Here is a 230686-nt window from a genome sequence, read left to right as displayed (position 1 = left end):
TTTTGAGATCGTTCGCGAAGCCTGAGTAGGTCACGGCAACACGCTCGTTGTTACCAATCACGCTCTGGTCGGTGGTAAAGGTAAAGGTTTGACCGGCTTTCAGTGACACATCGTTGCCACCTTCCAGCTTCATGGTGCGGATTTCCGGCCCTTTGGTATCCAGCAGGATAGCCGCAGGAATGCCGGTTTTTTTCGTCACGGCACGCATGTTGGTAATACGCTGACCGTGTTCTGCATAGTCACCGTGAGAGAAGTTAAGACGCATGACGTTCATGCCTGCTTCAAGCAGCTGAGTCAGCATCTCTTCGGATTCGGTTTTTGGGCCGATAGTACAAACGATCTTAGTCTTTTTCATGACGGGTTATCTGTAAGTTGTGATGGATGAAAAACAGGATTTCGATGACAGTGCACCGAAATGTGAATGCTGGTTGAGATCGAAAAGGGCAGTACAGGATAAGAATAGGTGACGAAGGCCAGGCGTGCAGGGAAGTTGCGTGGTTAGCTGGGTTAACCACCGGGACGTTGTTGCGCAAACAATCTTTATTATCGTCATAAGCACGTAGTCGCTGAAACCGTTCAAGTAGGACAACGCGGCCAGTATAATCACTAAGTATGCGAAAACCAATCGAAAAACAGTACGTAAAGGTAATGTAAATCAAGAAAAGGGTTGTTGCGCAAAAGATGAAAGGACGTAAAAAGAGTGGTGCGCTCTAATGGACTCGAACCATCGACCCCCACCATGTCAAGGTGGTGCTCTAACCAACTGAGCTAAGAGCGCATATCAAATTTGGTGCGTCCGAGTGGACTCGAACCACCGACCCCCACCATGTCAAGGTGGTGCTCTAACCAACTGAGCTACGGACGCACTTGGTGCGCTCTAATGGACTCGAACCATCGACCCCCACCATGTCAAGGTGGTGCTCTAACCAACTGAGCTAAGAGCGCAACATGCTGTCAGGGCGACAGCGGGGACGAATATTAACGGCAGTGCAGAAGGCTGGCAAGGGGAAAAACGCGAAATTGCAAATGAATGAACATCATCTGTGCGAAGCGTCGTTTTTTTGAACGTAACGGGCCTTTTCGGGCCCGTTCAGTCAGTTAGCGAGACGCGCGCGTCAGGATTAACTCTGCAGGTAACTGCTGTAGGCGTCGCACGCGCCACAGCATCATGATGGCGGCTGAGGTCAGGCCAACAATAAAACCGCACCAGAAGCCTGCTGGCCCCATGCGCGGCACCACCCAGTCGGTCAGTGCCAGGATGTAACCAGAAGGTAAACCCAGCAACCAGTAAGCGATAAAGGTAATAAAGAAAATCGATCGTGTATCTTTATAACCGCGCAAAATTCCGCTGCCGATCACCTGAACAGAATCCGAAATCTGGTAAATCGTAGCCAGCAGCATCAGTTGCGCAGCCAGCGTGACCACCGCAGGATTGTCGTTATAAAGCTGGGCAATTTGATGGCGAAAGGTCACGGTAAAAATGGCCGTAATCACCGCCATGCCAATGCCAACGCCCTGCGCGGTCCACGCGGCGACCCGCGCCTGCTCCGTCGAACCCTGACCCAGCCGATAGCCAACGCGAATGGTGGCGGCAACGCCCAGCGACAGCGGCAGGACAAACATCAGCGAACTGAAGTTCAGGGCAATCTGGTGCCCGGCGACGTTAACAATCCCCAACGGCGAGACTAACAGGGCCACGACGGCAAACAGGGTCACTTCAAAAAACAGCGCCAGCGCGACCGGCAAACCCAACCCCGTGAGACGTTGCAGGATAATGCGTGAAGGCGCTGACCAGCGGCTCTCTACGCGAATGTCTCGCATACTGCGCATCCGTCGTACCCAAAAACGCATGCAGAAGAACATGGCCCAGTACACCGAGGCCGTCGCCACGCCACAGCCTACGCCGCCCAGCGCCGGCATGCCGAAATGACCGTAGATAAAAATGTAGTTCAGCGGGATATTCAGCATCAGCCCAAGAAAACCCAGCACCATCGCGGGCTTGGTTTTGGAGAGCCCCTCGCACTGGTTACGCATAACCTGAAAAAACAGGTAACCCGGCGCGCCAAACAGCAGGGCATGCAGATAGCCCTCAGCCTTCTCTGCCAGCAGCGGATCGATATCATGCATCGAGCGGATAACATACCCGGCATTCCACAGCACCAGCATGATGAGCAGAGAAAGAAAAAACGCCAGCCAAAATCCCTGACGAAGTTGTTCAGCGATTCGCTCACGGCGACCTGAACCATTAAGTTGCGCAATGGTGGGCGTCAATGCCAGTAAAACACCATGACCAAACAGGATGGCGGGAAGCCAAATGGACGTGCCAACAGCAACGGCGGCCATATCCGTGGCGCTGACGGCGCCGGCCATAATGGTATCTACAAATCCCATCGCGGTTTGCGCCACCTGAGCCAGGATAACGGGGATCGCGAGGGCCAGCAATTGACGCGCTTCTGTTAAATACTTCTGCACGTAAACACCTGACTTATCTGATTAATAAAAAAATGAGGACTGCTTCAGACGAAGCAGGGCTTTAGTGTAACTGGCGCGACCGATTTCTCCAATCTTTGTCACGCAATGCGTTTTGGACCTGTGTCGTCTGTCTCTCAGGCTGTTGAAACCTAACACTTAAGCATGGCTGTGTTAAACTGGCACAAATTTCATAGAGGCAAAGACTATGTTTACCGGTATTGTGCAGGGCACCGCAGAAATCGTGTCCATTGAAGATAAAGGTCTGTTTCGCACCCATGTGGCCAAACTTCCTGCTGACCTGTTGCCGGGTTTAGCGCTGGGCGCATCGGTTGCCCATAACGGTTGCTGCCTGACCGTCACCGAAATTAACGGCGATCGGGTGAGTTTTGACCTGATCAAAGAAACCCTGCGCGTGACCAATCTTGGCGATCTCAAGCAGGGCGATGTGGTGAACATCGAGCGGGCGGCAAAATTCAGCGATGAAATTGGCGGCCACCTGATGTCCGGCCACATCATGACCACGGCTGAAATCTGCAAAATTGTCCGCTCTGAAAACAATCGCGAAGTCTGGTTTAAAATTCAGGATCCTTTGCAGATGAAATATATCCTGCACAAAGGATTTGTGGGCATCGACGGTATCAGCCTGACCGTAGGCGACGTGACCAAAACAAAATTCTGCGTTTATCTTATCCCCGAGACGCTGGAGCGAACCACACTCGGCGCCAAAACCTTTGGCGACAGGGTTAACATTGAAATCGATCCCCATACTCAGGCGATTGTGGACACGGTGGAGCGCGTCCTCGCCCAGCGTGAAGATGCCGCGCTCAAGGCACTGGCAGAGCAGGCCGATCAGCCCGAAACGGATCGGGATGAATAGCGTTTAATTACGCCAGCCGTGACCAACGCGTTCCCCACAGACCAGCAGGTTGCCGTGTCGCCCGCCGTTTTCCGGAACGACTGACGACTGTGCAGTGTCAACCGCCCGGGCGAAGACGCCCGGCGTGAATGTGTTGCTACCGCGAAAAGCGGTTTAAGACTGCCATTTTTCCGTCTGAGAATATGGGGGCAGGCAGATAACGCGGCAACCGGAGTTACCGGCTGCCGTCCGCGTTCGGTCCGGTCAGTATCGACCTTGCCACGGCGCGTTATCGGGCGCAATCATCGCGCCACCCGTAATCCACCCTCAACGCCACGGCTGAAGACAATCTGCCAGAGCTGAATTTCACGGGCGCGGAACGCGCCGGCGCAGGCGTTCAGATAGTAGGAGAACATGCGTCGGAAACGTTCTTCATAACGTCCGGCCAGGTCAGGCCAGGCACGCTGGAAACGCTCATGCCAGGCCATCAGCGTGGTGTCGTAGTCAGCGCCGAAGTTGTGCCAGTCTTCCATAATGAAATGCGGTTCGCTGACGTCAGCAATATGGCGTAAAGAAGGCAGGCAGCCATTCGGGAAAATATACTTGCCGATCCACGGATCGACATGCATATCCGTTTTAATCGCGCCAATAGTATGCAGCAGAAAAATCCCGTCCGGCTTAAGGTTGCGATTGACCGTGGCAAAGTAGGTTGGGTAGTTTTTCGGCCCCACGTGTTCAAACATCCCCACCGAGACGATGCGGTCAAACTGCTGATTCAGATCGCGATAATCCTGAAGCAGGATAGTGACATCCAGCCCTTCACAGCGTTGTTGCGCCAGCTTTTGTTGTTCTGCAGAGATCGTCACGCCCTGTACGCTGACGCCATAGTTTCTTGCCGCATAAGCCGCCAGACCGCCCCAGCCACAGCCAATATCCAGCAAGGTCATCCCGGGTTTCAGTTGCAGCTTGCGACAGATCATGTCCAGTTTGGCTTCCTGTGCCGCCTCAAGCGTCGTGGCGTCTTTCCAGTAGCCGCAGGAGTATTGCATGTAAGGGTCGAGCATCAGGGTAAAAAGGTCATTACCCAGATCATAATGCGCTTTGCCAACTTGCCAGGCCCGTTTTTTCGACTGCAGGTTAACCAGGCGCGCCAGCGCAATGCGCACGATATCCTGCACGTGATGAGGAAGCTGATCATCAAGCTTATGTTTCAACGCCCGATGAAAAAACATATCCAGCCGCTCGCACTCCCACCAGCCGTCCATGTAACTTTCGCCCAACCCCAGGGAGCCCTTTTGCAGGACGCGTTTAAAAAAATCGGGATGTTTAACCTGAATGTCCCATGGGCGGGAACCGTTGATTTCGATGTCTGCTTTCTGCAATAACTCATGAACGATACGGTACCAATGGTTTCGTTCAATATTCACTTCTGCTACACATGTTGAACTCATAGCCACTCCATCACCAGAACTGTCAGAACCTGAAAAAGAGCAGGAGCCGTTTCTCAGGATTATGAGAAAAGTCACAGATGACGCCTTGCGCCAGACAACGTTAAGCGTACAGAGAAAGGGTGCAATGCAGGGGCCAGCAGAGCGCATTTGCCCACAAAGACACCTTCACAGCGATGAGGCTGCGTGAAACATTGTTATTATGATGGTACGGCGAATCAGGGCCCGGCACAGGAGGCGCTGGCGGGCCCGTTACGTGTTGATCACTCAGACGACAAAAAGTCGTTGCCTCAGTGATTATCCTGGCAGGGATGTACCGTTGAGGCAATATCAGTTTGTGCGCCGGTGCGACGCTGCATCTGATAGCCTGCCAGCGCCAGTAAAATCGTCATCGCCATGATGAGCGTCGTGGTGAACAGCGCCTGGGTCAGCCCCGCCGAGACGGCCAGGCTGGCGACAAAGCACAGGCCCAGCTGCAGCGTGTTCTGCAGGGCGGCGGCTCTGCCGGTCGCATGGGGGAAGGGCAGAAGTGCACTGGATACGACGATGGGATAAATCGCCCCGTTCGCCAGCGCCATGCCGCAAAACGGCACCAGCAAAGCGGTGAGTGAAACCGAGCCTGACAGGGCAACGGCAAACAGGGCCAGTACGCTAAGGCTATAGACGATGAGCAGCCATGGCAGCAACTGCGCCCCTTTGAAACGGTTAAGGAGCGCACGGCAGCCAAAACCGCCGACTAAGAAGGCAATGGTCTGCGGAATATAGCTTAGGCCGATATCCGCAGGCGACAGGCCAATCGCTGCCAGAATAAACGGCGATCCGGTCAACCAGGCAAAAAAGCTGGCCGAGCAGGCAGAATACATCAGGACGTTACCACTGTAGACGCGTGAACGCAGCAGCGTCATAAAACCGGGTTGTGACTGTGACTGTGACTGTGCCGGGCGGCGGGCGGTTTGTACCGATGGCAGGCGCAGCGTAATCAGGATCAGGGCCGCGGCAATTGCGGTCAGAACGACAAAAATTGAGCGCCAGTGAAAATGGCTAATCAGCCAGGCACCCAGCAGCGGGGCCAGCGCAGGCGACAGCGCGACCAGCGGCATAATAGTGGCGAAGACTTTATTTGCGCGCGACTGAGAATAGCGATCGACCACCAGGGCCTGCCAGCTTACGGCAGCCGCGCACACGCCGATGGCCTGAATGAAGCGCAGCACCAGCATCAGTACCACGTCGTCCACCCACAGCATCCCCGCACAACCCAAAGCAAACAGGCTCAGTCCGGCCAGCAATACCGGTTTGCGGCCAATACGATCTGACAGCGGTCCCCATACCAGCTGACCACAGGCAAAACCCGCCAGGAACAGGCTCATACTGGCGCTGATCATCCCGGCGGAGGTGTTAAAACTTTGCTGCATGGCCCCGAAGGCGGGCAGGTACATATCGGTGGCCAGAAAGCCCAGCATACTGAGCACGGCAAGATAGGGAATGAATCCTTTAGAAGCTGACATCTGATTCTCTTTTTTTGCAGGATAAACGCGGGGCAGTGTAAAAGCTGTACTTCATACTGTGAAACGGTAAAATTTGCCTGTTGCTGTTAAAAAATTTAAAGGCAGGATATGTGGTCTGAATATGCGCTTGAAGTGGTTGATGCGGTCGCGCGTGGTGGCAGTTTCAGTGCTGCGGCCCAGGAGTTGCACCGTGTGCCTTCTGCCATCAGCTATACCGTTCGCCAGCTTGAAACCTGGCTGGCGGTACCGCTGTTTGAAAGGCAGCACCGGGAGGTCGTTTTGACACCTGCGGGCGAACATTTTGTGCGAGAAGGCCGCAGCGTCATCAAAAAAATGGATGCCACGCGCCGTCAGTGCCAGCAACTGGCCAACGGCTGGCGGGGGCAAATCGCGATTGCGGTGGACTGCATTGTGAAACCGCACCGAACCCGTCAGTTCGTCAGGGATTTTTACCGCCACTTTCCGGACATGGAACTCCACATCAGTTATGAAGTGTTTAACGGCGTATGGGATGCGCTGGCTGACGGAAGAGTCGAGGTCGCAATAGGCGCGACTCAGGCGATTCCGGTGGGCGGGCGGTTTGCTTTCCGCGATATGGGAACCCTGAACTGGCGCTGCATCGTCGCGCGGGAACATCCGTTAATCCAGGTCGTCCGGCTGGATGATGAGGCGTTGCGCAACTGGCCTTCGCTGGTGCTGGAAGACACTTCGCGCGCGTTACCGCGCCGTATGACATGGGCTCTGGATAATCAACGCCGACTGGTGGTGCCTGAATGGCAGACAGGGCTGGACTGCGTCCGGGCCGGGCTGTGCGTCGCAATGGTGCCGGGGCATTTAGCCCGCCCGCTACTGGACAGTGGCGAAGTGACCGAACTTAACTTGCCCCAGCCTTTTCCAGAAAGTCCCTGCTGCGTCAGTTGGGCGGAAGATCGCGCATCACCGGCATTGGGTTGGTTGCTCAATTACCTGGGTGATGCGCAAACACTCAATCAGGAGTGGTTGAGCGAGGATTAGCGACGGTAGTCGCGATAGGGACCGTAGCCTACAGAGCGTCGCTCAATCAGCGTCGGATGCACTTCGATGGTTTGCGACTCTTCACGCTTGCTGGTAATGCGGTCCAGCAGCATCTCCAGCGCCTTCTCCCCCAGCTGCGCTTTTGGCTGGTGCACGGTAGTGAGTGCAGGCGTGAAATAGCGTGCGTTGCGAACATTATCGTACCCTATCACCGAGATATCCTGCGGGACACGCAGGCCCATTTCGTCGGCGGCACAGATAGCGCCCATGGCCATAATGTCGCCACCGCAGAACACCGCGCTTGGGCGCTGCTTCTGCGACAGAATTTGCTGCATAGCCTGATACCCGGATTCAGGCTCGAAATCGCCCTGCACAATCCACTCTGAACGCGGCTTAATACCGGCTTCTTCCAGCGCCTTGAGGAAACCGGCATGACGGCCACCACCGGTGTTACGTTCCATTTGCCCTGGAATGGCGCCAATATCGCGATGCCCGCGTTCGATGAGGTAGCGGCCGGCCAGATAACCGCCCTGAAACGCATTATCCAGCACCGTGTCAGTAAAATCGGCACGTGATTCGCCCCAGTCCATGACCACCATAGGAATATTGCGGTTGGCTTCCAGCATTTGCAGCAAATCATCCGGGTACTCAGAACACATGACCAGCAGCCCATCGACGCGCTTCTGCGCCATCATCGAGAGGTAGGCACGCTGTTTTTGCAGGTCGTTATGCGCGTTGCCTAAAATCAGCGTATAGCCTTTATCAAAGCAGTGATTCTCCACGGCTTCAATAATCTCCGCGAAATAGGGCGCCTCGCTGGAGGTGGCCAAAAGGCCCAGCGTTTTGGTGTGATTCACCTTCAGGCTGCGTGCTACGGCGCTGGGCGAATAATGTAACTCCCGAATCGCTTCCCAGACCGCTTCGCGGGTATCTTCTGCGACAAAGCGCGTCTTATTGATGACGTGAGAAACGGTTGTGGTAGAGACGCCTGCACGTTTCGCCACATCTTTAATTGTTGCCATGAAAATCGAACTCCCGGGCTTATCTAACCTGTTGATAAGCATGTTGTTAAACGTTTGCGTCAGCGGACGGTTATTTCTGCAAAAAAATCGTTTTTCTGACCGGTTATGGGGCATCGGGGCAGGAAATAACGGTTGAAAAGGGGCGCTGACGCAACCGATGTTGCGCGCTGTTGCGCAACAAAGAGGGGATTCTAACAAGGCTGCACGGATAAAACGAGATTTTTACCCACGCGTGTGGGAAAATGCTTAACCCCTACTAAAATTGTGCCTAAGGAGTTGTGATGAGTACCGATCTGAAACTGTCATTGATGACCACGGCGGCTGCACTGTTGATGATTATTGCGTTCAGCTTTACCGCCATTCTGAACTAATAAAAAAGCCGGGAAGGTTTCCCTGTCCCGGCTGCGTTCCGTCACTATGACGGAGGAGTGACGTTTAGCGAACGGTTTTTGGCGTCATGACGCGACGCGCACCAATATAGTGGCGCTGCCAGTAATCTTCGCTTAACGCACTGATTTGAATGTCCTTGCCGGTACGCGGTGACTGAATAAATTTACCGTTACCCAGGTAAACACCCACGTGGTCGGCCGTACCACGTCCGTTGATGCGGAAAAACACCAGATCGCCTTTCTCCAGCGCTTCCCGATTCACCGGCGCGGCATCCCGCAGGTGATACATTTCATTTGCGGTACGCGGAATTTTAAATTTCACCACATCTTTGTAGGCGTACCACACCAGACCGCTGCAGTCGAAACCGGTATGCGGCGATTTTCCGCCCCACTGGTAGCGCTTGCCCAGCTGTCCCATCAGTTTCGCCATCGCCGTTTCACGTGCTTTTTGATAGCGCTGACGGTGTGCGTTGCTCATTTTGATGGTGCCGGCATCCTTGCTGTCCGCTTTGGCCACCTTCATCGCGCGTTGATGACCATAGCGTTTCTTGCTGGTGGCGTTGGCCGCCACTTTTTTAGTGAGCTTCTTGTGTGAATCAGTCGCGTTGGTCAGGGTTTTGTGAGAGGCAACCGCGTGAGAGGGATTTTTACTGGTTTTAAGCGTTTTGCTGGATTTCTGCTCTGCGGAGGAACGGCTTTTTTTCGCCGACGCTTTGACCGTGCGTCGCTTGCGCCGCTCATCTTCGCGCGCACTTTTTTTCTCTACCTTATGCAAGCTGGCCTTAACCGGCGCCTGCGGTGACGCAGAGGCGACGTTAAAGAACAGTTGCGCAAAAGCCAGAATAAGAAGCGTAATAATTGAACGCATAGTCCGTTTACTGGTTAAGCTGTCAGGGTCCACAGATATCTGACAAGGTTAAGAAAAATCTGATCAACGATCAGCGCCGAAGACATTCTAGTCCAGTTTTTTTTAAAACAGTAAGTCCTTTTTTTATTAATTAATAACTTGGGTAAAAAGCAGGCATAAATAAGCAATTTCAGCAGGTTAACTCAGCAAAATTATTGCAAATTATTAATGCATTCACCTTTCAGGTCCCGTTAAGCGGCTGGATAGCGCCCAGGCGGACTTAACAAACATGGCGGTTTGCCCTGACGGGAAGAAAATCTCATTTTCAGTCCTGAAGGGAAGTCGCTACAATAAAGAAACACGAAGTGACGAATTAAGGAAGGCAATAATGAGTACTGTAGAAAAAATTCAGCGCCAGATCGCAGAAAACCCGATCCTGCTGTACATGAAAGGTTCGCCGAAACTGCCAAGCTGCGGTTTCTCTGCTCAGGCGGTTCAGGCGCTGTCTGCCTGTGGTGAGCGCTTCGCTTACGTGGATATTCTGCAGAACCCGGATATTCGCGCAGAGCTGCCAAAGTATGCTAACTGGCCAACCTTCCCACAGCTGTGGGTCGATGGCGAACTGGTTGGCGGCTGCGACATTATTGTTGAGATGTTCCAGCGTGGCGAATTACAACCGCTGGTCAAAGAAACCGCAGAGAAGTTTAAAGAAGCGGAATAATGTAAAAGGCCGACATCGTCGGCCTTTTCTTCGTTTATCGGGCGTTTACTCCGCCGCGCCCTGATTTTCTGTTGCCTCTTCCGCGATAGTCAGCGGCCAGCCTCCCAGACGTTTCCAGCGATTGACCAGTTCGCAGAACAGCGTGGCCGTTTGCTGCGTGTCATACAGCGCAGAGTGCGCCTGACTGCTGTCAAATTCCATCCCGGCCGCTTTGCAGGCTTTGGCCAGTACCGTCTGACCCAGCACTAACCCGCTCAGGGCGGCGGTGTCTAAAGTGGCAAAAGGATGAAACGGATTTCGTTTCAGGCTGGCGCGTTCGGCGGCGGCATTCATAAAATTAAGATCGAAGGTCGCATTATGCGCCACCATAATCGCGCGATTGCAACCGGCATCTTTAATGCCTTTGCGCACCAGTTTAAAAATGGCATGCAAGGCTTCGTATTCGCTCACCGCGCCCCGTAACGGATTGCTGGGATCGATGCCGGTAAAGGCAAGGGCTTCCGGATGCAGCAAAGCGCCGACAAAAGGTTCAACATGAAAATGCAGTGTCTGGTCGTGATGAAGCCAACCCTCGTCATCCATTTTCAGCGTAATGGCCGCGATTTCCAGCAGCGCATCGGTTTGCGCATTGAAGCCCGCCGTTTCCACATCGATAACCACGGGATAGAAACCACGAAAGCGTTGATTGAGTGCGTTGGGGGAAGACGATTCAGACATCAGGATCTCATTGCAGAAAAAGGGCAGCGCGTAGTATGCCAAAAAAGCGCCCCGTCTGCAGCAGGTACAGGTAAGGGAAGCGAGAATCAGCCCGCGTTGCGCGGGCTGATGTTGACGGCTTAGCTGCCGAGGCCGTGTCCGGCATGTTTATTTTCGATCAGTTCGATTTTATAACCGTCCGGATCTTCAACAAAGGCAATGATCGTGGTGCCGCCTTTGACCGGGCCGGCTTCACGCGTCACGTTACCGCCGTCGTTGCGGATGCGCTCGCAGGTCGCGGCAACATCATCAACGCCCAATGCGATGTGACCATAAGCGTTACCGAGATCGTAGCTGTCAACACCCCAGTTATAGGTCAGCTCAATAACGGCACCTTCGCTCTCTTCGGTGTAGCCCACAAACGCCAGGGTATATTTATATTCAGCGTTTTCGCTTTGGCGCAGCAGGCGCATGCCCAGCACGCGAGTGTAAAAATCAATGGAGCGTTGCAAATCGCCAACGCGCAGCATGGTATGAAGTAAACGCATAGCTTCCTCTTTTGAAAAACGTCATCCCCGGATGACACAAACACTCAGTATAGCGACGATAATCGCCAAAGAATAACCGCAGCCGTGAAAGACTCACGGCTGCCTGCATTTTACAGTGCAGGATAGTCAGTATAGCCTTCAGCGCCGCCACCGTAGAAGGATTCGGGACGCTGTGGATTCAGTGGTGCATCTTGTTGTAAACGCTGGGCCAGATCCGGGTTAGCGATGTAATCCCGACCAAAGGCAACGGCATCGATCAAACCGCGGCTGATAAGATCATCCGCTTTCTCAACGGTGTAAGCGCCCGCGCCAATAATCACGCCCGGGAAGGTATCACGGACTTTCTGACGGAACGCGTCGCTGTAAGGTGTACCGCCTGCCCAGTCAGGTTCTGACATATGCAGATAGGCAATCTTGCGTTTCGCCAGTTCAGCGATGAACCACAGTGCATCTTCTTCTTCATTCGGGCCATTATCCAGGTTCTGGAAGCTGCCGACAGGAGAGACACGGATACCAATACGATCCGCTGACCAGTTGGCAATCGCGGCATCGACCACTTCAAGCGCAAAACGTCCGCGTTTCTCAACGCTGCCGCCGTACTCATCGGTACGCTGATTCGAGGACGGTGACAGGAACTGGTGCATCAGATAGCCGTGAGCGGAGTGCAGTTCCAGCATGTCGAAGTCTGCTTCCCGCGCATTGGCAGCGGCCTGACCAAAATCGGCAACGATTTGCTGAATTTCACTGATGCTCAGTTCGCGCGGCATTGAGGTATCTTCGCGATATACGCTGCCGTCTTCAGCACGCAGTGAAGTGCGTGTGCCTGCAGGAATCGCCGAAGGCGCAACTGGCGCTTTGCCTTCCGGCTGGACGCTGTTGTGTGAAATACGGCCGGTGTGCCACAGCTGTACGGCACTGTGTCCGCCTGCCTGATGGATACCTTCGTTGATATTTTTCCACGCAGCAATTTGCGGCTGGGTGTGCAAACCCGGCGCGCCCGCATAACCTTTGGCCTGGAAAGAAATCTGGGTCGCTTCGGTAATAATCAGGCCCGCCCCCGCGCGCTGACGATAGTATTCGGCCATCAACGGCGTCGGGATATCGCCCGGCTCAATGCTACGCAAGCGCGTCAGCGGGGCCATAAAGACACGATTCGGCACAGTAATTGCGCCAACTTTTAGCGGACGAAACAGCTGGGTACTCGCCATAACAACTCCTTTTAAGTAGACCGGTCGTCTACAAATTGTGGTTTTTTTAAACCAGTGGCGCTTTCAGCCACTGTTCGATGGTAATAAATGCCAGCCGCAGGGGCTGTACCTTACGAGAAAGCTTGCTTTGCAAACTGGCACCGAGCCACAAGACATAGAGTAGCTCTGCCAGCTGTTCAGGCGGATGCGGCAATATCAGTCCTTCCTCCTGCTGAGCCGTTGTTAAGGCGCGGCTGTAAGCCGCGATAACATGACCGGCACCATGCTGCAGGGCAGCGCGCATGGGTTCAGACAGGTCGCAAACTTCAGCCGACAGTTTCACACTCAGACAACCAACGATGTGGCCCTGTTGTTCAAAGACCGCAAGCGCATGTCTGAAATGGTCTAACAATCGCTCCCTCACCGTGCCCGCTGGCTGAGACAACTGTTGTTCTACCTCATGCAGGTAGCGGACAAAGTAGCGCTCAAGCAGGGCAACGCCAAACGCTTCTTTTGACGGGAAATAGTAATAAAACGACCCTTTCGGAATGGCCGCCTGTGTCAGCAGCTGACTCAGCCCCATGGCGGTAAATCCGCGCTGCAGGCAAAGCTTCTCGCCCGTCATCAGCAGGTGTTCACGTGTTTCATAACGTTGTGGCATCTTGTTCATGGGCTTTATCCTGGTAGACCAATCGGTCTAATGCAAATTTTTATCGCGGGACAGGCACAGAGTGTTAAATCATCACGTATTGGAAGTGAATAAATCGTCCTTGTTGTGATTATTTCTTGCACAATCGCACCAGTCTGTCTTCAATAGAGGGATGCACGTTTTAGCGGGGGCAGTTGTGGCAGAGCAGCTTGAGTTTTTTCCGGTTCCCAGTCCATGCCGGAGTATTTGTCAGACAGATTCACGTGGCTATTGTCTCGGTTGCCTGCGCAGCCGCGACGAGCGTTTTAACTGGATGCGCTATACCGACAGCCAGAAACGTGACGTGCTGCGCCTTTGCCATCAGCGCCGCCTGCGTATGCTGCGTCAACAGCATAAAGATGAGCCTCAGGGACCCCAGCAACCGACCTTGTTCTGACCGCCGCGCGATTTCCGTTATACTCCCTGACAGACAACCAGCCGCTTTTGTGTCACAGGGAGAACACGATGTTACAACCGCAAGCTATTGCGCCCCAGGGCCCTCACTTTTCACCGCTGATTATGGGCTACTGGCGCCTGATGGAGTGGGACATGGCGCCACAGCAACGGGTCGCCTTTATTGAACACCATCTTTCACTGGGGATTTCCACGGTCGATCATGCCGATATTTATGGCGATTACCGTTGCGAGGCGGCGTTCGGTGAAGCATTAAAACAGGTCCCCTCGCTGCGCCAGCGGCTTCAGATTGTTACGAAATGCGGCATTGCGACGCGCGCCAAACCCGAACATCAGATTGGCCATTACATCACCGACGCCGCACACATTCTTGCCAGCGCAGAGCGTTCGCTGCAGGCTTTTCACACCGATTACCTCGACCTCCTGTTGATACATCGGCCCGATCCCCTAATGGACGCCGATGACGTTGCCGATGCTTTTCTTCAACTGCATCAGGCCGGTAAAGTGCTTCATTTCGGCGTGTCCAATTTTACACCTGCGCAGTTTGCCCTGTTGCAGTCGCGTCTGCCTTTTAGCCTGGTCACTAATCAACTTGAAATCTCTCCCGTTCAGCAAAACGTGCTGCTGGATGGTTCGCTGGATCACTGCCAGCAGCAGCGCCTGCGCCCTATGGCATGGTCCTGTCTCGGGGGCGGACGTCTGTTCAGCGATCCCCATTTCCAGCCGTTGCGCGACGAGCTGGCGCGGGTCCGAGAGGAGACAGGTGCATCCAGTCTGGAACAGGTCGTCTACGCGTGGGTGATGCGCCTGCCGAGTAAGCCGTTACCTATCATCGGCTCCGGCAAAACCCAGCGCGTCACCGAGGCGGCGGGGGCCGTGGATCTGTCGCTCAGTCGCCAACAGTGGTTCCGTATTCGTAAAGCAGCGCTGGGCTACGACGTACCCTGAGCGTAAACATTCGTCAATTTGCGGCAATCTTTGCGCACTGAGGCCAGGCTTAAGCTGAACCCAGAGCACTAAGGAGCCACAATGAAAGTGAAAACTATCGCGTTGTTGACGCTGTTAACCTGCGGCGCAGCCCAGGCCGCCAGTGAAGAGGTGACGATTCATGAGGTGTCGCCGCAGGGTATCGGCAAATCTGTTGGCACGGTGAACATCGAAGAAACGCAATATGGTTTGCAGTTTACGCCCATGCTGGCGGGGCTAAAACCGGGCATCCACGGCTTTCATGTCCATGCGAAAGGCAGCTGTGAACCAGGTGAGTCAGAGGGGAAAACGGTGGCCGCGGGCGCGGCGGGTGGTCATCTGGACCCGGATAATACTGGTAAACATCTCGGACCCTATGGTGAAGGTCACTTAGGGGACCTGCCTGCGCTCTACGTGGATGACCAGGGCAAGGCCAGCTATCCCGTTCTGGCGCCCCGGATCAAAAACCTGAGTGAGATAAAAGGCAAGGCACTGATGGTTCACGTGGGCGGCGATAATCACGCGGATCACCCGAAACCGCTCGGCGGCGGGGGAGCCCGGTTTGCCTGCGGCGTAATCTGATCAGACAGTCTGGCGGCATCGGTTGCCGCCAGCATGGCTTTTCGTACATTGAAGATTTGTTGTAGCATCATGCCTTCATTCCCCCCTATGATACTGATTCCCGTCATAAAGCCTGACAACCTGAGGAGCAGGGTAAATGAAATGGAAGGGCGCATGGTTACTCTGCCTGCTGCTGGCCGGCTGTGATAAACCCAATGATACGCAGTTGGTCACCGAAACCGGGCGAGAGCTTCAGCGTACCATCGATACCAATCCTGCACGGATTCGGTGTGAACATATCGCGAAAGGCCGTGAGCGGCTGAGTCGGGACGTGGTACAAAAACTTGAAGCATCGCATTGCCAAAATGTTCTGCGTAGCGCCACGGAAACCAATTTCACAGATACCACGATCTATCACCACAATACGGTGATGATTTGCGGCGGCATCACGGGCAAAAGCTTCACTGGCACCTTTATTTCCCGGCGCTTTATTTTCTCCCCGGATGAAAAGGCGCTGGTTATTGAGCCGGTTTCTGAGGCGGACAAGACGCGTTTCGAAGGACAAAAAACGGTACAGCAACTGCAGGATGATTTTAACCGCCAGCATCAGCAGTACTGTCAGTAGTCAGTCGGGAATGGCCTGTTTCAGCTGTTCCAGCGAACAACGTAAGCGCCACAATAATCCGGCAAGCGTTCCGGCTTCCCGGTTATTTTCCCTGATCGTTTCATCTATCATTGTCTGTAGCGCATCCAGTGCCGCATCAAGTTGCCGGTGCTGAACACCGCGAAAGCTCATCACATGTTGTAGATCCTGCATCGCGCGCTCGCGATACTGATTCAGTAACGCGGATTCAGTGGGCCAGTCGCGCAGCTGCCAGACGAGGTGTGAGCAGTTGAGTAACACCACGCCCCAGCGCAGTAGCCAGACGCGCGCTTTTTCATCCCGGCTGCTGCTGAGCTGGCCGATTTTATGATAGATCAGCGACTCGAAGCGGTTTTGACTCAAATGGGGCCGGGGGCGAAGCTGATCGAGAAAAGCCATGCGCAGAGACTGAATATGGCGGCGGCTGCGGCGGCTATCTGAACTGGGGCGCAGTAGCTGAAACGCCAGCCAGGCGAGCAGTACGCCGCAAATTTTGGCGATATTGCCGTCAAAAAACGTCTGGTAGTCCCAGTCTGGTGGATTGGTCACGGCCAGAAACGATCCCAGAAAAACAATGAATTGCCCCCACATGGCGGCCCGCTGTTTCTGCTGCACCCGGAACAGTTGCAGGGTCAGCAACAACGGAAATAACACCGCCAGCAGTTGCCATAGGTGATTAAACTGCACCATCAGCCCGAATTTAAACACAAAGCTAAATGCAAACAGCCACAACAGCGTTTTCAGTAACAACGTAATGCTGCCTGTGGGTGAGGGAGAAGAGGCGTAAAGCACGCAGGCGATCGCCGTGAAGGTGAGCGCCGATGCGCCCGAAGACCACTGTGTCGTAATCCAGAATGCGCAACCCGCGACCACGACAGTAAAAGTGCGCAGTGCACTCCAGCCTGCCTCTGCGCTATCGCTCTCACTGGCCAGCGCAGACACGACCGGTGGTTGAAAGCGGGTATCCGCCTCGGCATGCTCCAGCAGTCGTATCCAGCGCAATACGTTAAGGTACATCCAGCAGAAGTAGCGCAGCCGCTGACAGAATGCCCGCTGTCGGTAATCCCCTTCGCTGGCAGGCGTAATCGTGCGCAACAACGCCGCGAGCCGATACTTATTGCAGTCCGGTTTGGCCAGTTCCTGCATGATAGCCTTCAGCATCTCAAACAGCGTCTCAGGTGCGTCAGGCCAGTTCAGCAGCATACGACGTAGACTGGACAGCACGCTGGTTAGTCTCAGCTGCTGATGCAGGATGTAATTCAGCACGTTATTCTGGCGGCGAAAGCGATAATGGCTCCAGAAGGCCTGGATGCGTAATAAGTTCATGGTCAGGATCTGACCAATCACCGTTTCATGGGCGCTGCGTATCTCGTCATTACGGGTGTCCTGTAGCAGGAGCGTGGCATGTTCCAGCAGGCGGGCGTGCATCTGTTTTAGCGCGTTGATAAGTGCATCGCCGTCAGAGGTGCTGGGTAAGAGCATCATCATAAAGCCCGCGCACAGCAGCCCGGAAATCACTTCGCATACCCGCGCCTGAGCAATCTCCCACAGGCTGGTGATGTCCGTCAGGTTGACACAGCTGAAGGCAATAATGGCTGCGGTATAACCCGCCAGCGAAAAACCATAGGCCACGTTATTTTGATAGTGGTTTGCCACCCAGGTGCACAGCGCCAGCCAGCCGGCAATATACAAGGTGAACAGCCAGGGCTCGTTTAACGTATGGCCAGCAATCAACAGCGCAGCGGTCGCCCCCAACAGGCTGCCCACGATGCGGCCCAGGCTTTTACTGATCACGCCGCCAAGGGTAGGAAAACTTACCACGGCTGCTGAGGTCATGGCCCAGTAAGGCTCGTCCAGGTTCAAACCATAGGCAATGCTCAGCGCAAGGCACATCGCGCCTGCATTGCGTAACGCATAGCGCCATTGATTGCGATCCGCCTTTACCCAGGAGAGGTTTCCCCAGGCCAGCCCGTTGAGATTCATGGTGCTATCGTAATCGTGCAGGTTGTACCGGCGATTAACAGCGCGCGATCGGGAAGCGATGTGAGGCGGATACGAACAGGGACACGTTGCGCCAGACGAACCCAGGGCACGTTCGGTTTAATATCCGGCAGTAAAGCGTTATCCGCCTCCAGGCTTTGATCGTAGATAGCCCGCCCGATGCTTTCTACCTGACCAGTCAATTGCGCGCCGCTGCTGTAAAGCACCACGTTGGCAGCGGCGCCAGGATGAATGTGGCGCAGCTTGGTTTCTTCAAAGTAGCCGACTATGTAGTAAGAGTGGCTGTCGACCAGGGCAAAAAGCGGCGTACCGGCGCTGGCGTAGTTGCCAGGACGCAGGGTTAAATTACTCACCCAACCGTCCGTCGGGGCGGTGAGGGTGGTTTGCTGCAGGTTCCATTGCGCCTGATCACGCTGTGACTGAGCCGCCTTCACGCTGGCCAGTGCGGCATCGGCGTTCAGACGGGCAACATCCAGATCTTCACCTGAAATGGTATTGCGCGGCAGTCGGCTTCGCCTGCTGAACTCGTTTTGCGCTTTAGCGAGATCGGCTTTTGCCTGGCTAAGCTGCGCATCGGCTTTATTCAGATCGATTTGCCAGGGGACGGGGTCCAGCGTCAGCAACGTTTCGCCTTTATGAACAAACTGATTATCCGTCACCTTCAATGCCACAATGCGTCCTGAAATCTGCGGCGTGATATCCACTAACTCGGCACGCACTTTTCCATCTCGTGTCCAGGGCGACTGCATGTAGTAATTCCAGGCCCACCAGGCACTGAGCAGCGCAAGGGTAAAAACAATCAGCGTTGAAAAGTATTTTAATCCGGAAAATTTCATCGTTTTCATCCGTGATCCATCAGCCAGAGTGAGGCCGTCACGCACAGCACAAATAAGGAAAGGTCAAACAGTGTGGGATGCCAGACGTCGCCAGAGGCGAGCCAGCCGCGTAGCAGTGGGTGAATCAGCAGCCAGAGAAAAAAACCGGCCAGCACCGCTTTAAACAGGGGAGGAAAGTAAAGTGACGCACCAAAAATCAGTTCCGTAAGCGGGTGAACACTGAGAAATCCGTTGCTGATGATATCCATTATGGTGATGCACTCTGGAACAGGTTAGTGAAATATTTTCAGCCGAAACTGTCTACTTAGTGATTAGTAATTTAACTTCCGGCTTGCAAAATACTATACAATGCAGGCTGATAGCTAGCCGACTAATTATAAGGAGATATATGGATACCCCACTCGGAACGGACCTGTCCAGACTGGTGCGCATCTGGCGGGCTCTGATCGATCAACGCCTGAAGCCACTCGATTTAACCCAAACGCATTGGGTTACGCTGCACAATATCCATCAGTTACCGCCTGAGCAGTCACAAATTCAGTTAGCCAAAGCCATCGGAATCGAACAACCTTCGCTGGTCAGAACCTTAGATCAGCTTGAAGAAAAAGGGCTGATTACCCGAACCACCTGCGCCCACGACCGCCGTGCCAAACGCATAAAGCTGACACAACAGGCCGAACCGGTTATCCAGCAGGTCGAACACGTGATTGACATTACCCGTGACGATATTCTCACCGGTATCAGCCGCGATGAGATCAATCAGATGGTGTCGCTGATTGCACGCCTTGAGAAGAATATTCTCGAACTACAGAACAAAGAAAAGTAATACCGACGCGCAGTGCCAGTCACTGGCGTCGGTGGGTTACTGTGTTAGCGTGGAGAAACGGTGACCTGGCTGCCATCGGTCGCCATCGCTACGCGCTGTCCTACAGAGTAACGGCTGGCGGCCTGTTTCTGCACCACCATAATGGTGTTGCCGTCATCCTTGCGGATTTCCAGTTCAACACCGTCTGTTTTGTTCATCGCACCTTGCACGCCCTGGCCCGCTACGCCGCCCAATACGGCACCGCCAGCCGTTGCCAGGCTGCGTCCCGCACCGCCGCCAATCGTGTTGCCCAGGAATCCACCCAGTACGGCACCACCAATAGCGCCAATGATATTGCTGTCATCGCCGCCCTGAATTTTAACCGGACGTACGGACACTAAGGTACCGTATGAAACGCTCTGGACCTGTTTGGCTTCACTGGCGCTGTAGGTATCGCCCGACAACGTATCGGTGTTGCTACAACCTGCAAGCATTACTCCAGTCAAAGCGACCACAATTACACGCTTAATCATTTGAAAACTCCTTTATTCAAGAATGCGCCTATCTCTCGCGAAATCCTGTAAACAGTATAAGACAGAAAACTGGAGAATTGACCTTTGCCGGTATAAAACATGGCTGACGCCAGCATAGACCGTTAAATTTTAACAATGATTCAATCGATGAGAAAAAAAGTTTCAGGGCGTTAACTCACAGGCAATTTATTGATTAAAAACAAATAAACCATGGATTTAACCGCAATTTTTTGTCAGGCTTAATACGCGTAACACCATCTTCACCTCAATGAAAAGGAACGGTTATGAAATCAGGGCGCTACATCGGCGTGATGTCGGGCACCAGTCTTGATGGTGTGGATGTGGTTCTGGCGGCCATTGACGAAAATATGGTGGCTCAGCAGGCCAGCTACTGTCATCCCATGCCACCGGATCTGCGTCAGGCTATTCTGGCCATTTGCCAGGGACAGGCTCTGACGCTGTCGCAGTTAGGACAGCTTGATACGCGGCTGGGGCAGCTGTTTGCTGAGGCGGTATTGACCCTGATGCGCCGTGAATCCCTTGAAGTCGACGATATCACGGCGATCGGTTGTCACGGGCAAACTGTGTGGCATGAGCCGCAGAGCGCAGCGCCGAATACGCTGCAAATTGGCGATAACAATCAGATTGTTGCCGCGACCGGCATTACGGTGGTGGGGGATTTCAGGCGGCGTGATATGGCGCTGGGCGGGCAGGGCGCTCCGCTGGTGCCGGCCTTCCATCAGGCCTTGATAATGGATGCCACCGAACGTCGCATGGTGCTCAACATCGGCGGGATTGCGAATCTCTCTTTACTCATCCCGGGGCAGCCTGTTCGCGGGTTTGATACCGGGCCTGGCAATATGCTGCTTGATGCCTGGATATGGCGCAATCAGGGCAAAGCTTACGATAAAGATGCCCAGTGGGCGCTGAGTGGTAAAGTCAGTCATGCCCTGCTTGACAGGTTGTTGCGCGAGCCCTGGCTCGCGTTGCCGCCGCCCAAAAGCACCGGACGAGAGCTGTTTAACCTGGGCTGGCTTGAACAACATCTGCGTCATTTTCCCGGCATCGCCGCACAGGACGTTCAGGCTACGCTGAATGAATTTACCGCCGTCAGCATCGCACAACAGGTTCAACTCAATGACGGATGCGATCGTTTACTGGCCTGTGGTGGGGGAAGCCGCAATCCGTTACTGATGGCGCGACTGGCGGCACATCTTGCGGGTACCGAAGTGACAACAACCGATACGATCGGTATCAATGGGGATGATATGGAAGCGCTGGCGTTTGCATGGCTGGCGTTTCGCACCCTCTCTGGCCTGCCCGGAAATTTGCCTGCGGTCACCGGCGCACGCGAAAAAAGCGTGATTGGCGCCATTTATCCCGCCAATCCGTTGTTCATGCGAAAGGGGAAAGGGGACTGAATCTGTCCCCTTTTACAACAACGTAAAACGAATCAGGCCACGCCAGGCAAATGCGTCAACTTGCGTACGCCCGTGATGACGGTTGCCACGATGGTTTCACGCCGGGTAATGACTTCAACCTGGTAGTATTTGCTGCGATAGGCAATTGAATAGATAACCGGATGGTATTTATTTCCCTCACCATAACGAGACATATGGGCTTCCAGCGCGCGCGAGGCGGCAACGATATGGACGGGTTCTTTATCACCGCGGATGATTTGCTTCATTCAGTCCCTCAAATGCTATACCTGTGGGGCACGCCTTAACAGGGCGCGTTGCGTCGGTCTTTAACACTGAACATCTGACTGCTTAACATCATCGATAATTTAAAAACAGCGTGCACGTCTAATATTGCAGCACAATGACACAATCTGAAACGTGCTACTAATATTTAGCAGCACGTTTTATGTCCGGCAAGGAAGAATGAAAATTTATTGTGTTGCGGGCACCAGGTTATTTGAGCTCGGGCCAGGAAACGGAAGATACGCCATTTAATTTCGGCCAGGAAAACAGGAATCCCTGAAACTGTGAAATGCCGGCGGCTTCCAGCCACATCCACTCTTCGGGCTGTTCAATCCCTTCTGCAATCACGGTAATTTCCAGCGATGAACAACATTTTAAAATCGCGTGGACGATAGCCTGCTTCGGGCCACTCTTATGCACGTTACTGATAATACTGCGGTCGATTTTAATTTTATCGGGCTGGATCTGGGTAAGCAGTGATAACCCGGCATAACCCGCGCCAAAATCATCGAGCGCGACGCTGATACCTGCGGCTTTGAGCTGTTTCAACGCGGCGGCAAATTCGTCAGGACGAGAGATGATCTCATTTTCGGTAAACTCAACGACAATTTGCTCCGGCACCAGCTGGTGGGCATGAATTTCCGTCAGCAGAAAATCGACTGCGTCGGGAACAAGTACCAGCGACATCGGCAGCAGATTAATCGACAGCACCATATCATCCAGGCCGAGCGCCTTTGCCTGTGCAAAGGCCGTGCGTTTAGAGTGCAAATCGTTGCGGTAGATATCATCCGGCTCAAGGCGGGAAAAATAGTGCTGTTGCGTTTCACCCTGATTGCCGCGAAGCAGCGCTTCAAGGGAAACAATTTTGCGTGCAAAGGGATCGATAATGGCCTGAAAGGCAAAATTTATGCCTTCCTGATTCAGCATGGCAACATCACCTTCGCGGGTTTCGGCCGCATCCTGAATAAAATCCCAGCTGTCTGCTGAGGGAATTTCAAAATAATTTTCTTTCTCGCGCGCCTCAACAAAGGTACGCAAGAATTTAAGCGCCCGATCTTCATAGGTCAGCTGGTATTTGGTGGTGCCTTTTTCCAGCACCGCATTAAGCACCGTGGTTTTATCGTATTGCCGCAGGTCAAACAGCTCCATGCCCACGTTGCCGAAACGTCGCGCAGGGGCATAATCGCGCATTAATTCCACAATATTATGATGGCTGGTATCGCGGCAAATACGTTCGTAAACCGCCAGCACATCCCGTTCGGGACCTTCAAGGAGCTGAAAAAAGTGGGTGCCATTAAACAATAAAATACCGGTGACGCTGGATGATTCATTAATTTTGTTAGCCTTGGTGACTAATCCCTCCAGCATCTTAAGCGGAACATGGTCAGCGATGTGACTGCGATAGATAATTGTAGACAACATAAAGTCTTCCAGATTCTTGTTTTTTTACCGCACACATTGCCAGTTCACTTATCAAGCGGAGCCTAATCCTGCTGTAATACCGTCGCAAAATGTGTCCTTGCCGTGCATTTCTCCAGCACGGCACAGGGGGCGCTTACCTGTGATGTTCCGTTGTCACAGAAGGTTTAACACGATCGAACCATGGCGCGGATAACAGACCATGGCGGGAGCAAACAGTTTTATTATTATTCTGTTCATTACCTGCGTGTTACGCATTATTTCTATTATATCAGCACTTCAAGGGTTAGGTATTGGATAGACGTATCTTTTTTGCAAGTCATGGTCCGTTAATAAATTACCCCGATGATGATTGCTCTCAGGTTACCTGAGATAATCAAATTATCCTCGTTTCCTGACTGCCACTCTTGAAAAGAAAACAGCAGTAGCTTGATTTGACATGTTTTTTTAATCAAAACGTCGAAGGAGAGAGGTAGGCACAATGATTAAAGTATCAAATCTGATCCTGCGCCTGGCACCTTTTTCAGCAGCCAGCATCTGATAAGATGCTAACGTAAATCAGTGACCCCGCTGCGAATAAATCTCAAAACCACTGATTTGTCATTATCCCTGTGGTTTTAGGGATAATTCTCAGCTAGGGTTAATAACGCTACATTATTAAATAAAACCCTACATCACTCTTTTTATCGTCCTGATTGACACAGCGACCACCAGGGGCAGTCCTATGCTTAAATCAAGCTACTATTACGTATGTCCTTTTACCCGAGGCGGGTGGATAATTCATAAAGAAGGTTGTAGCCAGCTGGATAACAGCCGTGGACGTGAATTTATCGGTTCATTGTACACCCGGCAACAGGCCTTAACAGTCGCGAAAATTCATCATCCTGATGCGATTCTCTGCAGCGCCTGCCTTAGCCCTTTCGTCTGTCCCACTGCCGGGCGGAGTCTGACATCGCGCAATCGGGCCTTGCCGACGCGACATACACCAAAGTCTTCCTGAATATGACGGACGTTACGCTCTGCGGAGATATCGGTTTACTCAGCCTGAGGCAAGCGCGCGATATAAAGAAATAATGTGTGAAGGTTAAATAATAATAACCGCGAAAAAGGGTGCACATTATTACCAGGTTAACAGGCGTGACGATCACGCCTGTTAATATTAACGCCAAAAACTACGGCGCTATGATGATCACGCCTGTTTAGGCTGTCCGTTCGAAGCGGTCAGGCCGCCATCAACCGGCAGATTTGCGCCAGTAATATAACGTGCGTCATCGCTGGCGATAAAGGCAATGGCATCAGCAATATCTTCAGGCTCACCTGCGCGTTTAAGTGGAATGCGGTCATAGAAACGCTCAAGCAGGGCCTGGTCGTTTTTCACCGCTTCCGTCAGCTCGGTGAAGGTAAAGCCCGGGCAAATCGCATTCACTCTCACGCCATCCGCGCCATAATCCATGGCCAGTGACCGGGTGAAGTTGGTTACGGCGCCTTTGGCCGCATTATAGACGCTCATGCCCCAGTCGCCACCTAATCCTGATACCGACGAAATATTCACCACGTTGCCTTTCGATTTCAGCAGAGCAGGCATAAAGAAGTGCACACAGTGGAATACGCCGTCGAGATCGACGCTCATCAGCTTTTTCCAGTCAGCGGGTTCGATCTCGTGGATGCGTCCCTGAACGATAATTCCGGCATTGTTGACCAGCACGTCCATGCGGCCATATTTTTCTTCAACGCGGGCGGCCAGCGCTTTTACCTGACTGGCCTCAGCCACGTCGCAGGCCGCTGCCATATGGCCATCGCCCGGCAACTGTGCCAGGACTTTTTGCAGCTTATCCTGAGTACGGCCGACCAAAACGACAGATGCGCCTTCTTGTGCAAAGCGTTTGGCGCTTGCTTCACCAATTCCTGATCCGGCTCCTGTCACTACAACGATTTTACCTGTAAATCTGGACATGTTGCCTCCTTAATGGCGTCGCTTACTGTTCTAACCCTGTTCAGCCTGGCAGCCCAGTGGCCCAGGTCAAGCGCAACGGTACCGGATGCGTATTGTTTAACCGCTACGTATCCGGTTCGCGCCGCGCCGGGCGTCCTTATGGCCTTCTGAACAACGCCATACTGCGGCCTTCCAGTTCAAAGTCCTTTTCTTTGGTGATTACCATCCCGTGTTTGCTGGTATCGCTGGTGGTGAGTTCCAGCACCCAGCCGCCCTCACCGAACTGAGGGATCTTGAAGGGCACATTACCTTCAAACGGGTTGATGAGCATCAGCACGTCATACCACACGCCTTCCTGATGCTGCAGATCGGGTCGGCCGATATAGACACCGAGCGTTGAACCTTCGTCCCACTGCTCAGCCTGTTGTAGGCCGCCGCCGGCATTAAACCATTTGATTTCCATCCCGTCGCGCCAGCTTTCACGGCGTAACAGCGGCTGGGTTTTGCGCAATGAAATCACATGACGGGTGAATTCACGCAGGGCATCGGCCGAAGCGGGCAGGTTATCCCAGTGAACCCATGAAATTTCACTGTCCTGGCAGTACCCGTTGTTATTTCCCATCTGGCTACGGCCAAACTCATCGCCAGCCAGCAGCATCGGCGTTCCGTGGGAGAAAAACAGCGTGGCCAGGAAGTTGCGTTTCTGGCGCTCGCGAACGGCGTCAATGCCTTCGTCGTCTGTGGGGCCTTCCACGCCATAGTTATAAGACCGGTTATCGTTGTGACCGTCGTTGTTGTCTTCACCATTGTCGGCGTTGTGCTTCTCGTTGTAGGAGACCAGGTCGTTCAACGTAAAGCCATCGTGCGCGGTGATAAAGTTAACGCTGGCCCAGGGACGACGTCCGCGCTGATCGTACAAATCGCCAGAGCCAAGCAGACGAGCGGCAAAATCGGTCGAGACATTGTTTCCTTTCCAGTAATCGCGCACGGTATCGCGATACTGATCGTTCCACTCCGCCCAGCCCGGTGGAAAGCCGCCGACCTGATAACCACCGGGGCCAATGTCCCAGGGCTCACCGATCAATTTTAAACGGGAAAGCAGGGGATCCTGCGTAATGGCGTCAAAGAAACCGCCACGGGGATCGAAGCCTTCCGGTTCACGGCCCAGAATGGTGCCAAGATCGAAACGGAAACCATCGATATGCATGGAGTCCGCCCAGTAGCGCAGTGAATCCGTCACCATCTGTAACACGCGCGGATGAGAGGTGTTTACGGTGTTTCCTGTGCCGGTATCGTTAATGTAGTAGCGATGCTGATCGGGTAAGGTGCGGTAGTATGAGAAGTTATCAATACCTTTAAAGGACAGCGTTGGCCCCAGTTCGTTGCCTTCCGCGGTGTGGTTATAAACCACGTCAAGGATCACCTCAATGCCCGCGTCGTGGAAGGCACGGACCATATCCCGGAAACCCTGAATGCCCCGCGGACCAAAATAGCGCGTCGCCGGAGAAAAAAAGTTCAGCGAGTTATAACCCCAGAAATTTTTCAGCCCTTTATCCAGCAGGTGCTGATCGTCCGGAAACCAGTGCACCGGTAACAGTTCGACGGAGGTAATACCCAGGCTCTTGATATAGCCCACCGTGGACTGATGACTCATGCCGTCGTAAGTGCCGCGCATTTCAGGCGGCAGCGCCATGTTCAACTGGGTAAAGCCTTTCACATGCGTTTCATAGACGATTGTTTCAGACCAGGGAATCTGCGGGCGGTTTTGGTCCTGCCAGTCAAATTCGTTGGGGTCGATCACACGACATTTTGGCGTGAAGGGGGCGCTGTCGCGATCGTCGAACGTCAGATCTTTGTCTTCGTGATACAGGTCATAAGCGAAGTGCGCCTCATTCCATGCGATGTCCCCGGCCAGTTCGCGGGCATAGGGATCGACAAGGAGTTTATTTGGGTTAAACCGATGGCCGTTTTCCGGATCGTAAGGACCGTAAACGCGATAGCCATAGAGCGCGCCGGGCTGCAAACCGGGCACGTAACCGTGCCAAATCTCATGTGTGAACTCGGGCAACTCCAGTCTGGCGATTTCATTTTTTCCGCCTGGATCATAAAGACACAGCTCCACGCGCTCTGCATGGGCAGAAAACAGCGCGAAGTTTACGCCTTTGCCATCAAAGTTCGCCCCAAGTTGCAGGCCCGATCCCGACGTAATTTCAAAACGATGATTTGACATCTGTCCCTCTCAATTAACGAACCCCGTTACGGTGTTTCAATCCATGTACTGGCCTGCTTTCAGCAAGCTAACAATGCCAGTGCCCAGTAATTATTTAACGTTTCCAGCGAAATACGGTCGGTCAGAGTGATCGTTTCGCCGCTCAGCACATTGCGATAACGGCGATGTGCCAGTTCATCCGGCAGCAGGATCCCGGTGGCGGCCCAGTGCGTTGCCGGGGGCGTTTCCAGATTGAGCTGCGCGTCGAACACCCGTCGGGATGTCACCACAATAATGGCCTCACTGCCCTGGGTGCGCGCAAACGCCAGCATCCTGTCGGACTGCGCGCCTTCAGCGGTAAGCGGCAGATACGTGCCCCGGGCAAAAAGTTCAGGCCTGTCCCGGCGTAAATTGAGCAGCGCTACGGTGGCAAGCTGGTTAACCTGACCACTGAGCCAGCTATCATGGCTACCGGGCAGGGCCGTCGTCGCAGAACCTAACATCGCTTCCAGGACGGCATAATCCGGTTCGCGTCGGTTATCAGGATCGACCAGGCTGAAGTCCAGTGCTTCGCTTCCCTGATACACATCCGGCACCCCGGGCGCGGTCAGCTTAACGACTCTCTGGCTCAGGCTGTTCACCAGGCCGGCATGGATAAAGGGTTGCAGCGCCTCAACGAAATCCTGCAGGAAAGGCTGATTTGCAGGGGAGAGCAGGTGACGCGCGTAGCCCAGCACGGCCTGCTCGTACGCGGTGTTGTTCTCGGTCCAGTCAGTGCGCAGTTTGGCTTCACGCAAGGCTTTTTCGACATAGCCTGCAAAGCGTTCGGCAAGGGCGTCCAGCCCTGCACTGTCCCGGGGATCTAAGGTGGGCGGCCAGACACCGGCGAGCGCCTGATACAGCATCCACTCCACGGACGGTTCCGGTGCAGGGCCGTCCTCAAGGGCACCCACGGCCTGGCGATTGAGTTCGCGCCAGCGCGCCACGTTCTCGGCCCAGCGCTGGGGGGCTTCCGTCAACGTGTAAAGCCGCGCGCGCGCGTCTTCGCCTCGCTTGGTATCATGCGTCGAGCTGGCCGAAAGGGCGTCCGGCTGACGCGCAAGACGCGTTGCCATCTCATGGTGAAACTGCTGCGGGGAAAACTGGGTCTGTAAGGGTTCCGCGCCCACCTCATTTAACGCCAGCGCGCTGTTCTGTCGGTAAAACAGCGTATCTTCGATGGATTTCGCCATTAACGGACCGGTGAGCTGCTGGAAGCGGGTCCGGAAGCTGTTCGCCAGCGCGGTGGACTGGTTGGCGACGTCGCCCTGCATGATCTGCAGCAGGAAATCGAGCATGTGGCTGTCAGGTGCATGTTCCGACGCCCTGACGCCGTCAGCGACGGCCTGAAGACGTTGTTGGTCGTTGGCAGGCAGGCCGTGCGCATTGCCGTAGGTTCGATAGACCGGGAACGCCACCAGCAGTTCGCGCAGTGCGCTGCGGAGCCGCTCGGGATCAACCGCGATGTGTTCCCCCTCGGCAATGGTGCAGGCCAGGTCCATCAGGCGCGAAAATTCCCCGGCAAAATTGCGATCTGCCATCAGGCATTTTGCCTTACGAAGTTCGTCGTCCATCTGCACGACCTGGCCGCTGACGCTTTCACAGGCCTGGCGGAGGGCGTCGAGAGCGTGATTATCAACCAGCACATGAGACAGCGCGGCGATAAACTCATAGCCTGTGGTGCCGGAAATGGGCCAGTCGGCGGGGATCTGCTCGCCTTCACCCAGGATTTTCTCAACGGTGATATAACATGCCTCGCCGGCCTCGCGACGCAACTGCGTCAGATAACCTTTGGGATCGGCCAGTCCGTCAACGTGATCGACGCGCAGGCCGTCAACCGCGCCGCTGTGTACCAGTTCCAGAATAAGCCGGTGTGCATCCCTGAAGACGGTGGGATCTTCAACCCGTACGCCAACCAGCCCGGTCACCTCAAAAAAGCGGCGGTAGGAGAGGTCCCGCGCGGCATCGCGCCACGACATCAGCCGCCAGGGCTGCTGTTGATGCAATGCTTCCAGCCCGGCTTTGCTGCGCAGCTGGAGCACGGCTTCTTCCCGTCCCTGCCAGCTTTCCGGCGTAAGCGGATAGTAACTTTCAAAATAGGCCAGCGCAGGCTTGCCGGTCTGGGGATCGCGTTTAACGGCAAGGTCGCCGTTCTCCAGAACGGTATCGATATCATCACCCAGAAACGGCAGCGTCAGACGGCGTGACCAGTCGATGTCGAAATAGTTGGCATAGCGACTGTCTTTACCGTGCTCCAGCACGTCGTGCCACCAGCCGTTCTCCAGCGATGCCGCCATATGGTTGGGAACGATATCAATGATAAGCCCCAGTCCGGCCTGTTTTAACGTGCTGACCAGACGATCAAACCCCGCTCGTCCGCCAATCGCCGGGTCGATTTCATTAACGTCGGTGACGTCATAACCGTGCGTAGAGTCACGGGTGGCGGTAAAGATCGGTGAGGCATAAAGATGGCTGATCCCCATTTTTTTCAGATAGGGCACCAGCGCTGCCGCACGGTCGAAGGTCATGCCATTGCGGAACTGAATACGGTAGGTGGCGGTTGGAATGCTCATTTAGGTTCTCCGGCAGCCAGACGAACAACGATCGCGTTTTGGGGCAGCACATCGGTGGATTCTGGCCAGGCGAAGATCGTTTCGCCCGGCATTGCCGGCAGGGTGCGCTCCTGTTCGCCGATGTTGAATGCCATTGATAACGTGCCCGCCGGCAAGCGCCAGCTCACGGCAACAAATCCCTCTGCGGTGTCCAGCACCTTTCCACTGTTTCCACCCGCCTTCGCCAGCAGCGGAACAATATGCTGCTGCCGGAGCGCCAGCAGTGAGCGGGTCAACTTCAGCCAGCGTTTTCCTTCTTCGCTCTCCAGCTTGCTCCAGTCCAGTTTTGAACGGGTAAAGGTCGCCTCATCATTAGGATCGGGAACGCTCTCACCCTCATGACCGGCATGTCCTTCAAACTCTTTCGCCCGGCCTTCCCGCACAGCTTTCGCCAGATCGCCATGGAAATCGGTAAAGAACAGGAAAGGATGGGTTTCGCCGTACTCTTCCCCCATGAACAACAAAGGGATATGGGGCGACAGCAGCAACGTTGCCAGCAGCACCTGAGTACGTTCGGCACCGGCCAGAGAAATCAGCCTTTCTCCCTGCGCACGGTTGCCAACCTGATCGTGGTTCTGGATAAAGTCCACGAAGGCCACCGGCGGCTGTCCGGTACTGTCAACACCGCGCGTTTCACCCGACTGCACTGAGACCTCGCCCTGGTAGGCAAACCCTTCAGCCAGCGCGCGTGCCACACGTTTTTCCGGCCGATCGGCAAAATCTTTGTAATAGGCATGCGTTTCGCCTGTGGCAAACACATGAACGGCATTATGAAAATCATCATTCCATTCGCCGGTGAACAGTGGGGCGGTGCCATCTTCCGCTCTGGGATGCAGGAAAATCACGTTGCGACAGTCTTCGGTGGTGAGATGGATCTGGCGTTCGGGAATATCTGCGCGAATGCGTTCAGCGATGTCGATCAAAACATGCGTGTCGGAAACGTCTTCAATCTGGTCGATGGCATCGAAGCGCAGGCCGTCCAGGTGGTATTCCTGCAGCCAGTAGAGCGGGGCTTCAACAATATAACGTCGCACCGCATCCACATCATACGCAATGCCGGCGCCCCATGGCGTCATCCGGTCTTTATGGAAGAAGTCTGGTGACAGCAAGGGCAGATAATTCCCTTCCGGGCCGAAGTGGTTAAGCACGATGTCCAGTACAACCGCCATGCCATAGCCATGAGCCGCGTCAATAAACGCTTTAAAGTCATCGGGCGTGCCGTAAGCAGCATGTGGCGCGTACAGGAGCACGCCATCGTAGCCCCAACCGCGCTGCCCGCCAAACTGAGAAACGGGCATGACTTCAATCATGGTAATGCCGGTTTCCGCCAGATAAGGCAGTTTCTTTATTGCAGCCTGGAAGGTGCCTTCTGCGGTAAAGGTGCCCATATGCATTTCATAAACCACGCTTTCCTGCCACGGGCGTCCTTGCCAGGTGGTGTTTTGCCAGTGATAGTGAGCAGGATCGACGACCAGGGACGGGCCGTTAACGTCATTCTGTTGCGCGCGTGAGGCGGGATCGGGAATCACCGTGCCATCGTTTAGCACAAAGTTATAGGTTGCCCCCGCCTGTACACTGCTGACCTGCAGCTCAAACCAGCCGTCTTCGGCGGGCGTCATGGCAAGATCTTTCTCCGAAAGTCGTAAACTGACCTGCTGTTGACCCGTTGCCCAGACGCGGAAACGCACGCTGCCGTCGGCCAGATATTCGCTTCCCCAACTCTTAAAAAAAGATGTAGATACCATTCCGTTGCCTCTTTGACCAGAAAGTACGCAATAAGCACCACCACGCTATCGGTAAGCCGATGATGCGAATGCAAAATGATGTTAGCGAGATCAGGAGCCCGGGAGGTTGGTGCGCCTTAACAGCCTTTCCCAGTGCCATTATTCAGATATTGTTATGTGTCATACCGCATGAGGCACCCGGCAGTGCCTGCTCCACACAACACTCTCAACAAATAATCATAGACCAGGTTCCAACATTTACTGCCGCCGCGCGCAATGTATCCTGAGGCTTTTCCTCCCCAGCGAGGTCGGGCTGTCCGATGAGGCCGGCCTCCATTGACCTCTGCACAGGGGAAATCAGAAAAAGAGCACGGGCGTCAGGCAGAAAAAAACCGCCTTTAACAGCGGTTTGACGCAAACAGACCAGGCGGACGGCCATTCTGCGTGCGTTTAAGGTGTCAGCTCCCCCGTGGCAGGGCGGACTGATCCTGTCATCAGGCCGGAATGGATTCGGCCTTCTGACTACGCGACCAGACGCGGTGTTCTGCCATCGCAGCAGTAAAATCATTCATCAGCGCGATTTCAGCATTATCGGCTTCCACGATGCCTTCCTCCTGCTGATTTTCATCCAGATCAAACTGCGCTTTGAAACGGCGTGCTTCACCACTCAGGCCAATGACTTTCAAATGTTTATAAGCCTCCAGCAGGAAGTAGCGTGCATCTCCGCTTTTCAGCAGGGCGTCAACGTTGCCGTCGGGGACGATCACCGCATCAAAGGTCAGCGAAGGTAGCCCGTTAAACGTGGCATCGATCGGCAACAAAGAACCATCGTCCGCGCTGACCTGGCCCATATGCGCCGCCAGCAGTTTGGTGTGCACGCCAGCGGCGCTGAGATGCTGCAGAATAGCCAGTACGTCGTCGGCTTTTACGCCTTCGCTTAGCAGCAGGGCGACCTGACGGCCTTTGATGTCGGCATCGGGAATGGCATACAGGCTCAGGCTGTCATCGCGCTGCAGGCCATTGACGTCTTTTGGTGGGGCGGTGTTGAGCTGCTCATCGCTGAGATCAATCCCGAGGTTGGCGGCCACCCCTTGTGCCAGTTTGACATCGATGCGCAACAGATGGTCCACCACGCGTTCACGGATGTAGGGGCGGGCTACCTTACTCAACTCAAAAGAGTAGGCGGCAATGATGTGCTGCTGTTCAATGTCAGTCTGGCTGTTCCAGAACAAACGCGGCTGGGCATAATACTCACCAAACGAGGGGCTACGTTCGCGGACTTTGTGTCCTTCAACGCGCTCCTGATAGCTTTCGAAACCGCCCCCTTTTGCGGCAGGCGGTGTTTCCCGTGGCCAGTTGTCGTTAATGGAGTTGGGTTCGTAGTTGGCCGGATTCGTATCAATATCCATCCGGTGCATGCCCTGGCGTTGGAAATTGTGGTACGGGCAAACCGGGCGGTTGATCGGGATTTCGTGGAAGTTTGGTCCACCGAGGCGGCTGATTTGCGTATCGGTGTAGGAAAACAGACGGCCCTGTAACAGCGGGTCGTTAGAAAAATCGAGTCCGGGTACGAGATGCCCCGGATGGAAGGCAACCTGTTCCGTTTCAGCAAAGAAGTTATCCGGATTGCGGTTCAGCACCATTTTGCCGACGCGCACAACCGGCACCAGCGCTTCCGGAATAAGCTTGGTGGCGTCCAGAATATCGAAGTCGAACTGGAACTCATCTTCTTCCGGGATCATCTGCAGGCCAAGCTCAAATTCCGGGAAATCTCCCGCTTCAATCGCTTCCCACAGGTCGCGGCGGTGGAAGTCGGGGTCGCGACCGGTCAGCTTCTGAGATTCATCCCACAGCAGCGAGGCTTTGCCTGCCAGTGGTTTCCAGTGGAAACGAACGAATGTCGCTTTGCCTTCATCGTTAATCAGGCGGAAGGTATGAATGCCAAATCCCTCCATCGTGCGGTAGCTGCGCGGAATACCCCGGTCAGACATCGCCCAGATCACGTTGTGCAGGGTTTCAGGCTGTAGCGACACATAGTCCCAAAACGTGTCGTGAGCACTCTGTCCCTGAGGGATTTCATTATGCGGCTCAGGCTTTACCGCATGTACAAAATCGGGAAACTTGTGGGCGTCCTGTATAAAGAACACCGGTGTGTTGTTACCGACCAGGTCGAAAACGCCTTCATCGGTGTAAAACTTGGTAGCAAAACCACGAATATCCCGCACCGTATCCGCTGACCCCGCGCCGCCCTGGACCGTCGAGAAGCGCACAAACACCGGCGTGATCTGCTCTGGCTCACTCAGGAAGTGCGCTTTAGTCACATCTTTTAGTGAGCAGTAGGGCTGAAAGTAGCCGTGGGCGGCTGAACCGCGCGCATGCACGATACGCTCCGGAATGCGCTCATGGTCAAAATGCGTGATTTTCTCCCGCATGATGAAGTCTTCAAGCAGCGTCGGCCCACGTGACCCGGCGCGTAATGTGTTCTGATCATTTGCAATGCGGGTGCCCTGATTGGTCGTCAGCGGGCTGTTTGTTCCGTTTTTACGGTTCGCTTCCAGTTGATCGAGTTTCGCGCTGTGCGTGTCGGGTGCTTTAAGGCTACCCGGCGCGGTGGGCTTTTTACCCGGCGGCGTCGGTTCGGCTGGGGGTTGATGTGAACCCTCTTTAGGTGCCAGCGAGCCCAGTCCGGGTTGTGAGGATTCCGGACCCGTTGTGGGGGCTGGGTGATTCAGAGGATTATTCTTTTTCTCATTCGACATGACACGTTGCTCCAGCTTTTATTTACTACGTGAGGTGCCAGTAAATATAGGACAACTTAATTAATAAGCTTATAAATATTGCATTTGATCGCGATGATAAAATAATTATCAGATGGCGTGGCGCAAAATCAGGGCGATGTTAAGGAAGGAGAAAATAATTTAATGATGAAACTAAATGGTTATTTTAAGCGCGACGGTGGTGGTTTAATATTCTGATAAATATTGTTTTTTTACTTTCTGATCAGAGTGGTTATTGTGTGTTAATGGCGTGAGGGTGTTTTATCAAACCAGACCTTTTCTGAAAAGGTGGGGATTAATTCGGTTGCGCTTCGCTAAAGTCGCCTGAATTTTATTTTTTCCGTTGCGCTTATTAACGCGCAAGCGAAGCCGATATTATCCCTGAGCAATCGGTATTTGAACATGGGGATCGTTATCCTTAACGGGAATAACAGGCAGGGGTGAGAAAGGGTGAAAATCGCCAGTCCATGGCGTATTACCTCCTTAAGGCGCCTTACTCAGAACTACTTAGAGGTGCGACGGCTGTTTTTGCCTCCTTTCCGACCGGCCTCCCTGGCTCTTTCAGGATCGTTTTTGAAATTACCTCCGCTGGCTTTGCCTCCTGCACTGCCCGCTTCACTGGCTCGCTCAGGATCGTTGGCAAAATTACCGGCACCACCTCTGTATTTCTGTTGTGTCATAGACAAGACCTCATATCAGGGTTCCTTAGATAAGAAGGACTAGCTAGTCACAGCGGTAAGTTTAGTTCTGATACGAAATTATGCCACTTTGTCATCCCTTGTTCTTTGACGAAATCTAAGGGTATTTACTTGTAAAATCAGTGAATAAATCCTGCCCGCAGGCTGAACAGGTCGGACGCCGCAATGTGATGTTATACGTCATCCGTTACACTCTGCCCGTTAGTGCGAAATTATAGGTAAGATCAGGTATTAACTTATTGAAAGTTATGCTCTAAATGGCGAAATTTTAATTAGCTGTTACACTTGCTGAATACCGTTCAGGAGTGTTTATGAAATTAGGATTTGCATGTAAGTACTTAAACGAACAGGGCAAGCAATATTTTCCCTTCCGCGCGACCACGCGTACCCGTTTTCTCGGTCTGGATGATGCCCAGCGCACCGCGCTGATTTATGAGATTTCTAAGACAAATTTGCAGAACCTGTATCTGACGCTGGAAGCGATTGCGGCACTGCCCGAGGCGTTAAGGATGATGCGCATTGGCAGTGATTTACTGCCGCTGTATACGGTGCCGCAGGCAAAGCCGTTATTTGCAACGTTTTTACCCGAGCTGTATCCGCTGTTCGCCCGCTGCGGCGAGCTGGCGCGGACGCATCATATCCGGCTGTCATTCCATCCAGGCCAGTACAGCGTGCTGGCGTCAGATAATCCTGATGTCGTGTCACGTGCCTTAGAGGATGTGGAATATCATGCTCTGTGTGCCTGCCTGATGGGCTACGGCAAAACCTTTCAGGACTTTAAAATCAACATTCATATGAATGGCAAACTCGGGTTTGAAGGGTTCAGGCAGGCATTTCACCGGCTCAGCCCCGAAGCCCGGCTGATGCTGACGGTGGAGAACGATGAGATGTCGTGTTCGCTGGACGATGTGCTGCAGGCCCGGGCGCTTTGCCCTGTGGTGCTGGATATTCATCATCACTGGGTTAAAGAGAATCAGTTTATTCAGGCCAGTGATGCAAGGATAGCGCAGATTATTGACTCCTGGCGCGGCGTACGCCCGGTGATGCACTACTCGATTTCACAGGAGGGAATTATTCCGGCCGAAGGCTTTCCGGACCAGCAGGATCTCAGTGTGCCGAAAACCAAACTGCGTGCGCATTCTGATTACTATTTCAATGCCACGCTCAACGGCTGGGCCTTGTCCTTCGGCGACTTCGATATCATGTGTGAGGTAAAAATGAAAAACCTGGCGCGTGAACAACTGTATGACTGGGGAAGGCGTAATAGCCTGATTACCTGATACGCGCCCGTTGCGGGTCTACGTCAGTGACGGGCACCGGTTTACCCGGCCAGCAGCCCGCAGTGGCTGTTGCGCTTTGATTGTGACGGTCGCCGCACGAACGGGAATACCAGGAAATCGTTCAGGCCGGTATCCTTTGTCTGGGGATAACGCCGCGTAGCCAGCACCTGACCTGTCGCGTTGGCAATAACCTATGCCAGTCGATCCCGTTGCCTCCGGGCGCATATCAAAAGGCCTGCCGTTCGCCTTGACGGGCAGGGCCGATAAGAGGATCCGGGATGGGTTTCTGCCGCCAGCGAGTGTGTTCTTCGCTGGCGTTTCCCGGCTGGCAGCCTAACGAAGGTGGGGGTTCCGCTTCGTACAGTTTGATGCGTGACGAAACATGCTTCTCCCGGCCGTCATTAAACCCAACGGCAGAAAAATTCACACAGACAGGCGAAAGATAAAGTGCGACGAGCAGGGTTATCACGCCCTCTTGCTCCACTATTGTCGTGAAAGGAGTGCCAGACAGGCATAAAAAAGCCCCTGAATCAGGGGCAAATTTTTAGGGAAGGCAAAGCGTCCTTGCTAAGTAGCGTGTCATCACAACAAAATTAAAAACGAGCCTCGCCCGGCGAACGCTGAAGCACAATCTCCAGGGCCTGACGATAGATATCCTGTTTGGTCGCGTCGGTTTCGCTTTCCAGTTTATGGATTAAGCCCAGCACCATATCTTTTTCAGAAACGTGTGCTTTAAAGGCCGCGAGTTCTGACCAGGTCTCTGCAATCACATCTTTTTCACTGGTGAAATGCTCACCCGCATTCATGAAATATTCAGAAATCTGAGACTCGGTATTGGTTGTCGTTTGCATAGTAGCCTCAAAATCGTGGAAACCGCTTTCTGCCGGCGGCAGAGAAAAATTTTGCATCTGAAGGTGGAAATCCACTCACCTTCAGATGCGGTGCAAGGCACCTTTCGTTACAAGTGACTTAACATCACGCCGTAAAGTTATACAAAAAAATTACTTTTGTACAATTTTTTGCGAAAAAAATCGGTGGTCGGAGGAGTTTCTGTACCCTCAGCAACGTTGCGCAATGGCTCCTTTCGGTATTTTGCTATGATTTATAAGACGTTTTTTTATTTTTTCGCGTTTCTGCTCCCCCTCGCTGTTGTACAAGACTGTACAAAGTTGTACAGATTAAGCGGTATAACCTGGGATAAAACGGCATCGAAACGCTGCCCGCCAGGAAAAAGCTGTACCACATAGCGCTGATAAAGCCGCGTTGAGCGCGATCTCTGTCCGCTGGCAGGTGAGATAATCTGTCAAAGCGACAGGATGGCGCTGCGCTGTCGGGTGACGAGACAGGGTCAGATATGACGTCCATGTAGCATGCGCGTCAGAAATCAGAAAGAGGGCAGCAACAACCCTGTTTGTGCCTTACAGGGGCTCAACGCTGGCTTTGTGGGCGGCGTTGCAATAATTCACTTCCTTCTGCCCCCGCAGGACGTTAAGGTTTACGCCTCTCGAATCAGAAGGAAATGATAATGGTTAACGACTATTTTTCACTGCCGCCGGCAGGCATGACACAGGAACAACATAAACGTACGGTGGCGGTTGCGGCGGCACTGGCGGTGGCAAAAGCGTCCGTCAGCGCCTCAACGTCTGCGAATGGCTCGAAAGCGGCGTGGGATCTGCAGGCCGTGGCAAACGAAATCGCCAATCTGGCCGATGCGATTCAGGACGCGCTGGAGTCCGATAGCGAAGTATAACGGTGTCACTGCGCTGTCGTCAGGGCAGCGTCCGGCCCCTGGATTAGCCGCCGGGGCTCAGGTGGTCCGGGTGGCGCAGCCCGTCAGGCATTGACGGCGTTATTGCGCCGCACGTTGTGTGGAGAAATAAGCCAGCAGGCGCGTCATCTTTTGCTGGGGTGAGGTGTCAGTTACGCCAGTGTCGCTGACGTCGTCCATCCAGCGCTCATCCGCTTCCGGATGCGGCCCGGTTAACACAACTGTCCCTTTGCCGTAGACGTAACGCGCCATCGCCACATCGCCATTACGGTAAAAAGCCACAGGTGTAAAACCGTCCTGCTGTTTCTGACCAACAAGATAAGGGCCATCCTGATAATAAAAGGTTTCTGGTCTGTGATCCCAGGTCACCGCGATCGTGTAATCACCCTCATCCGCGATGTGTGAGCCCGGACGTCCCACTTCAGAGTCAAGGGGCGAGGCGATGAGCCCCAGCCAGTTACTGTCCGCCAGGTAGGCTCCCATGCACAGACCGAGATAGCCTTTGCCACTGCGGACAAAATCGCGCACGGCACGGGCCCCTTCATCACCGAGCGCCTCATAGGCAGCGGGGATGTCCTGGCCGCCGCCCGGCTGGATATAGAGATCAAACTGGCGCAGGTTCTGTGCATTCAGCTTTCGTTTTTCGTGCTCACCGATATAGGCAATCCTGAGTGGCATCGCGACGCCACGAAGCGCTTTCACCACCATTTCAGAACAGCCCTTACAGCCTGCCGCACCGCGATAAACGGCAACGTTTAGCGGAGCCTGTGCCGCCAGGCTAACGCCGGATACGACGCTCAAGGCAAACAGCATCGCGGTGAAAATCCCGTGTCGATAGCGGACACGTTGTAATGCGTCAGAAGCGAAGCGCATGTTGCATTTCCTGTCAGGCAAAGAAAGAGACGATTTCCGTAACGGCCGCTGCCGCAACGGAAAGCAGGTTGGCTCAGGCAGAGTGCCAGGCCGACATCAACATACCGCAACCCGATGTTCTTGAGCAACTGCTCAATTCAGGGCGGTGATTATCCCGCACTAACCCTTTTGGCCGACGAGGCTCTTGAGCATACCGCCGCCAGCGGGGTGGCGGTGTGCTCAGTTGCGCGCTGAACGCCCTTATTTGTTGTACCCTGAGGCAACAATTTTCGCTGCACCCGCCAGGACATCTCTACGCGCAGCGGCGTGCTTATCAGGCTGGGTGTAATACGTTACCAGCACCAGCGGTGCATGATGCGGTGGCCAGATGACGGCAATATCATTGGTGGTGCCGTAATCACCGCTTCCGGTTTTATCTGCAACCGTCCAGCTGGCGGGCAGGCCAGCGCGTATGCTGTTAGCACCTGTTGTATTGCCTTTCATCCAGTCGGTCAGTTGCTGACGTTGCGCGGGTGCCAGCGCCTTGCCCAACACCAGCTTTTTCAGGCTTTGCATCATGGCATCAGGCGATGTCGTATCACGCTTATCACCCGGGATAGCGGTATTCAGCTCCGGCTCTTTGCGATCGAGCCGAAAGGTGCTGTCGCCAATGCTACGTGCAAACGCATTGACCTGTTGCGGGCCACCCAGGCGGGTCAGCAGGGCGTTCATGGCGGTATTATCGCTGTACTGCAGCGCCGCCGCGCTGAGTTCTGCCACCGTCATGGTGGCGCCGACGTGTTTTTCAGTGATGGGGTTATAGTTAACCAGGTCGGCTTTATGAATGGCGATTTTTTCACTCATCAATCCGTCCGCGCTTTCGCTATTTTTCAGGATGGCCGCAACGGCGAAAACTTTACTGGTGCTGCATAGCGGAAAGCGCGCCTCTCCCCGGTAGGTGAAAACCGCACCATCGGCGGTGTCGGTTACCGCCACACCCAGTCGTCCGCCCGCGTTTTTTTCCAGCTGCTGGATGCCGCGTTGCAGCGCGGCCTCGTCAAAGCCGGCCTGGGCGGCAAGCGGCATCGCGAGTGCCAGCAGGGTAACGGCCGTGCTGGCGCGTCGTCTGAACAGATGAGTCATAGTCAATCTCCACTGATAAATGCCGCCTCGCTGAACAGAGGCAAGACATAACGGTTAGCCGCATCGTTGCGCGGTCAGGATTAAACGAAAAGTTGACCTTCAGCCCCTCGTTAAACTTATGTCGCTTTAAAAGATGTCTCGCGCCTGGGAAGCTGTCCGCTGAGGCCTGCATCCTGCTGTAGCACGTTTTTTCTGAAGAAAAGCGTTGGCGGAGTAGATGGTAGGGGATTTCAAAATCCCGACAAGCGAGATAATTTGAGAGGAGCTAAAAGAATTTCTGGGGGTAAATGTGAAACACGATGTTCCGCTTAACGCACTTCGGGCTTTCGAAGCCTCCGCCCGCCACCTGAATTTTACCCGCGCGGGCCTGGAACTGTTTGTCTCTCAGGCCGCCGTCAGTCAGCAGGTCAGACTGCTGGAAGAACGGCTGGGCGTCGTCTTATTCCGCCGGTTGCCGCGCGGTCTGGAGATGACAGATGAGTCCAGGCTGCTGTTTGCTGAAGTGTCAGAAGCCTTCACGCAGCTCGAAAATGCCTGGCGTCGTTTCGAAGGGGGCGAATACCGAGAGGTGGTGACTATCGCCTGCGTGGGGACGTTTGCATTGGGCTGGCTGTTACCCCGGCTTGAGGCGTTCCGTCAGCAGCATCCGGCGCTGGAACTGAACGTACGCACCAACAATAACGTGGTCAGCCTGGCGGGCGAGGGCGTGGACTACGCGATTCGGTTTGGCTCTGGCGCCTGGCCCGCCACGCAGAATGAACGGCTGTTTACGGCTCCGCTTACGGTGCTTTGTCGCCCCGATGTTGCCCGCCGCCTGCAACAACCCGCCTGCCTGTTACGGGAAAATCTGTTACGTTCCTACCGGACTGATGAGTGGGACAGCTGGTTTACGGCTGCGGGGATCACACCGCCCAGGATCACCGGCCCGGTATTTGACTCATCACGTCTGATGATTGAGGCCGCGTATCATACGGGTGGCATTGCGCTGGTGCCGGCGTGCATGTTCCAGCGTGAACTGGATGCCGGTACGCTGGCCCGTCCTTTTGCGCTAGAGATTGACGTCGGCAGCTACTGGCTAACCTGGCTCCGTTCAAAGAAGATGACGCCATCGATGGAAATATTTCGTGAATGGATAGGGCGGCGGGCAACAGGCGAACGCGAATAGCGGATAAGCCCGACAGCCTGTTGTGAATAACATCAGCCGGGTCGAGGTAACCCGCGTTAACCGGATTAAGACAGTGAGGCGGCCTGTGAGCCGCCAGCGGGTTTTTCACTGGCCCCCTGCGTCACAGGCGTAAACAAACAGGAGTTCATTTTATTATGCCTACTCTGCATTCAGGGATGCTCTGCGCCGCTTTTTCATTTTCGCTGGTTTTCCGGTAATTAAGAAACCAGATGATAAACTCACTGTTATTTTTTACGCCAAGTTTTTTCATGACACGTTGCTTAATATAATATGCAGCGTGCACGGGAAGCGCCATCCAGGCTGCTATTTTATTCATTTCCATTCCCGTCATAAAAAACCACGTTAATGAAATTTCATCGGTTGTTAAAGACACTTTCTGTCCGTGACGGTTTTTTAATTCCATGCTGTGCTCCTTTCCCTTACAGGGCTGTCAGGTCAGGGCGCATCATAGCGCTGGGCGGCGGTGAGAACACTTCACGTATTCTTTACTTATCTTAATAATTATATTAACAATTAAATCAAGTGTTTATATGCCTTCATCAGATCTGATCGACGCAGGCATGATCAGAAGTAGTCAGGAAAAGCGTCTCTTACCGCACCGCGATACCGGGCGCGCCCTGTCCGGGACTCGCTGAAACGGCTTATCACTGACGGGCCAGGTTCTGTGATTCCGCTTTATCGAACGGTGTGCTGTGCGTGCCGGGATAAATAACTTGGCCTGGCATCAGGCCGGGAAGAATAATAAAAACGGCCGGAGGTTAACGCAACAGGCGGCGCCTTGTGTCTTTCATGTTGTGTCTTTCATCAAATCGCTATCTGAATAGCGATACGTCGGCATGAATATCAGGCATAACGACAATCATTATTTGCAGTTTATTATTGGCAGAAAAATAAATCAGTCAGCGCCAGAATACAGATGCCGCCGATGTTTACGCTTGCGTTCACCGGGACCAAACAGAAAAGGGCGTTAATTAACGGGAACATGCAGGTGAACGGCCCAGTGAAATACCGGGCGTGTGACCGCTTCGTTGTCGTGAATATGACGCAGTCACGGCGTCAGACAAAAAGCGCGCCACTGATGAAACCGGTTCAGGTGCAGAGAAAGCCGCAGATGAAAGAATAACCTGAACGCAGGATTGCTGAACAGTTGCGTAAAACCTGCCCGGCGCGGCTGCAAAAAAATCTGTATCCACATCAACCGCTTCATATAAACCCTTGCCATTTCACTTGATCAAACCCGTTGATCGCGATTACTGTAATTATATACAGTTATTTTGGAAGGGAGGTAAATGTGGAGCTTATCAGGCCAGCAAACGTCAGTGCGTTACTCGCGTTGCCGCTGTTTATGGAGCGGGTGCCATGTGGTTTTCCATCGCCAGCTCAGGACTACGTAGAGCAACGTATTGATTTGAACAAGCTGATCGTTCAGCACCCCAGTTCGACCTACTTTGTACGGGTAAGTGGAGAGTCGATGACCGGCGCAGGCATTAATGACGGCGATATGCTGGTGGTGGACAGCGCGCTAAGAGCCTCGCATGGCGATATCGTGGTCGCCTCTGTCGAAGGGGAGTTTACCGTTAAGCGCCTTCAGCTTCAGCCCTGTCTGCAACTCGTGCCGATGAACCGAAAGTTTAAACCGATTGCGATTAGCACGGAGGATGCGCTGGAAGTGTTTGGTGTGGTGACCTATGTGATCAAGTCGGTTTATTAATCATGTTTGCGCTGGTGGACGTGAACAACTTTTATGCCTCCTGTGAAACGGTGTTTCGGCCCGATCTCAAAGGTAAGCCCATTATTGTGTTATCTAACAACGATGGCTGTGTGATTGCACGCAATGCGGAGGCAAAAGCCCTGGGCATTACGATGGCCGTGCCCTTTTTCAAAATGCGGGAGATTATTGCCCGTCACAACGTGCAGGTTTTTAGTTCCAACTACGCCCTTTATGCGGATATGAGTACCAGAGTGATGACGTTGCTGGAGGAAATGGCGCCCTCGGTAGAGATTTACTCCATTGACGAAGCCTTTCTGGATCTGACGGGCGTCAGTCACTGTATGTCGCTCGACACCTTCGGCCACGAGATCAAAACCCGAATAAAAAAAGAAGTTCATCTCAACGTGTGCGTCGGCATTGCTCCCACCAAGACGCTGGCAAAGCTGGCTAATCATGCCGCAAAAAAGTGGAGTAAGACAGGCGGTGTTCTGGATTTGTCCAACACAGATCGACAGAAAAAGTTGCTTTCACTGGTGCCGGTCGCCGATATATGGGGCGTTGGCAGACGGCTCAGTCAGCGACTTGAGGAAATGGGGATTAAAACGGCAGATGATTTAGCCTGCCAGAGCACCAGCCTGATTCGTAAAAATTTCAGCGTGGTGCTGGAGCGCACCGTGAGAGAGTTGCGCGGCGAACCCTGTCAGGATCTGGAGGCGCTCGAACCCACCAAACAACAGATTATGTGCTCACGCTCCTTCAGCAGTCGCCTGTCAGACTATACGCAGGTGCGGCAGGCCGTCTGCACCTACGCCGAACGCGCGGCCGAAAAACTCCGCAAAGAAAAACAGTACTGCAGACAAATCGGTGTGTTTTTGCGCACCAGTCCACACGCGCCCGGCGAAAATTTTTACGGTAATCAGGCCACGGGGCAACTCCTGACGCCGTCTCACGATACGCGCGACATCATCCGGGTGGCGACCGAGATGCTCGACTATATCTGGATAGAAGGGCATCGCTATATCAAGGCCGGCATTGTCCTGAGTGATTTTTTCGACCATGGCGTAACGCAGCTGGATCTGTTCGACGAACGATCGGTTAACCCCGGCCGTAACGATCTGATGCAGGTGATCGATTTGATTCACAAAGAGGGCAAAGGAAAGATGTGGTTTGCCGGGCAGGGGACGGAAAAACGCTGGGCCATGAAGCGCGAGATGTTGTCGCCGGCTTACACCACCCGCCTCAGCGATTTGCCCGTGGTGAAGTGACGGCGGCCGTCGTGACATCGGTTTCAGGCGCGGTCATAAGACGGAATGCTCTCATAAAGGGTCCGTTTTGTGCTGCCGCTCTGCGTAAACCAGGCTTTCTGGTCTAGGATGAAACAGGTATCCATTCGCCCTTAAGGAGAACATTGTCATGTCAGAACTCAGTAAATCTCCCGTGGCCGATCAGGCTGAACATAACGCGTTTTTCCCGTCAGCCTATTCTCTTGACCAGTTCACCAGCCCTAAATCCGATCTGAGCGATGCTGAATACGCGCAACCGTACTCAGGGCACAAAAAAATTCTGGTCATCTGCGCTGACGAGCGCTATCTGCCGCTGGATAACGACACGCTATTTTCAACCGGGAATCATCCCATTGAAACCCTGTTGCCGCTGTACCACCTGTATCAGGCCGGCTTTCAGTTTGACGTGGCCACGCTGTCCGGACAGATGGTGAAGTTTGAACACTGGGCAATGCCCCAGCAGGACGAGGTGGTGGTCGGATTTTACAACCATTGCCTGGCGCTGTTCCGTTCACCTTTAACGCTAAGCGACGTGGTGGCATCACTTACGCCTCATTCAGACTATGCCGGTGTGTTTATTCCGGGGGGGCACGGTGCATTGATTGGGCTGCCAGAAAGTGAGGCGGTCGCAGAGGCGATTCGCTGGACGCTGGCGAACGATCGTCATCTGATATCGCTATGCCACGGCCCGGCAGCGTTTCTTGCGCTGGGTAAAGGAGAAAACCCGCTTAACGGCTACGCTATCTGCGCATTCCCGGATTCAGCAGATAAGCAAACGCCCGATATCGGCTATATGCCGGGGCATTTAACCTGGTATTTTGGCGAGAAGCTTCAGGCAATGGGGCTCACGCTGGTCAACAGTGATATCAAAGGCACCGTACATAAAGATCGTCGGGTATTAACCGGCGACAGCCCGTTTGCCGCCAATGCGTTGGGTAAACTGGCGGCAGAAGCGTTACTCAACGCTAACCGCTAAAGGCTCGCACCTGCGCCCTGAGCGGTCGCCTGCAATGCTTTCATGCAGGCTTCTGCATCAGGGCTGGGATTCGAGGTATACTTGTGATCCACGCCTGAGATACAATCACGGTGCATATCGTTTTCGGCCAGTGCCGAAGATGTCGCCTTTCACATTGGTCGTCATGAACAGCCAGCTATCTACAACCTGTAAACACAGAGAACGCGGTCGGCCCAGAGAGTTCAATATGGAACAGGCTCTGGACAAGGCAATGATTGTGTTCAGGCAAAAAGGCTATCATGCCGCATCGCTGACCGATCTCAGTGAAGCAATGAACCTCTCTGTCGGCAGCATCTACAAGGCTTTCCGGGATAAGCGTTCATTATTTTTGCTGGTCTTTCAGCGCTATATCGCCGTTCGCAATGCGGATTTGCGGGAGCGACTGGCTCAATACGCCACCGGCCGCGCGAAGCTAAGCGAGCTGTTGCAGTTTTATCTGGACTCCTCTCGTGGTGGTGAAGGGCGCACAGGCTGTCTCGTGGTCGGCAGCGCCATTGAGCTACAGGTGCTCGACGCAGAGCTGTCGCAGTTGGTTGCCCAGGTGATCAACCGCAATAAGGACTTTCTTGTGTCATTACTGGAAGAAGGGCAGCGCGATGGCTCAATATCCGCCGATCTTGATATTGAAACGGCCGCAGGCCTGATTTTGCGTATCGCATTTGGCATGCGCGTCACGGGCAAGGTCGCCGATGTTGCCAATGAGCAAGCGACCATTGCCCTGGCCTTGAAAATACTGGATTAACATTTGTCTATTTAGGAAGCGAATATTTCCTAAATTATAGCGCGAAGATGTCAGCCAACGCTTGAGAACTGATGTGCTGACAGGACGAGTGGAAAAGCGCCATTTCGCTAAGCGAATGAATATTAAATGAAAAGTAACGTTTGAGGAAAATGCGTGAAACAAAACGGGACAGAGATTGGTGAAGACATACACGCGCTTTTAGGAAAGATTGTGTCAGGTATTCTTCAGCCCGGAGAAGCGGTGACGGTACAGGACATTATCAGCGCGCTGCACCAACAAAGTCTTCAGACGGCGTGCGAAAAGACCAGACTGACCTGCGAACAGGCCATCCGCATTCTGGCGCATAAACTTCACTAACGTGTAAGTATCCTTTGCCGGACAGGGTGCTGCAAAGCAGCGGAAGCAACAGAAACAGTAACAGCAACACAAGCATTAACAGCACCAGAAGCAGTAACAGCGGTTATGCCGCTACTGCTCTGAAAAAGATGACCCGCCTGAATAACGGCAGTCAGTTGCCGTGTCACCGCCCAAACAGCAACCCAATCAATTCACGACAAAGACGCTCTTCTTCCTGACTTGCCGACAGCTCAAGGCGGCGCAGCAGTTTAGTGCAGATAGATTTACGGTTTACGTTCTGACCTGCGCGTAAAATATCAACAACGATTTGTCCCAGCAGTTCTTGCTGTGAAGGCAGGCTCGCCGCAGAAAAATAACGGGAGATATCGTCGGCGCTCTGAGGTAGGCGATGATTGTGTTGCATAGGTGCTCTCGCAGGGGTCCAAAAGTCGTCAGTTGAAAGTCGCGTAAAGTTATACAATAAAATAAAAATTGTACAGCTATTTCGATGTAAAAATGAGCGGTCGCTGGCGGAGAGAGAAGAAGCAGGCTGCAGCAGCCCGTTGACAGGGGAAACCGAAGAAGAGAGCAGCGCCGGGCTGGGGTAACGCGGACGCACAGCGCGCCCGCGTAGAGGGATAACTCCCTGACCAGAGGGTTAGTGTTCGGTCAGGTTGGCAGGCACCTGGCCAGTCACGGCCATCCAGTTGAGTTCTGCCCGCTCCCGTGTCGCGACGTTAATAAAGCTCTTCAGCCATTTACGGGCATCCGCGATTTGAATGACCCGCTCGTCGTCGATTTCATTGTCCGCCATAACGCTCAGCTGACGGATCAGCGAAACCACAGTTATCTCCTCATCCTGTAGGGCCAGGTTCACCGCAGCTTCACCAATAATCTTATGGCCGGTAGCTTCATCGTGAAAATACATATGCACCTCCTGAGTGAGTGAGAATGTCGTCGACCCAATAATGATTCTAGTAAAAGAAATGCATAGTGAAAGCCTAATTTCATTAGGCATTACCTATCAAAGAAAACCACGAAAAAAGTGAACGTTGTGATAAGCGCACTAACCTCTTAAAAAGCAGGGAAAAAGCGTAATCAGAGAGATTTTCTAGTAAAAAATTGAAGAGATTAAAGCACTAGATACGCGGTCATTGGCCTGAAATTAAGATAGGTACTTGACAGTTAAAGTCCGAAATTACGGCATTATTCGGTTCGTAGCAGGTAAATAAACCTGTTATGAGGCCCTAAAAGCGTTTAAAAAAATCGCCAGAACGACGAAAAGTGGGACGAAAGATGAAAAATCACCAAAAGCCGCGAAGCCGATAGCAGAAAACAGAACGGGTCTGACATCACCCTGTTCACATTCGATTCTGGCATCAGAATAAACCGGAGCGTGAGCGGCGTATTAACGAGCAGGGCAGACGATAAGGTGAGGGGAAACAGAACAGGGCTGCGGGCAATAAAAATGCCGCCCTGTTCGGCGCGGCGCGTTGATTAGTTTGGGACTTCTGAAACGGCTTTAACGTCGGCTTTATTAATTTGCTGTTTCACACCGTTTGCATCGGTGTAACCCAGTAAACCGGCGTCAGATTCAGAAGGTTTGCCGTCACTAATAATGGTACGGCCATCGTTAGTGTGAATGGCATAGCTGGTACGAGTACAGCCACTTAATGCGGCCATGCCGATCAAAACGGCCAGCGGTAAAATCAGCGTCTTCTTCATAGCATTCACCTTATATCCATGATGGAATTAATTAGTTATCAAGTTCACTCATGTTGCTGATCTGATCGCGATTAATTTGTTCGGTTTTGCCTGTTTGTGCATCACGATAAGAAACCAGCCCCGTATCGCTGTCAATTTGGGGCTTACCATCGGTTACAATCGTGCGGCCGTCTGATGTTTTTATAGATTGGTTTGAAGAGCAACCTGCTAACGTTGCCAGGGACAGGGCAAGTAAAACGGCAGCTGAGAAGGATTTAGTATGCATTTCATCTCCTTGAAGTGGACCTTGAATTAAACAGCATAGACGCTTTTGGGATTTTTGCAGGCCAACGCGCGAAACGACATTAATGATGAAAAGAAAATAGCGCGAATAGCTAAAACAGAGCAGGAAAGCATCCTGTCTCTCAGAAAATTCACATTTAACGCCTGCCGTTAGCTATTTCATCGGGCGCTCTGTAACCTTGGCAACAGGTTAACTAAATAAAGGAATCGACAATGAAATGGCAAATGAGTGCAGTCGCAGCGTTATTAATGGGTTCAGTGAGTGCTTATGCAGCAGAATCAGGCAGCATGAAAAATCCCCTGAGCGTTCATGTATTAAATCTGGAGTCGGGCACGCCAACGCCGGGTATTTCCGTTGACCTTGAACATAAAGAGCAGGATAAGTGGGTAAAACTTTCCTCGGGTGTTACCGATAAAAACGGCAGAATTAGTGCGCTGTTTCCCGAGGGAAAAAAAGTTGAAACAGGCGATTACAAAGTCGTCTTTAAAACAGGCGATTATTACCAGAAAGTTCAGCACAAATCCTTTTTCCCGGAAATTCCGGTAATATTCCATATGGAAAGCAGCGAGCCTCATTACCATATTCCGTTACTGCTGAGTCCCTACGGCTATTCAACCTATCGCGGTAACTAATCTCACCCGGCAGCGTCACCGAACAGGGGCACTGCCGGCACAGTGAGGGGCACTTCGCGTAGGCGGCATGCCGCTGCTGACCCTCTGTCTGCCGCCCTGCGTCTCCTGCAGGGTGGCACAACGCGCCCGCCGTATTCGTCTTTATTCCACTGCCTTATTTAAACACTTTTGCTGATGCCCAGGCTATCATCGGTTAAATTGCCCTGACAGGCCGGTGCGCCCGCGTGGCTCTCTGGCGAAGGTCAATGACACCTAATCAAGCAGAACGCCCCATGTCCTGCTTTTCGTACAGGAGAATCGCTGATGTTAAAAGGATTAACCGTGGCTGCTGTGTTAGTGCTGTCGGGCTGTAGCCTGATGCACAAGTCGTCGCCCGCGCCAGAAACGTTACACTACCGCTGTGGCACATTGCCACTCACCGTGACGCTGGATAATACCAAACAGCAGGTAAGCTTTATCATGGACGGCAAGCCGCTGACCCTGACACAAACGGTTTCCGCTTCCGGCGCCCGCTACAGCGACGGTCACTACGTTTTCTGGTCCAAAGGAAACGGCGCCTTTATTGAGCGCAATGATAAGATCGTTGTAAACGATTGCGAGTTGCAACCTGCCCGTTAACGTTACCGGAGTGAATGTGCATCATGAGTGACAGTGACATGCTACAAACTATTGCCCATCTGCGCCGTGAATATACGCGAGGTGGGCTACGTCGCAAAGATTTACCCGATAATCCGCTGGCGCTGTTCGAAAGCTGGCTAAAACAGGCCTGCGAGGCGCAACTGCCCGATCCCACCGCCATGACGGTGGCGACCGTAGACGAGCACGGGCAGCCTTATCAACGTATCGTGCTGCTCAAGCACTACGATGAGCAGGGCATGGTGTTTTACACCAATCTCGGCAGCCGTAAAGCACAGCAGCTGGGTCACAACCCGCGTATTTCGCTCCATTTTCCCTGGCACTTTTTAGAGCGTCAGGTGATGGTGTTGGGCGAAGTCGAGAAGCTGTCGCCGCTGGAGGTATTGAAATATTTCAGCAGCCGTCCCCGTGACAGCCAGATTGGCGCCTGGGTTTCCCGACAGTCGAGCCGGATCTCTGCCCGCGGCGTTCTGGAAGGCAAGTTTCTGGAGCTGAAGCAAAAATTTCAACAGGGTGACGTGCCGCTGCCCAGTTTCTGGGGCGGTTATCGGGTAAAATTTCATACAATGGAGTTCTGGCAGGGGGGCGAACATCGTCTTCACGATCGTTTCCTCTATCAGCGAGATAACAACGGCTGGAATATTGACCGACTCGCGCCGTAAAACTGCGTTTTTCCCCTCATCAGCGCTGGCACAGAAGGCGTCAGCGCTTTATGCTATAGCCCTTAATTTTTCCTTCCGCAACTCAGCGGAAAGCTGTGTACCAGCATAGGTGCAGCCTGATCAATTTGGAGTCAGTGATGACCAGCAGTAACCTGATACAACAATTGCAAGAGAGGGGCCTGATCGCCCAGGTGACGGACGAAGACGCGTTAGTAGAGAAACTGGCGCAAGGGCCAATTTCGCTCTATTGCGGCTTTGACCCCACTGCTGACAGCTTGCATTTGGGCCATCTGGTTCCACTGCTCTGCCTCAAACGTTTTCAGGATGCCGGGCACAAGCCGGTGGCGCTGGTAGGCGGCGCAACCGGCTTAATTGGCGATCCCAGTTTCAAAGCCGCAGAGCGTAAACTCAACACCAGCGAAACCGTCGGTGAGTGGGTAGAAAAAATCCGGAGGCAGGTCGCACCTTTCCTGGACTTTGACTGTGGTGCCAACAGCGCGATTGCGGCCAATAACTATGACTGGTTTGGCAATATGAACGTGCTGACTTTCCTGCGTGACATCGGTAAACACTTCTCTGTTAACCAGATGATCAACAAGGAAGCCGTTAAACAGCGCCTGAACCGTGACGACCAGGGGATCTCATTCACCGAATTCTCCTATAACCTGCTGCAGGGTTACGACTTCGCCTGTCTGAACGCGCTGCACGGCGTGTCCCTGCAGATTGGCGGATCTGACCAGTGGGGTAACATCACCTCCGGTATCGATCTGACGCGTCGTCTGCACCAGAACCAGGTATTTGGTCTGACCGTTCCGCTGATCACCAAATCGGACGGCACCAAGTTCGGTAAAACCGAAGGCGGCGCGGTCTGGCTGGATGCGAAGAAAACCAGTCCCTACAAGTTCTACCAGTTCTGGATCAACACCGCAGATGCGGATGTTTACCGCTTCCTGAAGTTCTTCACTTTCCTGAGCATTGAAGAGATTTATGCCCTGGAAGAAGAAGATAAAAACAGCGGAACCGCGCCGCGCGCGCAGTACGTGCTGGCCGAGCAGGTCACGCGCCTGGTGCACGGCGAAGAGGGGCTGGCTGCCGCGAAACGCATCACCGAGAGCCTGTTCTCTGGCGCGCTGAGCGATATGACAGAGGCCGACTTCGAACAGCTGGCGCAGGATGGTATGCCGACCATCACGCTAAGTGCTGAAGACGATCTGCAGCAGGCTCTGGTCAAAGCTGAGCTGGTGCCTTCACGTGGTCAGGCTCGCACCATGATTGGTTCGAATGCCGTGTCGCTGAACGGTGAAAAGCAGTCTGATGCTGAGTACCGTTTCAGTGACAGCGATAAGCTGTTCAACCGCTTCACGCTGCTGCGTCGGGGTAAAAAGCATTACTGCCTGATTAACTGGCAGTAACCTTTCAGGGCCGGTTTCCGGCCCTTTTTTATGGCAAGGCACTACAGGGCAAAAAAGTGAAAAACGTTTTAGCAATTCAGTCGCACGTGGTGTTTGGTCACGCGGGCAACGCGGCGGCAGAGTTCCCGATGCGCCGTATGGGTGTGAACGTCTGGCCGCTGAATACCGTGCAGTTCTCTAACCATACGCAATATGGCCACTGGACCGGTACCGTGATGCCAGCCACGCACTTAACCGATATCGTCAAAGGCATTGCCGATATTGACCGCCTGAAAACCTGTGATGCGGTACTCAGCGGTTATCTGGGCTCGGCTGAGCAGGGAGAAAACATTCTGGAAATCGTGCGCCAGGTAAAAGCCGCGAACCCGGAAGCCTGGTATTTCTGCGATCCGGTTATGGGGCACCCGGAGAAGGGCTGCATCGTTGCACCTGGCGTGGCAGAGTTCCATTGCAAACTGGCGCTTCCCGCCAGCGATATCATCGCCCCCAACCTGCTGGAGCTGGAAATGCTCAGCGAACGCAGCGTGACCAGCGTAGAAACAGCAGTTGACGCGGCACGTATGCTGATTAGCCAGGGACCAAAAGTCGTGCTGATTAAGCACCTGGCGCGCGCAGGGCGCCGCAGCGATCGGTTTGAGATGCTGCTGGTGACCGCCGGTGAAGCCTGGCACATCAGCCGTCCGCTGGTGGATTTTGGGGTTCGTCAACCGGTAGGCGTGGGCGATCTGACCAGTGGCTTGTTGCTGGTCGATCTGCTGCACGGGCTGTCGCTACAGGCGGCGCTGGAACACGTCACGGCTGCGGTCTATGAGGTGATGCTGAAAACGCATGAGATGGGCGAGTATGAACTGCAACTGGTTGCCGCTCAGGATGCCATTGTCCGACCGACGCACGTTTTCCCCACAGAGAAGCTGTAAAAAAGGGCCGGTTACGGCCCTCATCGTATCAGTTAAGTCCTTCCGCTTTGAGCGCGGCCTGAACCGATGGCCGCGCTGCAACGCGTTCAAACCAGTGTTGCAGGTGATCCCGCGCGGCCAAATCCAGGTTCAGCGCTTTTGCCCAACGGGTAACCACAAATAAATAGGCATCCGCAACGCTGAAGTGCACGCCCATCAGCCACTGTTTGTCTTTAAGCTCATCGTTTACCCAGGCAAATTTCGCCTCCAGCTGGCGGCGCACCAACCCTTTGTACTCCTCAGGCGCATCGTTGCGAAACAGGGGAGAGAAGCTTTTGTGTAACTCGCTGCTGATATAGCCGAGCCACTCAATGGTGTGATAACGCGTCAGGCTCCCCACCGGGGCCAGAAGGTGACGATCGGGTTTAAGATCGGCCAGATACTGCACAATCGCTGCGCCTTCCGTTAATACATTCCCATCGCTCAGCTGCAGGGCCGGCACCTGACCTTTGGGGTTGATCTGGCGAAAATCTTCACCGCGCTCGGTGAGCTTAGTCTGCAGATCAACATTAACCTGCGTAAAGTCCAGACCACATTCACGCATGACGATATGCGGTGAAAGGGAACAGGCACCCGCTTTACAAAACAGTTTCATCATGAGGCCACCATGTTGCGAATCGTGTTTGCATAGTAATCTCATGGCGCGGAATTGCCAGTAATAAGACGCAGGAATGTGCGAGGCATTGCCAGCGACAAAAATAAAAAAACCGGGCAGGCCCGGTTTTGGTGAAAAGTCATGACGTCAGTCAGGCATTGTCTACTGCCGTATCCTGAGTCATTCGGTTCAGCAGAGGGGCGGTAATCAGCATCAGCACGGCGATGACCGCCGTCGCAATACCAATCTGCTGGAAAACTCTGCCGTAGGTAGCCAGGGAGATCAACGGATCGGTAACGTTTTCAGGAACGGCCATCAGGTTTGCCACTTTACCAGCAATGACCGCTGCGCCCGCCGTCGTCAGGAACCATGAACCCATGATAAAGCCCATCAGACGCTGCGGAACCAGCTGGGCCACCATGGCCAGGCCAAGACCCGAAATCATCAGCTCACCAATGCTCTGCAGGCCATAGCTGAGAATCAGCCAGTTAACAGACACAATCCCTGCATCGCTGGCAAACTTCGCGCCGAGCGGCAACACCAGGAAGGCTGCTGAACACAGCACCATACCGATGGCGAACTTGTGTGGCATGGGCAGTTTATCGCCCAGCTTGTTGTAGACGGCTGCCAGAATCGGGCTGGCAAGCATGATCCAGAACGGGTTCAGCGCCTGAAATTGCTCAGGGGCAAAGGTGATACCCAAAATGCTGTGCTCAACGTTGCGAATTGCAAAGAAGTTAAGCGACGTTGGCATCTGCATATAGAGCACGAAGAACACGATGGCTTCGACCATCAGCAGGAACGCAACAATCATCCGACGACGGGCTGCGCCGTGAAGGGCAAAGGCTTCTTTGGCAAAGATGACAAAGATACCGAACGCTATCACGCCTAACAGCACGCGGGCGATGGACTGGTGGTGCAGCATCCAGTTTGCCAGAGCGATCAGGACGACAATTCCCACCAGGGTCATCAACAGTTTACCGAACTGAAGTGGGGCAAAGTCCGGTTTAGAGCCGAAGTCTTTCACCAGGCGTTTGCAGAACAGGAAGTTAAGCAGCGTGATGACCAGGCCGACAACTGAGAGCGAAAACGCCACGTTGTAACCGTACTTCTCCGCTAACCACGGAGTCAGCATCATTGAAAACAGCGAACCGATATTGATGGACATGTAGAACATGGTGAAGGCCCCATCAATACGGGGATCGTCTTTGTCATAGCACGTCGAGAGCAGCGAAGAGGGGTTAGCTTTAAACAAGCCACTTCCCACGGCAATGGTCGCCATACCAATATAAACGATGCTGACGTTGTGGCCCGAGAAGGCCACCAGGGCGTAACCTATTGCCAGAACCAGCACGCCAAGAACGATGACGCGTTTGGTCCCGAGGACTTTGTCACCCAGCCAGCCACCGATGGCGACAAGGCCATATACCAGGGCGCTAAATGAGGAGAACAGGGTGATAGAGTCGGACTCTGACATCCCCAGTTGTCTCACCAGGTAAACCGCCATAATGGCCTGCAGGCCGTAGTAACCAAAACGTTCCCATAATTCGATTGAAAAGATCAGGTAAAACGCTTTGGGCTGTTTGAATGCGTTAAGGCTGACGGCCTCGTCGGTGTGTTTGTTTGCAGTTGACACTTGCACCTCTGTTATTTCATATCCTGCGTCGTGACAGGAATTAAGTCCGCGCCATGTGATCAGACCATGGGCCAGATTTTTATTAGATGGGAAAAACGGCGACTAATTTGGCTGAATAAAGGCGACAGGGCAAGCGTTTTCTCCCTTCTGCCAGAAAGCGAACGCGTGGCGTTAAAACCTAAATAAATATTATTAGTTGGAATTTAATTCTGATTTAAATCGTTACCGTGAAGTAATGACGTCGTGGTGGGGTTGCGGGAGTGTTAATAATGACATTAACTACTAAAGCGGCGTTACGCCGAGCTTTACATCGGAAAGTGATATTTTCTCAGGACAATCTGGCTATAGAGCAGGTTTTGACGCCGATTTGATGAAAGAGTCTGCGTATTATGACGTTAATCTCCACCAAAGGCGTAAAAAGGTTGATTAAGGTCACATTTTTGTATGTTAATTCAGGCAGAGAAAAAAGCCTGTCTGCGTACGGCGTGTCCGTAATGCTTTGCTGTCTCGGGTGGGAGCCACGATAGAGCCGCATTTCGGGACTCGACATCCATCGCCCCTTACCGTAGCATCCTTATTTCGTTAAGAGGAATGTTGCTATGCCGTCACCTTTACGTCTCGCGTTGGTCGGCGACTATCGTCCGGAAGCCGTTGCGCATCAGGCTATTCCCCTGGCGCTTTCCCGTGCCGCTGCCCATCTTGCTATCGATATTGAACCTGAGTGGATCCCAACACCTGATCTGGGCGATTTAACCGCCATCAGGCAAAGCCATGCCGTATGGCTGGTGCCAGGAAGTCCCTATAAAAATGATGAGGGCGTCTTCAGTATGCTGCGCTGGGTACGGGTAGGGGAAAAACCTTTTCTGGGTTCCTGTGGCGGTTTTCAGTATGCCGTTATCGACTATGCACGTCACATACTGGGCTGGCATGATGCGAATCATGCAGAAACCAGCGATGAAGGGCGGATGGTGATTGCGCCGTTAAGTTGCTCGCTGGTGGAGCAACGCGGTGAGGTGACATTTGAACCCGGTTCACGTATTGCCACCGCCTACAACAGCCTCTCCAGCGATGAAGGCTATCACTGCAACTTTGGCGTTAACCCGGACTTCAGTGCAGCGCTGGGAGGCAAAAATTTGCGTATCACCGCCTGGGATCTCAATGGCGATGTACGCGGCATAGAACTGACCGATCATCCTTTTTACGTCGCCACGCTCTTCCAGTCCGAACGTGCAGCCTTACAAGACAAGGATTCTCCGCTGGTGATTGCCTGGATGCAGGCGGCTCTGGATCAGCGTTAGATCAGAAAATAAAAAGCCTGTGTGTTCACAGGCTTTATCAGACAATACCTTCGCGTTATTCCACTTTATTCGGGTATTCGCACAGATCCTCGATCAGACAGGCGCCACAGCGCGGCTTACGGGCCACGCAGGTATAGCGGCCGTGCAGAATCAGCCAGTGGTGGCAGTCCACTTTGAAGGTCTTAGGCACAACCTTTAACAGTTTTTCTTCGACCTGCTCGACATTCTTGCCGGGGGCGAAATTTGTCCGGTTGCAGACGCGAAAAATATGGGTATCCACTGCGATGGTGGGCCAGCCAAAGGCGGTGTTGAGCACCACGTTTGCCGTTTTACGGCCCACACCGGGCAGCGCTTCCAGGGCTGCACGATCTTCAGGCACCACCCCGCCGTGCTGTTCCAGCAGAATGCGGCAGGTTTTGATAACATTCTCTGCCTTGCTGTTGAACAGTCCGATCGTTTTAATGTATTCCTTCACACCGTCCACGCCCAGCGCCAGCATCGCCGCGGGCGTATTCGCGACCGGGTAGAGCTTTGCGGTGGCTTTATTCACGCTAACGTCGGTGGCCTGGGCAGAGAGCAGAACCGCAATCAATAATTCAAACGGCGAGCTAAACTGCAGCTCGGTCGTAGGATGAGGATTAGCCTGCTGCAAACGGCTGAGGATCTTTGTACGCTTTGTCTGGTTCACACGGCTTTTCCGGTATGGCCTTGCGGTGCAGCCAGCGCCTGCTCTTCAGCTCGGCGCATAGCACGCTGCTTCATTTTTTGATCAATCAGGTATTTACCCGCCAGCATCATGCCCAGACCAATAAAGGCGCCGGGTGGTAACATCGCCAGCAGCATCGGTGAATCCAGATGAATCACCTCAATTTTTAACGCTTTTGCCCACGGGCCTAACAGCTGGTCTGCACCGTTAAACAACGTCCCGCTGCCAATAATTTCACGGATGGAACCCAACACCACCATGGCGCAGGTTGCGCCCATCCCAATGGCAAAACCATCAAGGGCTGCAAGAGGGATGCTGCTTTTCGATGCGACGGCCTCGGCACGGCCTACTACGATACAGTTGGTCACGATAAGCGGAATAAAAATGCCCAACGACTGATACAGGCCATAGGCATAAGCATTGATCAGCATCTGTACACAGCTCACCACGGACGCGATGATCATCACGTAAATGGGGATGCGAATCTCCGAGGGCACCCAACGGCGCGAGGCGGAAATAAAGCTGTTGGTCAGGGTCAGGACCAGCGTGGTGGCCAGCCCCAGCCCCAACGCATTGGTGGCGGTGGCGGTCACCGCCAGCAGCGGACACAGGCCCAGCAGCTGCACCAGCGCCGAGTTATTTTTCCACAGCCCGCCTACCAGCAGGTTTTTAGCTTCACTCATTTGCGTCTCCACATTCGGGTAACGAAGAGAGTTTCCCTTTAAGGGATTCAATTAATAATGCCGTACGTTTGGTGGCATTCACGACGGCTCGTGGGGTAATCGTGGCGCCGGTGAACTGATCGAATTCACCACCGTCTTTTTTAACGGCAAACGCTTTATCATCCGGACCTGTTACCACTTTACCGTTAAAGCTGTTAATCCAGTCAGAAATGCGCAGTTCTATTTTATCGCCCAAGCCGGGCGTTTCATGATGTTCAATCACGCGGACGCCCAGCACCTTGCCGTTAAAGTCAGCCCCGACCAGCATCTGTATCGCGCCGGAATAGCCGTCCGGAGCTGTCGTTTCCAGGGCCGCGGCAACAGGCTGGTTGCCTTTACGTGCCAGATAAAGATGGTGAGGATGGGCGTTACCCAGCGCCGCATCAGTGACAACGTAACATTCCTGTTGAATGTGGTTGTCGTACATATCGGTCGGCACCACCTGGTCCAGCAAATTTTTTTGCTGCAGTTGCGTCTGATGCTCAACCGTTGGCTTAGTGACCGTATTCACTATGGCCGTCACGCCGGTCGTAATGGCGGCAAACAGCGCCAGCGTCACGCCATTTTTGCGTATCGTGTCCAGCATCATTTAATCCTTTTGATGGCCGTAAACACGCGGCTGAGTGTAATAGTCAATCAGCGGTACGCATATATTAGCCAGCAATACAGCGAAAGCAACGCCATCCGGATATCCGCCGAAGCTGCGAATTAACCAGATCAGCAGTCCAATCAGCGCACCGTAGAGTAAACGACCCCGGTCGGTCGTCGAAGCGGTGACCGGATCGGTAGCAATAAAAAATGCCCCAAGCATAGTGGCACCTGAGAACAGATGAATCACTGGGCTGTTGAGCGAAGCGGGCGAGAACAGCCAGCCCAGCGTTGCGCAGAAGGCCAGCGACAGCAACATGGCAGCCGGGATATGCCAGCGAATGGCGTTTTTCCATAACAGGAACAAACCGCCCACCAGATAACCCAGGTTAACCCACTGCCAGCCCAGACCTGCGAGCACACCACTGTAAATAGGCTGGGCCAGAAGTTGCGCGGCGCTGTGGCCGGCGCGCAGGCCGGTTTTGAATGTATCAAGCGGCGTGGCCTGGCTGACGCCATCGGCACCGAGCTGCAGCTGCTGCATCGTGTCGCCCGCAAGAGTTTGGCCGGTAAAAATCATACTAAGTGAATCGAGCATGCCCGGTTTAATCATCTGTAACGCGTCCGGCGGCATCCAACTGGTCATCTGAACCGGAAACGAGATCAGTAGCACCACATAGCCTACCATCGCCGGATTAAAGGGATTTTGTCCCAGTCCACCGTAAAGCTGCTTGGCGATCACAATCGCAAAGACGGTACCGATCACGACCAGCCACCAGGGCGCCAGCGAGGGGATGCTGATTCCCAGCAGAATGGCCGTCAGGAGGGCTGAATTATCCGCAAGGCTGGCAGCAACCGGGCTTTTGCGTAAACGCAGGATGGCCGCTTCGGTAAGCAACGCCGTTACCGAGGCCAGAATCACCTGCAACAGCGTGCCCACGCCAAAGAAATAACACTGCGCTGCAAAGCCCGGCAGCGCAGCCAACACGACCAGCATCATGATGTTACCGGTGCTGCGCCGGTTATGGGTATAAGGTGAACTTGCTATACGAAAAGCCATTTAGTCCTCAGGTGTCAATGTCGATTGCGCTTTACGCGCTTTGGCACGTTCGATAGCAGCCGCAATAGCGGCTTTGCGCGCATCTGTAGGGTGCTCAAGTTCCGGCGCCTGTTCGGCTTCAGCATTTGCATTATTGGCTTGTTCTTGCGCCATTTCCGCCTGCTCGACGTCACGATGCGCCTCTGTCGCGGCCAGCGCAGCATCGCGAGAAGCGTCCTCAGCGCGAGCCAGGGCGGCGGCGGCTTTCTTCGCTTTAGCCCGCTCAACGGCGGCGGCCACGGCGGCCTTGCGCGGGTCCTCCGGCGGAGCGGGCTGCACATCCTCAGTACTTTCAGCGGCGGCGGTGGCCTGCGCGGCTTTCTTCGCTTTGGCGCGCTCAACGGCGGCGGCCACGGCGGCCTTGCGCGGATCTTCCGGCGGGGCGGGCTGCACATCCTCACTACCTTCGGCGGCGGCAGCCTGCGCGGCTTTCTTCGCTTTGGCGCGCTCCACGGCGGCGGCCACGGCGGCCTTGCGCGGGTCCTCCGGCGGGGCGGGCTGCACATCCTCACTACCTTCCGCGGCGGCGGCCTGCGCGGCTTTCTTCGCTTTGGCCCGCTCAACGGCGGCGGCCACGGCGGCCTTGCGCGGGTCCTCTGGCGGGGCGGGCTGCACATCCTCACTATCTTCCGCGGCGGCGGCCTGCGCGGCTTTCTTCGCTTTGGCCCGCTCAACGGCGGCGGCCACGGCGGCCTTGCGCGGGTCTTCCGGCGGGGCGGGCTGCACATCTTCAGTACTTTCCGCGGCGGCGGCCTGCGCGGCTTTCTTCGCTTTGGCCCGCTCAACGGCGGCGGCAACGGCGGCCTTGCGCGGATCCTCCGTCACCTCTTCAGACGCGTCCGGTACGGCTGATTTTTTTGCTTTAGCACGCGCAATAGCGGCTTCAACCGCCGCTTTGCGTGGATCGGTCGTCTGGCGGCTCAGTGCCTGAGTTTCCGACTGGGCTTCAGCCTGGCGCAAGCGAGCCTGAGCATGGCGAGCTTCGGCGACGGCCTCTTCGTTTCCACCAGATTTTGCTTTCGCACGTGCCTGAGCCGCAGCCAGTTCAGCACTGTCGCTACGCGCTACGCGCTGCTTCGCCTCTGCATGGCGTGCTTCACGTGCCTGTTTTTCCCGTTCAAGTCGTGCCTGACGCGCTTCAAACCGTGCTTTCGCTTCCAGCGTCCGTTTGGCTTCCAGATCGATAGCCCGCAACTCGGCTTTTTCTTGGCGGTAATACTGCACCAGCGGGATGTTGCTGGGACAAACATAGGCGCAGGCACCGCATTCAATACAGTCATCAATATGGTGCGCACGGGCTTTATCATGGTCGCCGCCCTTGCTGTACCAGTAAAGCTGCTGCGGCAGCAGCTTAGCCGGGCAGGCATCAGCACAGGCAGAGCAGCGAATACAGGACTGCTCCTGCTCGTCGTTGCCCATTTCCGTGCTGGACGGAGCCAGAATACAGTTGGTGATTTTAACCACCGGGACATCCAGTGACGGCAGGGTAAAGCCCATCAGCGGGCCGCCCATAATCACCATCTGGCGTGGCGAGGGATGAAAACCGACCTGATGAAGCAGATGACTGATGGGCGTACCCAACCGGCTCCACACATTACGTGGCTGGGCGATGGCCTCACCTGTCAGCGTGACCACGCGCTCGGTGATGGGCTCGCCATTAATGATGGCGCGCTTAACCGCCCAGGCTGTGCCGACGTTCTGCATCAGCACGCCAATGTCCGTTGATCGTCCGCCGTGCGGCACTTCCCTACCGGTAAGAATTTTGGTGAGTTGTTTGGCACCGCCCGAAGGATATTTGGTTGGAATGACGCGAATCTGAAGATCGCGCTCACCGCCCAGCGCCTGTTTCAGAGCGGCGATGGCTTCAGGCTTATTATCTTCGATGCCAATTAAAACGCGATCGGCCTGTAAGACCCAGGCCAGAATCCGGCTGCCTTCCAGCACTTCGGCAGCGTAATCCTGCATCAGCCGATCGTCAGCGGTGATATAGGGCTCACACTCGGCGGCATTGATAATCAGCGTTTTAACGCCCTGCAGGCCGCCTTTCAGCTTGGTTGCGGTCGGGAAGCCCGCGCCGCCCAGACCGGCGATGCCGGCATCGTGAATGCGTTTCAGGATGGCGGCTCGGTCATGCTGTCGGTAGTCCGGCAGCGGCTCCAGCGGCATCCAGCGGTCTTCGCCATCTGGCGTCAGGAATATACACAGCTCTGACAGACCCGAAGGGTGAGCCGTCATGTGATGGGCAATATCCTCGATGATGCCGGAAGTCGGCGCATGCACCGGCAGCATTCTGCCCTGACCGAACGTCAGTGGCTGACCGCGTAGTACGCGATCGCCCGGCGATACGCAGATCTCACCTTCATGACCAATATGCTGTTTCAGCGGAATAATAAACCGGTGCGGCAGCGGCAGTTCGGCCAGCGGCGTGCCGTTAGACTGGGTTTTCATTTCAGGCGGATGAATGCCGCCCTGAAAATCCCAGGTCTTCTCTTTTTTTAGAAAATTTAGCAGATTAAGCATGACTCTCTACCGGGATCACCCGAACAGGAATGGTTTCAAGATCCCATTTCCAGTTGGCCGTGGTGGTGGCAACCGGACGCATCTCAATACAATCGGTAGGACAAGGCGCGACGCACAGGTCGCAGCCCGTACACACGTCGCTCAGCACGGTGTGCATGGCGCGTGTTGCGCCAACGATGGCATCAACCGGACAGGCCTGAATACATTTCGTGCAGCCAATACAGTTTGCTTCGTCTATCCATGCCACGGTGCGCACGGGCGCTTTGGCTTCTTCGTCGCCATCAATCGGCTGTGGCTCAACGTTGAGCAGGGCCGCCAGCTTCAGCATGGTCTGTTCGCCACCGGGCGCACATTTGTTGATGGCTTCACCGTTGTTGCCCACCGCATCGGCATAGGGACGGCAGCCAGGATAACCGCACTGGCCGCACTGGCTTTGCGGAAGAACAGCGTCGATCTGCTCAACAATGGGATCTTCTTCAACCTCAAAGCGTCGTGAGGCGTAACCCAGCAGGGCGCCAAACACAAGGCTAAGGGCGCTTAAAACCGCAACCGCTATCCAAATCGCACTCATCAGAATTTCACCAAACCGGTAAAGCCCATAAACGCCAGTGCCATCAGGCCTGCGGTGATCAGCGCGATCGAGTTTCCTTTGAACGGGGCAGGCACGTTTGCCAGAACCAGGCGCTCACGCATACCGGCAAACAGCACCATGACAAGCGAGAAGCCCAGCGAGGCGCTGAATCCATACAGCGCCGCCTGCAGGAAGGTGTGGTTGAGGTTAACACTCAACAAGGGAACGCCCAGCACCGCGCAGTTGGTGGTAATCAGCGGCAGGAAAATACCCAGCAGTCGGTAAAGCGACGGGCTGGTTTTGCGCACCACCATTTCGGTGAACTGCACAACCACGGCGATCACCAGAATATAGGCCATGGTGCGCAGGTACACTAAGTCCAGTGGCACCAGAATAAGATGGTTCACCAGCCATGCACAAACAGAGGCCAGTGTGATAACAAATGTGGTGGCGAGGCCCATGCCAATCGCCGTTTCCAGTTTTTTGGAAACGCCCATAAAGGGACACAGGCCGAGGAACTTCACCAAAACGAAGTTATTCACCAGCACAGTACCCACAAACAGAAGAAGATAATCGGTCATTTTTTCGCCTGAATGCCAGAAAGCGGCTTATTATCATTGATAAAACGCGGTATCACAACTGTGACACAACATTGTCTACGGACAACCGCACTCAGGATTAAACTGTTGGCGATAATTTTGGCCTCACCGCTGAGTAAACGTCGCTTTTACCCGTGCTGAACGCTTGAAATAAGGCACAAAAATTGCCGCCGCCGCCAGAGACAGCAGTAACGTCTGAATCGCCCGGGCGTCAGAAACCGGCGTGAAGGCAAAGGTCTTCAGGGCCAGCAGCACGGTAATCAGCAACCAGACAATATAGTGGCGGGGCAGCCGGGAAGAGCGCTTAAAGAAAATCCACACAACCCACATGCTGTAAGCCCACAGTGCGGTGGCGGTGAAAAGCGAAATGGCCCAGTAGGTGGTGACGAGCGAACTGTGATTAAACAGGGTGGCACGCCATTGCGTATCAAACAGCGGTGTCAGATACATGGCCATCACCAGCGCCGTGGTGAGCAGCGTCATCAGCAACCATGCCAACGGCACTAAAAGCCAGCCACCAATGCGGGGTGAGGCATCCTGTGTGTTCATTGCGGTTAATCCTGTCTCAATGTCAGAAGCGGCTCAGAATAGCATGTTAAGACAGAAGGGAAACATTATGACCAGGCGCTTTCAGACGTTATTTTGAACCCTGGAATTATACCACGTAGCGCCATACCGATTTAGGTACGCAGCCCAGATCAAACAGACGGCCACCGGATACCAGCTCCGCACGACGATGATCGGCAGCCCGATACATATTGATGATATCTGTGTTGTCAGAAAGGGAATAATTCAGATGGTCGTAGAGTTTTTCCAGACTGTCGAGGTTATTTACTTTGCGGAATTTTAAAAGATAATCGTGCGCAGTCATTTTTTATCATAACGAATGGATGAGAAAGAATGCCAAGTATAGGGAGACACCCGCCTGTGTCCAGTTCTGCCACTCAAAAAAAGCAAAAATCAGACAATCACGAGAGATTGCTCGCTAAACAACCCTTTTCATCATTTTCGTGCACGCTAAACGTCGCCACCGTTATCAGGTCAGGTGCTCTACGGGGCGTAGGATGTTTGGGTTGATCAGACCTGGTAACTTTTTATTGGTTTATATGTACGAATCGACTGCCATTAATTCCCGTTTCCCGCGCCAGACAAAGAGAACGTCAGTAAACCCTCAACAAAGGCTTTTAGCGGAATCGTTTCATTCGATATACAGGGCCGTATAGGGATGTGCTGGAAATCACAAAATGCACTTTTTGTCGCCGAATAAGGGCCATAACTCATTCTGTACGCCTCCCTGTAATCGTTTTCAACTGGCCTACACTTAAGCGATTCTGTTTATTACATTTATTTATCATAAGTTGAAAAAACACACAGGCGTTTTGTCCATAACCCCTGATGAAATTCGCCCTCATGAAACGCGTAACCCCTTTAAATCGCTCGATTTTGTGAAGCGTGTCGCCCTAATTTACTTTTTTTTACGTCAGTCTTGATGGGCACTTTACCCTATACAGCAAACGCCCTTCAGAGGAATAAAAACTATGTGGAAACGTTTACTCCTGACCACGCTGGTCAGCGCCGCATTAAGTGGCTCAGTGTTAGCGGCGGAAATGACAGTGGGATTCTCACAGGTAGGTTCGGAATCCGGCTGGCGCTCGGCTGAAACCAATGTGGCAAAAAGCGAAGCCAAAAAACGCGGCATCAATCTGAAGATTGCCGATGGACAACAAAAACAAGAAAACCAAATCAAGGCCGTGCGTTCATTTATTGCGCAGGGCGTTGATGCCATCTTTATCGCACCCGTGGTTCAGACGGGCTGGGAGCCGGTATTAGAAGAAGCTAAAGACGCGAAAATCCCGGTTTACCTGCTGGATCGCGCCATTGTGGTGAAAGACAATTCGCTGTATCAGGCTGTCGTAACGGCAGATAACGTGCTGGAAGGTAAGCTTATCGGTGACTGGCTGGTGAAAACGGTAGGCGACAAGAAGTGTAACGTCGTCGAACTTCAAGGCACGGTAGGTGCCAGCGTCGCCATTGACCGCAAAAAAGGCTTTGCCGAAGCCATCAGCGGTCATCCTAATATTAAAATTATCCGTTCTCAGTCTGGCGACTTCACCCGCAGTAAAGGTAAAGAAGTCATGGAAAGCTTTATCAAAGCCGAGAATAACGGCAAAAACATTTGCATGGTTTACGCCCATAACGATGACATGGCCATCGGTGCCATTCAGGCCATCAAAGAGGCCGGCCTGAAACCGGGCAAAGACATCCTGACCGGTTCGATTGACGGTGTACCTGATATCTATAAAGCCATGCTGGCAGGCGAAGCCAATGCAAACGTGGAGTTAACGCCAGACATGGCAGGCCCGGCATTTGACGCGCTGGAAAAATTCAAAAAAGACGGCACGCTGCCGCCAAAAATTATCAGGACACAATCAAAACTCTTTTTACCTGCTGACGCGCAGGCCGAGTTAGACAAGAAAAAGAACATGGGTTACTAAGCCGCAGGCCGCCCTTCGGGGCGGTTTTCTATGATGTAGGGCGGAGTTGACAGCATGACCACACACAACGAACAACCTCTTTTAGCCATCAGCGGCGTCAGTAAAGGCTTCCCCGGCGTCAAAGCGCTGGACGATGTGTCTTTCAGCCTGCGTAAAGGCGAGATCATGGCGCTGTTGGGTGAAAACGGCGCCGGAAAATCCACACTGATAAAAGTCCTGACCGGCGTTTACACCCGGGACAGTGGCACCGTCACGTTAAACGGCCAGGCGATATCGCCGCACAGCACCGCCGAAGCCCAGGATATTGGTATCGGTACGGTTTATCAGGAAGTTAACCTGCTGCCCAACATGTCGGTGGCAGATAACCTGTATATCGGACGTGAACCGCGTCGTTTTGGCATGATCGATCGTAAGCGCATGGTTCGCGATGCCGATGCCTTGATGCGTAATTACGGTTTTGCCCTTGATGTCACCCGGCCCCTTGGCCACTATTCGGTCGCCATGCAGCAGATCATTGCCATCTGCCGGGCTGTCGATCTTTCTGCGCAGGTCCTGATTCTGGATGAACCTACTGCCAGCCTGGACGCCAGCGAAGTTGAAATGCTGTTTACCCTCATGACGCAGCTAAAAAATCGCGGCATGAGTCTGATTTTCGTCACGCATTTTCTGGATCAGGTTTATCGCATCACCGACCGCATCACCGTACTGCGCAATGGTAAATTCATCGCCACGCATGATACGGCAACGCTGCCGCAGATTGAACTGGTGAAACTGATGATTGGCCGTGAGCTGATGGCGACCGCACTGCAGCGTCAGGGCAGCACGCTACGCAGTAATCAGCCTGTCGTGTCTTTTGAAGATTACGGCAAGAAAGGCACCATCGAGCCTTTCAGCCTGCAGGTCAGGCCCGGCGAAGTGGTGGGACTTGCCGGACTGCTGGGCTCCGGACGGACTGAAACGGCCGAAGTGTTATTTGGTATTCGTCGCGCCGATCGCGGTACGGCAAAGATCAAAGGCAAAGTTGAACACATTCGCACGCCCGCTCAGGCCTCACGCCTGGGCATGGGGTTCTGTCCGGAAGACCGCAAAACCGACGGTATCATTGGTGCGGCCTCGGTGCGGGAAAACATTATTCTGGCCCTGCAGGCGCAGCGCGGCTGGTTACGGCCGATAAAAAAACGGGAACAGCAGGCGATTGCCGAACGTTTTATTAAAAGTCTGGGTATTCGCACGCCGCATGCAGAGCAGCCCGTTGAACTGTTATCGGGCGGCAATCAGCAAAAGGTTCTGCTGTCACGCTGGCTGGTGACAAAACCGCAGTTCCTGATCCTGGATGAACCGACGCGCGGCATTGATGTGGGCGCCCATGCGGAAATTATCCGCCTCATTGAGTCGCTGTGTGCCGATGGTCTGGCGCTGCTGGTTATCTCTTCAGAGCTGGAAGAGCTGGTCGGCTACGCCGATCGTGTATTGATCATGCGTGATCTGAAACAGGTGGCTGAAATTCCGCTGGAGCAGCTTTCAGTGGCGGCAATTGTTAACGCTATTGCTGACGGAGGTACGCAGCATGCTTGAATCCCCGGTCACCGCGACCAAACCTCAACGTCGCAAGTTCAGGCTGCCGCCCGGCATGCCGCAGATTATTGCCCTGCTGCTGGTGCTGTTAGTTGACAGCCTGGTCGCAAATAACTTCTTTGCGATTCATCTTCAGGATGGACGGCTGTTTGGCAGTCCGATCGACATTATCAACCGCGCCGCGCCTGTTGCTTTACTGGCCATCGGCATGACGCTGGTCATCGCCACCGGCGGGATCGACCTGTCGGTCGGGGCCGTAATGGCGATTGCCGGTGCCACCGCCGCTACGCTGACCGTCGCCGGGCACGGTGTACCCTTTATCATTATGGTGACGCTGGCCAGCGGTCTGGCCTGCGGCATATGGAACGGCATTCTGGTGGCCTTACTCCGTATCCAGCCGTTTGTTGCAACGCTGATTTTAATGGTCGCCGGACGCGGTATTGCTCAGCTTATTACTCAGGGGCAAATCGTAACCTTTAATAACGACAGCCTTGGCTGGTTTGGGAATGGAGCGCTGTGGTTGTTACCGGTGCCGGTCTGGATCACGGTGGCGGTTGCGTTGCTGGTCTGGCTACTGGCGCGTAAAACCGCACTGGGGCTGTTCATCGAAGCCGTGGGCATTAACCTGCGTGCCGCGCGCAATGCTGGCGTGAATGGCTGGCTGGTGGTGATGTCCACCTACGCCATCAGCGGCCTTTGCGCGGCGGTAGCCGGCCTGATTGTGGCGGCGGATATTCGTGGCGCAGATGCTAACAATGCCGGATTGTGGCTGGAACTGGATGCGATTCTCGCCGTGGTCATCGGCGGAGCGTCCCTGATGGGCGGCCGGTTTAACATCGTGCTGTCACTGACAGGTGCGCTGATTATTCAGTCAATGAACACCGGTATTCTACTGTCTGGCTTTCCGCCAGAGTTGAATCAGGTGGTAAAGGCGATAGTGGTCATGTGCGTTCTGCTTCTGCAATCCCCGCGCTTTATTGCAATGTTTAAACGGAGACGTCCATCATGATTAAACGTCATCTGCCTCTGATGATCACGCTACTGGTGTTCGTCATGGGCTATCTGTTTTGCCTGAGCCAGTTTCCCGGCTTTGCTTCCACGCGGGTGATCTGTAACATTTTGACGGATAACGCCTTCCTCGGCATTATCGCTGTCGGTATGACCTTTGTGATTTTATCGGGCGGCATTGATCTTTCGGTGGGGGCCGTCATTGCGTTTTCGGGTGTATTTTTGGCAAAGGTTATCGGTGACTATCACCTCAACCCCGTTCTGGCGTTCGCCCTCATCCTGAGTATGGGAGCGATGTTTGGTGCCATGATGGGCTGGCTGATTGATGCGCTGAAAATTCCCGCCTTTATTATCACCCTGGCGGGCATGTTTTTTCTGCGCGGCTGCAGTTACCTGGTCTCTGAGAATTCTATTCCAATCGATCATCCTCTTTACGCCACGCTGTCCAGCATGGCATGGAAGGTTCCGGGGGGCGGGCGGCTGAGTTTGCTGGCGCTGATCATGCTGGTGGTGGTAGCGGGCGGGATCATTCTGGCGCACCGCACCCGCTTTGGTAATCAGGTTTATGCGATTGGCGGCAGCCTGACTTCCGCGCAACTCATGGGCATTTCAACCCGTGCTACCACCATTAAAATCTACATGCTGTCGACTACCCTGGCGACGCTGGCTGGCATTGTGTTTTCCATCTATACCTCTGCGGGCTATGCCCTGGCCGGATTGGGCGTGGAACTGGATGCGATTGCCTCTGTCGTGATTGGCGGCACCTTACTCTCGGGTGGCGTGGGCACGGTGCTGGGCACCTTGTTCGGCGTGTTGATTCAGGGACTTATTCAAACCTGGATCAACTTTGACGGCACGCTCAGTTCCTGGTGGACCAAGATTGCTATTGGCATTCTGCTGTTTGCGTTTATCGCGTTACAGCGCCTGCTGACGGTGATGTGGGATCGTCAACGGAACGCGCCGGTGAAACGGCTGATTTAATAAGCTCATGGCGGCGCTGATGCGCCGCTTTTTTCGAAGAGCAGGTGGCGCAACCCATAATCGGTAATAACAGGTGAGAGAGCATCAGTGAATAACCACTGCCTGAAAAGGGATTATTCTTCTTGCGGGTGCATGCGCTGTATCACATCATGCCAGTCTGGATGTTCTCAATCACAGATAAAGTATGTCCATTCCCCTGCGTTATGTCGGCTTGTTATTGGCAGCAGGTCATAGCGCATTTGCAATGAATGCCTGTCCCGTAGGTATTTGGCCTGTTTCAGAAGATGTGAATGACGGCCAGCCTCTTTTTCACAGCAGAATAAGGTTAATGATGGAGAAGAGGGTGCCCGCGGTATAACGGCGTCACCAGAATGCCAGTCCGGCAAGCGCTGTTATACCGCCTTTATTAGCGCGATGTCGCTGATTAGCGAGAGTAAAAGGGTGACGTTTAGCCGTTAAACGCTTTGTTTTTTGCAGACATTGCTAATATCTTTTGAATAATGATGGCAAATAACAGAGACCTGCTGTGGGAATGAATAAAACCTATAAACCCTCGTTAAAAGGGCTCCTGTGCCTGCATTCTGTTGGTTGCATAGTGATTACTGCACTCATGCTGATATTGGTGGTGGGCGTTGTTCTTAAGGTTCAGACCGAAAAAAGAATTATTGAATCTAACACCGCCTATGCCCGTAAGCTTGCTGATATGACCGACAGTACATTCAGAACGGCACAAAAAGAGCTTGCATACAGTGCCAGCCAGATTAAACGTTTTGATGACAAGCAGGCATTACAGCGTGAAGCTGACAGATTAAGACTGCAATCGGATATGTTCAGTTCAGTCGTGATGCTGACCCCAGACGGTCACGTTGCGGTATCCTCTCCACCAGGTTTACTGCCTGTTGGTACGTCTTTAAATGTTGCCCCTGAGCAGTTGATAGCGGTTAAAAAGGGCGCGTTCGTATCAGAACCCCTTACGCCTTACACAGGTAACTATCTCATTTTTTTGTCGAACCCGGTCTATTCCGCTTCAGGAGCATATCTTGGTTATATTGCAGGATCTATTTACCTGAAAAGAAAAAGTATTTTAAGCCGCCTGATGAGTCATCATTTTTACACGGATAAAACAACGATCAGCATTGTCTCAGATACTGGAGAAGTCATTTATTCACCTGATAAGACGCTGACAGGAAAAAACAATCCTTTGCCTGGCAGCCTGACCACACACCTGAATCAGGCCAGCAGCGGGGGATTAAAGACAACGTTAGAACAACGTGACTGCCTGCTAGGCTATTCAGATGTTATCAAAACCAACTGGCACGTATTCGTATGCGTTTCGCCTGATGTGGTCACCACAACGCTCACGCTTATCGCTAAAGATGTGTTGGTTTATGGACTGGTGATAGCTTTGCTATTGGTCGGTGTAAGTATCTTTGTTTCCTCGCAGATTTCCAAACCGCTCGAAAGACTCGCTCGCCTGACCAGTTCTACGACAACCAGGCATTTGCCGCCCAAAATCAAGGGTATTAAAACGTGGTATAAAGAATCCGACAGACTGAAAAAAGCGTTTATGACTTATTCCAAAACAATTAATAAAACCTTTGCCATATTACGTGATGATGCAATAACCGATCATCTGACCAAATTGTATAACCGACGTGGATTTGAGCAACTTACCGCGCCTTACCTTTCTTCTCAAAATGAACATTGTCTTGCCTCATTCGATATTGATTACTTCAAGCGCATTAATGATCACTATGGGCATGATATCGGTGATAAAACGTTAGTGGCCGTCGCGATGTTTATAAAAGAAGGCTGCCGCACTACCGACATTGTTTGTCGGTTTGGTGGCGAAGAATTTGTTGTTTTCTTTCCGAATACACCAATCTCAGAAGCTGAATCTATTGCAAATCGCATCCGGGAACATATCGCCAGTGCGCAATTTAGCGAAGTAGGAAAAATGACCCTATCAGCTGGCGTGGAGAGTTTAGCTCACCATAACAACAATATTGAGGAAACATTGCTTTTCGTTGACCAATGGTTGTATCAGGCAAAGCATGAGGGGCGAAACAGAGTTGTTTCGGCCAGAAGTAAACTGATTTCGTCGTAAAACATGTGCACGACGTCAAGATTATCAATAATGAGATCTCAGCGTCGTGCAGTGGATCAGAGTGACAAACCATAAAAAAGGGCTAACTACTTCTTTCACAAATGAAAAGTGGCGTAGTCTCAGAGTAAAACAGCCAGGCTTTATCACCGTATGGCCTGATTTTCAGCAGCAGAGGCTTCCCTTTTTCAATAAAGAAATCAGGTAACCATTTTCTTTGATCCTGAACGCTCATGGTCATTTGTGGTGAGTTGATGACCAAGTCTGAAATCAGGTGATAATAATAGCCCTGTTCACGATACGAGAAAGATATGGTTTTACTCAAATAACCATCCTCTTTATTTTTTTCATGAAGTGTACCAGAGAGAGCCAGAATCCCTTTGCCATCCTGGATATTTTGAGAAATAAATAAGTTTAGCGTACTATCTTGCCACTGATAAGAAACATCCGCTTTACATGATATACGGTGTTCCCGATTGCCACTGAAGGGGTAAAATAAAAGAGCGATAAGGCATAGCCCTGTCAGAAACAGAATTTTATTCATCATTGAAATTCTTAACATAATAATGAGAGAGACAGTTTGCCCGAATTGTAGCGTGCAAGGGATGCTGGCACTGAAAGTAAGAGAGTCTGTCAGAATTTTTAAAAAATGTCATATAGATATATTGACTGTCTTTACAGTTGATATCCAAATCATCTACGCGTTTTTTTAACTCCGCGTTATTGAGCCAGGCGTCTGAGTTATTAAAAATCACGCAGCCTTTATAGTCCATGCTGTGAGCGAAAACAGGCTCTGCCGATGGCGGTTCGACTTTGATAAAGATAAAGATACAGCAAAAAGAAACGAAAGTGATGGCGGTAAAAAAAACGCTTTTCAAAGAGAATCGTGCCAACAATATTTCTGTTTTTGTTAGCCATGACGAGTGAGCACGCTGACGTGTTGAGGGTAAAACCGTCTTATCATCTTTATCCTCCTCGCCATCTGTCTGCTGTAATACGGCTGGAGAGGCACTCTCATGCGATTCTGTGTTTTCTTCTGACGAAAGAGGTTGGTCATTTTTTTCACTTGAGACAGTTGCTGAAGAAGCTGTAACGGTATTTTCTTTCATCACCACGGTTTGTGGTGACAGGATAAAACCACGCCGAGGCATCGTTCGAATGATGTCTTCCTGCAGTCCGGCTTTACTCAGTGCTCGCCTGAGGCTGGATATATTCTGATAGAGTGACGTAGAGGTTGGCTCCATGCCAAAGCGACGCCATGCATAGTCAAAAAACTGTTGATGAGTGACTAACTCACCGACATTTTCAATGAGCAACTCGAAGCATAGTGATGCTGAAGCACTAATGATTGCCGGATTGCCTTTGCCAGTGATTCTTTTTTTTTCGGGTTCAAAAACCAGAAAGTGATTAAGTGTAATCTTTCGGCTCAAAGTGCTCTCCATCTGTACCAAAAGAAATGGACATGATTGCCCTTCTATTTGAAAGGGATCAATAGATTAAATGTGTTATCTGAATCGACATCAGCATAATGCTGAATAATTTCCAAATCAAATTAAATAAAAGAGTTTTATTAGTATACCTTTGATTTTCTTAATTTAAGTGGAGTGCGGAATATAGGGTTGTCATCCTAAATCATTGATTTTGTTGTTTATTATTTTAAATAGGGTTAGAAAGAAATATGAATGTTTTTAGAGGGTCCCTGAAGCAGGTTTTAGGTTTTAGATGCAGCCCGCTGTCGCACGCGAAAGACAGCAGATAATGATGTTAAAACGTGCGATTAACTTCTCAAAATTTTTTCTAATAAGATTTATATGTATTCTCATTTGCCCTGTCAGTCAGACGTGTTGGTCAACGGCAGGTGTCAGATTCATTAGAACTCTCATTTACTTACGCGCTTGCTGCCCTTCACGGCATCATTCAAAACAGGCGTTGTTACAGGCGTTGTTATCAGCATACGCACGCCTGTTAAAGATGCGAATAGTTACGTCGTTTCATAAGCCGTCAGCGATATCCTTATCGGAGGCCGGCGTAGTTGGATGCGCGTAATCTCCAGGTCGTGCAGACAGACATCATGCGACCGGTGAATGTTTGGGCGAGGATAAAATCTGCGCCATCATGGCTTAGCAACGCATCGTAGATATCATGTAATGAATATCCCGCTGTAACAAATACCGCTCTCATCGACCTGACAGAATGTATCTCGTTTCCTGATCTCCTGACGTTAAGTATCAAAAATGCGCTACCCAGGCATGGGGTCCAATGTTCTGAGAACGTTACGGTTTACACAGCACTTTCTTTTTCAAACATATTACTGATTTAACGGGAAGGTAGAAGTGAAACGGAAACCTTTTCTGGAATGACTATTTGAGTGAAAGATATGACGGTCAGTCAATGTAAGCCAGGAATGAAATAAAGGAGTAAAATAGTCAGGAATGAAACATCTTCAGTAATTCATTCAGGCCGAGTGACTAACGACAGCGTCAGGCTGGACGTTTGCCTAATTTAAACGTATTTAGCAGGCAATGAAACAGCGTCAATCAGATGTGACGGCATGGCGTTGTGTTTACCGAGGCTTCGACACAGAAAAAAATGGAAAGCGACTGGAGAGGGCAGGCCTATCCGGCAGGTGTCTGTTGCAGTCTTTAAAAAGACGGATCTACACAGTGATAAGGAAATATCAGGAGTTAAAACGAATTTTTATTTTCTTAAAATAATAAAAAAAGCATCGCTTTAAGTTTAGGTTAAAAAGCACCCTCTATCTTATTGATTTTAAACAATAAAAAACAAAAGATTATTATATATAAAAAGAGATTAATTCATATGGTGATTTCAATGTTTAACGTTATATTTCTCACCGCATTAAGCCTGAGCGGCTTATGTCGATTTTTTTATACAGAGATAAGGAAGAATAACGTGTCTTTTAATAAAACAGTATTAGCGTTAAGTTTTACCACCAGTGCATTATTTTGCCATACAGCCATGGCGGGAACGGACATTAATGTTCATGGCATCATTGCGCCGAACGCCTGTACAGCAAGTGTTGTAGGTGGTGAGGCTCTTGACTGGGGGATCACTCAGCACAAAGATCTTAATCAAACCGCGGTCAATACCTTTGCAGCGAAACAAGTGACATTACAGGTAAGTTGTCCCTCAGCGCAGAAAGTGGCATTCTGGGCGACCGACCCCAATGAAAGCAGTGCTATGGTGGGTGTGAATACCAATAACAGAAGTGGGCATGCAGATAGTACGCGTATTTTTGGTTTAGGGATGGATCCGGTAACGGGAAATAAATTGGGGAATTTTACCCTCAGCCCTGTTTCATCAACGGTAGACGGCGTGACCAATACGACCTCTTTCGGTTACCAGAATAGTGGTTCGCATAGTGGCACTGCGTTCGGTCGTGTGTTGAATGCCGATTGGAGTTATAAGAAAACGGAAGACTGGACACCATGGGATGAAACGACCAGTGCACCAGCCTCAGGAAAAGTTATTTCATGGGTGTTTGACGTCGAACCGCAATTAAATGCCGGAAATATGATAACGAATGCGCAACAGGTTGACTGGCAGGGTACTGCACAGATTAACGTACGTTATTTCTAATTTATTTTTTTGAGAGCGACAGCAGGCATCTCACTATGAGGTGCCTGATTTTGACATGCAAAAAATATATTATATTGTTACTGTTATTTTCTTTTTGATTTTTATAGCACCAGTGCGGAGTGAAACGCTACATTTTGATTCTAATTTGATGGCTGCGAATGGTATCACCTCTGAGCAGCTTGATAATGCACTTAATCAACATGTAATGCCAGAGCGGGAAACGGAATCTGATATTTACATCAATGGGAAATATATTTTATCAGGAAGGTTTTTTTCGGTTAAAAATGCAGCGGTTTATTCGGAAGAGATAAAATCGAAAGCAGGAATAAAAGCGTTAGCATGGACGCCCTACAAAGCCAAAAATGGCAGTAAATATTTTTATCTGGATAAACAGATTCAGGCTAAATTTGATCGGGCTGATAACACCTTGCGGCTATTAGTCCCTGTAAAATATCTGATTAATCCAGAGGGGAAGCAAAGGTTGAGTGGCGGGATCGGGGCATTTATAAATTACAATACCTATGCCTATCGCTTTTCAGGAGGCGAAACCTCCCTCAACAGTATCAATACAGATTATGAAGCCGGAATTAATATGAACAATACGATTATTCGCTCACATGGTTACTACAGTTCCTTTAGCAACCGAAACGCACGTACGGCGGTTAACACGATACGTGATGGCTATATTGAGCGAGACTATCAAAATGTTCGCGTCCGCGCAGGACGAACAATCGTTAGCGATGGTGGGTTTGGCACGGGCTATATTGATGGTGCCATCATCTCCTCCGCCAACGGCAATGCGACGGCATTTGTGAACTTTAATTATGAAGCTGCAGAAACGCTGACTGTCGAGTTCTGGCAAAATAACTTGCTTCTCTGGAAACAAATCATTCAGAAAGGCCATGCGGAGCTGCGTAATATTCCGGTCGCTGGCTTTAGTGATGACGTTAGGGTATTGGTAAAGCGAGACGGGCAGATCGTTGACTCGCGCATCATCTCACGCGCGCAAATCACCTCTGACCAGGATGGTAACGCGGGCTATTATGCTTTTACGGGACGTACCGTTAGCGGCAGCAGAAGAACGGTAAGCGGTGCCGGTTTCTCCACAACGCTAAATTCAATCTTTGCCCCATCGGTCGCTATGGTCACTGCGTCAGGCTATCGCGGGCTTACGGTCAGCAATACGGCTTTCGAAAAAGATTTTCGCTTTCGCTCCAGCCTGACAAGCGTACAAAATGAGAAAAACCAGAAGGGCCTGAGTTTGGATGTTTCAGGCAGCTATAAAAATACCAGCCTTAATTTTAGTCGTAACAGCCGGCATTTTAGCTACATTGGCCAGGCACGACTCGGGAATTACAATGCACAGCGAAGCAGCATTGGTTTAACGCAGACAAAGCAATTTTCCTATGGCGTGACAGGCGGTATCTCGTTAACACATTATCGTTTCTATGATGCGCCTGGTTTCAATTCATTGTCAGGCAGTCTGAACTTACCAGTGGGAAAAGCTTCGTTGGGCGTAGGCGTCACCTACATGTCTTTAAGCCCCGGACAAACGCAAAAAGATAAGATCAGCCTCAATCTTTTCTTGAGCGTTCCACTGAGTTTCAACAAACACAGCGCTAACTGGCGAAGTCAGTATTACACGTACGGTAACAGAGCGCGCCTGTCGAATTCGCTCAGTGCGCCGGTATCTAAAAACTATACCGTGACTGCCAGCCAGATGCGTACGTCGGGCGCGGGTCGGTCAGAAAGCTACTCGCTGGATAATGCCGTCATGACACCTTACACCACTGCGGATATCTCGCTTTCCCAGGGACGAGATGCCGGAGGCGTATCGCAGACCACCGCGGCATATTTATCCGGTGCTGTTGCCATAAGTAAAGAAGGCGTTATTTTCTCACCAAACCGTATTGGCAATACCTGGGCGGTGGTCGACACAGGCGTCCATCATTATCTTAATGTCGCCTCATTACAAAGTAGTGCGGTCACCAATCATGATGGAAAAGTCATAATTACGCCTGTTGCTGAAGGACGAAATGATTTTATTCGCGTTAGCCCGGAAGGTCTGCCATCAGGTGTAATCATTAAAAACAACGTCAGAGATTTTTCAGCTGTTCGCGGTTCGGTGCCGTTCTTTAAATTTGGCATAGCGGATAACCGTTCAATGCTGCTGAAATGGAGCCATAAACCTTCTGACATTCATCAGAGTGATCTTTTTTATGACGGTTCTGGAAAATTAATTGCCCGTTTCATCGACAAAGATATTCTTTTAATCGATGAAAAAGATATCGGAAAGCTGGAATCAGAAGGTATGTCGTCACCTACGCATTTAAATATGCAATGTAAACTTTCATCTCGTCGTCTGAATCAACAGGAGAGTATTAAAGATGTTATTTTCAACTGCCATGCTTCGTAACGTTTCTATGAGTGTCTTCATATTTACGGGGCTTATTCATGGTGCCAGTGCCGAAATCCTTCCTTCATCATCAGCGGTGTTGATTGAGTCGGGTAAGCAGGAGTCGACTATTGATATTAAGAATAATGGCGATAAAAGTGTGCTGCTTTACAGCAAAATCCGGCGTCTACCCGACGATAATCTGGCCGGTGGCACACTCTATACTGAACCTCAGGCTATTGTAATAGGTCCGGGCGACATCCAGAGCATTCGGGTAATTTACCGTACCAATACGCCGGATGTAAAAGAGCATATCGCCCGCGTCGTGTTTACAGGATTACCACCTAAAGATGAGGTCAGTGATGGAAAGGTAAAAATTCTCATTGGGCAAGATCTGCCGGTCGTGGTTAACGTCAGAAAAGATATCGAGCAAAAAGATATGTGGCAGCGCGTACAATATCAGTTAGTCCGGGGCGATCTCTGTATAAGTAATCCCAGCGCTAAAGTGTTCCGTTTCTCACCTTTGGTTAATATAGATGAAGGCGGTTCGAAAATCACTTTTAAAAAGCCTTATGTTCTTCCTCAGGAGACGTTGTGTGCTACACCTTCTCATCCACTTTCAAAGGGTATGCATCTGAGTATCACCAGCGTCAGTGACTATAATTATGAGTTAAAAACAAACAAAGTCACCCTGTAGTTTATTGCAGGCGCGCTGTTTGAGGTTTTCTGATTCACTATGGAGATAACATGTGTTTAAAGTTATCGGGAAACATGGGGGAATTGTTTTTTTTAACGGGAAACGAAATTGCCATAATAGGGTATTACATGACCGGAATGAAATTACAGCAGATTGCATGCCGGACAGGCATGGATGTGCTGAAAATTAGTTATCATAAACGCACGGTGATGCGTAAGTTAGATGTGAAAAGCAATAAGGATCTTATTCTTTGGTTCATCGCCAATCGTCCCTCTTTTAGTCTTGCGGAGAGGGAGGGTTAGTGCAAATCGAGGATTCATTCAATTAATAACCAACGGTTGTGAGTGGTTTGAATATTTTGGCGAGCGCACCCGGCACTGTGCGGGCGATATGCCTTTCTCTCCGCCATGTAAGTGAGCAGGTGCAGAAAGGTTTATGGCGTTGGAGGCAGTGCTGGCACAACGTTGCGAGGAAAAGGGGGCTTTTGGCCGCTGTGAGGGGACAGATATTGCCGGAGGATTCTGCGCCTGTCTGTCACTGGCGGGGATGAGTGACAGACAGGCGCAGATAATACTGTTTCTGGTGGTGTAACGTCTTAAAATTGTTATCTCAATGTTCTGAGCTAAACGCTTTATTGAATATGAAATCAGCGAAAGGCGAATAAAAGCGGTACAACCGATATGCTAGGAATGAAAATCTGTTCTGTGTGGCTTCGTGCTTAGGATTTCAATCAATTAAACGCGGCGTTTTCAGACGTTATGATGCCGGTTGAGGGAGGCATGATAATCCGGTAGGTACAACCCGGAATTTTCTTAGCAAGTCGTTCACTGAATGCCATCAGGTTAGGGAGGGTGGTATTTTTATATGAGGTTATGATGATGAATGACAGATTCAGATTTGAAGTTGATTATTAATTAAGATTTTTTTTGGTTATTTATGGAGAGATAAAGAAATTATTTCTCCAGCGGAGGAGTTGTGACTTTTATGGATAATGCAAAACGTTGCCTGACATTTACTGAAAATGAAGTGGCGGTTACCTGGTTTTTTATGACCGGGATGACAGTAAGGCAAATAGCCGAATGGATGAGTCTGCAGGAGAAAACAGTCAGTTATTATAAGCGGAGAGTGATGAAAAAAATCGGCGTAAAGAACGATAATGAATTCATTATGTGGTTTTTGGAAAACAGGCTGTCTTACCAGAGGAGCGAGATTGAATTTTCTATCCTCCGTCAGAATAAAAGAGCGATCAGAATAAAGTAAATGTTGCAAAAGGATTTAATTGATATGGGAATTAAAAAGAATGGAAGATGCATCCTTACCACCCTTTTTTTACTGCTATCACTTACAGGTTGTAGCCATAGCATTTCGTCAAAAGCAAACAGGCAAGACTATACGCTGAGCCATGATTATTCTTCGCTTGCCCAAAACGAACGTATTCGTTTCCTGGTTTTTCATTACACGGCCGCTGATAACGCGACATCGTTAAAGCTTCTTACAGGTAATAATGTCAGCGCCCATTACCTTATTCCTGAGTCGCCTGACAATACAGCAGATAAACCCCTCGTCTATCAACTGGTTCATGAAGATAAGCGGGCCTGGCACGCTGGTGTCAGTCACTGGAATGGGCGTGTCAATCTCAATGATTCTTCTGTCGGTGTTGAAATTGTTAATCGTGGTTTTTCAGAAAATATGTTGGGACATAAAACCTGGTATCCCTACGATAAAAAACAAATCAAGGCGCTTGTCGCGTTGTCCAGGCGCATTATCCAGCGTTATAAAATTACCCCTGATAACGTCGTCGGGCATAGTGATATTGCCCCCCTGCGAAAACAAGATCCCGGTAAGTTGTTTCCCTGGAAAAAACTGGCTGCTCAGGGGATCGGGGCCTGGCCGGAAGCGGAGAAAATAAAAAAATATCTCAACGGTCGTCTGCCAACCGCACCTGTGAATGTTCATGAAATGCAGGTGCTACTTAAAACCTATGGATATGATGCTATTCCACAAACGGGTGTGCTGGATGAGGAGACTAAAAAAACCATTCAGGCGTTTCAAATGCACTTCAGACCGGCGCTTGATAACGGCATACCTGATGCGGAAACAGAGGCAATTGCTCGGGCGCTTAACGAACAGTATCGCCCAAAGGCCATTGATTGAAGGGATCATCAACTCAAGGCCAGGCCGCGACGTTGAGCATCGTGCTGTTACGGACGCCAGTCACGCAGAGGCGGGGTGCTGGGTGGGCGGCTAACGGGCACACGTGATGTTTAGGCTAAGTTCTTATAAGGGTTCCTGTCAGTTTGTGAACGGAGCCAGACGGAGATTCATATCGCAATTTTCCGGTGTTAGCTGTTGTGGATTAAACACCTGGTAAGGCATGTGGCGCGTTTCTGTTGTACCCGGCTTTGCCTTCAATACGTCAATCTGACGGGTTGAAGGCAGGAGCCAGCGCGATTGTCCGTTTTCACGCCCGACATGCTTGCAAGCGATGCGTGTTTACCTGTCAGGCTTGCCAGCATCATCACATTTTCCAATGAGGCGTCATCTTGTAACTTCTCAACTCGCGTGACAGTATCGTTACATGTATATACATGTACTAACCTTTACGCATCCATCCGTTCAACAATAGCTCTCAACGCACCGCGTATGCTGTGTTCCAGTGAGGAAACTATGCCAACTGAATCACCTGCAGCAGATTATTCAGGCGCAGAGAAACCGCGCCTGTCAGAAACCCGTTCGATTGATTACATCCCGCCGCGCGAACGTCACGGGCAGCCTTTCAGCCAGTTTACCCTTTGGTTTGGCGGTAATCTGCAAATCACCGCCATTGTCACGGGCGCGCTGGCTGTGGTTCTGGGCGGCGATGTGGTGTGGTCGCTGGTTGGGCTGCTGGTCGGCCAAATCGTCGGGGCGGGCATCATGTCATTACATGCCATTCAGGGCCCGCGCCTGGGGTTACCGCAGATGATCACCAGCCGCATGCAGTTTGGTGTTTTCGGTGCCGTCATTCCCCTGGTGCTGGTTTGTATAATGTACGTCGGCTTTTCTGCCAGTGGTACGGTGCTGGCGGGCCAGGCGCTGGCGAAGCTTATTCACGTCAGCAACGCGACCGGAATGGTGGTGTTTAGCGCCCTTATTGTGGTGATTGCGGTGCTGGGCTATCGTGTGATTCATCAACTGGGGAAACTGGCGAGCGTGATCGGCGTCCTGACCTTTGCCTGTTTGTTCATCACGCTGCTCTCCACCCACGACTTATCGGCGGTCTGGCAGAATCGCCATTTTACGCTGGCTAACTTTCTGCTGGCGGTCTCGCTGTCTTCCTCCTGGCAAATTGCGTTTTGCCCCTATGTCTCTGACTATTCGCGCTATCTTCCCGCCGATGTTTCCGCAAGGACGCTGTTCTGCTCGGTGTTCTTTGGCAGCATGACCGGCACCCAGGCATCAATGACTCTGGGCGTGATCGTTGCCGCGATCGCCGGTAAGGCATTTTCAGGCAATGAGGTTGGTTATATTGTGAGTCTGGGTAGCAGCGCTAACATGGCGATGGTGATTTATTTCGCCATCTGCTTTGGCAAAATTACCTTCACCACGTTAAATGCCTATGGCAGTTTTATGTCTCTGACGACCATTGTGTCGGGTTTTCGCCAGCAAACCTCGCTCAGTCGAGCGGGGCGCGTTGTGTTTGTCACCGCAATGGTGACGCTGGCCTGCGTGATTGCCCTGCTCAGTGAACCGGCTTTCCTGAAATCCTTTACGCACTTCCTGCTGTTTCTGCTGGCTTTCTTTGTGCCCTGGAGCGCGATAAGCCTGACTGATTTTTATCTCATCACCCATGGCAAAGTAGATATCCCGGCGCTGTCGCAGCCAGACGGGCGCTACGGGCGCTGGAACGGGGCCGGTATTTCGGTCTACTTTCTGGGCGTGCTGGTGCAACTGCCGTTTATCGATAACCCGCTTTATCATGGTTCGCTGACCTGGATCTTTGCCGGCAACGACATCTCGTGGATCATCGGCTGGATTGTGACGGCGCTGTTGTGGCTGCTTGCCTGCCGGTGGGATCGGCGGGGCAAACTTGAAGCCTCTGTCTGCCCGACCGAATAACTGCGGCGTTCGTCTCGCATCATGGCCCACATTCCCGTCTGTCGCCGTCGGCCAGGGCAGGCTTGAATGATTTACTCTGCGGGGAATTTTCCAGGTCTACAGCCGATGACGCGCTTAAAGGCTTTTCTGAATGCACTTTCTGACGCCTATACCAGCGAGGTGGCAATATGCAGTACAGAGTCATCAGTCTGTTGTAAGCGGTCGCAGGCCAACATCATTCGCCACTGGGTGAGACAGGCAGCAGGCGCCATACCGACGGTTTGGCTAAAGTGTTGTGCGAACGCCGAACGTGACATTCCCACTTGCGTGGCGAGCGTTTCCACTGTCCAGCCCTGTCCGGGGGCATCGTGCATACAGGCTATCGCCGCGCGCAGCTTTTTATCGCGGAGAGCAAAGAGCCAGCCAGTGCGGGGAGTTGTGCTGTCATCGGTGTGCAATCGCAGGGCCTGTATGACCAGCATAAAAGCCAACTGCTGCACGATAAGCTCGCTGCCCGGCTGAGGGGCGCGCACTTCCTGAGCCATCCGTTCAAGTGCCCAATACATCGCCTTTTTATCTGCGTCTCTTGTGTTTGACGTGGCGGTTGTGCGGCAGGAGTGCCTGTCTCGATTGGCAATATTTTTCATCGAAGCCCGGCCTGCCAGGCCTTGCTGCGCTTTCGCGTATTTTCCCCGCTATCAGCAGAGCATGTCGGTTGAGTGAAACCGATGGCGATATCTCACTTGTCTGAAAGTAAATAAATATTATCAGTGGGTTATGAACACAACGCCGCTAAAAATGGCTGCCTTACGCGGTTTTTATCCGATTAAAGAGGCAGTGGGTCAAATTTTTCATAGACTACTATACGTAATCACGTCGTTCGCAGATAACCGAGAAAACAGCGGTTACTGATTATAGTGACCTTTCATACAGCCGATGGCTGTCGATTGCTTGAGAAGGGAAAATGATGTCGTTTATCTTTGATGAGTTCTCGGGGGTGCCAACCTGGGTGCCTGCGGTTTTACTGGTTATCTTTTCGTTAATTGTGGGCTTTCTGTCCCGATTTGTTCTGTTTGTGTTTATTCGCTACTGGCAAAAACGCGACAGAAAACTGTTCAAATCGCTTGAAAAGCATCTACGTGGATCCCTGTTTCTTTTTATTCCCCTACTGCTCATCAATATTGGGGTGAATTATATCAATATCCCCCCCAAATCCCTGAATTTTATCACCACCACCGCCAATATTTTTATCATCCTGTCCGTCTGCTCGGTATTAATTCGGTTGACGAATGTGGCGCAGGATATGCTCTTCATCCGTTATGACATTAATCTGTCGAATAACCTTCGCGCCCGTAAGATTCGTACACAATTAATGTATGTCAAAAAAGTCGCCATCGTCATCCTGGTGTTATTCTGTCTGTCCATGATTCTGCTGAGCTTTCCGGGTGTGCGTAAATTTGGCACGACGATTCTGGCGGGTGCTGGCGTAGCCGGAATCATCATTGGCTTTGCCCTGCAGAAGTCGCTGGTGAATCTGTTTGCCGGAATCCAGATTGCCTTCACGCAACCGATAAAAATTGACGATGCCGTGGTCGTGGAAAAAGAGTGGGGCTGGATTGAGGAGATCAATCTGACCTACGTTGTCGTGCGTATCTGGGACCTGCGCCGACTGGTTCTGCCCATTACCTACTTTACCGAAAATGCCTTTCAGAACTGGACGCGGAATAACGCGCAAATACTCGGCTCGGTTTTTCTTTACGTGGATTATTCCATGCCGCTGGAACCTCTCCGTCAGCATTTTGAAAAAGTACTCAGTGAAACGCGGCTTTGGGATCAGCAGACTCAGGTGCTCCAGGTCACCGATACCAGCGAAAAAACCATGACCATCAGGTTGTTAATGACCGCACAGAACTCCCCCACGGCCTGGGATTTACGCTGTTACGTACGTGAGAAAATGATTGAGTTTATTCAGCAACATTATCCGCAGAGTTTGCCGCATGTCAGAGCGACGCTGACCGATTCGGAGATGAACGGCCAGGAGGCCAGGTCGCAACCCGGCTCGCTTGGGTGACAGCGCACAGAATACAGATGCGCCGGACGGGGCATAAGCGCTATTGTGCCTGTGTCTGGCGCACTTGTGCAGCCAGTGAGCGGATTCATTCGTTCATCAATCGTTTATCTGTTGTCAGGAAACTGCTCTGAAATCAGGCCCTTGCCGGCGAATGTATGACTTACAGGACCTTATGATGAAGAAATTGTTGGCATTGATGTTTGCGTGTACGGTCCTTGTCCCCTTGAGTGCTGAGGCCGACAGTACCTATGTTTTTTTTCGTCATGGCGAAAAACCCGACAACGCAAGTGGTCAACTGACCTGCAAAGGTCTTAATCGGGCCTTGAAACTTCCTGCAGTATTGCTGAGCCGCTATGGAAACCCGGATGCGCTTTACGCCTCTGCGCCGAAAGAGGATAAAACAGGGAGTTCGCTGCGGCCACTCTCCACGCTGATCCCTCTGGCGGTGCAGGTTTCCAAACCTGTAATACTGCGTTTTCACGCGGATAAACCCCGTAAACTGGTCTCTGACCTTCTCAATGAGAAACGCGTTCCGCTGACCCTGATCGCCTGGGAGCATAAAAATCTGGTCATTGCTGCCCGGACGCTTGTCGAAAAAACGGGTGGCGATGCGGGGTTGGTACCTGACTGGCCGTCAACGGATTTTGATTCAATTTATGTGGTAAAAATTGACGATCGCCAGCACTTCAAATCATTTACTCAGGATGCAGAGGGGCTCAATGACGTTTCATCACAATGTCCTGACCAGCCATAATTGACGAAGCCGGGGTTTGCTGTGTAGCAGAACGGCCTTCAATGCGTAAAGGTGGCGAGAGCCTGTTAATATTTTTTGAAAATCGGTCAGGCGGGATGGGTTTTGATGGACAAAAGTGATCTCATAGAAACGTCTCGGATCAAACATGGGGAAGAGGCGTTTGACGTCACCCTATTGCAGGTTAAGGGAGCGACGCGCTGTATCCTTTTTGCTGCGGGGCTGGGCGGCAGTCCGCTGCGCCATCTTGCACTTCTCCAGACCTTTGCCCGCCATGGCGTTTCCGTTGTCGCACCACACTTCGAACGGTTGACCTCACCCGTGCCCGACAGCGCTGAATTACTGGAACGCTGCCAGCGGCTTACGCGGGCTCAGAATGAATTTTGTAGCGATTATGCGTCGGTTACCGGTGTCGGCCACTCCCTGGGTAGCGTGATTTTATTGCTGAATGCCGGGGCTATCGCGATGACAAGCGCAGGGGAATCGGTTGTTTTCGCAGGCGACCGGATGTTGCATCGACTTATTTTACTGGCACCGCCCGCCGATTTTTTCCGGGTTCCGTCTGCGCTGGCAGCGGTAAACGTACCTGTTCACATCTGGGCAGGTGAAAAGGACAGCCTGACGCCCCGTCCCAGGCCTGCTTTCTTAAACAGGCATTGGAAGGTTACACCCAGACTTATCTCTGTGTAATGGAAGAGGCCGGGCATTTTACCTTCATGAATACCTTGCCCCCGCAGGTGACCGATTCACATCCATCGCGGGAAACCTTTCTTTTAGATTTGGGCGAAAACATAGCCCGGCTGGTGGCTGAGTAGCACAGAGGGCGGGGCGGTGAGATTTTTGCAGGGATAACCTCTTAGATGATACGATTCAATCACACGCATCAAAAGCATCATTTCATCCTGTCTTAGGGGCTATTGTGAAACAGAAATCGATCTATCGCGTGGGTGACTGTGACGTCTTCAAGGTTTCTGAACTTGAGGCGTCATTATCTGTGAGCATGTTGTATCCAGACCAGAAGCTGGACGGCCTTTCTCCTGAAAATATCGTGCTTTCGGTGCATAGCTGGATTGTCCGGACGCCGGATAATGTCATTGTCATTGATACCGCGAGTGGTAATGGACGTGAGCGTCCCGGCTCTACGCTTTCCCACCAACTGGATACGCCTTATGAACAACGTTTTCGCGAGACAGGCATTGATCCCGATGAGGTGGACGTCGTTTTGCTCACTCATCTGCATGGCGACCATGTTGGCTGGAATACGCATCAGGTTGAAGGCAAGTGGACGCCATTTTTCAAAAATGCGCGCTATCACTGTTCCTCTATTGGCCTGAAAAGCTGGCAAAACGATCCGGCAAGAAAGACGGTTTTAGAAGACAGCGTTAACCCGGTGATCGATGCCGGGTTACTTGAGACGTTCGATGTGAGTCAAACGCCGCATTTCGCTGAAGTGTTACGCGTTGTCCCGACGCCGGGGCACAGCCACGATCATGCGTCGATTATCCTGCACAGTGCGGGGGAATATGCCTTATTCAGCGGTGACCTGATGCATAACGAGCTACAGGTCAGGCAGCCTCATCTGGCCTCACGCTTTTGTGCCAATGCAGAGCAGGCTGAAGTTCAACGCCGCTGGGCGTTGGAATGGGCTGTCGAAAATCAGGCGCTATGGTTCAGCTCCCACTTTGCCCGACGTTCCGCCGGTCATATCAATAAAACGGCAAACGGCTTTGAATGGCGTTTTGTCTGAGCCGGTTGGATTATCTCACGTCGTCATCTTTGCCTGACCTCAGTGCGCCCCGCGTTGAGTGGCGGTGCCGGGGAGGCGAGCGCTAAGGTGCAGCAAGGTTGTCGCAGTCCGACTGTTTTCTGCACATCGTAAAACGGCGACAAAAAGAGGCTGCCACAGCGGGCATTAAATCGTTTTTCCAGGCAATATCCAGGTCACCGACATTGTCACATGTCACACCTGCCGACACATCGCGGCAGCTGTGACGTTCGGCGGTCGTCATCGCACTTTGTAAACCGGTACTCAGACGGGATTTATAGTCATCAAGCGCATCACGAATGTCAGCCGGTGCGAGCCATTCAAGATGTTTAGCCGGGCACTGGCGAGCGAGTTCAGCCTGATAGATCTGCCAGACACTGGCAACGGGGGGCGCCGCCAGCGCAGCGGAAGTTCCTGCAAACAACAAGACAGCCATCTGATATCGCATAATCATTTTCACCGCTCAAAGGTTGAACGTTCGGCCTGGTTTATTGCGGATAACACCGCTGCATCAGGCTCATCCCCAAAGTCACCCTCAGCTGTGGTCGAAAAGCCGGGGTTAACATGATGTGCCGTCTGCCTGCACCAGGCCCTACGACCAGCTTGCCTGTCCGGTTGCAATCTCGCTCAGTGGCTCTTCGCGCCACTGCCAGGGTTGCCGAAGAACGACCCGGCTGGCGAATTTGGCAATACCGATCTCATCGTCCAGCAAACGATCCATCAGGTCCTGAAACCTGTGAAGATTCGGGGCGATGATTTTCAACAGATAGTCATAGCCTCCGCTGATGTTGTAGCACTCTACTATCTCTCGGTACTTACAGGCGCCGGATTCAAATTTGATAAAATCGGACGGGTAATGACTGCTCAGGGTGATTTCGGAAAACACGACCAGGTTATTACCCAGTTTGCTCAGCGTAACCCTGGCGGCGTAACCCGAAATAATTCCGCTCTGCTCCAGGCGTCGGGTGCGCGCCAGGCAGGGACTGGGGCTGAGGCTGATCGCCTCAGCCAGTTCCACTATCGAACACCGCCCCTCGCGCTGAAGATGCTCAAGTATTCTGATATCGGTCCGATCGAGGGGTTTGGTGTGCGTCATGGTCAGGTGATTACCTCAGAACAGACTGGGAAGCCCTGGCGGCCGTCGCTTCTGTCAGCGACTGATCGAGGACATCGATTATCATTCCCGCCTGATCTGCCGTCAAGACCAGCGGTGGGCGAATTTTCAGCACGTTGTGGCCCATTGCGCAGGCGCTGAGCAGCACGCCTTTTTGACGCATTCTGTTCACCACCTGACTGGTCAGCCAGCGATCCGGGGTGCGGGACAGGCGATCGGAAACCAGTTCCACGCCAACGAAGAGGCCGGCACCGCGAACATCACCGATCGCCTCATGTTTTTTACCCAGCGCGGTTATGCCATCAAGCAGCTGTTTGCCTACATCGCGCGCATGGGCAACCAGGCCGTCCCTTTCAATGGTTTTCAGAACGGCCAGTGCGGCTGCGCAGGAAACGGTATTGCCCGCAAAAGTATTGAAATACCGTGAGCGTTGACCAAACTCCGCCAGCACGTCAGCCGTGGCCAGCAGACCGGCAATCGGCTGACCGTTGCCCATCGGCTTGCCCAGCGTCACCATGTCCGGAATAACGCCGTGGCGCTGGAAGCCCCACATTGTCTCGCCTGTGCGCCCAAAGCCGGGCTGAACTTCATCGGCAATAAACACGCCACCGGCCCGCTTGATGGCTTCAACTGCACCTTGCATGAAGCCCTCCGGGCCAGGCAAGATGCCATCGCTGGTGAACAAGGAATCGACGATTAGCGCGGCGGGTTTGATGCCGTGACGCTGCAGGTCGGCGATAGCGTTTTCAACGTCACGCGTGAAGCGCGCGCTAAGATCGGCGCCCTCAGCATGATAAAGCCGTGGGGCAGGTATCAGGCGCACATGGGCGCCAAGATCCACCGACGTGCCTAAAGAGGGCGAGAACTGAGAAACCGCGTCCGTGATGCCGTGATAGGCCGTCTCGGTCACAATAATGCCGGTGCCACCGGTACGAACTTTGGCAATACGGTAAGCCAGGTCATTGGCCTCACTGCCTGTGCAGGTCAACATCAGATGCGCAAGCGCGGTTTCCGGCACAGTGGCCAGCAGGCGTTCGGCCAGTTCCAGAATAGTGTCGTGCAGGTAGCGGGTATTTGTTGCCAGCGTCTGAACCTGCTGACAGATGGCCTCGGTGACGGCAGGATGGCAGTGCCCAAGCGAGGTGACATTATTATAAATATCCAGATAGCGACGGCCCTCAGGATCGATGAGCCACACGCCTTCACCGCGCACGATATGTAAGGGATGCTCGTACATCAGGCGATAGGCCGGGCCGAGCAGCGCATCGCGCCGTTGGATCATCGCGGCGGTGACCGGCCCCACGTCGACCTGGCCGGGGATATAGGCGTTTACCATATTGAGATCTGTGGTGCTTTTCATACAATTCTCCGGTTTCAGAGTTCAGCCAGCAGCCGGTCACGTGCCGTATCGCGAGACAGATCCGCCATTAAAGACAGCGCCTCCCACGCGGCTGGGTTGTGCCGCATGATATAGGCACGATTGTGTGGATAACGCACCGCGCGCCACTCGGTAATCAGAACGGTAATCAGATGACGGGTCGCCATCAGATCGGTCACGAGCGCCTGCTCCAGATCGGTAAGCGGGAGCGTCTGGTGGTAGGCGCCGACAAACTGAGCGGCGCCGGCAAAAGGATCGACGCTGCCTGTCATCTGAAAGGCCGCCGCGGTTGCGACTTCACCGACCAGGGGGGCATAAAGCATGTCGCCAAAATCGATAATGCCCGTAATACGATCCTGCGCCTCTGGTGCAACCATCACGTTGTAGAGATGGAAGTCGTTATGGATAACCTGCGCCCTCAGCGCCGGAAGGCGCGGCAGGATATGGGTGCTAAAACGCGTCATAAATTTTTCAGCCAGCCTGCGACGGGCGGGATCGACGAGGTCTTCCAGCTTATCCATCAGACGATGCGCGGCTGAAACGTTCCAGAGAAGATCGTGGCTGGCAGCGGGATGGCTGAATGCCTGCAAAGCCAGGTCAAGCCGGGCCAGACAGGTGCCCATTGCGCAACGCTGTGCTGATGTTCTCTCCGTATCCTTAACCTGTATACCGTCTAAATAGGTCAGCATTCTGACGGTCGTTGTTTCTCCTCCGGCGAGAGTGACGTTGTCACGCAGGGAGCCCTCTAGCGTCCGCACGACGCGCGGCGTGCACAGCCCTGGCGCAGCCTCGGCGATGTGATTAAGCGCGGCAATCTGAAAATCCACGATGGACAGCGCTTCAGAGGGATTACTGATCTTTAACACGTAGCGCGTGCCGTCGGCCTGCTCGATGCAACAGTTCTGATCGCGCTCACTGGCCAGCGGCAGGACGGTGCCCTCAATGCCATATTTTTCAGACACTAAAGACTGGATAGCCGGTAGCGAAAGCGCTGGCGCAGCTGTGCTGAGTGCGACCGCCTTTGGCCTCTGTTCATCAGGCATCATCTTTCCTCGTTTCTCCGCACCCAGAGACGCATTAAAGACCAAGCAGGCCGGCAAGCTGGCGGAAGTCGGTGAGCCGATCAACGCCATAACCTTCTAAGGCGGGTTCATGCCCACGATCGATAAACGCTTTGGCCATAAAGCCAAGGTCGGATGCCGTCATCAGGTCATAACGGAAGCTGGAGGAGCAGTGCATCATCTGCTCGGGTCCGCAGCCCAACTGATCAAACATGTATTCGAAAATCTGTGCACGCGGCTTATAAGCCTGAGCCGCTTCAGCGGTGTACACCGCATGAAAAGGCGCTTTAAGATGGGCGACGCTGTGGGGAATAAGATCCACCATCGAATTCGACAAAATCACTAACGGAATATGTTGAGAGATCAATTCCAGCGTTTCCACAACGTGAGGATGTGGCTGCCAGGTCGGCACTGCGTGATAGAGCGTGAGTGCATCAGAATCGCGGTACGCCACATCATGCGCTTTACAGGCCCGCTGAATAGCGTTTTCAACGACCTGAAAAAACGGCTTCCAGTCACCCAGCACTTCATCAAGCCGGTAGAAACGGAAGCTGTCCAGAAACGCAGGCATTCGCTGTTCTGCGATCCGGTCGGCAAAAAGCCCCTTAGCGGTCGGCCCCATTTCAAAGTTTATGAGCGTTCCGTAGCAGTCGAAGCTGATAAATTTTGGCTGATAAATCATGCGATTAACCTCTTTAGTTTGTTTTAAAGAAGTATATCGCTGTGACCGAACAGATAATTTCTTATTGACCCGGTAACGGAGCGGTTTTTGCTCAATTCACCGCGGAGGGCGGCATTATTCATCTGCCGCCAGCCACGCCCTCATGGTCTTCCCGTCCTCTCTGCTTGTAACGCTTAGGTGCAGAGCCGAAATTTATCGGCCACACTTAGCCCAAAGACGTAGTTTGCACCCGCATTGTGTTTTACACTGCGCGCTGAAAAAATTGAGTAGATAAACGATTAGGTAGGCGGTAATGGCGATGAATGGAACAATCACAACCTGGTTTCAGGATAAAGGCTTTGGCTTTATCAAAGATGAAAACGGTGATAACCGGTATTTTCACGTGATTAAGGTCGCCAACCCTGATCTGATTAAGAAAGATGCGGCGGTGACGTTTGAACCCACCACTAACAATAAAGGGCTGTCGGCCTTTGCGGTGAAAGTCCTGCCAGAAAGCAAATACATTTTTATCGCGGGTGAGCGAATCAAGCTTACAGCCATCAAGTCTTATGTGGTCTTCAGCGAGGAAGTGCCTGCCAGCAGCCGTATCGATAAAGAAAATACGGTGCTGTCTGTGGGCATATTGATGAACAATATCAAACCTAAATCCGCAGCCCGGGCCGATGAGATGCGTACGTTGAAAAAACTGGCCATTACCACCTTTCAGGGCGCAACCTTAATCTTCACTGAAGATGAGATAGACATTGATGCCACGGTAAAAATGCTCAAGGTCTGACATCATCAGACCTGTCTGCCAGTGCTCGCCTGACAGGGCGCTGGCGGCGTTTATGCCTTCTTTTTGTCTGTCTTCGCGCCTTCCCGTCTGTGACTAACAGGTTTGATATATACCAGTGCGCGTCTTGATGAGCTTACAGACCGCCCTCAACGTCGTCTCTGTTCCGCATAGCCGATTGCGTTAGCGAACCACCGGCTCCCTCTCAGTCAGCAGCTGCAGGACGCTAACCCGGGATGCGCGCCTGAGGGATACCGGACCCAACGGTGGGAACCTCACGACTTCGCGCATACAACGTGCGCTCGAATCTTAAGTGCGCACCACATCAGCGTCTGCAATCTGCTATCGCCTCAGGTATAATCCCGCCCATTCCTCATCAGATTCAGAGAACAAGATGGCAAAACTCACCTTACAAGAGCAGCTGTTAAAAGCAGGATTAGTGACCAGTAAGAAAATGGACAAGGTCCAGAGAACGGCCAAAAAGTCGCGTGTTCAGGCCCGCGAGGCGCGCGAAGCTGTAGAAGAGAACAAAAAAGCCCAGCAAGAGCGTGACAAGCAGCTCAATGAACAACAACGGCAGGCTGTGCTTTTAAAAGAATACAAAGCGCAGGTTAAGCAGCTGATTGACATGAACAAAATCGACATTTCCAGAGGTGATATCGGTTTTAACTTCACAGATAACAACCTGATTAAAAAAATCATGGTGGATAAGCCCACCCAGGCACAACTTATCAATGGCCGTCTGGCGATCGCACGCTTGCAGGTGGACAATAGCGAAGAGAGCCATTACGCCATTATTCCCGCGAGCGTTGCTGATAAAATTGCCCAACGCGACGCCAGCAGTATTGTCTTAAACAGTGCGCTGAGTCAGGAAGCCCAGGATGAAGACGATCCCTATGCCGATTTCAAAGTACCCGATGATCTGATGTGGTAATGATTGCAATCAGGCGGGATAACCGATGAGCCTTGCTGCAAAGTGCTGCGCACTCTCGCCGCAGGGCTCGCGCCGTTTGCAGCTCGGACGGTGGCGGCAGGGCGCATTATCCTGCGCCAGGTTGACCGCTCATTTATTGGTATTGAGCGTTGATAACATCGGGCACCCTCAGGCAAGCCGGAATACATAATCAAACCTGATACGATCGCTTTCGGGATCGAAACGCCGCGACTTTCATGCGATTGCCACAGGTCGCCATGCTGCACCAGCGGCGGCGGTGCGATTTACTGAGGTCATGGAAAAGCAGGATACAGTCATGTGCTTCACACTGGCGCACGTACGTAAAGCTGTCACTGACAACAAGCTCGACCAGTGCGTTGACCACCGGCCAAAGCAGGATGGCTGTGCTTATCTCCTCGTGGCTAATCGCGATCTGGTATCGCTGCGCGTCATCATCCCACGCCAGTCGCTTCGTCGGGCGCCCGTCCTTATAGAGCCTGTTAAGAACAGTCAGGTCCGCAGATAAGCCATTCTTCGCAGCATCGACTAGTGCACGTGCACTGTCGCGCAGCGCCCGCGCTTCATGTAACAGCCCATCAGGTGCCTGCAAAGGCGCGCCATCAGGCAAGATCCCTGCCATCTCCAGCCAGAGCATCACGCGTCGGTCGTCGCTGAAACAGTCATGTCGCTGCTCGTCCACGCCGTATTCACTATTGATAAAGTCCAGTGCGAGGTTATCCGCCAGGAAAAGGAAGTCGTGGGTGTTGAGATCGGGATTCATAGCTACCTGTAACTGTTAAAAACATATTTGACAGGTTAGCAAAACAGATCGTAACCTTCAAATAATAACTTTAACGGTTACATCATAAGGAAACATCATGACGGCTTCAAAATCCATTACGACGACAGACAGTTTGCGTACGCAAGACGTTAACGATGCACAACAACTGGATGGCGTAAAATACCGCTTCGCGCAGGTTGGCGACGTCAATGTGTTTTACCGCGAAGCGGGCGATCCCAACAAGCCGACAATACTGCTGTTGCATGGCTTCGCAGGATCCTCATTTATGTTCAGAGACCTGATCCCGCATCTTGCCGGGCACTACCACGTGATTGCACCCGACCTGCCTGCGTTTGGCTTCACGGAATCTCCGGCACGAGGCGAATACGTTTACGCCTTCAGCCAGCTGGCAATCACTATTGAACAGTTAACGCAACAGCTTAAGCTGGAGCGCTATGCGCTGATGGTTCATGATTATGGCGCACCCGTCGGCTGGCGGCTTGCCGTCAGTCATCCGGAACGAATTACGGCCATTATTTCTCAAAACGGTAACGCCTATGAGGAAGGGCTGGGTGAGGGCTGGAAACCGATCCAGCGTTACTGGCAGGAGCCCAGCCAGGAAAACCGTGACGCGCTGCGAGACTTCCCAACGCCAGCTTCGATCAAATGGCAATATCTTGAGGGCGTGCCCGATAAAAGTCTCGTCTCACCCGATGGTTACACGCTTGAGGGTTTGCACATTCTTCGCCCGGGTAACGCGGAGATTCAACTCGACTTGCTGCTGGATTACGCATCAAACGTGGCGCTGTATCCGGTGTTTCAGAACTACTTCCGTGAGTTTCAGCCCCCTTTACTGGCGGTGTGGGGAAAAAACGATCCCTTCTTCCTGCCGGCGGGTGCCGAAGCGTGGAAACGGGATCTGCGCGATGCGGAGATTCGCTTCTATGATACCGGACACTTTGCGCTGGAAACGCACGGCCTGGCGATCGCTGCGGCTATTACCGACTTTCTGAACAACCTGAATCTGAAGTAAACCGGTGCCGTGAGCCGAGGCAAGAAGCGCCGTTTGCGGGCTGGATCGGCCCGTCACAACCCTGTCAGCCTTGTTCCAGGCGCCGATGTAAAGGCGTTGCGTTAAAACGGGCTGGGGCTGACGATGTGAAAGGGCTCAGCGGTAACGGGATGAATAAACTGCAGTTCACTGGCATGAAGCATTAACCTTGGCGTCTGTTCCGTGCCCGGCAGCAAAAGCCCCCCGTAGAGGTCACAGCCTAAAATCGGATGGCCCAGCAGCTGGCAGTGGATACGCAACTGATGAGTGCGGCCGGTTTCTGGTATCAGCGTCACGCGCGTCAGGGGAATCACACTGGCGTCAACCCGATTAGAGCTGAAACGCTCAACAACCCGATAACGGGAACGGGCAGGCTTGCCCCATTCGTCGCAAACAGACATTCGTGGAAACCGGGCTGGGTCTTTCGCGATGGGCGCATCGATGATGCCTTCGTCATCCGGTAAATGCCCGCACAGCAGGGCGCTGTAGTGCTTAGCCACCGTCCGCGCGCTAAATTGCTGGCTGAGCGCCGCGTTAATGGTTTTGTTACGCGCCACAACCATTAACCCGGAGGTGCCAAAATCCAGCCGGTGCACCAGTGTGCAGCCGGGGAAGATCGTCACCAGGCGATAGTGTACCGAGTCCAGGTTTTGAGGATTTTTGCCTGACAGGCTCAACAGCCCACTGGGCTTGTCGATCAGCACCAGATAGTCGTCCTGATAGAGAATGCGTATCTCCTCAGGGCACGGCGGGGCAATAAACGTATCAACAATCGTAGACATCAGTGGGCCAAGGGCGTGAACAGGCGCTGATGATAACGAATTTTCAATCCCCAGGCGAATGGGGCGCAATGAGCGTCAGCCCGGGCAGGAAAAAAGTCTGATACCGGCTTGCAAGATCGCGAGTATCTGTGTCGGCCCGGTATCACACCGCGCTGTTCATCTGATGTTTACCTTGTTCCCGGCGGCACACGGCGACAAGAGTATCACGAAGCCAGCGGTGCACCGGATCCGCGTGCAGTCTTGGATGCCAGATAGCCAGAACCTTTATCACCGGTGTAGGTACTGGCAGGTCGAAATGCACCAGATCGGTGCGCCGATTGGGCCCGACCAGCGCGGATGACGGTACCAGCCCAATGAGGTCTGTCTGGCAAACAATATTGATGGCGCTGCTGTAGGTCGGAACGGACATCAGAATGTCCCGGCGCAGTTGAAGCGCATCAAGCGCGGCGTCAACAGGCCCAGAGCGGGCATTATTTCTGGACATGACGATATGCGAAAAGCTGGCATAGCGCTCTGCCATCACGCCTGGGTTATCCAGCAGCGGATGATCGCGTCGGCAGATGCCCACAAAGTGGTCGCTGAATAGCAGCCTGGTCTTGAGTTCCGGCGCATCCGTACCCAGCACGCCAATTTCAAGATCAATCTTGCCTTCACGCAACGCCTGCGGCGCTTTATCTGATTTATTGACGAAAATGAGTCGTAGCCTGGGCGCGGTATGGCGAACCTCGCTAAGCAGCGCGGCGGCGGTTAAATCAATGAAGCCTTCATTCGCCCGTATAACGATGCTGCGGGCTGTTGTAGAAAGATCAAGCCGTTTATCTGCGGGGCGCAGCAGGGCGAACGCGTCCATAGTTGTTTCATGGACGCGCGTGGCCAGTTCAGTGGCATAGGGCGTTGGCACCATATTATGCCCGGCCTGAACCAGCAGCGGATCGCCGGTCGCCAGGCGTAAACGGCCTAACGTGCGGCTCATGGCTGAGCTACTGAGCCCCAACCGTTTCGCTGCGCGTGTCACGCTGCACTCTGTCAGCAACGCATCCAGCGCAGTGAGTAAATTCAGGTCAATATCAGGCATAAAGTCGGACCCTTGCATCAGACGCAATCTATTATTGCATCCTGTGCGTCTGGCTCAACTGTTCTTTGCACATTAAAGTCGTTATTTCCACAACCAGCAGGAGTAACGCCTATGACGCTCTATTCATCTCAGGCCGACAAGCCCAAAATGTTATTAATAGGTGCCTCACGAGGTATCGGGTTGGCCATGACCAGTGAGCTGCTCAGCCGCGGCTGGGAAGTGACGGCAACGGTGCGTAACAGCCATCCCGAGGCTATGCAGGATTTGTCTGCACGTTATCCGCATGCACTTACCATTGAACAACTGGACATCAACGATGCCGATCAAATCGCTCAGCTTAAATCGCGGTTGCAGCATCGTTGCTATGACGCGCTTTTTGTGAATGCCGGAACGACGAACCCCAACCCGAGTGAGACGATTGGAGAGGTCAGTACCGAAGATTTTATTCACGTCATGGTAACGAATGCGCTTTCGCCAATGCGGGTTGTTGAAACCTGTCAGGATCGGGTCAGAGCCAACGGACTGATTGGCGTCATGTCATCCGGTCAAGGTAGCGTGGGGGATAATGTGAAAGGCGGAAGAGAAGTGTATCGCGGCTCTAAAGCTGCGCTGAATCAATATATGCGAAGCTATGCGGCGCGTCAGGCGCTGTCTCATCCGGACCGGGCTTTATTGCTGCTGGCGCCGGGCTGGATCCGCACGGCTCTGGGCGGTGAAGAGGGGGCCTTTAGTCTTGAGGAAACCCTGCCTGATATCGTGAACGTCATCGAGCACAAGCGGGGCCGACCGGGGCTGGAGTATCTGGATCGCTTTGGCAAGCCGGTGACGTGGTAAACCGCCATTCAGTGAAGGAAAGGGTGATATTCAGGCCTCTTCTGTGAGGGCATCCGTGGGCGCTGCTGAACCACGGGTGCCCGTCAGCTGCCTGAACGTTCCCGCGCACCATCATGCTTGACCGACACTAAGCCATGAGTATTCATCAAAAATTAATGAAAAAATCCTAAAGCTTTTTCCCTTTTACCCGTTATAGAAGCTGGAATCCGGTTGTAAATCCCTAAAGAGACGATCGGAAACAAGGGCTTATTACGTAAAGGGAATGCGATAAATATGAGCAAGTTATTAATAACGGGTACGTTGTCATTAGTCTTTCTGGTGGGATGCGCAGGTAAAAATAATGCTGAGGTCGTTAAGGCCGATAACGGCAGCACGCTGACTGTTAAGACGATTTATGCGCCAGTGGAGATGAATAACAATCATTACTCAGACGTAAAACTGCGCGAAGTCACACCGGTGAGTACCGGTGCGGGTGTGGGCATGTCTGTGCTAACGGCAGTGTTAGGTGGGGGAATCAGCACCGGCTCTTTTGACAAAAACAGTTATAAAGGCACCTCTGTTGATGCGCTGCCCGAACCTACGGCGCACTATTTTACCCCTAAAGCCGTAGTGAAAATAAAAAGCTGGCTCGATAAAAATGGCAACGGATATGCTTATACACAGCCGCTGTTCATTGCCGCGGCGCAATGGTCACTGGTTTATAGCGATATGTCGGCCAATAACAGCAACTACGATTTAACTTACCGCGTGCTGTTCTATAAACGTCCGGAAGGCGGCAATATTCTCAGCGCCTATGTGGTATCAGAGTGTGCACCGAAACCGGCGACAGCACCGCTCAGTGACTGGAAGGCCAACAATTACGCAAAAGTGACCCAGGAAACGCAAAAGATGATGGATGCCTGTGTTCTTGAGCTTGATAATCAACTGCCACGTTTATTAAAAAAATAAATGCCAGGCCTGCCTGCCGCTGTTACGTGGCAGGCAATGACTAATCCAGGCCTGTGCCCTTTGTACAAAGAACGTCTTGCCCGTATGTTAATTTCTGCTGCCAGATAACCCTTTTGCATCAGCCTACTGACTGCACAGAAACAGGCTCGAATTGACGCAGAACCTCATAACGAGACGATACGAAAGAAGAGCAAAGCCGTTACTCAAGGCGTACTGATCCAATTTTATTAGCTCGGGTGATTCAGGGTTTACCGTCTGAGTCAATAAGATCGGCGGGCAAGCCATAAAAAACGGGCCAGCAAGCTGGCCCGCACGCGCGCATCGACTTATCCGTCTTAACGCTTCATATGGTAGTAAGCATCGTTCCAGCGCAGGGCATCCTTGAACGCAGGTAACTGTGTATGTTCGTCAATCACCAGCACCTCAATGCCGTGCATCTCACCATACAGATACATATCATCCAGGCTCAGTGCCTGACTGAACACGGTATGGTGCGCGCCGCCCGCCAGAATCCAGGCTTCAGAGGCCGTTGCCAGCGATGGCTGAGCTTTCCACAGGGCACGGGCCACGGGCAGTTTTGGCAGAGGTTTAGGCTGCTCGATGGCGTCCACTACGTTCACCAGCAGACGGAAGCGGTCACCCATATCGATCACGCTGGCGTTGATGGCACGGCCTGCCGGTGTTGAGAAGATCAGTCGTGCCGGATCGGCTTTGTTGCCAATGCCCAGGAACTGAACGTCAATCAGCGGCTTCTCTTCCAGCGCGATGGACGGGCACACCTCCAGCATATGTGAACCCAGTACTAAATCGTTGCCCGGTGAGAAGTGGTAAGTGTAATCCTCCATAAAGGAGGTTCCGCCGGGACGATCGCCCGCCAGCACTTTGAAAATGCGCAGCAGGGCGGCCGTTTTCCAGTCGCCTTCGCCGGCAAAGCCATAGCCCTGGCCCATCAGGCGCTGTACCGCCAGGCCGGGTAGCTGGGTCATGCCATGCAGCGTCTGGAAGTTGGTGGTGAATGCCATGCAGCCTTCATCGTCCAGAAAACGTTTCAGGCCCAGCTCAATGCGCGCGGCATCCAGAACGTTTTGACGCTTTTCACCGCCGACGGCGGCGACATCGGTAAAGCGGTACTGGCTCTCGTATTCGTCCACCAGTGCGTTAACATCGCCATCGCTGACGCCGTTAATCACTTCGACCAAATCGCCCACGCCCCAGCCGTTAACGGCATAGCCAAATTTAATTTGTGCCGCGACCTTATCGCCTTCCGTTACGGCCACTTCACGCATGTTATCGCCGAAACGGGCCACTTTCAGGTGCTGACTGGCCTGTTTTGCCAGCGCGGCGCGCATCCAGTTGGCCACGCGCTGTTGGCTGTGTCTATCCTGCCAGTGGCCAGTCACCACGCTGTGCTGCAGGCCCATACGTGCGCCGATAAAGCCAAACTCGCGACCGCCGTGAGCGGTCTGGTTCAGGTTCATGAAGTCCATGTCCATGCTGTCCCACGGAATTTCGGCATTGAACTGGGTATGAAACTGCAATAACGGTTTGGTTAATACGTTTAAACCGCCGATCCACATTTTGGCCGGCGAAAAAGTATGAAGCCAGGTAATGATGCCCACACAGTTTTGATCGTGACTGGCGTCACGGCACAGCGACAGCGCTTCATCCGGCGATTTCACCAGCGGCTTGAGTGCCAGGCGCACAGGCAGTCCCGCCTGATTCAGACCTTCCACCACCTGACGGGCATTCTGCTCAACCTGACGTAACGTTTCCGCTCCGTAGAGGTGCTGTGTACCAATGACAAACCACACGTTGTACTGTTGCATAAACCACTCCTTTACTTAGCGGAAGCGGAACGTGCGGCATAATGAGGTTCTGCCGTCACGCACCATTGTTGATAGCGTTGATAAAGTTCCTGATAGCGTGCGACGCGCTGCGGATCGGGCTGCAGCGTGACGTCAATGGGGCTGGCCATCACGTTCTGTGCCTGCGCGACGTCGCGGTGAATACCGGCGGCCACGGCGGCGAAGATGGCGGCACCCAGGGCGCAGCATTCATCTGAAGAGACGATATCCAGCGGACGATTCATCACGTCGCAGCAGGCCTGCATAATGGCGGGAGACTTACGGGCAATGCCGCCCAGGGTCAAAATGTTCTCAACCGGAATATCCTGCTGCTCGAAGCACTCCATGATGGCGCGGGCGCCAAATGCCGTCGCCGCAATCAGGCCGCCAAACAGGGCTGGCGCATCGGTGCCGAGATTAAGGTCGGTGATCACGCCTTTAAGGCGCTGATTGGCGTTCGGTGTGCGGCGGCCATTGAACCAGTCCAGCACCACCGGCAGATGATCCAGTTGCGGATTGGCGGCCCAGGCGTCAGTGAGGTTTTTAATCAGCGACTTTTGCATTTCTGCCAGTTGCGGTTTCAGTTCAGGATGGTGCTGCGCCGCCTGCTGTAACGGCCAGCCGAGCAGGCGACTGAACCAGGCATAAATATCGCCAAACGCCGACTGTCCGGCTTCCAGACCTATTGCGCCCGGCACCACGCTGCCATCGACCTGTCCGCAAATCCCTTTGATCGCGCGGTCGCCCACCTTCTCAGTATCTGCAATCAGAATGTCGCAGGTGGAAGTGCCAATCACTTTCACCAGCGTGTAGGGCCGTGCGCCTGCGCCCACTGCACCCATATGACAGTCAAAGGCGCCGCCTGAAATCGTCACCTGCTGGGATAACCCCAGGCGCTGTGACCACTCGGGACTCAACGTGCCCACCGGCAAATCCGCGGTCCAGGTGTCTTTAAACAGGGGAGAGTCAAGCTGCTGAGTAAGATGGGGATCGAGCGCATTCAGAAATTCCACGTCCGGCAAGCCGTTCCAGTCGCCGTGCCACAGTGCTTTATGGCCGGCGGCGCAGCGTCCACGGCGCAGTTTTTCTGGGGCAACGGTATCGCTGAGCAATGCCGGTACCCAGTCGCACAGTTCAACCCAGGATACTGCGGCCTCGCGCACCGCTGCATCGTGACGCGTCACGTGAAGGATTTTTGCCCAGAACCATTCAGAAGAGTAAATGCCGCCAATGTAACGGCTGTAGTCGGTAAAGCGGCCGCTACGGCACAGCTGATTGATCTCTTCGGCTTCTTCAATTGCCGTATGATCTTTCCACAGCACAAACATCGCGTTCGGGTTTTCAGCAAACTCAGGCCGCAGCGCCAGAACCCTGCCGTCACGGTCAACAGGCGCAGGTGTGGAGCCGGTGCTGTCAACGCCGATGCCGACAACGGCAGCGCGTTGTTCTTTACTCAACGCATTTAACACCTCGAGCATCGCCTGCTCCATGGCATCAATATAGTCTTGAGGATGGTGACGGAAGCGGTTGCTGTGAGGATCGCTGTAAAGGCCTTGCTGCCAGCGTGCATAGTTTGCCACGGCACTTTGCAGTTCCTGACCAGAGTGACAATCCACCGCCAGCGCACGCACCGAATCACTACCAAAGTCCAGTCCCAGGGTGATGGCTTCAGTACGCATTTGAATCTCCTGTTATGAATAAACCTCCTTATCCTGTGATGTGTAAGAAATAACGGTTAGTCACGGCTGGCTGAGAATATGCACTTTTCTGCCATCAGCAGTGAAATTGTGATCCATTGCAAAAGTTAAGAGACGGTTAAATTCGCTGAATATATGGATCATTCTGTCGTGATTTTAAGATGTGATACCGCTCTACATTTTTCTTCTCCATTCCCGCTAAAAATAGGCCAACGTTTAAGCAGGCTACCATCGCGGCTCGCGCTAACGTCCTGATTTACTTATGTACACCTAAAAGAAAGTTAACTGGTAGCGTTTACACCAATTCGTTTTTAACAGCGATAAAACAACTAGCGCCGGAGAGCATCATGCATAAATTCACTAAAGCGTTGGCAGCCATTGGGCTGGCAGCGGTTATGTCACAATCAGCTATCGCCGAGACCATGAAGCTGGGTTTTCTGGTCAAGCAACCTGAGGAGCCGTGGTTCCAGACGGAATGGAAATTTGCCGATAAGGCCGGAAAAGATCTGGGCTTTGAGGTCATCAAAATTGCCGTTCCGGACGGTGAGAAAACCCTCAATGCGATAGACAGCCTGGCGGCAAGCGGCGCGAAAGGTTTTGTTATCTGTACACCAGATCCCAAGCTGGGCTCGGCCATTATGGCAAAAGCACGGGGCTACGGACTAAAAGTGATTGCGGTGGATGACCAGTTCGTCAACGCCAAAGGCAAACCTATGGATAGCGTGCCGTTAGTGATGATGGCGGCGACCAAGATAGGTGAGCGTCAGGGTCAGGAACTCTATAAAGAAATGCAAAAACGCGGCTGGGACGTAAAAGACACGGCGGTGATGGCGATTACGGCGAACGAGCTGGATACCGCCCGTCGTCGTACCGGTGGTTCGATGGAGGCGCTAAAAGCCGCAGGATTCCCGGAAAAACAGATCTATCAGGTGCCTACCAAGTCCAATGATATCCCTGGCGCATTCGATGCGGGTAACTCTCTGCTGGTTCAGCACCCGGAAGTGAAACACTGGTTGATTGTCGGCATGAACGACAACACCGTACTGGGCGGCGTGCGCGCAACCGAAGGACAGGGCTTTAAAGCCGCTGACGTCATCGGTATCGGTATTAACGGTGTGGATGCGGTGAGCGAACTGTCTAAGGCCAACGCAACCGGCTTCTATGGATCTCTGCTGCCAAGCCCGGATATCCACGGCTATAAGAGCAGCCAGATGCTCTACAACTGGGTGAGCAAAGGTCAGGAACCGCCGAAATTCACTGAAGTCACCGACGTGGTGTTAATCACCCGCGACAACTTTAAAGCCGAGCTGGCGAAGAAAGGGTTGATGTAACAACAGGCTGCTGAGGCAGCACAGGTAAAGTCATTATCGGGCCACAGAGAAAGCAGGGGTTTTACAGCGTTACCCAATGAGGTAACACATAAATCCTTAACTGCCGGTGGCCCGAATCATCAACGCCATTTTTTGGAGAAACCATGAACACTGATTCAGCCTTTCTGTCGTTTCATGGCATCAGTAAAACCTTTCCCGGCGTCAAAGCGTTACAGGACATCTCTTTTGCGTGCTACGGTGGTCAGGTGCATGCGCTAATGGGAGAAAACGGTGCCGGTAAATCGACACTGCTTAAAATCCTCAGTGGTAGCTATCTGCCGAGCGGCGGTGAAATTCGTATCAAAGGAAAGCCGGTTAATTTTCAGCACACCACTGACGCGCTGGACGCGGGCGTGGCGATTATCTACCAGGAACTGCATTTAGTCCCCGAAATGAGCGTGGCAGAAAATATTTATCTCGGTCAGTTGCCGCACAAGCGTGGGCTGGTCAACCGAAAACTGCTGCGTTACGAAGCCGGACTGCAACTGAAAAACTTAGGCATGGACGTTGATCCCGACATGCCGCTGAAATACCTGTCTCTGGGGCAATGGCAGATGGTGGAAATTGCCAAAGCGCTGGCGCGCAATGCGCGCATTATCGCGTTTGATGAGCCCACCAGTTCACTGTCTGCACGGGAAATCGATAACCTGTTCCGGGTTATCCGTCAGCTGCGGGCTGAAGGGCGCGTGGTGCTCTACGTTTCGCATCGTATGGAAGAGATCTTTGCCCTCAGCGACGCCATCACTGTTTTTAAAGATGGCCGCTATGTTCGAACCTTTACCGACATGCCCAACACGCATCACGACGATCTGGTTCAGGCGATGGTTGGGCGTAATCTGGGCGACATTTATGGGTATTCCCCGCGTGAAAAAGGCGCCGTGCGGCTCGAACTGCAGAATGTGGAAGCGAAGGGCGTCAGAACGCCGATTTCGCTCAATGTGCACGCGGGCGAAATTGTCGGCTTATTTGGCCTGGTTGGCGCGGGGCGCAGCGAGCTGCTGAAAGGGCTGTTTGGCGCAACGCGACTGCGTGGCGGTCAGGTGCGGCTGGATGGCAAACCGCTGAAGCTCAGCGCCCCAATCGATGCTATCCGTGCTGGCGTGATGCTCTGCCCGGAAGATCGCAAAGCCGAAGGCATCATTCCGGTACATTCGGTCCGCGACAATATCAACATCAGCGCCCGTCGCCATAACCTGACCGCCGGATGCCTGATTAAAAACGGCTGGGAAGCCACGAATGCTGACCGTCATATTCGTTCGCTCAACATCAAAACCCCGAGTGCCGATCAGCTGATCATGAACCTCTCTGGCGGCAACCAGCAAAAAGCCATTCTGGGGCGCTGGCTGTCAGAGGAGATGAAAGTGATCCTGCTGGATGAGCCCACGCGCGGCATTGACGTGGGGGCCAAGCACGAAATTTATAACCTGATTTATGCGCTGGCAAACAAGGGCATTGCGGTGCTGTTTGCTTCCAGCGATCTTCCGGAAGTGATGGGCCTTGCTGACCGCATTGTGGTCATGCGGGAAGGGGCTATCGCCGGAGAATTACTGCACGACGAGGCTACGGAGCAGCAGACGCTGAGCCTGGCTATGCCTAAAACGACACAAGCGGCCGCCGTGGCCTGACAGGAGAGTACCGTGACTTCATCCACGACATCTAATACGCCGCCAGCAGCACCACGCCGTGGTCTGCATTTTGGTCGCATCTGGGACAATTTCGGCATGCTGGTGGTCTTTGCACTGCTGTTTATTGCCTGTGCTGTGTTTGTGCCCAATTTCGGCTCCTTTATCAATATGAAAGGCCTGGGGCTGGCCATGTCGATGTCCGGCATGGTCGCCTGCGGCATGCTGTTCTGTCTGGCATCTGGCGATTTCGACCTCTCGGTTGCCTCCGTTATCGCCTGTGCTGGCGTGGTAACGGCGGTGGTCATTAACATGACCGAAAGCCTGTGGATTGGCGTGGGGGCCGGGCTGCTGCTTGGAATGGCGACCGGCTTTATCAACGGTTTCGTGATTGCACGACTGAAGATTAACGCCCTGATTACGACCCTGGCGACAATGCAGATCGTGCGTGGTCTGGCCTATATCTTCTCCGATGGCAAAGCGGTCGGCATCGAAGACGAGCGCTTCTTTGTACTGGGCTTCGCCAACTGGCTGGGCGTGCCTGCCCCCATCTGGATCACCCTGGCCACCATGGTGATCTTTGCCTTCCTGCTGAATAAAACCACGTTTGGACGCAACACGCTGGCTATCGGCGGCAATGAAGAAGCCGCGCGACTGGCAGGCGTACCGGTAGTGCGGACCCGTATCATTATTTTTATTCTTTCTGGTCTGGTTTCCGCCGCGGCGGGCATCATTCTGGCGTCCCGTATGACCAGCGGACAGCCGATGACCTCCATCGGTTATGAGCTGGTGGTTATTTCTGCCTGCGTCCTGGGCGGCGTATCCCTCAAGGGCGGAATCGGTAAAATTTCCTACGTGGTGGCGGGCGTGCTTATTCTTGGCACCGTTGAGAATGCGATGAATTTGTTAAATATCTCGCCATTCTCACAGTATGTTGTGCGGGGTTTGATACTGTTAGCCGCGGTGATATTTGACCGCTACAAACAAAAAAATAAAGTCTGATTTGGCGTGAAACCTTCCCGCGGACGCGAAAGGCGTCCGCTGGTGATCACTCAACGACGAAGTGAGGACATTATGTATCACCGTGAATTACCGGCAGAGCAGCAAAATCCCCTGCTGCCCGGATACGCGTTTAATGCCTGGCTGGTGGCGGGTTTAACGCCTATCACCGCAGATGGTCCGCTGGATTTCTTTATCGATCGCCCGCACGGCATGAAGGGCTATATTCTTAACCTGACCATCAAAGGCAAAGGCCGGGTATTCGATGGCGAAAAAGCCTTTGATTGTGAACCCGGTGAAATGCTGCTGTTTCAGCCGAAAACCGCCCACTATTACGGTCGTGCCCCCGACAGCCCGCAGTGGTTTCACCGCTGGGTCTATTTCCGGCCGCGCGCTTACTGGCATGACTGGCTGCGCTGGCAGGATGAGCAGGAGGGTGTAGGGCGCCTGCGGTTGCCTGAATCCCTGCGTGGCGAATTCGATCGCCTGTTTGCCACCATTGAACAAACCCATAACTCCTCACGCCGCTTTGCCGAAGAACTGGCGATGAATTTGCTGGAGCGCCTGCTGCTGCGTGCGGTGGAGGAAGATCCCCGGAATCACCAGCAAATCCGCGATCCGCGCATCATCGAAGCCTGCCAGTATGTGAACAATCATCTCGCCAGCGAGGTGAAAATTGAAGAAGTGGCTCGCCACGTCTGCTTATCCCCTTCGCGGCTGGCGCACCTGTTCCGTGAGCAGATGGGCGTGAATCTGCTTCGCTGGCGTGAAGATCAGCGGGTGATACGGGCCAAGTTGCTGCTGCAGACTACGCAGGAGCCGATTGCCAGCATTGGTCGCGAAGTGGGCTATGACGATCAGCTTTATTTCTCGCGCGTCTTCCGTAAACGCGTGGGCGTCAGCCCCAGTGATTTTCGTCGACGTAATCAGGACGTGCACGATAATTTAGCCAGTCAGAGCGCCTGGACGGTTGCCCGTAGCACTGTCTCCTGAGTTTAAGGAGAATCCTCCTTGTCCTGACGAGGCTATTAGTCTTAAATCAGTCTGGTTAGCGAATAAAGAGGAAAAGGAATGAGCGAGAAACTGCGAGTTGGACTCATTGGATATGGCTTTGCCAGTAAAACATTTCATGCCCCGCTGATTGCGGGAACCCCGGATGTTGAGCTGGCAGCCATTTCCAGCAGCGATGCCAGCAAGGTCAATGCCGACTGGCCCTCCGTAAAAGTGGTGGCCGATCCTCAGGCGCTGTTGGACGATCCCACCCTACAACTGATTGTTATCCCCACCCCCAACGATACGCATTTTCCCCTGGCCAAAGCGGCACTGAATGCGGGCAAGCACGTGGTCGTTGATAAGCCCTTTACCGTGACGTTGTCACAGGCGCGCGAGCTGGATGCGCTAGCCAAAGCTAAAGGGTTGTTGCTGTCTGTGTTCCATAACCGTCGCTGGGACAGCGATTTCCTGACGCTAAAAGCCTTACTTGCCGAGGGCGAGCTGGGGGAAGTTCGCTATTTTGAATCGCACTTTGACCGCTTCCGCCTGGAGGTTCGCCAGCGCTGGCGTGAAATGAAAGGGCCGGGCAGCGGTATCTGGTTCGATTTAGGCCCGCATCTGTTGGACCAGGCGCTGCAGCTGTTTGGTCCACCGGTGGCAATCAATGTGGATTTAGCTGAATTGCGTCCCGGCGCACAAACGACCGACTACTTCCACGCCACGTTAACCTATCCGCAGCGACGTGTAGTACTCCATGCCAGCATGTTAGCGGCGGCCGAGTCACCGCGCTATACCGTTCACGGTACGCGAGGCAGCTACGTGAAATACGGTCTGGACCCACAGGAAGATCGACTCAAAGCCGGTGATTTTCCGCCCAGCGAAGAGTGGGGCTACGACATGCGCGATGGCACGCTGACGCAGGTTGAGGGTGATAGCATGACCGAGAAAACCTGCCTGACACAGCCCGGCAACTATCCGGCCTACTATGCGGGGATCCGTGATGCCATTAACGGACGAGGCGCTAACCCGGTCACTGCTGAAGAGGCAATTCAGGTGATGGAGCTGATTGAGCGAGGGCTACAGTCGGCAGAAAAACGCCAGACGTTGTCTTTAAAATAGTTAATGCGCGAAAAAAAAGGCCGCTGAATCAGCGGCCTTGTTGTTTACTGCACCTTCGCCCGAATGGCCGCTTTTTCCGCCTCATTCAGGAAGGCAATCGTCAGACCATTTTCCTGAGCCTGTCGCATTTGTGCCTGGCTTAACCCTGCCGCCGGGGCGGCATGCAGGTATTCGTGGGCCAGCTCAATGCCTTGTACCGCAGGATCGTCGGTGTTTATCGTCGCCAGAACGCCGTGCTCCAGGAAAACTTTCAGTGGGTGCTGGGCCAGCGAGGCTACGGTACTGGTTTGAATATTGGAGGTCAGGCAGGATTCGATGCCGATCGCGTGTTCCGCCAGGTAATCCATCAGCGCGCGATCTTCAATCGCTTTTACGCCGTGACCGATACGTTCAGCGCCTAATTCACGAATCGCCTGCCAGATGCTTTCCGGGCCTGCTGCTTCACCAGCATGAACCGTAATGCGAAAACCGGCATCACGCGCGCGGGCAAAATGGCTGAGGAATTGACTCCCCGGCGCCCCCAGCTCGTCACCAGCTAAGTCGACGGCGGTGATATGGTCGCGGAAGGCCAGTAAACCGTTGAGCTCATCCAGACAGGCCTGTTCACCAAACGTGCGGCTCATGATGCCGGTTAAACGCACCTCAATATCATGCTGCTGGCATCCGGCGTTTATGCCATCAATGACCGCTTCAACCACGCCTGCAATCGGCAGATTATGGGTCATCGCCATGTAGCCTGGCGAAAAACGCAGCTCGGCGTAATGGATACCTGCTCTGGCGGCATCCTCCACGTTTTCGCGGGCTACGCGCTGGCAGGCGTCAAGATCGCCCAGCACTTTTACGCCCCAGTCCAGCTTTTGCAGAAAGCTCACCAGATCCGGTTGGGTTTCGGTTACCTGCACATGTGGGCGCAGGGCTTCAAGCGTAGTGGCGGGCAAGGACAGGTTAAACTGGCGGCCTAAATCAAGAATGGTTTGTGCACGGATGTTGCCATCAAGGTGGCGATGAATGTCGGTAAGCGGAAGTTTTAAATCAATCATGGAGTGCACTCGTCCGGGTATCTGTAAAGTGCAGAGCATTATAAAAATATCTTGCGCAACAACGCCAGCAATTTGCGCAACGAGTGAGTCAGGTGCTGATAAATTGCGCAAGGGAAGGTGATGGGCACTGAATGAATTTACCAACAGCGGCACACCCGCCAGGCATTGGCATAAAAAAGGCGGCCAAAGGCCGCCTGATTGACGTGGTAAAGAAAACGTTACTCTGGCATGCCTTCGTTGGTTGGCACGCCCAGCATGTAACGCGACATAAACTGTTCCAGCGTCATTTTGTCGCCGTTCATATTTACCTGGCCGTTGGCATACTGCAGGCTGGTAACAATATTGTTGTCTTGGGTTTGTGTCAGACGGAACATCTGTCCCATCGCTGCCAGGCCTTTGACCTGCTGATCCGCCAGCTTCTGCGCGTCGTCCGCCTGATAGCCCTCTGCCAGACCAATGTGGCGCATGGTTTCGGTTGCCATTGGCATATTCACAGAGAGTTTCAAATCCAGCGTTTTCAGCACGCGATCGACCGATGCGGCCAGCGTTTGCGGCTCGCCCGTTACCGTCGACGGGTCGTTAAAATTAACGTTCAGATTAAAGGTGCTTTCGCCTTTATCGTTCTTCCAGCTCAGCGGCGCAACGCTAACGGTAGGCGCACCTTTTAGCAGGGTAGGCAGATTATTTAGCAGAATGGCACGGACACCGTCCTGGAAACGAACCGGATCATCTTCCACGCCCGGCTGATTCATCAGCGTGGTCAGCTGTGCGTTGTAGTTGTCAGAGAAGGTTTTTACGCTTTGCGCATCGAACTGAGACAGCTTCATTTTTAATGCGAACTGGCCCAGATTTTGTTTCTGCACTTCCACGCCATCAATTTTATAGTTGATGTCGCCACTGATTTTGCCCGCTTTATTATCAAAAGCAGAATCACCGACCATCTTATTGAGGATCACCGCGTCCTGTCCGTTTACGGCGGCAGCCAGTTTATCCACGCTGATTGACTGATCGCCAATGCGAACGCCTTCGCTGGTCAGGTGCGTATCGGCTTTAAGCTTCAGCCCGTTTAGCGTAAACATGACCGGCTGATCGACCTGGTTTTTGCTGGTGATAGCAATACTGTCGATGTCGCTGTCCAGCGAAACTTTATCGCCTTTGTTATCCGCGCTGATATTCACCGTGCCGCCGCTGGTGGCCGCACGCTGCGCCGTTTGTGCATTTTGATAATCGATGGGCAGAATATTCACCGCGGTGTCGGTGCTTCCACTGTATCCCACGCGCGTTTCAGCATTGATAAACGACTGATTGTTGGTCAGCTCAAACAGTTTTTTAACCGCATCGGTGTTTGCCAGCGTGGTGTGAACGGAGGCCATGCTGGGAATGAGGTTAAATTTTTTCAGCTGGGCAAACGGGAAAGGACCGTGATCGATCTGTTCATTCAGAATGATGCTCTGGCCGGGTTTAAGCAGCGGGTTGTCTTCCGTCTGCGAGCTCGCCTGGATAACCACATTCATTTTACTGCTGAAAATGCCGCGTTGATAATCCTGATAGCTCACTTTAAGACGACTGTTAGGGGCCATCGCCGTCAACTGGGCATTGGCGTTCTGGATCATCTGATCCATATTGCTTTCCAGCTTTTTGCCGGTAAACCACGCCGCACCTGTCCAGACTACGCCCAGAGCAACTACCACACCAACGGCAACTTGAGTCTTTTTCATTGCTGAATCGTCCTTATCCTTGATTTCACCCGCCTGGCAGACCGCGCCAAACGGCGGATGAAAAAGCGCCCACAGGCATTTTTTGCTAATAGATTGAAATAATAGCAGTTAAGCGCGTTGACGTCAGCCGTCTCAGCTTAACTCATTAAACACGCGCGCAACAAGACCGTGACCTGCAATGGTCAGAGACGGATCGCTGGCTGCCACGAAACAGGATTCGCCAGGTTTGAGCACCAGCTGCTCCTGACCACAGACGAGCGTCGCCTCGCCTTCAATACAAAACAGCAACGCAGCGCTGTCCTGATGCACTGAAAGTGTCTTATCAGTAAGCGCATGAATTGAGAACGAAAAATCCTCCACGGGTACGGGGAAATTCAGGCTGTTTTCCTGCTGCTCGGGTTGCGTGAGCAGTTGACTGGCCGGCTTTTCTTTAAATGCAAGGTTGGCCATCAATTCTGGAATATCGATATATTTCGGCGTCAGGCCCGCGCGCAACACGTTATCAGAGTTGGCCATGACTTCCAGCGCGACGCCGTGCAGGTAGGCGTGCGGGGTTTCGGCAAACAGGAACATGGCTTCGCCGGGTTGCAGCGTGATCACGTTAAGCAGCAGCGGTGAAAACAGGCCGCTGTCTTGCGGATACACTTCCGCAATGTCATTGATAGTCTGCCATGGCTCGCCATGATGCTGCTGAGCGGCGGTCATCAGTATGCGCAACGCCTGCGTTTTTTCATCATCCTCAAGGGAAAGCAGGGTGGAAAACAGCTGGGCAAGATTCGCCAAAGTGGGCTGGCGCAGGAACTGGGCGATCTGCGGATGTGCCTCGGCTACCGGCTTCAGCAGCGAAACCATTTCGTTCAGTTCGCGAAAGCCGTTGATGGCTTTGAAGGGCGTCAGCGCATAGACCAGTTCGGGCTTATGGTTAGCGTCTTTATAATTGCGTTCTGCGGAATTGAGAGGGACTGACGCGGCATTTTCACGCGCAAAACCTTCTTCGGCGGCGCGTTTGCTGGGATGCACCTGAATGGAAAGCGGCTGATCGGCACACAGCACTTTAAACAAAAAAGGCAGCTCACCAAAGCGCTTCGCCACGGCATCGCCCAGCATCTGCTGCGGATTGGCTGTAATCACATCACGTAACGAACGGGGCTTGCCATGTTCTTCCACAGTCGATGGGCTTTTAGGGTGCGCACCCATCCACAATTCAGCCATCGGTAACTGCTTTGGATTGGCTATGCCATACAGCGAGGTTAACGCGGTTTTACTGCCCCATGCATAATTTTGCAGGGAGTTAATCATTTTTTTCATTTTTTTAATTGCCTTACTGGCGGAAAAAGACTGCGCTTATTAAACCAGAAACCGCCATGGAAAATACATATCCCGCGCAAGAAGGATGCTAAGCTCGGAGGATGTTAAAAAATTGTGTAAGTTTAATCGCGTCAGACAGGGGCTAACCGACAACGGATGACGCTAAGTCTTATCTAAAACTGTGCTAAGGAGAGAATCATGGCAGCCAATCGCGTTGAAAAAGATTCAATGGGGCCAATTGATGTACCGGCTGAGAAACTTTGGGGCGCTCAGACACAGCGCTCACTGGAGCACTTCCGCATCTCAACAGAAAAAATGCCTGTCGCGCTGGTTCATGCGCTGGCAATGACCAAGCGCGCCGCCGCGAGTGTTAACCGGGATCTGGGCTTATTGCCCGCCGAGCGAGCCGAAGCGATCGTGAACGCCGCCGATGAGGTGTTAGCGGACAAGCACAGTGACGAATTCCCTCTGGCAATCTGGCAGACCGGTTCAGGTACCCAGACCAACATGAACATGAATGAAGTGTTGGCTAACCGGGCCAGTGAGCTGCTCGGCGGAGAGCGCGGTATGGCGCGCCTCGTGCATCCTAACGACGATGTCAACAAGAGCCAGAGTTCGAATGATGTGTTTCCCACCGCCATGCACGTGGCGGCCGTCATTGCGGTGCGTGAACATCTGATTCCACAGCTGAACGTGCTTAAACAAACGCTGAGCGCCAAATCTGAGGCGTTTAAAGACATCGTTAAAATTGGCCGCACCCATCTCCAGGACGCCACACCGTTAACACTGGGCCAGGAAATCTCGGGCTGGGTTGCCATGCTTGAGCATAACCTCAGGCACATCGAACAGAGCATTCCGCACCTTGGAGAACTGGCGCTGGGGGGAACGGCGGTAGGAACCGGGTTGAATACGCATCCTGAATATGCCGTTCGCGTGGCGAAAGCACTGGCCGACCTGACTGGACAACCCTTCGTGACCGCCCCCAACAAATTCGAAGCGCTGGCAACCTGCGATGCGCTGGTGCATGCGCACGGCGCACTCAAAGGGCTGGCGGCGTCGCTGATGAAGATTGCCAACGACGTGCGCTGGCTGTCATCGGGCCCACGTTGTGGTATCGGTGAAATCGCTATTCCGGAAAATGAACCGGGCAGCTCCATTATGCCGGGCAAAGTGAATCCCACCCAGTGTGAAGCCCTGACAATGTTGTGCTGCCAGGTGATGGGAAATGATGTAGCGATTAACATGGGCGGTGCGTCAGGCAACTTCGAGCTGAACGTTTATCGTCCGATGATTATTCATAACTTCCTGCAATCGGTTCGTTTACTGGCCGACGGCATGGACAGCTTTAACCACCACTGCGCGACCGGTATTGAGCCGGTGCGTGAGCGAATTGAACAGTTACTCAACGAATCGCTCATGCTGGTTACCGCGTTAAATACCCACATCGGTTATGACAAAGCGGCGGAAATTGCCAAGCAGGCTCACAAGCAAGGCCTAACGCTTAAAGCCTCGGCGCTGAAACTGGGTTATCTGACTGAAGACGAGTTTGATGCCTGGGTTCGCCCGGAAGAGATGGTTGGCAGCATGAAGCAGTAGGTCAGGCACGTCAGGGCCTTCACGGCCCTGATATCACACCAGACAATCAACCCATAAGTGCAGCCGGGGGATCAGCAAAGAAAGCGGTTCGGCGGCTGGCTTATAGCGATGCGTAATAGTGTCGGCATCATAATTTAGCAGTTCACCCAACTGCGGCACCTGGCTGCGGTCGCGGCACAGCACCAGAATCGGTGACGGGCAGGCCAGCTGGGTTTGCTTTTTCTCTTCTGCGCGCCAGATGCGCGCAATAGGCTGCACTTTCACCGGGCGTTTAATCTTAAGACGTGCTGAGGCGGGCAGGGCGCGGACATCTGCCAGCTCCTGTTGAACCTTTTCTGCCCACTGTTCTCGTGTCCAGGGTGCCTGGGCGCGGCCCGCTTTCAGGCTTCTTTCCAGTTGGGCAACAATCTCTTCCCGTTTCACGTTTTTAATCACCTGCTTATTGGCCCAGCCAAAACGTACACTTTCGGGGGCCGCGATCGCGGTGATGGTCCGGTAGGCATTCAGGGTGATTAGCCCTCGTAAATGCTGATGGACAAACTCAAAGCGGGCTTCAGAGGGCAGGCCGGACTCCACCGTAATCAGGTGCTCAAGCCGGGCTTTAAGCTGATTGATTCCCGCGATGTGCGCAGTGAGCTCCGTTTCTTCCTGTTCACTGCATGCAATACAAAGCGCACCTGGCAAGCGCACGGCGGCTTTAGTACTGAGCTTTTCCGACTGATGTTGCATAAACAGCCTGCAGTAGTGATTCATGGCCATGTCTCGCGCCTGAATGCCAAGCAGCTGCTCAACAGCAAGTTGCGTCACAGGATCGTGCTCATGACCTTTTTCGACGGGCGGTAAACGAAAGACCCGGGCAATCAATAGCGGAAGCGACTCGATCTGCTCCCGCAAGGCACTTAACGCTTGCTCAAGATCTTTTACGCATTGCTGCATGTCAGTCACTAAATCGTAGCGCGCCATTCTGTTCTCCATAGTTACAACATGCTCAATGTGGCAGAAGTCGAATGGCGCTGCAATAGCGATTATAGTTACAACATACTATAAGTCGTGTTATTAAAACCGTGCCGCCATTCGTCTCAGGCAGGAAAAAGCGGGCCACGTTTTTTCCATTGCATTAACATGTTATAAAAACGCTTCGCTCGCTAACGGATTCCCGACATGGACGTAATCAAAAAGCCCGGCTCACTCAGCATTGTCCTTATGGGGCTGGTTCAGATCCTCTCCTGGGGCGGATCCTTTTATCTGATGGCGGTGATGGCCGCGCCCATCGTGGCGGAGACCGGTTGGTCGCAACAGTGGGTTTATGGTGGGCTCTCGTTAGGCATTCTGGTTTCCGGGCTGCTGGCCCCGCGCTGTGGGCACATGATTGCCCGGACCGGCGGGCGTTTGATGCTGGCGTTAAATGGCTTTGTGATGGCAGCAGGGTTGATCCTCATGGGGTTCAGCCATCATTTACCTGTGTTTTTACTGGCCTGGGTCATCATTGGCGTAGGCATGGCGATGGGGCTGTACGATGCGCTCTTTGCCACTCTGGGCACTCGCTATGGTGGACATGCGCGCAGCGCGATAACCGGCATAACGCTTATTTCCGGTTTCTGCACCAGCCTGGTCTGGCCGGGAACGGCACTGCTGATCCACTGGCTTGACTGGCGCGGCGCCTGTTTTGCCATCGCCGGACTGTTACTGGTGTGCGTTCTGCCCGTTTATCTCTTTGCGCTGCCGCAGAGCAGTCTGCCCGTAGCGGTTAAACGTCACAGCCCGCCTCCCGCTGAGGCCGATTTCCCTGCGGTGCTGTTTCGCCTGCTGTGTGCCATTTTCACCCTGGCATCGGTCATCATGACGGCCATCTCCGTGCAGCTTATTACCCTGCTGGAGGCGAGCGGTTACAGCCTGGCCTCGGCGCTGGCGATCAGCGCCATACTGGGGCCGTGCCAGGTGGCTTCGCGCATTATCGATATGGTTTTCAAAGGGAGTCATCCCATCTGGACCACGTTTTTTTCTGTTGGATTCGTCGCGTTGGGCCTGGTGCTGCTGGCGCTGTTTCCTCAAACGGCGTTGTTCAGCATGATACTTTACGGTGCAGGCAACGGCCTGCGTGCGATAGTGCGGGGGACGTTGCCCTTGGTGATGGTCAAACCGGAAGCCTATGCCGTGCTGGCAGGCAGAATGGCGCGTCCGGCGCTAATGGGCCAGGCAATAACGCCGCTGGTGTTTGGCTATGTGTTTGCCACCCTGGGCGCAGACGTCACTTTATGGCTGCTTTGCACGCTCGCCGTGCTGAACCTGCTGCTGGTAGCCGCGTTAAAAAAACGGCTTCCCGCACCGGTCAGCGCAGCGCCTTAAGCGAATCGGCAAGCACGAGGGCGGTAAGCACCTTGTGCTGTTAACGGCTTCAGGGTGGTGAATATGTGCCTTGTCGCAGGCCTCTTGCTTCTAAAAACCCACCGCCTTTGTTATATTTACCGCTGATTCATTGTTCACTCATGCGGCAATACAACAACAAAAACGCACCGCAATTCAGGATACAAAGATGCTTGATTATCGCTTCCCGACAGCTTTGCAAATGGTTCTGAGCGTGGCGATGGCGGAGCAAATGGGAAAACGCTCTACCAGCGCGATTCTCGCTTACGGGCTTGAAGCAAACCCGAGTTTTATTCGCAAGTTGATGGTGCCATTAACGCGTGACGGCATTATTGTGTCTACGCTGGGACGCACTGGCTCCATTCATCTTGGCCGACCGGCGGCAGACATCACCCTGCGTGATATTTATGTTTCCGTCACTGATGATAAAAAACTCTGGGCTGCGCGCCCGGACGTCGCGCCGCGTTGCCTGGTCAGCGCCAACCTGTGCTGGTATTTTAAATCCATCGCAGAAGAAGCCGAACAGGCCTCACTCGCGGTCCTGGCCAAACGCACGGTGGCCGATGCCTTAAATGAGCTGAAAACCCACGATACCAGCAACTGCACCGCCGTACCGGAACCGGATGTGGCAGAGCCTGAAAGCGAGTGCAAAAAAAGCCGCTGATGCGGCTTTTTTTATGTATTGACCGCCCTTCCAGGAAACAGCGCTTTGCAGCGCGCGTCACATTTTGCCCGTCACCATGATTATCCCCCTGTTACAGGGTACTGTCCTTTCTCTCTGGCCCGTCATTTTTTTAGCGTGCAGGCTTAGCGTAAAACAACCGCATCACCGATAGCATACAGCCTGCAACTACCTTTATTACCACGGTTAAAGGTATTGCAATGTTCAAGGGCGATGCTGGCCGCATCGTGGCCGGTTCTGGCCCAATAGGCGCTTCCCCATGCGCCTTCCGGACTGATGGCAAAGGCTTTTTCATAAAGACGGGACGAGGTGTAACTTTTAAACGCATCCGCCCCGGCTTTATTTAACGCCGCAGGCACGGGCAAGGGAGTGTCGGGGAGAGAGACAACCTCTTTGTAAGGCAGATGATGCGTTTTTAGAAACGCGGAAACCGTCTGCCACCAAAATGCTTCAGGCGCACTTTCCATGAAAACATGCCCATTCTTACCAAAGGGGGGCATTTCACGAAATTCAGCGCTGTCGCCCTGACGTCGATAAGCGTTATAAAACGTTCTTCCCATGTCAGGCGAGAAATCCTGATCGTTGGCAGAGTAGAGCCAGAGCGAGGGGAGACGTGCCGTTGCACCGTAGCGTTCGAATGCGGTAAGCAGACCCGGTCCATCACAAAGCGATTTATCTTTATTCGCGCCCCGGCCGCCGTCAAAATTAATGACCGCGCTAACGCCAGGCGGATTCGCCGCGCTGGTTGCCAGAACGGCAAAGCCGCCGGAAGAGATGCCAGCCAGAATCGCGTTTTCCCGCGATGCCCACGGCTGTCTTTGCAGTACAGCAAGCGCGGCCAGCAGATCCATCCGATCTCGCTGCCCGGCCAGCTGATGACGCGGCTGTTCACATGAACCGCCCGCATATTCTGCGTTTCCGCTTGAGTGGCCATAGCCTTCGCGCAACACCACCACTGCAGCATAGCCGTGGCGTGCAAACGCCAGAGCCGTGCCTGACATACGGTTTGGATTCATGATGCCGCGATCAAAGGCCCGGGAGCCTTCAGTTCCGTTAGTCATCAAGACCAGCGGTGCGGAACCTGTTCCGCTGGGTCGGGTGACAAAGGCATCAAGCTCAGCGAACTGGCCATTGCTCAGCGTCACCTCAAGGGTAAGGGGCGATCTTATCAGTCCATCAAATTGCTGGTATGGCGAAAGGGGCAAGCTAATTGAAGGAAGTGAAATCACAAGCAGGCACAGAATCATTATATTGCGCTGAAAACGAAACGGCATTCTGAACATTTCCTTTTGTTTTTTGCTTTTCAAGGTCACAGGCGCGTGCGACAGATAATCAATCATGCGGGATAGCGCGTCCGTCACATTATCAGCCATAACTATGTCATGCATGCGACGGCAACATTCTGCCTCGCTCATTCAGGGTGTATTTTTAAAAGAAAAAGCGGTGCGCTAAGCAGGTGGGAAAGCATGAAGCCGGAGGGATGACAGCAGGCGGTTTTTCATCGCCCGCTGTCGACTCCGTTATGGCGCGTTCTGTAAGCGCTGCTGAGCGGCTTTGCGCGTCACCAGCTTGCGCAGCGTTACGTAGAACACTGGCGTCAGGAACAGGCCAAACAGCGTAACGCCTAACATACCGGAGAACACGGTAACGCCGGTAACGCCACGCACCTCAGCACCCGCACCTTCACCCAGAATCAGGGGGATCGTGCCGGCAATAAAGGCGATTGAGGTCATTACGATAGGACGCAGGCGCAGACGGCAGGCTTCCAGCGCCGCTTCGGTAATGCCTTTGCCCTGAATCTCCAGTTCGCGGGCGAACTCCACAATCAGAATGGCGTTCTTACAGGCCAGCCCCATCAGTACGACCAGTCCAACCTGCACGAACACGTTGTTATCCCCACCGGTTAACCAGACGCCCACAAGCGCAGACAGCATGGTCACCGGCACAATCAGGATCACCGCAAGCGGCAGCGTCCAGCTCTCATACAGCGCAGCCAGCACTAAAAACGCCAACAGGACAGCGACAGGGAAAACAATCAGGGCCGTATTACCCTGCGTCGCCTGCTGATAGCTGAGATCGGTCCATTCGATATTCATGCCGTTCGGCAGCAGCTGACCGGACATCGTTTCAAGTTGACGCATTGCCTGGGCCGATGAGAGCACGCGTGGATCGGCATCGCCGATCAAGTCAGCCGCCGGATAGCCGTTATAACGAATAACCGGATCGGGGCCGTAGGCCGTGGTGATGTGCACCATGCTGCCAATCGGCACCATCTCACCGCGGTCGTTACGGGTACGCAGGTTCGCGATGTCCTCAACGCTGTCGCGGAATTCACCGTCAGCCTGCGCCATGACGCGCCAGGTGCGCCCAAAGCGGTTAAAGTCATTAACGTAGGATGAACCCAGATAAGTTTGTAGCGTACTGAACAGATCGGTTAACGCTACGCCCTGTGCTTTCGCCTTATCGCGGTCAACCTGCACCTCCAGCTGTGGCACGTTAGCCTGATAAGAGGAGATCGGGAAGTGCATGCCCGGCGTCTGCATGACCGCACCCGAGAGGGTGTTAATGGCGGTCTGCAATGCGCCATAGCCCAGTCCGGCCCGATCCTGAACGTAAAGGGAATAGCCCGAACCCTGGCCCAGCCCCAGGATAGGCGGTGGCATAATTGAAAAGCCAAATCCCTGTTGAATGCGGGAAATTTTTGCATTGATCTCCGCGTTAATCTGCGCCGCCGTTTGTTTACGTTCGCTGAAGGGCTTCAGGCCAAAAAAGACCGTGCCGCTGTTCGGCGTATTCGTAAACTGCAACGCGTTGAGGCCGGGGAAGGCCACCGCATAGGCCACGCCTTCCGTTTGCAGGCCGATTTCGCTCATCTGACGAATCACTTCATCGGTGCGCGCCAGCGACGAGCCTTCCGGCATTTTGACGCCGCCGATCAGGTAAAGCTTGTCCTGAGTAGGAATAAATCCACCCGGCACCGCATGAAACATCCAGCCCGCGCCAGCCAGTAAGACCAGGTAAACACCAAACACCGCGCCGCGACGACGCAGGGTTTTCCCCACCATCGATTCATAGCCGTGCGCGCTACGCTGAAAGAAGCGGTTAAACGGACGGAAAATCCAGCCAAACAACCTGTCGATCAGGCGCGTCGGCATATCTTTGGGGGCTTGATGATCCTTCAGTAACATCGCGGCCAGTGCGGGAGACAGGGTCAGTGAGTTGATGGCGGAGATCACGGTTGAAATCGCAATCGTAGTGGCAAACTGTTTGTAAAACTGGCCGGTTACGCCCGACAGAAACGCCATAGGCACGAACACCGCGCACAGCACGAGGGCGATGGCAATGATCGGGCCGGATACCTCACGCATCGCCTGATGGGCAGCGGCTTTGGGGGACAGTCCCATCTCAATATTGCGTTCAACGTTTTCCACCACCACGATGGCATCGTCCACCACGATACCGATGGCCAGCACCAGTCCGAACAGGCTTAGCGTGTTGAGCGAGAACCCCAGCAGATACAGCACGCTAAAGGTGCCGACCACGGATACCGGAACCGCCAGCAGGGGAATAATGGAAGCGCGCCAGGTTTGCAGGAACAGAATCACCACCAGCACCACTAAAAACACCGCTTCCAGCAGGGTTTGCACGACAGCCTTAATGGAGTCGCGGACAAACACGGTGGGATCGTAGGGCGCAGCCCACTTCACATCGTTGGGGAAACGGGTGGCCAGTTCATCCATTTTGGCACGCACGGCGTTTGACAGATCGATAGCATTGGCACCCGGTGCCTGGAAAATACCAATACCGACGGCGTCTTTGTTATTGAGCTGCGAACGCAGGGCATAGCTGCCTGAACCCATTTCAATCCGCGCCACGTCACGCAGCCGGACCAGTGAGCCGTCCTCTGACGTTTTCAGAATGATATCGCCAAACTGCTGCTCGTTTTCCAGCCGTCCCTGCATATTAATGGACAGCAGAAAATCGCTCTGTTTTTTTAACGGTTCCGCCCCAAGTTGCCCCGCAGAAACCTGAACGTTCTGCTCCTGCATCGCTTTCACAACGTCCGAGGCGGTTAAGCCGCGCGCCGCCACTTTGTTGGGATCGAGCCAGACGCGCATCGCGTATTCACCCGCGCCAAAAATCTGGATTTGCCCTACGCCCGGCAGACGGGCAAGCTCATCTTTGACTTTCAGCGTGGCGTAGTTACGCAGATAGAGCGAATCGTAGGTGTTATCAGGGGAAAACAGATGCACCACCAAGGTCAGGGTCGGCGACATTTTTTGTGTCGTGATCCCGAGACGGCGCACGTCCTCCGGCAACCGCGCCTCGGCCTGGGCTACGCGGTTTTGCACCTGAACCTGGGCCTGATCCGGATCGGTACCCGGGCGGAAGGTCACGGTGGTCACCAGCACGCCGTCAGAGCCGGCCACGGACTTCATGTACATCATGTTTTCAACGCCGTTAATTGCCTCTTCAAGCGGCGTTGCCACGGAGTCGGCGATGGCTTTCGGGTTAGCGCCCGGATATTCGGCCCGCACCTGCACGCTGGGCGGCACCACGTCCGGATACTCACTGATGGGCAGCAGCGGGATAGCGATCAGTCCGGTCATAAAAATCAAGACGGACAGCACGGCGGCAAAGATTGGCCGATCAATAAAAAAGCGGGAAAAATCCATAACAACCTCAGGTTATTGCGCGGCAGTCGCGGCCATGTCGACGGTTTTTGCCGTTACCGGCATACCAGGCATAAACACTTTTTGCAGGCCGGCAACGATAACCCGATCGCCCGCCTGTAATCCGGTGTTAACGATGCGTAATCCGTCCGCCATCGCGCCGGGATGAACATCACGACGCTGGGCTTTACCCTGTGCATCGACCACATAGACGTACTTGCGGTCCTGATCGGTCAGCACGGCTTTGTCGTCAATTAACACGGCATTAAACTGCGCGCTACCGGGAAGGCGAACGCGGGCAAACAGGCCGGGCGTATAGGTGCGCTGGCGGTTGTCCAGAAGGGCGCGCATGCGGATCGTACCGGTGCTGGCGTTAAGTTGGTTATCAAGAAAATCAACGTTGCCGCGATGCGGATAACCCTGTTCGCCGGCCAGGCCGATTTCAACGGGCAGGGCATGCCGCTGCTGTCCCTGACGTGCCATAGCCTGATAGTGCAGGAAGGTGGTCTCATCGACGTCGAAATAGACAAACATCTTGTCCTGCGAAACCAGCGTGGTCAGTACGCTGGCGCTGTCCCCGGCGGTGACAAGATTACCGGCAGTTATCATGGCCCGGCTGGCCCGTCCGTCAATCGGCGCGGTGACGCGGGTGAAATCCAGATTGAGTTGAGCCATGTCAACAGAGGATTCGGCGGCCAGAACATCAGCCTGAGCCTGACTGGCTGTGGAACGTCGCTGTTCCCACATCTCGCGTGACACCGCCTGTGTACCCACCAGCTTCTCGGTGCGCGCCGATTCGCTGCGTGTCAGGCTGGCCTGACTGCGCGCGCGGGCCAGCGTCGCTTTTGCCTGTTCCAGCGCGGCACGGTAGCTGCGATCGTCGATGGTAAACAGGACCTGACCTTTCCTGACCTCGTCGCCTTCATGATAATTAACGCTATTGATATAACCCGAAACGCGAGGCCGGAGCTGCACGCTTTCAACGGCTTCAACGCGCCCGTTGAAGCTGTCCCATTGACTGACAGGCTTCACCAACACGTCCGCAACGCTGACATCGGGCGGCGGCGGCGGGGCATTTTTAGCCTGGCCCGTGTCACAACCGCTTAGCAGACTAACCAGCAGCCCCATTCCCAGCAGGGAAGATCCCTGACGAACCCAGTGAGTAATCATTTTGTAATCCCGCGATGACAGTGAAATAAAGCCCGAAGGCCAATATTTGCAACTTCTATGGTTGCAATTTATCGCGAGGAGTGTAGGCTTGTGCGTCTAAGAACTGCAAGAATTACTGATACACTTTATGTGCGGTTTCAACGCCGCGATCGGTGCCTGGCAGCAGCCAAAAATAAGCCCCATAAAAAGTGCGGCATTTAATGTATTAATTAAACTTGCATTAAATGGCATTGTCAGCCACGCTTAAGTGTAACTGCAACTGATACTAATACTGTTCGCGCCGCGACGGGAGAATAAACATGATGAGTAACGCTTTTATTCACGACCTGATTAGCTGGATCGATAACAATATCGAAGCACGTCTCGATCTCGACACTGTTTCTGAGCGCGCTGGCTATTCTAAATGGCACCTGCAACGGATGTTTAAAGAGCACACCGGCTATCCACTGGGTGAATACATTCGCATGAAGAAGCTGAAAAAATCGGCCGACCGTCTGACCAGTACCAACGAGCCAATCCTGAATGTCGCGATATCGCTCGGATTTGACTCGCAACAGTCTTTTAACCGCAGCTTTAAGCGTCAGTACGGTGTTGCACCCGGTGCATGGCGCCGTCACACTGTGCCTTCGCAGTCAGCCATGCAGTAAAAGCAGTATCCCGCCAGGGCCAGGCAATCTGGCCCGCGCTTTTTTATCGCCCGCTAAAACTGTTATCATCTGCATCCTGTTTAAAGGGATGCCATCATGTCAAAAAAACTGTGGGTTGGACTGGTTCTGATCCTTGTTCTCTGTTGGGTGGGGTTGAGACCTTATCTGACGTCTGCACCAGCCAAAACGTCGGCCTCGGATATCGCTGCCTTAACGGATGTGCGAACGGTCGCCCGTTGGGTGCTGCAGCATCAGCAATTGCCCGATTACTACATTACCAAAAAGCAGGCGCGTCGCCTTGGCTGGAATCCAGCGAAAGGGGACTTGTGTGAGGTGTTGCCGGGGCGGGCCATCGGCGGCGATCGCTTTTCCAATCGGGAACGAAAATTGCCTGAACGCGCCGATCGCCAGTGGTTCGAGGCGGATGTGAACTACCGCTGTGGCCACCGTGAGGCTGACAGGCTGGTCTACTCCTCTGATGGTCTGGTTTTTCTCTCGACCGACCACTATCGTACCTTTAAGCCGGTCCAGTAACCATGCTGACCTTAAGCTTTGATCTGCGCCAGCTCATCGATCGCGAGGCGTTCTATCATGCGTTTGCGGCGCAGAGCGATTGCCCTGCCGGATTTGGCAATAATCTGGATGCGCTATGGGACTGGCTGACCGGAGGAATGGCGTTGCCCGCCACAATTCATCTGCTGCATGCAGAACGGCGCAATGAGGAACTGGCCCCCGTGGTGGCGTTGCTGGAAGAGGCGGCGCAGTCGCTGGCAGGCGAGCTGCGCCTGATTTACGGTTAGTGGCGCAGTGGCTTCAGCAGAGCGGTAAGTGACTCTCGCGCTGCAACCGGCAAGTCGCCCCCACCGGTATAGCCATTGTTTTCGATAATCACCGTGTTAAGCCCCACCAGCCAGTCGTAAATATAATAGGCCGTATGGTTTGCCGGCGCGGCGGAAAGCTTCGTCAGGCGCTGTCCTGCGCTGAAATTAACGCTGGGTGCCGGCGGGCGTGAGAAAACAGGCTGCCCGCGATTGACGCGGCTGCCAGGACGTTCCGATTCCGGACGCTGCAGGAAGCCCAGCCAGGCCACAAAATCCCCCAGCACCGTCATCGCGCGCGTGACCTGACGGTCAGCACGTGATTCATGCGTCATGCTCTGCGCATCGGGTTCATGCAGCGCCTGCTGCAGGGACTGTAGAATACCGGTACGAAAGCTGGCCGTGATCAACTCTTCGATCAACCACTCCATCGTGGCTTTATCAATGTTCAGTAAAGCCAGCAGGCTCTGATTTTCCGGCAGCTGACGCAGGTGGTTAAGCCACAGGCTAAACACCTGACGCGGAAACTGTGCCGAGCCCTGACCGAAGCTGGTCTGCTTCGGGGCGGGCTGTTCAACTTCGTTATCGCTGAACAAATCAAATTCAAAGCCAATACCAAACTGATTTTCCGGGGCCTGAATGCTGGACGTCGCCGCCGGAACGGATGAGGTCGACTGGTTGAGCCAGAGCTGACGCAGGGCCTCGCGGGAGGGCTGTAAGCGCTCAAGCAGTTCGCCATGTAACCCGGTGCGGTGTTGTAAACACTTCAGCAGTGTATCGGCGATGCTTTGCTTGCGTGCCGCCTGGTCGGGCGATGCACCTGCCTCCGTCCAGGGCTGAAGGCGACGCTCGACAACGGTGTGCTGAATTTGTGCCAGTTGGGCAATCAGCATATCGCGACGGGCTTCAGGCTGCATTTCTTGCTGTAACCAGTCAGACATCCGGTCCACGCCTGCGCGATCCAGTGCCAGCATGGAACCCCATTGCTGACCCGGCTGCCCCACCTGACGCTGGACTGCCTCGTCGACGTTGATCTGCTGATGCCGCGCATCGTAAGGGGTAATAGCCCAAATCAGACGGGGTTTCTCGCCCGCCTCATTGACCGGCTGGTGACGCTGCCATTCGCGTAACGCCTGACTGGCGACGTCAACATCCTGACGCTGGCTGGCAGCGGTGCAGATTAACAGCAAATCGATACTCTGGCGGGCGGCATAAATGCCCGGTATCAGTGTACGTTTGTGCTCCAGCAGGCGTGCGCGTAATGCATCCTGCTGCTGCAGGCGCTGGCGTTCTTCACGCAGGGCCGGATCGCTGGGCGTACCCGGTGCGGGCAGCTCCAGCATGTCTGCATCATCATAGAGCGCGGTGCGCGGGGTGGAGCTAAGGGGAATAGTGACCTCAAGCGTGAGCAGGGCAAGTAATCCCAACGCCACGTTCTGCGGTTTACCCAGACGGTTACCGTTTAACGGGCACACCTCGATCGGCAGCGACTGATCCTGCTCGCTGGCGGGAACAATCAGCTGCTCAGCGGGCAACAGGGCGTTATCCGTCAGCAGGCTAAGCGGAGCCAGTACCCGGCTGCTGTTACGAAGCTGATGGCGCAGATGCAGCAAACTCCGCACCAGCTCATTCAGGGCGGGCTCAGCCGGCCACAGCAGTGAAAACAGCTGCACGCGGTCGTCAACGCTCAGCCAGGGCGCCAGTTCCACAGCCTGTGGCCAGAAGTGGCGATCCAGCTGTGCGTCATACAGGTGATGACGGCGGCACCAGGACCAGAGCGTGACCAGCGCGTCGCTCTCCAGGCCCGGCAGTGGCGTGGTTAAGCGATGGCGTTGCAGGCGTTGCATCACGCTGTCAATTTTCGCGGTGTCGGGCTGGGTGACACCTCCACCACAGGAGATGGCCAGGCGCAACACGTCAGTCTCGCTGAGCAGCGTCAGCTCGACGGGCCACTCTGAAGAGAGGGGTTCCCGCTGGTGGGTAAAACGCGTTGCGGTGGCGAAGTCGAGATTGCCGGGATTCACATTCTGAAAATAATTCACCGGTTTATCACTTAACGCGGTGATCAACTGGCCCTGTGCATCGGCCACCATTTCCGTCAACAGCCAGGCTTTGCCCGCCTGGGACTGGCCAAACAGCGCCAGCGTCACCGGGCGCGCAACCTGCTGCGCCAGGGCCTGAGTTTGTACACGAGCCTGCCGTAACTGCAGGGTCAGGGTTTCGGCTTCCAGAGCCAGACGGGGCGACTGCTCGCGGGTACTCTCGATCCAGGCCAGGCTGCCGTTCAGAGCATCCTGCAATAAACTCAGGCGTTTTGCCAGCGTCTGCGGCTGGCGGGGTTTTACCGATCTCATCGTTTACATACACTCCCGCTGTCAATCCAGTATTGCGCATTGGCATTGCCCGTGGCGGAGAGAGTATTGAGTTTGAGGCTCAGATGTTCAAGCGGAACACGCGTGCCATCATCCAGTTTGGCTTCGCTTAATACCAGATTTTCAGGGCCGGGCGCACCCGGGCCGGCCTTCACGGCGAGCTTCACACGCAGAACGCTTTCACCTGCAACTTTGCGTGCCAGTGCCGCATCATTGAGCGTCAGGCTGTAGAGCGGCGAGGCAGGCCAGCGCTCATTATCTAACTGGCGGAATCCAAGGCATACGTTGCCGCGAATACGAAAGCTGGTTTTGCGGTCCAACGCAAACTGCTGATCGTCGAGATCGATTTCGCTGTAGCACAGGTTTTCATCCGTCAGCGCCTGATTTTCGTCCAGCATACCGAGATAACGAATGGTTGAATAAGGCTCAAAGTCGCCTGCACGGAACCAAAAGCTGCTCAGGCGCAAATCCAGCGCCAGCAGGCACAGCATTGCGCCGACCGCGGCGGTCGATTTGGGGTTATCGATGCGACCATGTTTATTAAACGGATACCAGTCGCTGGTGTGATAGCCCTCAAGCGATAAAATACGGCTGCCCGGCAGCGGCTGCAGATGACGCACCAGCGCCTGAATGCCAGGGAAGCGCGAAGGACGTCCAGTCAGCAACAGGACGTCACACTGATAAAGTGACACCACTTCACACATAGAGCGCAGCGCCGGAATGATCGCCATGCGATGTTGCATAAACTCAGCGTGCAGCTGAGCCATGCTGACCACCAGCGGCACTTCAAGCAGATCAAAACGGCTGTTGCCGCCGAGTTCACGCTGAATTTCACCGTTAACAAACGCCAGCACCGCATCGGCAGGGCGCTGTTCGACCAGTTCCCCGAACAGCGCATTGATCTCGGCGTGGCTTTCCAGCGGATCCCAGTTTTCGTAGCGCTCCAGCACCGCCTGAGCCAGCGGGATAAACAGCTGCAGCGTCGCCTGCTGGCGTAACGTGGCCTGTCCGTCCATGCGGCTGTCGTGACCAAACAGCTTGTTGATCAGCGGCTCCGCCAGGGTCAGCCCGGCTTTTTGCAGGCTCTGTTGCAGAGCGGGTAAAATCCACAGTTGGATCACGTCCAGCAGAATATCGTCACCGGCGACTTTGAAGCCTTCACGGAACAGCAGGCGCGGGGTGATTTTGACGTTATTACCCTGGCCGTCGTCAAGACGATACTGGGTAATCGCTAAATCGGTGGTGCCGCCGCCTATATCAATAGAGGCAATACGCAGGCTCTTGCCCGGCAGTTCATCCGCCGCACGCGGGCGGTCGGGACGAGCCATGCTGCTAAAGAAATCTTCTGCCCGTCCGGCAAAGTTCACCTGCGTCTCATTAAACAGCCATACCATCTGGCCACAGGTGGCTTCGTCCCACTCCATCTGCACATCCGGAACGGGCTTGCTGCTCTGGGACTGGCTCTGCTCGGTAAAATCCTCATCGGCCGGGTGCCAGCCCTCGGCTTTCCACACCAGCGCGATGGCTTCCTGCATGCGGCGGCGGAAGATCTCCCGTTCAGGTTTTGGCATGGCGGACGGCAGGGTCAAAATAACGTGACGCAGTTGACGCGGGGCATGGCTTTGCGGCATACGTTGGCGCTGTGCCGCACTGTTCATTTGCATTAGCGCCTGAGCCAGCAACTCACACAGCATAAAGGTCATCAGCGAACTGCGGCTGTAGTGGGCGGAGAACACCGGTAAGCGTTCATCCACGGGCAGGGCATACAGCGGCTGACCTTCATCATTCATGAGTGAGGTAAACGGCGCGGCGCAGGCCTGAGGTTCCCCCTGCGGGCTCTGCTGATTAAAGCGCCAGCCCGGCTGATAGCGTGCCTCATCCCACAGGTAACGGCGTGGACTGGACAGGCCGGTACTGCCTTCCAGACCGGCGCGTTGCAGGGCCAGGCGACTGGCTTCACGCCCGACGCGGGTTAACGAGGGCCACATAAAAGCCTGCTCGCGGCCGCTTTCCAGTGAAAAATTGGCTTTACCAAAACGCGCTTCGGCAAATTCCAGTCGGCTGTCGAACAGTTCGTTATACACCCGATGCGGCTGAGACAGGTCGCGCATTTGCAGTTCATAGGTCTGCTTCAGGCCGTTGCTCTCTTCCGGATGGTCTTCCACCAGAATGCCGCAGGTGTGGGAATTCCCTACGTCGAGAATAATATCGACGTTGACCGCCGGAGTTTGCAGCGTGGCGGCCTGAATGTGTATCTCGGTCAGGTTAAGCTGCTCGCCCAGCAATTCCAGCAGGTTGAGGTAATGCGCCTGATATTCAAACTCGCGCAGTGCCTGGCTGATTGCCTGCTCCCGGCGATCGGCTACGCGGTCGGTGAAGGACTCACGCAACCAGCCATCAACCCAGGTATGGTCAAGGAATTCGCCCAGCTCGTAGTTATGCCAGGCCAGCGCAAAGGTTACGCCGTTCTGCGCATCGGACGGCGTGAGTCCGAGTTGCTCGCCGCCATCTTCGTCAGCGACGCAGCGGGTATCGAAGGCCAGCGTGACGCGGTGCGTATTGCCGGTGCTGTCGGGTTTATCCAGCGCCACCAGACGCATGCGCGCCCAGTTTTCAGGGCCGCCAATAAAGCGACGGCCCGATGCGCAACGCAGCATCGGCAGGGGCAACCAGCAGGCTTCCAGCAGCGTCAGCGAGTCTGACAGGGCGATGTCGGTTTCAGGGCGAACCACTTCAGGCGCGCCACCGTCCTGTGGGTAAAGTAAAAATTTGCCGCTGTTGCCGTCCACGTTCAGTCGCAGCAAGGGGCCGTTTGCCGTCTGGCGCACAAACTGGCGTCGCGCCTGGGGCGCGGAAAGCTGCAGACCAAAATCCAGGAACTGCACGCCGCTGTTCTCAATCAGAGAAATTTTCTGCTTATCATCGATCAGGGGAGCCAACATAGTTACTTACTCTCACGCTTAATCGTAATGGGATACACACGATCCGCACTGTACTGCGCTTCACAGACGGCCGCGCCAATGCTGGAATGACACACTAACAATGGCATACGGTAACGGGATTTGTCCGCGCACCGGGCAGTAAAGCGGCTCTCAATCACCAGGTTTCCTGCGCTGGTCATCGCGGCCGTCACGTCTGCCTTGCAGGTGGTATTGCCCTGACTGATCTGCACGCTGCCTTTCCCTTTATTGAACTGGAAACGCATCACCGGCGGTTTACCGGTTGGGGTTTTGATCTGTTCAATATCCACACGCCAGCGGCCATCAATGACCTGAACCTGTCCATCGCGCACGGCATCCGGCGTCACCACCAGATCGTCGGGTTTGGCAGGCACAGCAGGCACCACCACATTTGAAAGCGTTGAAGAGGGAGCGGGCGCAGCGGAAGTCGGCGCAGCCTCAGTTGATGCATTTGCTACCACCGCCGCCGGTTTCTGTGGCAGCGTGGCAGACAATTTTTCAGCAGACGCGACGACCGCTGGTGGCTTAGTGGCGGTAACTGGCGCCGGAGCTGGCGTGTTTTGCGCGACCGGTTGCGTGACTGTCACAGGTTCTGACTGAGGCAGATGCAATATCACAGCGGTCGCTGCTGCTGCGGCAACCGCCAGGGTTGGAAGTAAATACCACAGGCGGAAAGGCCCACGACGCGCTGTCGCCGTGGGCGTCGGTTGTGGAGCCTGAACCGCGCTTTCCTGAACTGGCGGCGTCACGATCTCCGGCTCCGGTGCGACAACAGGTTCGGATTCGGAGGCGGCAGCGATCGTCACCGGCTCGGGCGGCGGTTCAACCAGCACGGTTGGCAGCGACTCTTCAAGACTGTCTCGCAGGCAGGCCAGCGCATCGTCGCGATTCCGCTCCTGCGCATCTACAAATCCCCAAAAGGTAATGACGGGTTTGCCGTTGACCAGATAAACATATTGCTGATTGGGAAACTGCAAGCTTTTGCCTAACAGCGCGCCGAACAGGCGCATTGCCGGATTGGCCGCATTGCTGGCGCTTGCGCTGATGGCTTGCAGATCCTGCTGACAGGCTGTGAGATGTTGTAAAGCCTGGCGGCGTTCATAATCGCTGGCGCCCATCCAGGACTTAACCTTGCCTGGAAAGGGCGAGTACCAGTCAAGCCGGTCGCCACGTTCGTTGGTTTGTGGAATTGCCAGGCAATTTGCCAGCGCGCTCTGACGGCGCAAACGCAGGGTTTCACGGATTTGCAGGGCGGACGCAAATACGGGCTGGCCGTTCTCGCCCAAAGCCAGAACCGCATCCAGATTGCCGCTGCGCAGAAAAGTTTTTGCCACCTGTTAAGCCCTTATCGGTCGTTGTCTGAGGCAGAAGATCGCGTGTTATCGTCGATTACGGTGATTTTACGTGGGACAATGGCAAATCAAACCGCTGAAAAAGGGGATAAATGCGTGGTTTTTTGACCCGCTGGCGGGAAAATAACCAATGCCCAGATGATGTTACGCTGTTTTACGCTTTAATAACAGATGTGCAACTACACCGCCGACCAGGCCCCAGAACGCCGCGCCGATGCCGCAGAGCGTTACCCCGGAAGCGGTGATCAAAAAGGCTATCAGGACGCTGTCCCGTTCCTCGGGCTGCTCAAGCGCCCGTTGCAGACTGCCACCGAGCGTGGCAAGCAGTGCCAGCCCCGCCAGCACCTGCACCATCACCGCAGGCAGTGCGCTGAACAACACGGCAATTAACGCGCCAGAAAAGCCAGCCAGCAGATAAAAAAAACCGGCCAGCGCGGCAGCTATCCAGCGGCGACGGGGATCGCCATCCACATCGTCTCCCATGCAAATGGCCGCCGTAATCGCCGCCACACATACCGAAAACCCGCCAAACGGTGACAAGACGAGGGCCAGCAGTCCTGTCCAGCTCATCAACGCGGAGACCGGGGGACGGTAGCCGTGGGCGTGCAATGTGGCGATGCCCGGTGCATTTTGTGACGCCATGGTCACCAGAAAATAGGGAAGACCCACACCGATAAGCACAGGCCATGAAAAGGTCGGCCAGACAGGGCCGGGTAAGCTAAAACTCGCCGCATGCGCGGGAAAGTGGAGACTGTTTTGCCCGTATGCGACAGCCAGGCCTGCCAGCAGCGCGATCAGAATGGCGTAGCGGGCCAGCCAACGGCGTGCCAGCAGCCAAACACAGCACATTGTGCCCGCCAGGGTAAAATTTACCGCTAAATCGCTAAACGTCTGCAGGCCAAAGCGCAGTAGAATTCCGGCCAGCATGGCGGCGGCCAGCGAGGCAGGGATGTAGTTCATCAGTCGGGCAAACAGGCCCGTCACCCCGCACAACACAATCAGGGCATTGGCAAAAACAAATACGCCGACGGCTTCGTGTATCGATGCGCCCTGAAGGCTGGTGGCGAGTAATGCCGCGCCTGGCGTGGACCAGGCGGCTAAGATCGGCATCCGGTACGCCAGAGAAAGCCCCGCTGAAGCAATGCCCATCGCCAGGCCAATGACGGAAAGCCAGCCGGCAATTTGCCCGGATGAGGCGCCTGCGGAAAGGGCAACCTGATAGATAATCGCACCGGTACTGCTATAGCCCACTAACACCGCCACCAGGCCGGAAACGACCATGGGCAGGGTAACGGGGTAGGGTGCGCGGCGTGCTGACATGGTGTAACCCTCTTGTGCGTTATAGCGCACATCCTCGCACAGTGCGTTATAACGCACAAGTGTTACACTGAAGCGGTAAAGCAGGAGATAACATGGAAAATTTGCATCAATATCTTGGTGAGGCGCTGAAACAATTGCGCCAGGCCAATGGCTGGAGCCTGAGCTTAACCGCAGAAAAAACGGGCGTCAGTAAGGCGATGCTGGGCCAGATTGAACGCGGCGAGTCCAGCCCCACGGTCGCGACCTTGTGGAAAATAGCGACTGGCTTCAACGTTCCGTTCTCATTTTTTGTTCATTCCGGGGCGCATTCGGCAGGCGAGGTGACCTGTTACCGGCAGCAAAATGCGCAGATGACGGTTACGCCGCTGCTGCCTTACGACGCCCGGTTGCGTTTTGATTTACTGGCGGTTGAGCTGGCAGCGGGCGCGCAAAGCGACTCCACAGCTCATGAGAAAGGCGTGATTGAGCAGGTGGTGGTACTGGAAGGAGAATTGTTGTTAGGCGTGGAAGAGACCTGGCGACGGCTTAAACAGGGCGAAGCCTTTCAGTTCCGGGCCGACGTCGCCCACAGCTATCGTAATCCCCTTGACCGCCGCCTACGGTTTCACAGCCTGATCCACTATCTGGGCCGAACCTGAGCTTACAAATTGAAACCAGCCGCGTCTGTTCAGGCCTGACCGGCATTTGTATACTCCGTTTCCCTTGTATGGCGCGCTTTGCAGGTTGTCTCAACGCCCGCCGTCTGCGCCATACTGACGCTTTATCTGTTACCGATTTGTGAGGAATGACTATGGCTATAACCACACTTGATGCGAAAACCGCGCTGATCGTCATCGATCTGCAAGAGGGGATTGTTGCGCTGCCAGTTGTGCATGAGCCACAGCCGGTGATCGAACGCTGCGCGCGGCTTGCCAGCGCCTTCCGTGAAAAGGATCTGCCCGTGGTGCTCGTCAACGTGGCAGGCGGTGCGCCTGGCCGCAATGAACATCCGCGTCACGAAGGTGAGCTGCCTGCAAACTGGGCGACCCTGGTGCCCGCCATGACACCGCAGCATAACGATCTGACCATCACCAAAAAAACCTGGGGCGCATTTCATGACACCGCACTGCATGATGAACTGCAAAAGCGTGGCATTACCCAGGTGGTCATTTGCGGCATTGCGACCAGTATTGGCGTGGAATCGACGGCGCGGGAGGCATACGCATCAGGTTACAACGTCACGCTTGCAGTGGATGCGATGACCGATCTTAATAGTGATACGCACGAAAACAGCATCACGCGCGTCTTTCCTCGCCTGGGTGAAACGGGTAGCTGTAATGATGTGATTGCTAAACTGAACGCGCTGTAAACCCTGTCAGGCAGTCCAGGGATTGAGCAGCATCACGCCCAGCCTCTGGAAATCGTTCAGGTTACGTGCCACCTGAATGACATCGTGCTGTAGCACCGTTGCCGCAATCAGCGCATCGATTGCGGAACGCCGGTCGGGCAGGCGCAGCCTGGCGCACCGGCGTGCGACCGGGTCATCGATCGGCAACCTTCTCTGGCGATACGCCTCAAGCTCCTGCGTCTGATACCCGTGGCGCAAACGTTATGCCTGCTCCCCATCCCGCCGTTTAAGACGCAAAATAGCTGTCTCTGTTTCCAGCCGCGTCAGGGCTGAAATGAACGTGCTGTCAAGGTCAATAGTATTAGCCCGTGTCAGGACATTGGGATCAATATGCGGCGTTAATGCCTAACGCAACGCAGAAAGGACAGGGTTATCCGGCAGATAACGCAACAGAAGCCAGCCTCTCGTCCGGTGATGACAGGCCGTTCAGGTTCGAAATCGATATCTGCCGTTTCAGGCATTACCAGCGCAATGGCCTGATTTTTACCGCCTGTTAAGGCCTTATCCGGCCTGAATGTTGACGGGATATCAGCGGGTTTAACGCGAACGGTGATGGTCACTGGTTTTTGATCCGCCTTTTTTCGCCTTGGTAGCATACTGATTAAAGGCACACTGAAACAGATTTTGCTGCTCAACGTGCCTGCTCCTTATGATGTCGTTACGTGGCGAGAGGGATTTACGGTCGTAGACTTTGTTTGAGCGAGTTTTGAACAAAAATTCGAGGGCATTCGTAAATTGGTATTCTGGAGGCCGACGTTGACGGCGAAAGAGGGCCATGCGTCAGGAGATTGTGCCAGGCGCGATGAGAATAACCTGAGAGGTCGCCACGCTGCGCCGCCGCGTTGTGCTCACGCGGCGGCCATGTTCACTACTGGAAAGCGTAACTGACCGTCAGGCCCACGCTGTAGTTGCGCCCCGGAGCCGGTTCAAAGTAGCGACCGCTGTTTTCATTGACGATCACCGAGCCAACGTAGTTGCGGTCAAACAGGTTGTCTACCCGACCAAACAAATCCAGCGTCCAGGCATCGACAAGCCACTTATAGCCGCTGTTGACCGAGGTGATGGCATAGGAAGGCGCACGGACCGCATTGCTGTCATTCGCTGCGATGTTGCTCATATAACGCCATTCCGCTCCGGCATAAAAGCCTTCTTCAGGTGCATAAGCCAGCCCGGTATACAGCATATTGCGCGCAATGCCCGGAATACGGTTGCCGTCGCAGCTGGCGTTGCCGCAGGCATTACTGCGGTAGCGCGCATCCAGCAACGTATAGGCCATTTTCAGTCGCCAGTCGTAGTTAACCTGCTGATCAAACGCCAGTTCGAGGCCACGCCGGCGGGTTTCTCCGGCATTTTTGTAAGTGGTGCGTCCGCCGCTATTGCTGTCGACAACAATTTCATCCTGAGTATCGGTCTGGAAAACGGCAGCGCTGAGCAGGCCATTGCCCAGACGTTTCTTGCTGCCTAACTCAACCGTATCGCTGGTCGCGGGTTTCAGCCCCAGATTCAGGCCGGACCGATCGCCTGAACGATAGGACAGCTCATTAATCGTCGGGGTTTCAAATCCACGGCCGGCAGATAAATAGGCATTCCAGCTGTCGTCAAACGCATACTTCAGCGCGGCGGCGGGCAGCCATTTGTGATAACGGGCATCGCCACTGTCATCGCCGTTGCCTGGCGTGATGTAAAAGTCGTTAGAGTCAAAACTGACCGTACTAAAACGGACGCCTGCATCCAGCGACCATTTTTGACTGAGCTGCCAGGTGGTCTGCAAATAGGGATCAAGATTCCACATCAGGTTACGTTCGTTGCGCCGCATATTTCCCTGCTCACCAAACTGCGTCACGCCGTTGGCCGTCGTGAAATTCTCAAAACCTTTGCGCTGTTCGCTCATGGTTTCGTAATCCAACCCGGCAGTCAGCGTGACCGGAACCGAAAACAGATCATCACGGTGTGTCCAGCGGGTATCAATACCCTGATAGTGGCGGGTCAACGCGATCACGCCGCCGGGATGCGATGGGCTTTGCTGAAAGTTGGCAGGAATGGACTGGAACTGCGTCGTTTCACGCATCCCGGCATACATCATCACGCTCAGGTCGTCGTTTTCGCTCATCCGACGCTGATAGTGCAGGCCGCCCTGGGTTTGATCGACGGTTTTGCGGGTGTTGTAAAGTGAGACATTACTGACAACCTGACGGGGATTCGCGCGCCACTGGTCAGGCGTTAACCCACCCGGGTCCTGCGCGTCGATATGTACGCTGTTAAACAGTAAGGTCAGGGTGCTGACGTCATCGATGCGTACACCCAGCTTTGCGTTACCCAGATTTTTTTGTGCGGCGCTGTGATCGCGATAACCGTGAGTGGTAAAGCGCGAGGCGGAAAGCGTGTAATTAACATCGCCGGCTTTTGTGCCGTCGCCGGTGGCGCCGCTGGCTTTCACGCTGTTGCGCCAGCTACCGTAGCTGCCAAACCAACTGCCGGCTTCAAGCGTGGGGGGCTGCTGACCGGTCTGAGTGGTAACGTTGATGACGCCGCCGGAGGCATTGCCATACAGCGCAGAAAACGGCCCACGCAGCACCTCCACCCGATCGACCGAACCGATATCAATATTGGACGTTTGTCCCTGACCATCCGGCATGGTGGCCGGAATGCCATCGACATATATGCGCAGGCCACGGACCCCGTAAGTTGAACGGGAACCAAAGCCGCGCACGGACAACTGCAGGTCCTGTGCATAATTTTGCCGGTTTTGGATCTGCAACCCCGGTACGTTGGTCAGGTTTTCTGACAGGTTAACGCGCGGGGCGGCCTGGCGCATATCGTCGCCATTGACCACGCTCACGGCGGCAGGCGTATCAAGTTCATTGAGGCCTTTTGCTGGCGGCGCGGCGCTGACAACAAGAGTGTTACCGCCATCTGCCGCAAACAGCGGCAGCGGAAAGAGGGCAGGCAGCACTAATAACGGCAGGCTTGCCTGGCGTGATCGCTTAATATTCATCTGTATTTGGCCTGAAAGCGTGGATCCCTGGGTATATGTCGCCTGCCAGAGTGACGAAAACAACGGTGGCTATCGGCAGGTCGCGAAAAAAGTGGTACTAAATGAACCAACTGGAACAATCGCGACACATGTTACTGGTTTTGTCAGAGGTTTGGAAAGCGTAAATGACTGGCCGGTTTATGTGATCGCACTGTGCCAACCTTGTTATTCTCTGACCGGCTCGACCCCGCGAAGAGGCCTGTCGGACCACGGTGTCTTCATGGCCCGCTGCGCGCGGGTCACGGCGTGCTGACGGGACGCGCCGGGTAACAGATGCTACATTTTAGCCTGCGCCGTCAGGTACACAGAAGACGGATACCCATAATCAGAACGAAGGAAATCAGCATGAAACAACCTGATGTTGCAGTACTGGGATTAGGGGCGATGGGGCATGCCTTTGCCGCTAATTTACTGAAAAAGGGGTTCAGGGTGTACGGCTGGAACCGCACCCGTGCGCGGGGAGAAGATTTGATTGCGGCGGGGCTGACGTTAACCGATTCCGCAGCGGAAGCCGTGCAGAAGGCGGACGTGGTGATTGCCATGTTGTCCGACGGCGAGACCACAGAGCAGGTCCTGCACGAGGCGAAAGCGGCGCTGAAACAGGGCGCAACGCTGTGTCAGATGGGCACAATCGGCGTTGAAAAAACGGATGCGCTGATCACTTTCTTTGCTCAGGCGCGTCCCGATGTGGTGTTTATCGACGCACCGGTTTCCGGCACCAAGGCGCCCGCAGAGAACGCCCAGATTCTGGTGATGGCGAGTGGCGATCGGTCCCGTGCTCAGGCCGCAGAGGCCGTTTTCGACGCGATAGGTAAAGGCACGCAGTGGCTGGGTGAGGCGGGCAAGAGCGCGCGCATGAAGCTGGTGATCAACAGCTGGCTGATTGGTCTGATGCAGAGCCTGGCCGAAAGTACCCGGCTTGCCGACCAGTTTGGTTTCTCAACCGACGATCTGTGGCAGGTGCTGGACGGTGGTCCGCTGGCGGCGCCCTATGCCAAAATGAAGCTGGGCATGATGGCCAGCGATGATTATAGCCCGCAGATGCATCTGCAATGGGCGCTTAAAGACGCCAGGCTGGCACTGGACGCCTCAGACCATTCACTGCCCGCGCTGGAAAATATCGCCAGCGTCTGGCAGCAGGCCGTTGACGCCGGGCACGGTGAAGAGGACTTAGCCGTGATCTATAAATATCTTAAGTCGCAATGAGTTCAAGGGTCAGTTTTGATTTCAGCACGTGCCCGCTGGCGCCGCTGGCGCACGACTATTCGCATGGTGCGACGGAACCCTGGCACCATCACAGCTGCGCGCAGCTTATTCATACGCTGAGCGGCGTGGTACGCGTGGAAACAGAACAGGGCAGCTGGACCGTACCGCCAGGTCGTGGCGTCTGGCTGCCCGCTTTTATCCCTCATCGCTTGTACATTACCGGCGCAGTCGCCGCACGCACGCTGTTTATCGATCCCCTGGCCAGGGCCGATCTTCCCGCCAGCTGCCAGGTCGTGCAGATTTCAGCGCTGCTGCGCGAGCTGATCATCCACGCCATCGATTTGCCCGTGTCCTGTGCGCCAGCCAGCCGTAGAGAACTTTCTCAGCCGGATGCATCAACATCGTCATCTCCTTGTAGGTGTTAATCCAGTGTGGCGTGGCGTTACGCCCGTTGCGCGCGGAAAACTGACAATCTGAAGCGCAAAAGTGACAATTTTGTTGAAGCCTTGTGGCGCTGAGTGCGCAGGCGTTTGCTGAAGGGTAAAGAGAGCGGTAGCATAACCTGATGTTTCTCAAGGTGGTTTCCCTATGCTGGTTTTCGACGGGCACAACGATTTGTTACTCAATCTGTGGCTTTACCATCGCGATGCGCCCGCAGAGGCTTTTTATGCGGGCGTGCCAAAAGGTCACCTCGACTTTCCTCGTATGCAGCAGGGCGGTTTTGCCGGTGGGCTGTTTGCTGTTTTTGTGCCGCCGCAGGACTATCTCGCTCAGGTCGCCCCGGCTCGCGCCGCACAAGAACCCTATGATCCGCTGACAATCATGTGGCAGCAGCTGGCGATACTGCAGCAGATCGCTGCGCAGTCAGCGGGCCGGGCCAGGCTATGCCACAGCGCTGCAGAGATTGAAGCCTGCCGTGCTGAGGGCGTGCTGGCGCTGGTGGCGCATATTGAGGGGGCCGACGCGCTAGATGCGGAGGGCGAAACGCTAAACGCCTTCTACCAGGCGGGCGTTCGCTCCATCGGCCCATTCTGGAATCTGAAAAATCGCTTCGGCGAAGGGGTTAACGGCCGTTTTCCAGGTTCGCCGGATACAGGGCCAGGCCTGACGGCAGAAGGGGAGGCGCTTATCAGGCAGGCCGCTGCCTTAAACATGATGATTGATGTGTCGCATATGAATGAAAAAGCCTTCTGGGATACCGTCCGGCTTTCCGCTGCGCCGCTGGTGGCCAGCCACTCTAATGCTCACGTTTTATGTGCTCAGCCGCGCAACCTGACCGATAACCAGCTTAAGGCGATCCGCGCCAGCGGCGGGCTGGTTGGCATGAACTTTGGCAATGCGTTCCTTCGTGCCGATGGTCAACGCGACAGCGATACCGATCTGACAGAAATCGTCAAACATTGCGATCACTTAATTAACATAATGGGCGAAGATCACGTAGCATTCGGTTCCGACTTTGACGGGATCTCGCCGCCTGAGGCGTTAGGTGACGTTAGCGGTCTGCCGCGATTGCTCGCCGTTTTTCGCGACTCGGGCTATGATCAACGCATGCTGGAAAAATTAACGTGGGGAAACTGGCTGCGGGTTTTGCAACACACCGGACTGCGCTAACACGTTTTCTTACGGGCTTTTCATTGATTTCACCTGGCCGTCTGCGTGAAAATAGTGTGACAAGGTTCGCATTTTAACCCCTGTCACAATGCTGTCTTGCAGCCATTTATTTGTATGTTTATCTCAATCTCTAAGGAAGAAACTTATGAAGAAAATTATGTGGAAAAAACCAACGTTTGTTGACCTGCGCCTCGGTCTGGAAGTGACGCTGTACATCTCCAACCGCTAATCACTTGCCCGCCGTCTGCGCGGGCATTTTGTTTCAACACCTGGTTCCTTTCATGTTTATTAAAGTCCTTGGATCGGCTGCAGGCGGCGGATTCCCTCAGTGGAACTGCAACTGCCCCAACTGTGATGGTGTGCGTAACGGGACCCTGCAGGCCAGCCCGCGCACCCAGTCCTCCATCATCATCAGTGATAACGGTGAAGACTGGGTGCTCTGCAATGCCTCACCTGATATCAGCCAGCAAATACTGCATACGCCTGAATTAGTGAAAAAGGGCGTTCTGCGCGGGACCGCGATCGGCGGCATTATTCTTACCGACAGTCAGATTGACCACACCACCGGGCTGCTCAGCCTGCGTGAAGGCTGTCCGCATCAGGTGTGGTGTACACCTGAAGTGCATGACGATCTGACAACCGGTTTTCCGGTGTTTACCATGCTGAAACACTGGAATGGCGGCCTTCAACACCGGCCCATTCGTCCCTTAACGCCGTTTAACGTGGACGTGTGTCCGGATCTCCAGTTTACCGCTATCCCGATCCTCAGTAATGCGCCGCCGTATTCACCTTACCGTGACCGTCCGTTACCGGGCCACAACGTCGCGCTGTTTATTGAAAACCGCGCCAACGGCCAGACGCTCCTGTATGCCCCGGGGCTCGGGGAGCCGGATGCAGTGATCCTGCCCTGGCTTGAGCAGGCCGACTGCCTGCTGATTGATGGTACGGTATGGCAGGATGATGAATTACTGACCGCGGGCGTGGGGAAAAATACCGGCAAGGCCATGGGCCACCTGGCGCTGGCCGAAGAGCAGGGGCTGATGGCACTGCTCGCCCGTCTGCCAGCAAAACGAAAGATTTTAATCCATATTAACAACACGAATCCCGTTCTCAACGAACAGTCACCTCAGCGGCAGTACCTGACACAACAGGGCATTGAGGTGAGTCACGACGGGATGGCGATACATCTTCAGGACTAAACGATGCTGATTACGGAAACCCTGTCGCCGCAGGCCTTTGAACAGGCGCTGCGTGATAAAGGCGCCTACTACCATATTCATCACCCGTACCATATTGCGATGCATAACGGTCAGGCCACGCCGGAGCAGATTCAGGGATGGGTGGCGAATCGCTTTTACTACCAGACCAGCATTCCGCTCAAAGACGCGGCGATCATGGCCAACTGCCCTGATCCGGCAACCCGACGTAAATGGGTGCAACGCATCCTGGATCATGATGGTAGCCAGGGCGAAGATGGCGGCATTGAGGCCTGGTTACGCCTGGGTGAAGCGGTGGGCTTAAGCCGGGATGAACTGGTCTCGGAGCAGCATGTCCTGCCGGGCGTCCGGTTTGCGGTTGATGCCTATGTCAGTTTTGCCCGTCGCGCGAACTGGCAGGAAGCGGCCTGCAGTTCGCTGACCGAGCTGTTTGCGCCTCAGATTCATCAGTCGCGGCTCGACAGCTGGCCGCAGCACTATCCGTGGATCAAAGAAGAAGGTTACTTCTATTTCCGTAGCCGCCTGAGCCAGGCCAACCGCGACGTGGAGCACGGCCTGGCGCTGGCGCTGGCGTTTTGCGACACCGCGGAAAAACAGAACCGCATGCTGGAGATCCTGCAGTTCAAGCTGGACATTCTTTGGACAATGCTGGATGCCATGACCATGGCTTACGAACTTCAACGCCCGCCTTATCACAGCGTGACGGATAAAGCGGCCTGGCACACAACCCGACTGGTATAACGATGAACGAACACACAATTGCCGCCTTTCGCCGGGGCTACCGTATGCAATGGGAAGCGGCGCAGGACAGCCACGTCGTGCTTTATCCGGAAGGCATGGCGAAACTCAATGAAACCGCCGCCGTCATTCTGGAGCTGGTTGACGGCAAGCAGGATATCGCCGCGATCATTGCCATTCTGGATGCGCGTTTCCCCGAGGCCGGCGGTGTGGGCGAGGATGTCAAAGAATTCCTGCAGTCAGCCTATGAACAGAAGTGGATACAGTTTCGTGAACCAGCATAAACCTGGCGTCAATCCGCCCCTGTGGCTGCTGGCAGAGCTGACGTACCGCTGTCCGCTCCAGTGCCCGTACTGCTCAAATCCACTGGATTTTGCCCAGCAGGAAAAAGAGCTGAGCACTGAACAGTGGATCGACGTCTTTCGCCAGGCACGCGCCATGGGCAGCGTTCAGCTTGGCTTTTCCGGCGGGGAGCCGTTGACGCGCAAAGACCTGCCTGACCTGATCAAAGCGGCACGTGACTTGGGTTTTTATACCAACCTGATCACCTCCGGGATTGGCCTGACGGAGAAAAAGCTTGAGGCTTTCAGCGACGCCGGACTGGATCATATTCAGATCAGTTTCCAGGCCAGTGATGAAACCCTTAACGCGGCGCTGGCCGGCTCTAAGAAGGCGTTTCAGCAGAAGCTGGAGATGGCGCGCGCGGTCAAAGCCCACGGCTATCCCATGGTGCTGAACTTCGTGCTGCATCGTCACAATATCGATCAGATCGATAAGATTATCGACCTGTGCATCGAGCTTGAAGCCGATGATGTGGAGCTGGCGACCTGTCAGTTTTACGGCTGGGCACAGTTAAACCGTGAGGGATTGCTACCTACCCGTGAGCAGATCGCCCGGGCCGAAGGCATCGTGAATCAGTACCGTGCGCGCATGAGCGACAGCGGTAGCCTCACCAATCTGCTGTTCGTGACGCCTGACTATTATGAAGAACGTCCCAAGCCCTGCATGGGCGGTTGGGGTGCGATCTTCCTGAGCGTCACGCCCGAAGGCACCGCGCTTCCGTGCCACAGCGCACGCCAGCTGCCGGTGGCTTTTCCCTCTGTGCTTGAACAGCGCCTGGAGGATATCTGGTACCACTCGTTTGGCTTCAACCGCTATCGCGGCTATGACTGGATGCCGGAACCCTGTCGCTCCTGTGACGAAAAAGAGAAAGATTTTGGCGGCTGTCGCTGTCAGGCCTTTATGCTTTCCGGCGATGCAGATAATGCCGATCCGGTCTGCAGCAAATCGCCGCACCATGGCAAAATCCTTGATGCCCGCCGCGAAGCCGACTGCAGCGACATTAAAATTGGTCAGCTTCAGTTCCGCAATCGCAGCAATTCTCAGCTGATCTATAAAACGCGGATTCTGTAATGCATTCACGCTGCCTGCAACTCAATGGACTGAACGTGACGCTGTGCCACCAGCCGGACGCCACCCAGGCGGCGGCGCTGGTTAAAGTGGCGGCAGGCAGCCATGACGAGCCAGAGCGCTGGCCTGGACTCGCGCATTTGCTGGAGCACCTGCTTTTTACCGGCAGTCAGCGCTGGCCGCATGACGGGCGGCTGATGAGTTGGGTTCAGGCGAACGGCGGGCAGGTGAATGCTACCACCCAGGCACGCGAAAGCGCCTGGTTTTTTGAGGTCACCCCCGACAACTTTAGTGAAGGCCTACTGCGCCTGCAGGATATGCTGAGTGCGCCGAGCCTGACCCGCGAGGCCATCAGCCAGGAAATCGCGGTGATTGATGCAGAGTACCGCCTGCTGCAGCGCCATGCTGCGGCCCGCGCGCAAGCCGCCATGTTTACGCCAGTGACGTCTCCGGCGCAGTTTAAACGCTTCCATGTCGGGAACAGGATGTCTTTCGGTGACAGTGTCACTGATTTGCAGGCGGCGCTGCGGTCTTTTCACCAGCGCTTCTTTCACTCCGACACCATGACGCTGTGGCTGCAGGGCCCACAGTCGCTGGAAGCGCTCACCGCGTTGGCGAAGGCGTTTGCCGCTGCGTTTCAGCCACACAACAGTGCCAGGCGGCCCGATGCCCCGATAACGCTCTCGCCCAACAGGGCGCTGGCGTTACAGCAGGAAGGGCCGTCAGCATTCTGGCAAAGCTGGATTTTACCCACGCAATTTCGTGACGGCGTCACTTTATTGCGCGAGTTTTTCCTTGATGATGCCCCTGGCGGGCTGGTGGAAACGCTATTTGCACGCACGCGGGCCAGTCAGCCTGACGTGAAATGGCTTTATCAGTCAGACGCGGACATGTGGCTGGCGATCACGTTCGTCACGGAGGCGCCGGCCGCTGTTCCACCCCTGATCGCGTCCTTTCTTGAGGCGCTGCGCCATACCACGCCGGTGCAGCGGCAGCACTACTGGCAGCTGGCGCAGCAGCGCCTGGCCGCACAGTCGCCCCTGCTGCAACTTCAGGCGCGCGCGCTGGGCTTTGCGGCCGTTGGCGACTGTCCTGACCTGGACGCCTTACTGAACGAAATGCACGCCGCCGCGGCGACCACGCTGATGTGCGCCGCCGATGTTAAAGGTGAAGCGCACAGGGTTCAGGGTTATGACCTGTCACTGACAGACTGGCAAACACCTGTGATGAATTGCCCGCCCGTCAGGTGGACATTTTATCCGCAGCCGAATCCCTTGCCGCTGCATGCAGAGCCGACCGGCCAGGCCGTGTTACCCCATATCAATCCGGATGAGACGCAGGGCACGCTGGTGCTGCGTCCTGAACTTTATACAACATGGGCAGCCGGCGCGGCCTGCGAGCCTGAGTTACGCCCCGTGTTCGCGGTGCTGCGGCATTTTGCCGGCAGCGGAGAGTGGCGTGAGGTTCAGGGCGTCTGGCAACTCACTCTGCGCCTGCCGTCAGACAATACGCTGCTCAGTGCGGCACTGGGGCAGCTTGTACAATGCCTGGAGCAGACACACAGCGTATCCACGCCGGTGATACCGGGCATTGCGATACGCGAACTGCTGCGCCAGCTGCCTCACCGGCTGGCGACGTCACTCAATCCGCAATGCTGGCGTGCCGTCCTGCTCGGGGGCAATGCCGAACAGCATCGGCGCCTGTCCCGGCAGTTGAGTGTACTGACGGTGAATTCCCCCGCGCGCCCTGATTACCGCTGCGTAGGCGGTGAAACCTGCATTCCCCATCCCAGCGATGACAGTGCCGTTCTGCTGTTTATTCCGCTGGGCGACCCGCAGCAGCTGGCCGCACTTCGCGCGCTGGCGCTGGTCTGTGAGCCGCGCTTTTATCAGCGCTACCGGGTAGAACAGCCGATCGGCTACGTCGTCAGTTGCCGCTACCATCGCAGTACGGATAGTGATGGTCTTCTCTTTGCGCTTCAGTCACCGGATTGTCCGGCATCGACCCTGATCCAATACTGCGAAGACTTTCTGCGTGACATAGCGATCTACATTGACCAGCAGGAAATCGACCTGCTCAAAACGCCGCTTTTGCAGGTGAAAGAAGATGTACGTGGCGTGGCGTTACGCCAGTCGAATGGGTTGCCAAACCTGGAGGCGGAGAGGATAGCCGCACTCACTGAGGGAGAGGTGAAGCAGGTACAGCAACAGTTACTGACCGATCGGCACCGCTGGCAGGTCCTGTATGCTAAAGGTAAGAACTAGAATAATCACACACTGATATTGCTGAATAATTTTGATTGTTTACGCCAAATCTGTTCACTTTTACTTCCTGCGTATATGGCTCAGACTCAAGTTGATGTCATAAAATAAGGAAGTAAAAGTGAAGAATGTAAAACGTTTCACGCTGCCACTGCTCGCAGCTGCTGCACTCTATGTTCCGGTTTCTCAGGCCGAAGCTATGCATTATCAACTCGACCCGCAACATACCTCTGTTGTGGTAAGTTGGGAGCACTTCGGCTTCTCCCATCCGACTGCTGACATTCCAGACACGACAGGTTCTCTGGTTTTTGACAGCAGTAAGCCCGAACAGTCGCGCGTTGACGTCACGTTACCGGTTAGCAAAATCGACAGCCATGTTCCTGCCCTGACCAAGGAGTTCAAAGGCGCGGAGTATTTCGACGTGGCGAAATATCCCAGTGCAACCTTCCGCAGCACCAAAGTCATTGCCAAAGGCGATAACAAATTTGATGTTGAAGGTAACCTCACTCTGAAAGGCATTACCAAACCTGTGACGCTCCATGCCACGCTGAATAAGCAGGGTGAGCATCCGATGGTCAAGAAGCAGGCGATTGGTTTTGACGCCACCGGTACCATTAAGCGTTCTGACTTCAAACTGGACAAATATGTCCCCGCAGTCAGCGATGATGTAACACTGACAATTTCTACGGAAGCTTACGCCAGGTAAATTCCGTTATTTTCCGGCCCGGCACCCAGGTGTCGGGTTTTTTTTCAGCAGATTCCGCCGCCGCTGGCCAGGCTAAGCGCTATTCGTCGTCCATTCACTCCCCCCTCTGCACACTTTTGCCCTGTGCTAAAAAATGCATCTCATCAAGGTGTTCCTGCGGATTCACCACAGCATTGTCTGTTTCGGAAATAATAAATCGCCTGCCGAACCTAAAAAAATGAGGTCAGAATCACAAATTCACATCGAGATTTTTTTGGCAACGGCGTGGCGCCGGATTGACAGAAAAGTTATTCCGATCTCTATATTTAACCTGTTGTTTTATAACGTGAAGCTAATCGCTTTTCCTGAATCTGTAAATGTGATTTGTTTCACATAAATAAGCTGGTTCGAAGGGTTGTCAATATATTGCCTACATAAATTCCTCTCGTTTTTGTGATCTCACTTGCAAATACCAGGCTGATATCCCGAAACAATAGCTTCAGACGCATTAAGCCAGAAGGATGTCAGGATGAGAATCGGAATGGTCATTAGCGGCGGCGACGTCACCGGCATTAATAATTTCATTTTCCAGATAGCCAGGATGACGCAGGCGGAGATGATATTATTTAACGGCGGCATTCCAGGCTTGCTGGATAATGTCTGCCAGGAAATTTCTCAGCGCGATTTAGTGGATTTTTCCATTACCTCTCTTCCGGTAATGCAGTCAGGCCGAACCGCGCGAAAATTAATTCGTAGCGAATACGAAACAATCGCCCGGCAGTTAAAAGCATTACGCATCGATGTATTAATTCTGGCGGGAGGCGACGGATCGCTGCAATTTCTGCATACGCTCAGTGAATTTGGTGTGAACTGTTTTGGCATCGGCATGACGATTGACAACGATGTCTACGGCAGTGATTACACCGTGGGCTTTTCCACCGCCTGTGAGCAGGTATTAAAAGAGGTGGCAAAGCTCAGAAACACCGGTCGGGCATTACCGGGCCGGGTATTTATGGTGGAACTGCTCGGCGGCTACTGTGGCGAATTGACGCTCCAGTCAGCGCTCAAATCCAACGCCGACTTTGCGCTGATCCCGGAATGCCAGATCCCCACAAACGTGCTGGCAGAACGCATCACCGCGCGCCTCAGCGAACAAAACAGCGTGGTAATCCTCTGCTCAGAAGGTTACACACGGGAATATTCACCGGGCTTTCAGGGGGCGATTGACACATTAATTAAGCAGCTAGAACCCTTGATCGGCGTGCGCATTCGCAAAACGATCGTCGGCTATGGACTGCGAAATGGCGATCCCACCTGTGAGGAAATTTATCAGGGCACCATTATGGCAAGTGAAGTGGTTCGTTGTATTCAATCCGGAATGCGCAATAAAGCCGTAATTATTAACGGCAGTAATAAGCCTATTCCGATTGACTTAATAAGCATGAAAAAACGCCTGGTCGATACAGAAGGGCATCATTATAAACTCGCTAAACAACTGCATATATTGTGAGGAGAAAACATGCTGAAAATTTTATGTGTCTGTGGTTGTGGCCTGGGGTCAAGTTTCGCTATCGAAATGAGTGCGAAAGCCGTTTTAAAAAAACTGGAAATTGACGCCGACATCGATCACACCACGATTTCAGAAGCTAACGCATTTAAATCCGACATGATCCTGACGCAAAAAGCCTTTGCGGATGTCTTAAATGCCGACGCCACACCAGAACAGATCAAACGCGTAATTATATTAAATAAACTCACCGATAAAGCTGAAATTGAGCAAAAAATCGTGGCTTTCTTAAAAGAGCGTAATGTGAAGGTTGCTAATCATGAATAGTGTAATTAATTTTCTGGTTAAAGACTTACTGGGGCAGGCATCCATTCTGATCGCGTTTATTGCGCTCATCGGACTGGTCCTGCAAAAAAAATCTGCCGGCAAGGTGGTAGAAGGCACGTTTAAAACCCTGTTGGGGTTCTTAATCATGATGGCCGGCATCAACATCATCGTGGGCGCGCTTACCTTCCTTAACAGCATCTTCACTCACGGTTTTGGGATGCAGGGCTACATCACCGACGTGGCGGCCATTGCCGGACTGGCAAACCGCGAGCTGGGATCGGAAGTGGCCATGACGCTGCTGGTGATCTTCATCGTCAACATCATTATTGCCCGCCTGACCCCGTTCAAATACATCTTCCTGACCGGCCAGGCGCTACTGTGGATGGCCACCATTGGCGCGGTTATCGGCTATAAAGCCGGCCTTACCGGATTACCGCTCATTTTAACCGGCGGTATTTTTGGCGGCGTGATGGCGGTTGTGATGCCAGCGCTGGCGCAGCCGGTGGTGCGTCGTATCACCGACTCGGATGATGTCGCGCTCGGTCACTTCTGCACCATTGGTTACCTGCTCACAGCGGCAGTGGCGAAGGTGGTCGGAAAAGGCTCACGTTCGACGGAAGACTTAAAGCTGCCCGATAACTTTAAGTTTCTGCAGGACACCTATCTGTCCATGGCGGTGGTGATGGTGCCGATGTACCTGATTCCTGCCGTGGCGGCAGGCCCGGCTTTTATCGCCCAGTACAGCAGCGGCACCAACTATCTGATGTATGCCTTTATGCAATCCATCCAGTTTGTGGCAGGCGTGTTTGTGCTCTATAGCGGCGTGCGACTGCTGCTGAATGAACTGGTGCCGGCTTTCCGCGGTATTGCCATGCGACTGGTGCCGGATGCGAAACCCGCCCTCGACTGTCCCGTTATGTTCCCTTATGCGCCAAACGCGGTCATTGTCGGCTTTCTTGCGACAACGCTAGGCTCTGTGGTGGGGATGCTGGTTTTCCCAATGTTTGGTCTGGCGATGATTCTGCCCGGTCTGCTGACTAACTTTTTTGCCGGCGGAACGGCAGGCGTGTTCGGTAACGCGCTGGGCGGACGGCGCGGGGCGATGATCGGCGGATTCGTCCACGGCCTGTTTATCACCTTCCTGCCCGCCATTCTGGTGCCGATGCTGGAAAGCTATGGCTTTACCGGCGTGACCTTCAGCGATTCCGACGTCATCAGTACCGGCCTGGTGTTGGGACATGCTTTCCAGAATAACTGGCTGTTCGTTGCCGTGTTCATTGCTTTTGTTACCGCTATCGCCTGGTTTGTTAACGGAAAATCCACTAAACCCCGTGAGGAAAACGTGCATGAAACTTTATAACTTTACCGAATTGCTGAAAATTGCCAAAGAGCGCCAATTTAAAGCGGTAGGGTCATTTAATTTACACTGCCTGGAAATGTTACCGGCTTTTTTTAAAGCCGCCGAAAATACCAACAGCCCATTAATGATTCAAATTTCAACCGGCACAGCGAAATACCTGGGGCATGAATTACTGGTTGATGCAATTAAATCGCTGTCAAAGAGTAAAAATATTCCGACCTGTTTGCATCTGGATCACTGTTCCGATTTAGACGCGATTCAGACGGCAATTCAAGCCGGATTTAGTTCAGTCATGTATGACGGGTCACATTTACCGCTTGATGAGAATATTGCGAATACCCGCAGGGTGATTGATATGGCCCGCCCCGTAAATGTCTCTGTGGAAGCGGAGTTGGGCGCCATTGGCGGCTCTGAAGACGGCAAATGTGTGGAAATGAGCGATATTGCGTTCACCACGGTAGAGGATGCCAGACGTTTTGTGAATGAAACCGGCGTGGATATGCTGGCTATTTCCATCGGCACGGTTCACGGGCTCTACACTGGCAAAGCCCATATTCAGCATCAACGGCTGGCGGAGATTACGGCCGCCACGGCTACGCCGCTGGTTCTGCACGGTGGTACCGGGGTCAGTGATGACGACATGCGCCTGGCGGTGGGCAGCGGTATCGAAAAAGTGAACGTGGGAACGGAAATGAATGTGCAGTGGGTCGCCCAATGCAAGGCAACGTTTGAAAAAGGCAAAGTTAACGACAGCGTGCGTAATTTCCTCGTGCCTGCGAATAATGCAGTGACCAATGTATTAGTAGAAAAAATGCAGCTGTTCCGTTAAGCACTTTTATTATCCGACGTGAATAAACCTGAAGTGCCCTGGCGCTTTTCGGGGCAGGAGACGCTATGTTTGGATTCATGAAAAAGAAAGTGGAAAATACGGCCTCAGAGGATGCAGAACGCGATCGTCAGGCTGAGCAGGTCAGTCAAAAAATAACGGTGCTGGAAGCGAAGCTGGCAGCAAATTCAGGCGACACTGAAACGCAAAAACAATTAATGCTGGAATATAACCGTGCATTATCATTGTTTGCGAAAAGTCGCCTTTACCGGGATGACATTGATCCTCTTTTTGTGAAAATTGATGAATTACGCAATCTGGTGCGTAAATCAGTTTAAGGAGCAGTAATGACCATTAAACAGTTATTACAGGAAGCCAATGCTGTTCAGGTAGGTATTGCCGCCAGGGACTGGCAGCAGGTTATCGCCATGGCGGCCAGGCCGCTGGTGGAGGGCGGCTATATTCAGGCCTCTTACCCTCAGGCGGTTATCGAGAATACGCTGACTCACGGTGCCTATTACGTGTTTGAAGAAGGTATCGCCATCCCGCATGCCCGCCCGGAAACGGGCGTGATTCGCGACTGCTTCAGCATGGTACTGCTTGCGGAGCCGGTCTCGTTTGACGGTAGCGACAAGGCGGATATTGTGATCATGTTCGGCGCCCGTGACAGTAATGCCCACATAGAAGAGGGGATTCGCGCGATTGTCACCCTGCTGGAGGATGAAGAAACGTTGGTCAGGTTACGTCAGGCCAGCAGCGTCGCGCAAGTGATGGAGATCCTATGACCAGTGAAACCGTCTTCAAGCGGGTGGTGTTGGTAAACGGCATTCCCGCCTCAGGCAAAAGCACGCTGGCCCGTGCGCTGTCACGGCGTTTTTCCCTGCCGGTTCTCACGCTGGACAGCCTGAAGGAACCTTTTATGTCCAGCTTTGCGCCGGTCGACCGCCAGCGTAACCGGCAATTGGGCTGCGCAGCGTATCAGGCCATCTGGAACATTGTCGCTCAGTCGCCGGCTGATTGCGTCTTTCTGATCGATGCCTGGTTTGGGTTTCAGCCTAAAAGCGTACTGGAGCAGGGATTAAAGCAGGCTGGCGTGAGCGAGGTGCTGGAGGTCTGGATGCAGATAGCACCGGACGCCGCCGTCGCGCGCTATCAGTCACGGCTCACGCAGCGCATGCCGGGCCATCCGGGCGCCGAGTACCTTCCCGAGCTGCGTCGCCTGGCGGAGGAGGCGCAGCCGATGGCGCTGGGGCCGCTGTTGAAAGTCAATGCCAGTGCCATTGACGAGCACGCGGTGGGCCAGTGGCTGGCTCAACATCTGAGGTGGGCAGGCTATACTGCTTCTGTTGAGGATGAAACAGAGGAAGAGCAGCATGTCACAGCCACCCTGTCTGCAAGCGGGCGAGAGCGTCGTGCTTTATGATGGCGTATGCAAACTCTGTACGGGCTGGGTGCGTTTTCTGCTGCGCCATCGGCTGGCGCGGCAGGTTCGTTTTGCGTCCGTGCAAAGTGAACAGGGCAAAAGGCTGCTGAAATGGGCTGGCCTGCCTGAGCATCATATCACTACGATCGTCTATATCCGTAGCGAGGGTCATTGGCTGCGTGCCCAGGCGGTGCTGCGGGTGATGCAGCAGTTGCCGCTGCCGTGGCGAGCGCTGAGCGTCCTGCGCGCGTTTCCCGACCCCATCAGTAATGTTTTCTACAACGCTATCGCGCTCAACCGCTACAGGCTGTTCGGGCGCGATACCGTAGAACAGGCGATTAGGGCCGATTATCCGGGGCGTTTTCTCTCATCGCCTTCGGACAGCGGTGCGGGTCAGGTTAAATCAGTAATAATATGAATTAAAACCGTCATTTTTCTTCAGGTTTACTAATATTTTACAGGCAGGTTAACGGCGTTATGGGAAAGTAATGCGCTGTGCTTGAGCTGTAATATTATTGAAAATGGAGAAAAACATGCGCAATACCTCTGGACGTTCGGCCGTCGCCGTGACGCTGTATGCTCTTCTGGAGCCTGTACCGCTTGGCTTTTTCGTGGCGGCCTGGCTGTTCGATATCATCTATATGAAAACCTTTATCATTCTCTGGTCAATCAGTGCCAGCTGGTTAATCGCCATTGGCCTTGTGATTGCCATTCTGCCCAGAATAATCAGTCTGATTTATATGTTCCGCGGCAGCACTGCGCCTGAGAAAACCCATTTCTGGCTCTCTCTGGTCGCCATCATTCTGGCTATTGCCAATGCCTTTATTCACAGCCGTGATGCGTATGCCGTGGTGCCAACGGCGACGCTTCTGTCGACCCTGGTCGTGATACTGCTGCTGCTGGCGAACGTGCAACTTGCGCTACGTCAACGTACTGCTTAAGGAGAAGCCATAATGAACATGCCGCAACAATCCCTTATTGCGCTGACGGTGATGGCCCTGCTGGCGGGGTGCGATACCGGGGCGACGATCGATCCGCAAAAGCAAATCGGTGCCAATCCCGAGTTACCGGAAGCCAAAAACTTTATGGTGCCGCCTATGCAGGTACCGGAAGGCGTACCCTGGAAGAACGGCGAAAAGCCAACGGTGGCGCAGGGGCTGAAAATTGAAAAGATTGCCGACCATCTTCAGCATCCACGTCAGGTGTATGTTCTGCCGAATAACGACATCCTGATCGCCGAATCTAACGGTATGCCAAAACCGACCACCAAGCCCAAAGAGCTGATCACCGGGCTGGTCAAAAATGCTTCGGGCAAAGGGGGCAAGGGCGGCAACCGCATCACGCTGCTGCGCAACGTAAACGGTAAATGGGAACAGCATCGCTTTATTGAAAACCTGAGTGCCCCCTTTGGTATGCAGCTGGTGGGAAACACGCTGTACGTGGCTAACGCAGACAGTCTGGTGAAATTCCCCTACAGCGAAGGGCAAACCGAAATTCGCACCGCGCCCCAGTGGGTCACCGAGTTACCCGGCGGGCCCATTAACCACCACTGGACGAAAGCGCTGTTGGCCAGCCCGGACGGCAGCAAGCTTTATGTCGGCGTCGGTTCCAACAGCAACATTACCGAGAACGGCATGGGTGCCGAATATCGCCGCGCCGCGATTCTGGAAGTGGATGCCGCCAGCGGCGCCAGCCGGATCTACGCCAGCGGGCTGCGCAATCCCACCGGTCTTGACTGGGAACCCCAGACGAAGCAGCTATGGGCGGTGATTAATGAGCGTGATGAAATCGGCTCTGACCTGGTGCCCGATTACCTTACCTCGGTTAAAGAGAACGGCTTCTATGGCTGGCCTTACAGCTATTTCGGCCAGCATGTTGACGTGCGGGCGCAGCCACAGCGGCCGGACCTGGTTGAAAAGGCGATTAAGCCGGACTATGCGCTGAGTTCGCATGTCGCACCGCTCGGACTGCTGTTCTATGGCGCTGAGAACATGCCGCAGTATCGGGGGGGCGCGTTTATCAGTGAGCACGGCAGCTGGAATCGCAAACCCCTCAACGGTTATAAAGTGATTTGGGTGAAGTTTGAGAACGGTAAACCGGTAGGGCAACCGCAAACCGTGGTATCCGGCTTCTTAACCGAAGACGAGAAACAGGTGCGTGGCTTACCGGTCGGTCTGGCCAGCGACAAACAGGGCGGTCTGATCATTGCGGATGACGCCGGTGATACGATCTGGCGGGTGAGTTCGGCGAACTAAGGCTAAACTGCACGCACAAAAAAGGATTTGGCATTACGCCAAATCCTTTTTTTATGCGTTCGTTGCCCGGCGGGTAACCGGGTGGCGAACGAGGTGCTCAGCACTCTCCACAAATTGATTGTAAAGAGGGCTGCGCAAGACTTCAAGTTTAGCGGAATTACTGTATATTTATACATGTGTTGAGTGTTGGGTATCGCCTCAGGGTTAACTGATTGCTTCCAGGGGAGCTCGGTAATGCAAATCCCGGCAGGTAACAGGTGGTGCTGACCTGTGGCTTAAACCCCGAGTGCCGCTCAGCCCTCTCCACAAAGTTGTGCTTAGGCACCTGGCGGGTAACGGTAAGGCCCTGGTTGCTGAACAGCGCGCTCCTGTTGCGGGAGAAGGAAAGTGATGGAACTGACGAAGCTGATTCTGGAAATCATCCGGATCATCTTGCAGATCATCGTTGCCCTTATGCAACTGACCGGTCATGCATATTAACCGGAACTTTGACCAAGGCGGAGCTAACCACTCCGCCTTTTTCGTTGTCAATTGCCTGTCATCTTTCCCGGCTACAGTGGCGCGGCAATCGGGTGCCTGAAAGGCACAACTTATCCAGACATCAGACCAGTTCCGGGAGTCTTTTCATGTCACTTGCCATTGTCAAACCCGCCAAACTTCAGCAGACCGAAATTGACGCCAGCGTACGTATGCGCGAAACCCAGATTGGCTCCCAGTGTGAAATTCTGGCGCACAGTTACCTTGAATACAGCACACTTGGCGACTTCTCTTACGTCGGTGAACACTGCTGCATCGCAGACAGCGCAATAGGCCGCTTCACCGCCATTGCCAATCAGGTACGCATCGGTGCACCTAACCATCCGATGGATCGGGCGTCGCAACACCGCTTTACCTATTGTCCGGAGTATTACGATGCGACGGCCACGCGCGACCACGGTTTTTTCAACGCCCGTCGGGAAGACCGGGTGATCATTGGCAACGATGTCTGGATAGGTCATGGAGTGATTGTCCTGCCTGGCGTGACGGTAGGCGATGGTGCGGTGCTGGCGGCAGGTGCGGTGGTGACCAAAGATGTGGCGCCCTATACCGTCGTGGGTGGCGTGCCGGCTAAACCGATCCGCGTTCGTTTTCATCCGGCGATTGCAACCCGGCTACAGCAGATTGCCTGGTGGAACTGGCCGCTGGAAAAAATCATGGCTAACCTCGCCGATTTTCAGTCAGGAGATATTGAGCAGTTTTGTGCCAGACATGGCTAGGCGCGTTTGCGCAAAAGAGTAACGGTGGCTTACGCCACCGTCAGATGGGCGGGTTATCGCTTAGCGCGTGCTTCCTGCACCTTGCTGGCGATACGATCGCCAATGGTTTGGTCTATGTTGCGCCAGTACTGGAAAGCTCGCGAAAGCACCGGCTCTTCAACCCCGTTCAGCAGATGACCGCTAACGTTGTTGACGAGCCTGTCGCGCGCGGCATCATCCATCACCTTGTTGATCAGGGTATTTGCCTGGCCCACGTCGTCATCGTCCTGACGCAGCGAGTAAGGGGCACGAACCATGTCGCCGCTGGCTGACCAGACCGAGTCGGTGGGATAGCGGTCGCCGTCTGCCACCGGGCCGCCTTTGCTGTTGGGAGCGTAAACCGGGTCGGATACCGGATTCATCCGCATCGCCCCGTCTTTGCTGTAGCTGTTCACCGGCGACTGCGGGGCATTAACCGGGATTTGTTTATAGTTCACCCCGAGCCGTGCGCGATGGGCGTCGGCATAGGCAAACACGCGACCCATCAGCATCTTATCCGGGCTGAGCCCGATGCCGGGGACCAGATTATTCGGTTCAAATGCGGCTTGTTCAATTTGCGCATGGTTGTCCGTTGGATTGCGGTTCAGCGTCAGCTTGCCGACTTTAATCAGCGGATAATCACTGTGCGGCCACACCTTGGTCAAATCGAAAGGATTGAAACGATAGCTGTCAGCCTCAGCAAACGGCATGATCTGCATGTACAGGGTCCAGCTCGGGAACTGGCCGTTTTTGATCGACATAAACAGGTCACGCGTATGGTAATCGCCATCTTCGCCTGCCAGTTTATCGGCTTGCTCCTGCGTCAGGTATTCAATGCCCTGGTCGGTATGAAAATGGTATTTCACCCAGAACTTTTCACCCTGTTCATTGACCCACATATAAGTGTGGCTGGAATACCCATTCATATGACGCCAGTTCTTAGGAATCCCGCGGTCGCCCATCAGCCAGGTGACCTGATGCGAGGATTCGGGTGACAGCGTCCAGAAATCCCACTGCATATCGTTGTCACGCAGATTGTTATCGGCGCGGCGCTTTTGCGAGCGAATAAAGTGCTGAAACTTCATGGGATCGCGAATAAAGAACACCGGTGTGTTGTTGCCCACCATGTCGTAGTTGCCTTCGCGGGTGTAAAACTTAATGGAAAATCCGCGCGGATCGCGCCAGGTATCGGGGCTGCCGCGTTCGCCAGCCACCGTTGAAAAACGCATCACCACGTCAGTTTTGGTGCCCGGCTGAAAAACGTTGGCTTTGGTGTAGCGACTCACATCTTCAGTCACTTCAAAAAAACCAAATGCGCCGCTTCCTTTTGCATGAGGCTGCCGCTCGGGAATGCGTTCCCGGTTGAAGTTGGCCATCTGCTCAATCAGGTAATGGTCGTGAAGCACCAGGGGGCCATCGGGACCGACGGAAAGGGAATGCTCATCGCTGGCCACCGGAATACCGGCATCGGTTGTGGTGGGTTTACGCTCATCATGACTCATCGAAATAGTCTCCATTTTTATAAGGGTAATGCATGGAGTAAGCGTAGCGCATATCTGGCCATTGCATCGGCCAATCCTCCCAGGTTTTTCCCTTTACTGCTGCCGGCCATTCCGGACCTGGCGCAGTCGTCAACGTTTTGCTGACGGCCCCGCAGGTCGTTGCCCTTGGTAATTAATTCGTGACCGCTCTCGCATTTTGGTTATTTCGGCGAAAACAAGGATTGCGTGTTCACGCAAGAAGCGTAAATTCTAATATAACTTCACAGTTAGTTGTGAAAAAGGAAAGTACATTACAACCCTGTTATTAAGGATTGAGCCTCATGTCAGATTTAAAGTTTGCTACTCGTCTTAACTCCTTTGCTTCGGGGGCACATCTCTACTGGCCAGATTTGCAGGGCAAGCCCTCTGTACTCCAAATGGTTGCGCGCGCGGGCACGGTTAAAGGTTTAACGCATTTGGATCTCAACTATCCCCAGCACCTCACCAGTGACAGCAAAACGCTGCGCCAGGCTATTGAGGATGCCGGGCTGGCGGTCAACGGTATGCAAATGCGGTGGGATGCACCTCAGTTCAAAATTGGCGCATTCACCCATCCGGATCCGAAAATTCGCCGTGAGGCGATTGACCTGACCAAGCGGGGAATCGATACCGGACGGGAATTTGGCTCCCGCTTAATGACGTTATGGATGGGCCAGGACGGTTTCGACTACTGCTTCCAGGTCGATTACAAAAAAATCTGGGAAGACGCCGTCAGCGCGGTGCGTGAAATCGCCGACTATGCGCCGGACGTGGATGTGAGCATTGAATACAAACCCAACGAGCCGCGTGCCTACAGCATTTTTCCCAACGTGACCACCTGCCTGCTGGCCGTCGAAGAGGCCGGAAGCCCGAATCTCGGCATCACGCTGGATTTTGCCCATGTCCTGTTCGCCAATGAAATTCCTGCATGGGCGGCGGCCATGGTGGCGCGTCGTTCCCGGCTGCTGGGGCTGGATTTAAACGACGGCTGGGGCAAACGTGATGACGGACTGATGGCGGCATCGGTTAACCCGCGCGCCACGTTGGAGTTTCTGTGGCAGATGCAGCGTGATGGTTATCAGGGCGCCTACTATTTTGACACCTTCCCGGATGCCAGCGGACTGGATCCGGTACGTGAAGCCGAAACCAACATTGCCACCGTGACGCGACTACTCAAGCTTTGCGACCAGCTTAATGATAATCCGGCGCTGGCAGAAGCGATCAGCCGTCAGGATGCGGTCGCCTCACAGCAAATCGTTAACGACATTATGCTGGCGCGTTAACGCACGACGCCGGCTGCAGAACAGCAATTTCTTACCCTACAAACGCAGAATAAAAGGCTGAAAAAATGAAAAAACGTTTACTCGCCGTTATCGCTTCGTCGCTCTTGTGTGCCAGCGTGTATGCCGCCGATCTGGCTCCGCTCAAGTCCGATACGGAACAGGACCGCACCGACTGGTCAACGCTCGACAGTCGCTATGGCGCGATGCCTAAAGTCGATAAATCGCTCAAAATCGGTGGCGTATCCAAAACCCTGACCAATGAATACTGGCGTTTGCTGGGCGAAGGCTACCAGAACGCCGCCAAAAAATATGGCATCACCGTGGCTTATCAGGCCGCAGCAAATGAAGACGATCAACTGGGCCAGTTGTCGATTGCCGAAACCCTGATTTCTCAGGGCTATAACGGCCTGCTGGTCTCTCCGCAAACCGATATTAACCTTGAGCCTGCACTGGAAAGCGCCAACAGTAAAAAAATCCCGGTCGTGAACGTCAACGACGCGGTTATGCCGAATGCGGAACACTACGTCGGTAATGTCCAGAAAGACAACGGCGTGCGCGTAGCGAAATGGTTTATCGAGCACCATCCTCAGGGCGGCAAGGTTGCGGTGATTGAAGGACAGCCTGGCGTCTATGCTGCCGGTCAGCGCACCAGCGGCTTCAAAGAAACGCTCAAGGCCAACGGTAAATTCAATGTGGTGGCCAGCGTACCGGCCAACTGGAGTCGTGAGCAGGCCTTTAATGCGGCGAGCACTATCCTGCAACAGCATCCTGACCTGATCGGCTTTTATGCCAATAACGACACGATGGCGCTGGGCGTGGTGGAAGCGGTACGCTCCATGGACAAAGCCAAGCAGGTGGCCGTATTCGGAACGGATGGGATCTCTGATGCCTATGCCTCCATCAAGCGCGGCGAACTGACCGGTACCGTGGACAGCTTCCCGGTGCTGACGGGTGAAGTGGCGATGGATGTGGTCCTGCGTTTGATTAACGGCCAGAAAATCTCGCGCGTGGTCTCCACACCGCAGGCGCTGATCACCAAAGAGAATGCGGATGCATTTTCAACCAAGGACATGGATAAGCTGCGTCAACTGTTAGCTAAACAGTAAGCCTGGCGGAGAGCGTATGGAACAGTATCGTTTAATGATGCGTGGCATCAATAAAACCTACGGCAGCGCCGCGGCTTTACAAAATGTCGACTTTTTTGTGAAGCCCGGTGAAGTGCATGCCTTGATCGGTGAGAATGGCGCGGGGAAATCTACACTGTTAAACATTCTCTCCGGCGTGCGCGGCGCGGACAGTGGCGAAATCAGCGTCAACGGCGAGACGGTGCAGATGAAAAATCCACTCAGCGCGCGTCATGCGGGGATCGCGATGATCCATCAGGAACTGCAGCATGTTCCAGAGCTCTCGGTCGCGCAGAATATGTTTCTGGGCCGCCCACTGACCAAAGCAAAAGGCTGGTGGGTGGATAAAAATGCCCAGCTGTCGCGTGCCGCGCTGATTCTGAAACGGCTCGATCCCACGATCGATCCCAACAGCCCGATTAAACATCTTAAGGTTTCGCAGCAGCAGATTGTTGAAATAGCCCGGGCGTTGCTGGATGACGCCAAAATCATCGCGATGGATGAGCCGACGTCCAGTCTGACGCCGCGCGAGTTTGACCGGCTGGCTGAACTGATCGCCGATCTCAAATCGCTGGGCGTCTCTTTAATCTACGTATCACATAAGATGAACGAGATTTTCAGAGTCTGTGACCGGGCGACGATCATGCGCGATGGCAAACAGGTTGGGGTGGTGAACATCTGCGATGAAGATGAAGAAAGCATCGTGGCTAAAATGGTCGGGCGCAAAATAGAACGGCTCGATCACAACGCCTTTGTCACCGCTCAGGAAGTATTACGCGTCGAAAATCTGGCGCGTGGCAATGAAATATCGCCCGCTAATTTTAGCGTCAACGCCGGGGAAGTGTTGGGCATTGCGGGGCTGGTAGGCGCAGGACGTACTGAGTTGCTCAAGCTGATTGCCGGTATCGACAGGCGCAGCAGCGGCACGGTGAAGGTCAATGGGTATTCCGTTCCAAACCATAATATCAGCGCTGCTATAAAAGCGGGGATTGGTCTGGTGCCGGAAGATCGTAAAAAAGAGGGCATCATTAAAGCCCGCCCGGTGAAAATGAATATGGCGCTGCCGTCCATGCGTCAGTTCACCCTGGGCGGCGTGATCAATAAACAGCGGTTAAACAGGGCAGCAAACGAGGTGATGAGCGATCTTAAACTGCGTCCTATGGATATCGAAAAAACCATCGGTACGCTCAGTGGCGGTAATCAACAAAAAGTCATTATCGGACGCTGGGTAGCTGCTGATGCAAAAGTCTTCTTATTCGATGAACCCACGCGCGGCATTGATATTGGTGCCAAGTCAGAAATTTATAATTTAATTGAACGACTGGCGAAGGCAGGTAAAGCCATTATTGTTGTCTCATCTGAAATGACGGAAATCATTCGTATCTCCGATCGTGTACTGGTGATGCGCGAAGGGAAAATCACCAAAGAGTTAAAGGGCGAGGCTATCACCGAAGACAATATTGCCCGTTTTGCCATTAAAGATGTTGAAACTGCCTGATCTAATACCTGTATATAAAGGCGATAACCATGACGAGTGAAACGAACATGCAGCCGGTGAGCCGCGTCTCTCCGCTGTTAAAATTCAATGTGCGCGATGCCGGCACGTTAATTGGATTACTGATTATTGTGGTGACATTTTCTTTTCTGTCGCCGGTATTTTTTACCGTTCCGAATCTGCTCAATATTTTGCAGCAGTCATCCATAAATGCCTTAATTGCGCTGGGCATGACGCTGGTGATCATTTCAGGCGGAATTGATTTATCGGTTGGGCCAACGGCTGCGCTCTCTGCCGTATTGGGTGCCACGCTGATGGTGTCTGGCGTGCCGGTGCCGCTGGCCATCATGGCCACGCTATGCGTCGGCGCAGTCAGCGGGATATTTAGCGGTACGCTTATCGCTTATGCCGGGCTGCAACCCTTTATCGTCACGCTGGGTGGCCTGTCGCTGTTTCGTGCCATCGCGCTGATCTACACCGGCGGTAATCCCGTATTCGGTATTCCCATGTCGTTCCGTAGCCTGATCAACGGCACGGTGTTCGGCGTGCCCACGCCGATCGTCGTGGTTGCCGTGATTGCGCTGTGCCTCTGGACGGTGATGAATAAAACCCCGCTGGGAGAGTACATTCTGGCCATTGGCGGTAATGAAGAAGCGGCCCGCGTGGCAGGTGTGCCGGTTAAACGCACCAAAGTCACCGTTTACGTGATATCTGGCATGCTGGCCTCTCTGGCGTCGCTGATTCTGATTGGTCGTCTGGGTGCGGCGGAACCCACCATTGGCAACCTGTGGGAGTTGGATGCCATTGCGGCCGCTGCCATCGGCGGTGCGTCACTGATGGGCGGCAAAGGCAGTATCTTTGGCACCCTGATTGGCGTGATTATTCTCGGGGCGTTACGTAACGGCCTGACCTTGCTCAATATTCAGGCGTTTTATCAATTGCTCGCTACGGGCCTTATTATTATCATAGCGATGTTGATTGACCGAGCGACCCGAGGCAAGTAATGAAGCAAGATCCGCGAGCCATTGGCGCTCAAATTCGTATGCGATTACCCCAACTGACGCCGTTAGAACGGCGAGTCATTGAGGCAATCATTGCCAGAACGGATATCACCGAACACACGTCTTTAAAAGAGATTGCGCAGGAAAACGGCGTATCGGAAGCCATGATAGTTAAGATCACCAAAAAGCTTAACTTCACGGGGTTCAGGAATTTCAGAAGCAGTTTAGTTTATTATAACGCCTCTGAAGTGGCAGGTTTACATGCGGAAATTGAGCCCGATGATTCATCGGAACAATTACTGGCAAAAGTCTTCAGAACATCTATTCAGGCTATTGAAGAAACGTTGTCGATTTTAGATGTATCTGAATTTAACCGCGCAGCAGACATTATTTTTAAGGCGCGTCATATTGATCTTTATGCGGTAGGGGGATCGGCCACGGTTGCCCGCGATCTCTCCCACAAAATGCTGAAAATCGGCATTAAGTCCACCGCCTACGATGACGCCCATATTATGCTGATGTCTGCCGCCGTGTTATCTGACGATGATGTCGTGATTGCGATTAGTCACTCCGGTGCGACGCGTGCTGTTAACGATCCGGTTAAATTAGCCGGACGTAACGGTGCCAGAGTGATTGTGATTACGAATTACGCCGAGTCGCCTATTGCGCGTCATGCGCATGTGGTACTTAATTCAACTTCTCAGGGATCGCATCTGTTAGGTGAAAATGCCGCATCACGAATTGCCCAGCTGAATATACTGGATGCGCTGTTCGTGGCCATCGCGAAAAAGGATTTAACGCGTGCGGAGAAAAACCTGATGAAAACCCAGCATGCGGTTCAGGATCTACGGGAATTCTGAGCATGAGTAAAATTGCAGTCACCGGCAGTCTTCACTACGACATTATGCTTGATGCGCATCATCGGCCTGAAAAAGGCGAAACGGTGATGGGAACCGCCTGCCACTACAAGTTTGGGGGCAAGGGTGGCAATCAGGCGATAGCGGCCGCAAAAGCAGGTGCAGATGTCCGTTTCATTGGTGCGGTAGGGGCCGATGAGCAGGGCGCGTTTTTGCTGAAAACGCTGCGCCAGGCAGGGGTGAATACCGACGCGGTCACGAAAATTGACGATATGGCGTCTGGCATGAGCGTTGCCATTACCGATGCTGAAGGCGATTACGGCGCGGTGGTGGTGTCCAACGCCAATCAACATATCGCTGCCGAGCCGTTCATGCAGGCCGGTTTCTGGCAGGATGTGTCGATGCTGGTGCTGCAGAATGAGGTGCCGGAAGCCATTAATCTGGTCGCGGCGCAGGCGGCGCGGCAGCAGCGGATTCCGGTGTGCATTAATGCGGCGCCGGCCCGGCCACTCTCTCCCGAATTTGCGCGCTGCATTGATTTGCTGGTGGTGAATGGGGTTGAAGCCCGGGATATGACTGGCATCGCGGTGACCGATCTGGCCTCAGCCAGTCAGGCTGCAGCACAGCTGGCACTGCGTTTTGACCGCGTGGTGGTGACTGCCGGAGAGCACGGCGTGGCCTTCAGCGAAGCAGGGGAAACGCAGGCTTTTCCTGCCCGTCAGGTCACGCTGGTCAGCACCCATGGCGCCGGCGACTGCTTCATGGGCGTGCTGTGTCAGGCGCTTAACGAGGGCGATAAACTCGCGGGCGCCGTCGCTAAAGCCAACAATGCGGCGGCAGATCACGTTTCCCGCCCGGCCTGATAAAAAAAATGCAACGTCAGTGACGTTGCATTTTGCCAGTCAGAGCGAGATTACAGGGCCACTTTAACGACCGTTTTCCCAAAGTTTTTGCCGTTCAGCATATCAATAAACGCTTTAGGGGCATTTTCCAGGCCCTCAATAACGTGCTCGCGATACTGAATTTTCTTGCTCTCTACCAGCGGGGTCATGGCTTTCAGAAACTCCGGATAGCGATCGCCGTAGTCCTGGAAAATAATGAAACCCTGCATGCGAATACGGCGTTTCAGAATGCCTGCCATAATCAGCGAGGTTCTGTCCGGACCGGCAGGCAGCTCTTTCTGGCTGTAGGCGGAAACCAGCCCACAAACCGGCACGCGCGCGGCAGTGTTCAACAGCGGGAACACGGCATCGAACACTTTACCGCCCACGTTTTCGAAATAGATATCAATACCGTCCGGGCAGGCGTTTTTCAGCTGCTCTTCAAAGTCCTGACTGTGATGATTGATACAGGCATCGAACCCCAGATTTTCAACGGCATGGCGGCATTTCTCTTCACCGCCAGCCACGCCTACCACGCGGCAGCCTTTCATTTTACCTAACTGGCCCACGGTGGCGCCTACCGGACCCGTTGCGGCGGCAACCACAAGGGTTTCACCTTCTTTCGGCTGACCGATATCCATTAATCCCATATAGGCCGTAAAGCCGGGCATGCCGAGAATACCCAGCGCCCAGGAAGGATGGGGTAGATCGTTATCCAGGCGGGCAACCTCTTTGCCATTAGAAACCGCATATTCCTGCCAGCCGCTCTGTGAAAGTACCCAGTCGCCTTCTTTAAACTCACCGTTTTTTGATGCGACGACCTGACAGACCGTACCGCCCACCATCGGCTGATCCAGCTCGGCCGGTGGCGCGTAAGATTTTCCCTCGTCCATGCGTCCACGCATGTAAGGGTCGAGTGACAGATAAATCGTCCGCAGTAAAATCTCGCCCTCTTTGATCTCAGGCGTTGGCTGCGCAACATAACGGAAATTATCTTCCGTTGGTTCACCCTGTGGGCGTGAAGCCAAAAGCCAGGCGTGATTTGTTGTCGATTGTTCAGTCATAGTGTCGTCCTTTGCATAAGCAAACCGCTGAGGCTTGCCGGGAATGAATGGCTAAAGTGTAGATGAGTGATAAAAGCATGCTTAACCCTGCTGGCTGTTAACGTGCAGCCAGAAAAGGGTCAGGTGGCGCGCCACTAAGCGCGGCGCGTCTTTGACAGGGCATTCGGATTGCTCTGAATCCACGGCGAGGAGGTGGGTAAAGGGATGCCCCGGTTAATCAGATGCGTGCTGAGCGCCCGGCGCCACGCGTTCAAGTTTTAGCCTGACGCCTTGAACGTAGCACATGACATAAAGCCTGTTTTGGCGGATGTCAGCAGACCTGAAAACAGGTCAGTATGGCCTTTCTCTGACGCTTGCGTTAATGCAGGACGCTGCTGAACGCGCATCTTACAAGAGCAATCCTGGCACGGGATACGCTTCAACGCCCTGTTTCACGCGCGCTCTGCGTCTGCACCCGTCATCTTCTGTTGCACCAGCGAACAAGCTTCAAGGGTAAAAAGCTGAGAAGCAATAGTAATAGTGCTTCAAAAAGAGAGAGCAGTGATACGCCCTTGTGTCGCCACATGCGTTGGGTCACCAACACCGCTAAAACGGCCATCGCAAGTGAGCCTGCCATGTCTAATGGAAAATGAACACCCAGAAAAATACGTGCCCAGGCGACCAGCGCTGACATCAGTGCCAGTGCGATGCCGCCGATCCAGCTGCGTCGTGCCAGTAACGCCAGTGTGATACTCAAAAAAAGCGTACCGTGGTCGCTGGGAAAAGACGAGTCCGCCACGTGATCAATCCAGAGATGACCCAGACGAATCATAAACGGGCGCGGATGGAACCAGACAGCAGAGCACAGGAAGCCCAGGCACAGTCCGGTAAATGCCGTTGCTGCCGCAAACAAGGCGGTTTCACGTTCCTCTCGTCCACCGGCAAACCAGTAGATAAGCAGAATAAGCGGCAGCAAAAAAATCAGGTATTGAGCGCAGAAAATACCAAAATCGATCAGCCATTCAGTCGTCCCGGGAAGGGCGTTGATTTTCAGAAATAAAGCCTGATTGTATGTCTCAAGCGCATTGCCCATTTACGTATGTGTCCGTTGGGAGAATAAAACGCCCATTTTCCGGTCAAGACATTAAAGAAACCTTAACGTCATTTTTGTTTACTTTAAAAAAGCATTTCACTGTTATCTTCGCTCAGAAATCCATCACAGAAAAATTGTGTTAAGTTGGTTTGGTAATAATTACTTGATAAATATTGTACGCGCACCTGTTTTAGCAATACCTGAAGTTAAATTTTCCAGGTAGCATCGGAAGCGCCATCTTAAGGGAATGATGTTGGGCGTTTACAGTGAGTGTTAAAAAGACCTTTATATCAAAGTGATAAATTAAAGCATGTGCCGATTTTTATCGGTTGAAAAGCTCATCTCACTCGGATAAAGATGAAGGCGATGACGCCCTGATTTATCTTATTGATTGTTCGCGACTTTACTACAAAACGCATGGCAGAAAGAAAAAACGTTTGCTGAAATTATTGTCCCTTCACGTTATGAAACTTTTTATAACAATATATTCAATCTGCCTTCGTTATGGTCAGAACCGCACAACTACTGGGATCTGCATCCCTGGTTGATCGTCCCGACCGTTTTGTCCGCTATAAACTCACAATTCTAATCTATAAATAATTCCCGATCCGCCGTTAAAGGTACTAAGACGAGAAAAACTTCATTCGTAGCCTCATTACCTGCGAATACTTTCAGCAATGCCAGTACGACACAGCAACGTATAGAACCCTAAAGGAAAATAATATGAAAATAGCCACCCGTCTCGCAGCCGGTTTTAGTCTGCTGATCATCCTGTTTCTACTCTGCACAGGGATTGCACTTCACGCACTGCTCAAGGCGCGCGATGACATGGATAATGCGGTAAACAATAAAATGTATCGATATAACCTGATTCAGGATATGCGCAGCTCGGCCAGGGACATCTCGGTGGCGGTAAGAAACATCGCACTGTTAACCGACGAAAAGGAAAAACAGCCGGAATGGAACAGGCTGATGGCGCAAAAGGAAAAATACATTCTGAACCGAGAGAAGCTGGTTACCAGCATGGCAGTCAACGTTTCACAAGAAGGAAAAAACGCACTTGAAAATCTGCGGGTAACGGATGATACAGCCCTGGATATGCTTACCCTCGCGGGTAAAACAGCCATGGACAAATCGCCGTCGGGAACGATCAATTACCTGATGAAAACAGTGAGGCCGGTACAACGTAATATGTTAAACGCACTGGATAAACTTTCTGAAATCCAGATGCAGGTCAGTGAAAGAACGGTCAAAGAGGCGAGGGAAATGGTATCCCAGACGGCCATTCTGATGTCGGTGTTGGTGGCTGTCTCTTTAGGCATCGCCATCGCGGCGTGCTGGATTATTACCCGCACGTTAATGCGCCAGCTTGGCGGAGAGCCGGCGCAGGCGCAGGTGCTGGCAGCATCTATCGCTTCGGGTAATCTGACATCGCCTGTCGTACTACGACGTAATGATACGTCCAGCCTGCTGGCTTCGCTCAATGCCATGCAGACGAATCTGCGCAGTATGGTGACCCATATCAGGGATACGTCCTCCTCCGTTGCGCTCGCTGCTGATGAGATCTCTCAAGGCAACACGGAACTGTCATCCCGCACCGAGCAGCAGGCAGCCGCACTTCAGGAGACGGCGGCCAGTATGGAACAGTTGACTGCTACGGTTAAGACGAACGCGACGAGCGCCCGGCAGACGGCTGAATCAGCCCGCGAGACCGCCAGTCTGGCACGCTCTGGCGAGGAAGACGTTAAGCGCATGTCCGAAACCATGCACGATATCTCGGTGAGTGCGACCAAAGTGCGCGACATCACCTCCGTCATCGAAAGTATCGCGTTTCAGACCAATATTCTGGCGCTGAATGCGGCAGTTGAGGCGGCACGGGCCGGTGAGGAGGGGCGGGGCTTTGCTGTTGTGGCGGGCGAGGTCAGAACCCTGGCGCAGCGAAGTGCCAATGCGGCACGAGATATCAAAGTGTTGATTGAAGAGGCCGTTCATCAGGTTCAAAGCGGCGTGGTTGTCGCCTCAACAACAGGCGAGAGTATCCTGAAAGTGGTTGGCATGGTGAGTGAACTGGCTGAGACTATGGATACCATTTCCCTTGCCTCGTCCGAACAGATGCAAGGTATTTCGCAGGTTAGTGTCGCTGTGAATCAAATGGATGGGGTGACGCAGAATAACGCCGCACTGGTTGAGGAGTCCTCTTCTGCCTCGCAGTCACTGTCTGAACAGGCGCATGCGCTGCGCGGAATGGTTGAGGCATTTCGAGTCTGACGTCATCTCCCAATTCATCCAGCTGGCCCGGTGTTCCGGGCCTTATGGCCATTGCAACGCGCGGGCACTTGCTCACACAAGCCGTCATTACGTCGCGCCTGCCCGATGACAGCACTCCATTGCGCGATAACGCACAACAACACAGGGCGGAGATTATTTAACGCTGTAAGAAACCCGCGCTTGCTCTAAAGTGGCAACACGAAGTATCGGGCATATCGACTTCGTGTTGCGACGCTGCAGGGGACCTGTGTCATGATGGATGTGAAGGGCACGGATGCAGAGCACCTTGCTGTCGCCAATAGGCTGAAAAATCAGTGACCGATCCGGTTGCCATACTCATCAATGACTTTTTCGCCATCCTCTTTCGTAAACGCGCCCTTTTGTGGCTCAGGCAGAATGTCCAGAACGGCCTCAGACGGACGACAGAGCCTTGTGCCAAGCGGTGTCACGACTATTGGACGGTTGATGAGGACAGGATGAGCCAGCATAGCATCCAGCAGTTCATCATCACTGAACCGATCTTCGTCCAGCCCCAGTTGTTCATACGGCACTGTGTTTTTGCGCAGCAGGTCGCGCACGCGTATCCCCATATCCGCTATCCGTTTGTTAAGCTCGTCGCGAGAGGGTGGCGTCTCCAGATATAAAATCACTGTCGGCTCTGCGCCACTGTTGCGGATAAGCGCCAGGGTGTTACGCGACGTCCCACAGGCCGGGTTGTGATAAATGGTGATGTCAGTCATCAATGGCACTCCGTTACGGGGCTGCGCTGACGCAGTCCCGTTGTAAAGGTTAAACAGACAAACGCAGGGCCAGCGCCGCTAGCGTGACGAAAAGTACCGGCAGGGTCATTATGATGCCCACGCGGAAGTAGTAGCCCCAGTTGACGGTGACATTCTTCTGCGCCAGGACATGCAGCCACAGCAGGGTCGCCAGGCTGCCGATGGGGGTGATTTTCGGGCCAAGATCGCAACCGATGATGTTGGCATAGATCATCGCCTCTTTCACCACACCCTCAGCCGTGCTGCCATCAATGGACAGGGCACCAATCAGGACAGTGGGCATGTTGTTCATCACCGATGACATAAAGGCCGTCAGGAAACCGGTAGCAAATGTGGCTCCCCATACGCCGTGCTCTGCAAACCCGTTCAGGGCGGACGAGAGATAATCCGTCAGTCCGGCGTTACGCAGGCCATACACCACGAGATACATCCCCAGCGAGAAGATGACGATCTGCCAGGGCGCGCCTTTCAGCACTTTACGGGTGTCGATTACGTGCCCTTTCCGGGCAACAAGCCACAGAATAAATGCTGCCACCGCTGCCACCAGGCTGACCGGAACGCCGAGCGGCTCCAGGGCAAAAAAACCGGTCAGCAGCAGGAGCAGGACCAGCCATCCGGCCTTGAAGGTTCGCATGTCACGAATGGCTTCACGTGGCACCTTCAGTTTTGCCAGGTCATAGGCGACCGGGATGTCTTTTCGAAAAAAGAGGTGAAGCATAATCAGCGTGGCCGCCACGGACGCGATATTTACCGGTACCATGACAGACGCATATTCGCTGAATCCCAGCTTAAAAAAGTCCGCCGTCACGATGTTGACCAGGTTAGAGACGATGAGCGGCAGGCTGGATGTGTCCGCGATAAAGCCTGCCGCCATCACGAACGCCAGCGTGGCGCCGGGGCTGAAGCCCAGCGCCAGCAGCATGGCGATGACAATCGGCGTCAGGATAAGTGCCGCCCCGTCATTGGCAAACAGCGCCGCCACTGCCGCCCCCAGCAGAACAATATAAGTAAATAGCAGCCTGCCTTTGCCGCCTCCCCAGCGGGAAACGTGCAGGGCAGCCCACTCAAAAAAGCCAGATTCATCAAGCAGCAGGCTGATGATAATCACCGCGATAAATGTGGCCGTGGCGTTCCAGACAATCTGCCAGACGGCGGGAATATCGCCGACATGCACCACGCCGGTCAGCAGCGCCAGCGCGGCCCCGATCACCGCACTCCAGCCAATACTGAGTCCCTTTGGCTGCCAGATAACCAGCACCAGTGTCAGGACGAATACAGCGCCTGCCAGAATCATACTTTCTCCTTTGGATCTGATGCCTTTGAACCGAACTCAAGATAATCTGCAAACAAATATGAAAAATCATATATGTCTGGAGAAATTTTAAATGCAGACAGGCTTGCCGTTGGTGGTCGTGTTATTTCTTTCAGCCTGCAGGCTGAGTTGCTGAATGTCATCGCGCTGACACAGGTAAGCCTGCTCAATCACCGCAGCAGCCCAGGCGGGCATGTGTGGTGACAACCGATAATGAATCCACTTGCCGTCACGTCTGTCGATAAGCAGACCACTGTCTCTGAGCAATGCCAGATGCCGGGAAATTTTAGGCTGACTTTCTTTCAGCATTGACGTGAGTTCACAGACGCAAAGCTCGCCTTTTTCGCGCAACAGCAGCACCAGACTGAGCCGTGTTTCGTCCGAGAAATTTTTGAAAAGCTGAAGAGGCTGAAGTTGAGACATGCTGACTCCTGATTCGGTAACAGAAGACAGTGTTGCTGTTTGTCTACAGTGAGTCAATAACACATTCGATAATTCAGATGTATTGACACAATATGGCTCATCTTCGCAGAACTCGTTCAAGGTTTACCTGCACAGTAAAGCCAGAGATCATTTACGATTCTGCTCAAGAGGATGAAATCATGCTGCGCGAAAGCACGTTTTGCTAAAGAAAACGAGCGTTTCCTAAAATACAGCTGTACAGCCGACCATCAGGTCTATAACGTTATACACAAATTACTGTAGCCCCTTAAAACACCTTCTCAGAGCTGAAATTGTACAAAAATTCATCCAAATCTGACGCCATGAGCGCCATTGCACGTTATTTCGACAGTGCGTCTTTGCCTACCCAGCAGGAAACGCTGGGAAGCATTGCGTCAGAAATCCTTCGCGCAGGAAAAAGCCTGAACCGCACGGCCATTTGCAGCAAGCTTATCCGTCGCCTGGAGCTGGCAGGAAGTGCAGAAGAAGAGCAGCACTATTTTGAACTTCTTGGTATTTTATTCGGCCGTAAATCCGCGAACTGATCCCCTACGACTCACAGGCTGAATCCCAATCGTTGTTTTTCCCTTTATCTCCCTCACGCTGAACGCGTGTGCCGCTGCATAATTCCTGAGGCACAATCTTACACCGACATTACGCACAGGTTCAGAGCCGTGGCCTGGAGATGTTCAGGGGAACCCTGAAACACGCGCAGTGGGTGACATCAAAAAATGATATCTCCAGGTTATCATGCCTGAAAACCGGGCTTTTACATGCTGACGCCAGTTAACGCTCTGCCTACAGCGGAGCGTATCTGTTACTTCTGACATTATTCGCTGTTACCCGGCTCGAAGTACGGGGTAACCAGCATATTCAGCATATAAGGAATAGCGAGAGAAGCGAGCGCAGCAAACAGCGATTCCGTTCGTAGTCATGACGGTTCCATTAGCGGGTTTACCAGCGTCAGTGGAAATTTTACAGAGATGCGCTTTGTCGATGCCATCCCGCGAGGGAGAGCCACATTACGCCATTACGCCATTACGCCTGCAACAGGCCATACAGGATCAGCGCGTTAATCAACATGATGTTGATGAACAGAATCATCAGGCGGTTGCATGTAACAAAAAGAACAGCTTTACTGCGACAGGCCGCTTTCAGCATGATGGTCAGGGAAGGTGCTGTAAGTCATTGCACAGGCAACGAGCGAGAATATCAGCCGCACTCTCTGCTTCTGTCAGCCTGCCATTCTTGTTGTGTGATCGCATAAACCAGGCTGGGCGGCGCATTATCCACATCATGAATCTCATTAACAAATCGCAACCCGGTTTTTTCCAGCACGTGGATTGAGGCTTGATGATGGCGTCTTACCCGGGCTGATATCGTATCCAACCCCAGTTCGCGAAAACCATACTCCAGCGCGAAGCGCGACAGCTCCGTAGCATAACCCTTGCCCCATGCGCTGGTGGCAAATCGATAGCCAAGATTATTGATGGTTTCGTCACCGTAAAGGCGAACGCTCAGCCCACCAAAACCGATAAGGGTATCCGGTGCATCCTGGGTTGCTATCGCCCAGCTGTCATAGCCATAACGCTGGCAGGATCGCAGTCTGTCGGCCAGCACTTTTTGCGCGTGAGCCAGGTCAGGATAAGGGCCTGCCGGATTAAACGTATTGGTCGCGGGATCACCGTAAATCCTGAACAGATCCTTGTCATCGGAAGGGCGCATAGCTCTGAGCAATAAACGCGGGGTCTGAAGATGCACTATAAACCTCAGGGGAAAGCCTTCTGAATGGTGTATTAATAACGCGTTTATCCGACGAGGAAAAGAGATGACGATTCAGCAATTGCGTATCGCCCGACCCGTGACTGATTTAGCCGAGAGCAGCGCAATGTACTGTTCAGGCCTGGGCCTGATGCCCATCGGGGAATTCACCGATCACGAGGGATTTAGTGGGGTGATGCTGGGCGACGAAACACTGTCCTGGCATCTGGAATTTACCCAATGCCATCATCACCCCGTCAAACCGGTTTCCACAGCCGAGGATCTTCTGGTGCTGTATTTGCCCAGTGAAGCGGACTGGCAGCAACGCTGCCTCAGCCTGGCCGGCGCAGGTTTTACGCGCGTAACATCGTTTAATCCCTACTGGGCGGAAAACGGCGCCACCTTTCAGGATAAAGACGGTTACCGTACGGTGCTTCAGCACGGCACCTGGCGATTGTAGTCCGCTTTTTTTCAGCCTCATCCCTCGAATCTGCCTGACGTCACTGAGGGCAAGTAATAAGCATGCGTTTAACGTGAACGACTGACGCAACACCGCCAAATATGTCAGGCTGGCAAGGGCTTGGTGGCCGGTTAAAGGCGTGGCATGATGAGGGACATCTTTCAGCATAAGAACCAACACGTGATCAATATTGCCTGTTTGCATACCGCCGCCAGCAATATCGCCATTTTTGACGATGCTGCCCGTCAGCTGGAGCTGAGCCATCTGCAGCTCAGCCATCTGGTCATGCCGCACCTGCTGGCTGAAGCTGAAGCCAGCGGCGGCCTGACGGCAGGACTGCACGAGCGGCTGGTTGCGCTGTTACGGGATCTGCAACCGCACTTCGATATCATTCTGATCACCTGCTCGACATTAGGGCCGGTTTCCGAAGCCTTTACCTCATCCCGACAACCTTGTGCTGTCTGGCGTACCGACGGCATGTTGGCAAAAGCTGTGCATCAGAGCGCCAAGAAAACGGTGGTGCTCTGTGCGGCAGAATCCACGCTTGGCGCAACGCGTGCGCTATTCTGCACCGACGGGCAAACGCCGGACATCCGCCTGATTCCCGAAGCCTGGCAACGCTTTAAAACGGGAGATAGAGCGGGATATTTTCACTGCGTACGTACAGCGGTGGAACATGCCTGGCAGCAGGGCGCAGAGCGGGTGGTATTGGCACAGAGTTCGATGGCACCGGTTGCGCAGCAGTTTCCGCCTGAACGTCAGCCCCTGTCAGGTCCGCATCTGGCGCTGCTGCAGTGCCACCAGCAGGCTAACCGTTAAGGCCGCAACCCGGTTGCGGCCAGAGTCAGTTATTCGTCCTGCTTCAGCGTTCCTTTTGCCCCATGGGGTTCTGAGCGCAGATACTGCGGCGGCGCTTTTACCTGAGCATCAAACGTGGCCGCGGCGTGCCATGGCCAGCGCGGGTTATACAACATGCCGCGCGCCAGGGCGACCAGGTCGGCTTCCTCCTGTTGCAAAATATCTTCAGCCTGCTGTGGCTCGGTTATTAAGCCTACCGCAATCACCGGAATGCCAATCTGCTGGCGGATGTCGCGCGCAAAAGGGACCTGGTAATTTGGCCCGACCTTGATCTGCTGTTGTTCCGACAGTCCGCCGCTGGATACGTGGATGTAGGCACAGTTCAGGGATTCAAGCTGCTTAGAGAAGGCAATGGACTGGCCGACATCCCATCCGCCTTCTACCCAGTCGCTGGCCGAAATACGCACCCCAACCGGAATCTCTGCGGGTACGGCTTCACGTACCGCGTGAAACACTTCCAGGGGATAACGCATTCTGTTTTCCAGCGAGCCGCCGTATTCATCACTTCGCTTGTTGGATAAGGGAGAGAGGAACTGGTGGAGCAGGTAGCCATGCGCGGCGTGAACTTCAATTAATTCTATTCCCAGGCGAACCGCGCGTTTTGCCGTTGCGACAAAGGCATTTTTAACGCGCTCGAGATCGCTGGCCTGCATCTCCAGTGGAGGATACTCGCCATCACTAAACGACAGGGCAGAAGGGGCCTGGGTTTGCCAGCCGCCATCCTGAGGCGCAATCTGTTCGCCACCTTCCCAGGGAACGGTGCAGGATGCTTTACGCCCGGCATGGCCGAGCTGCATGCCAATCGGCATAGCTGAGTACTGGCGAATATCCTGCAGAACCTCGCTCAGCGCCGTTTCTGTTTCATCGTCCCATAAGCCTAAATCGCCATAGGTGATCCGGCCGATGTCCTCAACGGCGGTCGCTTCAATAATCAACAAGCCTGCACCCGATAAGGCAAGGTGTCCAAGATGAATACGATGCCAGGCGGTCGCACTGCCCTCATCAGCCGAATACTGACACATTGGCGCAATGACTATCCTGTTATCCAGGGTTAACTCACCCAGAGAGAAAGGGGAAAAGAGCTTGCTCATAAAAACCTCATTATCGGCGCAGGGGGAAAGTGTGTTGAAAACTATAGTGGCTGATGAGCAAACGCGTAGCTCTGGCAGCGTAACAATTTATTGAACAGCCTTATTTAGTTACAGCATACATATAGAATAGAGAAAACTGGCAGAATATGTGAAGAGATTGCGGCCTGAAATAAAGGGATATTGTTGCGTAGCAGGGGAAAACGGGAACCCCTGCTGTTATTGCCGAAGATAACAGCAGGGTTCAGAGTGGCTAATAATGCATTGCGAAGAGTGAACGGTCACAATCAGGCTCTCTGCAATGCCTTTTCGTCAAGGGCGTACAACGTTGCAGTGGCTTCCAGAATATGCTGCTGATCGTTACCCGGTTTATGGGAATCAACGTGGGTAATGTGATAGCCCACAGCACCCGCCTCCGTGGCTTTGCGCAGCAGGGCATCGGTGATTTCTTCCATCGATGTCGCCCAGGTGACGGTTGTCACGCCCATCGGCTTGATGGCATTTTTTTCATCCTGAGACAAACCTGTACGGATAAACACAGGGCTAACGGTCTGAGGAGAGAAGATAGACAAAATATCCTGAACAAGTGCTTTCATTTTCGTGCTCCTGAGTATCTGAAATTACGGCATCACGCGCCTGTTGAGCGCTATCGATTTTTTAATTCATTCGCCATGAGTTCGATTAACGCGGTCATGTTAAGGACTGTCGGCAAAAGTTATAAAATACCTTTTCCGGTTAACGAATTTGGCTTTTCTTGCTAATCAGATGCTTATGAAAGCTTCAGCCACACTTGAGCTGAAATATGGAAGGTTTTTTGTGTCTGCTTACAGGTTGTGAAATCTGGATACAAAATGCCAACACGAACTTAACAATCAAACCGGCATGAACAGCAAGGTGGGATAAAAGAGCGCGCGGCCTTTGGCTGACAGAAGTTTACATTAATTGAAAAAATTGAAATCAGCCGCATTGTTCAGGTAACAGGTTGATAAGTAACAGGCTTACCCGTAATGAAATTTGCTTTAGGGAATTCTCTCGTCCATCGGCACAGGATTTTCATAAAACTGTCACAATGCCTCCCAATACTGCACAGCCACGGAGTAACAAAGAGACATCTTTCGACATCCTTTGAAACCTGTTTCTTTGTTCAGGCGGTCGCTGTCATCATTATGGAGAGTTTTATGTCACGTCAACCTCGTCTTCACCCTTCCTCTGCTGCGTTTTCCCTGCGTCAACTTCCTCTGTGGCTGCTGGCTCTGGGCGGTCTGACCCTTAGTGCCTCCTCGCTTGCCGACGCCATTAAAGCGAAAAACGTCATTGTCATGATTAACGATGGTGCAGGCTGGGGAACATGGGATGCCACCGCATACTGGCAGTACGGTGGGCGCGATAAAACGCCTTATGCTGGATTCCCGGTAAAGTATGCCATGACAACCTATCCACTCAACGCCTCGAAAAAAGCCACATACAACAATGAATCCCTTGTTAATTATGACGCGCAGAAAGCCTGGGACACGACAAAAACCGAGAGCAAAGAACTGCCCTTTAAGGGGTACGAATATCTGGCCATAAATCCTACTGACAGTGCGGCGGCGGGTACCGCGCTGGCATCCGGGGTAAAAACCTATAACAACGCCATCAACGTCGATAACATGGGTAAACCGGTCGACTTCATTACTCTGACAGCCAGGGCACAGGGGAAGGCCACGGGCGTCGTCACCAGTGTGCCGTTCTCGCACGCCACACCAGCGGCCTTTGGTGCGCAGAATGCTTCCCGTAACGATTATCACGCGATCGCCAGACAAATGCTCACCGCCGGTAAGCTCGACGTGATTATGGGAACCGGACTGCCGGGCTTCAACGTGAATGGAACAGATTGTCAGCATCTGGCAAAAAATGAGTCCACCGCCGGCTGTGGCAAAGATGCAAACCTGTATCTGGCGCAAACCGAATGGGATTTACTCCGCGCGGGTAAGCTGGCGCCAGCGGGCGGTCAGCCCTGGAAGATTGTGCGCAGCACAGAAGCGTTTACCCAGTTGGCTAACGGCTCGCTGAACTATGATGGCCCGCTGCTGGGATCGCCCAACGTCGCTCCCAACGGAACGTTACAGCAGGGCCGGCAGAGTGAGTTTGTTGGTAAAGACGCGGCGAATCCATCAGGCGATGCATATATTACCACGGTGCCAACGCTGAACCTGATGACCCGTGGCGCGATTCAGCATCTGAGCAAAAATCCCAACGGCTTCTTTATGATGGTAGAAGGTGGGGCAACCGACTGGTCTGCCCATACCAGCAATGCCTGCAGTGGTAAAGGAGACTGGGGCAACACGTATAACCCCAACTGTGTGGGCGTTGAATACGGCCGTCTGATTGAAGAAAGCGCCGATTTTAATCACGCCGTGGCCTCTGTCATTGAATGGGTCGAGAAAAACAGCAACTGGAACGAGACCTTGCTCATTGTTACCACGGATCATGATAACGGCATGCCGATGGGGCCGGATGCGCAGACTCGCGCATTTGAAGCCGTTATTAATAACGGCAAAGGGGCCATGCCAGGCGTGTCGTTTCGTCCTACCGGCAATCACGCTAACGCGCTGGTTCCGCTGTGGGCAAAAGGTGTGGGCGCTGATGCCTTCGCCGAACGCGTGCGCGGTAACGACGCAGGCTATGCCAAATATGTCGGTTACAACCAGGGCGATTACATCGATAATACTGACGTTTTCACCGTCGTAAAGGCCGCGCTGGAGGGAAAGGCCGTTGAAAAAATCATGCCCGGGCAGGCCAGTAAATCCTGACGTGACAACGACACGATGAGGGGCGCGTGATGCCTCCCTGATCCCATCAGGTCCTCAGTGCCGGTGAATATTCGCTCACCGGCACGGCTGTGTTATCTCCGTCACCCGCACAACACGTCGAAGCCTGCACTTTTTTTTCCGCCGTCAGCAATATTATGCTGGCTCATTCGTCTACCTCATCACAAACCTGTGTTAATCACTGATGAGGTCATCCTGATATGAGAGATTTTGATCACCCTTCGTTCCGCCATGCCCGTGCCAGGGGCAGAAACCAACTGGCGAAGCCGTTAATAGTGGGCGCCGTTTTTATTGTCGTGCTGTGTCTGCTGGTCATGTCACTGTGGAATGCCTTGCTGCCCGCGCTTATCGGGGTCAAAACGATCGGTTTCTGGCAGGCCGCAGGGTTGTTGTTGCTGTGCCGGATCCTGTTTGGTGGCTTGGGTATCAGGCCGGGAATGTTTGGCCATGCCCGGCGTCGTATGCATGAACGCTGGATGCAGATGACACCGGAACAACGAGACGCATTTATGAAGCAACGTCGGGAAGGTTTTGGCCATCGGGGACAACACTGCCGGGATAAACACCGGGACGAGCAGTCTCTCTCGCCAGATGACAACCCTGCTGACCGGACTGAGTAGGCGTTGAAGGCCAGCGCATCGCAAGCCGCATCGTGGGTAAAAGCGCTTACGCTCTGCAGAACGAAACTCCAGGCATTTATTCGTGCCCGAACCCCGGCACGGGAGGAGGCTGAAGATATTCTGCAGGAAATCACCTGTCAGCCGATCGGCGTGGAACAGCCGGTTGAGAATATCTCCGCCTGGCTGTTTCGGGCGGCACGTAATGAAATGACGGATCGGGCGCGAAAGAAGCGGGAGTTGCCACTTGCCAGCTACATGAAAAACGACGAGGAAGATGGGGTTGAAAGCGAACTGGCCGAAACCCTGTTTGGCATTCCGCAAACCCCTGAAGAGGATTACCTCAGAGCGCTACTCTGGGACGCGCTGGAAGTGGCGCTAGCCGAACTTCCGCCCGCGCAGTATGAGGTGTTTGACCAACCGGAGCTGCAGGGAATCAGCTATAAAGCGCTGTCAGAATTAACCGGCGTCAGTGTTCAGACCTTGCTGTCGCGCAAGCATAAAGCCGTACTGTATCTGCGCATGCGCTTGCGGGCGGTCTACGACGATCTGGTTAGTGAAGATTGAAAAAAGGCGGCCATGACGGGCCGCCAATGTCCGCATTATCACCTTGCAAGGGGGAGGATGACGCAATCAGCCCTTCACGCCGCCGGCGGTCAGGCCGTTAACCAGCCAGCGTTGCGCCAGCAGGAACACCAAGGTAATAGGAAGGGCAGAGAGAACGGCGGCTGCGGCAAAATCGCCCCACAGATAGTTTTGCGGATTAAGATATTGCTGCATGCCCACGGCCAGCGTGTAACTGTTGACGTCACGCAGCAGCAGGGAGGCCACCGGAACTTCCGTTACCGCAGCGATAAACGCCAGAATAAACACTACGGCCAAAATGGGCACCGATAACGGGAGTAACACCAGCCGGAATGCCTGCCAGGGCGTTGCGCCATCCAGCGCCGCCGCTTCCTCCAGCGAACCGTCAATGGTTTCGAAATAGCCTTTTATTGTCCAGACATGCAGCGCGATGCCGCCAAGATAGGCGAAGATCACGCCGCCATGGGTATTCAAACCAATAAACGGCAGATATTGCCCCAGACGGTCGAACAGAGCATAAAGCGCAACCAGCGACAGCACCGCCGGGAACATCTGAAAAATCAGCATCCCTTTTAACAGGCTCTCACGCCCTTTAAAGCGCATCCGGGCAAAGGCATAGGCGCAGGTGGTGGACAGCGCCACAATGCCCATTGCGCTGATAGCCGCGATTTTGACCGAGTTCCACAGCCACAGCAAAACAGGAAAGGGCGGCGGCGTGACTGAGCCATCAGCATGCTGAACGCTGAAGCCCAGCGCCAGCCGCCAGTGTTCCCAGGAGATATGTTCCGGAATAATACTGCCGGTGGCAAAATTCCCCGCGCGTAGCGAAATCGCCACGACCATCAGTAAGGGAAACAGTATTGCCGCAATAAACGCCAGCAGCAGCAGATGCGTCATAAACAGACGTAACTTCTGCGATTTGGGTTGTACCATCGCCATCATGACTCCTTAGTCGAATTTCATCCGCACGGCTTTCAGATTGATCACCGCCAGAGCGCCAACCAGCAGGAAGATCAGCGTGGCGATAGCCGCTGCCAGACCAAAGTCCTGCCCGCCACCGCCTTCAAAAGCAATACGCCAGGTGTAGTTCACCAGCAGGTCGGTGTAACCCGCAGGCGTGGTTGTGCCGAGCCTGTCGGGTGCACCATTCGTCAGTAGCTGCACCAGCACAAAATTATTAAAATTGAAGGCAAAACTGGCAATCATCAGCGGCGTCAACGGTTTCAACAGCAGCGGCACCGTAATCAGGAAAAAGTTTTGCAGCGGCCCGGCACCGTCCATCGCAGAGGCTTCGTACAAATCCTCGGGAATGGCTTTCAGCAGCCCCATGCACAAAATCATCATGTAGGGATAACCCAGCCAGGTATTCACGATGATCAACATGGCACGCGCCAGGGTAGGATCGCTGAACCACGCCGGTTTACTGCCAAAAAGGGCGTTGAGCATGACGTTGATTTCGCCAAAGCTCTGGTTGAATAATCCTTTGAAGATCAAGATGGAGATAAAGGCGGGCACGGCATAAGGCAGGATCAGCATCACCCGGTAAACGGCTTTGCCTTTTAACGCCTCCCACTGCACCAGGCAGGCCAGCACCATGCCCACCGCCACCGTTAACACCACGGTCAGCAACGAGAAAATCATCGTCCAGCCAAAGATGGCCAGGAACGGCTTTTGAATCCCCTCGTCGGTGAACACGCGAATAAAGTTCTGCCAGCCCGCGCCCACGGTAAATCCGGGACTCAGACGTTCTTCTCCCCACTGGCCCTTTGCGTCAATCAGCTGATAAAAGCCGGTATCCGGATTGGCGCGATAGCGTACGCCGCTTTGCTGGTTTCTTAACGTCTGATGATCCGTTACCACATAGAGCGGGCGCGTCCCTGAAAACTGACGCAAGGAACTCATAACCAGTTCACGTCCGTCAGGCAGCACGGCGCGGAGTTTTGCCAGTGCCTGGCGATGTGTGGTGATGACACGTAAGTTTGCCCGTTCTCCTTCTGGAGCAGGTGCGCTCACCATCTTTAATGGGCCCGCGGTGTCGAAGGAGAAGATCGGTGACACCCAGGTCTGACTGTTCGATCCCTCGCTAAGCACCAGCCGCCAGCGATCGTCTTCGGGAAGCAGGCTGAAATTCAAACCTGTACCGTCCTGATATTGTCTGCTGAGTAAAACCTGCTGCGCCCGCTCCTGGGTCAACTGATTGGTGCTGCTGTAGTTGGTAAAGGCAATGCCCACGGTACAGGCCAGAGGGAACAAGACAAATAACATCATGCCGGCCATGCCGGGATAAACATAACGCCAGGCGTAGGCCTTGCGATTGGCATAAATCCCGATACCCAGCCCGCTTATGACCAGCGCCAGCAGGGCAAACAGATATTCCCCCTGAGCATACATCCGCACCAGTAAATAACCGACCAGCAAACAACAGATGCCCACCAGTGCGCCTTTCAACAGAGAACGATGCCGTCCCGTTTGCGGTTTTTCTGACATGACCCGATTTCCTTAACGGCAGGTTTGCAGGCCAGCGAACTGGCCTGCGCTGAACGATTTACTTGCTTAAACGTGAATGCGCATCCTTGAGCGCGGCATCAACGGACTGACGGCCGCTCAGCGCGTTAAGGGTGGCGGTGCGCATGGCGTACCAGAACGCCGCCATTTGTGGGATGTTGGGCATAATGTCACCGCGTTGTGCATTTTCCATAGTGGCGGCAATACGCGAGTCTTTCTCCAGCTTTTGCTGGAAGGACTTCAGGGCCACCGCCCCCAGCGGTTTATCTTTGTTCACGGCCTCAAGGCCGGCATCCGTTAACAGATAGTTTTCCAGGAACTCTTTAGCCAGCTCTTTGTTCGGGCTGGCCGCATTAATCCCAGCGCTGAGTACGCCAACAAAAGGTTTGGAGGGCTTGCCGTTCAACGTCGGCAACGGCGCAACGCCGTAGTGAATACCGCTCTTATCGATATTGCTCCAGGCCCAGGGGCCGTTAATGGTCATCGCCGTCTGGCCTTTATTAAAAGCGGCTTCGGCAATGGAGTAGTCCGTATCGGCGTTCAGCACCTTGGCTTTGACCTGATCGACCAGGAACTGCATGCCGGCCTTGGCGCCGGCATTATCGACGCCGGTGTTTTTGACATCATAGTGTCCGTCCGTCAACTGATAGGCATAAGCGCCGCCGGCTGCCAGCAGCGGCCAGGTAAAGTAGGGCTCCTGCAGATTAAACATGATGGCGCTTTTGCCTTTCTCGCGCAGCGACTTATCCAGGGCGGCCATCTCTTCCCATGTTTTTGGCGGCGTGGGGAGCAGGTCTTTGTTGTAGATCAGCGACAGCGACTCAACGGAAACCGGATAGCCAATGAGCTTGCCGTCGAAGCGCACGGCGTCCCAGGTGAAAGGAAAGATTTTTTGCTGGAAACGGCTGTCCGGTGACACCTCGGCTAACAGGCCGGACTGGGCATAACCGCCAAAACGATCGTGCGCCCAGAAGATAATGTCCGGACCGTCACCGGTCGCGGCCACCTGCGGATATTTTTCTTCCATTTTATCCGGATGCTCGACTGTGACGTGAATACCGGTTTCCTGTTCAAACTTTTTTCCCACCTCGGCCAGACCGTTATAGCCTTTGTCACCGTTGATCCAGATAACCAGTTTTCCTTCTTCAATCTTTGCGACTGCGGAAGCGGAGAACAGCACCGCCGAGAGGGCTGACAGAGCCAAAATTTTTGCGCCAGTTTTCATCTTTAACACTCCATCCTGTTAGCGGAAACGAACATGTTGCTTGCCGCACATTCTGCGTGTTCTTACCGGCTTCTCATCCTCCTGGCCTCTACGCCTGCCGCCGTCGAGGTGTGATCGCTGTTACAAAGTGACAGGATTATCACGGTCTGGCTCACACAAAGGTGGGTGCCAGACTGCGTTACCGATCACAAAAATCAGTGCAGCGCGCGACCGCTCTCGTGTGCTGATGTTTTCTCCTCCTCCCGTCTCCTCCCCCAGATAAAGCGCGTCGGTGGAGGATGTGGTGACGCGTCACGCTACGCATAGTGAACGCCAGAATTTGTCCGCTAACGTGCGGGCCGCATTAGCGAGTGGAGAGGAAAGCACTATGGCGAGCGTCGTGTTACGCAATGTCACCAAAGCCTGGGGCGACACGGTGGTGTCGAACGATATCAATCTGGAGATTGGTGAGGGCGAGTTTGTCGTATTTGTCGGGCCTTCTGGATGCGGTAAATCAACGCTGCTGCGGATGATTGCTGGCCTGGAGACGATTACCCGCGGTGAATTGTTGATTGGCGATAAGCGGATGAATGAGGTGCCGCCTGCCGAACGCGGCATTGGCATGGTATTTCAGTCTTACGCGCTATATCCCCATCTCTCGGTGGCAGAAAACATGTCTTTTGGCCTGAAGCTGGCCGGCGTTAAAAAAGCGGAAAGAGAGCAGCGCGTAACCCAGGTTGCTGAGGTGCTGCAGCTGGCGCATTTGCTTGATCGCCGCCCAAAGGCGCTCTCTGGCGGACAGCGCCAGCGCGTTGCCATCGGCCGCACGCTGGTCGCCGAACCCCGAGTCTTCCTGCTGGACGAACCCCTTTCTAATCTTGATGCCGCCCTGCGGGTGCAGATGCGCATCGAGATCTCCCGCCTGCATAAGCGACTCAGGCGCACCATGATCTACGTGACTCACGACCAGATCGAAGCCATGACCCTGGCCGATAAAATTGTGGTACTGGACGCCGGTCGTGTGGCGCAGGTTGGGCGGCCGCTGGCGCTCTATCACTATCCGGCAAACCGCTTTGTTGCAGGCTTTATTGGCTCGCCAAAAATGAACTTCCTCCCCGTTAAGGTCACCGCCACCGCGATTGAACAGGTGCAGGTGCGCCTGCCCAATAATCAGCTGGTCTGGCTACCGGTAGACAGCGCCAACGTGCAGGTCGGCAGCAATATGTCGTTGGGTATCCGGCCGGAACATCTGCTGTCCAGTGATATCGCTGACGTCACCCTTGAGGGGGAAGTGCAGGTCGTTGAGCAACTGGGACACGAAACTCAAATCCACATCCAAATCCCCGCCATCCGTCAAAACCTGGTGTACCGCCAGGAGGACGTGGTGTTGGTAAAAGAGGGCGCCATGATGGGCATTGGCTTGCCACCCGAGCGTTGTCATCTGTTCCGAGAGGACGGAAGCGCGTGTCGCAGGCTGCATCAGGAGCCCGGCGTTTAATCCCGCAAAACAATAAAAGCAATGACCTCAGGAGATTGAAAATGTTAACTCTGCGCAAACTTTCCCTTGCCGTAGCGGTAGCGACAGGCACGCTGTCTTCACCGCTGATGGCGGTGGATTTTACCGGTTATGCTCGCTCCGGCATTGGCTGGACGGGCAGCGGCGGCGAGCAGCAATGCTTCCAGGCAACCGGTGCTCAAAGTAAATACCGTCTGGGTAACGAGTGCGAAACCTATGCTGAACTTAAGCTGGGTCAGGAAGTGTGGAAAGAGGGCGACAAGAGCTTCTACTTCGACACCAACGTGGCGTACTCGGTTTCTCAGCAAAACGACTGGGAATCCACTTCACCGGCTTTTCGTGAAGCCAACGTCAAGGGTAAAAACCTGATTGATGCCCTGCCGGGTTCCACTATCTGGGCCGGTAAACGTTTCTACCAGCGTCATGACGTTCACATGATCGATTTCTACTACTGGGATATTTCCGGCCCGGGCGCGGGTCTGGAAGATGTCGATCTGGGATTTGGTAAGCTGTCGTTTGCCGCAACGCGCTCATCAGAAGCGGGCGGATCTTACACCTTTTCTAACGATCGCATTCGCAATTACGCCACCAGTACCGCAGATGATGTGTTTGACGTCCGTCTGGCAGGGCTGGAAACCAACCCCAATGGCGTCCTGGAACTGGGTGTGGATTACGGCCGCGCCAATGCGCGTGACGGCTACCGCTTAGAAGATGGCGCATCCCGAGACGGCTGGCTGTTCACCGCCGAACATACGCAGAGCATGCTCAAAGGCTACAACAAATTTGTGCTGCAGTATGCGACCGATGCGTTGACGTCTCAGGGGAAAGGGCTGGCACAGGGCACGAATATTAATAATAACGGCAAGATGTATCGGGTTCTGGACCACGGGGCAATCACCCTGGCGGAACGCTGGGACATGATGTACGTCGCGATGTATCAAAACACCGATCTGGATAACAACCGGGGTAATGAGTGGTACACCGTTGGCGTGCGGCCCATGTACAAATGGACGCCGATCATGAGCACCCTGCTGGAAGTGGGCTATGACAACGTGAAGTCACAGCAGGTCGGCGAACGCAATGGTCAGTACAAAATCACGCTGGCGCAGCAGTGGCAGGCGGGAGACAGCATCTGGTCACGTCCTGCGCTGCGGCTCTTCGCGACCTATGCCAAATGGGATGAGAAGTGGGGTTATAACAAAGACGCGGCCGGTGATATCACCACCTTTGCGTCACAGGACAGCACCGGAAACGGCCTGTTTACCAACAGCCGCGGCAATAATGATGAGTGGACCTTTGGCGCGCAAATGGAAATCTGGTGGTGATCCCTTTTCTGGATAAACCACTGTAGACCGTTTCGCACTGTTTTTCAGGCTGCGGCGGCTATTGCCTGCGTTGCCGCGGTCTGCCCGTTTCTCGAGGTTAAAAATGAAAACCTATAAAACATTCACCGCACTTTGTCTGAGCGCGCTCCTGCTGGCAGGACACAGTCTGCCTGCACGGGCCGCGATCAATCTGATGCCGCAGGATGTCTCTGCAGCGCCCGCCATTCCGTTTACCAGCCTGCAGAGCATGCACTGGCAACCCCTGGATACCGCACGGCCGCAGGTTACGACGTTAACGGCCGGGCACAGTCCGCTAAACGTTGCCGGCATCACCGGGCCGGTCGCCGCTTACAGCCTGCCTGCCACGCTGGGCGAGCTGACAATCACCTTAAGCAGTGAGGTTGAGCAGAATCAGGTCTTTGCGCCCAACGTGCTCATTCTGGACGAAAACCTGCGTCCGGCCGCCTGGTTCCCCAGCCGCTGGTTTTCTTATCAGCAACCTGGCGTGATGGCCGCTGACCGGTTGGAAGGCGTGATGAAGCTGACTCCGGTTCCCGGACAGCAAAAAATCTATCTGTTGGTGTTCACCACAGAGACGGATCTTGCCCGGACCACAACGCTGCTTGATCCGGCAAAAGCCTATGCCAAAGGCACCGGCCATGCCGTTCCCGACATTCCCGATCCGGTTGCCCGTCACACAACATCTGGCAGAGTAAAAATAAAGCTGAGTACCCGCTCGGATTCCTCAATACTCGTCGGGCCGTTATTTGGATCTTCGGGCCCGGCTCCGGTGACGGTCGGAAACAGTCAACCAGCCGCTGCCAGCCCTGTGCCCGCTACGACGCCTGCAGTGAAAACACAGCCTATTATCCAGGATACCGAAGGCTATTTTAACGGGGCTATTCGCCAGGCGGCGGCGCAGGGCAATATTGATAAATCGCTCAGACTGCTGGATGAGGCCGAACGGCTCGGCTCGACGTCTGCGCGGCAAACCTTTATCAGCAGTGTTAAAGGCAAGGGGTAATCACTCCGGCAGTGCTGATTTGTTCCATCTGGTGCGCTGAGGTGCACCTTTTTTTATGAGGTCAGTTTCCTGACCCTCGCGCTTACCTGTTCCGTTCTGGCGTAAATTCGCGTCTTTCTTTTTCAAAGATGCTGATACTTTTGGTCAGGCTTTGCGCAATTCTCAGCCTGAATGAGGTTATTGAGGTACCCGATCGCGTTCCAGGACGCGAGTAACCTTCGGCACTGATACAAAAAGGCTCTGTCACAACTGGAGCCTTCATCATGTTAATACGTCTTATTATCTCTTTTTCCCTCATCGTATTTAGTCATTCTGCGATGGCCAGCAACGGCTTTCGCCAGTTCATAGCAGGCGAGCAGCAACGCCCGGTTGAGGTTGCCGTGTGGTATCCCAGTGCAGCGTCGTCGCCCAAGGAAAACATCGCGGATAATCCCGCGTTTACAGGTGTCAGCGTGGTGCGAAATGCTAAACCCTTGCCCGGCTTACATCCTGTATTACTGTTATCTCATGGTTATGGCGGAAGTTGGCGCAACCTTGCATGGCTGGCCGACGCGATGGCTAAACAGGGATACATCGTGATTGCGACCAATCATCCCGGTACCACGACGTCGGATTTAACATTGACACATGCCAGACAGCTCTGGCGGCGTCCGCAGGATTTAATCATGGCACTGGAGCGGATTCTGAACGATCCCCTGCTGGCAGGGCGTGCTGACACCAAACGAATCGCCGCTGTCGGGCACTCTCTTGGGGGCTGGACGGTAATGGAATTAGCGGGGGCGCGTTTTGATCCTCAACAATTTGCTCATGACTGCATCCAACACGCTGAACTGTCCAGCTGCAGGCTAATGACAACACTGGGCCTTGATAACAGACAAGGGGCCAGCCAGCTGAGCTCAGACCTGCAAGACCGGCGCATTAAGGAGGTAGTGGCGCTGGATTTGGGGTTAGCTCGCGGACTCACGACGCAGAGCCTGGGGCATATTCGGCTGCCCGTGCTGATTTTAGCGGCAGGTGTAGATTCCCCGGCGCTGCCTGCCTCGCTTGAATCGAAGTATCTGGCAAAGGCACTGTCTAGTGACGTTGTCACTTATGGTGTTATTCCCGGGGCGACCCATTTTAGCTTTATGCAGCAATGCAAACCGCAGGGGGAGGCGCTGATTGAGCAAAGCGCGCCGGGCGAAGGGGAAGTCTGCCGGGATGGACAGGGCGTGAACAGAAACGCACTTCACAACATGTTGATCGGTAAAATCAGTGCGTTTCTCAACACCGCGCTGCACTATCATCCATAGCCTGACGAAATGCGGTGGGGGTTTTTCCCGTAATGCGCATAAATTCCCGGTTGAAGTTTGACTTACTGATAAACCCGGTTTCAAGCATGATGTCAGTAATTTTTAGCTGTGGCTGGCGCAGCATGTCCTGCGCCTTTTCTATACGAAACCCATTGAGCCACTGCGAAACGTTGCACTGCCTTGTAGCGTTTATCGCGCGTGAAATATGCCGTGCTGGAATACCGAGTTTGCGTGCAAGCTTGTTCAGCGTAAGATCAGTATCAAGATAGTAAGCGTGTGCGCGGACAAGCTTTTCGATGTGCAGGCATAAAGGCGCAAGCGTCGTATCCTTTGCCTCATCATCGCTAAGGGTTGTCGTTTCTTCGGCTTGAGGTTCACCAGCAGGAACGCTCTTTACTGCCCGGACAATGGCAATACAAAGTAACGGTAGTGTCATTCCCTGAAACAGGGCAATTAATTGCGGGGCAATATTCATCATGCTGCTGATAACCGCGTCGGTGAATGCCGAAAAGCAAAGAAAACATCCCGCAAAAAAGGTCATTTTCTGGGTTATGGAAGCTTCTCTGAAGCGTGATTCGACAAAAAAATCAGCTCCGTTTGTTGCTGCACGTAGTAGTGCGATGCCATAACCTGCATAAATCAGAAACAACAGAGGGTCTGTCAGGACGGGCAGACACAGCTGGATGATGATGGCAGTATAAACAGGAATAACAGCCAGCTTCAGGCGACGCGCACAGGATTGATGCGTAAGGCCGCTGAAGCACGACCAGGCCACTGCGGGTAAAAGTGTTGCCAGTATAGCCTGCAGGGGTTTAAGAAGAGAGAAATGCCATTCCCACCTGATCATACTCAAGGATATTAATCCGGCCGACGCTGCAATAAACATGATTGCCCCACGGTATTCTCGCTTACCAGAGCGAATGAGCATCATCATTAATATCAGTAGTGCAAATAACGTCAAAGCAGGAAAGGGAATCGAAATCATACGCTGACTCACAAGCCATAATGGCATCTATTTTACCGAGTAAAAAACACGAATCGATAGCTAAACGCAAACCTTATTTTCTGCCTGTGTTTTCTCACGCCAGTCCATTTTGGTGTGCTTGCTCTTCATGCTGACCGCATTTAATACGGCTCTGCGACACCGATTTCAGCGATCCGGGACCACGCCTGAAACTTATCCCGGGATCGCCTGATAAATCACGAACAACGCCGGGAAATCTCCTCCAGCAGTGCCGTGATACGCTTATCTGCAAACATTGCCTCCAGCGACAGACTGAGCTTACGCCGCCAGTTTGGATAAGCCTCTACCGTTCCCGGCACATTAACCGGCGAGGCCATATCCAGCCAGTCTTCGGGTTGTAAACCCAGCAGGGCGCTGGTGCAGTCCGCGAGATACTGATGGATAACCTGGTTAAGTAACAGGCTCATGCGTGGACTGTTTGCCTGAACCCGCCCTTTGGGCTTGAGGTAACCGTGGCGCGTCAGGGTCTGAAGCAGCGCTGACCGGGCTGCCCGGCGCTGATGATACAGCCCGGCAAGCACCGCTTTATCAGGATACAAACCCAGTTGGCTCCCCAGTGTCAGATCGTCACTTTGCCACCAGCCACGGAGCGTTGGCATATCGTGGGTGGTGGCGACAGCCATTGCCTGACGCGGCCATGCCGCAGGTGGGCGAAAGCCCTTGGGCGAGTTTTGCTCAAAATAGAGCACCTTATACGAGTAGACGCCAGCATTGTGGAGTTTATCGACAATCGCCTCTGGCACCGTACCTAAATCCTCACCAATTACCATGCAGCGCTGGCGCTGACTCTCCAGCGCCAGAATCGCGAGCAGATCGTCAATGGGATAGATGACATACGCGCCTGCGCCGGCCGTTTCTCCTAGCGGAATCCACCACAGTCGTAGCAAAGCCATGACATGATCGATACGTAACGCTCCACAATCGCGCATATTCGCGCGCAGTAACGTAATCCAGGGTTCATATGCCCGATCATACAAAGATTGCGGGTCCATTGGCGGCACCCCCCAGTTCTGGCCGAGCGGGCCCAGAATATCCGGTGGGGCGCCTGTGCTGGCGGCTAAACAGTAAAGCCCGCGTTGGCTCCAGGTTTCCGATCCCCCTGCGGCGACGCCAACGGCCAAATCGCGATAAAGTCCGGGTGCCATTTGGTGCTGCTGGCACAGGTGCCAGCAGGCGGCAAACTGACGCGCCGCCAGCCATTGCAGCCAGAGATAGAAACGAATTTCATCGCCATGTTCAATTCGAAACGCGTGTACGGCGGCCGTATCGGGTTGTTGATAGTCAGTGGGCCACGTTTGCCAGCCGTGACGCAGGGGATCTTCTTTGCAAAGCCAGGCCTGCAAGGCATCGAACAATCCCTGATGCAGCAGACTTTCACCGCCCTCAGACACAAACACCTCAAATGCCTCGACCTGACTATCCTGTTTATCTCGCTGCATAAACTGCTGCCAGGCAAACCGCAGGGCATCCAGCTTCAGTGATGCCACCGTGGAATAATCGACCCAAGGCGCGTGACGCGCCTGGTGCAGCCTGTGTTGCGTTTCTGCCGACTGCCACCAGCACTGTGCAGCGGCACTCAGGTTAAAGTCCTCAACCTCAGGAACGCTGATATAGAGCACGTTAAGCCAGCGTCGGGAAGACGGGCTATAGGGGCTGGCATCATCAGGTAATGCAGGAAAAAGTGCATGCAGGGGGTTCAGCCCCACGAAAGCGCCGCCGCGCATGCCAACCGCCTTAACCATGTCCCGCAGGTCAGCAAAATCGCCGATTCCCCAGTTCTGATCCGAACGTAAAGCGTAAAGCTGGACGCAGGTTCCCCAACGTTTCTCACCCCGTAGCAAGGCCTCCGGCTCATAGCAACGTGACGGTGTCACTATTATCTGACACGTCGATTGCTGTGCATCCGCGTTTATTGTCAGAAGATGGTAACCTTCAGGCAGCGCTGGAAGCGTCAAAGACGCCTCTGGCTCGCAGTGCCCTGACCAGCATTCACCCGATTCGCCCGCAAGGTGCCAGCGCGCCGGGCCAGTCAGAGAGGGCGTTAAGCGGATGGGTAAACCATGGGCAAAGACGGCGACCGGGGGGATAACGCCAGGGCCAGGGCCTGGCTGCATCGCCGTCAGCAAGCGATCGCGGGTAGATGCAGATACCTGCCGGACCGCCCCATGCGCATCAACATATTCAGTGGCTACCCTGCCGATCCCGGCCGGATAATGAAGTGGTTTCATGGTGGTCCTTAGCGTTTACGCTGCCAGATACGTTGCTGATAGTGACGAATCGACCGGTCGGCGCTGAACATGCCGCAGCGAGCGGTATTGAGTATCGTGGCGCGCGTCCAGGCCGCTTTATCAGACCACAGTGCTTCAACGCGCTGTTGAGCGTTGAGGTAATGCCGGAAGTCGGCCAGAACCAGATAAGAATCGCCGTTTTTAGCCCCCAGACTGTGCAACAGCAGATCAAAAGCGTGCCGGTCGCCTGCGCTGAACGTACCGTCCTCCAGTGACGTCAGCGCCTGGTCGAGCTGGGCGTCTTTTTCGCGCCATTTTGCAGGGGCATAGCCAGCGGCCTTGAGGGCATTAATCTGTTCTACCGTATGACCAAAAATAAAGATATTCTCCTCGCCGACCTGTTCAGCGATCTCCACGTTCGCACCATCGAGCGTGCCAATGGTCAGCGCGCCGTTCAGGGCCAGCTTCATGTTGCCGGTGCCCGAGGCCTCTTTGCCCGCCAGTGAAATCTGCTCTGACAGGTCTGCGGCCGGGATAAGCCGTTCCGCCACAGAGACGTTGTAGTCGGGAATAAACACGACTTTAAGGCGATCGGCCACGCGCGGATCGGTGTTGATGACGTCAGCCACCTTGTTGATGGCAAAAATGATATTTTTAGCCAACGCATAGCCCGGTGCCGCCTTCGCGCCGAAGATCACGACGCGAGGACAGCGGTTCGCCTGAGGATCGTTCACCAGGGTTTGCCATAGGGCGATGGTATGCAGCAGGCTGAGATGCTGACGTTTGTACTCGTGCAGCCGTTTGATCTGCACATCAAACAGGGCCTCGGGATTCACCTTAATCCCGGTGCGTTGCGCAATCCAGCAGGCCAAATCCTCTTTATTGCGCTGTTTAATCTCGCGGTACGCCGTGCAAAATCCCGGATTATCCACCTGTTTTTCCAGCCCCTGAAGCGCATCCAAATCGTTGAGCCAGGGCTGATTAAGCGTTTTTCCGATAAGCGCCGCCAGTCGGGGATTACACTGATGAATCCAGCGGCGCGGCGTGATGCCATTGGTGACGTTGTGAAATTTTTCCGGCCACAGGGTGACGTATTCCGGGAACAGATCGTCTTTTACCAGCCGCGAGTGCAGGGCGGCCACGCCGTTTACCGCAAAGCAGGTCACCACACACAGATTGGCCATGCGCAGCTGTTTACCGTGCACGATGGCCAGTTTCGACCAGACAGCCTTGTTCCCTGGCCACTGCCGGTTAACCGTCTCTTTGAGCTGGGTATTGATGGCGTTAATAATCTCCATGTGCCGCGGAAGCAGGCTGCGCACGATGTGGGTATCCCAGCACTCCAGCGCTTCCGGCATCAGCGTATGGTTGGTGTAGGCAAAGGTGCGCTGAGTAAGGTGCCAGGCGTCCTGCCAGCTGAGCTGATGGTCATCCAGCAACAGACGCATCAGTTCAGGAATAGCCAGCGTTGGGTGCGTATCATTCAGCTGGATCACCTCATGATCCGGCAGGGTTTCAATGGCCCGGCCCGCCAGACGGTGGCGACGAAGAATGTCTGCCAGCGAACAGGCGCATTGAAAATACTGCTGCATCAGGCGCAGTTTTTTTCCTGCCTGATGGTTGTCGTTGGGGTAAAGCACTTTGGTCAGTTTTTCCGCATTAATGCCTTGCTTTTCCGCCCGCAAAAAGGCGCCACCGTTGAACAGTTTGAGATCAAAAGGGTGCGCATGTTTTGCCTGCCACAGCCGCAGAGGCTGCGTAAGGCCATTCCCGAAGCCCACGACCGGCAGATCCCAGGCTTCGCCCTCCAGTTGAAACGCGGGCTGCCAGTGCGTTCTGCCATTCTCGGCCACAACGTTGCCGCCCAGGCCGACCTGTACCGTTAGCGCGGCATTATGTGTAAACCAGGGATAGCGGTCGCGCTGCCAGTCATCGGGCAGTTCATCCTGTTCACCTTCGACAAAGCGCTGACGAAACAGGCCATATTGGTAGTTCAGGCCATAGCCCGTTGCGGGCTGACCCACCGTGGCCATCGCGTCCAAAAAACAGGCTGCCAGCCTGCCCAGTCCGCCATTGCCCAGCGCCGGATCGCTCTCGCTTTCCAGCACCTCGCTCAGCGAAACATCCCACTCCGTCAGGGCCGTCTTCACCTCGTCGAACCACCCTACGTTGAGCAGATTGTTGCCGGTCAGCCGCCCGGTGAGAAACTCCATAGAGAGGTAATTCACATGGCGCAAATCGCCGGATGCCGGGCGGGGGGGCAGCGCGTTGAGCATTTCTGCCAGCGCGCCGCTCAGAGCCTGCCACCACTGATGGGGCGTCATTTCTCCTGCATCATGCAGGCCAAAGCGTTGCCACTGGCGCGTCAGCGCTGCGTCAAAACGGGAACGATCAAAAGGGTGCTGTGTCATAGCCGGGTGTCCTGTCGACAAAGAATGGGAATAAGGATGAGTCTGCCCTTGCGCGGGGAATCGCTCATCCTCCCGGCAAAAGTTCCGTCAGGATGAGGGCAAGGGAGGAGAGGGTGAGGCAAGTCTGAAAATTTAACTTAAGTGTGATTAGACTCGCTTTTGTGAAGATTCGCTTAAGCGTCCGCTTGCTTTATCAGGAGGGATAGCTGAACGTGTGAGGAATAATTACGAAGCGTAAAAAAATGATGCGCCAGACGTTAACGGAGAAGCGTGCGTTCATGTTAATCCCCTCTAAACTCAGCCGTCCTGTCCGCCATGAAGCCACGGTGAAACGGGAGCGGCTGATTCGAAAACTTTCCGCTGCAGGTAACTACCGCCTGGTACTGGTAACCAGTCCTGCAGGCTATGGCAAAACCACCCTGATATCGCAGTGGGCCGCAGACAAAGCCGACTTGGGCTGGTACTCGCTGGATGAAAGCGACAATCAGCCAGAGCGTTTTGCGGACTATTTAATTGCCGCTCTGCAGCAGGCCACGCACGGCAGCTGTAGCCGGAGTGAAGCGCTGGCAAACAAACGGCAGTACGTGAATCTGAACGCGCTGTTTACGCAGATTTTCAATGAGCTTCATACCTGGCATAAACCGCTGTGGCTGATTATCGATGATTACCATCACATCACCAATCCTGTAATTCATGAAGCGATGCGTTTCTTTTTACGCCATCAACCTGAAAACGTTACCCTGGTGGTGCTTTCGCGTAATCTTCCCCAGTTAGGTATCGCCAACCTGCGCGTTCGCGAGCAGTTGATGGAGTTGAGCAGTCAGCAACTGGCGTTTACCCATCAGGAGGCGCAGCAGTTTTTCGATGCCCGCCTGCCTGCACCGCTGGAGTCCGAAGATGCGGGGCGCCTGTGTGATGACGTTGCAGGCTGGGCCACGGCGCTGCAGCTTATCGCGCTCTCGGCCCGCCAGGGGGCGGGGGCGGCCCAACACTCCGCGCGTCGCCTGTCAGGGATCAATGCCAGCCACTTAACCGATTATCTGGTTGAGGAAGTGCTGGATAACGTCAGTCTGACCACGCGCCATTTTCTGCTGAAGAGTTCGCTGCTGCGTTCGCTTAACGCGCCGCTGATTACCCAGGTGACGGGCGAGGATAACGGCCAGTGCTGGCTGGAAGACATTGAGCGCCAAGGGCTGTTTTTGCAGCGGATGGATGATTCCGGCCAGTGGTTTAGCTATCACCCGCTGTTTGGCAGTTTCCTGCAACAGCGTTGCCAGTGGGAACTGGCTGCCGAACTTCCGGCGCTACATCGGGCGGCGGCAACCAGCTGGATGGCGCAGGGCTTCCCGAGCGAGGCGATTCATCATGCACGTGCTTCCGGTGACGCGGAGATGCTGCGTGATGTGTTAACCGAACATGCATGGTCGCTGTTTAATCAAAGCGAGCTGCCTTTACTGGAGTCCTCGCTGAATGCACTGCCCTGGGCAATGCGGCTCGATAATCCCAGCCTGGTGTTGTTACAGGCCTGGCTGATGCAAAGCCAGCACCGCTTCGCGGAGGTGAACAGCCTGCTGGCCCGATTTGAGCAGGAAAGCCAGTGCGAAATCGATGCGGTATTACGCGGTGAATTTAACGCGTTACTGGCGCAGGTCGCTATTAACGACGGCAATGCCGATGAGGCGGAACGCCTGGCGATGCTGGCGCTGAATGCGCTGCCAGAGAGCCGCCACTACAGCCGTATCGTGGCAACCTCGGTACATGGCGAAGTCATGCACTGTAAAGGCGAGCTGAGTCGCTCGCTGGCGTTGATGCGCCAGACAGAGCAAATGGCGCGTCGCGATGAAGCCTGGCACTATGTGCTTTGGAGCCTGATCCAGCAAAGCGAAATTTTGTTTGCTCAAGGCTTCCTGCAAACGGCGTACGAGACTCAGCAGCGGGCCTTCGTGCTGGTCCAAGAGCAGCATCTTTCACACTTTCCGCTGCATGAGTTCCTGTTGCGTATCCGCGCCCAACTCATGTGGGCCTGGGGCAGGCTGGATGAAGCCGAGCAGGCGGCACGCGAGGGCATGAAAGTGCTGCAGGGTTATCAGCCTCAGCAGCAAATACAGTGCCTGAGCGTATTGGTGCAAAGCGCCATTGCCCGAGGCAACCTGGACAACGCACGCAGCCTGTTGAACCGGCTGGAAAACCTGCTAAACAACGGCCGTTGGCACAATGACTGGCTCGCCAATGCCGATAAAGTCAGGGTGCTGTACTGGCAAATGACCGGTGATACGCAAAGCGCCAGTGAGTGGCTGCGTCAGACACCCAAACCGGCCTGCGCCAATAACCATTTTTTGCAGGGCCAGTGGCGAAACGTGGCACGGGCACAGATTTTGCTCGGGCATTACACGCAGGCGGAAGTGATTCTGGACGAGCTTAATGAAAATGCGCGCCCCTTGCAGTTGATGAGCGATCTCAACCGTAATGTACTGCTGCTGAACCAGATTTACTGGGAAACCGATCAGCGTGCTAAAGCGCAGCATGCGTTGCTGGATGCGCTCCGGCTGGCCCGCAGCACCGGCTTCATCAGCCACTTTGTGGTGCAGGGCGAATCCATGGCACAACAGCTGCGTCAGTTATTGCAGTTAAATGCGCTTGATGAACTGGATAACCACCGTGCGCGCCGCATCCTTAACGAGATCAATAAGTATCATCGCCACAAATTTGCCCATTTTGATGAAAGTTTTGTCAGCCGTTTACTGAATCATCCTGACGTACCCGAGCTGATTCGTACCAGTCCGCTCACGCAGCGTGAATGGCAGGTGCTGGGGCTGATCTATTCCGGCTACAGTAACGAGCAGATTGCGGCGGAGCTGGACGTGGCCTCAACCACGATCAAAACCCACATCCGGAATCTTTATCAGAAGCTGGGGATCACGCATCGGGCTGAGGCGATGACTCAGGCGCAGTCGATGCTGAAAATGATGGGTTACGTCTGAGAAAGGCAACAGGCAGCGACGTGCTGCCTGTTCGCGCGGGTTAGTTAACCCGACGTGTATCTGGCATCAGTAACGTGGCAAATCCCAGCAGCGGAAGAAAGCCACAGGCGTTATACACGGTAGTGATACCGTACCCGTCAGCCAGTTTCCCCAGCGCCGCCGCGGCGATACCGCCAATGCCAAACATGGTGCCAAACATAATCCCGGCCACCATCCCGGTGCGGCCGGGCAACACTTCCTGCGCGTACACGACCAGCGCGGCAAATGCCGATGAAAAGACCAAGCCGATACAAACGGTCAGCACCACGGTCCAGAACAGATTGGCATGCGGCATCAGCAGCGAGAACGGAATAACACCGAGAAACGAGATCCAGACAACCGCTTTGCGGCCAATGCGATCGCCAATCGGCCCGCCGGCCAGCGTGCCAACGGCGACGGCGGCCAGAAAGGTAAACAGGTAGATCTGCGCCTGCGCAATCGGAAGCTGAAAGCGCTCAACCAGGTAAAAAATGTAGTAGTTACTGATTGAGGCAATATAGGTAAATTTTGCCAGCAACAGCACGCCAACCACGGACAACGCCACTTTGACGTCCCGCGATGAAAGCGACCGCAGCGCCTGAAGGTTGTGTTTTTTCATGTGCGCATGGCCATGTTTCACCGTCCAGCGACTGATGCCGGAAAGAATAATGACCGCAAACAGCGCAATGATCATCAGCCAGCCGACTGCTATCTGTCCATGCGGAATAATCAGCATCGCCGCGACTAAAGGCGCAAACGCCGTGCCAATATAACCGCCGACCTGAAACGTTGACTGTGCCGTACCAAAGCGGCCGCCCGATGCCATCCGTGCAACCCGCGAGGCTTCCGGGTGAAAGGTTGCAGAGCCAACGCCAATCTGCGCCGAAGCAACCAACACCACAGAGAAATGCGGGGCCATCGCCAGGAGTCCGATGCCAATCAGGGTCGAAACCATGCCAGACGGCAGCAGCCAGGGTTTGGGATGTTTGTCGGTGTACAGGCCGATCCAGGGCTGCAACAGCGACGCAGTCATCTGATAGATCAGCGTGATCAAACCAATCTGCGCATAGCTCAGCGTAAAGTTGGTTTTCAGCAAGGGATAAATCGATGGCAGCATGGCCTGGATAAAATCGTTACAGCAGTGGGAAAATGCGACGGCGCCAAGAATCGACACCAGAATCTTCTGGCTGTCGTCTACGGTGGGGGGCAGATCGGGCTGGCGTGATTTTACGTCACTTGTGCAATCAGACATGAAGATTTCCGCTTTAGGCTTTACGTTTATTGACGTATCTTACGCCACGAAAAAATGGCGGTGCTGACAAACGTGCTATTTATGGCAAATTAGTAAAATAATTGTTAATGCTCATAGCGTTTTACTCAGGCAAACCGACACGGGCTTATCCTTGTACACACCATAGCGCGCGGTTTGTTGATAGCCGTGACGCTGATAAAACGCCACCGCGCGGGCATTAACCATGCGGGTAGAAAGACGAATTGCCTTATAACCGCGTGCCCGGGCAAGCTGCTCTAGGGCTGAGAGCAGCGCCGCGCCGGTTCCCGCGTGCTGTCGGGTTGAAAACATGCGCTTCAGTTCGGCGGTTTCGGTTGAAACATGTACGAGTGCGCCGCAGCCAACCGCGTTACCCGTCTCATCGGTGGCCAGTATCCACAGCGCCCGATCTGATGGCGTAAAGTGATGGGTTCCGTTGTCGCCGGTTATGGCCAACAGCTCGGCTGACAGGCGGGCCGTCAGCGTCTGTAGCGCGGGTGCGGTATCGGGCACAACTTCGGTATGAATCATTGAGTCTGGCCCCAACGGCTGCGCAGATAATTCACGGCATCCTGCGTTTGCGGCTGATTCAGGAAATCTTCCCGGAACAAAATAGTGCCATCGATCTGCGGGATGGAATCATTGAGATCCAGCTGTCTTTTCAGCTCCGGCACGCCACCGTTAATTGTCCATTCCGGCTCATTTTTCGCCGGCACGCCAACTTTGTATAAGGCAATACCGATATACAGGCGAGTTTTGGTCGGCTTGACGACGTTAGCCCACCAGTTGGCCAGCACATCATAGCGGGCAGCGCTGCGCGAGAAGGGCCAGTAGATTTGCGGCGCGATATAGTCCAGCAACCCTTCCTGCACCCAACGGCGCGTATCCGCGTAAGATTCATCGTAAGCGGCCGCGCCGCGCGTGTCTGAGCCTGCCGCATCATGTGAGCGGTTGCGCCAGACGCCCGCAGGGCTGACGCCAAATTCAACATTCGGCTTGAGCTGCTCGATGGTGTGGGAAACCTGCTCGATTAACAACTGTGTATTATGTCTGCGCCAGTCTGCTTTCGACGCAAAGCCCTGACCGTATTTAATAAAGGTCTGGCTGTCGTTCAGGGCAGAGCCGGGCGACTCGGCATAGAAGTAATCGTCGAACTGCACGCCATCGATGTCATAACGCTTGACCACCTCAGCCACAATACTCGTTATCCAGTCACGGGCATCAGGAATGCCCGGATCGAGCACATAGCGATCCCCCGAGGTACGAATCCAGTCACGATGGAGCACAAATACGCTGGCGGGGTGTTGCGACAGCGTGCGGTTTAGCTCGGCCACCGTTGAAGGTTTGGTATTCACCGATACACGGTAGGGATTGAACCAGGCATGTACCCGCATACCGCGCCGGTGCGCTTCATCGAGCATGAACTGCAGCGGGTCAAAGCCCGGATTCTGCCCAATTTTCCCGGTCATCATGTCTGACCAGGGCAGGATTTTTGAGTCCCAGAGCGCGGTTCCGTCTGGTTTAACCTGGAAGAACACCGTGTTGATTCCCAGACTTTTCAGTTTATCCAGCTTATCCGTCAACGCTTTTTTCTGCACCCGGATGCGCACGTCGTCGCTGCTGATATTCACCGAGGCGAGCGGCGGCCAGTCGAGGCGTGAAACGGTGGTGAGCCAGACGCCGCGCATGGGGGCGTTATGCGGCACCGGTTGAGAAGGCTGCGCAGGTTTGCTGGCGGGCGGAAAAGGCGTAACCAGTGACTTAGGCGGCGTCGAGGCACAGCTGACCAGCAGTAAAGCCGAGGCTAACAGGCCGGGTTTTACCGCCGCGTTAAGGCGGAAAAGATCGCGAAGGTTGATGATGATAAACTCCGTGTAGCGCAGTCCTTGATGCAGGCTATTCTGATCCTATTTGCCGCAAAGTCAATCAACCCTGCCAGCATCAGGTCACGCAGTTTGCCTTACCCGGCGTCTATACTTTTTATGCTGATGCCTAACCTGAGCACAGGAGCGATAAATGAAAACATTTAAAGGCAATAAACAGTCATTGCCGGTTCGCTATTGCAAACAGTGCCAGAAACCGATGACCTGGCGCAAAAAGTGGGAAAAGTGCTGGGAAGAGGTGCAATATTGCTCAGAGCGGTGCCGTCGGCAGCGGCGAGCCACTAATGCCGATGCCTGAAAGCCGGTAGAAAGCGTGTGTTTTTGCCTGCGATAATCAGCCATGTAACATTTAGCAAAAGTTATCCTGGCTTTTACATCACTGTTCCCACGCACCAACGCAATTACTGTACCAGGCTTAAAGAAAAGCCAATAACAGTGATTGTGGAGCAATATGAAAGAGCAAGAGAGCACATCAGGCATTCATACCTATGACGGTGCGGCGGGCGGCTGGGGCGCGTTAAAAGCAGTGGCCGGTGCCATTCGCGGACAGATGGCGGTAACCCAGGATGTCATTGCGCTGTTCAAGGTCAACCAACCTGAAGGGTTTGACTGTCCGGGCTGCGCCTGGCCCGATCCCAAACATACTTCATCGTTTGAGTTCTGTGAAAACGGCGCAAAAGCGGTTTCCTGGGAAGCAACCAGCAAACGCACCACACCTGAATTTTTTGCGGCGCATACCGTTACCGAGCTATGGGAGCGCAATGCCCATGAGCTTGAAGGCGAGGGCAGACTGACGCATCCAATGAAGTATGATCCCGCCAGCGATACCTATCAGCCCATTGCATGGGAAACGGCCTTTAACGAAATTGGCGAGCGACTGCGGAGTTATCAGGATCCCGACAGCGTGGAGTTTTACACCTCCGGCCGCGCCTCTAACGAAGCGGCGTTTCTCTGGCAGCTGTTTGCCCGCGAGTTTGGGACTAACAATTTCCCTGACTGCTCAAACATGTGCCATGAGCCAACCAGCGTAGGCTTGCCCGAATCCATTGGCATCGGCAAAGGTACGGTGGAGCTGGATGATTTTGACCACTGTGATCTGGTGATTTGCATCGGTCACAATCCTGGAACTAACCATCCTCGCATGCTGGCCACCCTGCAGGAGGTGTCAAAACGCGGTGCCAAAATCGTCGCCATCAACCCACTGCGCGAGCGCGGTCTTGAACGTTTTACCGCGCCACAGAGTCCGGTTCAGATGATAACCCTCAGCTCAACGGAACTCGCCTCAACCTATTATAAAATTCGGGTAGGCGGCGATGCCGCGATGCTGAAAGGCGTGATGAAATGTTTGTTGGCGATGGATGATGAAGCTAAAGCGAACGGCAACCCTGGCATCCTTGATGAGACCTTTATTGAACAACATACGCAAGGCATTGACGCGTTAAAAGCCGATTTGGCGGCGACAGACTGGGATCATATCCTGAAAGTGTCCGGTATGACGCGCGAGCAAATCCAGCATATTGCTCACCTTTATGCCAATGCTGAACGCACAATCATTTGCTACGGCATGGGAATTACCCAGCACCAGTATGGAACGCAAAATGTTCAGCAGATTGCCAATCTGCTGCTGCTGCGCGGCAATATGGGCAAGAAGGGCGCAGGAATTTGCCCTTTGCGCGGTCACTCTAACGTGCAGGGCGATCGTACCGTTGGCATCACTGAGATTCCCTCCGAAAGCCTGTTGAACAGTCTTGAAAAGGTCTTTGGCTTTACGCCACCGACCAAACATGGTCACAGTGCGGTACAGGCCGTTCAGGCAATACGGGATGGCAAAATCAACGCGTTGCTCTGCCTCGGTGGTAACCTGGCCGAAGCGATGTCCGATCCCCAGGTGACGTTCCCTGCCATGCGCAAGCTGGACATGGTCGTGCACATGGCCACCAAGCTGAACCGGTCGCATTTGCTTCTGGCAAAACACAGCTATCTGTTCCCGGTGTTAGGCCGCACAGAGATCGATCGGCAGCAATCCGGCGCGCAGAGCGTCACGGTTGAAGACTCCATGTCGATGGTGCACGCATCACGCGGTACCCTTGATCCCGCCTCACCGCATCTGAAATCCGAACCCGCGCTGGTTGCCGGCCTGGCGAAAGCCACACTGCCGGACACGGTAGTGGACTGGGACAGCATGATCGCCGATTACAGCCTGATTCGCGATGCCATCGAGAAAGTGGTGCCGGGCTTTGAAAACTTTAATGAGCGCCTCCAGCAGCCTGGCGGGTTTCGTTTACCTAACGGCGCCTCCGAGCGAGTCTGGCACACGTCGTCGGGCAAAGCGCAGTTCCTGGTCATGGAAGGCATCAATGAAGATCCGCGCTCGCTGAAGTGCCACGACCTGGTGTTGACGACATTGCGCAGCCACGACCAATATAACACCACGCTGTACGGCCTTGACGACCGCTATCGCGGAATCAAAGGACGCCGTGATGTGTTGTTTATCAGTGAAAATGAGGCGGAAAAAAACGGTGTCCGCATGGGCGATCGGGTGAATGTGATTGCGCTGGATCCTGACGGAAACCCAACGCATCGTCGTATTGATAATCTCACCATCGCCGTACATGACATGGCTGAAGGTTCGGTCGCAGCTTATTATCCCGAGGCTAACGTACTCATACCGCTGGACAGCTACGACACGAAAAGCGGTATTCCTTCCTATAAAAGCACCCCGGTAATGATGGAACTGGCCCAGACAGAGGCGCCAGAGGATAGCGCAACGCGCCGCTAACGGTTTTCTGCTGGTCTAAACCAAACCTTAACGAACGGCCATCTGAGTGGAAATCTCTACTCAGATGGCTATAATCGCCGGGAATTTTACTCATGAGGCAATCAACCTTGGACACAAGTCCCGAACGATTACACCTGGCTTCTGCAGTAAGATAGTCTTCTGGCTGTCTTAACTGCGCGTTAAGATGGCGGCTCAATCTCCCTCCATAACGTGATGTGCTCTGTGCATCAGCGCCCGCTGTAATCCATTTTATTCATCTTTATTTTTCCGTACTGCGCATACGTGCGTAGCGGAGAGAGGTTTATCATGGACTGGAAAATCTTTTTACTGCGCGTGTCGGCTGCGCTGATTCTTGGCGCGCTGATTGGCTGCGAACGCCAGCTGCGCCAACGTATGACCGGCTTGCGTACGAATGCGCTGGTGAGCACCGGTGCCTGCTTGTTCGTTCTTATGACTCAATCTGTGCCGGGCATTGCCAGCGACGCGACGCGTGTTGCCGCCTATGTGGTTTCCGGTATCGGTTTTCTCGGCGGCGGGGTGATTATGCGTGACGGATTAAACGTTCGTGGCCTGAACACTGCCGCCACCTTGTGGTGTACGGCGGCCGTTGGGGTGCTGTGCAGCATGGGATTATTGCTTGAAGCCGCGATTGGCTGCATGGTGATTCTGTGCGCCAATATCCTGCTGCGCGAGCTGGCGCTGGGCATTAATCGTCAGTCCATCGTCTCCGCCGACGAAGCGGTGCAACATTATAAAGTGCAAATTGTCTGTCTGGCTCAGGATGAAGTTCAGGTACGCAGCCTGATGCTGCACAGCCTGGGCAACAGCGGCTTGCGCCTGCAGTCGCTTCATAGCGAAGATATGGATCCGCCACATCGTATGGAAGTGAATGCTGAAGTGATGGGACAGCCCAGCATGACCGGACAGCTGGAAAGTCTGGTGAGTCGCATCAGCCTGGAAAAAGGCGTCAGTTCCGTGCGCTGGCAGGTGTGCGGGTTGGATCCGAGTGAAAACGGATAGGGCAAAAACCGGGTGTCGCTACGTGAATTCTGAGGAACGGGCAGGGGAGTAATCCATCAGATTTCGCGTAGCAGCGTGATTTTGTTTATTAATCTCTGTTTCCACCGCGCAAATTTTGAGCTATATAAGAAGGGCCTGACGCTCGAAGTGTAAGGTTAAGTAAAGCAGAGCTTTGATATTTCTATAAGCGAATGAATAGGTTATAAATCCTTTAACTTTGCTGACTCTTTATCTTTACTGTGCGGATCACTCGATGAAGCGTAGAACCTCATTCTTTTTACTTTCCGGCCTTATATTGCTGATGTCCGGTTGCAGTCATCATCCTCGCTCAGAAGCCCCAGAGGACGTTTCCGCATCGGATTCAACGCAAGACCCTGATTTAATTCCTATTGTTGCTGCACTGCATGACCAAATGCATACCTGGCATGACACACCGTACCAATGGGGCGGTACGCAACTGTCGGGCGTAGACTGCTCTGGTTACGTCTGGCGTACTTTGCATGACCGCTTTAATATGCCGATGGACCGCGTGACTACCGCCGATCTCCTGCACATGGGCGTACGTGTAGCGCCGGAACATTTACAGCCGGGCGATTTGGTGTTTTTCCGTATCGGCGGTGGTATGCATGTCGGCTTCTATGACACAGACCACCAGTTTATTCATGCCTCGGCCAGCAAAGGTGTGATTCGTTCGTCACTGGATAACCCATACTGGAAATCCGTTTATTACCAGTCACGCCGGCTGACGCGTGAATACGGCGCGCAGGTGACGTTGAACCGAACAAGTTGATGCGAAGAACGCAAAGCGATTTGCTGGCGAGTGCGTAACTGGAAAACGTGCTGCCGTAGTGCTGAAAACACAGTGCTGAAAACACAGTGCTGAAACTACAACGCCGAAATCTGTGCAGCGGCAGTTTGCGTGCGGATGATGATTCTTATCGCGTTGTTATGATTGCTTGCTGATGAGTACGCGCGAGAGCAGCCTGAACGGTCGAAGCGCATGACGCGTAAACAACAGAGTGTGATGACGCTGCCGTGCAGCTGAGAGTGGGCAATAGTCAGATCCTGGCAGGTAACGCTACGTGAATTCTGTATAACCCGCAGGGGTTGTGTGCGCCAGTTTTCACGTAGCGCGCCTTCAGGTCCAGAGGGGACGCAGGTGAGGTGCCGGCAGTGTAACCGGGTACGTGGCGGGATTTCTTATTTAACATAATATACATTATGCGCATTAAGCATGTAGCACCAATATAGTAAGGAGATGCGGATGTTTTCCTGGACTGTTATGTTGTGATCCCCAGATGCAGCGCGCTTACCACCTTTTCTGGGTTTGCGTGAGCTGGGCCGATGCGTTGAGACGATCAAGCCAGCTCGGTCATCGATAATGACTGCCTCTGTCGCTGTTTTTTGAAGGTTGTCTGATTGCATTGAAAATAACGTCAGCCTGAACTTTTAACTCTCTGCTACTAATGTGTTTTCTCAGGATCACCATTTGCCAGTACAACGTCGATGGCAGCAAATCCAGAGCAAAATTGATATCTGTATTGTCGCTCAGCTCACCACGCATAATGGCGCGTTCGAAAATGGCTGCGCCAAGTTTTCGACGTGTCGATGCCAGCTCATTCAACTGTGCAGCCAGCTCGCCATTTCTGGCGCTCTCCGCATGGATATCAGGCAGAATTTTACGAACTAAAGGATGGCGCAATGTCACTCGCAGTTTGACTAAAAATGCGAAAATATCCTTTTGAAGGGAGCCGCAATCTTCAACCGTGGCCAGCAAAATACCCGTCTGGTTGATGGCTTCACTGGCAAATGCCTGCTTAGTCGCCCAGCGGCGATAAATCGCCGCTTTCCCTGCTCCGGCGCGTGCTGCGACCCTTTCAAGGCGAATGCCGTTGTATCCGCAAAGCGCCCATTCCTGAAAAAGAGCCCGGTAAAGCGCCTCCGTCAATGAAGCCTGTATGACGGCAGCTCCACTCGGTTTGCGCTTTTTATGTTCATCGATACGGTTGCGTTCCATCCAAACCTCCTTCATGCTTATTGGATGGAACAATATCGTTCCGTCCTCCAGGGGTAAAGTCTTATGACGCTGAAAACTGATTATTTTCCTGAACTGACAACGCTGGTTCGTCAGGCGCTGTATCAACATCTGCGTCCAGAAACACCGACATTACTGTCGATGATGTCCGACGACATCTTGTTTGAATTTCCCTATGCCCTGCCCGGCAGCGTGCCATCAATCAAGGGTAAATCAGCACTGGCTGTACATCTGGCACAAATTGCAGGCCTGATTTCACTGGAATCAATGACCTTGCACAACACCGTTATTGATCCCTACGCTAAACGGGCTGTACTTGAAATCAGCTGTCGTGGTATCGCTCCGGAAACCGGAAACCGCTACGACCAACAATATGTTTGCGTTCTGACTTTACAGGACGGCTTGATTAGCCACTGGCGTGATTACTGGAATCCACTCATTGTCCTGAATGCGCTGGGACAGCAAACCAATACAGGAGAGAACTCGTGAACTTCCCCACCATTTTATTGATTGGCGGAACCGGGAAAACCGGGAAACGTATTGCACAACAGCTTGATGCAAAAGGAATAGCTTACAGGGTTGCTACCCGTCGCCCTGTTCAACCTGAAGATCGCTTTTTTGACTGGCAGCAGCCAGTATCTAATGAATTATTCAAAGGGATCTCCGCGGTTTACATTGTTGCCCCTACTCATACCAGCGATCATCACTATATCGTGCCACCTGTACTGCGTCAGGCATTAGCGCAAGGGGTAAAACGATTTGTTCTGCTGAGTGCATCTTCTTTGGAAGAAGGGGGGCCGGCAATGGGACAGATTCATGCCTTTCTTCATAAGTACGCGCCAGAGTGGTGCGTACTGCGTCCGACCTGGTTTATGCAGAATTTTTCTGAGCAAAATCATCAAAAAACCATTAGAGAAGAAGGTCGCATTTATTCGGCCACAGGAACCGGTCGGGTCAGCTTTATTGATGCGGAAGATATTGCTCGTTCAGCGGTAGCAGCACTTCTTGCCCCGCAAGCGCCCAATACAGATTTCATCCTGACAGGGCCTCAAACACTCTCTTATGACGATGTCGCGAATATAATTTCGATGGAAATGGGATATCCTGTCGAGCACATATCGTTGACAGTCGAACAGTTAGCTAAACGGCATCGTGAGGCGGGAATGGACGCGATCTATGCTCAGTTTCTGGCATCACTGGATGAAGGCATTATTCATGGAGCCGAAGATCGCGTCAGTCATGAGGTCACTACTCTGACAGGCAAAGAGGCCAGTGATATAGCCCATTTTATTACCCGAGAGCGCCATGTATGGGAGCGGCAGTAAGTTTTTTTAGAAAAAAGTCCCGGCATGTCGCATCTTAATTTTTTGTCAGGACATGCAGACCAAACTGACGCTGCCAGATGAAAGTTAGTGCACCAGGTTAGCAAATTTTCCTCAGAATTCAGCAAAATCGATCAAGGCGAAATTTATACAATTGTCATTGGAGGTCCGTTTACAGGGATGATTATTCAGGAACATGTCAGTTCACCTGCAATGACAACCTTACAACGGATATTTTCAGCTGTTTACATCACAACGATATTCCTTGAATAACCGCGCTGCCCTTTTCTTCTTTGTCGTGAATGAGAACTAATGAATTATAATCTGACGTTGTGACCTCCCAATTCATTCTCTCACAGGTTCTCCTGAAACTTTGCCAGGTTTTTCTTCGCAGCTGTGTACTCATAAGACGTCAGTTCAATCTGATTTCCATCAGGATCGGAAAAATAAACGGACATCGACACCTGATGATCGCTGACTGTGTAAGGTATGGATCGCGCTGCCAGAATGTGCAGTAACGGACAAAAACTCGTGGCTTCAAGGCTGAATGCCACGGTATTGCCGGGCGGCTGATGTGTTCTTAAAAACAGCGAAATCACGGCAGCGTTATTTTTTAAGACCAGAGGGCCACCTTGCTTAAACCAGAACAGCAACGACTCATCGCGTGAAAACCCCAGTACGTCGTGATACCAGCGCTCTGCCTTATCCAGGTCATGCACATAAATGTGGACGTGGTCGATTTTAACTAAGTTCACTTTCACCTCAATGACAACGTATAAAGAGAATCAGCATCGAACATATCGTGCAGTGATGCAAAATAATGCGCACACAATGAGCTCTGATTTAACATAACTGGGTAATGAAATGTAGAAACATGACCATGATCTGATGCATTACCCCTTTTTTGCATTCTCTTAAACGTAGCGCGAATAAGGGATGTTTTCCTGATGATGCCTCTGTGTGTTAGCGCTATTTTTAATGAAAAGTAATGTCATCATCCTGTATGTGTAGCCTGTGAAAGAAATAAACACATCATTTATTTATATTTTCAATTCTCGTCGATATGTCTTATTTATGGGCTGGGTAATCGCATGATCCTATCGCTATAAACGGGTTAACCGATCCTCTTCTGGCTTAATCAGTTTTTTCCAGCATTTATTTTTTCTACTTCCCAGATGAATCTGAATCCATGCTGGTCAACATTTCAACGAGATCGCCTGGATATACCGTTTCAGTTGTGTCATTAAGTGCATTCATCGACCACCAGTGATAGCTGGCAATAACCGACTTTTCGTTTTCACGCCAACCCAGGGTATCAATTTTGTCACCCGAGACAGTAATGATAAAAAAACGCTCATGTGCCTGCACCTGTTCGCCCGAGGGCAGCGTCATGACAAAGCAGCGCTCTCTTCGGGGCGGGCCAGGATCGGTCCGGCGAATACCGGTTTCTTCATAAAGTTCTCTGAGCGCCGCCTGCTCGAAGGATTCGCCCTCCTCTACGCCACCGCCCGGCGTTGCCCAGTATGCCTGGCCTGCGAGTGCATCCTGTGTATGCACAAAACGAAACAACAACAGGTTATGGGAAGCATTGAGTATCAGTAGTCGGGCCGAGCGGCGCGTACGCATGCCTTCTTCCTTCAGTTTTTAGCCAGACGCCGTTAATAGCGTTGATCGTTCTTTAACTGGCGCGTAAAAAATCCTGCCAGCGGCGCGTCAGGTAGTTATGCTCATCCATCACGGCGTTCCAGACGGCAATATGGCTCATGCGCGCGTCGTAGCTACCGCCATCGCGCACTTCACCCTGGGGGATCAGCGGTGCGCCCCAGGCATCCAGTAACACCTCTCTCGCAGGCTGGCCGCCGTACCAGAAATCCCATTCTGCATCTGACAGATGCGCCCGACTGCGTTCCGCGTTGGAAATATAGTAACCCTGCCGCGCCATCACTGCGCCAGGCCAGCCGGATTGCCACCAGTTTAAATAGTCGTAAGCCGCGTCTTTGATTCTGCCGGTCGCGCAGCGCGAAAGCGACATGCCGCCGTACCAGGCGCGGTAACCTTCACGCGGGCGGGCCATTTTATAGCCACGTTGATGAAAGTGATGACGGAAATAGATGGGCGCCCACAGGCTTTGCACTTCCACCTGCTGATTGGCAATGAGGTCGCAGGCTTCATCCTGGGAGGCCCAGAATGCCGCAAAATGCCCGTTACGATTGAGGCGCGCCAGTTGCTGCGTTAGCAGGTCGATCTCTTCGAGCGTAAGATTGCCCGTGTTGGTAAAGCGCGCCAGCCCTGCGCCCTGCATGGCAAGCGCCGCATCGATGCCGCCCATTGCCGCATCTTCCTGTAAGGCAACCTGGCCCGTTAGTGAAGGATGCAACAGCCATCCCCAGCTTTCCTCCTGCTGCTGTAACGCGGCCGGGAGCCTGTCGGCGTGATAGGCAAAGCTGTCGACGTTGTGCGTCAGCGGCAACATGCTGATGTGATCGCTGGCATGGCTGCCCAGATGCCTGTCGCGCTGCACATAAAGCCGTTCAGAGGGCACGCTGCCGTCAGCGAGCGGCAAATCCGGACGCAGCCTGCCGGTTTTCGCCAGCGGGGTGATCTCGTCCCAGTATTTGAGTCGTTTAATCTCCAGCGGCTGAATGGCCTGCGCGGGCCAGACAAAATCAATATTGTGGAACCACTGATCGTAAAGGTCATAGCTTTCGGGCTGCATGACGGCGATGCGCTGGGCATCTTCCACACTGTGCAGCAAATATTCAATGCGAATGCCCAGATCTTTCTCGGCGCTGACGCGTAGCATTTCGAGCAACGTGACGGAGGTCCCGAGCACGCGTAAAGTGAGTTGATCGTTGACCTTCGCTGCAGAATTCATCGTTTTACCTGTCCTTTAACGCCTGCTGGAAGCGGTTAAATCCCTGTTTCAGCCGCTCTGCGTCGAGTCCGCGCAGAATAAAAACCAGTTTGGAAGTGTCTAAATCCCCCGGCCAGTCGTTCATATGCACGGGCGGATGCAAGGTATGCTGAACGCCGTGAATCACCACCGGCGCACTGGTGCCGCTAAAACGCAGTATGCCCTTCATTCTCAAGACCGATTGCCCATGGCTATGTAACAGCATTGACAGCCAGATAGCAAACGCGGGCCAGTTCAGTTCGTCTTCCAGCGTGATCACGCAGGTCTGGGTCAAAGGGTGATGATGCGTTTTTTGTCCGGGAGTCAGATTGTAGCGGGCATCGCCCACGGCACCAAGCCAGCGAAACCGCTGTGCGTGCGTTCCTTTGGCGAGGCGAAGCGCGAATAACTGGCCGGGTTCGGCCAGCGCATGTTGCGTATCATCTAGCTCCGCCAGAGGGTTTAAACCGGCAAGCCAGGTCTGGAGGGCGAGCAAACCGTCGTGATCGATCCGATCGCATTTGCTGAGCAGGAGTTTGTCAGCCGCGCTCACCTGGGCTAACCATTCGGGCTGATGGGCCGACTGTAAACGGGCGTGCTCAGCATCGACCAGCGTCACCAGCGTGCCCTGACTGAAATGGTGCTTAAGCTGAGGATCGTGCAGCAAGGTAGACAGAATGGGCGCAGGATCGGCCAGCCCGGTAGTTTCGAGTATCACCTGACTAAACGATGGCAGCTCGCCGCGCGTGCGGCGTTCGTAGAGGTCCAGCAGCGCCGTTTTCAGTTCACCGCGAATCTGACAGCATACGCAGCCGCTGGGTAGCAGCACCGTATCCGGCGCCACTTCATTTAACAGATGGTGATCAATTCCGACTTCACCAAACTCATTCACCAGCAGCGCAACATCGTTAAGATCCTGATGCGTCAGCCAGCCCTTCAGCAACGTGGTTTTACCACTGCCGAGAAAGCCGCTCAGGATATGCAGCGGCAGTTTTTCATTTCGCATCGCGGACTCTCCGTTACTCGCCATCAAAGCGCCGCCAGCCAGGTCTCATCCAGCGGATCGAGAGTGCGTCGGGTCATCTTCTCGGCTTCTTTCCACAGCAGGTCCAGCGAGCTCACCATGACCTGCTGCCCCGTCGGACTGGACAGCACCCAACTGGTGTGAAACTCGGTTAAGCTCAGTCGCCAGGGCTTAAGCGCCCGGTTAAGCAGCGACAGCTGCTGCAGGCGGAGCTGACGCTGAGGCAGGTTGTTTTCCAGCGCATCGCTCCACTGCGGCCCATTATCCAGCAATCCGCACATTCCACACATCGCGTGCTCCTTAGGGCATCACATCGCCAGAATTCGGCCCCAGCGTCTGACCGACAAACAAGTTGCCGCCCGGCTCACTGGCCAGCAACAGCGCAACCGGTGCCACCTCGTCTGCCCGGCCGAAACGCCCCAGCGGTAGCTCAGCGGCCTTGGCGGTTTTCCACGCCTGATTGATGCCGTCGATTAGCGGGGTTTCAATAGGCCCCGGCGCGATCGCGTTCACCAGCACGTTATCGGCGGAGACTTCCAGCGCCAGAGACTTGGTAAAACCAATCACACCCGCTTTGGCGGCGGCATAATGGCTCAGTTCGGCGCCGCCCTTTATTCCCAGTTGCGAGGCGATATTGATCACCCTTCCCCAGCGCTGCGCCAGCATGGAAGGCAGCGCACGTTGGGTGGCGAGAAAGACGCTGCGTAAATCCACCGCCATCATCTGCTCCCACATGGTCAGCGTGATATCCGTGCAGCGGGCCTGCGTGAGCATACCGGCATTGTTAACCAGAATATCAATCCCATCGAACCGTTCCAGGCAGGCATCCACGCCCGCCGTGGCCCCGCCGACCTCCCCGACATCCGCTACCACGCCAAAACAGGGTACCCCCAAGGCGCGACAGCGTGTCACCATGGCCTCCAGTTGTTCACTGTTCCGGTCGGTCAGTATCAGGTGTGCGCCCTCGCGGGCGAACAGCGTGGCAATGGCGGCCCCGATTCCGCTGGCCGCCCCGCTGACAACGCAGCGTTTGCTTGCTAACTGCATACTCTCTCCTTAATCAGGCCAGCGGACGGTCAGCCCGCCGTCGACAATCAGGCTTTGCCCGGTGAGATAACTGCTTTCTTCGCTGGTGAGAAACGCGATTGTTTTTGCCACCTCGTCCGCCCGGCCGACTCGCCCAAGGGGAATCGCGTGCGCCGCTTTCGCCAGCCCTTCCGGACCAAGCGAATTCTGTTTATCCAGCGACTGCGGCGTTTCGATAAGGCCAGGGATAATGGCGTTACAGCGGACGCCGCGCGGTGCCAGTTCCACCGCCAGCGACCGGCAAATGCCCGGTACGGCGGCTTTCGCCGCCGCGTAATGCGCATGATCCTGCCAGCCATAAACCCCGCCAGCAATCGATGACACGGCAACCAGGCTGGCTCCGGAATGAAGATGCGCGGCGGCTGCCCGGAACAGCCGCATCACGCCCGTCAGATCGACATTCAGCATCTCATCCCAGCGCGCATCGCTCATCTCATTAATGCCTGCGCGGCGCAGAATGCCGGCGTTAGCCACCACGTAGTCAAGCCGACCAAAGTGCTGAACGCCCTGAGCGATAAAGGCATCGACGGAAACGGTGGAGCCAACGTTGAGCGGCAGCCAGAGAGCTTCTCCGCCTGCGGCTTCCACCTGTGCTGACGCCAGCGCCGGATCGTGCGGATCCTGTGGATAATAACCCGCAATCACCCGCACGCCACGCTGCGCATACAGCGTGGCCAGCGCCAGACCAATGCCGCTGGCGGCACCGCTGATAGCGGCGACCGGCGTTCCGTTTTCATTCTGCATATGCTGTCCTTAAGCCTGAGGCTGAGTCGAGGCGGCGTTGACCTGGGTATCCAGTTGCGCCGCCGGTCGTGCAAACAAAATAATGATGCCGGAGACAAAACAGGGTACAGCACCGAACCAGAGCGCGGCGTCCTGCCAGTGGCCGCCCTGACTCAGCACCGAGGTCGTACCAATCCCGGCTACGATGGCACCGACCGGTCCCATCGCCATGATGAGCGCCCCCGCCGTCGCGCGAATTGCGGTAGGAAAGCTTTCACTGATAAAAAACAGGGCAGCGGCATAGGGTCCAATTAGAAAGAACAGACCGACGCTGTATAGCGCAACGATGATGGCAAAGTTGTCCGGACAGAACAGCATGGCGGCAAAGGCAACGCCGCCCAGCATCCAGCCTCCGGCAATGGTGTTGCGGCGGCCAATCCGATCGCCGAGCCAGCCGTGCGCCAGGTAACCGCAGTAACCCACCAGATTCGACAGAATCAGGATCAGCAGCGAGTTGTTGAATGACACATCGTGGGTTTTGGTGATGACCGTCGTGCCCAGCACGCTAAAGATCTGGATTGCGAACCAGTTCAGCAGAATGGCAATGCCGAGCACTAAGGTCGAACGCAGGGCGGTGCCACGAAACGCGGAAGCAAAACCTGATTTAGGCTGATCTTCATACGGCACCAGATAGTCGGCAGCCACCTGACGGGCATCCTTCTCTTTGCCCTGCTCGCGCAGCGTTTTGATTTTTTTCTGCACTTCAAACTGTGGCGTTTCTTTGAGTCTGAGCGCCAGCAGCGCAATGACCAGCGAGGGGAACGCGGCGAAGATAAAGCTCCCCTGCCAGCCAATGATCGGCAGCAGAATCGCGGTCAGGGCTGATGCGACCAGCGCACCCACCGGCCATCCGCCCTGCACCAGGCTGTAAACGAAGCCCTTGCGCTTGTTGAGTTTAGGATCGTCGAGTGCGGTATAAAGCTCAGATAAATAGGTGGCGTTTACCGTCTGCTCTGCATAGCCCAGGCCCGCGACGGAGCGAATAGCGGTTAACGCGCCTTTGCCCCACAGGCCGCCGATTGCGGTCAGCAGAGAGCACAGCGCCGCGCCACCCACCGTAATCACGATGCCCATGCGACGCCCCAGCCGGTCGACCAGTGGCCCAATGGCCAGGGCGATGACCGCCCCGCCGAATGCGACCCAGGTGGCAATCTCCGACTGCTCAACTTCACTCCAGCCAAAATGGCCGCCGATTTCCGGCAGTAATGTGCCGAAAAGAATGAAGTCGTAAACGGCAAAAATCCAGGCGAAGAAGGCAATCCATGTGGCGAATTTCACATCCCTGATGGTTAACTGCTGAGGTTGCCAGCCGTTAACGGATTTTTTTTTGTAGATGCTCATGTCGTGATCGCTCTGCAAGATAAAGGAAAGAAACTTAACGCGGTTGGCGCGCTAAGAAGTCATCTGCGATTTCGTCGAAGGTGACAAATCGCACACCCTGGTGGCTCTGGATGTACTTGATCAGACGTTCCAGCATCAGCAGCACCTGCGGACGACCTGAAACGTCGGGATGAATGGTCATGGTAAACACGGCGTAGTCATTTTCGCGGTAGACCCAGTCGAACTGGTCGCGCCAGATCTCTTCAAGATGACGGGGGTTTACAAAGCCGTGGCTGTTTGGCGATTTTTTGATAAACATCATCGGCGGCAGGTCATCGAGATACCAGTTAGCGGGGATCTCGACCAAATCGGTCTCTTCACCACGCGTCAGCGGCTTCATCCAGCTGTCGGGGTGCTGGCTGTAATCAATTTTGGTCCAGCTGTCGCCGACGCGAACGTAGTAAGGATGAAAGTCGTTGTGCATCAGACTGTGATCGTATTTGATGCCCTTTTTCAGCAGCAGCTCGTTGGTCACGTTGCTGAATTCCCACCAGGGGGCCACATAGCCTGTCGGACGTTTTCCGGACAGCTGGGTGACCAGCTCAATACTGCGGTCCAGTACGGCTTCTTCCTGCGCGGGTGTCATGGCGATGGGGTTTTCATGGCTGTAACCGTGAACGCCGATTTCATGCCCTGCATCCACCACCGCTTTCATCTGCTCGGGAAAGGTTTCAATGGAGTGACCGGGGATAAACCAGGTGGTACGCAACTGGTGTTCAGCAAACATTTTCAGCAGGCGCGGTGCGCCCACCTCCCCGGCAAACAGTCCGCGTGAGATATCATCCGGCGAATCTTCCCCGCCGTAAGAACCCAGCCAGCCCGCAACCGCATCCACATCGACACCAAATGCACACAAAATTTCTTTAGCCATGAGTCTTTCCTCTTAGGAGTTAAGCGCAGACGGAATGGTCTGCCGTAAACGTGCCTGCGACCGTGCTGGCAGCGTGAAGAAGCCGGCGATCCTCGCCAGCAGGAAGGGAAAAAAGCAGGCTGGTATACAGCCCGTTTGCGTCTTTGCCGGTCGGCAAAGCGATACCCGGCATATCCAGCAGACTGCCCGGCATGGTCAACCGCAGCGTGGCAAGATTGGTCTGGGCAAACAGATCGTCGTCTTGCATCAAGGGGGCCAGCTCCGGTGCGGTGTGGGCAACGGTAGGCGTAATCAGCACCGCACCGTCTAGTTCTGCCGCCAGTGCCTGTTGCCACGACTTGCGTTGCGTCAGAAACGTTTCAAGCACAGCAGGATCCTGATGGCTGGCGGCAAGCAGGCGTTCCCGCACGCGCGCATCCATCAATGCCGCGTCAGGCGAGGCTAACAGTTCGCGATGCAGCAGCCAGGCCTCACGTCCACCCGGCCAGCCCTTATCGGCAATCCACGCCAGTGCCTGGTTAAAGGCCTGAAGTGGTGCGCGATCAATTCTGAACCCGGCGGCCGTCAACTGGGCTATCCGGCGACAAGCGTTCTCACGCACGGCGGGCTGACATGCGGCCAGTAAGGCCTCGTCGACACGAAAGTGCGGCGCAGGAAAGCGCATCTTTTGCGTGCCGCACAGAATGTCATCCAGGGCAATAGCGTCACGTACGCTTCGGCAAAGCGGCCCTACCGTGTCCAGCGAGTGCGCCAGAGGATAAACGCCCGTTGTCACATAGCGCTGGCGACTGGCGCGATAGCCAATCGTGCCGCTGAATGCGGCAGGAATCCGTATTGAGCCGCCGGTGTCGGTGCCAAAGGCGATACAGGCGAGACCTTCCGCGATGGCCCGTCCCGCGCCGCTGGATGATCCACCGGGTGCAAAAAGCTGCGACGTGCTGCCCCGGATGGCTGGCGTACCAAAACTGGGATTGAGTCCCAGGCCGGAAAACGCGAATTCACTGAGGTTGGTTTTACCCAGCGTCACCATTCCTGCTGCCGAACACTGTGCCACCAGCGCGGCATCCTGAGGTGCGACAGGGACATTGCTTCGCGTGGCCGACCCGGCGGAGGTCTGGCTTGACTGAATATCGAACAGATCTTTCCAGGCCACCGGAATACCATCCAGTGGGCTCAGCGGGCGGCACGCTTGCCAGCGCAGCGTTGAGGCTTCTGCCTCTTCGCGGGCACGGGCGGCGGTCATTGAGATGAAAACGGAAGGCGCGTTTTCAGCCGCTTTCAGACAGGCTGTGGTAAAGGCCAGCGGCGACAGACGCTGTTGTGCATAGAGCGCACTGATTCCCAGCGCATCAATCTGACCAGCCATGAATAACTGACGAATATTTTCGGCCTGCACAGCGTCACCTTTAAATGTATATTACGTTCAAATGTACATTTGAAGATAGCAATAACGGTGCCATAAAAAGCACTGTTAAGTTGCATAATTGTGATCATGTCGATCCTTATAATTAAATACCTTGCGTTATCAAGGGGTTGCCTGCCGCGTTTTAGATTGTTTTGCCACGTCACAGATGAAATTGCGTGCAGACATTAAATGTATTAATTTAAAAATGATCCATTATTGGGCAAGGTGCACTACATCAGTGCTGTTGATAGCCTGCACCGGGAGTGCTGTCAGATATGCTAATGTGGCTGGCAGGACGGAAAGCAGAAGATGAAACAATGCAAAACAAGGTGACGGGAACGGACATGGACGATGCAGGCTCTGCGCGTTACGAAAGTATTCGCCAGGTTTTACTGAAGGTTTTTCAGCAGAATAGCGTGCCTGCGGGGCTGGTGCTGCTGGAAGGTCCGCTGGCGCAGCTGTTTGGCACCAGTCGTGTTCCCGTCCGGCGGGCGTTAAGCATGCTGCATGATGAAGGCTGGATTGCCCGTTTCGAAGGTCGGGGATTTATCGTTGCGCGCGAAAATGAGGACGTTGAGCCGGTTCGCATTGCGCTGACGCGCGAGCTGTTCGGCCTTGAACAGCGCGACGAGCTGGTTGATACGCGCAGCACGGGTGAAAAAGTGCTGGAAAACCTGCAGGGGATCCTGTCTACCGCGATGGTATTCGGCTGCTACCAGGTGGATGAAACGGGCGCGGCGAAGCACTATAACACCAGCCGCGCGGTGATACGTGAGAGCCTGATGCGCCTGCGCGACAAAGGGCTGGTAGAAAAAGAGCCCTATTCTCAGTGGCTGACAGGCCCGTTAACCGCGCGCGAACTGGCTGATCATTTTGAAATCAGAGCGCATCTGGAGCCGGCCGCATTGCGAAAAGCCGGCGAACGGTTAAGTGTTGCCTGGCTTAACGCGCGGCTGGATAACGTGCAAACCTGCCGGGGCAAACAGCTTAATGCCGCGGAACTCGAAATGCTGGAAGAAGATCTGCACATTCGCAGCCTGGAGCCTGCGGGCAATAAGCTGATGATGCAAATTTTACGGCAAAATCAATCGCCGTTTATCGTGACCCGAATCTTCTACGAGCGGCTCAGCATTCCTGTCGACAGCGCAATGCTGGATGAACACAGCCTGGTCTATGAATTTTTACTGAAAAGGAACTGGGAACTGGCGGCCGCCTGTATGCGCGATCACCTTGAGCGGGCGCAGGTCAGAACATTACAGCGCCTGAAAGTCTTATCCGTGTTACCGGTGCCTGAATTGCCAGTTTTTATGGAGCGCCAGTAAGCCCTTCGCAGCGAAAAAATTTAAAACAAAACGCGCCGCATTCATCAGGTTTAATCATAAATTATCAGACGAAAATCGCGTGACTGATGAACATGCGGCCAGCCTGCCGCAGGATCGCTTTCCTGTGAACCCCGCCGCGAGCCTCTCGCTTTGATAAATCGGCTGTCTGCCACCAAACGCCACGAGTGTTAAGAAGACGTAAAGTAATTGCTGGCTTATAATCCATCTTGCTCTTCTAAGACACGCACAAATAAGACACGCACAAAGCTGAAGCATGCTGAGACGGATCTCACGCCATTTTCCTGATGTCGGAAACGCCCTGTCAGTATCGCCAGATAATAAACAGCTTGTCCCCCCACCGACAATGAGCGAGCGAATTATTGTGAATAAATTAACGGCATTGAAAAAAGGATATGCAAAAGTTTTCTTATGGCTTTTGCTCACGCTGTTTTTAACCCCTGCGATTACCTTGGTTTTTGCTCACTACGGCAGTCACGAACTCGATCAGGAATACACCCAGATTTTTATCGATAATGCGCGTGCGCAGAATCAAAGTCTGGGTAAATTAATGCAGTTTCTGCAAGCCAATCCGCCTTCCAGCGTCTGCGGGCCGGTCGCCGACAATTTGATTGACTATAAAAATGCCGTCTGTGGGCCGGGGTCCGAACTGTGGCAATTTTATCTTATCGGCAAAGTCGCGCTTTGGACGATGGTTTTCAGCGGCGTCATTCTGCTGATGATCCTTCTGTTCAGTGCGCTGGCATTTAAAAGCCGACGGGGGCAGTTACTCAGCCTCCGCCTGGCGCGTCCCTTTCTGATGCTGGCGTGCTCGCTGCAGGTGCTGATACAGGGCGCCATGTTGGTGTGGCTTTCTTTCTGGGGCACCGCCTTTTTCACGCAAAAATACTATCCAAAGCTGGTGATCCTGGTCGCGCTGCTGGTGTTGGCTGCCATGTATTACATGATCAAAGGCATCTTTAAAAAGCTGCCGCCGGAGGAGAGCATTGAAGGCGACGTGGTCAGCCGCGAAGCGGCCCCGGCACTCTGGGCGCGTGTTGACGCGCTGGCGGCCAGCGTGGGCACTATCCCGCCAGATCACATCATCGCCGGTATCGATACCAACTTCTTCGTGACAGAAGCACCGCTGAGCGTGAACGACCAGCCACTGCATGGCCGAAAACTGTACGTCAGTATTCCCCTGCTGCGTCAGCTGAGTACCGCGCAGGCTGATAGCGTGATGGTGCATGAACTGACACACCTGCACGAAGGCGATACGGCATCGGGTGCCTTGCTGGGTCCAAAGCTCCATCGGTTCGATATGTATACGCAGTTAATGAGCGAGAATCTGTCCACGCTCATTGTCTTTTATCCGCTCTATCTTTATCGCCTGTTCTTCGAACTCGCGTGGCAGCGTAACAGCCGTGAACGCGAATTTATCGCCGACCGCAACGCCGCCGCGCGCGTCTCCTCTGCGGCGATTATTGAATCGTTAATCAAAATCTCAGCCTATGCCAGCTATCGTTACGAAGTTGAGCGTAAGCTTTTTGCGAATAAAACGCTGTATGAAAATGCACCCGGGATCAGTCAGGCCATCGCCGTTGGCCTGCCGCAACACGTGAGTTCCGCGGACTTTGTCAGCACGATGCGTGAACAGAATATCCCCCATCCCTTTGATTCCCATCCCCCATTGTCTGAAAGAATGCGCAACGTTAACTATGCCGTGGAAGAGGCGGATTACGCCGTCATCGCCGCGACATCACCGGCGGACAGTTGGGTCGATATCATCCCGGTCGCGGATCAGATTGAGCACCGGCTCTGGCAAAAGTATGAGCGAGACTTCACCTCGCAACATGAAGAGAGCCTGGCCTGGCGTTACCAACCGACGGGTGAAGAAGAGACCGCGCTGGTCTTAAAATATTTTCCGGATGTGCCTTTTACGCTCAAAGATGGTTCACAGATGATCATTACCTGGCAAGGCATCGTGCAGCCGCATTCAGCCGGTTTGCTTGAGTGGGATAATGTCAAAAATATTAACGTGCTGCGTCAGTTCGGCAGAGACAGTGTGTATGTGCAGCATGTTCAGCCCAATGCACAGGGCAAAAAGCGCAGTAAAATCCGCTTGCCCGGTCTGAAAAAAGAGATTGAACACGTTAAATACACGCTCAACTATTACTGGCATCGCCACCAGACGGTGCGGGCGCTGAAAGAACCGGTTCAGCCGGAAACCCCGCAAGGCACGGCCTGACCTCTGCCGTCGCGGGCGCGCCTGCGACGGTTTTTATTTTTTACGCACCACGGCTGCCGGACAGGCTCACGTCCGGCGTTTTAGCGGCCCGTTGCCGCCGTGGCTTCAACCTCCAGCAGCACGCCGTAGTGGAGTTCCGGCACCGGCACGATAGCTCTGGCGGGTTTCCACTCGCCGAGCCATTGTGCATACAGCCTGTTAAATTCTGCCCACAGTCCGACATCCACCAGATAAACCCTTACCATCACCAGATGATGCTTATTGAGGCCTTCCTGCTGCAGGCAGGCCTCCAGATTGGCCAACACCTGCGACGTCTGCTCAGCAAAGGAGGCCGTGTTGCGCATTTCGCCGGCTGGCGTGACCGGCAACAGGCCGGAGATAAACATCAGTCCCGAGCTCAGCGCATAGTGCGAATAGTGGCCCGGATGCGGTGTGCCCTGTATATCACGCGCGTGTATTAATGGTTGCATCGTCACCTCTTTACATCATGCCCGGCTTTTTCAGCGTTGTGCCGTCGCGGAAACGGGAATAGCGGAACGCGGTGGGATCGACAATCGGCGCATCCCCTGTGACCAGGTCCGCCGTGAGACGTCCCGCACCGGGGCCAATACCAAATCCATGGCCGCTGTAGCCGCAAGACAGAATCAGCCCCGGCAGCTGCGGTACGGCAGAAATGACCGGAATGTCGTCCGGCATGCAGTCAATCACGCCGCCCCAGGCCTGAGTCACCCGCAGCCCGGCCAGTGCCGGAAACTCCCTGCCTATCGCCGCCAGCCCCTTTTCAACGATGCCGTCTGAAACCTGAGGATCCAGCACCCGATGTTTCTCGAAGGGTGAAAGGCCATCCATAGACCAGCTTGCCCGGGATTCAGGGCCTTGCAAAAACGATGAGAGCCGGATTTTGGTTTCCAGATTTAACCGGCGGGCTTTGTATAACGGAAAAAACTGTCGGGCATAGCGTAAGCCCTGAAACCCTGGCTCCAGCCGTCCGGTTCCAGACAGCGCAATGGTATAACCCCCGTCCTGGCGTGGACGACAGGCAAAGGCATCGGTATAGAAAGGCAGAGTGAGTGGCTGTTCTGCAGGATGGGTACGAAACGCACTGCCAATAACGTTACCGGCGGGCAGATCGATGCCGTGGCGGCGACAAAACAGCGATGTCCAGGCACCCGTGGCGCATACAACCTGGGTGGTTTTGATTAGGCCGCGTTCGGTTATCACCCCACTGACCTGTCCTGCCGAGATATCCAGCCCGCGAACCGCACAGCGCTGAAACAGAAACGCGCCCTTTTTCACCGCGGCTTCCATCAGCCCCGGTGCGGCTAAAGCCGGGTCGGCATAACCGTCGTCAGGGGAATGAACGCCGCCATGCCAGTTTGTGGTACTGCCCGGCGTCATCGTTTTGGCCTCGGCGGCACTCAGCATTCGACTGCGAATACCGTACTGCTTCGCCATCTTGCCCCAGTTATCCCAGTTGCGAATATCCTTCTCAGTTCGCGTGGCATAGACCAGCCCGCTGGCGCGAAACCCTACGTCTATCCCGATCTCGTCGCTCAGCGCATGCCAGCGTTGCAGGGCGTGCAGAATGAGCGGAATTTCCCGCTCGTCGCGGTTAAGCTGACGGCACCAGCCCCAGTTACGGCTGGACTGCTCTGCGCCGACAAGGCCCTTTTCGATCACGGCGACCCGATAGCCTTTTTTGGTCAGCTCCCAACAGGTCGCTGCACCTGCAATCCCGGCACCGATAATCACTACGTCCACCGAGTCGGGGAAATGCGTACTGTCCTGAACAAGCCTGAGCGGTGCGGGCATCGTCTGTGATCTCCAGTAAAGGTGTTAAAAATCGATTAAGACACTCTTGTAGCGCTGACATGACTCAAAGGCCTGGCGCCCAAGATCTTTGCCAAAACCGGACCCCTGAAAGCCGCCGGTGGGAATGATAAAGTCCCAGGTTCGACGATAGCGGTTGATCCAGACCGTACCGCTGTCCAGGGCTTTCATCAGCCGCATCGCACGTGGCATATTGAGCGTATGCACGCCTGCGCATAAGCCAAAAACGCGATGCTGTGCGAGCGCCAGGGCTTCTTCTTCATCGCTAAACGTCTGAATGGTCAGCACCGGTCCGAAGATCTCCTCCTGAATCGCGACGTTATCCTGACTCACATTGGCTAACAGCGTCGGTTGCCAGAACCAGCCCTGCGCGGTGTTTTCGTAACGCTGGCCGCCGGCCAGAATGCGGGCCCCCTGCGCCACGGACTGCGCGATAATCCTCGCGACTTTTTCCCCCTGCCGTTGATCAATCAGCGGACAGTAACGCGTGGCGGCCTGCCAGGTCATACCGGGCAGCGGTGTTTTGCACAGGGCGATAAGCTTTTCGATGACCCGTTCCGCGATACCTTGCTGAATGATCAGACGCGTCCCTGAAACACAGGCCTGACCGGCGTTGACGGTGAAGCCCAGAAACAGGCGCTCGGCGATTTCATCCGCATCGCCTGCATCGTCGAAAACCAGCTGCGGGCTTTTTCCGCCCAGTTCCAGCGTCACGGGCTTAGTACCCTGTAACGCGGCCTGGCTCATGATCGCCGCCCCGGTCGCGGTTGAACCGGTAAAGGACACCTTTCTGACTAAGGGATGGGTCACCAGTGCATTGCCGGTGACCTGTCCGCCGCCCTGAACGACGTTAAGCACGCCGGGCGGAATACCGGCCTGCACGGCCAGTTCAGCCAGCCGCGCGGTGGAAAATGGCGTCAGCTCAGAGGGCTTGAGTACCACTGCATTTCCCGCCGCCAGCGCCGGGCCGCACTTCCACGACGCCATCGACAGCGGGAAATTCCACGGCGTGATCGCGCCGATCACGCCATAAGGTTCCGGCACCAGCATCCCCAGGCTGCTGTTCTGGGTTGGAAACACATCTCCGCTGTACTTGTCAGCGCATTCTGCATAAAAACGCAGAGCAGCAGCGGTGAAAGGCACTTCAATATTGATCGTGTCCGTTATCGGACGCGTGGAGCCCACCGCCTCAAGCTGCGCCAGATAATCTTTGTCGGCATCGATCAAATCCGCCCAGCGGGAAATTGCCGCGCCACGTTCGCGTGGCGAGCAGCCTGACCAGCCGCTGCGAATGCGCGCGTCTTCCGCGAGGCTTACCGCCTCGCTGACCGTCTCTGCGCCTGCTTCGTTGATGTCAGCATAGTGCTGGCCATCCGAGGGACGTTTAATCCCCAGTGTTTTGCCGGATGCCGAAACAAACTGGCCGTTGATAAAATGTCCGGTCGAAAGACGGACCTTATCGGGATCAAAATCTGACATGATGTCCTCTCACAATGAATCGAAAAAAAACGCTACCAGCCAACGATGCGTTGCCAGACCTCATGTTCGCCGTTTCGGGGGTCGATCACCTGATAGTGCGTATGCATGGCGGCGGTCGCGCAGGCGTGGTTGGGCAGAATGCGCAGCAGGGTACCCAGTGGAAAATTCCCGGTGGAATACGCACTGTCGCGTGGCAACGCAATAATTCCGTGCTCCTGATTGGTGGTTGTCAGCAGCAATCCCAACGGACAACCCGCGTCGTCGCACACCAGCCCGTAGCCATAATCGGTATCCTGTGAAGCGGTGCCGCGATCGCGTGACATGGCCATCCAGCCGGCATCAACAAAAACCCAGCCCTTGTCATGGTTGTGGCCGATCACCGTTGTCACCACGGAAAGCGCAATGTCGTCCTGGGTGCAGACGCCCAGATTGTGCATAAACAGATCGAAGGTGGAAAACACCCCGGCCCTCACCTCGGTCACGCCCGTGAGGTCCGTAGCCGCATGCGCCGTGGGCGTGGAGCCAACGCTGACGACCGGGCACGGGATCCCTGTGGCACGGATATGCTGGGCAGCGGTAATGGCAGCCTGGCACTCTTGCTGCGCCGCCTGCTGAATCTCTTGCGGCGTGCGGCAATGGTAGGACTCGCCCGCGTGGGTCATGACCCCTTCCACCAGCATCCCGTGCTGATGCAGATGGCCGGCAATCTCGGTCAACGTCTCGTCGTCAGGTCGAATACCGCCGCGATGGCCGTCGCAGTCGATCTCAATAAAAACGGAAAACATCACCTGATGCTGTTTACCGTAATCGCTGATGGCCTGCGCCTGCGCCATGCTGTCCAGCAACACATGCACCTGTTTGCCGCGGCGCCGCAGGGCGGCAATACGCGGCAATTTCGCGGGTGTAATCCCCACGGCGTAAAGCACATTGCTGAAGCCGGCGGCGACAAAGGCTTCGGCCTCTGCCAGGGTAGAAACGGTGGCAGGTGAAGAGGATGCTTTAAGCAGATAAGGCGCAGACTGAAGTGTGCGAAGCGTTTTCAGATGCGGGCGAATCTGACAGCGTTGCCCTTCGATTCGCTGATACAAGCGGTTGATATTGCGTTCAAACTTAACTTTATCTAACAGCAGATAAGGCGTGGTTATGGTTAAGTGATTGAGCATCGTCGCATTCCTGTAAGGTTTTCTTGATGCTCTCATCGTTTAAATCTGTTTAAAATGCCCTCAGGCCCAATTAATGATTAGGTTTGAACCTAATGATCAACAGCGAAGATTTACGTTTTTTTCAGGTCATTGCCCTGCATCCGACGCTGGCGGCGGCGGCGCGCCATCTGGATATCACGCCGCCTTCCGTGACGCAGCGCCTGCAAAGTATTGAACAAAAGATCGGGGTGAAGCTGATCCTGCGTCCGGCAAAACGCATTATTCTGACCGATGAAGGTGAAGCTCTGCTGGGTCGCGCCCGGGTGATTTTGCATGAGATAGACCAGTTGCAGGATGTGATCGATCAGACGCGAAACCGCATCAGCGGAACGTTGAGAGTGCTGGCCCCGTTGGGCTTTGGTTCCGAACACATTGCCCCGCTGCTGGCGGAGTACGCCGACAGCCATGCCGATCTCAGTATCGATCTCACCCTCTCCGATAACCCCGACTGGATGCAGGCCGATAAGTGGGATGTGGTGATTTATATCGGCCATCTGCGCGACTCCACGCTTTACAGCACCCGGCTCGCCGCCAATCCGCGTTTACTCTGCGCCTCGCCGGCTTATCTGCAGCAGCAGGGTACGCCGACGCATCCTGATGCGCTGCAGCACCATCACTGTCTGGTGATCCGGGAAAATGCGGAGGATGTGACGCGCTGGACGTTCAGCCACAACGGGGACGAAACGACCGTGAGGATTACGCCACGCCTCGCCAGCAATGATGGTCGTATCATTAAAAAATGGGCGCTCTGCGGTAAAGGGATTATGGTGCGCTCCGCCTGGGATGTCAGCCGCGAGATCCGCCAGGGCCTTCTCGTTCCCCTGCTGCCCGCGTTTACCCTGCCGTCTGCCGATATTGTCGCCCTGACCAGCCTGCAGGAAAAAAAGCGGCTCCCCCGCACTCAGGGCTTTATCGACCTGATGAAACACACCTTCAGCGCACCGCCGTGGGAGATCGATTAGGCCTCCCATGTGTTGCACAGGCTGAGCAGGGGTTGCTTAGGATAAAAACTCGTGCTCCGTGACCTTCTCAAGCCAGGTCACCGGACTGCCGTTAAGGGATCCCGCGATGGCAAGATGCGCCATGCATGACGGGCGGTAGCGCCTGAGTGCTGAAAGGGGAATTAATGCGGACATGGCCGAAAAGCACGCGCAGGCTGATTAATTGGGCAGGCTAAGCGCAGGGTTAAAAAATATTTAATTTTTTTTGCATCCACTTTCGCCCCCCTACTCGTATATCTCATTGAAAGCCACTCACTCCACGCTCTAATGAGGATTTACGATGAAAAAGCTAATCGCTGTGACCGTTGTATCAAGTGCATTACTGTTTACCACTGCCTCTCTTGCCGCTATGGAGTCGGGTTCTGTCATGGTAGGCGGTGCCGCCATGTTCCCGCAAAAAAATATTGTTGAAAATGCGGTTAACTCAAAAGATCACACCACCCTGGTGGCTGCGGTAAAAGCAGCCGGTTTGGTTGATACCTTACAAGGTAAAGGCCCTTTTACCGTGTTTGCTCCCACTAACGCGGCGTTCGCTAAGCTCCCTGCAGGCACCGTAGACAGTCTGCTCAAACCGGAAAATAAAGCGAAACTGACCAGCGTACTGACCTATCACGTGGTTGCCGGTAAGTACGATATGAAGGCGCTGGAAGCCAAAATCAAACAAGGTGGCGGTCATGCCGAGCTGAAAACCGTTAACGGTCAGCCGTTATGGATCATGAACAATGGCCCCCACAATATTCAGCTGAAAGATGGCCAGGGCAACGTCGCGAATATCAGTACCTATGACGTCAACCAAAAAAATGGCGTGATAGATGTGATTGATACCGTACTAATGCCGAAGTAATAATTTATACTCGAAGGGAAACAGATCATTCGGGACGCTTATGGACAAGGTGCAGGCAGTGGAGCAGGTGAAATTGATGCAGGCAATCGCCGACGGCGATCGTCAGGCATTTGAACAACTTTACCGGCTGACATCGCCGCACCTTTTTGCCATCGCGTTGCGCATGTTGCAGCATCGCCCCTGGGCTGAGGAGGTGCTGCATGATTGCTACATCACCATCTGGAGCAAGGCGGAAACCTATAATGCCGCGCTGAGCTCCCCGTTGACCTGGATGACCCACATTGTTCGTAATCGGTGTATCGACTGGCTCCGCAGCGGACAGGCACGCCTTGCCAGTGCGGAAGAAGCCCATAACGATGACCTACTGGCCGCTGAACATGACGAACTGCATAACAGACAGGATGATGCACAAGCCGCACGCTTACAGCGCTGTCTGGGAAACCTCAGCAGTGAGCAGCGCCAGAGCATCACGCTGGCCTACTATCAGGGCATGTCCCACGGCGATATTGCTCACTGGCTCCAGCAGCCGGTTGGATCGGTGAAAAGCTGGATCCGCCGGGCGATGGCGCACCTTCGGGAATGTGTCGGACTATGAATAAACGCCAACGTGACGACGCGCTCTCTGCGGAATACGCGCTGGGTACGCTGCGCGGCAATGCGCGGTTACGCTTTCAGAAGCGTCTGCAGAGTGAGCCGGAACTGACTGAGCGGGTAGCCAAATGGCAAACCCTGCTTGCCGGACTGGATCGCAGTCTGATGCCTCAGGTTCCACCGGAATACGTCTGGAAAAAAATTACGTTAAGTCTGCCGACAAAGGTAACGCCGCGCGTCAGGCGCGGTTATATTGGCTGGCTGGTTGCCGCTGCCCTTGCCGCGCTGACGCTGGTGTCGTATCAGGTTATCAGGACGCCCGACTTTACCCCGCTGACCGTCATGCGGGGCGCGGAGCAACAGGGTCAATGGGTGGTCAGTGCAGATAAGGCGTTGACGCAGCTGCGTGTAACACCGTTGCAGCCGGTCGCTATTGGCGCAAACAACAGCCTGCAACTGTGGCTCATCCCTGCTGGTCAACAGCCCGTTTCGTTGGGGCTGCTGAATGCCCAGGAAACCACGCAGCTCAAACTTGCCGCACGTGATCCGCTGAAAAACGCGGTGATTGCGGTCAGCCTTGAACCCCAGGGCGGTTCACCCACCGGGCAGCCTACCGGCCCGGTGCTTTACAGTGGCAGGACAGGATAACGCCACTCGGGCTGCGGGTTGAGCGGGTGGGACGATGGCATGCCTTTATCCCGTGTTACCGCCCCACCCGCCGCACAACCCTAAAAATGTTGCCAGTTATCGTCCTGCTTAGCATAGGCCGCAGGTGCCTGAACAAAGGCGGAAGAAACCCGTGCGGGGCTGGATGGGGCAACAGGTGCGGCATCGGTCAGCACGAAGGTGGCGACGAGCTGATTCAGTGCTGAGGCCTGATCCATGAGCGAGCGGGATGCCGATGAGGCTTCCTCCACCAGCGCCGCATTCTGCTGTGTTACGTCATCCATCTGATTGACGGCCTGATGCACCTGACCAATCCCCAATGACTGCTCCTGAGACGCGACGGCAATTTCGTCAACGAGGTCGGTTACCTGTCGCACTGCGTCCTTCATTCGTCCTATATTATCACCCACCTGTTCAGCCTGATTAACGCCGGTTTCCACATAGCGCATTGAGGATTCGATAAGTTCTTTAATCTCGCGCGCTGAAGTTGAAGAACGCTGCGCCAGGTTACGCACTTCGCCAGCGACAACGGCAAACCCCCGTCCCTGCTCGCCGGCCCGGGCGGCTTCAACGGCAGCGTTGAGCGCCAGAATATTGGTCTGGAAAGCCACGCCTTCGATCAGGCTAATAATGGCGGTGATTTTTTCTGAACTCTGTTTAATGTCGGTCATGGTGCCGAGCATGGTGTGAACTTTCGTGGCGCTGTCGTCTGAAATGTCCCGGACATTTTTCGACAGCTGGCTGGCCAGTCGGGTATTTTCAGCCGTCTGGCGCACGGTTTCACTCAGCTCTGACATACTGGCAGCCGTCTGTTCCAGCGAGGCCGCCTGCTGCTCGGTGCGTGACGAGAGATCTTCGTTGCCGGCCGAAATTTGCGAGGTGGCAGAACTGACAGAATGGGCCGAACGTTCAACGGACGACAGCGAGTGGGCCACATTCCCGATGAGGTTGTTAAACGCTTTGGCCGTAAGACCAATTTCATCCTGACGGGAGTCATCTGCACGCAGGGTAAGATCCAGCCGCTCGCTGGCATGTTCCATGGTGATTCGCATACCGTTAAGGTGCCTGCGGATCCCCAAAATCGTTCTTACGGAGAACGCGCCCAGCAGCAGAATGATGGCGGCCGAACCGGCAATTAACCATACAAGCGTTTGCCGGTAAACCTGGTTGTTATCTTTTTCAAATGCCGCTCCTACCTCCACATTAAACTGTAACTGTTTCTGGTAACTTTCAATTAAATCGCGAATAGACTGCCCGACCCCGCTATTGCCCTGCAGATCGGCCAGCGCAGCGTCGCTATGCAGACGGGAATTCGCCATAAAACCGGGCAAACGTTCTTCCATCTGCTTAATCAGCGCTAAGGCATTCTGGCTCAGCCTGATGTCCTGATCGTTAGTGGTTTCATTTTTCAAATAAAATTCAGTCAGCGCTTTAACGTTATCCAGCCGCGTTGTTATTTCCTTTTCGAACTCGGCCTGTTTGTTTTGATCTTTTGCACTCAAATGTCGGTAAAGCGAGACGTTAAGCCGGTTACTGCCATTGACCATTTTATCCAGGTCAACCAGTGAAGGCAGCGTATTGGTTTGTACGTATTGAAAGCGCGACTGGAAGCCGCTTAATACCATGATGACGATCACCACCATGGCGATCATCGATGCCGAGAGGAGTGAAAACGTCAGGAAAAGCCGCTGAGTAATAGTCATATTAAATTCCCCGAATACTATGTTCGTTATTCATTAGGTTATGCTGAAGCACGCTAGCCATAACGATATCGACAGGGCGTGAATAAGCATTAATGCGCTTAAGGGTAAACCGGCTGAATAATGGGGGTGGACGCGGCATTACCGTTAAAAAGCATTAGTCCGTTGAATGCATAAATAAAGATGCAGCGTTAAGTTACTCAGGAAATACAAATGAAATTAATGGATGGAGGAAAGTCAATTTTTATTTAAGCGGAGGTGAATAATCTTTATTCAAAATGGTGCGCGCGTTTAATTAATAAAATTTCGCTTAAGGCCAGCTTAAAATTGTGCCTGAATATACCGGCTGCGCCGTTGTTTAAAGCCGCCGTTTTTGAAATAAATTAACGCTGCAACAAACGCGAACGAATTAATCATAAGTAAGGACTATTTTAAAAAAATTTTTATTTTTTTTAACGCCGGGACGTTCTTCCTGTTCGTTCGGGCCGGGCGTTAAAACCAACATAGCGCTGGCTTCCCTGTCTCCGCCGCGACACAGCCTTGTCATTCGCCGCATTCACGCCGCGGGTCGGCATGGCTGACAACGCAAAAGACATAATTTGGCTTAATGCAACATGCTGACTCAACCGGTTTTAAACAGCCTGGTCGTTACGGCAGATTTACGCCACGTCTCGCGCGAAATAACTGCTGAGTTAATCGACAGTCGTGTAAAAATGTCGTAAAAAAAAGGTACAAACCTGTAAAAATGCAGTTCATAACTTAACCACCTACTCCCTAACTCACGCTAAACCGCGTAATCTCGTGCTGATCGCTGACCGGATGACCTGTCCGGCGAAGGTGGATAATTACGTGAAGCAAAACAGGATATTAAATGGCGCAGTCTGAAAAACAGTCTCTTCCTGCAGGCATGCTGGCGGCAGCGGGGATCGTATTTGGTGATATCGGCACCAGCCCGCTCTATACCTTGAAAGAGTGTCTGTCTATTCTTCCCTCCGGGGCGGTGACCGAAGAGGCGGTCATGGGGTTTCTGTCTCTGATATTCTGGGGACTGACCCTGATTGTGACGGTGAAATACGTCATCTTTATCATGCGTGCAGATCATGACGGCGAAGGCGGAATACTGACGTTGATGTCCCTGGCCCGGCAAAATGTCGGCGCACGGCTCAGCCGCATCATTGTTCTGGCAGGCCTTACAGGGGGGGCCTTCTTTTACGGTGATGGCATTATTACCCCGGCAATCTCGGTGCTTTCCGCCGTTGAGGGGATTGAAGTCGTGGCCCCGGCGCTGGATCGCTTTATTGTGCCGCTGGCCATGGTCATACTAACGATACTCTTTGTGATTCAGAAGCACGGCACCGAGCGCGTCAGCCGCGTTTTTGGCCCGATCATGCTGGTGTGGTTTATTACCCTGGCGATACTCGGTGTGCGCGGCATCGCCATGAATCCGCACGTTTTACATGCCCTCAATCCGGCCTTCGCCCTGACCTTTCTGCTTCATCATGAAGCCCTGTCATTTGCCGCGCTCGGCATGGTGGTGCTGGCCGTCACCGGTGCTGAAGCCCTGTATGCGGATATGGGACACCTGGGCAAAACCCCTATCAGGCTGGCCTGGTTGATCATTGCCCTGCCCGCTCTGGTGCTGAACTATTTTGGTCAGGGCGCTCTGGTGCTCGCCGAACCCAGCGCGGTACAAAATCCGTTTTATATTCTGGCGCCCGTCTGGGCACAGATCCCGCTGATTGTCCTGTCAACCCTGGCCACGGTCATTGCTGCCCAGTCAATCATCAGCGGCGTTTACACGCTGACGCATCAGGCCATTCGCCAGGGCTTTCTGCCGCCGATGCGAGTGATCTTTACGTCTGCCACGGAATCAGGACAAATCTACATCCCGGTCGTAAACTGGCTGCTGTTTGCGGCGGTCACTGTCGTCATCCTGGCTTTCCGCCAGTCCTCTGCGCTCTCATCCGCTTACGGTATTGTGGTAACGGGCACAATGGTGCTGACGGCCTGTCTGGCCGGTATTGTGGCCTTTAAAAACTGGAAGTGGCCGTTGCCGGTGGCGTTGTTTTTTCTGCTCTGCATGCTGTTAATTGATGTGCCGCTGTTTGCCGCTAATCTGATGAAGCTCCTGTCTGGCGGCTGGGTGCCGGTGCTGCTGGCGATGACCATGCTGGTGCTGATGCTTATCTGGAGCAGTGAGCGTTCCCGGCTTATCCGCCGTCTCACTGACGATCCGGTGCGGCTGAAAGCGCTGATTAGCTCCCTGGAAGCCTCTCCGCCGATGCGGGTGGGGGGAACGGCTATCTTCCTGACGCGTAAAGAGTATGAAATTCCGCAGGCGCTGCTGCATAACCTGAAACATAACCGGGTACTGCATGAGCGCACTGTCTTACTGCATATTAAAACCGTCGATCTGCCCCGCGTACACAATCAGCAGCGCATTGCGTTGCGCCAGATGTCCCCATCGTTCTGGCAGGTGACGGCTACCTATGGCTGGCATGAGCGTCCGTCGATGCAGGATGTGCTGCATCTTTGTGGGCTGGAAGGCTTTGGCTGTACGTTAAATGAAGCGTCATTTTTTACCTCGCACGACACGCTGGTGATGAAAAAGCGCCGCGGTCTGGCCCATGCCAAAGGCGTTATCTTCCACTTCTTCCAGCGCAATGCTCTACGCGCGCATGAGCAGTTCAGAATCCCGGCTAACCGGGTGATCGAACTGGGCGGGCAAAAAGAGTTCTGATGAGGGCGTTTGCGGCAGAGCGCGTCACGGGCTCTGCCGTTTTCTTTTGTCAGGATGCCCGCATGTTCCCCGCTCGCGTTCTGCACCCTTTCATCACCCGTCGTAACGGCCTTCTTCACGCTTATTTTGGATCTCGTCAGGCTTTGCCAGGCAAAGTTTATGCTCATACAGGC

The 230686-nt window shown here is 54.0% G+C and carries 211 protein-coding genes, 3 tRNA genes and 2 pseudogenes (1 of these 216 cut by a window edge); 112 read left to right on the top strand and 104 right to left on the bottom strand.

What is annotated here, in order from left to right; genetic code table 11:
* From pykF to GKC68_RS12090, 5 genes are all read right to left on the bottom strand, one after another.
* On the bottom strand, positions 1 to 355 hold the start of the coding sequence (gene pykF / locus GKC68_RS12110) for a pyruvate kinase PykF (protein WP_028722187.1). The gene continues 1058 nt to the left of window position 1, outside the view; 355 of the gene's 1413 nt are visible here — the first part of the coding sequence; it begins with the start codon at positions 353 to 355; the stop codon falls past the left edge of the window.
* Between the two features lie 346 nt (positions 356 to 701).
* Positions 702 to 778, bottom strand: a tRNA-Val gene (locus GKC68_RS12105).
* 10 nt (positions 779 to 788) lie between these two features.
* A tRNA-Val gene (locus GKC68_RS12100) sits at positions 789 to 865 on the bottom strand.
* Positions 866 to 868: 3 nt separating this feature from the next.
* Positions 869 to 945: transfer RNA gene (locus tag GKC68_RS12095), tRNA-Val, on the bottom strand.
* 153 nt (positions 946 to 1098) lie between these two features.
* Complete coding sequence (locus tag GKC68_RS12090; RefSeq protein WP_252293128.1) at positions 1099 to 2472, bottom strand: MATE family efflux transporter; 1374 nt, start codon at positions 2470 to 2472, stop codon at positions 1099 to 1101.
* 205 nt (positions 2473 to 2677) lie between these two features.
* Between GKC68_RS12090 and GKC68_RS12085 the strand changes: the two genes are divergently transcribed.
* Positions 2678 to 3349 (top strand): riboflavin synthase, encoded by a 672-nt coding sequence (locus tag GKC68_RS12085; RefSeq protein ID WP_028722189.1) that lies wholly within the window; start codon positions 2678 to 2680, stop codon positions 3347 to 3349.
* 281 nt (positions 3350 to 3630) lie between these two features.
* Here the strand turns inward: GKC68_RS12085 and cfa are convergent, their stop codons facing one another.
* Complete coding sequence (gene cfa / locus GKC68_RS12080; RefSeq protein WP_028722190.1) at positions 3631 to 4779, bottom strand: cyclopropane fatty acyl phospholipid synthase; 1149 nt, start codon at positions 4777 to 4779, stop codon at positions 3631 to 3633.
* 287 nt (positions 4780 to 5066) lie between these two features.
* Positions 5067 to 6281, bottom strand: coding sequence for a purine nucleoside transporter PunC (gene punC / locus GKC68_RS12075; protein WP_342656182.1), 1215 nt, complete (start codon positions 6279 to 6281; stop codon positions 5067 to 5069).
* Between the two features lie 108 nt (positions 6282 to 6389).
* Between punC and punR the strand changes: the two genes are divergently transcribed.
* Positions 6390 to 7295, top strand: coding sequence for a DNA-binding transcriptional activator PunR (punR, locus tag GKC68_RS12070; protein WP_342656181.1), 906 nt, complete (start codon positions 6390 to 6392; stop codon positions 7293 to 7295).
* Here the strand turns inward: punR and purR are convergent.
* On the bottom strand, positions 7292 to 8317 hold the full coding sequence (gene purR / locus GKC68_RS12065) for an HTH-type transcriptional repressor PurR (RefSeq protein ID WP_272844586.1): 1026 nt from the start codon (positions 8315 to 8317) through the stop codon (positions 7292 to 7294). The genes punR and purR overlap by 4 nt on opposite strands.
* 281 nt (positions 8318 to 8598) lie before the next feature.
* On the opposite strand from purR, the gene GKC68_RS12060 reads away from it, so the two are divergent.
* Positions 8599 to 8688 carry a YnhF family membrane protein gene (locus GKC68_RS12060; protein ID WP_019105306.1) on the top strand — a complete coding sequence of 30 codons (90 nt, stop codon included), beginning with the start codon at positions 8599 to 8601 and terminating at the stop codon, positions 8686 to 8688.
* A 64-nt stretch (positions 8689 to 8752) separates the two neighbouring features.
* Here the strand turns inward: GKC68_RS12060 and GKC68_RS12055 are convergent, their stop codons facing one another.
* Complete coding sequence (locus tag GKC68_RS12055) at positions 8753 to 9574, bottom strand: C40 family peptidase (protein WP_342656180.1); 822 nt, start codon at positions 9572 to 9574, stop codon at positions 8753 to 8755.
* 364 nt (positions 9575 to 9938) lie between these two features.
* Here GKC68_RS12055 and GKC68_RS12050 point away from each other — a divergent pair, with 364 nt between their 5' ends.
* Positions 9939 to 10274, top strand: a complete 336-nt coding sequence (locus GKC68_RS12050) for a Grx4 family monothiol glutaredoxin (protein ID WP_170934913.1) — start codon at positions 9939 to 9941, stop codon at positions 10272 to 10274.
* 45 nt (positions 10275 to 10319) lie between these two features.
* On the opposite strand, the gene rnt is transcribed toward GKC68_RS12050, so the two are convergent.
* From rnt to GKC68_RS12030, 4 genes are all read right to left on the bottom strand, one after another.
* Positions 10320 to 10991: a ribonuclease T gene (rnt, locus tag GKC68_RS12045; protein ID WP_342656179.1), complete on the bottom strand. Its 672-nt coding sequence runs from the start codon at positions 10989 to 10991 to the stop codon at positions 10320 to 10322.
* Positions 10992 to 11110: 119 nt separating this feature from the next.
* On the bottom strand, positions 11111 to 11518 hold the full coding sequence (gene gloA, locus GKC68_RS12040) for a lactoylglutathione lyase (protein ID WP_013025612.1): 408 nt from the start codon (positions 11516 to 11518) through the stop codon (positions 11111 to 11113).
* 110 nt (positions 11519 to 11628) lie between these two features.
* Entirely contained in the window at positions 11629 to 12726 is a 1098-nt protein-coding gene (locus tag GKC68_RS12035; protein ID WP_263794150.1) for an alkene reductase, read from the bottom strand.
* A 46-nt stretch (positions 12727 to 12772) separates the two neighbouring features.
* Complete coding sequence (locus GKC68_RS12030) at positions 12773 to 13375, bottom strand: TetR/AcrR family transcriptional regulator (RefSeq protein WP_089528658.1); 603 nt, start codon at positions 13373 to 13375, stop codon at positions 12773 to 12775.
* A gap of 175 nt (positions 13376 to 13550) precedes the next feature.
* Here GKC68_RS12030 and GKC68_RS12025 point away from each other — a divergent pair, with 175 nt between their 5' ends.
* The 4 genes from GKC68_RS12025 to GKC68_RS12010 all read left to right on the top strand — a co-directional run bounded on the left by GKC68_RS12025 (position 13551) and on the right by GKC68_RS12010 (position 15959).
* On the top strand, positions 13551 to 13790 hold the full coding sequence (locus GKC68_RS12025) for a DUF1289 domain-containing protein (protein WP_264238802.1): 240 nt from the start codon (positions 13551 to 13553) through the stop codon (positions 13788 to 13790).
* Between the two features lie 68 nt (positions 13791 to 13858).
* Positions 13859 to 14755, top strand: coding sequence for an aldo/keto reductase family oxidoreductase (locus tag GKC68_RS12020; protein WP_342656178.1), 897 nt, complete (start codon positions 13859 to 13861; stop codon positions 14753 to 14755).
* A gap of 81 nt (positions 14756 to 14836) precedes the next feature.
* Positions 14837 to 15355, top strand: a complete 519-nt coding sequence (gene sodC / locus GKC68_RS12015; protein WP_058706030.1) for a superoxide dismutase family protein — start codon at positions 14837 to 14839, stop codon at positions 15353 to 15355.
* A 136-nt stretch (positions 15356 to 15491) separates the two neighbouring features.
* Positions 15492 to 15959 (top strand): hypothetical protein, encoded by a 468-nt coding sequence (locus tag GKC68_RS12010; RefSeq protein ID WP_014593614.1) that lies wholly within the window; start codon positions 15492 to 15494, stop codon positions 15957 to 15959.
* Here GKC68_RS12010 and GKC68_RS12005 read toward each other — a convergent pair whose 3' ends face one another.
* From GKC68_RS12005 to GKC68_RS11995, 3 genes are read right to left on the bottom strand one after another with little or no spacing between them, the layout of a single operon-like run.
* Positions 15960 to 17960 (bottom strand): FUSC family protein, encoded by a 2001-nt coding sequence (locus GKC68_RS12005; RefSeq protein WP_028722198.1) that lies wholly within the window; start codon positions 17958 to 17960, stop codon positions 15960 to 15962.
* The gene (locus GKC68_RS12000; protein ID WP_342656892.1) at positions 17957 to 18814 is read right to left on the bottom strand and encodes an HlyD family secretion protein; all 858 of its coding nucleotides are present in this window, start codon (positions 18812 to 18814) and stop codon (positions 17957 to 17959) included. The genes GKC68_RS12005 and GKC68_RS12000 overlap by 4 nt, the downstream gene beginning before the upstream one ends.
* Positions 18815 to 18819: 5 nt before the next feature.
* Positions 18820 to 19062, bottom strand: coding sequence for a DUF1656 domain-containing protein (locus GKC68_RS11995; protein ID WP_013025621.1), 243 nt, complete (start codon positions 19060 to 19062; stop codon positions 18820 to 18822).
* A gap of 140 nt (positions 19063 to 19202) precedes the next feature.
* On the opposite strand from GKC68_RS11995, the gene slyA reads away from it, so the two are divergent.
* Positions 19203 to 19640 (top strand): transcriptional regulator SlyA, encoded by a 438-nt coding sequence (gene slyA / locus GKC68_RS11990; protein ID WP_013025622.1) that lies wholly within the window; start codon positions 19203 to 19205, stop codon positions 19638 to 19640.
* A gap of 44 nt (positions 19641 to 19684) precedes the next feature.
* On the opposite strand, the gene slyB is transcribed toward slyA, so the two are convergent.
* Entirely contained in the window at positions 19685 to 20152 is a 468-nt protein-coding gene (slyB, locus tag GKC68_RS11985; RefSeq protein WP_013025623.1) for an outer membrane lipoprotein SlyB, read from the bottom strand.
* Between the two features lie 284 nt (positions 20153 to 20436).
* Between slyB and anmK the strand changes: the two genes are divergently transcribed.
* A complete protein-coding gene (gene anmK / locus GKC68_RS11980) occupies positions 20437 to 21573 on the top strand; it encodes an anhydro-N-acetylmuramic acid kinase (RefSeq protein WP_028722200.1) in 1137 nt (378 codons plus the stop codon).
* A 32-nt stretch (positions 21574 to 21605) separates the two neighbouring features.
* Here the strand turns inward: anmK and GKC68_RS11975 are convergent, their stop codons facing one another.
* The 8 genes from GKC68_RS11975 to GKC68_RS11940 all read right to left on the bottom strand — a co-directional run bounded on the left by GKC68_RS11975 (position 21606) and on the right by GKC68_RS11940 (position 35248).
* A complete protein-coding gene (locus tag GKC68_RS11975) occupies positions 21606 to 21839 on the bottom strand; it encodes a DUF4060 family protein (RefSeq protein WP_006119000.1) in 234 nt (77 codons plus the stop codon).
* Positions 21840 to 22065: 226 nt separating this feature from the next.
* Complete coding sequence (locus tag GKC68_RS11970; RefSeq protein ID WP_089528689.1) at positions 22066 to 23277, bottom strand: diguanylate phosphodiesterase; 1212 nt, start codon at positions 23275 to 23277, stop codon at positions 22066 to 22068.
* Between the two features lie 1186 nt (positions 23278 to 24463).
* Positions 24464 to 25228 (bottom strand): SDR family oxidoreductase, encoded by a 765-nt coding sequence (locus tag GKC68_RS11965; protein ID WP_064367144.1) that lies wholly within the window; start codon positions 25226 to 25228, stop codon positions 24464 to 24466.
* A gap of 136 nt (positions 25229 to 25364) precedes the next feature.
* Positions 25365 to 27437, bottom strand: coding sequence for a glycogen debranching protein GlgX (glgX, locus tag GKC68_RS11960; RefSeq protein WP_342656177.1), 2073 nt, complete (start codon positions 27435 to 27437; stop codon positions 25365 to 25367).
* A 59-nt stretch (positions 27438 to 27496) separates the two neighbouring features.
* Entirely contained in the window at positions 27497 to 30028 is a 2532-nt protein-coding gene (treY, locus tag GKC68_RS11955; RefSeq protein ID WP_342656176.1) for a malto-oligosyltrehalose synthase, read from the bottom strand.
* Positions 30025 to 31812, bottom strand: a complete 1788-nt coding sequence (gene treZ, locus GKC68_RS11950; protein WP_342656175.1) for a malto-oligosyltrehalose trehalohydrolase — start codon at positions 31810 to 31812, stop codon at positions 30025 to 30027. Before treZ ends, treY begins: the two co-directional genes overlap by 4 nt.
* A 473-nt stretch (positions 31813 to 32285) precedes the next feature.
* A complete protein-coding gene (gene katE / locus GKC68_RS11945) occupies positions 32286 to 34550 on the bottom strand; it encodes a catalase HPII (RefSeq protein ID WP_342656174.1) in 2265 nt (754 codons plus the stop codon).
* A gap of 521 nt (positions 34551 to 35071) precedes the next feature.
* Complete coding sequence (locus tag GKC68_RS11940; RefSeq protein ID WP_014605940.1) at positions 35072 to 35248, bottom strand: general stress protein; 177 nt, start codon at positions 35246 to 35248, stop codon at positions 35072 to 35074.
* A 329-nt stretch (positions 35249 to 35577) separates the two neighbouring features.
* On the opposite strand from GKC68_RS11940, the gene GKC68_RS11935 reads away from it, so the two are divergent.
* On the top strand, positions 35578 to 36546 hold the full coding sequence (locus GKC68_RS11935) for a UV damage endonuclease UvsE (protein ID WP_264238805.1): 969 nt from the start codon (positions 35578 to 35580) through the stop codon (positions 36544 to 36546).
* 593 nt (positions 36547 to 37139) lie between these two features.
* On the opposite strand, the gene GKC68_RS11930 is transcribed toward GKC68_RS11935, so the two are convergent.
* Complete coding sequence (locus GKC68_RS11930) at positions 37140 to 37454, bottom strand: biofilm development regulator YmgB/AriR family protein (RefSeq protein WP_230624301.1); 315 nt, start codon at positions 37452 to 37454, stop codon at positions 37140 to 37142.
* A 617-nt stretch (positions 37455 to 38071) separates the two neighbouring features.
* Here GKC68_RS11930 and GKC68_RS11925 point away from each other — a divergent pair.
* Positions 38072 to 38296, top strand: a complete 225-nt coding sequence (locus GKC68_RS11925; RefSeq protein ID WP_028722209.1) for a hypothetical protein — start codon at positions 38072 to 38074, stop codon at positions 38294 to 38296.
* 99 nt (positions 38297 to 38395) lie between these two features.
* Here GKC68_RS11925 and GKC68_RS11920 read toward each other — a convergent pair whose 3' ends face one another.
* Both GKC68_RS11920 and bla read right to left on the bottom strand, forming a co-directional pair.
* Positions 38396 to 39187 (bottom strand): BPL-N domain-containing protein, encoded by a 792-nt coding sequence (locus GKC68_RS11920; RefSeq protein ID WP_342656173.1) that lies wholly within the window; start codon positions 39185 to 39187, stop codon positions 38396 to 38398.
* A 240-nt stretch (positions 39188 to 39427) separates the two neighbouring features.
* Positions 39428 to 40252: a class A beta-lactamase gene (gene bla, locus GKC68_RS11915; protein ID WP_342656891.1), complete on the bottom strand. Its 825-nt coding sequence runs from the start codon at positions 40250 to 40252 to the stop codon at positions 39428 to 39430.
* A 334-nt stretch (positions 40253 to 40586) separates the two neighbouring features.
* Between bla and GKC68_RS11910 the strand changes: the two genes are divergently transcribed.
* Positions 40587 to 41474 carry a LysR family transcriptional regulator gene (locus GKC68_RS11910; RefSeq protein ID WP_204367156.1) on the top strand — a complete coding sequence of 296 codons (888 nt, stop codon included), beginning with the start codon at positions 40587 to 40589 and terminating at the stop codon, positions 41472 to 41474.
* Between the two features lie 145 nt (positions 41475 to 41619).
* Here the strand turns inward: GKC68_RS11910 and GKC68_RS11905 are convergent, their stop codons facing one another.
* Entirely contained in the window at positions 41620 to 41898 is a 279-nt protein-coding gene (locus tag GKC68_RS11905; RefSeq protein ID WP_247102828.1) for a hypothetical protein, read from the bottom strand.
* A 942-nt stretch (positions 41899 to 42840) separates the two neighbouring features.
* Between GKC68_RS11905 and umuD the strand changes: the two genes are divergently transcribed.
* From umuD to GKC68_RS11880, 5 genes are all read left to right on the top strand, one after another.
* Positions 42841 to 43206 (top strand): translesion error-prone DNA polymerase V autoproteolytic subunit, encoded by a 366-nt coding sequence (umuD, locus tag GKC68_RS11900; RefSeq protein ID WP_050598368.1) that lies wholly within the window; start codon positions 42841 to 42843, stop codon positions 43204 to 43206.
* Positions 43207 to 43208: 2 nt separating this feature from the next.
* Entirely contained in the window at positions 43209 to 44471 is a 1263-nt protein-coding gene (gene umuC / locus GKC68_RS11895; RefSeq protein ID WP_028722215.1) for a translesion error-prone DNA polymerase V subunit UmuC, read from the top strand.
* Between the two features lie 148 nt (positions 44472 to 44619).
* Entirely contained in the window at positions 44620 to 45465 is an 846-nt protein-coding gene (gene hchA, locus GKC68_RS11890; RefSeq protein ID WP_015700389.1) for a glyoxalase III HchA, read from the top strand.
* Positions 45466 to 45604: 139 nt separating this feature from the next.
* Complete coding sequence (locus GKC68_RS11885; protein ID WP_252293100.1) at positions 45605 to 46246, top strand: TetR/AcrR family transcriptional regulator; 642 nt, start codon at positions 45605 to 45607, stop codon at positions 46244 to 46246.
* 153 nt (positions 46247 to 46399) lie between these two features.
* Positions 46400 to 46603, top strand: a complete 204-nt coding sequence (locus GKC68_RS11880; RefSeq protein WP_342656172.1) for a hypothetical protein — start codon at positions 46400 to 46402, stop codon at positions 46601 to 46603.
* A 163-nt stretch (positions 46604 to 46766) separates the two neighbouring features.
* Here the strand turns inward: GKC68_RS11880 and ycgZ (GKC68_RS11875) are convergent, their stop codons facing one another.
* From ycgZ (GKC68_RS11875) to GKC68_RS11860, 4 genes are all read right to left on the bottom strand, one after another.
* Entirely contained in the window at positions 46767 to 47006 is a 240-nt protein-coding gene (gene ycgZ / locus GKC68_RS11875; RefSeq protein ID WP_028722219.1) for a regulatory protein YcgZ, read from the bottom strand.
* 234 nt (positions 47007 to 47240) lie between these two features.
* Entirely contained in the window at positions 47241 to 47510 is a 270-nt protein-coding gene (locus GKC68_RS11870) for a hypothetical protein (protein ID WP_014605930.1), read from the bottom strand.
* A 569-nt stretch (positions 47511 to 48079) separates the two neighbouring features.
* The gene (locus GKC68_RS11865; RefSeq protein ID WP_028722220.1) at positions 48080 to 48307 is read right to left on the bottom strand and encodes a YgdI/YgdR family lipoprotein; all 228 of its coding nucleotides are present in this window, start codon (positions 48305 to 48307) and stop codon (positions 48080 to 48082) included.
* A gap of 31 nt (positions 48308 to 48338) precedes the next feature.
* A complete protein-coding gene (locus tag GKC68_RS11860) occupies positions 48339 to 48572 on the bottom strand; it encodes a YgdI/YgdR family lipoprotein (RefSeq protein WP_028722221.1) in 234 nt (77 codons plus the stop codon).
* Between the two features lie 230 nt (positions 48573 to 48802).
* Here GKC68_RS11860 and uraH point away from each other — a divergent pair, with 230 nt between their 5' ends.
* The 5 genes from uraH to pdxY all read left to right on the top strand — a co-directional run bounded on the left by uraH (position 48803) and on the right by pdxY (position 52849).
* Positions 48803 to 49222, top strand: coding sequence for a hydroxyisourate hydrolase (gene uraH / locus GKC68_RS11855; protein WP_028722222.1), 420 nt, complete (start codon positions 48803 to 48805; stop codon positions 49220 to 49222).
* Between the two features lie 303 nt (positions 49223 to 49525).
* Complete coding sequence (locus tag GKC68_RS11850; RefSeq protein ID WP_028722223.1) at positions 49526 to 49840, top strand: MliC family protein; 315 nt, start codon at positions 49526 to 49528, stop codon at positions 49838 to 49840.
* 23 nt (positions 49841 to 49863) lie between these two features.
* On the top strand, positions 49864 to 50520 hold the full coding sequence (gene pdxH, locus GKC68_RS11845) for a pyridoxamine 5'-phosphate oxidase (protein WP_047714715.1): 657 nt from the start codon (positions 49864 to 49866) through the stop codon (positions 50518 to 50520).
* Positions 50521 to 50657: 137 nt separating this feature from the next.
* Positions 50658 to 51932: a tyrosine--tRNA ligase gene (gene tyrS, locus GKC68_RS11840; protein WP_110957645.1), complete on the top strand. Its 1275-nt coding sequence runs from the start codon at positions 50658 to 50660 to the stop codon at positions 51930 to 51932.
* Between the two features lie 56 nt (positions 51933 to 51988).
* A complete protein-coding gene (gene pdxY, locus GKC68_RS11835) occupies positions 51989 to 52849 on the top strand; it encodes a pyridoxal kinase PdxY (protein ID WP_342656171.1) in 861 nt (286 codons plus the stop codon).
* Between the two features lie 28 nt (positions 52850 to 52877).
* Here pdxY and gstA read toward each other — a convergent pair whose 3' ends face one another.
* Positions 52878 to 53483, bottom strand: coding sequence for a glutathione transferase GstA (gene gstA / locus GKC68_RS11830; RefSeq protein WP_047714716.1), 606 nt, complete (start codon positions 53481 to 53483; stop codon positions 52878 to 52880).
* Positions 53484 to 53634: 151 nt separating this feature from the next.
* A complete protein-coding gene (gene dtpA, locus GKC68_RS11825) occupies positions 53635 to 55119 on the bottom strand; it encodes a dipeptide/tripeptide permease DtpA (protein ID WP_028722227.1) in 1485 nt (494 codons plus the stop codon).
* A 599-nt stretch (positions 55120 to 55718) separates the two neighbouring features.
* On the opposite strand from dtpA, the gene GKC68_RS11820 reads away from it, so the two are divergent.
* Positions 55719 to 56417, top strand: coding sequence for a CTP synthase (locus GKC68_RS11820; RefSeq protein WP_342656170.1), 699 nt, complete (start codon positions 55719 to 55721; stop codon positions 56415 to 56417).
* A 55-nt stretch (positions 56418 to 56472) separates the two neighbouring features.
* Here GKC68_RS11820 and nth read toward each other — a convergent pair whose 3' ends face one another.
* The 9 genes from nth to ydgT form a co-directional block, all read right to left on the bottom strand.
* The gene (gene nth / locus GKC68_RS11815) at positions 56473 to 57105 is read right to left on the bottom strand and encodes an endonuclease III (RefSeq protein WP_342656169.1); all 633 of its coding nucleotides are present in this window, start codon (positions 57103 to 57105) and stop codon (positions 56473 to 56475) included.
* Positions 57102 to 57806, bottom strand: a complete 705-nt coding sequence (locus GKC68_RS11810) for an electron transport complex subunit E (protein ID WP_263794131.1) — start codon at positions 57804 to 57806, stop codon at positions 57102 to 57104. The genes nth and GKC68_RS11810 overlap by 4 nt, the downstream gene beginning before the upstream one ends.
* Positions 57799 to 58431 carry an electron transport complex subunit RsxG gene (gene rsxG / locus GKC68_RS11805; protein WP_058706055.1) on the bottom strand — a complete coding sequence of 211 codons (633 nt, stop codon included), beginning with the start codon at positions 58429 to 58431 and terminating at the stop codon, positions 57799 to 57801. The genes GKC68_RS11810 and rsxG overlap by 8 nt, the downstream gene beginning before the upstream one ends.
* A 3-nt stretch (positions 58432 to 58434) precedes the next feature.
* Positions 58435 to 59493, bottom strand: coding sequence for an electron transport complex subunit RsxD (gene rsxD / locus GKC68_RS11800; protein WP_058706046.1), 1059 nt, complete (start codon positions 59491 to 59493; stop codon positions 58435 to 58437).
* Positions 59494 to 62052, bottom strand: a complete 2559-nt coding sequence (gene rsxC / locus GKC68_RS11795; RefSeq protein WP_342656168.1) for an electron transport complex subunit RsxC — start codon at positions 62050 to 62052, stop codon at positions 59494 to 59496.
* Positions 62045 to 62623 carry an electron transport complex subunit RsxB gene (rsxB, locus tag GKC68_RS11790; RefSeq protein WP_013025662.1) on the bottom strand — a complete coding sequence of 193 codons (579 nt, stop codon included), beginning with the start codon at positions 62621 to 62623 and terminating at the stop codon, positions 62045 to 62047. The genes rsxC and rsxB overlap by 8 nt, the downstream gene beginning before the upstream one ends.
* The gene (gene rsxA, locus GKC68_RS11785) at positions 62623 to 63204 is read right to left on the bottom strand and encodes an electron transport complex subunit RsxA (RefSeq protein ID WP_028722370.1); all 582 of its coding nucleotides are present in this window, start codon (positions 63202 to 63204) and stop codon (positions 62623 to 62625) included. Before rsxA ends, rsxB begins: the two co-directional genes overlap by 1 nt.
* Before the next feature lie 123 nt (positions 63205 to 63327).
* Entirely contained in the window at positions 63328 to 63771 is a 444-nt protein-coding gene (locus GKC68_RS11780) for a DUF2569 domain-containing protein (RefSeq protein WP_028722369.1), read from the bottom strand.
* Between the two features lie 106 nt (positions 63772 to 63877).
* Positions 63878 to 64093 carry a transcription modulator YdgT gene (ydgT, locus tag GKC68_RS11775; RefSeq protein WP_014605919.1) on the bottom strand — a complete coding sequence of 72 codons (216 nt, stop codon included), beginning with the start codon at positions 64091 to 64093 and terminating at the stop codon, positions 63878 to 63880.
* Positions 64094 to 64760: 667 nt separating this feature from the next.
* Between ydgT and ytfQ the strand changes: the two genes are divergently transcribed.
* From ytfQ to GKC68_RS11750, 5 genes are all read left to right on the top strand, one after another.
* The gene (gene ytfQ / locus GKC68_RS11770; protein WP_047714710.1) at positions 64761 to 65717 is read left to right on the top strand and encodes a galactofuranose ABC transporter, galactofuranose-binding protein YtfQ; all 957 of its coding nucleotides are present in this window, start codon (positions 64761 to 64763) and stop codon (positions 65715 to 65717) included.
* Positions 65718 to 65771: 54 nt separating this feature from the next.
* Positions 65772 to 67292, top strand: coding sequence for a sugar ABC transporter ATP-binding protein (locus tag GKC68_RS11765; RefSeq protein WP_019105279.1), 1521 nt, complete (start codon positions 65772 to 65774; stop codon positions 67290 to 67292).
* Positions 67285 to 68301 carry a galactofuranose ABC transporter, ATP-binding protein YtfT gene (gene ytfT, locus GKC68_RS11760; RefSeq protein WP_028722367.1) on the top strand — a complete coding sequence of 339 codons (1017 nt, stop codon included), beginning with the start codon at positions 67285 to 67287 and terminating at the stop codon, positions 68299 to 68301. The genes GKC68_RS11765 and ytfT overlap by 8 nt, the downstream gene beginning before the upstream one ends.
* A complete protein-coding gene (yjfF, locus tag GKC68_RS11755; protein WP_342656167.1) occupies positions 68298 to 69281 on the top strand; it encodes a galactofuranose ABC transporter, permease protein YjfF in 984 nt (327 codons plus the stop codon). The genes ytfT and yjfF overlap by 4 nt, the downstream gene beginning before the upstream one ends.
* Before the next feature lie 526 nt (positions 69282 to 69807).
* Positions 69808 to 71388 (top strand): sensor domain-containing diguanylate cyclase, encoded by a 1581-nt coding sequence (locus GKC68_RS11750; protein ID WP_342656166.1) that lies wholly within the window; start codon positions 69808 to 69810, stop codon positions 71386 to 71388.
* An 82-nt stretch (positions 71389 to 71470) separates the two neighbouring features.
* On the opposite strand, the gene GKC68_RS11745 is transcribed toward GKC68_RS11750, so the two are convergent.
* Both GKC68_RS11745 and GKC68_RS11740 read right to left on the bottom strand, forming a co-directional pair.
* Positions 71471 to 71929 carry a hypothetical protein gene (locus GKC68_RS11745; RefSeq protein ID WP_342656890.1) on the bottom strand — a complete coding sequence of 153 codons (459 nt, stop codon included), beginning with the start codon at positions 71927 to 71929 and terminating at the stop codon, positions 71471 to 71473.
* Complete coding sequence (locus GKC68_RS11740) at positions 71922 to 72815, bottom strand: winged helix-turn-helix domain-containing protein (protein WP_342656165.1); 894 nt, start codon at positions 72813 to 72815, stop codon at positions 71922 to 71924. Before GKC68_RS11740 ends, GKC68_RS11745 begins: the two co-directional genes overlap by 8 nt.
* 1402 nt (positions 72816 to 74217) lie before the next feature.
* Here GKC68_RS11740 and GKC68_RS11735 point away from each other — a divergent pair.
* The 8 genes from GKC68_RS11735 (at position 74218) to GKC68_RS11700 (ending at position 82175) form a co-directional block, all read left to right on the top strand.
* The gene (locus GKC68_RS11735) at positions 74218 to 74985 is read left to right on the top strand and encodes a DUF1120 domain-containing protein (protein WP_264215350.1); all 768 of its coding nucleotides are present in this window, start codon (positions 74218 to 74220) and stop codon (positions 74983 to 74985) included.
* 55 nt (positions 74986 to 75040) lie between these two features.
* The gene (locus GKC68_RS11730) at positions 75041 to 77401 is read left to right on the top strand and encodes a fimbrial biogenesis outer membrane usher protein (RefSeq protein WP_342656164.1); all 2361 of its coding nucleotides are present in this window, start codon (positions 75041 to 75043) and stop codon (positions 77399 to 77401) included.
* Positions 77373 to 78077, top strand: a complete 705-nt coding sequence (locus tag GKC68_RS11725) for a fimbria/pilus periplasmic chaperone (RefSeq protein WP_110982952.1) — start codon at positions 77373 to 77375, stop codon at positions 78075 to 78077. The genes GKC68_RS11730 and GKC68_RS11725 overlap by 29 nt, the downstream gene beginning before the upstream one ends.
* A 50-nt stretch (positions 78078 to 78127) precedes the next feature.
* Positions 78128 to 78379 (top strand): LuxR C-terminal-related transcriptional regulator, encoded by a 252-nt coding sequence (locus GKC68_RS11720; protein WP_342656163.1) that lies wholly within the window; start codon positions 78128 to 78130, stop codon positions 78377 to 78379.
* A gap of 133 nt (positions 78380 to 78512) precedes the next feature.
* Positions 78513 to 78668, top strand: coding sequence for a hypothetical protein (locus GKC68_RS11715; RefSeq protein WP_155276893.1), 156 nt, complete (start codon positions 78513 to 78515; stop codon positions 78666 to 78668).
* A gap of 393 nt (positions 78669 to 79061) precedes the next feature.
* Positions 79062 to 79337 carry a LuxR C-terminal-related transcriptional regulator gene (locus GKC68_RS11710; protein ID WP_028722358.1) on the top strand — a complete coding sequence of 92 codons (276 nt, stop codon included), beginning with the start codon at positions 79062 to 79064 and terminating at the stop codon, positions 79335 to 79337.
* On the top strand, positions 79338 to 80231 hold the full coding sequence (locus tag GKC68_RS11705; RefSeq protein WP_342656162.1) for an N-acetylmuramoyl-L-alanine amidase: 894 nt from the start codon (positions 79338 to 79340) through the stop codon (positions 80229 to 80231). It begins immediately after the preceding gene.
* A 513-nt stretch (positions 80232 to 80744) separates the two neighbouring features.
* On the top strand, positions 80745 to 82175 hold the full coding sequence (locus GKC68_RS11700) for a cytosine permease (protein WP_058705797.1): 1431 nt from the start codon (positions 80745 to 80747) through the stop codon (positions 82173 to 82175).
* A gap of 146 nt (positions 82176 to 82321) precedes the next feature.
* Here the strand turns inward: GKC68_RS11700 and GKC68_RS11695 are convergent, their stop codons facing one another.
* Positions 82322 to 82720 (bottom strand): AraC family transcriptional regulator, encoded by a 399-nt coding sequence (locus tag GKC68_RS11695; RefSeq protein WP_258378955.1) that lies wholly within the window; start codon positions 82718 to 82720, stop codon positions 82322 to 82324.
* Positions 82721 to 83121: 401 nt separating this feature from the next.
* On the opposite strand from GKC68_RS11695, the gene GKC68_RS11690 reads away from it, so the two are divergent.
* The 4 genes and pseudogenes from GKC68_RS11690 to GKC68_RS11675 all read left to right on the top strand — a co-directional run bounded on the left by GKC68_RS11690 (position 83122) and on the right by GKC68_RS11675 (position 86723).
* A complete protein-coding gene (locus GKC68_RS11690; RefSeq protein WP_176438596.1) occupies positions 83122 to 84225 on the top strand; it encodes a mechanosensitive ion channel family protein in 1104 nt (367 codons plus the stop codon).
* A gap of 172 nt (positions 84226 to 84397) precedes the next feature.
* Positions 84398 to 84979: a histidine phosphatase family protein gene (locus GKC68_RS11685; RefSeq protein WP_263794121.1), complete on the top strand. Its 582-nt coding sequence runs from the start codon at positions 84398 to 84400 to the stop codon at positions 84977 to 84979.
* 105 nt (positions 84980 to 85084) lie between these two features.
* A pseudogene (locus GKC68_RS11680) lies at positions 85085 to 85791 on the top strand (alpha/beta hydrolase).
* A 104-nt stretch (positions 85792 to 85895) separates the two neighbouring features.
* Positions 85896 to 86723 carry an MBL fold metallo-hydrolase gene (locus GKC68_RS11675; RefSeq protein WP_342656161.1) on the top strand — a complete coding sequence of 276 codons (828 nt, stop codon included), beginning with the start codon at positions 85896 to 85898 and terminating at the stop codon, positions 86721 to 86723.
* An 82-nt stretch (positions 86724 to 86805) separates the two neighbouring features.
* On the opposite strand, the gene GKC68_RS11670 is transcribed toward GKC68_RS11675, so the two are convergent.
* From GKC68_RS11670 to GKC68_RS11650, 5 genes are all read right to left on the bottom strand, one after another.
* Positions 86806 to 87195, bottom strand: coding sequence for a hypothetical protein (locus GKC68_RS11670; protein WP_342656160.1), 390 nt, complete (start codon positions 87193 to 87195; stop codon positions 86806 to 86808).
* Positions 87196 to 87333: 138 nt separating this feature from the next.
* Entirely contained in the window at positions 87334 to 87837 is a 504-nt protein-coding gene (locus GKC68_RS11665) for an Lrp/AsnC family transcriptional regulator (protein WP_047715127.1), read from the bottom strand.
* A 10-nt stretch (positions 87838 to 87847) separates the two neighbouring features.
* Positions 87848 to 89215, bottom strand: coding sequence for an aspartate aminotransferase family protein (locus tag GKC68_RS11660; RefSeq protein ID WP_047715128.1), 1368 nt, complete (start codon positions 89213 to 89215; stop codon positions 87848 to 87850).
* Between the two features lie 14 nt (positions 89216 to 89229).
* Positions 89230 to 90279, bottom strand: a complete 1050-nt coding sequence (locus GKC68_RS11655) for a phosphotransferase (protein ID WP_342656159.1) — start codon at positions 90277 to 90279, stop codon at positions 89230 to 89232.
* Between the two features lie 31 nt (positions 90280 to 90310).
* Positions 90311 to 90976, bottom strand: coding sequence for a haloacid dehalogenase type II (locus tag GKC68_RS11650; protein WP_028722347.1), 666 nt, complete (start codon positions 90974 to 90976; stop codon positions 90311 to 90313).
* Positions 90977 to 91268: 292 nt separating this feature from the next.
* Between GKC68_RS11650 and GKC68_RS11645 the strand changes: the two genes are divergently transcribed.
* Together GKC68_RS11645 and GKC68_RS11640 are read left to right on the top strand one after the other, a co-directional pair.
* Entirely contained in the window at positions 91269 to 91751 is a 483-nt protein-coding gene (locus GKC68_RS11645; protein ID WP_089528685.1) for a cold shock domain-containing protein, read from the top strand.
* A gap of 391 nt (positions 91752 to 92142) precedes the next feature.
* On the top strand, positions 92143 to 92682 hold the full coding sequence (locus GKC68_RS11640; RefSeq protein ID WP_058705790.1) for a DUF2058 domain-containing protein: 540 nt from the start codon (positions 92143 to 92145) through the stop codon (positions 92680 to 92682).
* A gap of 190 nt (positions 92683 to 92872) precedes the next feature.
* Here the strand turns inward: GKC68_RS11640 and GKC68_RS11635 are convergent, their stop codons facing one another.
* Positions 92873 to 93463 (bottom strand): ABATE domain-containing protein, encoded by a 591-nt coding sequence (locus GKC68_RS11635; RefSeq protein ID WP_047715132.1) that lies wholly within the window; start codon positions 93461 to 93463, stop codon positions 92873 to 92875.
* A 97-nt stretch (positions 93464 to 93560) separates the two neighbouring features.
* On the opposite strand from GKC68_RS11635, the gene GKC68_RS11630 reads away from it, so the two are divergent.
* The gene (locus GKC68_RS11630) at positions 93561 to 94496 is read left to right on the top strand and encodes an alpha/beta hydrolase (RefSeq protein ID WP_047715133.1); all 936 of its coding nucleotides are present in this window, start codon (positions 93561 to 93563) and stop codon (positions 94494 to 94496) included.
* Between the two features lie 101 nt (positions 94497 to 94597).
* Here the strand turns inward: GKC68_RS11630 and GKC68_RS11625 are convergent, their stop codons facing one another.
* Both GKC68_RS11625 and GKC68_RS11620 read right to left on the bottom strand, forming a co-directional pair.
* Positions 94598 to 95296: an RluA family pseudouridine synthase gene (locus tag GKC68_RS11625; protein WP_264252652.1), complete on the bottom strand. Its 699-nt coding sequence runs from the start codon at positions 95294 to 95296 to the stop codon at positions 94598 to 94600.
* Between the two features lie 142 nt (positions 95297 to 95438).
* On the bottom strand, positions 95439 to 96389 hold the full coding sequence (locus GKC68_RS11620; protein WP_342656889.1) for a LysR family transcriptional regulator: 951 nt from the start codon (positions 96387 to 96389) through the stop codon (positions 95439 to 95441).
* Positions 96390 to 96482: 93 nt separating this feature from the next.
* Between GKC68_RS11620 and GKC68_RS11615 the strand changes: the two genes are divergently transcribed.
* Together GKC68_RS11615 and GKC68_RS11610 are read left to right on the top strand one after the other, a co-directional pair.
* Complete coding sequence (locus tag GKC68_RS11615; protein WP_047715136.1) at positions 96483 to 97205, top strand: SDR family NAD(P)-dependent oxidoreductase; 723 nt, start codon at positions 96483 to 96485, stop codon at positions 97203 to 97205.
* 273 nt (positions 97206 to 97478) lie between these two features.
* On the top strand, positions 97479 to 98153 hold the full coding sequence (locus GKC68_RS11610; RefSeq protein ID WP_089528991.1) for a hypothetical protein: 675 nt from the start codon (positions 97479 to 97481) through the stop codon (positions 98151 to 98153).
* Positions 98154 to 98488: 335 nt separating this feature from the next.
* Here the strand turns inward: GKC68_RS11610 and araA are convergent, their stop codons facing one another.
* Positions 98489 to 99979 (bottom strand): L-arabinose isomerase, encoded by a 1491-nt coding sequence (gene araA, locus GKC68_RS11605; protein WP_264252653.1) that lies wholly within the window; start codon positions 99977 to 99979, stop codon positions 98489 to 98491.
* Positions 99980 to 99990: 11 nt separating this feature from the next.
* On the bottom strand, positions 99991 to 101676 hold the full coding sequence (locus GKC68_RS11600) for a ribulokinase (protein WP_089528992.1): 1686 nt from the start codon (positions 101674 to 101676) through the stop codon (positions 99991 to 99993).
* 365 nt (positions 101677 to 102041) lie between these two features.
* Here GKC68_RS11600 and GKC68_RS11595 point away from each other — a divergent pair, with 365 nt between their 5' ends.
* From GKC68_RS11595 to GKC68_RS11575, 5 genes are all read left to right on the top strand, one after another.
* On the top strand, positions 102042 to 103025 hold the full coding sequence (locus GKC68_RS11595) for an arabinose ABC transporter substrate-binding protein (RefSeq protein WP_264252654.1): 984 nt from the start codon (positions 102042 to 102044) through the stop codon (positions 103023 to 103025).
* Positions 103026 to 103168: 143 nt separating this feature from the next.
* Positions 103169 to 104689 carry an L-arabinose ABC transporter ATP-binding protein AraG gene (gene araG, locus GKC68_RS11590; protein ID WP_047715140.1) on the top strand — a complete coding sequence of 507 codons (1521 nt, stop codon included), beginning with the start codon at positions 103169 to 103171 and terminating at the stop codon, positions 104687 to 104689.
* Between the two features lie 12 nt (positions 104690 to 104701).
* Positions 104702 to 105688, top strand: a complete 987-nt coding sequence (gene araH, locus GKC68_RS11585) for an L-arabinose ABC transporter permease AraH (RefSeq protein WP_013025704.1) — start codon at positions 104702 to 104704, stop codon at positions 105686 to 105688.
* 72 nt (positions 105689 to 105760) lie between these two features.
* The gene (araC, locus tag GKC68_RS11580) at positions 105761 to 106678 is read left to right on the top strand and encodes an arabinose operon transcriptional regulator AraC (RefSeq protein ID WP_028722334.1); all 918 of its coding nucleotides are present in this window, start codon (positions 105761 to 105763) and stop codon (positions 106676 to 106678) included.
* Between the two features lie 78 nt (positions 106679 to 106756).
* Positions 106757 to 107797, top strand: coding sequence for an oxidoreductase (locus GKC68_RS11575; RefSeq protein WP_028722333.1), 1041 nt, complete (start codon positions 106757 to 106759; stop codon positions 107795 to 107797).
* Between the two features lie 44 nt (positions 107798 to 107841).
* Here GKC68_RS11575 and add read toward each other — a convergent pair whose 3' ends face one another.
* From add to manA, 3 genes are all read right to left on the bottom strand, one after another.
* A complete protein-coding gene (add, locus tag GKC68_RS11570) occupies positions 107842 to 108837 on the bottom strand; it encodes an adenosine deaminase (RefSeq protein ID WP_028722332.1) in 996 nt (331 codons plus the stop codon).
* A gap of 218 nt (positions 108838 to 109055) precedes the next feature.
* Positions 109056 to 110555, bottom strand: a complete 1500-nt coding sequence (locus GKC68_RS11565; protein ID WP_047715142.1) for a YdgA family protein — start codon at positions 110553 to 110555, stop codon at positions 109056 to 109058.
* A gap of 132 nt (positions 110556 to 110687) precedes the next feature.
* Positions 110688 to 111863: a mannose-6-phosphate isomerase gene (gene manA / locus GKC68_RS11560; protein ID WP_342656158.1), complete on the bottom strand. Its 1176-nt coding sequence runs from the start codon at positions 111861 to 111863 to the stop codon at positions 110688 to 110690.
* Positions 111864 to 112061: 198 nt separating this feature from the next.
* On the opposite strand from manA, the gene fumC reads away from it, so the two are divergent.
* A complete protein-coding gene (fumC, locus tag GKC68_RS11555; protein ID WP_042676472.1) occupies positions 112062 to 113459 on the top strand; it encodes a class II fumarate hydratase in 1398 nt (465 codons plus the stop codon).
* Between the two features lie 33 nt (positions 113460 to 113492).
* Here fumC and tus read toward each other — a convergent pair whose 3' ends face one another.
* Entirely contained in the window at positions 113493 to 114422 is a 930-nt protein-coding gene (tus, locus tag GKC68_RS11550; RefSeq protein WP_264252656.1) for a DNA replication terminus site-binding protein, read from the bottom strand.
* A 198-nt stretch (positions 114423 to 114620) separates the two neighbouring features.
* Between tus and GKC68_RS11545 the strand changes: the two genes are divergently transcribed.
* Together GKC68_RS11545 and GKC68_RS11540 are read left to right on the top strand one after the other, a co-directional pair.
* On the top strand, positions 114621 to 115805 hold the full coding sequence (locus GKC68_RS11545) for an MFS transporter (RefSeq protein WP_264252657.1): 1185 nt from the start codon (positions 114621 to 114623) through the stop codon (positions 115803 to 115805).
* A 187-nt stretch (positions 115806 to 115992) separates the two neighbouring features.
* Complete coding sequence (locus tag GKC68_RS11540) at positions 115993 to 116487, top strand: Rrf2 family transcriptional regulator (RefSeq protein ID WP_014605889.1); 495 nt, start codon at positions 115993 to 115995, stop codon at positions 116485 to 116487.
* 143 nt (positions 116488 to 116630) lie between these two features.
* Here the strand turns inward: GKC68_RS11540 and GKC68_RS11535 are convergent, their stop codons facing one another.
* From GKC68_RS11535 to GKC68_RS11525, 3 genes are all read right to left on the bottom strand, one after another.
* Positions 116631 to 117920 carry a CocE/NonD family hydrolase gene (locus tag GKC68_RS11535; protein ID WP_342656157.1) on the bottom strand — a complete coding sequence of 430 codons (1290 nt, stop codon included), beginning with the start codon at positions 117918 to 117920 and terminating at the stop codon, positions 116631 to 116633.
* Between the two features lie 105 nt (positions 117921 to 118025).
* The gene (gene oqxB / locus GKC68_RS11530; protein ID WP_342656156.1) at positions 118026 to 121181 is read right to left on the bottom strand and encodes a multidrug efflux RND transporter permease subunit OqxB; all 3156 of its coding nucleotides are present in this window, start codon (positions 121179 to 121181) and stop codon (positions 118026 to 118028) included.
* 12 nt (positions 121182 to 121193) lie between these two features.
* Positions 121194 to 122348, bottom strand: a complete 1155-nt coding sequence (locus GKC68_RS11525; RefSeq protein WP_264215167.1) for an efflux RND transporter periplasmic adaptor subunit — start codon at positions 122346 to 122348, stop codon at positions 121194 to 121196.
* Positions 122349 to 122647: 299 nt separating this feature from the next.
* On the opposite strand from GKC68_RS11525, the gene GKC68_RS11520 reads away from it, so the two are divergent.
* From GKC68_RS11520 to GKC68_RS11510, 3 genes are all read left to right on the top strand, one after another.
* Positions 122648 to 122995, top strand: a complete 348-nt coding sequence (locus GKC68_RS11520) for a helix-turn-helix domain-containing protein (RefSeq protein ID WP_013025716.1) — start codon at positions 122648 to 122650, stop codon at positions 122993 to 122995.
* A 96-nt stretch (positions 122996 to 123091) separates the two neighbouring features.
* Positions 123092 to 123529, top strand: coding sequence for a ribonuclease domain-containing protein (locus tag GKC68_RS11515; protein ID WP_014605886.1), 438 nt, complete (start codon positions 123092 to 123094; stop codon positions 123527 to 123529).
* A gap of 2 nt (positions 123530 to 123531) precedes the next feature.
* Complete coding sequence (locus GKC68_RS11510) at positions 123532 to 123795, top strand: barstar family protein (protein ID WP_014605885.1); 264 nt, start codon at positions 123532 to 123534, stop codon at positions 123793 to 123795.
* On the opposite strand, the gene GKC68_RS11505 is transcribed toward GKC68_RS11510, so the two are convergent.
* From GKC68_RS11505 to GKC68_RS11490, 4 genes are all read right to left on the bottom strand, one after another.
* Positions 123792 to 126167 (bottom strand): virulence factor SrfC family protein, encoded by a 2376-nt coding sequence (locus GKC68_RS11505; protein WP_264252660.1) that lies wholly within the window; start codon positions 126165 to 126167, stop codon positions 123792 to 123794. The two genes, GKC68_RS11510 and GKC68_RS11505, sit on opposite strands and share 4 nt — an antisense overlap.
* The gene (locus GKC68_RS11500; protein ID WP_089529003.1) at positions 126164 to 129127 is read right to left on the bottom strand and encodes a virulence factor SrfB; all 2964 of its coding nucleotides are present in this window, start codon (positions 129125 to 129127) and stop codon (positions 126164 to 126166) included. The genes GKC68_RS11505 and GKC68_RS11500 overlap by 4 nt, the downstream gene beginning before the upstream one ends.
* 2 nt (positions 129128 to 129129) lie before the next feature.
* A complete protein-coding gene (locus tag GKC68_RS11495; RefSeq protein WP_342656155.1) occupies positions 129130 to 130479 on the bottom strand; it encodes an SrfA family protein in 1350 nt (449 codons plus the stop codon).
* 162 nt (positions 130480 to 130641) lie between these two features.
* Positions 130642 to 131817 (bottom strand): benzoate/H(+) symporter BenE family transporter, encoded by a 1176-nt coding sequence (locus GKC68_RS11490; RefSeq protein WP_342656154.1) that lies wholly within the window; start codon positions 131815 to 131817, stop codon positions 130642 to 130644.
* Positions 131818 to 131909: 92 nt separating this feature from the next.
* Here GKC68_RS11490 and GKC68_RS11485 point away from each other — a divergent pair, with 92 nt between their 5' ends.
* Entirely contained in the window at positions 131910 to 132455 is a 546-nt protein-coding gene (locus tag GKC68_RS11485; protein WP_047715154.1) for an XRE family transcriptional regulator, read from the top strand.
* A 152-nt stretch (positions 132456 to 132607) separates the two neighbouring features.
* On the top strand, positions 132608 to 133165 hold the full coding sequence (locus tag GKC68_RS11480) for an isochorismatase family protein (RefSeq protein ID WP_342656153.1): 558 nt from the start codon (positions 132608 to 132610) through the stop codon (positions 133163 to 133165).
* A 6-nt stretch (positions 133166 to 133171) separates the two neighbouring features.
* On the opposite strand, the gene GKC68_RS11475 is transcribed toward GKC68_RS11480, so the two are convergent.
* Positions 133172 to 133402 carry a PIN domain-containing protein gene (locus GKC68_RS11475; protein WP_342656152.1) on the bottom strand — a complete coding sequence of 77 codons (231 nt, stop codon included), beginning with the start codon at positions 133400 to 133402 and terminating at the stop codon, positions 133172 to 133174.
* A gap of 143 nt (positions 133403 to 133545) precedes the next feature.
* Between GKC68_RS11475 and GKC68_RS11470 the strand changes: the two genes are divergently transcribed.
* A complete protein-coding gene (locus GKC68_RS11470) occupies positions 133546 to 133701 on the top strand; it encodes a hypothetical protein (RefSeq protein ID WP_342656151.1) in 156 nt (51 codons plus the stop codon).
* 371 nt (positions 133702 to 134072) lie between these two features.
* Here GKC68_RS11470 and pqqU read toward each other — a convergent pair whose 3' ends face one another.
* Positions 134073 to 136199, bottom strand: a complete 2127-nt coding sequence (gene pqqU, locus GKC68_RS11465; RefSeq protein WP_342656150.1) for a TonB-dependent receptor PqqU — start codon at positions 136197 to 136199, stop codon at positions 134073 to 134075.
* A 384-nt stretch (positions 136200 to 136583) separates the two neighbouring features.
* On the opposite strand from pqqU, the gene GKC68_RS11460 reads away from it, so the two are divergent.
* The 21 genes and pseudogenes from GKC68_RS11460 to GKC68_RS11360 all read left to right on the top strand — a co-directional run bounded on the left by GKC68_RS11460 (position 136584) and on the right by GKC68_RS11360 (position 154320).
* Positions 136584 to 137444, top strand: coding sequence for an NAD(P)-dependent oxidoreductase (locus GKC68_RS11460; protein WP_342656149.1), 861 nt, complete (start codon positions 136584 to 136586; stop codon positions 137442 to 137444).
* A pseudogene (locus tag GKC68_RS11455) lies at positions 137441 to 137815 on the top strand (AraC family ligand binding domain-containing protein); the annotation flags it as partial. The gene GKC68_RS11460 and the pseudogene GKC68_RS11455, both read left to right, overlap by 4 nt.
* Positions 137816 to 138032: 217 nt before the next feature.
* Positions 138033 to 139055 carry a dipeptidase gene (locus GKC68_RS11450; protein WP_342656148.1) on the top strand — a complete coding sequence of 341 codons (1023 nt, stop codon included), beginning with the start codon at positions 138033 to 138035 and terminating at the stop codon, positions 139053 to 139055.
* Between the two features lie 157 nt (positions 139056 to 139212).
* The gene (gene pqqA, locus GKC68_RS11445; RefSeq protein ID WP_009090272.1) at positions 139213 to 139284 is read left to right on the top strand and encodes a pyrroloquinoline quinone precursor peptide PqqA; all 72 of its coding nucleotides are present in this window, start codon (positions 139213 to 139215) and stop codon (positions 139282 to 139284) included.
* Positions 139285 to 139336: 52 nt separating this feature from the next.
* Positions 139337 to 140254 (top strand): pyrroloquinoline quinone biosynthesis protein PqqB, encoded by a 918-nt coding sequence (gene pqqB / locus GKC68_RS11440; RefSeq protein ID WP_014593676.1) that lies wholly within the window; start codon positions 139337 to 139339, stop codon positions 140252 to 140254.
* Between the two features lie 3 nt (positions 140255 to 140257).
* The gene (gene pqqC / locus GKC68_RS11435) at positions 140258 to 141013 is read left to right on the top strand and encodes a pyrroloquinoline-quinone synthase PqqC (RefSeq protein WP_013025732.1); all 756 of its coding nucleotides are present in this window, start codon (positions 140258 to 140260) and stop codon (positions 141011 to 141013) included.
* Positions 141014 to 141015: 2 nt separating this feature from the next.
* The gene (gene pqqD, locus GKC68_RS11430) at positions 141016 to 141294 is read left to right on the top strand and encodes a pyrroloquinoline quinone biosynthesis peptide chaperone PqqD (protein ID WP_028724358.1); all 279 of its coding nucleotides are present in this window, start codon (positions 141016 to 141018) and stop codon (positions 141292 to 141294) included.
* Positions 141281 to 142423, top strand: coding sequence for a pyrroloquinoline quinone biosynthesis protein PqqE (gene pqqE, locus GKC68_RS11425; RefSeq protein ID WP_342656147.1), 1143 nt, complete (start codon positions 141281 to 141283; stop codon positions 142421 to 142423). The genes pqqD and pqqE overlap by 14 nt, the downstream gene beginning before the upstream one ends.
* The gene (gene pqqF, locus GKC68_RS11420; RefSeq protein ID WP_342656146.1) at positions 142423 to 144684 is read left to right on the top strand and encodes a pyrroloquinoline quinone biosynthesis protein PqqF; all 2262 of its coding nucleotides are present in this window, start codon (positions 142423 to 142425) and stop codon (positions 144682 to 144684) included. Before pqqE ends, pqqF begins: the two co-directional genes overlap by 1 nt.
* Before the next feature lie 118 nt (positions 144685 to 144802).
* Entirely contained in the window at positions 144803 to 145387 is a 585-nt protein-coding gene (locus GKC68_RS11415; RefSeq protein ID WP_028724355.1) for a YceI family protein, read from the top strand.
* Positions 145388 to 145895: 508 nt separating this feature from the next.
* Positions 145896 to 146876 (top strand): 6-phosphofructokinase, encoded by a 981-nt coding sequence (locus GKC68_RS11410; protein WP_028724353.1) that lies wholly within the window; start codon positions 145896 to 145898, stop codon positions 146874 to 146876.
* A gap of 9 nt (positions 146877 to 146885) precedes the next feature.
* Positions 146886 to 147200: a PTS sugar transporter subunit IIB gene (locus GKC68_RS11405; protein WP_013025738.1), complete on the top strand. Its 315-nt coding sequence runs from the start codon at positions 146886 to 146888 to the stop codon at positions 147198 to 147200.
* A complete protein-coding gene (locus GKC68_RS11400) occupies positions 147193 to 148560 on the top strand; it encodes a PTS sugar transporter subunit IIC (RefSeq protein ID WP_014593681.1) in 1368 nt (455 codons plus the stop codon). Before GKC68_RS11405 ends, GKC68_RS11400 begins: the two co-directional genes overlap by 8 nt.
* The gene (locus GKC68_RS11395; protein WP_028724352.1) at positions 148547 to 149389 is read left to right on the top strand and encodes a class II fructose-bisphosphate aldolase; all 843 of its coding nucleotides are present in this window, start codon (positions 148547 to 148549) and stop codon (positions 149387 to 149389) included. Before GKC68_RS11400 ends, GKC68_RS11395 begins: the two co-directional genes overlap by 14 nt.
* Before the next feature lie 65 nt (positions 149390 to 149454).
* Positions 149455 to 149724 (top strand): hypothetical protein, encoded by a 270-nt coding sequence (locus GKC68_RS11390; protein WP_028724351.1) that lies wholly within the window; start codon positions 149455 to 149457, stop codon positions 149722 to 149724.
* A gap of 9 nt (positions 149725 to 149733) precedes the next feature.
* Positions 149734 to 150171: a PTS sugar transporter subunit IIA gene (locus GKC68_RS11385; RefSeq protein ID WP_342656145.1), complete on the top strand. Its 438-nt coding sequence runs from the start codon at positions 149734 to 149736 to the stop codon at positions 150169 to 150171.
* Positions 150168 to 150809, top strand: coding sequence for a hypothetical protein (locus GKC68_RS11380; RefSeq protein WP_028724349.1), 642 nt, complete (start codon positions 150168 to 150170; stop codon positions 150807 to 150809). The genes GKC68_RS11385 and GKC68_RS11380 overlap by 4 nt, the downstream gene beginning before the upstream one ends.
* The gene (locus tag GKC68_RS11375) at positions 150760 to 151227 is read left to right on the top strand and encodes a DCC1-like thiol-disulfide oxidoreductase family protein (protein ID WP_110145658.1); all 468 of its coding nucleotides are present in this window, start codon (positions 150760 to 150762) and stop codon (positions 151225 to 151227) included. Before GKC68_RS11380 ends, GKC68_RS11375 begins: the two co-directional genes overlap by 50 nt.
* Positions 151228 to 151342: 115 nt before the next feature.
* Positions 151343 to 151750: a hypothetical protein gene (locus GKC68_RS11370; protein ID WP_028724347.1), complete on the top strand. Its 408-nt coding sequence runs from the start codon at positions 151343 to 151345 to the stop codon at positions 151748 to 151750.
* Between the two features lie 12 nt (positions 151751 to 151762).
* Positions 151763 to 153064, top strand: coding sequence for a sorbosone dehydrogenase family protein (locus tag GKC68_RS11365; protein ID WP_028724346.1), 1302 nt, complete (start codon positions 151763 to 151765; stop codon positions 153062 to 153064).
* Between the two features lie 626 nt (positions 153065 to 153690).
* The gene (locus GKC68_RS11360; RefSeq protein WP_272844381.1) at positions 153691 to 154320 is read left to right on the top strand and encodes a DapH/DapD/GlmU-related protein; all 630 of its coding nucleotides are present in this window, start codon (positions 153691 to 153693) and stop codon (positions 154318 to 154320) included.
* Between the two features lie 53 nt (positions 154321 to 154373).
* On the opposite strand, the gene GKC68_RS11355 is transcribed toward GKC68_RS11360, so the two are convergent.
* Positions 154374 to 155840: a catalase gene (locus GKC68_RS11355; RefSeq protein ID WP_028724344.1), complete on the bottom strand. Its 1467-nt coding sequence runs from the start codon at positions 155838 to 155840 to the stop codon at positions 154374 to 154376.
* A 320-nt stretch (positions 155841 to 156160) separates the two neighbouring features.
* Here GKC68_RS11355 and GKC68_RS11350 point away from each other — a divergent pair, with 320 nt between their 5' ends.
* The 6 genes from GKC68_RS11350 to GKC68_RS11325 all read left to right on the top strand — a co-directional run bounded on the left by GKC68_RS11350 (position 156161) and on the right by GKC68_RS11325 (position 162481).
* Positions 156161 to 157141, top strand: a complete 981-nt coding sequence (locus GKC68_RS11350; protein WP_047715165.1) for a TIM barrel protein — start codon at positions 156161 to 156163, stop codon at positions 157139 to 157141.
* 65 nt (positions 157142 to 157206) lie between these two features.
* Positions 157207 to 158247 (top strand): substrate-binding domain-containing protein, encoded by a 1041-nt coding sequence (locus GKC68_RS11345; RefSeq protein WP_028724342.1) that lies wholly within the window; start codon positions 157207 to 157209, stop codon positions 158245 to 158247.
* Positions 158248 to 158263: 16 nt separating this feature from the next.
* On the top strand, positions 158264 to 159763 hold the full coding sequence (locus GKC68_RS11340) for a sugar ABC transporter ATP-binding protein (RefSeq protein ID WP_342656865.1): 1500 nt from the start codon (positions 158264 to 158266) through the stop codon (positions 159761 to 159763).
* A 29-nt stretch (positions 159764 to 159792) separates the two neighbouring features.
* Complete coding sequence (locus tag GKC68_RS11335) at positions 159793 to 160764, top strand: ribose ABC transporter permease (RefSeq protein ID WP_028724340.1); 972 nt, start codon at positions 159793 to 159795, stop codon at positions 160762 to 160764.
* On the top strand, positions 160764 to 161621 hold the full coding sequence (locus GKC68_RS11330) for a MurR/RpiR family transcriptional regulator (protein ID WP_028724339.1): 858 nt from the start codon (positions 160764 to 160766) through the stop codon (positions 161619 to 161621). Before GKC68_RS11335 ends, GKC68_RS11330 begins: the two co-directional genes overlap by 1 nt.
* 2 nt (positions 161622 to 161623) lie before the next feature.
* Positions 161624 to 162481, top strand: a complete 858-nt coding sequence (locus GKC68_RS11325) for a PfkB family carbohydrate kinase (protein WP_028724338.1) — start codon at positions 161624 to 161626, stop codon at positions 162479 to 162481.
* Positions 162482 to 162531: 50 nt separating this feature from the next.
* Here GKC68_RS11325 and GKC68_RS11320 read toward each other — a convergent pair whose 3' ends face one another.
* Together GKC68_RS11320 and GKC68_RS11315 are read right to left on the bottom strand one after the other, a co-directional pair.
* Positions 162532 to 163563, bottom strand: coding sequence for an NADP-dependent oxidoreductase (locus tag GKC68_RS11320; RefSeq protein WP_058705759.1), 1032 nt, complete (start codon positions 163561 to 163563; stop codon positions 162532 to 162534).
* A 457-nt stretch (positions 163564 to 164020) separates the two neighbouring features.
* Complete coding sequence (locus tag GKC68_RS11315) at positions 164021 to 164635, bottom strand: undecaprenyl-diphosphatase (protein ID WP_264227812.1); 615 nt, start codon at positions 164633 to 164635, stop codon at positions 164021 to 164023.
* Between the two features lie 723 nt (positions 164636 to 165358).
* On the opposite strand from GKC68_RS11315, the gene GKC68_RS11310 reads away from it, so the two are divergent.
* A complete protein-coding gene (locus tag GKC68_RS11310; RefSeq protein ID WP_264227813.1) occupies positions 165359 to 166903 on the top strand; it encodes a methyl-accepting chemotaxis protein in 1545 nt (514 codons plus the stop codon).
* Positions 166904 to 167214: 311 nt separating this feature from the next.
* Here GKC68_RS11310 and arsC read toward each other — a convergent pair whose 3' ends face one another.
* The 3 genes from arsC to GKC68_RS11295 all read right to left on the bottom strand — a co-directional run bounded on the left by arsC (position 167215) and on the right by GKC68_RS11295 (position 169417).
* Entirely contained in the window at positions 167215 to 167643 is a 429-nt protein-coding gene (arsC, locus tag GKC68_RS11305) for a glutaredoxin-dependent arsenate reductase (protein ID WP_047715172.1), read from the bottom strand.
* 49 nt (positions 167644 to 167692) lie between these two features.
* Positions 167693 to 168976 carry an arsenic transporter gene (locus GKC68_RS11300; protein WP_264227814.1) on the bottom strand — a complete coding sequence of 428 codons (1284 nt, stop codon included), beginning with the start codon at positions 168974 to 168976 and terminating at the stop codon, positions 167693 to 167695.
* An 87-nt stretch (positions 168977 to 169063) separates the two neighbouring features.
* On the bottom strand, positions 169064 to 169417 hold the full coding sequence (locus GKC68_RS11295; protein ID WP_028724332.1) for a metalloregulator ArsR/SmtB family transcription factor: 354 nt from the start codon (positions 169415 to 169417) through the stop codon (positions 169064 to 169066).
* 341 nt (positions 169418 to 169758) lie between these two features.
* Between GKC68_RS11295 and ycgZ (GKC68_RS11290) the strand changes: the two genes are divergently transcribed.
* Positions 169759 to 169980 (top strand): regulatory protein YcgZ, encoded by a 222-nt coding sequence (gene ycgZ, locus GKC68_RS11290; protein ID WP_033778093.1) that lies wholly within the window; start codon positions 169759 to 169761, stop codon positions 169978 to 169980.
* Positions 169981 to 170647: 667 nt separating this feature from the next.
* Here the strand turns inward: ycgZ (GKC68_RS11290) and GKC68_RS11285 are convergent.
* A complete protein-coding gene (locus tag GKC68_RS11285; protein WP_047715174.1) occupies positions 170648 to 171196 on the bottom strand; it encodes a GNAT family N-acetyltransferase in 549 nt (182 codons plus the stop codon).
* Between the two features lie 67 nt (positions 171197 to 171263).
* Between GKC68_RS11285 and GKC68_RS11280 the strand changes: the two genes are divergently transcribed.
* Positions 171264 to 171656, top strand: coding sequence for a VOC family protein (locus GKC68_RS11280; RefSeq protein WP_058705752.1), 393 nt, complete (start codon positions 171264 to 171266; stop codon positions 171654 to 171656).
* A gap of 144 nt (positions 171657 to 171800) precedes the next feature.
* Positions 171801 to 172475 (top strand): glutamate racemase, encoded by a 675-nt coding sequence (locus tag GKC68_RS11275; protein WP_288429663.1) that lies wholly within the window; start codon positions 171801 to 171803, stop codon positions 172473 to 172475.
* Positions 172476 to 172504: 29 nt separating this feature from the next.
* Here GKC68_RS11275 and GKC68_RS11270 read toward each other — a convergent pair whose 3' ends face one another.
* On the bottom strand, positions 172505 to 173605 hold the full coding sequence (locus GKC68_RS11270; RefSeq protein WP_288429661.1) for an NADH:flavin oxidoreductase/NADH oxidase: 1101 nt from the start codon (positions 173603 to 173605) through the stop codon (positions 172505 to 172507).
* Between the two features lie 284 nt (positions 173606 to 173889).
* Positions 173890 to 174198, bottom strand: a complete 309-nt coding sequence (locus GKC68_RS11265) for a DUF1471 domain-containing protein (RefSeq protein ID WP_013025782.1) — start codon at positions 174196 to 174198, stop codon at positions 173890 to 173892.
* 582 nt (positions 174199 to 174780) lie between these two features.
* Between GKC68_RS11265 and GKC68_RS11260 the strand changes: the two genes are divergently transcribed.
* The 3 genes from GKC68_RS11260 (at position 174781) to GKC68_RS11250 (ending at position 177596) form a co-directional block, all read left to right on the top strand.
* Positions 174781 to 176394 (top strand): alkaline phosphatase, encoded by a 1614-nt coding sequence (locus tag GKC68_RS11260; protein ID WP_342656864.1) that lies wholly within the window; start codon positions 174781 to 174783, stop codon positions 176392 to 176394.
* A gap of 218 nt (positions 176395 to 176612) precedes the next feature.
* Positions 176613 to 177032 carry a hypothetical protein gene (locus tag GKC68_RS11255; protein ID WP_064367077.1) on the top strand — a complete coding sequence of 140 codons (420 nt, stop codon included), beginning with the start codon at positions 176613 to 176615 and terminating at the stop codon, positions 177030 to 177032.
* Between the two features lie 3 nt (positions 177033 to 177035).
* Entirely contained in the window at positions 177036 to 177596 is a 561-nt protein-coding gene (locus tag GKC68_RS11250) for an RNA polymerase sigma factor (protein ID WP_263775310.1), read from the top strand.
* A 66-nt stretch (positions 177597 to 177662) separates the two neighbouring features.
* On the opposite strand, the gene malG is transcribed toward GKC68_RS11250, so the two are convergent.
* Genes malG through malE form a run of 3 tightly spaced genes read right to left on the bottom strand, consistent with a single transcriptional unit; the run spans position 177663 to position 181344 of the window.
* On the bottom strand, positions 177663 to 178553 hold the full coding sequence (gene malG / locus GKC68_RS11245; RefSeq protein ID WP_064367075.1) for a maltose ABC transporter permease MalG: 891 nt from the start codon (positions 178551 to 178553) through the stop codon (positions 177663 to 177665).
* Between the two features lie 9 nt (positions 178554 to 178562).
* Positions 178563 to 180101, bottom strand: coding sequence for a maltose ABC transporter permease MalF (gene malF / locus GKC68_RS11240; RefSeq protein WP_342656863.1), 1539 nt, complete (start codon positions 180099 to 180101; stop codon positions 178563 to 178565).
* Between the two features lie 58 nt (positions 180102 to 180159).
* Positions 180160 to 181344, bottom strand: a complete 1185-nt coding sequence (malE, locus tag GKC68_RS11235; protein WP_342656862.1) for a maltose/maltodextrin ABC transporter substrate-binding protein MalE — start codon at positions 181342 to 181344, stop codon at positions 180160 to 180162.
* A gap of 367 nt (positions 181345 to 181711) precedes the next feature.
* Here malE and malK point away from each other — a divergent pair, with 367 nt between their 5' ends.
* The 4 genes from malK (at position 181712) to GKC68_RS11215 (ending at position 186480) form a co-directional block, all read left to right on the top strand.
* Entirely contained in the window at positions 181712 to 182821 is a 1110-nt protein-coding gene (gene malK, locus GKC68_RS11230; protein WP_028724319.1) for a maltose/maltodextrin ABC transporter ATP-binding protein MalK, read from the top strand.
* A 41-nt stretch (positions 182822 to 182862) separates the two neighbouring features.
* Positions 182863 to 184164 (top strand): maltoporin, encoded by a 1302-nt coding sequence (locus GKC68_RS11225; RefSeq protein ID WP_014593718.1) that lies wholly within the window; start codon positions 182863 to 182865, stop codon positions 184162 to 184164.
* Positions 184165 to 184267: 103 nt separating this feature from the next.
* Positions 184268 to 185188, top strand: a complete 921-nt coding sequence (gene malM, locus GKC68_RS11220; RefSeq protein ID WP_342656861.1) for a maltose operon protein MalM — start codon at positions 184268 to 184270, stop codon at positions 185186 to 185188.
* Positions 185189 to 185451: 263 nt separating this feature from the next.
* Positions 185452 to 186480 carry an alpha/beta fold hydrolase gene (locus GKC68_RS11215; protein ID WP_342656860.1) on the top strand — a complete coding sequence of 343 codons (1029 nt, stop codon included), beginning with the start codon at positions 185452 to 185454 and terminating at the stop codon, positions 186478 to 186480.
* On the opposite strand, the gene GKC68_RS11210 is transcribed toward GKC68_RS11215, so the two are convergent.
* From GKC68_RS11210 to malP, 3 genes are all read right to left on the bottom strand, one after another.
* Entirely contained in the window at positions 186452 to 187492 is a 1041-nt protein-coding gene (locus tag GKC68_RS11210) for an AraC family transcriptional regulator (protein WP_342656859.1), read from the bottom strand. The genes GKC68_RS11215 and GKC68_RS11210 overlap by 29 nt on opposite strands.
* 188 nt (positions 187493 to 187680) lie before the next feature.
* Positions 187681 to 189732, bottom strand: coding sequence for a 4-alpha-glucanotransferase (gene malQ, locus GKC68_RS11205; protein ID WP_342656858.1), 2052 nt, complete (start codon positions 189730 to 189732; stop codon positions 187681 to 187683).
* 8 nt (positions 189733 to 189740) lie between these two features.
* Positions 189741 to 192143, bottom strand: coding sequence for a maltodextrin phosphorylase (gene malP / locus GKC68_RS11200; protein ID WP_342656857.1), 2403 nt, complete (start codon positions 192141 to 192143; stop codon positions 189741 to 189743).
* Between the two features lie 278 nt (positions 192144 to 192421).
* On the opposite strand from malP, the gene malT reads away from it, so the two are divergent.
* Complete coding sequence (malT, locus tag GKC68_RS11195; protein WP_064367232.1) at positions 192422 to 195124, top strand: HTH-type transcriptional regulator MalT; 2703 nt, start codon at positions 192422 to 192424, stop codon at positions 195122 to 195124.
* Positions 195125 to 195164: 40 nt separating this feature from the next.
* On the opposite strand, the gene GKC68_RS11190 is transcribed toward malT, so the two are convergent.
* From GKC68_RS11190 to GKC68_RS11180, 3 genes are all read right to left on the bottom strand, one after another.
* Complete coding sequence (locus GKC68_RS11190) at positions 195165 to 196394, bottom strand: MFS transporter (protein ID WP_342656856.1); 1230 nt, start codon at positions 196392 to 196394, stop codon at positions 195165 to 195167.
* Between the two features lie 111 nt (positions 196395 to 196505).
* Positions 196506 to 196943, bottom strand: coding sequence for a GNAT family N-acetyltransferase (locus GKC68_RS11185; protein ID WP_342656855.1), 438 nt, complete (start codon positions 196941 to 196943; stop codon positions 196506 to 196508).
* The gene (locus GKC68_RS11180; protein ID WP_342656888.1) at positions 196940 to 198274 is read right to left on the bottom strand and encodes a glycoside hydrolase family 10 protein; all 1335 of its coding nucleotides are present in this window, start codon (positions 198272 to 198274) and stop codon (positions 196940 to 196942) included. The genes GKC68_RS11185 and GKC68_RS11180 overlap by 4 nt, the downstream gene beginning before the upstream one ends.
* Before the next feature lie 154 nt (positions 198275 to 198428).
* Here GKC68_RS11180 and GKC68_RS11175 point away from each other — a divergent pair, with 154 nt between their 5' ends.
* The 4 genes from GKC68_RS11175 to GKC68_RS11160 all read left to right on the top strand — a co-directional run bounded on the left by GKC68_RS11175 (position 198429) and on the right by GKC68_RS11160 (position 202884).
* Entirely contained in the window at positions 198429 to 198593 is a 165-nt protein-coding gene (locus GKC68_RS11175) for a DUF2256 domain-containing protein (RefSeq protein WP_013025800.1), read from the top strand.
* A 153-nt stretch (positions 198594 to 198746) separates the two neighbouring features.
* A complete protein-coding gene (locus GKC68_RS11170) occupies positions 198747 to 201074 on the top strand; it encodes an FdhF/YdeP family oxidoreductase (protein ID WP_263794080.1) in 2328 nt (775 codons plus the stop codon).
* Positions 201075 to 201380: 306 nt separating this feature from the next.
* Positions 201381 to 202094, top strand: coding sequence for an MgtC/SapB family protein (locus GKC68_RS11165; protein WP_019105205.1), 714 nt, complete (start codon positions 201381 to 201383; stop codon positions 202092 to 202094).
* Positions 202095 to 202347: 253 nt separating this feature from the next.
* Positions 202348 to 202884 (top strand): NlpC/P60 family protein, encoded by a 537-nt coding sequence (locus GKC68_RS11160; protein ID WP_342656854.1) that lies wholly within the window; start codon positions 202348 to 202350, stop codon positions 202882 to 202884.
* A 582-nt stretch (positions 202885 to 203466) separates the two neighbouring features.
* Here GKC68_RS11160 and GKC68_RS11155 read toward each other — a convergent pair.
* Complete coding sequence (locus tag GKC68_RS11155; protein ID WP_064367064.1) at positions 203467 to 204111, bottom strand: TetR-like C-terminal domain-containing protein; 645 nt, start codon at positions 204109 to 204111, stop codon at positions 203467 to 203469.
* Positions 204112 to 204174: 63 nt separating this feature from the next.
* Here GKC68_RS11155 and GKC68_RS11150 point away from each other — a divergent pair, with 63 nt between their 5' ends.
* Positions 204175 to 204618 carry a nuclear transport factor 2 family protein gene (locus GKC68_RS11150; RefSeq protein ID WP_342656853.1) on the top strand — a complete coding sequence of 148 codons (444 nt, stop codon included), beginning with the start codon at positions 204175 to 204177 and terminating at the stop codon, positions 204616 to 204618.
* Complete coding sequence (locus GKC68_RS11145) at positions 204615 to 205454, top strand: ergot alkaloid biosynthesis protein (protein ID WP_342656852.1); 840 nt, start codon at positions 204615 to 204617, stop codon at positions 205452 to 205454. Before GKC68_RS11150 ends, GKC68_RS11145 begins: the two co-directional genes overlap by 4 nt.
* 350 nt (positions 205455 to 205804) lie before the next feature.
* On the opposite strand, the gene GKC68_RS11140 is transcribed toward GKC68_RS11145, so the two are convergent.
* The 10 genes from GKC68_RS11140 to GKC68_RS11095 form a co-directional block, all read right to left on the bottom strand.
* Positions 205805 to 206206, bottom strand: coding sequence for a VOC family protein (locus tag GKC68_RS11140; protein WP_064367063.1), 402 nt, complete (start codon positions 206204 to 206206; stop codon positions 205805 to 205807).
* Between the two features lie 409 nt (positions 206207 to 206615).
* Complete coding sequence (locus tag GKC68_RS11135; RefSeq protein ID WP_110982884.1) at positions 206616 to 207077, bottom strand: NUDIX domain-containing protein; 462 nt, start codon at positions 207075 to 207077, stop codon at positions 206616 to 206618.
* A 52-nt stretch (positions 207078 to 207129) separates the two neighbouring features.
* Positions 207130 to 208326 (bottom strand): signal peptide prediction, encoded by a 1197-nt coding sequence (locus tag GKC68_RS11130; RefSeq protein WP_110982883.1) that lies wholly within the window; start codon positions 208324 to 208326, stop codon positions 207130 to 207132.
* Between the two features lie 4 nt (positions 208327 to 208330).
* The gene (locus GKC68_RS11125; protein ID WP_342656851.1) at positions 208331 to 209350 is read right to left on the bottom strand and encodes a GTP-binding protein; all 1020 of its coding nucleotides are present in this window, start codon (positions 209348 to 209350) and stop codon (positions 208331 to 208333) included.
* Between the two features lie 23 nt (positions 209351 to 209373).
* Positions 209374 to 209658, bottom strand: a complete 285-nt coding sequence (locus GKC68_RS11120) for a hypothetical protein (protein WP_047715192.1) — start codon at positions 209656 to 209658, stop codon at positions 209374 to 209376.
* Between the two features lie 10 nt (positions 209659 to 209668).
* Positions 209669 to 210415: an SDR family NAD(P)-dependent oxidoreductase gene (locus GKC68_RS11115; protein ID WP_028724296.1), complete on the bottom strand. Its 747-nt coding sequence runs from the start codon at positions 210413 to 210415 to the stop codon at positions 209669 to 209671.
* Positions 210416 to 210424: 9 nt separating this feature from the next.
* On the bottom strand, positions 210425 to 211198 hold the full coding sequence (locus GKC68_RS11110; RefSeq protein ID WP_342656850.1) for an SDR family oxidoreductase: 774 nt from the start codon (positions 211196 to 211198) through the stop codon (positions 210425 to 210427).
* Between the two features lie 9 nt (positions 211199 to 211207).
* Complete coding sequence (locus GKC68_RS11105; protein ID WP_047715195.1) at positions 211208 to 212578, bottom strand: MFS transporter; 1371 nt, start codon at positions 212576 to 212578, stop codon at positions 211208 to 211210.
* 34 nt (positions 212579 to 212612) lie between these two features.
* On the bottom strand, positions 212613 to 213488 hold the full coding sequence (locus tag GKC68_RS11100) for a polysaccharide deacetylase (protein WP_028724293.1): 876 nt from the start codon (positions 213486 to 213488) through the stop codon (positions 212613 to 212615).
* Positions 213489 to 213507: 19 nt separating this feature from the next.
* Positions 213508 to 214884, bottom strand: coding sequence for an amidase family protein (locus tag GKC68_RS11095; RefSeq protein ID WP_028724292.1), 1377 nt, complete (start codon positions 214882 to 214884; stop codon positions 213508 to 213510).
* A 284-nt stretch (positions 214885 to 215168) separates the two neighbouring features.
* Here GKC68_RS11095 and GKC68_RS11090 point away from each other — a divergent pair, with 284 nt between their 5' ends.
* A complete protein-coding gene (locus GKC68_RS11090; RefSeq protein WP_089527889.1) occupies positions 215169 to 216215 on the top strand; it encodes a GntR family transcriptional regulator in 1047 nt (348 codons plus the stop codon).
* Between the two features lie 364 nt (positions 216216 to 216579).
* On the top strand, positions 216580 to 218460 hold the full coding sequence (locus GKC68_RS11085) for a M48 family metallopeptidase (RefSeq protein ID WP_058705729.1): 1881 nt from the start codon (positions 216580 to 216582) through the stop codon (positions 218458 to 218460).
* 80 nt (positions 218461 to 218540) lie between these two features.
* Here the strand turns inward: GKC68_RS11085 and GKC68_RS11080 are convergent, their stop codons facing one another.
* The 4 genes from GKC68_RS11080 to GKC68_RS11065 are packed head-to-tail and all read right to left on the bottom strand — an operon-like array spanning position 218541 to position 222932.
* Complete coding sequence (locus tag GKC68_RS11080; protein WP_064367058.1) at positions 218541 to 218930, bottom strand: RidA family protein; 390 nt, start codon at positions 218928 to 218930, stop codon at positions 218541 to 218543.
* 10 nt (positions 218931 to 218940) lie between these two features.
* On the bottom strand, positions 218941 to 220272 hold the full coding sequence (locus GKC68_RS11075; RefSeq protein ID WP_264227830.1) for an FAD-binding oxidoreductase: 1332 nt from the start codon (positions 220270 to 220272) through the stop codon (positions 218941 to 218943).
* A 24-nt stretch (positions 220273 to 220296) separates the two neighbouring features.
* Positions 220297 to 221769, bottom strand: coding sequence for an aldehyde dehydrogenase family protein (locus tag GKC68_RS11070; RefSeq protein WP_028724287.1), 1473 nt, complete (start codon positions 221767 to 221769; stop codon positions 220297 to 220299).
* Between the two features lie 32 nt (positions 221770 to 221801).
* Positions 221802 to 222932: a DSD1 family PLP-dependent enzyme gene (locus GKC68_RS11065; protein ID WP_206114907.1), complete on the bottom strand. Its 1131-nt coding sequence runs from the start codon at positions 222930 to 222932 to the stop codon at positions 221802 to 221804.
* 92 nt (positions 222933 to 223024) lie between these two features.
* Here GKC68_RS11065 and GKC68_RS11060 point away from each other — a divergent pair, with 92 nt between their 5' ends.
* The 4 genes from GKC68_RS11060 to GKC68_RS11045 all read left to right on the top strand — a co-directional run bounded on the left by GKC68_RS11060 (position 223025) and on the right by GKC68_RS11045 (position 226055).
* Positions 223025 to 223933 carry a LysR family transcriptional regulator gene (locus tag GKC68_RS11060; protein WP_064367055.1) on the top strand — a complete coding sequence of 303 codons (909 nt, stop codon included), beginning with the start codon at positions 223025 to 223027 and terminating at the stop codon, positions 223931 to 223933.
* Positions 223934 to 224252: 319 nt separating this feature from the next.
* Positions 224253 to 224816, top strand: coding sequence for a fasciclin domain-containing protein (locus GKC68_RS11055; protein WP_014593752.1), 564 nt, complete (start codon positions 224253 to 224255; stop codon positions 224814 to 224816).
* A gap of 40 nt (positions 224817 to 224856) precedes the next feature.
* Positions 224857 to 225411, top strand: coding sequence for a sigma-70 family RNA polymerase sigma factor (locus GKC68_RS11050; RefSeq protein WP_013025822.1), 555 nt, complete (start codon positions 224857 to 224859; stop codon positions 225409 to 225411).
* Positions 225408 to 226055 (top strand): anti-sigma factor, encoded by a 648-nt coding sequence (locus GKC68_RS11045; RefSeq protein ID WP_028724284.1) that lies wholly within the window; start codon positions 225408 to 225410, stop codon positions 226053 to 226055. The genes GKC68_RS11050 and GKC68_RS11045 overlap by 4 nt, the downstream gene beginning before the upstream one ends.
* A gap of 80 nt (positions 226056 to 226135) precedes the next feature.
* Here GKC68_RS11045 and GKC68_RS11040 read toward each other — a convergent pair whose 3' ends face one another.
* A complete protein-coding gene (locus GKC68_RS11040; RefSeq protein ID WP_110956989.1) occupies positions 226136 to 227776 on the bottom strand; it encodes a methyl-accepting chemotaxis protein in 1641 nt (546 codons plus the stop codon).
* Between the two features lie 868 nt (positions 227777 to 228644).
* On the opposite strand from GKC68_RS11040, the gene kup reads away from it, so the two are divergent.
* Positions 228645 to 230513: a low affinity potassium transporter Kup gene (kup, locus tag GKC68_RS11035; RefSeq protein ID WP_047715203.1), complete on the top strand. Its 1869-nt coding sequence runs from the start codon at positions 228645 to 228647 to the stop codon at positions 230511 to 230513.
* The last annotated feature ends 173 nt before the right edge of the window (positions 230514 to 230686 follow it).

The organism is Pantoea sp. RSPAM1, from assembly GCF_038816185.1.
GTDB classification, from domain to species: domain Bacteria; phylum Pseudomonadota; class Gammaproteobacteria; order Enterobacterales; family Enterobacteriaceae; genus Pantoea; species Pantoea ananatis.
This window is presented reverse-complemented; position numbering and strand designations above follow the sequence as displayed.

Coding starts and splice junctions, on each gene's coding strand:
- GKC68_RS12085 (WP_028722189.1), top strand. CDS start 2,678: ATGTTTACCGGTATTGTGCAGGGCACCGCAGAAATCGTGTCCATTGAA.
- cfa (WP_028722190.1), bottom strand. CDS start 4,779: ATGAGTTCAACATGTGTAGCAGAAGTGAATATTGAACGAAACCATTGG.
- punC (WP_342656182.1), bottom strand. CDS start 6,281: ATGTCAGCTTCTAAAGGATTCATTCCCTATCTTGCCGTGCTCAGTATG.
- punR (WP_342656181.1), top strand. CDS start 6,390: ATGTGGTCTGAATATGCGCTTGAAGTGGTTGATGCGGTCGCGCGTGGT.
- purR (WP_272844586.1), bottom strand. CDS start 8,317: ATGGCAACAATTAAAGATGTGGCGAAACGTGCAGGCGTCTCTACCACA.
- GKC68_RS12060 (WP_019105306.1), top strand. CDS start 8,599: ATGAGTACCGATCTGAAACTGTCATTGATGACCACGGCGGCTGCACTG.
- GKC68_RS12055 (WP_342656180.1), bottom strand. CDS start 9,574: ATGCGTTCAATTATTACGCTTCTTATTCTGGCTTTTGCGCAACTGTTC.
- rnt (WP_342656179.1), bottom strand. CDS start 10,991: ATGTCTGAATCGTCTTCCCCCAACGCACTCAATCAACGCTTTCGTGGT.
- gloA (WP_013025612.1), bottom strand. CDS start 11,518: ATGCGTTTACTTCATACCATGCTGCGCGTTGGCGATTTGCAACGCTCC.
- GKC68_RS12035 (WP_263794150.1), bottom strand. CDS start 12,726: ATGGCGAGTACCCAGCTGTTTCGTCCGCTAAAAGTTGGCGCAATTACT.
- GKC68_RS12030 (WP_089528658.1), bottom strand. CDS start 13,375: ATGAACAAGATGCCACAACGTTATGAAACACGTGAACACCTGCTGATG.
- GKC68_RS12020 (WP_342656178.1), top strand. CDS start 13,859: ATGTTACAACCGCAAGCTATTGCGCCCCAGGGCCCTCACTTTTCACCG.
- sodC (WP_058706030.1), top strand. CDS start 14,837: ATGAAAGTGAAAACTATCGCGTTGTTGACGCTGTTAACCTGCGGCGCA.
- GKC68_RS12010 (WP_014593614.1), top strand. CDS start 15,492: ATGAAATGGAAGGGCGCATGGTTACTCTGCCTGCTGCTGGCCGGCTGT.
- GKC68_RS12005 (WP_028722198.1), bottom strand. CDS start 17,960: ATGAATCTCAACGGGCTGGCCTGGGGAAACCTCTCCTGGGTAAAGGCG.
- GKC68_RS12000 (WP_342656892.1), bottom strand. CDS start 18,814: ATGAAATTTTCCGGATTAAAATACTTTTCAACGCTGATTGTTTTTACC.
- GKC68_RS11995 (WP_013025621.1), bottom strand. CDS start 19,062: ATGGATATCATCAGCAACGGATTTCTCAGTGTTCACCCGCTTACGGAA.
- slyA (WP_013025622.1), top strand. CDS start 19,203: ATGGATACCCCACTCGGAACGGACCTGTCCAGACTGGTGCGCATCTGG.
- slyB (WP_013025623.1), bottom strand. CDS start 20,152: ATGATTAAGCGTGTAATTGTGGTCGCTTTGACTGGAGTAATGCTTGCA.
- anmK (WP_028722200.1), top strand. CDS start 20,437: ATGAAATCAGGGCGCTACATCGGCGTGATGTCGGGCACCAGTCTTGAT.
- GKC68_RS11975 (WP_006119000.1), bottom strand. CDS start 21,839: ATGAAGCAAATCATCCGCGGTGATAAAGAACCCGTCCATATCGTTGCC.
- GKC68_RS11970 (WP_089528689.1), bottom strand. CDS start 23,277: ATGTTGTCTACAATTATCTATCGCAGTCACATCGCTGACCATGTTCCG.
- GKC68_RS11965 (WP_064367144.1), bottom strand. CDS start 25,228: ATGTCCAGATTTACAGGTAAAATCGTTGTAGTGACAGGAGCCGGATCA.
- glgX (WP_342656177.1), bottom strand. CDS start 27,437: ATGTCAAATCATCGTTTTGAAATTACGTCGGGATCGGGCCTGCAACTT.
- treY (WP_342656176.1), bottom strand. CDS start 30,028: ATGAGCATTCCAACCGCCACCTACCGTATTCAGTTCCGCAATGGCATG.
- treZ (WP_342656175.1), bottom strand. CDS start 31,812: ATGGTATCTACATCTTTTTTTAAGAGTTGGGGAAGCGAATATCTGGCC.
- katE (WP_342656174.1), bottom strand. CDS start 34,550: ATGTCGAATGAGAAAAAGAATAATCCTCTGAATCACCCAGCCCCCACA.
- GKC68_RS11940 (WP_014605940.1), bottom strand. CDS start 35,248: ATGACACAACAGAAATACAGAGGTGGTGCCGGTAATTTTGCCAACGAT.
- GKC68_RS11935 (WP_264238805.1), top strand. CDS start 35,578: ATGAAATTAGGATTTGCATGTAAGTACTTAAACGAACAGGGCAAGCAA.
- GKC68_RS11930 (WP_230624301.1), bottom strand. CDS start 37,454: ATGCAAAATTTTTCTCTGCCGCCGGCAGAAAGCGGTTTCCACGATTTT.
- GKC68_RS11925 (WP_028722209.1), top strand. CDS start 38,072: ATGGTTAACGACTATTTTTCACTGCCGCCGGCAGGCATGACACAGGAA.
- GKC68_RS11920 (WP_342656173.1), bottom strand. CDS start 39,187: ATGCGCTTCGCTTCTGACGCATTACAACGTGTCCGCTATCGACACGGG.
- bla (WP_342656891.1), bottom strand. CDS start 40,252: ATGCCGCTTGCCGCCCAGGCCGGCTTTGACGAGGCCGCGCTGCAACGC.
- GKC68_RS11905 (WP_247102828.1), bottom strand. CDS start 41,898: ATGGAATTAAAAAACCGTCACGGACAGAAAGTGTCTTTAACAACCGAT.
- umuD (WP_050598368.1), top strand. CDS start 42,841: ATGGAGCGGGTGCCATGTGGTTTTCCATCGCCAGCTCAGGACTACGTA.
- umuC (WP_028722215.1), top strand. CDS start 43,209: ATGTTTGCGCTGGTGGACGTGAACAACTTTTATGCCTCCTGTGAAACG.
- hchA (WP_015700389.1), top strand. CDS start 44,620: ATGTCAGAACTCAGTAAATCTCCCGTGGCCGATCAGGCTGAACATAAC.
- GKC68_RS11885 (WP_252293100.1), top strand. CDS start 45,605: ATGTCGCCTTTCACATTGGTCGTCATGAACAGCCAGCTATCTACAACC.
- ycgZ (WP_028722219.1), bottom strand. CDS start 47,006: ATGCAACACAATCATCGCCTACCTCAGAGCGCCGACGATATCTCCCGT.
- GKC68_RS11870 (WP_014605930.1), bottom strand. CDS start 47,510: ATGTATTTTCACGATGAAGCTACCGGCCATAAGATTATTGGTGAAGCT.
- GKC68_RS11865 (WP_028722220.1), bottom strand. CDS start 48,307: ATGAAGAAGACGCTGATTTTACCGCTGGCCGTTTTGATCGGCATGGCC.
- GKC68_RS11860 (WP_028722221.1), bottom strand. CDS start 48,572: ATGCATACTAAATCCTTCTCAGCTGCCGTTTTACTTGCCCTGTCCCTG.
- uraH (WP_028722222.1), top strand. CDS start 48,803: ATGAAATGGCAAATGAGTGCAGTCGCAGCGTTATTAATGGGTTCAGTG.
- GKC68_RS11850 (WP_028722223.1), top strand. CDS start 49,526: ATGTTAAAAGGATTAACCGTGGCTGCTGTGTTAGTGCTGTCGGGCTGT.
- pdxH (WP_047714715.1), top strand. CDS start 49,864: ATGAGTGACAGTGACATGCTACAAACTATTGCCCATCTGCGCCGTGAA.
- tyrS (WP_110957645.1), top strand. CDS start 50,658: ATGACCAGCAGTAACCTGATACAACAATTGCAAGAGAGGGGCCTGATC.
- gstA (WP_047714716.1), bottom strand. CDS start 53,483: ATGAAACTGTTTTGTAAAGCGGGTGCCTGTTCCCTTTCACCGCATATC.
- GKC68_RS11820 (WP_342656170.1), top strand. CDS start 55,719: ATGCCGTCACCTTTACGTCTCGCGTTGGTCGGCGACTATCGTCCGGAA.
- GKC68_RS11810 (WP_263794131.1), bottom strand. CDS start 57,806: ATGAGTGAAGCTAAAAACCTGCTGGTAGGCGGGCTGTGGAAAAATAAC.
- rsxG (WP_058706055.1), bottom strand. CDS start 58,431: ATGCTGGACACGATACGCAAAAATGGCGTGACGCTGGCGCTGTTTGCC.
- rsxD (WP_058706046.1), bottom strand. CDS start 59,493: ATGGCTTTTCGTATAGCAAGTTCACCTTATACCCATAACCGGCGCAGC.
- rsxC (WP_342656168.1), bottom strand. CDS start 62,052: ATGCTTAATCTGCTAAATTTTCTAAAAAAAGAGAAGACCTGGGATTTT.
- rsxB (WP_013025662.1), bottom strand. CDS start 62,623: ATGAGTGCGATTTGGATAGCGGTTGCGGTTTTAAGCGCCCTTAGCCTT.
- rsxA (WP_028722370.1), bottom strand. CDS start 63,204: ATGACCGATTATCTTCTTCTGTTTGTGGGTACTGTGCTGGTGAATAAC.
- GKC68_RS11780 (WP_028722369.1), bottom strand. CDS start 63,771: ATGAACACACAGGATGCCTCACCCCGCATTGGTGGCTGGCTTTTAGTG.
- ydgT (WP_014605919.1), bottom strand. CDS start 64,093: ATGACTGCGCACGATTATCTTTTAAAATTCCGCAAAGTAAATAACCTC.
- ytfQ (WP_047714710.1), top strand. CDS start 64,761: ATGTGGAAACGTTTACTCCTGACCACGCTGGTCAGCGCCGCATTAAGT.
- GKC68_RS11765 (WP_019105279.1), top strand. CDS start 65,772: ATGACCACACACAACGAACAACCTCTTTTAGCCATCAGCGGCGTCAGT.
- ytfT (WP_028722367.1), top strand. CDS start 67,285: ATGCTTGAATCCCCGGTCACCGCGACCAAACCTCAACGTCGCAAGTTC.
- yjfF (WP_342656167.1), top strand. CDS start 68,298: ATGATTAAACGTCATCTGCCTCTGATGATCACGCTACTGGTGTTCGTC.
- GKC68_RS11745 (WP_342656890.1), bottom strand. CDS start 71,929: ATGAATAAAATTCTGTTTCTGACAGGGCTATGCCTTATCGCTCTTTTA.
- GKC68_RS11735 (WP_264215350.1), top strand. CDS start 74,218: ATGTTTAACGTTATATTTCTCACCGCATTAAGCCTGAGCGGCTTATGT.
- GKC68_RS11730 (WP_342656164.1), top strand. CDS start 75,041: ATGCAAAAAATATATTATATTGTTACTGTTATTTTCTTTTTGATTTTT.
- GKC68_RS11725 (WP_110982952.1), top strand. CDS start 77,373: ATGTTATTTTCAACTGCCATGCTTCGTAACGTTTCTATGAGTGTCTTC.
- GKC68_RS11720 (WP_342656163.1), top strand. CDS start 78,128: ATGTGTTTAAAGTTATCGGGAAACATGGGGGAATTGTTTTTTTTAACG.
- GKC68_RS11715 (WP_155276893.1), top strand. CDS start 78,513: ATGGCGTTGGAGGCAGTGCTGGCACAACGTTGCGAGGAAAAGGGGGCT.
- GKC68_RS11710 (WP_028722358.1), top strand. CDS start 79,062: ATGGATAATGCAAAACGTTGCCTGACATTTACTGAAAATGAAGTGGCG.
- GKC68_RS11705 (WP_342656162.1), top strand. CDS start 79,338: ATGTTGCAAAAGGATTTAATTGATATGGGAATTAAAAAGAATGGAAGA.
- GKC68_RS11700 (WP_058705797.1), top strand. CDS start 80,745: ATGCCAACTGAATCACCTGCAGCAGATTATTCAGGCGCAGAGAAACCG.
- GKC68_RS11695 (WP_258378955.1), bottom strand. CDS start 82,720: ATGTATTGGGCACTTGAACGGATGGCTCAGGAAGTGCGCGCCCCTCAG.
- GKC68_RS11690 (WP_176438596.1), top strand. CDS start 83,122: ATGTCGTTTATCTTTGATGAGTTCTCGGGGGTGCCAACCTGGGTGCCT.
- GKC68_RS11685 (WP_263794121.1), top strand. CDS start 84,398: ATGATGAAGAAATTGTTGGCATTGATGTTTGCGTGTACGGTCCTTGTC.
- GKC68_RS11670 (WP_342656160.1), bottom strand. CDS start 87,195: ATGATTATGCGATATCAGATGGCTGTCTTGTTGTTTGCAGGAACTTCC.
- GKC68_RS11665 (WP_047715127.1), bottom strand. CDS start 87,837: ATGACGCACACCAAACCCCTCGATCGGACCGATATCAGAATACTTGAG.
- GKC68_RS11660 (WP_047715128.1), bottom strand. CDS start 89,215: ATGAAAAGCACCACAGATCTCAATATGGTAAACGCCTATATCCCCGGC.
- GKC68_RS11655 (WP_342656159.1), bottom strand. CDS start 90,279: ATGATGCCTGATGAACAGAGGCCAAAGGCGGTCGCACTCAGCACAGCT.
- GKC68_RS11650 (WP_028722347.1), bottom strand. CDS start 90,976: ATGATTTATCAGCCAAAATTTATCAGCTTCGACTGCTACGGAACGCTC.
- GKC68_RS11645 (WP_089528685.1), top strand. CDS start 91,269: ATGGCGATGAATGGAACAATCACAACCTGGTTTCAGGATAAAGGCTTT.
- GKC68_RS11640 (WP_058705790.1), top strand. CDS start 92,143: ATGGCAAAACTCACCTTACAAGAGCAGCTGTTAAAAGCAGGATTAGTG.
- GKC68_RS11635 (WP_047715132.1), bottom strand. CDS start 93,463: ATGAATCCCGATCTCAACACCCACGACTTCCTTTTCCTGGCGGATAAC.
- GKC68_RS11630 (WP_047715133.1), top strand. CDS start 93,561: ATGACGGCTTCAAAATCCATTACGACGACAGACAGTTTGCGTACGCAA.
- GKC68_RS11625 (WP_264252652.1), bottom strand. CDS start 95,296: ATGTCTACGATTGTTGATACGTTTATTGCCCCGCCGTGCCCTGAGGAG.
- GKC68_RS11620 (WP_342656889.1), bottom strand. CDS start 96,389: ATGCAAGGGTCCGACTTTATGCCTGATATTGACCTGAATTTACTCACT.
- GKC68_RS11615 (WP_047715136.1), top strand. CDS start 96,483: ATGACGCTCTATTCATCTCAGGCCGACAAGCCCAAAATGTTATTAATA.
- GKC68_RS11610 (WP_089528991.1), top strand. CDS start 97,479: ATGAGCAAGTTATTAATAACGGGTACGTTGTCATTAGTCTTTCTGGTG.
- araA (WP_264252653.1), bottom strand. CDS start 99,979: ATGCAACAGTACAACGTGTGGTTTGTCATTGGTACACAGCACCTCTAC.
- GKC68_RS11600 (WP_089528992.1), bottom strand. CDS start 101,676: ATGCGTACTGAAGCCATCACCCTGGGACTGGACTTTGGTAGTGATTCG.
- GKC68_RS11595 (WP_264252654.1), top strand. CDS start 102,042: ATGCATAAATTCACTAAAGCGTTGGCAGCCATTGGGCTGGCAGCGGTT.
- araG (WP_047715140.1), top strand. CDS start 103,169: ATGAACACTGATTCAGCCTTTCTGTCGTTTCATGGCATCAGTAAAACC.
- araC (WP_028722334.1), top strand. CDS start 105,761: ATGTATCACCGTGAATTACCGGCAGAGCAGCAAAATCCCCTGCTGCCC.
- GKC68_RS11575 (WP_028722333.1), top strand. CDS start 106,757: ATGAGCGAGAAACTGCGAGTTGGACTCATTGGATATGGCTTTGCCAGT.
- add (WP_028722332.1), bottom strand. CDS start 108,837: ATGATTGATTTAAAACTTCCGCTTACCGACATTCATCGCCACCTTGAT.
- GKC68_RS11565 (WP_047715142.1), bottom strand. CDS start 110,555: ATGAAAAAGACTCAAGTTGCCGTTGGTGTGGTAGTTGCTCTGGGCGTA.
- manA (WP_342656158.1), bottom strand. CDS start 111,863: ATGAAAAAAATGATTAACTCCCTGCAAAATTATGCATGGGGCAGTAAA.
- fumC (WP_042676472.1), top strand. CDS start 112,062: ATGGCAGCCAATCGCGTTGAAAAAGATTCAATGGGGCCAATTGATGTA.
- tus (WP_264252656.1), bottom strand. CDS start 114,422: ATGGCGCGCTACGATTTAGTGACTGACATGCAGCAATGCGTAAAAGAT.
- GKC68_RS11545 (WP_264252657.1), top strand. CDS start 114,621: ATGGACGTAATCAAAAAGCCCGGCTCACTCAGCATTGTCCTTATGGGG.
- GKC68_RS11540 (WP_014605889.1), top strand. CDS start 115,993: ATGCTTGATTATCGCTTCCCGACAGCTTTGCAAATGGTTCTGAGCGTG.
- GKC68_RS11535 (WP_342656157.1), bottom strand. CDS start 117,920: ATGAGCGAGGCAGAATGTTGCCGTCGCATGCATGACATAGTTATGGCT.
- oqxB (WP_342656156.1), bottom strand. CDS start 121,181: ATGGATTTTTCCCGCTTTTTTATTGATCGGCCAATCTTTGCCGCCGTG.
- GKC68_RS11525 (WP_264215167.1), bottom strand. CDS start 122,348: ATGATTACTCACTGGGTTCGTCAGGGATCTTCCCTGCTGGGAATGGGG.
- GKC68_RS11520 (WP_013025716.1), top strand. CDS start 122,648: ATGATGAGTAACGCTTTTATTCACGACCTGATTAGCTGGATCGATAAC.
- GKC68_RS11515 (WP_014605886.1), top strand. CDS start 123,092: ATGTCAAAAAAACTGTGGGTTGGACTGGTTCTGATCCTTGTTCTCTGT.
- GKC68_RS11510 (WP_014605885.1), top strand. CDS start 123,532: ATGCTGACCTTAAGCTTTGATCTGCGCCAGCTCATCGATCGCGAGGCG.
- GKC68_RS11505 (WP_264252660.1), bottom strand. CDS start 126,167: ATGAGATCGGTAAAACCCCGCCAGCCGCAGACGCTGGCAAAACGCCTG.
- GKC68_RS11500 (WP_089529003.1), bottom strand. CDS start 129,127: ATGTTGGCTCCCCTGATCGATGATAAGCAGAAAATTTCTCTGATTGAG.
- GKC68_RS11490 (WP_342656154.1), bottom strand. CDS start 131,817: ATGTCAGCACGCCGCGCACCCTACCCCGTTACCCTGCCCATGGTCGTT.
- GKC68_RS11485 (WP_047715154.1), top strand. CDS start 131,910: ATGGAAAATTTGCATCAATATCTTGGTGAGGCGCTGAAACAATTGCGC.
- GKC68_RS11480 (WP_342656153.1), top strand. CDS start 132,608: ATGGCTATAACCACACTTGATGCGAAAACCGCGCTGATCGTCATCGAT.
- GKC68_RS11470 (WP_342656151.1), top strand. CDS start 133,546: ATGCCTAACGCAACGCAGAAAGGACAGGGTTATCCGGCAGATAACGCA.
- pqqU (WP_342656150.1), bottom strand. CDS start 136,199: ATGAATATTAAGCGATCACGCCAGGCAAGCCTGCCGTTATTAGTGCTG.
- GKC68_RS11460 (WP_342656149.1), top strand. CDS start 136,584: ATGAAACAACCTGATGTTGCAGTACTGGGATTAGGGGCGATGGGGCAT.
- GKC68_RS11450 (WP_342656148.1), top strand. CDS start 138,033: ATGCTGGTTTTCGACGGGCACAACGATTTGTTACTCAATCTGTGGCTT.
- pqqB (WP_014593676.1), top strand. CDS start 139,337: ATGTTTATTAAAGTCCTTGGATCGGCTGCAGGCGGCGGATTCCCTCAG.
- pqqC (WP_013025732.1), top strand. CDS start 140,258: ATGCTGATTACGGAAACCCTGTCGCCGCAGGCCTTTGAACAGGCGCTG.
- pqqD (WP_028724358.1), top strand. CDS start 141,016: ATGAACGAACACACAATTGCCGCCTTTCGCCGGGGCTACCGTATGCAA.
- pqqF (WP_342656146.1), top strand. CDS start 142,423: ATGCATTCACGCTGCCTGCAACTCAATGGACTGAACGTGACGCTGTGC.
- GKC68_RS11410 (WP_028724353.1), top strand. CDS start 145,896: ATGAGAATCGGAATGGTCATTAGCGGCGGCGACGTCACCGGCATTAAT.
- GKC68_RS11405 (WP_013025738.1), top strand. CDS start 146,886: ATGCTGAAAATTTTATGTGTCTGTGGTTGTGGCCTGGGGTCAAGTTTC.
- GKC68_RS11400 (WP_014593681.1), top strand. CDS start 147,193: ATGAATAGTGTAATTAATTTTCTGGTTAAAGACTTACTGGGGCAGGCA.
- GKC68_RS11395 (WP_028724352.1), top strand. CDS start 148,547: ATGAAACTTTATAACTTTACCGAATTGCTGAAAATTGCCAAAGAGCGC.
- GKC68_RS11390 (WP_028724351.1), top strand. CDS start 149,455: ATGTTTGGATTCATGAAAAAGAAAGTGGAAAATACGGCCTCAGAGGAT.
- GKC68_RS11385 (WP_342656145.1), top strand. CDS start 149,734: ATGACCATTAAACAGTTATTACAGGAAGCCAATGCTGTTCAGGTAGGT.
- GKC68_RS11380 (WP_028724349.1), top strand. CDS start 150,168: ATGACCAGTGAAACCGTCTTCAAGCGGGTGGTGTTGGTAAACGGCATT.
- GKC68_RS11375 (WP_110145658.1), top strand. CDS start 150,760: ATGTCACAGCCACCCTGTCTGCAAGCGGGCGAGAGCGTCGTGCTTTAT.
- GKC68_RS11370 (WP_028724347.1), top strand. CDS start 151,343: ATGCGCAATACCTCTGGACGTTCGGCCGTCGCCGTGACGCTGTATGCT.
- GKC68_RS11365 (WP_028724346.1), top strand. CDS start 151,763: ATGAACATGCCGCAACAATCCCTTATTGCGCTGACGGTGATGGCCCTG.
- GKC68_RS11360 (WP_272844381.1), top strand. CDS start 153,691: ATGTCACTTGCCATTGTCAAACCCGCCAAACTTCAGCAGACCGAAATT.
- GKC68_RS11355 (WP_028724344.1), bottom strand. CDS start 155,840: ATGAGTCATGATGAGCGTAAACCCACCACAACCGATGCCGGTATTCCG.
- GKC68_RS11350 (WP_047715165.1), top strand. CDS start 156,161: ATGTCAGATTTAAAGTTTGCTACTCGTCTTAACTCCTTTGCTTCGGGG.
- GKC68_RS11345 (WP_028724342.1), top strand. CDS start 157,207: ATGAAAAAACGTTTACTCGCCGTTATCGCTTCGTCGCTCTTGTGTGCC.
- GKC68_RS11340 (WP_342656865.1), top strand. CDS start 158,264: ATGGAACAGTATCGTTTAATGATGCGTGGCATCAATAAAACCTACGGC.
- GKC68_RS11335 (WP_028724340.1), top strand. CDS start 159,793: ATGACGAGTGAAACGAACATGCAGCCGGTGAGCCGCGTCTCTCCGCTG.
- GKC68_RS11330 (WP_028724339.1), top strand. CDS start 160,764: ATGAAGCAAGATCCGCGAGCCATTGGCGCTCAAATTCGTATGCGATTA.
- GKC68_RS11325 (WP_028724338.1), top strand. CDS start 161,624: ATGAGTAAAATTGCAGTCACCGGCAGTCTTCACTACGACATTATGCTT.
- GKC68_RS11320 (WP_058705759.1), bottom strand. CDS start 163,563: ATGACTGAACAATCGACAACAAATCACGCCTGGCTTTTGGCTTCACGC.
- GKC68_RS11315 (WP_264227812.1), bottom strand. CDS start 164,635: ATGGGCAATGCGCTTGAGACATACAATCAGGCTTTATTTCTGAAAATC.
- GKC68_RS11310 (WP_264227813.1), top strand. CDS start 165,359: ATGAAAATAGCCACCCGTCTCGCAGCCGGTTTTAGTCTGCTGATCATC.
- arsC (WP_047715172.1), bottom strand. CDS start 167,643: ATGACTGACATCACCATTTATCACAACCCGGCCTGTGGGACGTCGCGT.
- GKC68_RS11300 (WP_264227814.1), bottom strand. CDS start 168,976: ATGATTCTGGCAGGCGCTGTATTCGTCCTGACACTGGTGCTGGTTATC.
- GKC68_RS11295 (WP_028724332.1), bottom strand. CDS start 169,417: ATGTCTCAACTTCAGCCTCTTCAGCTTTTCAAAAATTTCTCGGACGAA.
- ycgZ (WP_033778093.1), top strand. CDS start 169,759: ATGAGCGCCATTGCACGTTATTTCGACAGTGCGTCTTTGCCTACCCAG.
- GKC68_RS11280 (WP_058705752.1), top strand. CDS start 171,264: ATGACGATTCAGCAATTGCGTATCGCCCGACCCGTGACTGATTTAGCC.
- GKC68_RS11275 (WP_288429663.1), top strand. CDS start 171,801: ATGATGAGGGACATCTTTCAGCATAAGAACCAACACGTGATCAATATT.
- GKC68_RS11270 (WP_288429661.1), bottom strand. CDS start 173,605: ATGAGCAAGCTCTTTTCCCCTTTCTCTCTGGGTGAGTTAACCCTGGAT.
- GKC68_RS11265 (WP_013025782.1), bottom strand. CDS start 174,198: ATGAAAGCACTTGTTCAGGATATTTTGTCTATCTTCTCTCCTCAGACC.
- GKC68_RS11260 (WP_342656864.1), top strand. CDS start 174,781: ATGTCACGTCAACCTCGTCTTCACCCTTCCTCTGCTGCGTTTTCCCTG.
- GKC68_RS11255 (WP_064367077.1), top strand. CDS start 176,613: ATGAGAGATTTTGATCACCCTTCGTTCCGCCATGCCCGTGCCAGGGGC.
- malG (WP_064367075.1), bottom strand. CDS start 178,553: ATGGCGATGGTACAACCCAAATCGCAGAAGTTACGTCTGTTTATGACG.
- malF (WP_342656863.1), bottom strand. CDS start 180,101: ATGTCAGAAAAACCGCAAACGGGACGGCATCGTTCTCTGTTGAAAGGC.
- malE (WP_342656862.1), bottom strand. CDS start 181,344: ATGAAAACTGGCGCAAAAATTTTGGCTCTGTCAGCCCTCTCGGCGGTG.
- malK (WP_028724319.1), top strand. CDS start 181,712: ATGGCGAGCGTCGTGTTACGCAATGTCACCAAAGCCTGGGGCGACACG.
- GKC68_RS11225 (WP_014593718.1), top strand. CDS start 182,863: ATGTTAACTCTGCGCAAACTTTCCCTTGCCGTAGCGGTAGCGACAGGC.
- malM (WP_342656861.1), top strand. CDS start 184,268: ATGAAAACCTATAAAACATTCACCGCACTTTGTCTGAGCGCGCTCCTG.
- GKC68_RS11215 (WP_342656860.1), top strand. CDS start 185,452: ATGTTAATACGTCTTATTATCTCTTTTTCCCTCATCGTATTTAGTCAT.
- GKC68_RS11210 (WP_342656859.1), bottom strand. CDS start 187,492: ATGCCATTATGGCTTGTGAGTCAGCGTATGATTTCGATTCCCTTTCCT.
- malQ (WP_342656858.1), bottom strand. CDS start 189,732: ATGAAACCACTTCATTATCCGGCCGGGATCGGCAGGGTAGCCACTGAA.
- malP (WP_342656857.1), bottom strand. CDS start 192,143: ATGACACAGCACCCTTTTGATCGTTCCCGTTTTGACGCAGCGCTGACG.
- malT (WP_064367232.1), top strand. CDS start 192,422: ATGTTAATCCCCTCTAAACTCAGCCGTCCTGTCCGCCATGAAGCCACG.
- GKC68_RS11190 (WP_342656856.1), bottom strand. CDS start 196,394: ATGTCTGATTGCACAAGTGACGTAAAATCACGCCAGCCCGATCTGCCC.
- GKC68_RS11185 (WP_342656855.1), bottom strand. CDS start 196,943: ATGATTCATACCGAAGTTGTGCCCGATACCGCACCCGCGCTACAGACG.
- GKC68_RS11175 (WP_013025800.1), top strand. CDS start 198,429: ATGAAAACATTTAAAGGCAATAAACAGTCATTGCCGGTTCGCTATTGC.
- GKC68_RS11170 (WP_263794080.1), top strand. CDS start 198,747: ATGAAAGAGCAAGAGAGCACATCAGGCATTCATACCTATGACGGTGCG.
- GKC68_RS11165 (WP_019105205.1), top strand. CDS start 201,381: ATGGACTGGAAAATCTTTTTACTGCGCGTGTCGGCTGCGCTGATTCTT.
- GKC68_RS11160 (WP_342656854.1), top strand. CDS start 202,348: ATGAAGCGTAGAACCTCATTCTTTTTACTTTCCGGCCTTATATTGCTG.
- GKC68_RS11155 (WP_064367064.1), bottom strand. CDS start 204,111: ATGGAACGCAACCGTATCGATGAACATAAAAAGCGCAAACCGAGTGGA.
- GKC68_RS11150 (WP_342656853.1), top strand. CDS start 204,175: ATGACGCTGAAAACTGATTATTTTCCTGAACTGACAACGCTGGTTCGT.
- GKC68_RS11135 (WP_110982884.1), bottom strand. CDS start 207,077: ATGCGTACGCGCCGCTCGGCCCGACTACTGATACTCAATGCTTCCCAT.
- GKC68_RS11130 (WP_110982883.1), bottom strand. CDS start 208,326: ATGAATTCTGCAGCGAAGGTCAACGATCAACTCACTTTACGCGTGCTC.
- GKC68_RS11125 (WP_342656851.1), bottom strand. CDS start 209,350: ATGCGAAATGAAAAACTGCCGCTGCATATCCTGAGCGGCTTTCTCGGC.
- GKC68_RS11120 (WP_047715192.1), bottom strand. CDS start 209,658: ATGTGTGGAATGTGCGGATTGCTGGATAATGGGCCGCAGTGGAGCGAT.
- GKC68_RS11115 (WP_028724296.1), bottom strand. CDS start 210,415: ATGCAGTTAGCAAGCAAACGCTGCGTTGTCAGCGGGGCGGCCAGCGGA.
- GKC68_RS11110 (WP_342656850.1), bottom strand. CDS start 211,198: ATGCAGAATGAAAACGGAACGCCGGTCGCCGCTATCAGCGGTGCCGCC.
- GKC68_RS11105 (WP_047715195.1), bottom strand. CDS start 212,578: ATGAGCATCTACAAAAAAAAATCCGTTAACGGCTGGCAACCTCAGCAG.
- GKC68_RS11100 (WP_028724293.1), bottom strand. CDS start 213,488: ATGGCTAAAGAAATTTTGTGTGCATTTGGTGTCGATGTGGATGCGGTT.
- GKC68_RS11090 (WP_089527889.1), top strand. CDS start 215,169: ATGCTAATGTGGCTGGCAGGACGGAAAGCAGAAGATGAAACAATGCAA.
- GKC68_RS11085 (WP_058705729.1), top strand. CDS start 216,580: ATGAGCGAGCGAATTATTGTGAATAAATTAACGGCATTGAAAAAAGGA.
- GKC68_RS11080 (WP_064367058.1), bottom strand. CDS start 218,930: ATGCAACCATTAATACACGCGCGTGATATACAGGGCACACCGCATCCG.
- GKC68_RS11075 (WP_264227830.1), bottom strand. CDS start 220,272: ATGCCCGCACCGCTCAGGCTTGTTCAGGACAGTACGCATTTCCCCGAC.
- GKC68_RS11070 (WP_028724287.1), bottom strand. CDS start 221,769: ATGTCAGATTTTGATCCCGATAAGGTCCGTCTTTCGACCGGACATTTT.
- GKC68_RS11065 (WP_206114907.1), bottom strand. CDS start 222,932: ATGCTCAATCACTTAACCATAACCACGCCTTATCTGCTGTTAGATAAA.
- GKC68_RS11060 (WP_064367055.1), top strand. CDS start 223,025: ATGATCAACAGCGAAGATTTACGTTTTTTTCAGGTCATTGCCCTGCAT.
- GKC68_RS11055 (WP_014593752.1), top strand. CDS start 224,253: ATGAAAAAGCTAATCGCTGTGACCGTTGTATCAAGTGCATTACTGTTT.
- GKC68_RS11050 (WP_013025822.1), top strand. CDS start 224,857: ATGGACAAGGTGCAGGCAGTGGAGCAGGTGAAATTGATGCAGGCAATC.
- GKC68_RS11045 (WP_028724284.1), top strand. CDS start 225,408: ATGAATAAACGCCAACGTGACGACGCGCTCTCTGCGGAATACGCGCTG.
- GKC68_RS11040 (WP_110956989.1), bottom strand. CDS start 227,776: ATGACTATTACTCAGCGGCTTTTCCTGACGTTTTCACTCCTCTCGGCA.
- kup (WP_047715203.1), top strand. CDS start 228,645: ATGGCGCAGTCTGAAAAACAGTCTCTTCCTGCAGGCATGCTGGCGGCA.